The sequence below is a fragment of the Cohaesibacter haloalkalitolerans genome (genome assembly GCF_003574655.1).
Lineage (GTDB): Bacteria > Pseudomonadota > Alphaproteobacteria > Rhizobiales > Cohaesibacteraceae > Cohaesibacter > Cohaesibacter haloalkalitolerans.
This window is the reverse complement of sequence record NZ_QNUM01000004.1, coordinates 114344-345029: the sequence shown is the minus strand read 5'-3', so window position 1 is coordinate 345029 and position 230686 is coordinate 114344. Positions and strand designations below refer to the sequence as shown.

The window sequence follows — 230686 nt, the reverse complement described above, 5'->3', positions numbered from 1 at the left end:
CATGGCACCAGTTGGTTGAGTCTGAGGCTCTTGCCGGTGCTTTTCTCCGCTTCGATCTCTGCCTTTCTGCCGGCCCGAACGCCGAGGATGAGAATGACCGGCCCCAGCATCAAGACGCGCATCAGTTTTACCAGCGTGCCGAAATGGACGCTGATGGTACTGACCGGAGCCGTGGCTGCCAGCACTTGCGGGACTGCATAGACGGTCATTCCGGCGAAGATGCCGAAGCGGTGCGGGTCGATGGCAAAGCTGTTGGCAAAGGCGGGCAGCGCCAGCACCACGATGATGCCAAGAGTGGCGGAAAAGGCAATGGCTGAGGCGATGTCCTCGGAGTCGGCGTCAATCACCGGGGCGATGGCAACGATGGCCGAGTTGCCACAGATCGAGTTGCCACAGGCAACCAGCATCGCCTGCTTTTCCGGCAGCCCCAAAAGCCGGCCGATGGTGTAGCTGGCGGTGATGGCAAGCGCCACGATGATGATTACCACCAGTAGCAGGAGCGGGCCGAGAGTCTGGATGATGGTCAGGCTGACCGAGGCGCCCAGCAGCACGATGGCCAGTTCGAGCAGATATTTTGCGGAGAAGTTGACGCCCTTGCGAAACATCGGGTTCATCCCCAGGATCGAATGGACGGCGGTGCCCAGAATGATTGAAAATACCAGGGCATCCATAAAGCAGTGGCCAGTCAACTGAACCTCAAGCCACTCCGCTCCATAGGCGAGGATGGTGATGAGTACACAGAGCAGGAAGCCGGGAAGAACTGATTGAATATATTGCCAGATACGCATTGAAGTCTCTTTTGAATTCTTGAAATTGGCGCAACCATCTCATAATTTTTCTTTCAAAAATATCGAATAATATAGTATGTTTTATGAAATAAAATTGGATGGTTGAATGACTCTTGAACAACTGACGATCTTTGTGGCCGTGGCCGAGCGCCAACACATCACCCGGGCTGCGGAGGCGATTGGCCTGACGCCGTCGGCGGTCAGCGCGTCGATCAAGGCGTTGGAAGGGTTTCACAATGTGAGGTTGTTCGACCGGGTCGGGCGCGGCATCGAGCTGACCGTGGCCGGGGAGCTGTTTCTGAAAGAAGCTAGGGCAACACTTGCCCGGGCCAATGCAGCGGCTCTGGTGTTGAGCGAGCTTGGCGGGTTGAAGCGGGGTGTGCTGCATGTCCACGCCAGCCAGACCATCGCCAGCTACTGGCTGCCTTCGCGGATGGTGCATTTTCATGATCTCTATCCTGATATCAGTCTGCATCTGACGGTGGGCAACACGCAGACCGTGACGCATGCCGTGGAGGAGGGGCAGGCGGAAATCGGCTTTGTGGAGGGGGACGTCGATGCGCCACTGTTGCGGTCCGACAAGCTGATAGACGATGAAATCGCCATTGTCATTGCGCCTGATCATCCCTTGGCAAACGCCACAGCGCCCGACTATCTGCCCCTTATTCGCAAAACATACTGGATCATGCGCGAACAAGGATCCGGCACCCGTTCCACCTTCGAGTCGGCGATGAAACGCCTTGGGGTGGCGCCGGAAAGCCTGAAGCTGGCGCTGGAATTCCCCAGCAACGAGGCGGTGTTGTCGGCTCTGGTGGGCAGCGCCTATGCGGGTGCTGTCTCCCGCATGGCGGCCCGGCCGCTGGTGGCTACGGGCGAGATCACCTTTGCCGACATTCCGTTTCCGCCAAGAGATTTCATGGCTCTCAGCCACCGCGAGCGTACGCTGAGCCCGGCTGCCCGAGAGTTTCTGCAACTGTGTCACGAAGCGAGCTGAGGGCTGCACCTGTGGACAGCTCAACGCGGTCCCAGCACACGGGCCAGAAAATCGCGGGTGCGTTCCTGTCTGGGATTGGAGAAGATGTCGGCGGGCGTCCCCTGTTCCAGAATGCTGCCCTTGTCCAGAAAGCAGACCTTGTCGGCCACATCACGGGCAAATGCCATCTCATGGGTGGCCAGCACCATGGTCATGCCGTCCTGCTTGAGGGATTTGAGCACCTGCAGCACCTCATTGACCAGCTCCGGGTCGAGCGCCGAGGTGATTTCGTCAAACAGCATGATCTCGGGCTTCATGGCCAGAGCCCGGACGATGGCGACGCGCTGCTGTTGTCCGCCGGAGAGCTGGTCGGGATAGTGGTGCATCCGGTCCTTGAGGCCGAAGCGGTCGAACAGCTCTTCAACGGTGGGGCGCAAGGCATCGCGGGATGTCTTGAAAATCCGGCGCGGGGCGAGCATCACATTCTCCTCCGCAGTCATGTGCGGGAAGAGGTTGAAGGACTGGAAGACGATGCCGATGCGCTGGCGGATCGGCTGGGGATCGAGCGCCGGGTCGGCAATCTCGGCACCGTCGAGCCAGATTTCCCCATCATCGACCGGTTCGAGCAGGTTTATACAGCGCAGAAGCGTTGACTTGCCAGAGCCGGATGCGCCGATGAGGCAGGTCATCTCGCCTTCGGCAACATCCAGCGAAATGCCGTTGAGCACCTTGGTGTGGCCAAAGGATTTATGGACATTCTTGACTTGCAGTTTCATGAGCGGGCCCGATTTTGCTTGGCGAGCATATGGTCAGCCAGCCGCGTCGCCGGGATGGTGACAACGAGGAAGATCGCGGCGGCAACTACATATGGGGTGAAGCTGGCCAGCAGCGACTTGAATACCCCGGCCTGACGGAAAATCTCCACCGGTCCAATGAAGGACAGCAGCGCCACGTCCTTTTGCAGGGCGATGAGAATATTCATCTGCGCCGGGACCACGCGCCGGATTGCCTGTGGCAGGATGACAAAGCGCATGGTGTCCGAGGGCGACATGCCAAGCGACAGGGCGGCGTTGCGCTGGGAGGCGTGGATGCTTTCGATACCTGAGCGGAAGATCTCGGCGACATAGGCAGCATAGGTGAGCACAAGCGCCACGGTGCCCCATAGATAGGGGGAGTTGAACGGACGCTGCAGGCCGAGACCGGGGATGCCAAAGCCGATGAGATAGACCACCAGCACCACGGGCACGCCGCGGAAAATGTCGGTATAGAGAATGCCGAACAGGCGCAGCGGGTAAAAAACGGGGTCGCGTACGTCCCGGGCAAGGGCTATGGCAAGGCCGAGGGCGGCAATCAGCGGCACGGACCAGGCGAAGATCGCCACATCCAGCAGGAAGGCATTGAGCAGCTTGGGAAAGGTGCGAACGACGATGTCCCAGTTGAAGAAGCTCTGCTTGACCCGTTCCCAGCCCGGCGTCAGCGGGATGAGGATCACCAGCGCCGCGACAACGACGCTGGTGGAAATGGCGGCAAGGATCATCGAACGGCGTTTGAGCTTGCGCTCATGAGCCTGCCGACGGGTTGGTCCCTTATTGCTATCCGACATCACTTGATGACCGGTACGCCAGTGCTTTCGGCAAGCCAGGTGGCTTCCAGTTTGGCCAGAGTGCCATCCTGCTTGAGCGCGTTGATGGCTTCGTCAATGCAGAATTTCAGCGGGTTGCCTTCTTCCATCAGCATGCCGAACTGGTCCGGGTTGGTCGAGCGCTCTGCCGGGAACTGGCCCAGCACGACGCCGTCGTTGACGGTAACAGCAGCCAGGAACAGCGCTGTCGGCAAATCGAACAGGGCGGCGTCGATCTGGCCAGCCTGAAGGGCGGCGGAGACGTCGGCATTGTCATTGTAGAGCATCGGGTCGCTGTCGGGGTTGACCAGACCGACGAGCATCGGCACTGCGGTGGTGGAGGCCTGTGCTCCCCATTTCAGCTTCCTCAGCGAATCCAGCGTCGGCTTGGCTCCGCCTTCAACAATCTGCTTGGTGGTCAGCACGGCCATGGCAGAGGTGTAGTAGGGGGCTGAGAAATCGACGACCTTGTCGCGATCGGCCGTGATCGAAAACTGCTGCATGTTGACGTCGAAATTCTTGGCGCCGGGCTGGATCGACTCGTCGAAGGAGGCGCGCACCCAGCTGACATGGTCGGCGTCAAACCCCATCTTGCCCGCAACGGCATAGGCGACGGCGGCTTCAAAGCCCTTGCCGCTTTCCGGTGCATCATCGATGACCCATGGGAAATAGGCCGGGTTGCCGGTTGCGATGGTCAAGGTGCCGTCGTGAAGGGTCTTGCCGGTTGCGCATGGTCCGGCAGCGAGTGCGGTGCTGGCACTGACTGATAGGGCGGCAGCAAGTGCCATGAGTTTCAACGGCGATGTCATGAGGGCTTCCTTTATCCTCGCGTGTGGCAGGTCCGGTTTTGATTTGGTCGGCATCAATGAACGTCCGGTCGCGTCTGGTGCCGCAGCATAGCCACCTGTTTTGCCTGTTCCGGTCGCAACTGTTCTTGCATATTTCGGGCCGGGCAGGAGGCGCTACGGGAGTAGATGAAACAATTTGAGGCGGCCTGTCCAGCATGGAAAGGCCATTTTGAGCTATTGCCACACTTTGGGAGAGAAGAAGAGCAAAGATCCTTGTCACTTTGCTCCTCTCTGTCAATGGGCTGGCACTCCGTGCTGATATGGCTGGCGCTCCTGTGGCGGGGCAGGGGGGCTAGCCTTTGAGGTCCCTGGCGTTCCAGATGCGGACCTTGCCCTCTTCGATGAGACACATGCAACCGGTGCCGACCTTGGCTTGGCTGGCTGGGATGCCATAGTGCGGCGAGACAATCCTCAGAATGCCGTTGCTGGTCACGATGATGGCCGTGGCGTCGGGGCCGTGAGCGGCTTCGATCTCGGCGATCATGGCGTTCCAGTTGGCAAGGATTGTTGCCGGATCGGGGCTCCAGCCAAAGCCTTCCGGCCAGATGCTGCTTTTCTGCCAGCCGTCGATGGCGTCGTCGCCATGGTCCTTGCGGATGTCATCATTCGATCTGGCTTCCCAGAGGCCATAGTCGATTTCTCTCAAGGCGTCATTGATGGTGACCTCAATGCCGGTCCAGCCTGCGGTCTTCATGGCGATGTCGGCGGTCTCCACGGTGCGCTTGAGAGGGCCGCAATAGATGGCCGATGGTTTGAGGCCGCTGTCGGCGAGCGCTCGACCTACTGCCTCGGCCTGCTCCTTGCCCTTCTGCACCAGCGGCAGGTCGCTCCGGGCGCCAACCCAGACGACCTTGTCGCTGGCTGCAAATGTGTTGCCATGCCTGATCAGCACAAGTTTCATGATGGCCTCCTAAAGCACCAGTTCTCCCTCGCGGCGGATGATTTCCTCGGCAATGCCGATATCCTCAAGGGCGTCGACGGAGGCGTGAGTCCGGTTCTGGTAATCGACAATCACGATGCGCACAGTCATGCCATATTCAAGGGCGCGCAGCTGCTCCAGCCCCTCGGTCAGTTCGAGCGGCGAGGGCTCAAGCGCGACATACTGCTCGAGTGCCCCGCGGCGATAGCCATAAAGGCCGATGTGCCGATAGGTCGAGGCAAAGCCCTTGGCGCGAACGAAGGGCAGGATATTCTTGGAAAAATAGAGTGCGTTGTATTTTTTGTCGAAGACAACAGTGGTGCCGCTGGCCGGGTTGATCTTCTTGCTCTCGGCAAGGTTTTGGATTGCTTCCTCGCTCATTCTGGTGGCCGGGGTGACGATATCGAAAGCATCCTGCGATTTTTCAAACTCGTCGATCATGGCCTGAATGACCCATGGCGGCGTCAGAACGGCGTCGCCCTGAAAGTTGATGATCGCCTCTTCAGTGATGTTGGCAGCCTTGATGGTGGCAAAGGAACGCTCGGTGCCGTTACGGCAGCTTTCCGGGGTCAGAATGGCTTCGGCACCAAAGCTTTTGGCGTGGTCGATGATTCGCTCGTCCTCGGTGCTGATAACGATTCGGCTGCAGCCCTTGGTGGCCTTGGCGATTCGCCAGACACGCTCAAGCATGCTGGTTCCGAGAATGGGCAACATCGGCTTGCCGGGAAGTCGGCTCGATCCGTACCGGGCAGGAATGACAATCGCGACTGACATGGCAAGAACTCCTTCAGATCTACTGTCTCTCCCTCTTGTTAGCCCAGCAAGGCAGCAAGATGAAAGGAGGTCTGGGGCAGTTTGAGGGACTTTCTCTACAGCTAATGTGGATTTCGCGATTTCTGTCGTTATGGAGCATCTTCGAACTTCTATTGCGTCCGGCTCGCGATTCTTTCCTTTTTGTTTCAGATGGTTGCCATTTTTTTGCCATGGCTGTGGCGGCCTCCCTTTTGAATCTGGATCATCCACACCTTTCGACTAATTACTTTGGTGGGTAAAAAAACTTAAGGGGCGCGATTGCACCTTTCTGCCTCTCCGTCTATAAGGCGCCTGCCCTGGCTGTCTGACATGGATCGGTCCGGGCTGATGAAATATGGGATTGTCAGGGTTGCTGCGGTTCTTTGTCTACAACTTTAGTGTGACAAGAACTGCACCTAAGAGACAGCTTGTGGAATTTACCGCTCTTGAATAGGGTCCGTTGCCATGAGCTGTGAAGATCGGGTGGCTGCCGGTTTGCTCGAATAAGTTGAACCTGGCCGCTGGCGACACCATGCATGAACCTTGGATGTCGTGAAAATCGGGTATAGTCTATACTCATCCAAATTTGCGGTCGTTCGTACCGCCAAAGAGCATAGGGAGGTTTACCGTGCCCTGCATAGACGCAATGGTCGATAAAGTAGTTAGTTTGACACCCGATCAGACTGTCGAGGAAGCTATGGCAGTTCTCGAAACACGGCAAATACGTACTGCCCCGGTTCTTGATGAAAACAACATTTTCTTGGGAATGTTCGGGTACGAGTCGCTTTTGAAACAAATGCTTCCCGTTTCCGTCAGGATGCCGTCCGGGCTTGAACGTCTTGGTTTTGTGCGTGGCGCCAAACCTGATATCGCGCGTCGTCTGCGTGCGTTGCGGGAAAAGCCGGTGACCGAAGCAATGAACCGGGATCCCATGGTCCTCAGCCCCGACCTGTCGGTTTGGGAGGGCATTCGCAAGCTGGCCAAACACGGCAGTCCACTGTCCGTTGTGGAGAAGGATACGAACAGGTTCCTGGGGATCGTGACGGAGCAATCCGCCATAGCTGAACTGGAACGTGCCGAGTATTCATCCCGCTAAAGTAGGCTCAGCGAAGTAGATAACCTTCTATTGGATGTGGACTGCACAAGATTGCCCACATCCATATAGATAATGAGAAGAGCCTTAGTTTATCAATGGAACACGCCAGTGGAATAGCCACGAGCGCGGTCTTCGGATGGTCGCCTCTTGTTGTGGCAACGGTAATTCTGATTGCTGCCTACTTCTTCATTATTTCTGAAAAGATCAACCGCGCCATCGTCTCCCTGTTGGGGGCGGGGCTTCTGGTCTTGCTCGGTGTTTTGAACTTCGAACTCGTCGTTGAAGGTATCGATTTCAATACGATCTTCCTTCTTGTGGGGATGATGGTGATCGTCGCCATTACCAAGGATTCCGGGGTCTTTCAGTTCGTTGCAATCTATACCGCCAAGGCGGTCAAGGCCAATCCGCGGATGCTGCTTGCAGCATTGGCGACCGTGACGGCTGTTTTCTCTGCATTGCTCGATAACGTGACGACCGTGTTGCTGGTTGTGCCTGTCACTCTTCTCTTGACTGACCAGCTCAATCTGAAAGCCTATCCCTTCCTGTTCTCGCAGATCTTTGCGTCCAACATCGGCGGCACCTCGACGCTGATCGGTGACCCGCCGAACATCCTGATCGGTTCTGCTGTTGGTCTGGGCTTCATGGACTTCGTCGAATGGGTTGGACCGATCTCCCTGATCATCCTGATTATCTGTCTTCTGTTCTTCGACCTCCTTTGGGGTCGCAAGATGACTGCGGCGCAGGAAGACAAGGATGCGATGATGAAATACAATGCCTTCGAAGCTATCGAAGACAAGGTACTTCTCGCCAAATCCATGCTGACGCTCGCTCTGGTGCTTGCTGGCTTCATCTGGGGCCATGGCCAGGGCTGGGAACCGGGCACGATCGCCCTGACCGGCGCTGCCTTCCTGTTGCTGCTGCGCAGCTTCGGTGGCAAGCCGGAAGAGCAGTCTCACAATGTGCACCATGCCTTCCAACAGGTTGAATGGGAAACCATCTTCTTCTTCCTAGGTCTGTTCGTTCTGGTGTTCGGTGTCGAGCACACCGGCCTTCTGAAGATCATGGCTGAAAAGCTGCTCGGTCTGACCGGCACTAACATCGAACTGGCAGGCATGATCATTCTCGGTGCCTCTGCGGTGCTGTCTGCCATCGTTGACAACATTCCGTTTGTTGCCACGATGATTCCGCTGATCAAGGCGATGCAAGCCGATCTGGGTGGCGCTCAGGCTATCGAGCCCCTGTGGTGGTGCTTGTCGCTTGGCGCATGTCTTGGCGGCAACGGCACGCTGATCGGTGCCAGCGCCAACGTGATGGTGGCAAGCTTTGCAGAGCGTGCCGGGCAGCGCATCTCCTTCATGGACTTCATGAAGCTGGCGTTCCCGCTGATGCTCTTTACGACCGTGCTGTCGGCCATCTTCGCCTACTTCGTCTACTTCTGAGGATTGCCTCTCAAGGCGAGCCTGGCTCAAAACTGCATTGACCCTGTTGTCGCTGTCGGCAACAGGGTTTTTTGTATCTACAATAAACCTCCCCTCTGGGGGAGGTCATAACTTACTGTCTGAATAATATGGAAGGGATGCCGTGTCGGGATGCCGGATCAATGACGGGCAATACGGGCGTCATCTCTCAAGTTTACCCGAGACGAGGTGGAAAGCGCCGCTTGTCATCTCCGGGAGCCATGCGCTCAGGAAGCGTCTGCAGCGGTCTGATTGTCGTCCATCGCGGCGAACAGGCTGGCATGGGACAATCGCCTTGTCTCCTCCGAGAAGCTGTAGTTTCTCTTCTGGGCCTCATTGATCAGCAAATGCATGCAAGCATCGAGATCGCCATGAAAAAAAGCCTCTATCAGGCGCTTGCCTTCGAGTGCGTCGGCGGTGTGCAATGGTTGGTCAGACAAAGAACAGTCTCCCCTGAAGCGGGACCGGATTGGACACCGGAATCCACGTTTCCGGATGGCAGGGATCCTAAAGCAAGATACCGGATTGTCCAGTGGTGATTTACGGAAATGCTCGCAAAGGTTTTGTTAGGTTGTGTCGATGCCGGCGCTCTTTTGTGTTGATGAGAGCGCTGGAGGCTTCAGCACATGATCTGCCATTTGACCGTGCCGGCCGAATGGGGATTGGACTGGTTGATCCGTCCGACCAGCCGATCCTCCTTGCCAAGGCTCACCATTACCTGTCCGGTTGCCCGTCCGGAAACCACCAAAATGTCTTCCTTGCGAGCCTTGCTTTCCCGGGTCAGAACAATGGCGGGGGCATGCCCCTGGTGCTCCTGATCGCCGAACTGCTTCATCTCGACGTAAACCACAATCGTCTTGTCGACCCATTTGAGATCGAGCAGCACCACTTCCTTGTGATGCCAGTTGAGGTCTCCAGTCCGTTCAAAAGGCATTGTCTCTCTCCCCGCTGTCGTCTTTTCTTGTGATGCCGGTCTTTTGCTTGACGGCTTCGTCGGGATTATGTCGGAAGCCGACCTTGTTGTAAACAATGCTGGTTTCGCAAGTCTGTTGGCGATTCTCAGGGCCTGGGCAGGGGCGTTATTCCGTTTATTGGCCTCACGAGTTCGTCTTTCCAGTCCCGATCGACCTCAATCGGGGCTTTTCCGCATGGTAGAGCGGCCGATTCAATCAACAAGTTCTGGAAATGACAAGGATTTGCAGGATTCCTTCCGCAGGAAGCGTTTTCCCGGTTGACAATGGCAGGCAGGAATCGTAGTTTCCGGTCGAATTTGCGCGCCTCGGCGCGCTTTTTGTTTCGCAGATTTTGGCCGAGGCTTGGGACAATGAAAATCAAAAATTCTCTGAAAGCACTTGCCCAGCGTCACCGTGATAACCGCATGGTTCGCCGCAAGGGTCGTGTATACATCATCAACAAAAAGAATCCACGTTTCAAGGCTCGTCAGGGCTAATTGAACGTCGGGCCATTTTTGGTTGACGAAACAACAAACGCGCTTGAGAGCTTTTCTCTGGCGCGTTTTTTGTTGCCTTCAGTATAGGCTCGGTTGTATTCGTCGGGTGCAATGTTTTATTTGTCTATGTATAAATATAAATACATTTTGGTGTATGTTTTTACTGGCTATCCCAAGAATTGGTAATGAAACTCTAATTATTCTATGTGAAATTCATCGTAGAGATCCCGTAAAACGCGTGATCAGAGTACTATTCTCCATAAACGGTGAGTGATCCATGAAATTGAAATTTCGTATTTGGGGGATCTTATTGCTGGGCCTCATTGGCCTTGTGGTCCTATCTGGTGCTTTTTATTGGGGAGAGGCCAGGAAAAGCCAGGTCATGCAGGCGACTACGCTTGGCGAGGAGAATGTGGCAGCTTTCAGTCTGGCGGAGGTGGGCGTTGGCAAGATTGCCTCGCTGGTCGAGCTGTTCATGCAAAAGGGTGATCCAGCCATTGTCGGGCAAATGGAGGATGCCGCTTCTCAAAGCAAGGAAGACTTTGGTTCGCTTGGCGATCAGTCCAACAAGCTTTTCAGCTATATTGATGATGCTGTTGCTGGTGCCAAGGTTATTGTCGCCTCGCGCACTGTGGCGGGCCTTAATGAGAATGAGGGGCTTAAGGGCGCGCTCAGATTGTCGGTAAAGACCGTTGAGGCCAAGCTGGGAGACGTTGCTGCGGCTGATCCTTCCGTTTCGGTTGATGCCATTATGGTCAAGATGTTGATGCTCAGGCGGCACGAGAAGGATTACATGCTGCGGCAAGAAGCCAAGTATGTTGAAAGCTTCAACAAGCGGACCGGTGAATTTCAGACAGTTCTGGCGGCCTCTCTGGTTCCTCAGCGCGTGAAGGGTGAAATCCTGCCGCTGATGGAGAATTATCACGAGACGTTTCTCAAGTGGGTCGGGGCCAACCAGGATGTGTTGTCCAAGGTTGAGGCCTATCGCAGTCAAACCGCTGTTATTACAAACGAGCTGGCTCAATTGAAGGATGCGGCCGATGCCCAGTTGGCGGAGGCGCTCAGGGAGCGGGCGTCCATCGAGGCGCAGGTGGACGCGATCGCACTGGGTATTCTGATCGCGACAACGCTTCTGATGTTGGGGGGAGGTATGCTGGTCATCCGCTCCATTACCCGCCCCATCCACGACGTCACTGATGCGATGAGTGAAATCGCCAAGGGTAATCTCGACACGACGATCCCGGTCAGCAAGCAGGACGATGAGATTGGTGCCCTGTGTGCCATTGCGGCCATCCTGCATAGCAATGTGAAGGTGCAGAAGGATCTGGAAGCGGAAGAGGGGGCCAAGCAGCAGCGGGCCGAGAAAGAGAAGCGTGACATGATGATGCGGTTGGCTGACGAGTTCGACAGTCAGGTTAGTGGCATCGTTAATGCGGTTTCCCTGTCTTCCCGCCAGCTCAACGCTACGGCGCAGGCCATGGCGGCGGTGGCCGAGCAGACGGCAACGCAGGCGGCTTCTGCCTCGGCTGCATCGACACAGACCATGGGCAGCGTCCAGACCATCGCCTCGGCAACCGAAGAAATGACCTGTTCTATCGCCGAGATCAGCGAGCAGATCGGCTTTGCCTCCCTGTCTGCCCAGGAAGCGGTCGGCAAGGTTGGCAGCACCAACAGGCAGATGCAGAGCCTTGCGGCGACGGCCAGCAAGATTGGTGAAGTGGTCGAAATGATTTCCTCGATTGCCGAACAGACCAATCTTCTTGCGCTCAATGCCACCATTGAATCGGCGCGGGCCGGCGAGGCGGGCAAGGGATTTGCCGTGGTGGCCGGAGAGGTGAAGGCGCTCGCCGGACAGACCTCTAAGGCTACGGAGCAGATCTCGCGGCAGATCGCCGAGATTCAGGCCGCAACCAGCGAAGCCTCCCTTTCTATCGAGGATGTTAGTCAGGTCATTCAGAAGGTGGAGTCGATTTCGTCCGCGATTTCCGACGCCATCCATGAACAGAATGCGACCGCACAGGAGATCTCCGGCAACATTCACCAGGCCGCTCAGGGAACCGGACTTGTGAACGAGAATGTCGCTCAGGTTTCCGATGCCTCCAGGAATGCCGGACTGGCATCGGAGGATGTCGTCAGCGCGGTGAAGACATTGAGCGACCAGTCCGATCTGCTCAAGGACAAGGTGACCGGCTTCATTGCGCGCGTTCGTGCGATGTAGGCGTCCGAACCGAAGGTAACGCAATAAAAAAGGCCGGTTTTAAACCGGCCTTTTTCTTGTCTTCCTGATGCGACGATGGGGCTCAGATGCCGCCCAGACCGTCACTGCCAACAAAGGCGATGCGCAGCATGTTGGTTGCGCCCGGGGTGCCCAGAGGCACGCCAGCGGTGATGATCACGCGCTGACCCGGTTTTGCCAGACCAACCTTGTAGGAGGTGCTGCAGGCGCGGTCGACCATTTCGTCCAGAATGCCGGTTTCCTCGGATACCACGCAGTGCAGGCCCCAGACCAGAGCTAGACGACGAGCTGTGCCGATGATCGGGCTGATGGCCACGATCGGGGTTTGCGGTCGCTCGCGGGCAGCGCGAAGGCCGGTGGTGCCTGAAGAGGTGTAGCAGACGATGGTGGCCAGATGCAGCGTTTCTGCGATCTGGCGGGCAGCAGCCGAAATGGCGTCTGCGCCGGTTGCTTCCGGTTCTGCGCGTTGGGCGTAGATGATGTTGGTGTAGTAAGGATCGCGTTCCACTTCCTCGGCGATGCGGTTCATCATCGCAACAGCCTCGAACGGATAGTCACCCGCAGCGGATTCTGCCGACAGCATGACTGCGTCAGCGCCTTCGAACACGGCGGTGGCAACGTCGGAAGCTTCTGCACGGGTTGGCATCGGTGAGTTGATCATCGATTCCAGCATCTGGGTAGCAACAACCACCGGCTTGCCAGCCTGACGGGCTGCACGGGTGATCTGCTTCTGGATGCCGGGAACCTTTTCCAGAGGCATTTCAACGCCAAGGTCACCACGGGCAACCATGATGGCGTCGGAAAGCTCGATGATCTCGTGAATGCGTTCGACAGCCTGCGGTTTCTCGATCTTGGAGAGGATGCCGGTGCGGCCACGGGACAGCTTGCGCACTTCGGCAACGTCTTCCGGGCGCTGAACGAAGGACAGGGCGATCCAGTCCACTTCGGCGTCAACAGCTGCGTCGAGGTCGGCGCGGTCTTTCGGTGTCAGAGCCGAGAAGGACAGGGTCGAATCCGGGAAGCTGATGCCCTTGCGGTTGGAGATCGGGCCGCCGGTGACGACTTCCGTGTGGATGGCGTCTGCGGTGGTGCCAACGGTTCTCAGACGAACCTTGCCGTCGTCGAGCAACAGGATGTCGCCTTCCTTGACGGAGCCGAAAATTTCAGGATGCGGCAGCTGAACGCGGGTGGTATCGCCCGGCTTGTCCGAGCTGTCGAGCGAAAAGCGGGAGCCGTTGACCAGCTCAACCTTGGTGTCGGCGAAGATGCCCAAACGCAGTTTCGGGCCCTGAAGGTCGGCCAGAATGCCGATCGGACGTCCAACTTCCTTCTCAACTTCGCGGATCAGGCGCACGCGGCTACGCAGCGTTTCGTGATCGGAGTGGCTCATGTTGATGCGGAAAACATCGGCGCCAGCCAGGAAGAGTTGCTTGATTTGTTCCTTCTTTTCTGAAGCCGGGCCCAGAGTGGCCAGGATTTTTACTTTCCGGTTGCGTCTTACAGTCACGACAGTTTCCCTATTCTTGTTCGGTCAATTGAACCGTATAATCTTGTTTTCCGGCTGTATCGATCTCGAAAAAGCCGGTGCGTTCAAATCCTCTTGCAACGCATTCCTGTGTCCCTTTGATCTTGAACTCCAGATCCTGGGTACACATGAATGAATCACCGTTCCACTGACCGCCCTTGTCGTAGTCTATGGCGTGAACGAGATAGCGCGTTTTTACGAGCAGGCCCTTGAGCACCGTCTCGCATTGGTTGGGGTCCAGATTCCACCAGCCCTCGCTGATCCATTCGTCCTTCAACTCATATCCGATGGCCAGGCCAACAGTACTGCCAGTCTTGTTGCAGACGCGCAGGTCAGCCGCGGCGTTCATGCTGCCGGCCATCAGGAACGTTATGGTCAGAGCCAATTCCTTGCCATGAAAAGAAGCAAGGCATCGGGCAATAGTCTTTGCTTTTTGATTCCAGTTAAACATCGGGCTCGGTATCGTCTTTTCTTCTAGGAGAGCCGCCAACTGTTTCGCGTTTCGTGCATCTATTGTCAATGTTTATATTCTACATAAGTTGAATTTTTTTGACACGATGAAGAGGGAGTTATCCAGCTCTTTGTCTGTTGTTCTACTTGATGGCCTGTTCTTGAAGAAAGGCAGGTTGTCGAGGCTTAGGCGGTCCGGTGTCCGGTCTCCATTTGCGGATTCCATGGTTGCTCCAGGCCGCTCCGGGTTGCCGAAGACAGACGTCTGAGTAGCCATGAAAGGTGTCGGTATTATGACTTGGAAGGCGGCGATATGGTAGGGTACAAAAGGGGCGGACCGGTTGCGTCTTTCGTCTTATGTGTGCGGGGTGGGGGCAAGGTGACTTTCCCTGCGGGAAAAAGCGGATTTGGCAAATTCCCCCCTTGTTCCTCGACGCTCGCTGACTATGATGGGCCTCTGCATCGAGAAGGCGCCAGTGAGGGCCTTTGGTGGCGGGATGGAGCTGAAAGCCCGGACCTGTCATCCATGGTTTTCGTCATGCGGCTGCCCTTTGTCCGTGTCAGTGCCGAGCATGTCTGATATGTGGATGCCGGATCGACAAGCGCCTCCGGGCTTGATGCTGCCATAATGGGCGGCGTTAATCTTGTCGCAATAGAATTTGGTTAGAGAGCGGTTAATGTGAATCCGGTCTGCCCTGCCCAGGGCGGAATGATGGCTTCAGAACCCAAACGTGGAGTAGGGAATGTCTAATACTGGTGGTGTCGCCGCAGATCAGTTGCGCGCTTTTGTGGAGCGTATCGAACGACTGGAAGAAGAGAAAAAGGCGATCTCGGACGATATCAAGGATGTCTATGCTGAAGCCAAGGGCAACGGCTACGATGTCAAGGTGATGCGGCAGATTGTCCGCATGCGCAAGCAGGACAGCAATGAGCGGATGGAAATGGAAGCTCTTCTGGACCTGTATCTGCATGCTCTGGGCATGGCTCCGAGCGCTGAATAAGCTAATCTGGTGGCCGGCTTCTCGGGGTCGGCCGCTTCTCGCCTCTCCTTGTCTTTCCCGCGTCCTTTACGCTGGCGTCCAGTCTCATGAATGACAATCAAAAGCAAAAGCCTGTGGTCGCTGTGCTCAGCCTTGTGGTGAGGGAGCGCAAGGTGCTGCTCGTCAAGCGGGCCAATCCGCCCGATGCGGGCAAATGGGGCTTTCCTGGTGGCAAGGTCGAGTTTGGGGAAACCCTGCAAATGGCCGCCCAGCGGGAATTGTTCGAGGAAACAGGCGTCCGTGGGCGGGCAGACCGGATCCTGACGACGCTTGAAACCTTTTCCAAGGGCCAGTCCGGCCGCTTGCAGTTCCACTATGTGCTGATTGCTATCCTGTGTGAATGGCAGGAAGGCGAGGCGGTTGCCGGTGACGATGCGCTGGAAGCTGCCTGGTATGATGCCGACGATCTGCCGTGGTACGATCTGGCAACCAGTGAGGATGTGCCCCGTGTGGCGCAGATGGCTTTCGACGCGGTGCTCGAAGCCTGATCCTGGCCGGCTCTTCTTTCTTCTCAAGACCATTGTTGTTGGTGCCTTGCTCGCGAAGCCTTTTGCGTGACAAAGGCGCGCCTGTCGCCCAATTCATCGAAATGGTGGATAGCAGGGGATGATTACTCTTGTGTTTCTAATTCTGATGTCATAAAGATATCTTTATATCTTTGAGGTGATCATATGCTGTCGTTGGATGAAATCGTCGGATTGTTGAAAGCAAGTGGGGAACCTACCCGTCTGCGCCTGTTGGCGCTGCTTGCCGAAGGGGATCTGTCGGTCAAGGATCTGACGGCTATTCTGCATCAGAGCCAGCCGCGCATTTCCCGCCATCTGAAGCTGCTTTATGAATCCGGTCTGGTCGAGCGTTTGCCCGAAGGGGCGTGGGTCTATTACTGCCTGACGCGGGACGAGGCCAAGGGCGATCTGATTTCGGCAACCCTGCGGCATCTCGACCATGATGATGCAATGATCGTGCGCGATCTTGAGCGGCTGCACCAGATCAAGGAAGCCAATGCCCAGCAGGCGGCGGACTATTTCCGCCAGAATGCGGAGCGCTGGGACGAATTGCGCGTTCTGCATGTGCCCGAGAGTGCGGTTGAGCAGGCTGTGCTGGAAACGCTCGGCGATCGGCCCATCCGGCAGTTGCTTGATCTTGGAACGGGAACCGGCAGCATTCTGTCGCTGCTGGCCGATCGCTGCCGCGACGGGTTGGGGCTGGATGCAAACCGCTCCATGCTGGCGGTGGCCCGCTCCCGTCTGGATGGTCCCAACCATGGCCATCTGCATGTGCAGCAGGGGGACCTTCTGGATCTGGCGACCCTTGATCGCAAGTTCGATCTGATCACCATTCATCAGGTGTTGCATTATCTGGACGATCCGTCCGCAGCCCTGCAGGAAGCGGGGCGGGTGCTGTTGCCCGGCGGGCGCATTCTCGTCGTCGATTTTGCCCCGCATGATCATGAGTTTTTACGAAAGGACCACGCGCACCGGCGGTTGGGATTCTCCCATGATGCCATGCGCCGCTGGATGCATGACGCCGGGTTTGAGGTGACCGTTGCACGGGATCTGGAACCGACCGGGCTGGAATGCGATCAGCATGATGATGCCCTGACCGTCACAATCTGGCTTGCCGAAAAGCCGGAATAGTCGATGGATATACAAACCGATTGAGGGTGCTGCTCCGCAGGTGCCTTCCCAATGCTGAAACAACGCGGCGCTCTGCCTCCTGGAGATGCCTGCGTGAATGAGAGAAAAACAATGATCCATAATGCAGAACGCAGCGGCCGCCGCAGCAAGGAAACGCACAAGCTCAACATTTCCTTCGAGTTCTTCCCTCCAAAGACGCCGAAGATGGAAGAAAGCCTGTGGGCCAGCGTCGAGCGTCTTGCTCCCTTGCGCCCCGAATTTGTGTCCGTGACCTATGGGGCTGGTGGTTCTACCCGTGAGCGCACCCATGCCACGGTCAAGCGCATCATCACCGAGGCCGGGATTCCGGCTGCGGCGCATCTGACATGCGTCAGTGCCACCCGCGAGGAAGTCGACGCCGTGATCCGCTCTTACGCCGAAATTGGCGTCAAGCATATCGTGGCCCTTCGCGGCGATCCGGCTGCCGGAATCGGCGAGAAATACGTGCCCCACGAAGGTGGCTACATCAATGCTGCCGATCTGGTGGCTGGCATCAAGCGGATCGGCGATTTCGAGGTTTCCGTTTCCGCCTATCCGGAGAAACATCCGGAAAGCCCGGACTTTGCGACCGACATCGAGATGCTGCGTCAGAAGGTGGATGCCGGGGCGACCCGTGCGATCACGCAATTCTTTTTCGACAACGACCTCTATGAAGCCTATGTTGAACGGGTTCGCCGGGCCGGGATCTTCATTCCCATCGTACCGGGCATCCTGCCGATCCACAGTTTCACGCAGGTTGCAGGGTTCGCGGGCAAGGCCGGGGCGAGTGTGCCGCAATGGCTGGCAAACCGGTTTGAAGGTCTGGAAGAGGATCCCGAAACCCATCGTCTGGTGGCAGCTGCGATTGCAGCCGAACAGGTTGAGGACCTGCGCTCGCGCGGGGTGGATGATTTCCACTTCTACACGATGAACCGGGCCAACCTGTGCTATGCGATCTGCCACATGCTCGGTATGCGACCGGTCAAGGCCTAGTGCACCGGCCCTGGGGCACATATCCCGGGGTTGAAGGCCGACAGGCCATCGTAATCTTGAAAGACCCAATCCCTGTCGGGACCAGTCGAGCGGGCCATCTGCCCGCTCCTTCCCGTTGATGTTTAAGGAACCCTGATCATGTCGAACCTGCCAATCAGCCCTTCTTATGAGCGTTTGAACCGAGTGGCATCCGAGCGCATTCTGATTTTTGATGGTGCCATGGGGACGATGATCCAGCGCCTTGGCCTGACGGAAGAGGATTTCCGGGGGGAACGCTTCAAGGACTGGAAAAAGGACCTCAAGGGCAACAACGATCTGCTCTCGATCACCAAGCCCGAGGCCATTCGCGACATTCACCGGCAGTATTACGAGGCCGGGGCAGACTTTGCCGGCACCAATACCTTCTCGGCCACCACGGTTGCACAGGCCGATTATGGCATGGAGCAACTGGCCTATGAGATCAACTTCGAGAGCGCCAAGATAGCGCGCGAGGCTGCTGACGAGATTGAGGCCAAGCAGCCGGGCCGTCATTGTTTCGTGCTCGGTGCCATGGGGCCAACCAACCGCACGGCCTCCATTTCGCCGGATGTGAACAACCCCGGATATCGTGCCATCAGCTTTGATGATCTCAGGAAGGCCTATCGCGAAGCGGCCAAGGGGCTGCTGGATGGTGGTGCGGATGCGCTGGCCGTCGAGACCATCTTTGATACGCTCAACGCCAAGGCGGCGCTCTACGCGATCGAGGAAGAGTTCGAAGAACGCGGCATGCGCTGGCCGGTGATCATTTCCGGTACCATCACCGACAAGTCCGGCCGCACCCTTTCCGGCCAGACGGCGGAAGCCTTCTATCATTCTATTCGTCACGTCAAACCGTTTGCCGTGGGGCTCAACTGTGCGCTTGGTGCCGCTGAGCTGCGCCAGCATATCGACGCCTTGTCGCGAGTGGCTGAAACGAGGATCTCGACCTATCCCAACGCCGGGTTGCCCAACGAGTTTGGCGAATATGACGAGAGCCCGGAGCATATGGCCGGCATCATCGACGGCTTTGCGCGCGATGGTCTGATCAATATCGTCGGTGGCTGCTGCGGTACGACCCCGCCGCATATCAAGGCGATTGCCGACACGGTCCGGAAATACCCGACGCGCAAAATCCCGGAGATCAAGCCCTACATGCGCCTTTCAGGCCTTGAGCCCTTCACGCTGACGCCGGAGACGAATTTCGTCAACATCGGTGAGCGCACCAACGTGACCGGTTCGGCCAAGTTCCGCAAGTTGATCAAGGAAGGTGACTATGAGGCGGCGCTTGATGTTGCCCGCCAGCAGGTGGAGAGCGGCGCCCAGATCATCGACGTCAACATGGACGAGGGGCTTCTTGATTCCGAAGAGGCCATGGTGACCTTCCTCAATCTCATCGTTGCCGAGCCGGACATCTCCCGTGTGCCGGTGATGGTCGACAGCTCGAAATGGAGCGTGATCGAGGCCGGTCTCAAGTGTTTGCAGGGCAAGTCCGTTGTCAACTCCATCTCCATGAAGGAAGGCAAGGAGATCTTTGTCGAGCACGCCAAGACCATCCTGCGTCATGGCGCGGCTGTGGTGGTGATGGCGTTTGACGAGAGCGGCCAGGCGGACAGCTACCAGCGGAAGATCAACATATGCAAGAAGAGCTATGACATTCTGGTCAATGAGGTTGGCTTCCCGCCTGAAGACATCATCTTCGACCCGAACGTCTTTGCTGTTGCCACCGGCATCGAGGAACACAACAACTATGGCGTCGACTTCATCAACGCCACCAAGTGGATTCGCGAAAATCTTCCCGGGGCGCATGTGTCCGGCGGGCTGTCGAACCTCAGCTTCTCCTTCCGTGGCAACAATCTTGTCCGCGAGGCGATGCATTCGGTGTTTCTCTATCACGCCATCAAGGTCGGGCTGGACATGTCTATTGTCAATGCTGGCCAGCTAATGGTCTACGACCAGATCGACAAGGAGCTTCTGGAGCGGATCGAGGACGTGGTGATGAACCGGCGTGACGATGCGACCGACCGGTTGCTGGAGATCGCCGAGCGCTATCTCAACCAGAAGGGCGAGCACAAGGTCGCCGATCTTGCCTGGCGCGAGCTGCCTGTCGAGAAGCGACTTGAATATGCGCTGGTCAAGGGCATCAACGACTTTGTCGAGGAAGATGTCGAGGAAGCGCGCCAGAAGGCGATCCGCACGCTGGACGTGATCGAGGGGCCGCTGATGGATGGCATGAATGTGGTCGGCGACCTGTTCGGCGATGGCAAGATGTTCCTGCCGCAGGTGGTTAAGTCCGCACGCGTGATGAAGAAGGCCGTGGCCTATCTGATGCCGTTCATGGAAGAGGAACAGGCTGGCGAGAAGACCAGCGCTGGCAAGGTTCTGATGGCTACCGTCAAGGGAGACGTCCATGACATCGGCAAGAATATCGTCGGCGTCGTGCTCCAGTGCAACGGCTATGAGGTGGTCGATCTCGGAGTGATGGTTCCGGCCAACGATATCCTCGAGGCTGCACGGCGGGAAAAGGTCGATATCATCGGCCTGTCCGGTCTTATCACGCCATCGCTTGACGAAATGTGCCATGTCGCTGCCGAATTGCAGCGCGAAGGCTTTGACCAGCCGCTGCTCATCGGTGGTGCCACGACCTCGCAGGTGCATACGGCAGTCAAGATTGATCCGAACTACCACAACGGCCAGACGATCTATGTGACCGATGCCAGTCGCGCCGTCGGCGTGGCCACGCGCCTGTTGTCGCGGGAAAAGGCCGAGTATGTTGCCGAGATCAAGAATACCTACGTTCAGGTGCGGACCAAGCATGAGGCGGCGCAGGACAAGAAGAACCGGCTGTCGATTGCTCAGGCGCGGGACAACGGCTTCAAGATCGACTGGTCAGCCTATGCGCCGACGAAGCCGCAGTTCATCGGCACCAAGGCTTTCGAAGCCTACGATCTTGCGGCGCTGGTGCCCTATATCGACTGGACGCCGTTCTTCTCCACCTGGGAGATGAAGGGGCGTTATCCGGCTATTCTGGAAGATGAAGTCTATGGAGAAGCGGCCACCAGCCTGTTCCATGATGCGCAGGAGATGCTGAAAGCCATCGTGGAAGAAAAGTGGCTAACGGCTCGTGGCGTCATCGGTCTGTGGCCAGCCAACAGTGTCGGCGATGACATCGTGGTCTACAAGGACGACAGTCGCAACGAGGAGGCTGCCCGCTTCTTCGGTCTGCGTCAGCAGATGGCTGGCCGTTCGGCTCGGGCTAATGTTGCGCTTGGCGATTTCGTGGCGCCTCAGGACAGCGGCGTTGCCGACTATGTCGGTGGGTTTGCCGTCTCGACCGGCTTTGGCGAGGCAGAGCGTGCCAAGGCCTTCAACGACGCCGGCGACGACTATTCCAAGATCCTGTTGCAAGCACTGGCCGATCGTCTGGCCGAAGCCTTCGCCGAGGCAATGCATGCCGAGGTGCGCAGGACCTATTGGGGGTATGCCGCCGATGAGGCGCTCAGCAATGAGGAGATCATTGAGGAACGCTATGACGGCATCCGTCCGGCTCCGGGCTATCCGGCTCAGCCGGATCATACGGAAAAACGCACTCTGTTCAGTCTGCTTGACGCGGAGGCCCAGACGGGCATTCGTTTGACCGAGAGCTGTGCGATGGTGCCCGGGTCTGCCGTTTCCGGCATCTATCTGGCCCATCCGGAGAGCTATTATTTCGGGGTTGGCAAGATCGAGAAGGATCAGGTGGCCGACTATGCTGAACGCAAGGGCATGAGCCTTGCGGAGGCTGAAAAGTGGCTTGCCCCGATCCTCAATTACAGGGCTTGAGGCAAGGCCCTGCCCCTTGCGCTGCTAAGGGGTTCTGCCTAATTCGAAAGGCTTTGCGTTTTTGAAGTATTCAACAAGTAAAAAGACCGGGATCACTCCCGGTCTTTTTGTGCGCATCGGGCGCATAAAACGTGTCTTTTCAAGGGTATGATTAAGACAGCCTCCCACTGCCTTGAGCAATTGCCGTCGCCTCCTCCTAAATAATTCCGACGACAATAGCAGCGATGAATACAAAGGCCGCACATACAAACATGATGTTCAAAGATTTTACCATGTAGTCACTCCTAAAAGCCTTTCCTTCACGTGCTGAAGTCTACGGCAACTTTCAGATTTCGCGAAATGAAAAAATTGGTGCAACGCGCAGAAACGCTGTGTCCGATTTGGCAGGAAGTTAATAAACCCTTGCCAGCCCTAGGGTTGGAGGGGGACATCCCTGTGATATAAAAACAGGGGATATATGGCATATGTTGCGCTGCGGCATTCATGAAATTGTCAAAAATGTCTCTCGTCTCTTTGCCTGTGAATTGGGCATATGCCCATCGGATGGGCTGTTTCGAGGCTGTTTTGGCACTGATTACCCGCTATGCCGGCGGAGGATTCCGCCAGAGAGTTGGGTGTCGCGATGCTAGGGCTGCTGCGGACAAAAGTGAGTTGCTGATAACCGGGGGCTCATCAGGCCCCGAGATGACGCCCGATTGCCCCTTCGAGCCAGTAGGCGATCTGCAAGGTGTGCTGGTCTTCGCCTACCGGACCGATGAGCTGAACGCCCAGCGGCAGGCCGTCGTCGGTTGAAAGGCCCGTTACGTTGATGCTAGGGGTGCCGAGCAGGGTCCAGATCCGGTTGAATATCGGTGAGCCGGTGGTGGCAAGCCCGTGCGGCGCCGGCCCTGGCGCCGAGAGGCTGAGCAGGGCATCGATGTCCTCGAACTGCTCGGCGATTTCCCGCCGTGCCGCATGGGTACAGATCAGGGCCTCGTCATAATCCGACGGAGTAATGGTCTGGGCGAAGTCGAGGGTCTGTTTCAGGAGCGGGCTCAACTGGTCGGGATGGGCTTCATATTCCCATGCCAGCGACTGGGCGGCTTCGTAGTCCTGAATGATCTGGTGTGAGTTGAAGGCACAGAGAAAATGCTCGCTTGGTTCCAGATCAACCACTTCCGCTCCAAAGCGCCTGAGGCTGATGAGCAGGGCTTCAAACCGTTTGGCGTAATCGGGGTCGGCTTCCTGCCATGTCCTGCAGCGGACAACCCCCAGTCGTGGCAGTCGGAATTCGGCTTCGGGATCGACCTTGAGGTTGCGCCCGGTGATGGCCGATGCGGCAAAGGCACAGTCGGCGACGCCAGCGGCAAACAGTCCGGCGGTGTCGAGAGTCCATGAAAAATCGAGGATGCCCACCTTGGGCAGCAGGCCATAGCTCGGCTTGTAGCCTGTGACGCCGCAATAGGAGGCCGGACGGATGATCGAACCTCCGGTCTGGGTGCCAAAGGCGAGATGGGCCATGCCTGCGGCAACGGCTGCGGCCGAGCCGGAGGAAGAGCCGCCGGGCGTGTGCTTCAGATTGTGGGGGTTGCGCGTCGGGCCGGGATCCAGAAAGGCAAATTCCGTCGTGGTGGATTTGCCGATCACAGTTCCGCCAGCTTTGCGGGACATGGTGACGAGGGCTGCGTCTCTTGCCGGTTCGTGGCCGCGATAGATCGGGGAATTATACTCGGTGGGCAGGGCCCGGGTCTCGATGATGTCCTTGATGGCGATGCCGATGCCAGCCAGTGGGCCGGCCGCCTTTTCGGCCTGCATGGCGGCGTGACCATTGATCGAGACGAAGGCGTGGATGTCTTTTTCATGAAGGGCGAGGCGCTGCAAACAGGCTTCTATGGCTTGGGATGGCGTCACGGTTCCTGCGTCAATCGCCTTGAGCGTTTTGAGGAGGCTGACCGGGGCGACGAGATCTTTCGCTTGCGATGCTTCATTCATTGCGCTGCCTTTATGTTAACCTTTTCTCTTCAGGATGCTCTCAAATGAATGTGGCTGCAAGCGGGAATCACCTCATGAAAAAGGACAGGATCAGCAACTGGCCTTCATTTTCCAGCCTTCTTGCGCTGTTGTTGCTGGCCGGATGTGGAAGCTTTTATGACGCCGAGGAAATCCCTCAGGAGGTGTTGCAGAAAGAGGCCATCTGGCCGGATCCTGCCATTTCCGATCAGGTCTGCCCGGCTGTCGTCATGGGGCTGGTCAGTGCACAGCCGCTGCCGCCAATTGAAAGCCGGGGCGGCTGTGGCCATCTGGCGCCCTTCTCTGTCGTCGCTCTTGGCGGTGACAACCCGGTTCAGTTCAACACGGACGCGACCATCAACTGTGTCGTGACCTCCCAGCTTCAACGGTATTTCAGCGAGAGCGTGCAGCCGTTGGCCTTGCAGAAACTGGGGCAGCCCGTGGTCGAAATCCAGATTGCCGCGTCCTATTCATGCCGCCCGCGCAACAATCAGCGTGGTGCAAAGCTGTCCGAGCATGGTCGCGCCAATGCCATCGACATCGGTGCCTTCAAGCTGGCGGACGGCACGGTCCTGACCATCAAGAAGGACTGGCCCAGAGGCGGGCGGGCAGGCAGGTTCCTGCGGGCAATCAACCGCTCGGCCTGTCGCTATTTCACCACCGTGATCGGTCCGGGCGGCGACAAGTATCATCAGGATCATATCCATCTCGATCATGGCGAGCATGGCAAATCCGGAACCTGGCGCGTCTGCCAGTAGGATCGGCCCACCAGCCCTTCTGCCCCCGGTCATCGGGTGTGACACTTGGTCCCCTGCCAATTTGGCCCCGAAAGCTGTCCATAAAAGGGAATTGCCTTTTTTTGGCTATCAATCGCTCGTAATTCCCTTCGAGATCGCATAAATTGGCCAGCGAAGCACATGATTTGTCTGTGATTTCGTGGGCCTTCAGGAGACCTCATGAGCATTTGGAGCCACATCGGCAACCTGATCGAAGATTTTCGGCAGAGCGAAGCCATTTCGCAACTGGTGGAGAAAGTCACGTCTGTCGTGCGCGGACTGGGCAGTGGGCTGGACCGCAAGCAACTGACCTTTACGGTGGCCATGATCGCGTTGTCTGCAAAGATGGCGAAGGCTGACGGTGTTGTCACGCAGGACGAAATTCTGGCGTTCCAGAAGCTGTTTTCCGTCCCTGCCGGGGAAGAGCGCAATGTGGCGCGGATGTTCAATCTGGCCAAGCAGGATGTGGCCGGATACGAGGCCTATGCCAGACAGATTGCCGGTCTTTATGAAGATGACATGGAGACACTCGCCGACATTCTGGATGGCCTGTTCATGATCGCCGGTGCTGATGGCGTCATGCACAACAGGGAAATGCTCTATCTGGAGCATGTCGCCGAGATCTTCGGCATTCCGGAACGGTGTTTCGAACGCATCAGGATGAGCCATGTGAAGCCGGACGAACAGGATCCATACACGCTTCTGGAGGCTGAGCGGTCCATGAGTGATGCCGAGCTGAAGAGCCACTATCGCAAACTGGTGCGGGAGAATCATCCCGATCGGCTGATCGCCCGTGGCGTGCCGGAGGAATTCGTGCGAATCTCCACCGAAAAGCTGGCGGCCATCAATAACGCTTGGTCAATGATTGAGATTGAACGCGGCTTGCGCTAAGAAACAGTCGGTCTGGCAGATCCACCTGTCAGATTCCCGGTTCCTTTTGCTGTTTCATGGAGATAGCCATGCCGTTCGAAGCAACGACGAATTGCGCCTGCGTGTATAAACCCTCTCCCAATTTCGGTGAGCGCAAGGATGGCCGCAAGGTCGACATGCTTTTGCTCCACTATACCGGCATGGACGATGATGCTCAGGCGCTCGATTGGCTGTGCAATCCCGAGAGCGCTGTTTCTGCCCATTATTTCCTGAACCGGGATGGTTCGATCCTCCAGCTGGTGGACGAGAAAGAGCGGGCATGGCACGCCGGATCGTCCTACTGGAAGGGTGAGGAGGACATCAACAGCTGTTCCATCGGTATCGAGATAGCCAACGCCGGGCATGAGGATTTTGCCGAGAAGCAGCTTGATGTGTTGCACATGCTGTGCATGGACATCATTGCGCGACACGGTATTCCGAATTATCGGGTGCTGGGACATTCCGATGTATCGCCCGGGCGCAAGGTTGATCCGGGTCCCAAGTTCCCGTGGAAGCAGCTTGCCGCTGCCGGGGTGGGCCATTGGGCTGATCCGGACCCCATGGGTGTCGGGCGATTCTTCCAGCTCGGAGACGAGGGGCAGCCCATTCAGGCGCTGCAGTCGATGCTGGCGATCTATGGCTATAATGCGCCGATCACCGGGGTCTTCGATGCCCAGACCGAGACGGTCGTGCGCGCCTTTCAGCTGCATTTCCGACCTGACCGGGTGGATGGCGTTGCTGACGCAACAACTATCTCGACCCTTTACAAGCTGAATGCCTCGCTGCCAAAGCTTTGAGCTACTGCCTGCGGGGCGATTGTTTGCTTTCAGGCCGGGGTGTCCGGTCTGAAAGTCCCTGTGCTGGCGCTATATGTCGAGCACCATGTGCGGACGCCCGTTGGAGGTTTTCTCGCGGGTTGTGCCGTCCGGGCCGATGACCTGTGAGGTCCGGCTGCGATAGTTGCTCATCCCCTCGAAGGTGATGACGTCGACCGGTTTGTCAAACTGGAAGGTCAGGCGGAACCAGCCGTCGCCGATCTTCTTGACGGCGATGATTTCCGCTTCAAAGCTCTGGGAAAGATAGAGCCCGGATACCCGGTCTCCCTGCTGCCAGTCTCGCACAGGGCGATTGCCGAAGCGGGCAAACAGGGTGTTCCAGTCCCGAAAGCCATATTGCTGGGCCACAAGCTCCAGCGATTTGCTGTGTGAGACTTCGACACCCTCTTCCTTCAGTTTGCTGCGCAGAAGACGGGCCTGTTTCTTGGCCTCTTCTGCCGATGTTGGAATGCTGTTCATTGTTCCGTTTCTCCCGGAGCCGTGAACAGGCCCCATCTGCGGTTCTTTTGCTGTGCTGTTCGCATCAGAACGAGGGTGGTTGTCGCCAGCAGCATCAGCTCGGCGGCTGGGGTGGCAAGCCATATGCCTTGTTCTCCCAGCAACAGCGGCATGGCAAACAGCAGTGGCAACATGAAGATATAGGATTTGGACAGGCTGAGCAGCGCTGCCCGTTTGGCGTCTCCAATGGCCTGAAAATAGGCGGCAATGACCAGCACCGGTCCCGTCGAGACGATCATCAGCGTCGTTAGCGGCATGATCCTGCCCACTTCCTTTATCACGGCCTGATCCTGGATAAAGAGTGCCCCGACCGGCTTTGCGAAGAACACGAAGATGATCTCGGTTGCCAGGCAATAGAGCAGGGCCAGTGACAGGGCGATACGCAGGCTGGTGTCTGATCTCTTCCATTGCCTTGCCCCGTAATTGTTGCCGGTGATCGATTGCATGGCAAAGGACAGGCCGAGCAACGGCAGGAAATAGAAGGTCATGATGCGCGTCGAGATGCCGAAGGCCGAGATGGTGACGGCATAGTCAGGGCTGGCCATCCACTGGATGGCGGCAATGGTTGCCGTCGAGACGATCGACATGCCGATGAAGCTCAGGCTCTGCGGCGCTCCGAGTTTGAGGATGTCCGGCCAGTCGCAGAAGAGCGAGTGCCGGATGATATCCCTCGCCGACAACGGGCTGGCTCCCCAATGGCGATAGCCCAGCACGATAGTCAGTGCCAGCCCTTGCGCGGCCACCGTGCCATAGGCCGATCCGGCAACGCCCATGTCAAGACGGGCGATCAGGATATAGTTGAACAGCATGTTGGCAAGCGAGACCAGAAGGCTCATGGCTGCCATCATCGGTGCCCGGCCTTCGTTGCGCAAGGCATCGGCCTGCAGACCCAGAATGAAGGCCACTGGTGTCGCCATGATGTTGATCCGCAGATAGACAAGACCCATCGCACTTAGCCGGCTATCGCCGCCAGCGGCGAGCAGGGCGATGCGGTTGCCGAGCAGAATGAAGCTGACAATCAGCAGGGCGCTGATGAGCAGGGCAAGGCCATGGGAGCCAGAGAACAGGCGTTTTGCCCGGTCCATCTGTCCGGCCCCCAGATGGCGGGCAAGCTGTGAGGACATGCCGCTTGAAACGAGCGTCGACAGGGCGACGACAAGCATGTAGACGGGGAACATCAGGGTGACGGCAGCCAAGGCGTCTGCCCCAACATAGATGCCGAGGAAAATGGCATCCATGACGGACAAAAGGCCGTTCATGCTCATCACGAAAATGATGGGTAGGGCGTTTTTTGCAAACAGTGCGGCAAGGGACCCTTGGGTGAAGGAATTGCGCGCAGATGGTTCGCTTGAGCTGTCTGATGACATCTCAGCCTCCTTGAAACGCATTTCTTACTTTGGACGGGGCTCGCATTGCCACCCGCATGAAATGCATGTGGGGCTGAAACTATCAGATTTGATAACAGACCTTCACCATAGCCATAAGGCTTGCGAGCGGCTGGCGTCTGCAACCATGCGGGGATGTAGGCGTATCGCGAGGGTCTGTCAAGATCCTGCGTGAAGCTGGTGTTTCTCCGCCATGGTTAGAGAGAGGGGGAAATCGGATCGCTTGCGCAAAAAGAAAGGAGCCCGGCTGATGGCGGGGCTCCCTGTCTGGTCCTGCTAGAACTGATGCATGAACGGTTGGCGCAAGGCCGATCAGGCCGCGCGGATGGTGGAGAGGAATTTCTCCAGTTCGGCTTGCAGGCTGTCGGACTGTTTGGCCAGCTCGCCAGCGGCGGCCAGCACCTGATTGGCGGTCTTGCTGGAGTGGCCAGCCGCGTCTGTTACAAGGCCGATTGCGCTGGTCACCTCGGATGTGCCTGATGCTGCCTGCTGAACGTTGCGAGCAATCTCGTGGGTCGCTGCGGCCTGCTCCTCGACGGCTGCGGCAACCGCTGCGGAGATCTGGTTCATCTGGTTGATCGTCTGGGCGACCCCATTGATGGCGGAGGCGGAATTCGTCGTAGATCCCTGAATTTCGGTGATCTGGTTGGCGATCTCCGTTGTTGCCTTGCTGGTCTGGTCAGCAAGCTGCTTGACCTCGGCGGCCACAACGGCAAAACCCTTGCCCGCTTCGCCAGCGCGTGCGGCCTCGATGGTGGCGTTGAGCGCCAGCAGGTTGGTCTGCTCGGCGATGCCGTTGATGAGTTCAACAATGTCGCCGATCTTCTGGGCTGCTGCGGATAGGCCGTGAACCTTCTCGGCGGCGGAATCCGCATCGCGCACGGCGGTCTGTGACATCTGGTTGGACTGATCGACCTGGCCGGAAATCTCCTGCACCGATGCGGTCAGCTCTTCGGTGGCTGCGGCTACGGTTTCGACGTTGGCGGACGCTTCCTGCGATGAGGAGGCAACGGTATCCGCCTGACGGGAAGTCTCGGTGGCGTTGGCATACATTTCGCGGGCAAAGGCTTCCAACTGCGAGGAGGCGGAGGAAACACTGTTCACGATGCCGCCGACGGACTGCTCGAAATCCTGAGCCATTTTGTGCAGGAGCTTGCGCTGCTGTTCTTCTGACCGGGCCTTCTGGGCTTCGCTTTCGGCTGCCATGCGGTGATTTTCTTCGGATTGCTCCTTGAAGAATAGCGCTGCCTTGGCCAGCTGGCCGATTTCGTCCTTGCGCTCGGCTCCCTGAATCTCCTGAACCGTGGCTCCTTCGGCAAGCGCCTTCAGCGTGCGGACGATGCGGCTGATCGGGCGGGAAATGCCATAGTTGGCGATCAGCACGGCGACGGTTATTCCGAGGATGATGGCGATCAGGGCGGTGAACATGATGCTTTGCGATGCAAAAGCTGCGTGCTCGGCTGAATTCTGCCGTTTGGTCGCCATCAACTGGCCCGAATAGGTGCTGTAGATCTTGACCTTGGCGGTCACGTCCTGTTGTCCTGTCAGGGCATTGTCGAGGCCTGCCTTGATTGCGGCTGCATCATCCGGGTTGCTTTCGGCGGTCCGGATCATCTGATCGATCTTGGCGAAATAGGCGTTGAGCGAGGTCTTTATGTCCCGCAGCTGTTGTTTCTGTGCGTTGTCTGCCACGCTTTCCAGCTTCGGCAGGCGGCCAAGCATTTCGTCGGCGCGCTTCTTGTTCTGCGCGTGATAAGCCGCAGCTTCCTTTGGTTCGGTGGCCAACTGATAGGTCATGCGGGAGATGGCGACGATGTCGATCCGCAGATCCATCGCTTCCCGGGCAGCTTCCTCGGTATGGCCGACTTCGGAGAAGGTGTTGGAGAGGGCGGTCAGCTGTGAATAGGAGACCCAGGCAATGCCTGCTGCGGCCAAACTCAGAAGAGCAACAACGCTCAGCATCTTGTGAACAATGGATAGATTCTTAAAAGCCATGGGATTCCTCATCAAGGGAGCTGGGTGCGCCCGAATGCATGAATAAATTGAGGTCAATCTTTTCGCTTTTTCTCTTAAAGACTGGTTTACATTGGGTAAATTACCCCATCACTTTTTGATGATGCGAAGAACTATTGGGTTTTCCGCGAAGTGTTGTCCCTTCTATTTTGTTTTGATTATTGATGACTAGAAAACTGGATTGTTATATTTGACAGGAGAGACGCAAATGCGCCTTTTTCTTGCGATTTTGGGATTGCGCAAACCTGTGATCCGGGGAGGGCATCATGGGGGCGCAACCTTCCAAACGCCAAGTGCCCACGGAGGACGGCTCCTCCGTGGGCATTCTCTATTGACTGCACTCGATGGGGTTTGGGCAACGATTGCGGAAAAATTACTGCTCTGCGCGGTAATGCGCAGTAAGATATCAGCGCCGACTGGTCAGTTTACGGATGCTCTTGGCTACAGGAACACCTTCCTTGAGCCGGGCGTCGTTGATGGCGGGGCCGAAGCTGGTGCTGATGGGGACGATGCCAGCCCAGTGGTCGAGGTCATAGTCTGCTTCGTCATCAATGGGCATTCCGGCACGGATCTTCGAGGCGGCCTGTTCGATGGTAACGGCGATTACTGTCGTGGCTCCGATTTCCTTGGCCGTGGTTTCTCGCGTCTCGTCCCAGCGTCCGGGAGCCAGATGGTCGGTGACGGCGACAAGGGCGTCGTATTTTTCCTTTTCGTCTTCGACCAGCCGCGCCGTGCCATGGATGTTGGCCGAACGAAAGTTCATCGTATGGTGAAAGGCTGCGCGACCGAGCACCAGACCATCAACCAGTGTCACATTAAGGCAGACAGGCACGCCTTCCTTCAGGGCCTTGAGCATGCGGGCCGCCTTGGCACCGTGAATATAGATCTGGTCGCCGATGCGGCCATAGGCCATGGGCAGGACGATCGGCTTGTCATCGAGTACAAAACCAACCTGAGCGATGAGGCCTTCATCAAGAATGGCAAACAGCGTGTCCTTGTCGTAGTTGGCGCGCTTGGCAACCCGAATCTTGTTGGTCGGGGTGATCGGGAAACTCTCTTTTTCTGAGTGGGTGGTGTTTGGTGCGTTGGTCATTGGTTGGTCTTCTGGTCAGATGTGCGGTATCGCCCTTCGAGAGGGTGCCCGCATGGGGACGGTTGTTGTTTGGCTTGATAAAAGCGTAATTATGGCTCTAAATGAAGAGCCAAAACTTTCAATTTCAGGGAGCCAAACATGGTGACGGGTCAAATCAGCCTGGATCGCACCGATGCGGACGGGTTGCCACGACAACTGTTCCTGCAGATACGGCAGTTGATCGAGCAGGGGAGGCTTGTTCCGGGCGCACGGTTGCCTGCCTCGCGGACGTTGGCAAGCGAGCTGAAAGTGGGGCGCAACACGGTGCTGGTCGCATACGAACAGCTGGTGCTTGAGGGCTATCTCGATGCGGATGGGCGACGCGGTACACGGGTGAGTGCAGCCTCCTCCGGTTTTTTGGGGGGGCGTCATGGTGCCGCCCAGCAAGAGGCGCCGATACCCGAGCCGCGACTGTCGGACAGTGCCCGGCGCATGATGACGGTACCGCGGCGTGACCTGCCGAGGGCGCTGACCTTTCTGCCCGGCATGCCCGAGGTCGGGGCGTTTCCTCACGATATCTGGGCGCGTCTGTTACGACGGGCGGCGAGGCAGGTCGCCTCCCATGAATATCTGTTGGGCTACGCTCACTATTCGGGACTGCCTGTGCTCAAGCAGGCGGTCCTCGACCATGTGTCCGCGGCGCGGGGTGTAGTGGCGGAGGTGGATCAGGTGATGATCCTTTCCTCGGCGCAGGCGGCGCAGGATCTGGTTGCCCGTGTGCTGCTCGATGAAGGTGATGTGGCGCTGCATGAAGAGCCGGGTTATGCTGGCATGTCAGCAGCCCTTGCGGCTGTTGGTGCGCGGACCTTGCCGGTCATGGTTGATGACGAGACGCCCTGTCAGGACCTTCTGGAAGGCCGGTTGGAGGCGATCTCGCCACAACTCATCTACAGCTCGCCTTCACACCAGTTTCCGACCGGAAAGGTCATGGCGCTTGAAGAGCGGTTGGCGCTGTTGCGTTATGCCCAGCAGAAGGACTGCTTCATTCTGGAAGATGATTACGACAGTGAGTTTCATTTCTCCGGTGCTCCCATATCGAGCCTGCAGGGGCTCGACCGGCGCGGGCTGGTCATCTATATGGGCACCTTTTCCAAGGCACTGATGCCCGGGTTACGGGTGGCCTATCTGGTGGTGCCCAAAAGGCTGGTTGAGCCGATGCGCCGCTGCCTGCGCAATATCGGTGCGGTCCCTTCGGTCGTGGTGCAATGGGCGTTGAAGGATTTTCTGGAGGAGGGGCACCTGAAGGCCCATGTGTCGCGGATGACCCGGCTTTACCGGGACCGGCGCGATTGTCTGGTAGACAGGCTCAAGCGCGAGGCGGCGGACTGGCTTGCGCCGACCGTGCCTGATGGCGGCATCCAGTTGCCAGCCTATTTCTGCGGCAAGGCGCTGGGGCTTGATGACCGGGATTTCGTCAGGGCAATGGGTGAGATCGGTGTTGAAGGGTCGGCCATGTCTGGCCTTTACTGGTCCGGTCAGCGAGCCGCCCGGGCAGGGGTGCTTCTGGGCTATGCGGCCAGCAATGAGCAGGCAATCGGGCGCGGCGTTCAACAGCTGGTCGCACTGCTTTCCAAGATGGCCCCTTGACCTTGGCCGAATTAGGGCTTAGTTCCCATCGGACCAGTCGGTCGGGCAGCCGCACCGGTCACGCGAAAGCAATCCGGTGAGGAAAGTCCGGGCTCCATGAAAGCACGGTGCCGGGTAACGCCCGGCGGAGGCGACTCCAGGGAAAGTGCCACAGAAAGCAAACCGCCTGACCTCGGTCAGGTAAGGGTGAAAGGGTGAGGCAAGAGCTCACCGCGCCTTCAGTAATGAAGGTGGCAGGGTAAACCCCACCGGGAGCAAAACCGAATAGGAATGGCGCGAGCGCAAGCTCAGTCGGCTTTCAGGCCAGTCATTCGGGTGGGTTGCTAGAGACATTCAGCAATGGGTGTCGCAGATGAATGGTTGCCACGCGAGACTTTGTTCTTGCCGTACAAAACCCGGCTTATAGACCGACTGGTATTTTTCTTCCCAAAATCTCCGGAATTCTCGTCGTTGCTAACGAAATGGAGATCCTTTTCTCCATGCCGCTGCTGATTTGCTTCAGCAGTGTGCGGTTTTTGTCGCCAAGGCGGTTCCGGATTGGGCTGTCATTGCCAAAATACTTATCCCGTCCCTAATTCTTTGCCCTCTCGTTTCCTTCTTTTTAACAACTCTTTGTTAACGTTAACGTTATTAGAATTGGCTCCCTTGTTGCTGGCTTTGGAATCCATAGGAATCCGTTGACGCCCATAAGATCCCATGGTATCCCATTTATAGCGAAGCTCAGACCATGTCGTTAGAAATGACCCAACCAATCTGAAAAATCGGTTCAGCGACTGTGTCAGCGAGCAGGCAAGCGGCGGTGTAGGCTTTCTGAAGGCAGTGCGTATGGACGATTTCGTGTCCAGTTATGTGAATCGGCTTGATTCAAAGGGGCGGGTGTCTATCCCGGCGCCTTATCGGCAGATTCTTGCGCGCGAAGGCCATGAAAACCTGTTTTGCTGCCCTTCCATGGATCGTGCTGCGGTGGATGCCGGTGGCCTGAGTTTGCGCAAGGCAATTGATGAATATCTGGAGCCCTTCGATGTTTTCACCGAAGAGCGTGAGTTTCTCGCAACGGCGCTGCTGGGCGAGAGTGAGAGTTTGAAGATCGACAAGGATGGTCGCGTGGTATTGAGCGAGAAAATCAAGGCGCACACCGGCATCACTGAAGCAGTGGTCTTTGTTGGTCATGGCTACAAGTTCCAGATCTGGGAGCCTGAGAAATACGAGATCTTCAAGGCTGATGCGGCCAAGCAGGCCATGGCTCTGCGTGCCTCGCTCAGTGCCCGTCGGAAGGCCCTGCGCGAAGCGGGAAGCGGAGGGGCTGCATGAACCGGGATCTGACTGTCGATGGTCCTGAAGGTGCTCGCCATGTGCCGGTGTTGCTGGCGCCCGTGCTTGCGGCGCTTGACCCGCAGGCGGGGCAGTGGGTGCTTGATGGCACCTTCGGCTTTGGTGGCTATTCCGAAGCCATCCTGAAGGCTGGCGCCAATGTGCTGGGTGTTGATCGTGACCCGGAAGCGGCGATGCGGGCCAAAGAGCTGCAAGGTGTCTATGGTGAGCGGCTGGCATTTGTTTCTGGCTGCTTCAGTGAACTGGCCGATATTGCCGAGGCTGCCGGTCACGCGCCGCTTGATGCTGTGGTGCTTGATATCGGTGTGTCGTCGATGCAGCTTGACGAGGCAGAGCGCGGCTTTTCCTTCATGAATGATGGCCCGCTCGACATGCGCATGTCCCAGAGCGGTGCAACGGCTGCGGATGTGATCAACAGTTATTCCGAGACGGAGCTGGTGCAGATTTTTCGCGAGTTGGGCGAGGAAAAGCAGGCGCGCCGCATTGCTGGTGCCATTCTGGCGCGGCGTGGTGTGACGCCTTTTTCGCGCACGCTGGATCTGGCCAATGTGATCGAGCGCGTTGTCGGGCGCAAGCCGCAGCAGAAGATCCATCCGGCAACACGAGTGTTTCAGGCGCTGCGCATTTTCGTCAATGGCGAGCTGGACGAACTGGTCGATGGCCTTGTTGCGGCAGAGAAATGTCTGAAGCCCGGCGGGAAGCTTGTTGTCGTCACCTTCCATTCCCTTGAAGACAGAATTGTCAAACGCTTCTTTCAGGAGCGCACGAAAACCCGTTCCGGTGGATCTCGCTATCTGCCGGAAGAAGATATTCCGGACCCGAGCTTTGAAATGCTTGTCAAGGGTGGGGTCGGGCCGGATGACGAAGAACTGGAACGCAATCCGCGTGCCCGTTCGGCCAAGATGCGGGCCGGACTGCGGACGGATGCCGTTCCTCATGAGCTTGATGCGCGCGGGCTTGGATTGCCCCGAATGCTGGCGGAGAGCCGCTCTGGAGGCCATTCATGAGCAGACTCATCAACTTTCTCCTCTTCCTTTCTGTCCTGGTGGGGGCCTTCTGGCTCTTCCAGGTGAAACACCAGTCCAAAGAGGAAGGGGAGAAGATTGCCGCCCTCGAACAGAAGATTCAGGACGAGAAAGATGCCCTGATGCTGCTGAAGGCTGAGTGGAGCTATCTCAACCGTCCGCAGCGCGTGCAGCGTCTTGCCGATGAATTCTCCAATGAACTGGGCTTGCAGGCCATTCAGCCCTATCAGATCGGCACCATCGGCGATGTGCCGGACCGGTCCGAGGATTCCGCCTTGCCGGGCACCGTTGTCAATGATCTTGAAAAGCTCCTTGATCATGCCCATCCCGCCGCGGCCAAAACAGAACAGGGGGCGCGATAATGGTTGATACCAGCAATGAATTCACTATCACCAGCTCGATTGACCACCGGTTCGATTTCGAAGGCGCGAACAAGGTGCGCTCAAAGGCGACCCGTGGTCGGATTCTGCTCGCCATGGCGGCTTTCGGCTTCTGCTTCGTGATGATGTTTGCCCGGCTTGTGATGCTGGGCTTCGACAGTCCGGCTCTTGCTCAACGGGCCAGTGAGGAGGAGGGCATTGCAACCTTCCGTCCCGACCTTGTTGATCGCAACGGCGAAATTCTGGCGACCGATATCAAGACCGCCTCGATCTACGCCGAGCCGAACAAGATCATTGATGTCGAGGAAGCGCTCGACGCGATCACCGGCGTGTTTCCGGATCTGGATTCCAAGTCGCTGCGGCGCAGGCTCTCCAACAAGAAGCTCGGTTTTACATGGATCAAGCGTGAGGTGACACCGAAGCAGCAGCAGGCCATCCACGAGAAGGGTATTCCGGGGCTTGGCTACAAGACCGAGAACAAGCGTTTCTATCCGGCCGGGGCAACCGCTTCGCATATTCTCGGGCTGGTGAATGTCGACAACGTCGGCATTGCCGGGATGGAGAAATATATCGATACGGCTGGTCTTGCCAAGGCCGATGGCGGCTTTGGCGGCAGTGCTCTGGAAGCGGATCCTGTCCGGCTCTCCATCGATTTGCGCGTGCAGCATGCCCTGCGCGACGAGCTTGAAAAATACATGACCAAGTTCAAGGCCATTGCCGCTGCCGGTGTTGTGCTCAATGCCAAGGACGGCGAAGTGCTGGGCATGGCTTCTCTGCCTGATTTCGATCCCAACCATCCGGTCAACGTGGGTGAGCCGGATCGCCTCAACCGGATGACGGCAGGTGTCTACGAAATGGGCTCGGTCTTCAAGACCGTGACCGTGGCCATGGCGCTCGATTCCGGTCTGGTCCATCTCAATGACAGTTTCGATGCGCGTCAGCCGATCCGGGTGCGCGGCAGCACAATCAGCGACTTCCATTCCAAGAAACGCATTCTCTCGGTGCCTGAGGTCTTCATCTACTCTTCGAACGTCGGGTCGGCCAAGATGGCCCTGAAGATCGGCAAGGAAGGCCACAAGGAATTCCTTCAGAGAGCCCACCTTCTGGAACGGGTGCGGACCGAGCTGCCGGAAACTGCGGCCCCTGTCTATCCCTCCGACAAGCGCTGGTCCGATCTTTCGACGATGACCATCAGCTTCGGGCATGGCGTGCAGGTGACCCCGTTGCAGTTTGCTGCAACCGCGGCATCGCTGGTCAATGGTGGCTACTATGTCAAGCCGACGTTCCTGAGGAAAAGCAAGCAGGAAGTGGAGAATACGGATCACTCTGACCGCGTGATCAGCGAGCGGGCCAGTGCCGAAGTGCGTTACCTGATGCGCCTCAATGCTGTCGAAGGCTCAGGCAAGCGCAGCCGGGTCGATGGCTATATGGTCGGCGGCAAGACCGGCACGGCCGAGAAGGTGATTGATGGCAAGTATATCGGCAACCGCCTGCGCAACTCCTACCTTGCAGCCTTCCCGATCGATGATCCGCAATATGTCGTGCTGGTCATGCTCGACGAGCCGAAAGGCCTCAAGGAAACCTATGGCTATGCGACCGCAGGTGTGAATGCTGCACCGCTTGCAGGGGATGTTATCCGCAGAGTTGGCTCAATTTTGGGGGTTAAACCACGATTTGGCCAAAAGGATGTTCCAACAGTCGAAGCATCCTTTTAAACCTTGAAGTAAGGTTGGCAAGAATCGGGCCGGAGTGCTGTTGGATGAAAGTGGTGGAATTGCTGGGCAAACTGAGGGAGCCCATTGAAGATTTTCTCTTGGTCAATTTTGGCGAGAAGCAGGTGGTCGGCGTAACGGCTGATAGCCGCCGTGTCAAAAAGGGTTTCATATTCGTGGGTGTCCCCGGCAGCAAGATCGACGGGGCACAATTCGTTCCCAAGGCGCTTGAGCAGGGGGCCATTCTGGCGATCATCTCGGACCAGTCCAAACTGCCCCGCGATTTCGACCCCACTGGCAAGCCCGTTTTCCGTCTTCAGGATCCGCATCTGGCATTGGCCGATCTGGCCGGTGGCTTCTATCACGTGAAGCTGGAGAAAGTTGCTGCCGTCACCGGCACAAATGGCAAGACGTCGATTGCTTCCTTCCTGCGCCAGATCTGGGCCTCCACCGGCAAGCTTGCTGCCAACATCGGCACCATCGGCATCGAAGGCCCTTCGGGTGCCACCTATGGTGGTCTGACGACGCCGGATCCGGTCGGATTGATGGCGAGCGTTTCCGTGCTTGCCAAGGAGGGCGTGACCCATCTTGCGCTTGAGGCGTCCAGTCATGGTCTGGAGCAGAAGCGGCTGGATTGCCTGACAGTTGACGTCGGCGCCTTCACCAACCTTACCCGGGATCATCTCGATTACCATCTGACGTTCGAAAACTACCGCGACGCCAAAAGTCAGTTGTTCAGCCGACTGGTCCGCAAGGATGGCCATGTGGTGATCAATCTGGATGATCCCAACGGGGTGCATTTTCTTGCGGTGGCCCGCAAGCGCGGGCTTAATTGCCTCACTGTCGGACATGATACTGAGGCCGATCTCGTCATTCGCTCGATCGTCGTGGATGGTCTTGAGCAGGTGGTGGAGTTGTCCGGGCTCTGGGGCGACGTTTCCTTCCGGGTGCCGATGGTCGGTGCCTTCCAGGTGTCCAACGTTCTGGTGGCCGGGCTCATGGCCTATGCCAGCGGCGTTGATGCCGAAAGTGTGCTCGCGGCCATACCCAACCTCAAGGGTGCCTGCGGGCGCATGGAACTGGTGGCGCACGCCGGAGCGGATACCGCGATCTATATCGACTATTCCCACACACCGGACTCGCTGGAAGTCGCTCTCAAGGCACTGCGTCCGTTCGTCAAGGGGCGTCTCATCGTCGTGTTTGGCGCTGGTGGTGATCGAGATACTGGCAAACGCCCGATGATGGGCAAGGTTGCCAACGACTTTGCCGACTACTCGATTGTCACCGATGACAACCCGCGTTCCGAGGATCCTGCCCTCATTCGGGCTGCCGTGATGGAGCCGGTTGGCAACGGGGTGGAAATCGGCGGTCGGCAGGATGCCATCACATTCGGCGTCGACATGATGAAGCCGGGCGATATCCTGCTGGTTGCCGGCAAGGGCCATGAGCGTGGTCAGATCATCGCGGGCAAGACCCTGCATTTCTCTGACCATGAGGCTGTGGCGCAGGCTCTGGCCGATACTGGCAAGGGAGAAATGGTGTGACGGTGCTTTGGACCTCAGCCGAGTTTGTTGCGGCGACGACACCCGTTGCCCAGCCCGGCGAAATCGGCGACGTCACCGGCATTTCCATCGACAGCCGTACGGTCGGCGCCGGGGATGCCTTTTTTGCCATCAAGGGCGAACGGTTTGACGGGCATGGCTTTGCGCGCTCTGCTCTTGATGCAGGGGCGGCTGTGGTCGTGCTCGAGGATGCACAACGGCAGGATTTCGCCGATCTTTCTGAGCGTGTCGTGTTCGTTGACGATGTTCTGAAGGCTTTGGAACGCCTTGGCGTGGCCGCTAGGGCTCGGGTTACGGGTAAGGTGGTTGCGATCACCGGTAGCGTTGGCAAGACCAGCACCAAGGACGCGCTTTGGGCTGCGCTCAAACCGAGCGGCAAAGTGCATGCTGCAGTTTCCTCCTTCAACAATCACTGGGGCGTACCGCTGACCCTGGCGCGCATGCCACGGGATACCGAGTTCGGCATTTTCGAGGTCGGGATGAACCATCCCGGCGAAATCCGCCATCTCATTGCCATGGTGCAGCCGGATCTGGCGGTCATCACTACCATTGTGGCAGCACACATCGGCAACTTCTCGGGCATTGAGGAGATTGCGGCGGCAAAGGCCGAGATTTTTGAGGGCGTGGTTCCGGGCGGTGCCGCGCTTTTTAATGGCGATATTGCCTTTGCCGATTTTCTCGAACAGAGCGCCAGAGCACAGGGCATCAACCGTTGCTATCGCTTTGGAAGCAGCGAAGGGGCCGACGTGCATCTGGATGCGCTGACGCTTGAAGCCGATGGTTCGCACCTCTCCGTGAAGCTGTTTGACGATGTCGTCCGGTGCACTCTGGGGGCTCCCGGGGAACATCTGGCGCATAATGCGCTGGCGGTTCTGGGCGCCGTGGCGCTGGTTGGCGGCAATGTTGCCGCTGCCTGCGATGCGCTTGCCGGACACGGGGCCAGCAAGGGCAGGGGGCAGCGTCACCGGTTGTCGGTCGAGGGAGCCGAAGCGCTGCTGATTGACGAGAGCTACAACGCCAACCCTTCCTCCGTTTCAGCCGCCCTTGCGGCGCTCGGGCTGGTGAAGGAGGCAAAGCGCAAGGTTGCCGTGCTTGGTGACATGCTGGAGCTTGGCGAAGACAGTCAGCGGCTGCATGAAGGGCTGATTGATCCCCTGATCGCTGCGGGTGTCGACCGTGTCCATTTGTGCGGACCTGAAATGCTGAAACTATGGGAAATAGTGCCTATCGCATTGCGGGGGCACTATGCTAAAGCATCGGCCGACCTGATTGCGCCGTTGAAGGCCGAGATCAGGGCTGGTGACGCGATCATGGTCAAGGGATCGCTGGGCTCCAGAATGGCGCCGATTGTTGCGGCCCTGCTTGACGATTTCAAGAATTAGACCCGAGCTTTTGAGCCGGTGATGTATGTGAAAGGCCTGTATCTACAATGCTGATGTATCTTGTCGGAATATCTGATCAGATATCCGCATTCAACGTGTTCCGTTATCTCACGTTTCGAACGGCCGGAGCCATCATCACCGCGCTGCTGTTTGTCTTCATGTTCGGCCCGGCCATCATCCGGGCGCTGCGTGCCAGGCAGGGCAAGGGGCAGCCGATCCGCGAGGATGGTCCGCAAAGCCATCTGCTGACCAAGAAGGGCACGCCCACGATGGGCGGTCTGATGATCCTGACCGGGATGATCATGGCAACACTGCTGTGGGTCAATTGGGCCAACCCCTATATCTGGATCGTGTTGTTTGTGACCGTCGGCTTTGCGCTGATCGGCTTCTATGACGACTATCTCAAGGTTTCCCGTTCGTCGCACAAGGGCTTTTCGAGCCGCATGCGTCTGGCCATCGAGGCGGTGATCGCCGGTGTGGCCTGCATCGCCGTTGCGCAGCTCGGGCAGGATGCCTTTGCGACCTCTGTTACCTTCCCCTTCTTCAAGGATATCCTCCTTGATCTGGGCTGGTTCTTTGTGCCTTTCGGCCTGTTCGTGATTGTCGGGGCTGGCAATGCGGTCAACCTCACTGACGGTCTTGACGGTTTGGCCATCGTGCCGGTGATGATCGCCAGCGCCACCTTTGGCGTGATCGCCTATCTTTCCGGTAACGAGATCTTCGCAGACTATCTGCAAATCCACTATGTGCCCGGTACCGGTGAGCTGCTGGTGCTGTGTGGTGCCATGATCGGGGCAGGGCTTGGCTTCCTCTGGTTCAATGCGCCTCCGGCTGCAATCTTCATGGGCGACACTGGCTCGCTTGCTCTTGGTGGCATGCTCGGGGCCATCTCCGTGGTTACCAAGCATGAGCTGGTGCTGGCCATCGTTGGCGGTTTGTTTGTTCTCGAGGCCGTTTCGGTCATCATTCAGGTGGCTTCCTTCAAGCTGACCGGGCGACGCGTCTTCCGAATGGCGCCGATCCACCATCATTTCGAGCACAAGGGCTGGACCGAGGCGCAGGTGGTGATCCGCTTCTGGATCATTGCCGTGGTGTTGGCCTTGATCGGTCTTTCCACGCTCAAACTTCGTTAGATTTCGGCCCGCTTCTCCGAGGAGGAGCCATGCCTGCTTTCGTGTGAATTTTCTTGAAGGAACGTGAAATGATCCCGATTACCATCTTTGAAGGCCAGAAAATAGCGGTATTCGGGCTCGGGGGCAGTGGCCTTGCGACGCTTAAGGCGCTTGCGGCCGGGGGTGCCGAGCTGTTCGCCTATGACGACAAGGAAGCCAGCCGCGACAAGGCCGCCGAGATCGAAAGGGTCGAGATCTGCGACCTGAAGGCGGCTGACTGGTCGCAGTTTGCTGCACTGGTGTTGGCACCCGGTGTGCCGCTCACCCATCCCGAGCCACACTGGAGTGTCCGGATGGCCAAGGACGCAGGCGTCGAGGTCATCGGTGATATCGAGCTGTTCTGCCGTCAGCGGCGGGCGAGCGGGATCGATTCTCCTTTCATTGCCATCACCGGTACCAATGGCAAGTCGACCACAACGGCCCTCATCACCCACCTGCTCAGTGAAGCCGGGCTGGATGTGCAGATGGGCGGCAACATCGGCACGCCTGTTCTGGCGCTCGAACCGCTTGCTCCGGATCGCATCTATGTCATCGAGGTGTCCTCGTACCAGATCGATCTAGCCCCGACGATTGATCCGTCCATCGGTGTTCTGATGAATATTTCAGCCGATCATCTCGACCGCCATGGCGATCTGATGAACTATGCCCGGATCAAGAGCCGTTTGGTCACTGCCTCGGATCTGGCAGTGGTGGCGCTTGATGACCGGTTGTCGGCCAATGTGGCCTCCAATCTGCGCCTCAAGGGTCATGCGGTGGTGACAGTCTCTGGCTTTGGCAACGAGCGGGCGATGATTGCTGCTCCTGATGGGGTTTTGCAGAGCATGGAGGGGGATTTCCTCTTCAATCTCGATCAGGCCCGTGCTCTGCGCGGCACGCACAATGCCCAGAATGCGGCGGCCGCTATCGCAGTGGCCCGTCAGTTGGACCTGCCACCGGCTGCCCTGACGCATGGGCTCAAGTCCTTTGGTGGCCTTGAACACCGCATGGAAGAGGTTGGCGCGACGGCGGGGATGCTGTTCATCAATGACTCCAAGGCGACGAATGCGGACGCCACCTCACGGGCGCTTGCCTCTTTCCACAGGATCCACTGGATCCTTGGCGGGCTGGCCAAGGCAGGCGGGATCACCACGCTGGTGGACTATTTCGACCGCATCGAGCATGCCTATCTGATTGGCGAGGCGGCAACCGAGTTTGCCGAAACGCTGGCAAAGCATGGCGTTGCCTTCAGCCATTGCAGCCATATGGACGTTGCCCTTGATCATGCGGTCAAGGCCTGCAGTGAACGTGCGATTGTCGAGGACAAGGCCGACCGGGTTATTCTGCTGTCGCCAGCCTGCGCTTCCTTCGACCAGTTCCCCAATTTCATGAAGAGGGGTGACATCTTCCGCGAAGCAGTCCAGCATTATCTGCAAACCGGGTCTGTTGCGGTTGATCCCGCCCACCTTGAGACGGGCGGTCTGGCGAACGAGGAGCAATGATGCACCGAACGCGGAAAAACATGCTGACGGAATGGTGGTGGACGATCGACCGCCCGATGCTTGTCGCGCTCATTCTGCTGTTGTTCTTCGGTCTGGTTCTGTCGATGGCGGCCAGTCCGGCGATTGCCATGAAGCTCAATCTGGATGCGTTCCATTTCGTCAAGCGTCACGCCTTCTTTGTGCCTTTGGCGCTTGCCGTCATGATTGGCGTGACCTTTCTCAACCCGCGCCGGACGCGGCGACTGGCGCTGTTCGTGCTGGTGTGCTCGCTGATCGGCATGGTGATGACGCTGCTGGTTGGCGGCTCGGTGAAGGGGGCGCAACGCTGGATTTCCATTGCGGGCTTCACGATGCAGCCCTCCGAATTCATGAAGCCTGCCTTTGTGGTCATTGTGGCATGGCTATTTGCCGAGAATGATCGCAGGCCGGAAATTCCCGGCAACCTGTTTTCCATCGTGTTGTTCATGATCGTGGTGGCGCTGCTGGTGGCTCAGCCCGATATTGGCCAGACGGGGCTGTTGGCTATCGTGTGGTCGGGCCTTTTCTTCATGGCAGGCATGCCGATTTTCTGGATCTTCCTGTTGGCTGGCCTTGGCGCGGGTGGCTTGACGATGGCCTATTTCTTCGTTCCGCACGTGACGGGTCGTATCAACCGCTTTCTTGATCCGGCATCGGGCGATACCTTTCAGGTGGATACCGCCATGGATGCCATCATCCGGGGCGGCTGGTTGGGCGTCGGTCCGGGTGAGGGCATGGTCAAGCGTACCCTGCCGGACTCCCACACCGACTTCATCTTTGCCGTGCTGGCTGAAGAGTTCGGCATCATCGCCTGTATGCTGCTTGTCTCGGTCTATCTGTTCATTGTCGTAAGGGCGCTGAAGCTGGCGTTGCAGACGCATGATCTGTTCAAGCGACTTGCGATATCGGGCCTTGCGCTGCTGTTCGGTCTGCAAGCGGTGATCAATATTGCTGTGAACCTCAAGCTGATGCCAGCCAAGGGCATGACGCTGCCCTTCATTTCCTATGGTGGATCCTCGCTACTTTCTGTTGCCTTGACCATGGGATTTCTTTTAGCACTAACGCGCAAGCGGCCTGAGGTTGGGCTGGAAAAACGGCAGTTCTTCAAGCCTTATGACTGATGCGGTTGGACTGGGCGTTGACAGGTCTGGCGGATCGGACTATGCGGAAAACCCGCGGTGGGTGACGGCCTTGAGTGCCACGGGATTGCCTCAAAGCCCTCTTAGACCTCGTGGCCATTGTCTGATGGGTGGGCTCTTTGGGTCGGTCTGACGGTACGGCATGGAAAGCACGGCATAGAAGGAGCCACCAACGGGTGGAGATTTGAATGACAAAAACCGTTTTGCTTACGGCAGGAGGAACCGGCGGTCACCTGTTTCCCGCACAGGCTCTGGCCCACGCGCTGATCGAGCGCGGCTGGAAGGTGCATCTGGCGACCGATGGCCGTGCGACCCAGTATGGCCAGGACTTCCCGGCCGAGTCCATCCAGATCATACCGTCCGCAACGCCTTCGGTTAAGAACCCTCTCAAGATGGCAAAGGCTGCGCTGAAACTGGCCCGTGGCTACATGGTGGCGCGCAAGGTCATCAAGACGCTGAAGCCTGATGTGGTGGTCGGGTTTGGCGGTTATCCGACCGTTCCGCCGATGTTGGCTGCCCGTTCGCTCGGTGTGCCCAGCTGTTTGCATGAGCAGAATGGGGTGATGGGACGCGCCAACCGTTTTCTGGGCAAGGGCGCAAGCGCAATTGCTGCCAGCTTCCCGATCCTCAAGGGCACCGAAGGGCTGGAAGACAAGGTGCGGCTGACCGGCAATCCGGTGCGTCCGGCTGTTGCCGAAGCGGCCAAGCTGCCCTATTCCCCGTTGACTGCCGATGGCGCGTTCAATCTGGTGGTGTTTGGCGGCTCGCAAGGGGCGCGTTTCTTCTCCGAATATATGCCCGGTGCGCTTGGTCGCCTGCCGGAAGCCATGCGTGCCCGCATCCAGCTCACTCAGCAGTGCCGCCCGGAAGACCTGATGAAGGTGAAGGTCGGCTATCGCGAGCTGGGGCTTTCCGCAAAGCTGGCGCCTTTCTTTGCCGATATGCCTGCCCAGATCGCCGGTGCGCATCTGGTTGTCTGCCGGTCCGGGGCGTCTTCGGTCAGTGAACTGGCCGCCATTGGTCGCCCGTCCATTCTGGTGCCGCTGCCTGGAACGCTCGATCAGGATCAGCATGCCAATGCCAAGGTTCTGGAATCGGCTGGTGGTGCATGGGTTTTGCAGCAGCGTGGCATGCGGCCCAACGATATTTCCGATTTGCTTGAAGAGTTGATTGCCAATCCCGAAAAGCTCACAGCCGCAGCGGCCGCTGCGCGGGGTGAGGGAAAGCTGGATGCTGCCGAAAGGCTGGCAGATCTGGTGGAAGAATTGGCCGGTGCTACAGGAGTTGCCCAATGAAGATGCCTCAGAATATTGGTCCGGTCCATTTCGTCGGGATTGGAGGGATCGGCATGTCCGGTATTGCGGAAGTGCTGCTCAAGCTCGGCTATACGGTGCAGGGCAGTGACATAGCCGAAGGGGCCAATGTGGTGCGGCTGCGCGAGCAGGGCATCAAGGTGATGGTCGGACATGCCGCCGAGAATATCGGTGATGCTCAGGTCGTCGTGGTTTCGTCCGCCATCAAGGCAGACAATCCGGAGCTGAAGGAAGCCCGTGCACGGCTGCTGCCTGTGGTGCGTCGCGCTGAAATGCTGGCCGAGCTGATGCGCTTCAAGGAAGCCATCGCGATTGGTGGCACCCATGGCAAGACCACCACCACTTCGCTGGTTGCCGCCCTTCTGGATGCTGGCGGCATGGACCCGACGGTTATCAACGGTGGCATCATCAACGCCTATGGCACGAACGCCCGCATGGGGGATGGTGACTGGATGGTGGTGGAAGCCGACGAGAGCGACGGCACCTTCGTCAAGCTGCCTGCCGATATCGCCATTGTTACCAACATTGATCCGGAGCATCTGGACCACTATCATACCTATGATGCGGTCAAGGCTGCCTTCAAGGCCTTCGTCGAGAATGTTCCCTTCTACGGCTTTGCGGCCATGTGTCTTGACCATCCGGTGGTGCAGACCCTTGTCGGGCAGATCGAGGACCGGCGCATCGTGACCTATGGCACCAACCCGCAGGCAGATGTCCGCTACAAGGATTTGCGGTCTGACGGTGGTGTCAGCCGCTTTACCGTCGAGATCCGTGATCGTCGCAGCGGTGCCGTTGAGGAAATCTCCGGCCTGACGCTGCCGATGCCCGGCGAGCACAACGTTGCCAACGCGACCGCGGCGATTGCTGTGGCCCATGAGCTGGATATTCCGGCTGAAGCCATTCGCAAGGGGCTTTCTTCCTTCGGCGGTGTCAAGCGCCGCTTCACGCGCGTGGGCAATTGGAACGGCATCGAGGTGATTGACGACTACGCCCATCATCCGGTCGAAATCGCCGCTGTCATGCGCGCTGCCCGTCAGGCTTCGCAGGGCAAGGTGATCGCCGTGATGCAGCCTCATCGCTATTCGCGCCTGCAGAACCATTTCGAGGATTTCTGCACCTGCATGAACATCGCCGACCATGTGCTGGTGGCCGATGTCTATCCGGCCGGTGAAAAGCCGATTGAAGGGGTCAATGCCGAAGCACTGGTGGAAGGGCTGAAGAGCCATGGTCACCGCAACGCCACTTTGCTTGGCCCATCTGAAGGTTTGCCTCAGCGTATTCGTGACATTGCGGCACCGGGCGATTATGTGGTCTGCCTTGGGGCTGGCAGCATCACCACTTGGGCCAACGGGCTTGCTGGCGCTCTGAAGGCACTGGCTGGCTAAGAGGCTTGATGATGTTTGCAGATCTGCTTGAAGAGCTGGGCGACTGGACGGGCAAGGTGCGTGGGCGCCTGTCGAGCAACTTCGATATTGCCGGGTTCACCTGGTTTCGGGTGGGCGGGCCAGCCCAGTTGTTCTTCAATCCGGCAGACGAAGCGGATCTGTCCTATTTCCTCAAGCATCTGCCGGAGAATATCCCGGTCACAACCATCGGGCTTGGCTCCAACCTGCTGGTGCGCGATGGTGGTATCGAAGGGGTGGTCATCCGTCTGTCAGGCAAGGCTTTCAGCTCTGTCGAGGTCGATGACGATTATGTCGTCCGCGTGGGGTCGGCGATGCCGGACATGCGTTTTGCCCAGCAGATGGCGCGGCAGGGAGTTGGTGGTTTTGCCTTCTACAAGGGCATTCCCGGCTCGATCGGCGGGGCCTTGCGGATGAATGCCGGGGCGCATGGCGACGAGACCAAACGGCGCCTTCTGGGCGCGCGCGCAATGGACCGTCAGGGCGATATTCACAAACTGACACCCGACGATCTTGGCCACGGCTACCGCTCCTGTTCGGTGCCTGCCTCCTATATCTTCACCGAGGCGACTTATCAGGGCGAAGCCGGTGATCCGGATGTATTGAAAGACGAGATGGACGAGGTTTCTGCCTATCGGGAGGAAAACCAGCCAACCAAGGAGCGCACCGGTGGCTCGACCTTCCGCAACCCTGATGGCATGAGTGCATGGAAGCTGGTGGACGAGGCGGGGTTCCGTGGCTTCAGTCTGGGCGGCGCGCAGGTTTCCCCCAAGCACACCAATTTTCTCATCAATACAGGTGATGCAACCGCCGACGACATCGAGCGGCTTGGCGAAACGATTCGCCAGAAGGTGCGGGCGATGACCGGGGTTTCCCTGCACTGGGAGATCAAGCGCATCGGAGCTTTCGCCGAGGGCAAGACGATTACGCCTTTTCTTGACTGACGAGCCCCTAAAGGGGACACAACAGCGGAAGGCTGAGGGGATATGGACGAGCTGAACGAGGGAAGCGAGACGCTGTCATCCCTTGGCGACAAGATCGCACAGGTCTCCGATATCTATGCTGAACGCTTCGCCATTGAGCGCGACGACCTCTGGCATCTTTGCAAGCTTTCCGAAGAGTTGGGCGAGCTGCATTCCGCCTTTCTCAGCCTCTCGGGGCGCGGACGGGATCGCGGCAAGAGCAAAGCAGAACTCGAACAGGCCGTGGAACAGGAGCTGGCCGACCTGTTTGCCCATCTTTTGTTGTTCGCAAAACACAGAAACATTAACATCGAGCAGGCCCTGCAGACCAAATGGTTTCGCTATCTTTCCTCAAAGCCTGAATAATCCCCTTTCAGACGAAATCTGGAATTTCAGTCAATTCAAGGGTTTGCCTCCATTTCCCCGTTCTTCTTCTGCTTCTGACGATGATAAGTGATTCTTGCTTATGATTTGTTAGGGATTTTTAACCATAACTATAGGGATCAAGTGCAAATTGCATGACCTGCAAGAGTGCCATCCTCTGGCCTCTGTGTCGTGCAAGGGTTCCGGCCAGAAATGTGGTTTTCCCGCACGGGATTTATTCTGGCAAAAGAGGTTTGGTTAATGGCAAAGCATGTTGCAGTGTTGATGGGTGGGTGGTCATCGGAGCGTCCGGTTTCGTTGAGTTCCGGAAAAGACTGTGCCGATGCACTCGAGTCTGCCGGGTACAAGGTGACCCGCATCGATGTCCAGAGAGACATATCCACCGTTTTGTCCGAACTGAAACCTGATGTTGCATTCAATGCCCTGCATGGCCCGTTCGGTGAAGACGGCTGCATTCAGGGGATGCTCGAAGTTCTTGGTATTCCTTATACCCACAGTGGCGTGCTTGCCTCTTCCTTGGCGATGAACAAGGAAAAAGCCAAGGATATCATGCGTGCTGCCGGAATTCCGGTGGCTGAATCCCGCGTTGTTCATCGGCTGGAAGCTGCCAAGTCCCATATCCTGCCGCCGCCTTACGTGATCAAGCCGGTCAATGAAGGGTCGAGCTTCGGCGTGCTGATTGTTGGCGCGGATCAGTCGCATCCTCCACAGGAACTTTATTCCGCAGATTGGCCCTACGGCGATCTGGTGATGGTGGAACGCTATGTCGGTGGTCGCGACCTGACATGCGCAGCAATGGGCGATCGGGCGCTCGATATCATCGATATCATCTCCAACAACAATACCTTCTATGACTATGACGCCAAATATGCTCCGGGCGGTTCGACGCATATTTTGCCGGCAGATCTTAAACCGAATATTTACCAATATATTCAATCGTTAACCATAAAGGCTCATCAGGCGCTTGGTTGCCGGGGTATTTCCCGCGCTGATTTTCGCTATGACGAGACTGCCGGAGAGGATGGCGACCTCATCTGTCTGGAAGTGAACACCCAGCCAGGCATGACGCCGACATCTCTGGTGCCTGACATGGCAAGGCATGCGGGCATGGATTTTAAAGAACTGGTCAGTTGGATGGTGGAGGACGCTTCGTGCGACCGATAAAGGGCAAACAGAAGGATGGCAGGACGGTGTCCGGTGGCGCTCGCAGAAAGCGAGCTGCGCAGGACCCCCGTGCCTATGCCTATGAGCAGCGTCGCCTGCCTTTCTACCGCCGGATCATTCCGCTGGCGGAGGCCTGGATTCCGCGCGGGTTCGGCTGGGGGCTCAGCGTCGGCTTTCTCGGCGTGACCATTCTCTATGGTGCCTCGATTGGTGGCGAGAACCAGACGACGCTGGAAAAGGCGTCGTCGGTATTCGGTCTCAAGGTAGAGGCTGTGTTGATCTCCGGCCAGAAGGAAGTGTCCGAGTCTGATATCCTGCGCGTGCTCGGCATCAATGAGGACAGCTCACTGCTGACCTTTGATGCCTATGATGCCCGCAAGAAGCTGGAAAGCATGAGCTGGATTGCCGAAGCGCAGGTGCAAAAACTCTATCCGAACAAGCTGCAGGTGGTGATCCGCGAGCAGAAGCCCTTTGCGCTGTGGCAGCGCGGGGAATATGTCTCCGTCATTGCCTATGATGGCTCGGTGCTGACCGATCACATCGATCCCGAGTTTGCCAAGCTACCTCTGGTCGTTGGCCATGGAGCGCAGCGGCAGGCTGCGGCGATGTTCGAACTGCTGGCGCAGTTCCCTTCGATCTCACGCAAGACACGGGCCGTGGTCTATGTCTCCGAACGGCGCTGGGATCTCTATTTCAAGAATGGCGTTCAGGCCAAGCTGCCGGAAGTCGGCGTGGCTGACGCACTGGAAAAGCTGCTTGCCTTCGATGAGAAGGGGGCACTTTCCCGCAAGGATATCACGACAGTTGACATGCGTCTTGCCGACAGGACGTTCGTTCGCATGAGCAAGGATGCTGCTGCCAAGCGTCGCGCTGCGCTGCGCACGCTGGGGGCAGACATTCCTCGGGAGGTGGAAACATGATCGGTTCTCCCTGGGGTAAACGGGATTCACGCGGACGTGGTCTCATTCACAAGCGGTCGCAGATCATCACCATTCTGGATGTCGGTTCGACCAAGATCTGCTGCATGATTGCGCGTCTTGTGCCGCGGCCACAGAGCGAGGCGCTGCCGCATCGCACCCACACCGTTCAGGTGCTCGGGTTCGGGCTGCATCAGGCACGAGGCATCAAGTCGGGCGTTGTCGTTGATCTCGATCAGGCGGAAAACTCCATCCGTCTCGCCGTTGGTGCTGCCGAAACGCAGGCCGATATGACGGTGCAGTCGCTGATTGTCAACGTGTCCTGCGGGCGCATCCATAGCGATACTCTCAGCGCATCGGTGTCCCTGAGCGGCCATGAGGTGGACGAGGTGGATATTCGCCGGGTGCTGCAGGCCGGAGCCAGCCATTTGCTGACGATGGACCGCACGGTGGTTCATTCCATGCCGATCGGCTATTCGCTTGATGGCGGCAAGGGCATCCGCGATCCGCGCGGCATGATTGGCGACGATCTGGCCGTAGACATGCATGTGGTTACGGCGCAGACGGCGCCCTTGAAGAATCTGGAACTGTGCATCAACCGCTGCCATCTCGACGTGGCGGCAATGGTTGCCACGCCTTACGCTTCGGGCCTTTCCTGTCTGGTGGATGATGAATCCGAGCTTGGGGTTGCCTGTGTCGACCTTGGCGGCGGGACGACGTCGATCTCGATTTTCGTCAACGGCCAGTTTGTTCATTCCGATGCCATCGCCATGGGCGGGCACCATGTGACCATGGATCTGGCGCGCGGTCTTTCGACCCGCCTTGCCGATGCGGAACGCATCAAGACGCTTTACGGCAGCGCCCTTCTGTCGCTGTCCGATGATCAGGAACTGGTTGCCGTTCCGCCGGTTGGCGACGATGACCGGGATCTGCTCAATCAGGTTCCCAAGGCCTCGCTGACGCGGATCATCAAGCCGCGCGTCGAGGAGATCTTGGAAGTCGTCCGTGACCGGATCGAAGCTTCGGGCTTTTCCGGCCATGTGGGACGACGGGTGGTGCTGACCGGTGGTGGCAGCCAGCTTACGGGCATGGCCGAAACCGCAAGGCGCATCATGGGACGGAATGTACGATTGGGGCGTCCGCTGGGCGTCGCCGGGTTGCCGGATATCGGAAAGGGACCTGCTTTTGCTACGGCGGTCGGCTTGATGATCTATCCGCAGGTTGCCCAGATCGAACAGTTTGAGAAAGTGCCGATCAAGCAAGCGCTCAATGGAAGCAGTGGTCGCGGCGGGATTTTCAGGCGCTGGTTTACGGAAAGCTTCTGATTTCGATTGGATAGTGTCGTGAAACACTCGTGAATCGTTGATCGGAATCAAGGGCTTGAGGTATATTGGACGGAATGATTCGTCCTGCTGCCTCACTCGAAAAGAATTGAAGAGAGAAATTGGAGCAGTATGAGTTTGCGTGGCTCCACAGTTAGGCGGATTGAGATCGGTAGCAATTCGATCCATGCAGTGAGATGAGGGTACTATGACCATCAATTTGAAGATGCCCGATATTACCGAATTGAAACCGAGAATCACGGTCTTCGGTGTCGGTGGTGCAGGCGGAAACGCAGTGAACAACATGATCGAGACCGGTTTGCTGGGTGTCGATTTTGTGGTGGCAAACACGGATGCGCAGGCGCTGACCCTGTCCCGGTCTGAACGTATTGTCCAGATGGGCATTGCGGTCACCGAAGGACTGGGCGCTGGCTCCCAGCCCGAAGTCGGGCGTGCTGCTGCCGAAGAAGTGATCGACGAGATCAATGATCATCTCGATGGCTCGCATATGGTTTTCATCACCGCAGGCATGGGCGGTGGTACCGGCACAGGGGCCGCCCCGGTTATTGCGCGCGCTGCCCGTGAGCAGGGTATACTGACGGTAGGTGTGGTTACCAAACCGTTCCATTTCGAAGGCCAGCGCCGCATGCGTCTTGCCGAAGCCGGGATTGAAGAGCTGCAGAAGAATGTCGACACGCTGATCGTCATTCCGAACCAGAACCTGTTCCGCATTGCCAACGAGAAGACCACCTTTGCAGATGCCTTCTCCATGGCTGACGAAGTGCTTTATTCCGGTGTTGCCTGCATTACCGATCTGATGGTCAAGGAAGGTCTCATCAACCTCGACTTTGCCGATGTGCGTTCGGTCATGCGCGCTATGGGCAAGGCGATGATGGGAACCGGCGAAGCTTCCGGCGATGGCCGTGCTCTTGCCGCTGCTGAAGCCGCCATTGCCAACCCGCTGCTTGATGACATCTCGATGAAAGGCGCTCAGGGCCTGCTCATCTCGATCACCGGCGGCAAGGATCTGACCCTGTTTGAAGTCGATGAAGCCGCTACCCGCATCCGTGAGGAAGTGGACGAAGACGCCAACATCATCCTTGGCGCTACCTTCGACGAAAACATGGAAGGCATGATCCGCGTGTCTGTCGTGGCAACCGGTATTGATCAGATCCTGACCGAGACCGTTGTTCCTGCCGACCAGCGCATGAAAGAGCTGACGGATCGCCTGCGCAATGTCGCAGCGCCTGCTCCGGAAGTCGCTCACAAGGAAGCCCCTGTTCAGGCTCCGGTGAAAGCACAGGCTGAACCTGTTCAGATGTCTGCGCCTGCCAAACCCGTCGAGAGCTTCTCGAACGATTTTGAAAAGCGTGAACAGTCGGTTGCTCGTCCTTCCGAGCAGGACCCTGCTGTTTCCATCGCTCCCTTCAAACCGGAAGCTGCCAGAGAGCCGATCGTAGAGGAAGAGTTCGTAGCCCCGACGGCGGTTCAGGAATCCACCGTTGACGCCGCAACGCCGTTCATCCCGCCGGTAGCGGAAGTTCCGGAAAATCTGCATCGCCCGATGCCGACCGTTGATGAACTGCCCCCGATGATCCAGCGTGAACTGGCTGCCCTGCGCAACAGGGAGGAGCATGATCACCACGAAGACGACACTCGTCCGATGAGCCTGCTGAAGCGTCTTGCTGCAGTTGGTCTTGGTCGCCGGGAAGAGGAATTCGACGGTCATCAGCAGGATGCCTATCATGCACAGCCCGCTCCGCAGGCTCGCATGGCACCTCAGGCTCCGCAGCATCAGCAGCAGGAAATGCCTGTCATGCCACGCATGAGCGCTCCTGCCTCACCGCAGGCTCCGATGTCTTCCATGAGCGGCATGCCGGCTTCCGGGTCTCCGCTCAATGAGTTTGCTCCTCGCCCGCAGCAGCAGCGCCCGATGCCGAACGCCGGTTATCAGCCGCAGCAGGGCCAGCTGGATGCCCAGGGCCGCATGGTTTCGGCCCCTGTTCAGCAGCCCCAGAGAATCAGTGAAGAAGACCAGGTTGAAATTCCTGCATTCCTGCGTCGCCAGTCCAGGTAACGGTTTGTTACAAGGCGATAATATTTCAAGTTATCAAAAGGCCGGCGTTCCATGAACGTCGGCCTTAAGTGTTTGTAATAGTGTATTTTTGTCGCGTTTCCGTGGGTCTCGTTCCTGCGCGGAAAATCCGTAACAATGGGTAAGAAAGCGTGATTTGGTAAACAGAAGACTGCCACGGTATGTTGACTTCGAAATAGATGCGAGGCGTATCGAAATTTGCCGCGCGGGCTGCGCCAACAGAGCGCTCTTAGCCTGCCCAGATCGGCAACAAGCCAGATACGATTAGGGACAAGAGAATGGCCAAACTGCTAAACGCCAAACAGACCACTTTGAAAGACCGCGTTGCGGTTTCAGGTGTCGGTGTTCATAGTGGCAAACCTGTAGAAATGATCCTGCATCCGGCGGATGCCAACACGGGCATTGTTTTCCTGCGTGTCGACCGCGAGAAGAAGACCGAGTTCGAAATCAAGGGTGACTATTCTTCCGTCATTGATACGCGTCTCTGCACCATCGTTGGCCACCCTGAAAAGGGCATGGTCGCGACGATCGAACATCTGATGGCCGCCCTGCGTGGCTATGGCGTCGACAATGTGGTTGTCGAAATCGACGGCGACGAAGTGCCTGTCATGGATGGCAGCGCCCGCGCCTATATCGATGCCATCGATCAGGTCGGTCTCAAGGAGCTTCCCTATTCCCGCCGTTACATTCGCGTTCTGAAGCCGGTTCGGGTGCAGAACGGCGATTCTGTCGGTGAGCTTCTGCCTTATGAAGGCCAGCGCTTCGATGTCACTATCGCTTTCGAGAGCGAGGCCATCGGCGTGCAGCACTTCGACGGTGAGATGACGCCGGATGTTTTCAAACGCGAAATCAGCCTAGCCCGTACCTTCGGCTTCATGTCTGACGTGGAACGCCTCTGGGCTGCCGGGTATGCACTCGGCTCGTCGCTGGAAAACTCGGTGGTGATCGACAACGATCAGAAGATCGTCAACCCCGACGGGCTGCGTTATACCGACGAGTTTGTGCGTCACAAGACTCTGGATGCGGTCGGCGATTTGTCGCTGGCTGGCGCTCCCCTGCTTGCCCATTACCGCTCCTACAAGGGTGGCCACAAGCTCAACTTCAACATGCTTGAAGCGCTGTTTGCCGATGCCAGCAACTGGGAGTGGGTCGAAGCCGTGCCTGCCTTTCGCAAGTCGGCGCGCGTTGGCACTTCAGTAGATACCGCCACGGTGCGGGTCGTTCTTGGTCCTGAAACCAACTGATGCTGTTTATGCCTGTGATGAGGAGGGTGGTGAAGGCCACCCTTTTTTGTGTCTGTGAGGCTCAAAATCGCTTGAACTTCAGACGATTTGCTTGCAAAGACCGGTTTGCTGTGTAGATTTGGTGAGGCTTTTGGTCTTGAGACACAATTTTTCCCCAATTGTGATTTCTCTGATGGCAAGTGTGTGCTTTGTTGTTAAGACAGAGGTCTTGGGGGTGACGACGTCGCGGCGGCTTTACGCGCGCTTATTGCCCCTCTGTCAGGGTTTGCTGATTTTGCTGGATCGGGATTCTTTGGCCAGATATTTGGAACAATCGTGTCCTTCGTACCGGTTGTTATTTGTTCCAGTTAAAGGATAGAAGCATCGATGGATTTTCTTTTCGCGAAACGGATCTGGTTCGGGCTCGCTCTCATTGCAGTTTCCGGCCTTGGTGCTTGTGCCAGCAAGGATCCATCGGATCTTGCCTTTGAGGAAATCCCTGCCGAGAAGCTGTATGCCGAAGGTCTCGTGGCCATGGAAACCGGTGACCGCAAGGGCGCGGAGAAGAAATTCGAGGAACTGGATCGCCAGCATCCCTATTCCAACTATGCTCGCCGCTCGATGATCCTCACCGCCTACACCTATTACAAGAGTGGTCAGTTCACGGAATGTATTTCCGCCGCTGAGCGCTTCCTGACACTGTTCCCCGGTGACGAGGATGTGCCATATGCCTACTATCTGATCGGCCAGTCCTACTTCAAGCAGATCCCCGATGTGACGCGTGATCAGGAAATGACGCAGAAGGCGCTGCAGGCGATGAACGAGCTGGTTCAGAACTATCCGGATTCTGAATACACCAGCGATGCTCGCCGCAAGATCCGCGTGACCATGGACCAGCTGGCTGGCAAGGAAATGCAGGTCGGCCGCTACTATCTCGAGCGCAAGGAATACATTGCCGCGATCAACCGCTTCAAGGTGGTCGTGACCGACTATCAGACCACCCGTCAGGTGGAAGAAGCCCTGATGCGTCTCGCGGAAGCCTATATGGCACTGGGCATTACCCATGAGGCCAAGACAGCCGTTGCTGTTCTGGGCCACAACTATCCTGACAGCAAGTGGTACAAGATGGCCTATAGCATGCTGAACAAGGGTGGTCTGGAGCCCGAGGTCAACAAGGGTTCCTGGATGGCGCGTGTTTTCGGCTAGGGACCTCGGTTTCCGCTGAAGCTGCTACAATCCTGTTGAAATGATCATGTTTTGTTCATGATGGATATGCCGTTGCCAATTGCTTTTGATGAGGCAGTTGGCATAGCATGACGCGCAAATCGAGTCAGCTTTGCGGCCGCTCATTGCTGTCTGTTCTATGAGGAAACCATGCTCGCCTCACTTTCAATTCGCGATATTGTCTTGATTGATCGCCTGGATCTGGAATTCGGCGATGGCATGACCGTTCTCACCGGCGAGACGGGGGCTGGCAAGTCGATCCTGCTGGACTCGCTGTCGCTTGCCCTTGGTGGCCGAGGCGACGGTGGTCTGGTGCGGGCTGGCCAGAAGCAGGGGCAGGTTGTCGCCATGTTCGACATTGCGCCGTCCCATCCGGTCTTTGCCCTTCTTGCCGAGCAGGGGCTCGACCATGATGGTGATCTGCTGCTAAGGCGGGTGCAGAATGCCGATGGTCGGACGCGGGCCTATGTCAATGATCAGCCGGTCAGCGCCGGTACCTTGCGGCTCATCGGCGAGGGTCTTGTCGAAATTCACGGTCAGCATGATGATCGGGCGCTGGTGGATGCTTCCCAGCACCGGGTCTTGCTGGATGCTTTTGGTGGGCTGCAGGGCGATGTTGATCGCGTGCGGGAAAGCTACAAGGTATGGCGCAAGGCCGAGCGCGATCTGGCTGCTTTGGAAAAGACCATCGAGGAAGCCCGCAAGGAAGCCGACTATCTGGCCGCCTCTGTCGAGGAGCTGGGCACTTTTGCTCCCATCGTCGGGGAAGAAGAAGAACTGGCTCAGCGGCGCACGACCATGATGCAGTCGGAGAAGGTCGCCACGGATCTCAATGAAGCCTACGAGGTGCTGGATGGCAATGGCTCGCCCATTCCCTCGCTTGCCAGCATGATGCGGCGGCTGGAACGCAAGACCGAACAGATGCCGGGGCTGCTGGAGCCGACACTTTCCCATCTCAACATCGCACTCAATGCGCTGGAAGACGCCCGCAGCAGCCTTGAAGAGGCGCAGCGGCGCACGGATTTTGATCCGCGCGAACTGGAGATGATTGAGGAGAGGCTGTTTGCCCTGCGCGCCCTGTCGCGCAAGCACAAGCTGCCCTCCGATGAACTGGCCGGGCTACTGGAGCGCATGCGGGCTGAATTGGATGCACTGGATCATGGCGAGGAGCGTCTGGTTGCCCTGCGCGCTGCAGCCAGTGACACCAAGGTTGCCTATGACAAGGCCGCCGCCAGCCTCAGCAAACAGCGGGCAAAGGTGGCCAAGGATCTGATCAGGCAGGTGATGGCCGAGCTGCCATCGCTGAAGCTGGAAGCCGCCAAATTCATTGTCAACCAGACTGCCGAGGCGGACAGTCGCGGCGAAGACGGCATTGACCAGATCGAGTTCTGGGTGCAGACCAACCCGGGCACCCGTCCAGGCCCGATGATGAAGGTGGCGTCAGGTGGCGAGCTGTCGCGTTTTCTGCTGGCCCTGAAAGTGGCCATGGCGGACAAGGGCTCTGCACCGACACTGGTGTTCGATGAGATCGACACCGGGGTTGGCGGCGCAGTCGCTGACGCGATCGGGCGGCGTCTGGCACGGCTGGCACAAAACGTCCAGGTTCTGTCCGTGACCCATGCGCCGCAGGTTGCCTCGCGGGCCAACGCTCACATGCGCATCGCCAAGACGCCGGTCAAGGGCGAAGACCGGGTCGCAACCGGCGTGACGCTGATCGATGGTGACCATCGTGAGGAAGAAATTGCCCGCATGCTGGCTGGCGAAGTGATTTCGGATGAAGCCCGGGCTGCGGCGCGGCACCTCATTTCGGGGAAGACAACAGGAGCATAGGCGTGGATCGGAATAGCTTGCGCGAGAAGCCGGTTGATCAATTGGATGCCGACGAGGCGAAGGCGGAGCTTGGCTATCTTGCCGAAGAAATTGCAGAAGCCGACAGGCTCTATCATCAGGACGATGCCCCTGATCTGACAGACGCCCAGTATGATGGCTTGCGGCGGCGCAACAGCGCGCTTGAGCTGCGCTTTCCGATGTTGCGACGCGAGGATAGCCCGACCTTTCGTGTCGGGTCGTCCCCTTCGGAAAAATTTGCCAAGATCACCCATGTCGTGCCGATGCTGTCGCTCGACAATGCTTTCAGCGACGAGGATGTCTCCGAGTTCGGGGCGAGGGTACGGCGTTTTCTCGGTCTCGGACGTGACGCTGCGCTTACGATCACGGCCGAGCCGAAAATCGATGGTCTGTCGGCCTCCATTCGCTATGAAAATGGTGAGCTGGTCTATGGCGTGACCCGTGGTGACGGCACCGTTGGTGAAGACATCACGGCCAATATCAAGACCATTGCCTCCATTCCGCACAAGCTCAAGGGGCCTACTGTGCCTGCTGTTGTGGAAGTGCGCGGCGAGGTCTATTTCCCGCGTTCGGAGTTTCTGGCCCTCAACGAGCGGCAAGCCGAAAGCGGCGGCAAGACCTTTGCCAATCCACGCAACGCGGCTGCCGGATCCCTGCGCCAGCTCGACGCCGAGATTACCCGCTCGCGCAATCTGGCCTTCTTTGCCTATGCCTGGGGTGAGGTGAGCGAACCGCTGGGCGAGACCCAGTATGAAGCCGTGCAGCGGATCGGTTCATGGGGCTTTACGGTCAACCCGCTGATGCAGCGTCATGACAGCGTTGCAGGATTGATCTCCCATTATCACGAGATCGAGGCGATGCGTTCTTCGCTCGACTATGACATTGACGGCGTGGTCTACAAGGTTGACCGGCTTGAGCTGCAGACCCGGCTCGGATTTGTCTCCCGTGCGCCACGCTGGGCCATAGCGCACAAGTTTCCTGCCGAGAAGGCAATCACCCGTTTGCTTGAAATCGACATTCAGGTGGGCCGTACAGGCGCCCTGACGCCGGTTGCCAAGCTCGAGCCGGTGACTGTGGGCGGCGTGGTGGTTTCCAACGCGACCCTTCACAATGAGGACGAGATCGTCCGCAAGGATGTCCGGGTTGGTGACATGGTCATCGTGCAGCGGGCAGGGGATGTCATTCCGCAGATTATCGGACCGGTGCTCGACGAGGGGGACGAGCGTGGTGAGGCTTTTGTCTTCCCCACGATCTGCCCTGTCTGTGGCTCTCATGCTGTGCGCGAAAAGAAGGAAACTGGTGAGCTTGATGCCATTCGCCGCTGCACCGGCGGGCTGGTCTGTCGGGCGCAGGCGGTGGAACAGCTCAAGCATTTTGTCTCCCGCAACGCCATGGATATCGACGGTCTGGGCGAGAAGCAGGTAACCGCCTTTTTCGAGCAGGGCATCATCCGCAATGCGGCGGACATTTTCCACCTGCGCGATCTGGACGAAGAGAAAAGTCGGGGCGAGCGTCTGCGTGATCAGGACGGCTGGGGCCCGACGTCGGCCCGCAACCTGTTTGCCGCAATTGACGAGCGCCGTTCTGTCGAACTGCATCGCTTCATCTTTGCGCTTGGCATTCGCCATGTCGGCGAGACAACGGCCAAGCTGCTTGGGCGCCACTATGGCAGCTTTGCCGCGCTAAGAGAGGCGATGAAGGCGGCGGGGGATGCGGACAGCGACGCATGGCAGGATCTGTTGGGGATCGACGGCATCGGCGCGATTGTGGCGCGCAGCATTGTCGAGTTCTTCAATGAGGCGCATAACGAGGATGTTCTTGACGCTCTGCTGAGGGAAGTGACGCCGCAGGAAGCCGAAGCCGTGCAAACCGACAGCTCCATCTCGGGCAAGACGGTGGTTTTCACCGGCAGTCTTGAGCGCCTTTCCCGAACGGAAGCCAAGAATCAGGCCGAAAGCCTCGGGGCCAAGGTGTCTGGCTCTGTTTCCAAGAAGACCGATATTCTGGTTGCCGGACCGGGCGCAGGCTCAAAGCTCAAGAAAGCACAGGAGCTCGACATCACGATCATGACCGAGGGCGAGTGGATTGCTCTTCTCGAAGGCTAGACTGCGCCATCGCACCCCTCAGCGCTGAAAACAAAAGCCAGCCCCGAAAGAGGCTGGCTTTTTTGGGTTTTGCGGTTCGTCGCAGTCGCCTTAGCCTACAAGGCTCATGCGTGCAGGGGTTTGGTTGCTTCGGCCAACCAGGCGCGCACGTCCTCCGGCAGCTCTGCGGACAGCTCGGCAAAGACCTCTTCGTGATAATCATTGAGCCAGTTGATTTCCCTGGCGGTTAGCAAAGAGACCTCGATGAGGCGCTGATCAATCGGGCAGAGCGTCAGGGTTTCAAAGCCATGCATCGGCAATTCGCCCCCTTCCATCGCTTTGGCCTCGGTGACCGTGACCAGATTCTCGATGCGAATCCCCCAGGCGCCGGTTTTGTAGTAGCCGGGTTCGTTGGACAGAACATTGCCGGCCTCAAGCGCCGCGCCACCCCGCTTGGAAATGCTCTGCGGCCCCTCATGGCAGCAAAGATAGGAGCCAACGCCATGGCCCGTGCCATGCGCATAGTCAAGCCCGACCTCCCAAAGCGGCTGGCGGGCCAGCGTGTCGAGCTGGATGCCCTTGGTGCCTTCAGGGAAGCGGGCCAGCGTCAGGGCGATCATGCCCTTGAGCACGCGGGTGAACCGGTCCTTCATCTCCGCGTCGGGCGTGCCGATGGCAATCGTGCGGGTGATGTCGGTGGTGCCATCCGGATACTGTCCGCCGGAATCGACAAGGAACAGCGAGTTCTGCACGAACTTGCGGTTGGTGGCCTCGGTGACATGATAGTGGACGATGGCGCCGTTGGGGCCTGCTCCGGCGATGGTGTCAAAGGAGATGTCCTTGAGGCAGCCGGTTTCAGCGCGGAAATCTTCCAGCGCCTTGGTTGCCGTGATCTCGTCGAGGGTGTCGGTTGGGGCCATGGTGTCGAGCCAGTGCAGGAAGTGGCACATGGCCACCCCATCCCGATGATGCGCTTTGCGCATGCCTGAAAGCTCGGCGGCATTCTTGACGGCTTTGGGCTTGAGGCAGGGATCGGAGGCGTTGAGGATGCGCGAGCCGGCATCCTCGATCATTGTCTTGATCGCATAAGGCACGAGGGTCTCGTCCAGCATCCATGTCTTGTTGGCGCCGGACAGCGACTTGATCAGGTTTGGCAGCTCTTCAAACGGTGCAATGGTAACCGAAGCGGGGAGGTGGGTGCGGGTTTCCTCCGGCAGCTTGGCCAGATCGGTCAGCAGATAGGCGCTGCCGTCGGCGCGCACGATGGCAAAGGCCAGCGGCAAGGGTGCGCAGGCCACATCACTGCCACGGATGTTGAACAGCCAGGCTATGCTGTCGCCCTGCGTGATGAAGGTCGCATCCGCCTTGGCCGCAAAGCCCGCAGCAATCTTGTCGAGCTTATCCGTTGAGGCTTCGCCAGCCAGTTCCCGCGGGTGGGGCAGGATGGGGTTCTGGGGGCGGCTTGGCCGGTCGGTCCAGATCGCATCCACCGGATTGCTCTTGCAGGCAACAAGGGTTGCCCCCTTTTCCTTGCATGTCTTCTCAAACCGGTCGACGGCGCTCTGGGTGTAGAGCCACGGATCGAATCCGATGACCTCGCCGCCCTGAAGGGTTTCGGCGAGCCATTCGGCAACCGATTTTGACAGAATGGCGACAGGTGTGATCAATTCGGCATCGACCTGATCCTGAACTTGCAGGGTATAACGCCCATCCACAAAGATGGCGGCCTTGTCCTTGAGAATGACTGCGCTGCCCGCCGACCCGGTGAAGCCGGTGAGCCAAGCAAGCCGCTCGGCATAGGGAGCCATGTTTTCACCGCCAAACTCGTCGGCGCGGGACATGATGTAGCCATCCAGTCCGGCTTCTTGCAGATGCGCCCGCAGCAAGGGGATCCGCAGCCGGCCTTGTTCGGGGTTCGCGGTGTTGCTAAATTCTTGAAACATTAGAACTTTCCTAAAGGAAACCTGGCGGGGCGGAATCCGGCTCCGCGTCTGTCCGGTGATGAGTCCAGATATGATGGATGGTTGGACAACAGTGCCAAATTTGTGTGGTTCGAGCAAGGGCAGTCGCGTCGGTTGACAGGGATTTAATAATTCATTGCTCTTGCATATTTGCGCAATCATATGGACTCAAAATCGCGCTATGCACAAAACGCATTACTGTTTTGATGTATTGGGCCTTTTTGAATTGCTCCAGGTGGACCATATTCCATGACATAGATCAAACAGATCAATCACCGATGAGAAGAAAGGAAATTACAATGAACTTCTTTAACCGTGCTCTGGAAAAAGTTATCGCTGCTCGTGAAGAACAGGCTCAGCGTTACGTTGACGAATACATGTCCGAACGTGGCCTCGGCTCTTTCATCGACCTGACCAACGATCCTCGCGGCTAATCGCCGTGAGGCTTCTCGGATGATCTACGAAAAATTGCGTAGAAGACATTTGCTTGGTCATCCAGAGAAGTTTCGGACGGGAGGAGATAAGCCGTCCCAAATAAAACTCCATGAAAACAAGCGGGTTTCGGCCCGCTTTTTTTGTTTTTGTGTTTTGGCGAACTGGAGAAATGCCTCTCCGAGAGTCCCGAACCGCAGTGCGACTGACATAGCTAAGTGTCATGCCATGCACTTTTGCCGTGGCTGTCGTGAGAAACTGTGCATTTTCTTACTAAGCAGATTTGCTATATAACTTTGGTATAAGAAAGAGGTCGAGAAGATCGACCGGATGATGAAAAGGAAAAATCAATGTCCATCCTCAGCAATGCTTTCGAACGTATGATCGCAGCTCGTGAAGCCGAAGCTCGTTCTTACATCGAACTCTACTCCCCGAACTTCTCTGAAGTTTTCTCTGCTCGCGACAACAACGACAAATAATCCACTTGAACTTCCCTACGGGGAAGCTCAAGTGTCCATTCGCATGAAAGAGGCAAAAGGCCATTTTATGCATCCCCCTTGGGGGGAGCCGGGAGGTCCCGGCCGTTTTCGCAAAGAAAACCAACTGGCAATATGATTGGCGCCAGCCTTATCGTTCCAGGACCAGAACCAACCACCCATCTTCCTTGATTGTTCTGACGTGACGCAGACCTTGCAGCCGGTAGGCAGCAAGAACGCGTGCGCGTTGATGCGGCAGCAGGCCCGACAGGATGACGCGTCCACCTCTGGCAATGTGCCTGGCCATTTCCGGGGCCATCTTGCACAGTGGCCCGGCAAGAATATTGGCAACGATCAGGTCAAACGGGCCTTTTTTCGCAAAAATCTGATGGCTGAAACCGGCTGCAACCGCGGTTTTGACGAACGGTTGCACCTCGTTGATGCGTATGTTTTCATTGGCGGTCTCAATGGAGATCGGGTCGATGTCGGTTGCGACGATCTCCTGTTTGAGCAATTTGGCCAGCGCAATGGCCAGAACCGCAGACCCTGTGCCCAGATCAAGCAGCCGCAGGGGATGGAAGCGGCGCAGCTCTTCACTCAGAACCTTCAGACATCCGGCGGTGGTGCCATGGTGGCCCGTACCAAACGCCTGCCCGGCGTTGATCTGCACCGGAATCCGGCCCTTTGTGTCGAGGCCACGATCATGGGAACCATGGATGATGAAGCGTCCGGCTTCCACCGGTACCAGACCTTCAAGGCTTTTCGTCACCCAGTCGACATCGGCCAGCTCTTCCGTGCGGAGCGGTAGCGCCATTGACAGGGCAGAAAGTTCCGCAAGGGTGGTGCGATAGACATCGCTCATCTGCTCGTCGGACGGATAGAGGGAGAGGGCCCAGATGCCGCGATCCTCATCAACCTCGAAGTTGGAAATGGCAAAGCCATCTTCCTCGAAGACCTTCTGCAGATGGTCGGCTGCGGTCTGAATGTCCTTGATGGGGCCTTCGGCATAAAGATATTGGGGCATGGTTCCCTCTTGTTCCTGAAATCTGGCACGTCGATAGACCTTCGCAGCCGCAATGGCAAGCGGCAAGGCTTAATGTTTTTCCACGAAACTGTCGAGCACCCGCTTTTGTCCTGTCTGGAACTGGATGGTCAGCTTGTTGCCCTCTATGGTGCGGATTTCGCCATAGCCGAACTTGAGGTGGAACACCCGTTCACCGACGGAAAACTTCGATGGCGTGTCCGAGACGCTCTTGGCGACCAGTTCGCCCTCGATGGTCGTCGTTGCACGCTTTGCCTTGGGGGCGCTGGCCTTCGTGCGGTTGGCCTTGTTGGCCTGTGCCCGCTTCCAGCCCGGCGTTTCGTAGGTGTTCTCGAAGGGGTCGGATGTGTCGAACCGGCTTTTGCCATAGATGGAGCCTCCAACGCCGGAAGCACCATAGCCGCCATAGGTCGACTGGCTCTCCTCGATCTCCACATGCTTGGACGGCAATTCGTCAAGGAAGCGCGAGGGGATGGAATTCTGCCACAGACCATGGATGCGCCGATTGGAGGCGACGTAGATCTTGGCCCGCTTCTTGGCGCGGGTGATGCCTACATAGGCGAGGCGGCGCTCTTCCTCCAGCCCCTTGGTGCCGGCTTCATCCAGTGCCCGCTGGTGGGGGAACAGGCCTTCTTCCCAGCCGGGCAGGAAGACCGTATCGAATTCTAGCCCCTTGGCCGAATGCAGGGTCATGATCGAAACCGCGTCGTTGGTCTCGCCTGCGTCGCGGTCCATCACCAGTGCGATATGCTCAAGGAAGCTCGGCAGCGAGTCGAACTCTTCCATCGAGCGGATCAGTTCCTTGAGGTTTTCAAGGCGGCCCGGCGCGTCCGGTGACTTGTCCTTCTGCCACATTTCGGTATAGCCGGATTCATCAAGGATGATCTCGGCCAGTTCCGTGTGCTTCATGGTCGGCATCATGGTGCGCCAGTGGTTGAACTGACCCAGAAGGCTCTTGAGGGCGTTGCGCGGTTTGGGTTTCAGCTCTTCGGTTTCCACCATTTCAGAGGCCGCTTCCATCAGCGGAATTTCCTCGGCGCGAGCCAGCGTGTGGATCTGACGAATGGTCGCATCGCCAAGGCCGCGGCGGGGGGTGTTGACGATGCGCTCGAAGGCAAGGTCGTCGGCGGACTGGACCACTGCGCGGAAATAGGCCAGCGCATCGCGGATCTCGGCGCGCTCATAGAAACGCGGGCCGCCGATGACGCGATAGTTGAGGCCCATGGTAATGAAACGGTCTTCGAATTCGCGCATCTGGAAGGAGGCGCGAACCAGAATGGCCATGTCGTTGAGCTCGTGCCCGGCGCGCTGAAAGGCCTCGATCTGGTCGCCGATGGTTCGGGCCTCTTCTTCCGAATCCCAGACGGAGGCAACCGTGACCTTCTCGGCCTCATCGTCCTTGATCTGCGGGTGCAGGGTCTTGCCGAGGCGCCCTTCATTATAGGTAATAAGATGGGAGGCGGCCGCCAGAATATGGGCGGTGGAGCGATAGTTGCGTTCAAGCCGGATGACCTTGGCGCCGGGGAAGTCTTCCTCGAAGCGCAGGATATTGTCGACCTCGGCACCACGCCAGCCATAGATCGACTGGTCATCGTCACCGACGCAGCAAATGTTGTGGCTGGACTGGGCCAGAAGGCGCAGCCAGAGATACTGGGCGACGTTGGTGTCCTGATACTCGTCCACCAGAATATAGCGGAATTTGTCGTGGTAGCTGGCGAGCACATCCGGGTTCTCGCGGAACAGGCGGATGCACTCCAGCAGCAGGTCGCCGAAGTCGCAGGCGTTGAGGATCTTGAGACGCTCCTGATAGGCGGCGTAAAGCGCGATGCCCTTGCCCTGGGCAAACAGGAAGGCCTCGTCCTGCGGCACCTGGTTGGGGGAAAGACCACGGTTCTTCCAGCCGTCAATCAGGGTGGCAAGCTGGCGGGCGGGCCAGCGCTTTTCCTCGATGGCCGCGGCCTGAATGAGCTGCTTGAGCAGGCGGATCTGGTCGTCGGTATCGAGGATAGTGAAGTTGGACCGCAGCCCGACCAGCTCGGCATGACGCCTCAGGATCTTGACGCCGATCGAGTGGAAGGTGCCAAGCCATTGCATGCCTTCCACGGAGCCGCCAATGAGTTTGCCAATGCGATCCTTCATCTCGCGGGCGGCCTTGTTGGTGAAGGTCACCGACAGGATCTGCCACGGCGTGGCGCGGCGCGTTGCCAGAATATGGCCGATGCGGGTGGTCAATACGCGGGTCTTGCCGGTGCCTGCGCCAGCCAGAACCAGCAGCGGGCCGTCAAGGCTCTCCACCGCATCTCTCTGTTCGGGGTTGAGGCCATCCAGATAGGGCGTCGGGTGCATGCGGGCGAGCCTTGCGCGAATGCCTTCCTGATCTTCCTCCTCACGCTCACGGATCGGGGATACGGGTGGTGTCGCAAAAAGATCAGACATTGATACTATCGGTTCCGGCTTGGTGTTATCTGGGATTGTTCGTTGGGGTTCCTGGTCGCCATCTATCGGCTTTATGCGCCTTTTACAAGGCACTGCGGTCGAAAAAGGGGGTGAACAGACCGAATCTGGATAAGAACATTATAGCAACAAATGTGGTTTGTCAGGGGCAAATTTGTTGTTCTGGTGTTTTGTGACCGGAGGTGAACCAACGGAGGGAGGAGGCCTCTGTCTGAAGTGGAGGGCTTGTCAGCGATGCTCCTCCACCTGCGTGCTGATGAGAACGTCGTTGAAATAGCGCAGGGCATCCACCTGCCGCACCCAGCCGACAATCCTGCCGGGATTGTGCGGATCCAGCACCGCGAGATCGGCGCCGCCGTTGTCATTGAAGGTCTTGAGTGCCAGTTCCAGCGTATCCTGCATGCGGATGGCTTCCATGTCGTGTCGCAGCACGGTGTCTTCAGCGGCGACGTCCGCAGCCAGCGGGGTGTAGACCTCGGCAACCGTCACCTGGTTGACGATGTAGCGATGGGTGCCTTCGTTGAGGAAGATGCCGCGCATGGCCAGTTGCCAGTGAAAATAGGAGCGGCCACTGAGGGCTACGGCGATGCCATTGGAAATCGAGACCGTCAGCAGCAGCGCGATGGACAGGGCGTAGCCGCCGGTCAGCTCGAACACGATCATGGTAGTTGAAATGGGCGCGCCCAACACGGCGGATGCGACGGCGCCCATACCCAACAAGGCATAAAGGCCGTGGGTAGAGGCGATTTCTGGCAGCAATGGCTGGGCAATCAACCCGAAGGTGCCGCCAACCATGGCTCCGATATAGAGCGAGGGCGAGAAGATGCCGCCGCCAAAGCGGGAGGCCAGCGTGATCGAGGTCGCCAGCATCTTGGCAAAGATCAGCCAAAGAAGTGTCATCAGCGGTAATTGCTGCTTGAGGGCCAGATCGGTTGCCTCATAGCCGACGCCGAGCACTTCGGGAAAGGCCAGCGCCAGAAGACCGACAAGGAAACCACCGACAACGGGGCGGAAGACCAGCGGCATCTTGATGTGGCGGGCAATCCAGTCGGTGCCGAGCAGCGAAGTCTGGAACAGCACCGCCACAATGGCACAGACAATGCCCAAAAGGGCGAAGGACGGCAGTTCCCAATAGGAGGTGAGTTGATAGTCGGGAATGATGAAGGAGGCAGTATCGCCGAAATAGAGGCGCGAGAAGGTGGTGCCCACGGCGGAGGCCAGCACGATCGGCACAAAGGCCGAGAAGGCATAATGCCCCAGAATGACTTCATGGGCGAACAGCACGCCGGCGATCGGGGCGTTGAACGAGGCCGAGACGGCACTGGCAACCCCGCAGGCCAGAAGGATCTTGCGGGCAGCCGGTTGCAGCGACAGCTTGCGGCTGAGGGAGCTGGCGAGGCTGGCCCCGAAATGGACGATAGGCCCCTCGCGCCCGGCGCTTGCGCCAGATCCCAGCGAGACGATGGTGATGGCGGCGCTGTCGAGGGCCTGCCAGAAGCGCAGCCCCCGGCCGCCTCGTGCCCGGGCCTCGATGACATCGGCAACCCCTTCGGCGCGTTTGATGGGGTGGACATATTGCAGGAAAGCTCCGACGAACAGGCCGCCAAGGGTTGGCGCAAGAATGACGATCCAGGCAGGGCTTGCCCGAACCGTGGCTATGATTGTCTCGCTGCTGGTGCCGAGCCAGAACCACTGCACACCGCCGATGCCGAGCCGGAAGAGGATGGCCGCCAGCGAGACCAGAAAGCCGATAAGGATGGCAAACAGCCACAGTTTGGGCTGTTGTGTCGACAGGTAGATCGACCAGTTCGGCTCTATCCAGCTGCGTATCAGTTTGATCGGGTTGGTCCAGAACATGGTCGGCAAAGTCTTGTTGCTATGAGGAGCAGGGCGTCTGTCCCGTGGTCAGCGGGTTTCCCCTGTTTTCTTTTGAAAGCTTTGAAACTTTTGCCAGAAAGGTCAAGCCTAACCTTCGGATGCTGCCACAGGAACAAAGAAAAGCCGCCCGGGAAGGCGGCTCTTTCGTAATCTTCATCAAATCTGTCCGGTCCGGAGGCGAGAGCGTGGCGCGCAGGTGCCCGCTGTTCGCAGGGAGACGCGCTACGGTTTGGTTTCCGTCTTTGCGTCCGGTGCTTCCGGTGTTGGCGTTTCTGCCGCAGGTTCCGGGTCTCGATGGCGGGCGAAATCGTAGAATTTGCCGGACTGCATATGGTAGACGCCTTCCTTGCAGAAGACCTTGGAGAAGGCGTTGGCAATGAGGGCGCAAGCCATCAGCGGCAGCATCATCTGGTGGTTGTCGGTCATCTCCATGACGATGACGAAGGAGGTGATGGGAGCCTGAACGACGCCGGTGAAGTAGGAAACCATGCCAAGCAGCACGATGGCGCCAACGGGCACCTTGGGGAACAGGCCCGCAAGGTCGGCGCCCAGTCCGGCGCCCACCGAGAGTGACGGCGAGAAAATGCCGCCGGGCAGTCCGCCGATGGAAGAGGCTATGGTGGCCAGCAGTTTCAAGGGCGCATATTCAAGGCGCAGCTCCGTGTCACCATGCAGCACATCGCGGGCTGCCTCATAACCGGAGCCATTGACGGCACCATCGGTGTAGAGGCCGGCAAGTGCGACGATCAGGCCGCAGAGAATGGCAAAGGGGATCGGGTGAGCCTTGATCATCGCGCCGACAGCGCCGGGCAGGCCATAGGTGAAGAGCACCAGAACCTTGGAGAACAGGCCGCCAGCGAGGCCGCCGACCACACCAACGATGGGTACGGCAATCCAGCCCCAGCCGAACTGCAGCACATCGTGCGAGGTGCCGAAATAGGTGTAGTTGCCGAAGATGGCCATGGAGGTCAGACCGGCGAGGATGACCGTGCCGAGGATCATGCCGCTGGTGCGCATTTCAAACGAGCGGCTCATTTCCTCGATGGCAAAGACGATCCCGGCCAGTGGCGTGTTGAAGGCACCGGCGATACCGGCCGCGGCACCGGCCAGAATGAGACCGACCTGCCGTTTGGGGGCAATGCGCCCCGTCAGGAACATCACGGCGGCCCCGACCTGAACGGTCGGGCCTTCACGGCCGGTCGAGGCGCCGATCATCATGCCGAGCAGCGTCATCACGATCTTGCCGATGGCCGAGCGTATACCGACCAGCTTTGCCCGGCTGGTTGGGCGCTTGAGCCGCCGGGCGGCGATGGCTTGCGGAATGCCGGAGCCCTGCGTGCCGGGGAAGTAGCGATTGGTCACCCAGACGATTGCGCCAAAGCCGAGTGGCGTCACCAGGAGGCCAGCGTAAGGGTAAGCTGCGATCAACTGGCGATAGAGATCCTGACTGGCGTCTGCGCCCATGGCCAGAGCCACGGCAGCAAAGCCGACCATGACACCGCCCAACCCGAAGATGATCCGTCTCTGCCAGATCAGACGTTGGGCTCGGACTTGTTTGCCATGCGGAATATGCAGGTTAATGAATTGGTTCATGATTCTCGGCTGGCTTTTTCTGGGGTCGTTTGCTGGCGGTCACTGGTGATGAAAGGCAAAGTGCCTTCCGCATTCATCGAAATGTCAGAACCGGCTATGGTTTGGTTATGCAACAATAGCAAAGGCAGAATGAGGGTCAACCGTGCGCAACCCGGTCATTACTGCTTTTATCTGTCATTCAACGGATGTTTGTTCGAAGACAATCGCAAGCGATCTGCAAAACGAAGTGTTTCGCCCGAACTTCGGGTTGATAACACTGCACATTATGGGACAGAAGAGCATATTTGAAAGAGGAGCTATGCATATGTTGGGACCTGCCGCAGGGGAGGGGCGCATCTGTGCGAATTGCTGCTCCCGGTCTGGCATTTTGCCCGTGAGTGTGCCTAATTGTTCAAAAAATCAAAATCACCACTCCGGAGTTTCCCATGTCTTCTGCCGTCCAGCCCCATTTCAAACGAGAGACTGATGCCGATGCCGTCAAAGCGGTCTGCTCGCAACTGGCCGAGCAATTCGGCGAACGCTTCACGACCGGCAAGGCGCTCAGGGAACAGCATGCCCACACGACGACCGGGCTGGCCAATGAGATGCCCGATGGCGTTGTCTTTGTGAAGAGCACGGAGGAGGTCTCCAGTGTCGTGGCGCTGTGCAACGCTCATTCGGTGCCGGTCATCGCATTCGGGTCCGGTTCATCGCTGGAAGGTCAGTTGAACGCTCCCTATGGCGGCATCTCGCTTGATCTGTCGGGCATGAATGCCATTGTCGAGGTCTGTGCGGAGGATCTCAACTGCACGGTTCAGGCTGGCGTCACCCGCAAGCAGCTCAACGAATATCTGCGCGATACGGGGCTGTTCTTTCCCATCGATCCGGGGGCGGATGCCTCGCTAGGCGGGATGGCGGCGACCCGCGCGTCTGGCACCAACGCAGTGCGCTATGGCACGATGAAGGACAATGTCCTCGCGCTCAAGGCGGTGATGGCCGACGGCACGATCATCGAGACGGCCAGCAAGGCCAAGAAGAGCTCGGCGGGTTATGACCTCACCCGGTTGCTGGTCGGCTCGGAAGGCACTCTTGGCATCATCACGGAAGTCTCGCTCAAGCTCTCGGGCATCCCGCAAGCCATTTCGGGCGGCATTTGCGGCTTTCCCGATCTGGAAAGCGCCTGCAATGCCGTGATCATGACCATCCAGTGCGGTATTCCGGTGGCCCGCATCGAGCTGCTCGACAGCCTTCAGGTGAAGGCCGTCAACCTGCATTCCAAGATCGGTCTCGTTGAACGGCCGACACTGCTGGTGGAGTTTCATGGCACTGAAAGCGGCGTGGCCGAACAGGCCGAGCTGTTCGCCGACATCATCGAGGAATTTGGCGGCTCCGACTTCGAATGGGCCACCAAGCCGGAAGACCGGACGCGGCTCTGGGCAGCGCGTCATGATTCCTACTGGGCAACCTTTTCGCTGCGTCCGGGCGCCAAGAGCGTTTCGAGCGATGCCTGTGTCCCCATTTCCCGTCTCGCCGAATGCGTGCGCGAAACTCAGAAGGACATCGAGGCCAGCGGCTTTCTGGCCCCGGTCGTCGGACATGTCGGGGATGGCAATTTCCATGTCCAGCTGCTGCTCGATCCGGAGAACCCGGAAGAGCATGCCCGGGCGGATGAATTCCTGGGACGACTCGCCGAGCGGGCGATCGCCATGGGCGGAACCTGCACCGGAGAGCATGGCGTTGGACAGGGCAAGATGAAATACATGGAAAAGGAATTCGGCCCGGCGCTTGCCTACATGATTGCCATCAAACAGGCATTTGACCCCAAAAACATCATGAATCCGGGGAAAATTCTGCCTCAGCAGAATTAATTCAGTGCGTTAGCTTTCCCAAAGAGCAGAATTCCTTTGTCTCATCAGTCCCTGTGCTGTCCGGTTTGTCCTTTTCAGATGGCGGTGCAGGTGCTATTTGGGAATAAGGATTTTTTAAGAATTACCAACGGAGTGCATTGAAGCGGTCATCCCGTCAGCGAGCCATTACGGGCAGGCTTCCTGTCTGTTGCCTGCGTTGTTGACGGAACCCGGATTGGACAAGCGGTTTTAGCAGCAGGGTCTCCTTTGTGTTTATCAGCCGGTCGGGCCGGGAGGGCTCGGTCGAACCGCTTTTTTTTGTCGGGGTCGGTGGCTTCGGTGTGCGCTGCCTATTCTCCAGGGGGACGGGGTCCTGAATAGTCTGTACTTCACGATTGGTGGATCGATCTTGCTGGCGCTGGTGATTGCGCTGGTCGGGCCTCTGTTTGTCGACTGGACATCCTATCGTGCCGCGTTCGAGCGGGAGGCCACGCTGGCCCTCGGTCAGCCGGTGCATGTGCTGGGCGATGCCGACATGCAGATCCTGCCCATGCCGCGCCTGCATTTCGAGAGCGTGCATGTGGGCCCTGACGAGCAATCCCCCATTCTGACGGTCGATGCCTTCGATGTGCGGATCGAGCTGTTTCCGCTGGTGCAGGGCAAGATCGAAGTCGTGGACATGACCCTCAACAATCCTTCCCTCAAGCTGGAAGTGGATGAAGAGGGCCGGTTCGACTGGCGGCGCGAAGGCGGCAAGCTCTGGGATCTCGACATGGAAAAGATCCGCCTCAATGATGTGCGGATCGAAAATGGCCGGATCGATTTCCTCGACAAGAGCACCGGTCGCAGCAAGGCGATTTCCGGGCTCAATGGTGCGCTGGAAGCGCGCTCGCTGATCGGTCCCTACAAGATCGAAACCTCTTTCCGGATGGATGGCGAGCCCTATTCGCTGATGCTGTCAACGGGGGCTGCCAGCGCGGAAGGCATGCGCGTCAAGAGCCTTTTGACCCCGGCCAATTTCGCGGTTTCCCTTGCCATGGACGGCAATGTCAAGGAAGGGGAGGACCAGCGCTTCCACTATATCGGCTCGACCGAAATCTCCAATGCTGTTGAAGGGGCCGAGGGGGCGGTGACGCCATGGTCGCTCTCCGGCAGCAGCGATCTGACCGCGTCGTCACTGGTCTTGCCGAAATTCGAGTTCTCACACGGGCCCGTGGATCAGGCCTATCGCCTCAATGGCGCAGGGACGGTGGATTTCGGTGCCAATCCGCGCTTCGATGTCGTGGTGTCGTCGCGCCAGCTCGATTTTGACCGGGCGCTGGGCGAGGGCCCGAATGCGCCGATCAATCTTCAGGAGGGTGTCTCCAGGCTCGCCAAAGCCCTTGTCCGCATGCCCCTGCCGGATATTCCCGGTCATGTCGGTTTTGACGTTCCCGGTGTGATCCTTGGCGGTGGCGTGATCCGGGATCTGCAGTTTGACGCCGAGTTGGTCGGCTCGGCCTGGCGGATCGATGAACTGACGGCAAATCTGCCGGGACAGACGACGGTTTCGCTGTCGGGGCTGTTCTCGCGTCAGATCGACAGCGGCGGCCAGCATCACGGCTTTGAGGGGCAGGCGCGGATTCGCTCCGATCAGCCTGCCGCCTTCTCGAAATGGTGGCTCAAGGACGCTCCGACCAGCGGCCAGTTGAAGCCCTTTGACATGAGCGGGCAGTTGCTCGTCAAATCGGACCGGATCCAGATTTCCGATCTCGATATCTTCATGGATGGAGACCGTGCCTCCGGCTATATCGACTGGTACGCCGGTCAGCCGGGCGCCGATGGCAAGGGCGATGCACTCTCGATCAATCTCGACGCCGAGCGCATTGATCTCGACGCCGTGATGGGGTTCGGCTCGCTTCTGCTCAACAATTCCACCGGCAAGGCCGCGCCCTTGCGTGATATTGCGCTTGATATCGAAACTCGCAGCCTGTCGGCGGGGGATTTCGAGGGCAAAACCCTTAGCACCAAGCTGCATCTGGCGGAAGGCGGTGTTGAGATTGACCATCTGAGCGTTGATGATTTTGCCGGGGCAACCATTTCTGCAAGCGGTGTCCTGAAGGATCTTGCCAGCAAGCCGAACGGGCGCATTACCGGCAAGGTCAGCGCCGCCGATCTGGAAGGGCTTTCCACACTGATCAAGCGCTTGCTGCCCGATCAGCCGGTCGCTGACTGGCTGGCTGGCAAGCAGGATGTCATGTCACCTGCGGACCTTTCCTTCACCATCGCTGGCGGCAATGCCGATCATGGCCTGACGGTGCAACTGGGAGGCATGCTTGGCGGTGGGCGCGGATCGCTTGAGGGCTCGCTGGACGGGCCTTTGGATGATTGGGCCAAGGGCAAGCTTTCGCTCAGCGCCAAACTCGACAATCCGGACGGCCAGAAGCTCCTGAGTCTGATCGGCCTTGGTCACGGGCTGGTCGATCTGCCTGCGCTGTCGGCATCGCTGTCTCTGGATGGCGTACTGTCGGACGGAGCCACGGTTGCGGCCTCGCTCAAGTCCGATGAGGGTGCACTCGATTACAAGGGCAGCCTGCAAGCTGTGCCGGGGGCTGGCTCGGCTCAAGGCATCGAAACCAGCGGTGACCTCAGTTTCAAGACCGATGATCTTGCCCCCTATCTGATGTCGACCGGCGTATCCCTGAGCAATCCCGGTGAGGCGTTAACGGTTTCGCTGGCGGCAACTCTTGCTTTTGAAAAGGGCAATCTGTCTCTTGAGGGGATCAAGGGGCAATGGGATGAACAACCGGTGTCCGGAACGCTCGCCCTCACGCAGATCGCCAACAGTCGCCAGCTCAAGGGATCTGTTGAACTGGGGGACATGGATGGTATCTGGCTTGGCGAGACGGTTGTGGGTGCAGGGCGTCTGACCTCCGTTGGCAGCGGCTGGCCCGATCTACCGTTCATCGCGCCCGTTGCTGCGGCTGAGGATCTCCCGATCAAGCTGGATCTGGCAATCAAGGCGCGCAGTCTGGAGTTGGCCGCCCCCTATATCTTCCAGCAGCCGTCCTTCACCCTTGTCTGGCAGGATGCCGGGCTCTCCGTGCGTGATTTCAATGGGCTGCTACAGGGTGGCAAGGTGAGTGGCGGGCTTGATCTGGACAATGTCGAGGGTGAGGCGGTTCTCAAATCCCATGTCCGCATCGATGGGGCGGCACTTGCGCCGCTTATCTGGGAACGGGATGGGCGAGCCGTGGCGCGCGGGCAGGTTGATGTCAATCTGGATGTCGAAAGTCAGGGCCGCTCGATGGCCGGGGTCATCTCCGGACTGTCCGGCACGGGCACCTTTGCACTGCGCGACGCGGTGCTGAACTATATCAATCCGCAGGCTTTCGCTCAGGTGGTGCGGGCGGTCGATGCGGGCATGGACCTCAAGGATACGGACATCCGCAAGGTCTTCCTCTCCCACATGGATGCCGGCTCGACGGATGTCAAACGGATGGAAGGCACCTTTGTCATTGCCGGAGGGGCCTTGCGGGCGAGCAACATCGAGGCAGATGCTGAAATTCTCAAGTCGCGGGGCAATCTGATGATCGATCTGTCCAACCAGACGCTCGATGGCGACTGGTCGATCAAGGTGGAACCGGCCAAGGAAGATGCGGTGACAGGTGCCCAGCCTGAAGTCGGCCTGTCCTTCTCCGGCCCGCTCGCCGCGCCCAAGCGTATGGTTGATGTGGCGCCGTTCACCGGCTATCTCACCATCCGCGCTTTCGAACGCGAGGTGGATCGGGTCGAAAAGCTGCAGGCCGATATTCTGGAAAAAGACCGGATGCGGCGTCTGCTGCGGCTTTATCGCGAGCAGGCCAAGCATCGCGAAGACGAGCGTCTTGCAGCCGAACAGGCCGTGATCGATGCCCGGAAGGCCGCCCAGCAGGCAGCTGAAGAAGCGGACGCGAAAAAGGCGGCCGAGGCAAAGGCCGCTCAGGATGCGGTTGCTGCACGGATAAAAGCGGAGCAGGAAGCGGCCGCACGTGCCGAAGCGGCAAGGAAGGCCGCCGAACAGAAGGCGCTTGAGGCGGAACAGGCAAAACAGCGGGCCGAGGCTGAAGCGCAGAAGGTGGAAGCTGCCAGACGTCAGGCCGAAAAGCTGGCCGAAGAGGCGCGCAAGGCCGAAGCGGAGGCGCGTCGCCTTAAGGCCCTGCAACAACAACAGGGCAGTGACCAGCCCCTTGTGGAGCCGGAGATCAAGTCTGGCGGGATCGTTATCAGGCCGTTGGAAGACCTGACGGCGACGCCTGCAACCCCGACACCGGTGACACCATCTCCCGTGACCCCGTTGCCTCTTGAGCCGATCGCTCCGGAAGAAACCTACATTCCGCTGCCGGGAAAACTGCCCGTGCTGCCACGGGACAGGGTGGCACCTTTGCTTAATCAGGGGATCGCGCTGCCATTTACGGACAAGGACCTGTCCTCGGACTATATCATCCAGAATTACTGAGCCGCCCCGATTGGCCGGTGCGTTTCAATTGAAAGCCAACAACAGGGTTATTGGCTGGCAGACAGTGAGGGGAGGGCGTCTTCTTGCGGGATCTGTGACTTGTAATAGTCCAGAACGGCAATGCGTATGGCTGAGGACAGGTTGTTGATGCCGCGTTCCTTGTCGATCTGGCGAATGATGTCGGCCAGAGACTTGTTACGGCTGTCGGCAAGGGCCTTGAGGCCCTGCCAGAATTCATCTTCAAGGGAAATGGACGTGCGATGGCCAGCAATGGTCACGGAATGCTTTTTCATGGCTCCGCCATTCATTCGCTCTCGTGGGTTTCACCGGAAGGCGCTCGGAGCTCTGGCAGGTCCCGCTTGTGCCCGTCAAGGTGACGTTCCAGCTTATCGGCTTCAAACTGCTGTCTGGTCTTGTCCGCCTTGGTCCTGCCGAAGCGGGCACGGTTGGTTTCGGCCTGCTTTTCCTTTTCGGCACGACCCTTGGCCTTGCGTGCCTGCCTGAGATTCACGACGTTGCCCATGGCGCAATCACCTTGCTTTCATGCCTTCGCGATAGCTGCAGTCACTTCTTGCGGAACGCGTCCAGAGATACGACCTCTGCCCCTTCCTTGGACTTGTCAGCCTTGGATTTGTCGGCGCTGTCGGCCTTTTTCTTGCCCTTTTCAGACGCAGTCTTACCCCCGGATGCTTCCTCTTCCGGCTCTTCCGGCATGGTGAAGGCTTCGTCACCCGGAGCCATGACGGTCAGGATTTCATCGCCTTCCTCGTCGTCCAGATCCTCGTCCTCGTCGTCCATCTCGATTTCAAACTGCAGCGAGAAATGCACACTCGGGTCGATGAAGGTGATGATCGAGGTGTAGGGAATATAAAGCTTTTCAGGGATGCCGTCGAAGGACAGGCCGATTTCAATGGCCTGATCGTTGGCCTGCAGGTCCCAGAACTGGTGCTGCAGGACAATGGTCATGTCATCGGGATATTTTTCCAGCAGGCGCGGCGAAATGCGCACGCCGGGAGCCTGAGTATTGAAGGTGATGTAGAAATGGTGCTCGCCGGGAAGGCCTGTCCGGGCCACTTCAGTCAGCACCGTTTTCACTACGCCACGCAGGGCATCCTGTGCGAGGATGTCATACCTGATCAGGTCTTCACTCATGAAGCCTCCAATAACTGGAACAATTTTGTCGCCACAATGTCCGAGGCGAAGAATGAAAGTCAAGCAAACTACTAGGAAAAATGTATCTGTCAGTCAGATATCAACCGTTGCCACTTTATCCAGTCGCAAACTCGCGGTTCGGTGAGGGCTTCTGTTGCCAGGTGCCCCCGAACCCCGCCTAACCGAGCATACCGGCTAGGGCTTTATGTGGCTAGTCGCACTGCTTAAGCAGCAGCGAGACGAGAGCCTGCATAGTTGTCATTTGCAACTACTCAAGTAGCCCGATAACGGTGGTACAATGCCGAGCAAAAACACGATCTTTACACCCTCGTCGATCCTATTTCGCCCCCAGCAAAAACACCGCCCCGAACCGCCGGTTGGCGAAACGATGCTTTTGGTGGAGGCGCCGGGTACCGCCCCCGGGTCCGATAGGCTTATTACAAAGGCCATTTATTGCCATAGTCACTTGCGTGACAACGCGAATATAGGGTGGCGTTCTGCAAATTTAAAGTGGGAAATCCGAACTATCCGCATGATGTGCATTTCCCCTGTGGGAAGGGGCGTGTGGCGGGGATACGCTGTGACGTCGTATCTGCGCGGTGTCCGCGAGCGGCCGGTGTCGTTTCCCAGCCGTTTGGCAAACGGCTTGCACGCCTTGCTTCTTTCATATTCCATCGGGCAAGAATCGTGTAACACCGGATCAAATGGCTGGTTTGGCGGAAGGGATCGACATGCAGACCTATCTGGATTTGTTGGCACATATCTTGGACAATGGCACCGACAAGGGCGACCGTACCGGAACCGGTACGCGGTCGGTTTTCGGCTATCAGATGCGGTTCGATCTAGCCAAGGGCTTTCCGCTGCTGACCACCAAGAAGCTGCATCTGCGCTCGATCATTCACGAGCTTTTGTGGTTTCTGGCCGGGGATACCAATATCGGTTATCTCAAGGAACACAAGGTGCGGATCTGGGATGAATGGGCCGACGCGAATGGCGATCTGGGGCCGGTCTATGGCCATCAGTGGCGCTCGTGGCCAGCGCGGGACGGCGGCACGATCGATCAGATCAGCCAGTTGATTGCACAGATCAAGGCCAATCCTGACAGCCGCCGCCTGATCGTGACGGCGTGGAACCCGGCCGATGTCGACCGGATGGCGCTGCCGCCCTGCCACTGCCTGTTCCAGTTCTATGTGGCCGACGGCCGACTGTCCTGCCAGCTCTATCAGCGGTCGGCGGATGTGTTCCTCGGCGTTCCGTTCAATATCGCCTCCTATGCCTTGCTGACCATGATGGTGGCACAGGTGTGTGATCTTCAGCTCGGTGACTTTGTGCACAGCCTCGGTGACGCACATCTCTATTCAAATCATTTTGAACAGGCCCGCCTGCAGCTGACGCGCGCGCCACGTCCTTTGCCGACCATGGCGCTCAACTCCGACAAGCGGGATATTTTCGGATTTGTCTTCGAGGATTTCGAGCTCAAGGACTATGATCCGCATCCCCATATCGCCGCTCAGGTCGCGGTTTGAGGAGGTTGCATACTCGTAGTTTGGGCAAGTGTCGCGTTACAATACTTTGTACAGGTTCTCCATACGTCGGCGTCTCATACTGTTTTCCCCAATACACGGCTTCAGCACCAAACGTTGTAAACCTGCGTTTGTTTTTTTTTGCATGTTTGCTGTGAATCGCCTAAACACGTTCGAGTGGCGTGTTGTATTTGCGGGCATCCGCTTCCATATGTCGTTGTGTGTCAAACGTTGCTTTCACTAAGGCGTGTTGAGTAATTCGTTAGCGAATTGTACTATACTCTAATTGGTACGTTTGACTGTTTGGTTTTTCGTCGATCTCGGTGAGCGCAATGCTAGATCCCAAAATTGTCTTTCATTTTGCAATGGCTGATAATTGTGTCATCGGCAAGGATAATGATATGCCTTGGCATGTTGCAACCGATTTGAAACGATTTAAAGAACTAACTTGGGGCAAACCATTGATAATGGGGCGCCGCACTTTCGAGTCTATTGGCCGCCCTCTTCCTGGCAGAAAGAATAACGTTTTGACACGTGATACGTCGTATTTGTCGTCCGGTGTTTCTGTGCTCAACTCGATTGAGGATGCATTGTCTTCCGCGAGCCGCCAGGCCTATGATGATGGTGTGGATGAGATTGCTGTAATTGGCGGTGGTGCTATCTACGGGGCCCTTTGGGGGGTTGCTAGCCGTCTATATGTGACGCATGTGCATGCTAGGCCGGAGGGTGACACCTTTTTGCCTTCAATTGAGGATTCTGATTGGGAAAAAATTTATGAAAAGTCCGCAGATCGTGGTGTTAACGATTCCGCTAATATGACTTTCGCTATTTATGATCGGCGAGTTGCCAACCGTATCGGTCATGCGGCTTAATTTTATCTATACAATTTTGATTTTCCTGCATCTTGTTGTTCCATCCTATTATATTACTCCATTTGCTAAAATGAGCCGGTTTAGTCTTGAATTTCGGCATCTAACTCCCCACCTTGTCTCCAAAGTCGCGTTTGCAACCTCGTCCGTTCGTCCCTTATAAGATAGTCAGGCGAGGAGCCGTTTCAGACTTGTCGTGCAACGGGTTGGCTTCATTGTTGCGGGCAGGTGTGGAAACGCGCCAAGACTTTAAATATAGTCAACTTTTCTCCCCTAGGGTGCGCTCTGCCCGGCAGAGGGGTGGTTTGAATGACAGATATAGGGTTCCTAACGTAAGGATTGATTATGCCTTGGAACAATCAGAATGGTGGTAACGGTGGCCCTTGGGGGGGCGGCGGCGGTGGTCGCAATGGCGGTCCATGGGGGCAAGGCCCTCAGAATTCCGGACCCAATCCGCCAGATCTAGAGGAAATGATCCGCAGGGGACAGGAACGTCTCAAGAAAGCTTTTCCCGGCGGTGGCGGCTCTGGTGGCGGCTCGCTCGGGGTAAAGGGTGCAGGGCTTCTGGCACTTGGCGCACTGGCCATCTGGATGGCAACCGGCTTCTATACCGTCAAGGAAGGTGAGCTGGGTGTCGAGCTGGTTCTGGGGCAGCCTGTTGCCGTGTCCACATCCGGTCTGAACTACAATCTTCCCTATCCGATCGGTCGCGCCGAGACGGTCAACGTTGACCAGATCCGTGACGTGACCATTGGGACCAAGGAATTCTCCAACCGGTCCGGCTCGATCCGCAGCCAGCATGTGCCTGAAGAAAGCCTGATGCTGACCGGTGACGAAAACATCATCGATGTGGTCTTCAAGGTTCAGTGGAACATCAAGGATCCGCAGTCCTATCTGTTCAACGTCGACAATCCGGAAATCGCGGTCAAGCAGGTCGTGGAATCGGCCATGCGCGAAATCGTTGGTCGCAACACCATGGACGAAGTGCAGACCGGCGACCGTGTCGCCATTCAGTTGGCCGCGCGAGAGTTGACCCAGAAGATGCTCGACAAGTATAACGCTGGCGTCAGCATCATTCAGGTGCAGTTGCAGGGTGTGGAGCCACCGGCAGAAGTTATCGATGCCTTCCGCGATGTGCAGACCGCCAAGGCGGACAAGGTGCGCATGCAGAACGAGGCGCAGGCCTATGCCAACAAGGTTGTGCCTGAGGCTGAAGGTCAGGCTGCCAAGATTCTGGAAGCGGCCAATGCCTACCGCGAACAGACCGTGGCTGACGCCAACGGTCAGGCGCAGCGCTTCTCGCAGATTCTCGGCGAATATGAAAAGGCACCTGTCATCACGCGCAAACGTCTTTATCTGGAAACAATGGAACGGGTTTTGGGTAAATCGGACAAGATCATTCTTGACGGCAAGGCAGGCGGCGACACGGGTGTCGTGCCTTATCTGCCCCTCAATGAACTTAGCAAGAAAGCGGGGAACTGATCATGTCTGTTAAATCCATTATCGGTCTGGTTGTTGCCGCTGTTGTTGCCGTGCTACTGTATGGCTCGCTTTTCCTGGTCTATCCTTACGAACAGGCTATCGTGACCCAGTTCGGCCGTATCGAACGGGCCGTGCCTGAGCCGGGCCTCTATTTCAAGACGCCGTTCATCCAGAGCGTCGAGTATCTGGACAAACGGGCTCGCTATCTTGAGCAGTCTGAACGGGAAGTCATCGACTCTGGCAAGAAACGCCTGCTGATCGACTCCTTCGCCCGCTACCGCATCACGGATCCGATCCTCTTCAAGCGTCAGGCCAAGTTCCTGTCGAACTTCGAAAGCCAGCTGAACGGCTTCATGGAAGCCTCCCTGCGTGACGTTGTTGCCGAGTTCACCTTCAAGGACATCGTGCGCGACAAGCGCGATGAACTGGTCGAGCTGATCCGCCAGAGCGTCAACGAAAAGACCGAACGTCTCGGGGTTGAACTGGTTGACTATCGCATTCGTCGTGCCGACCTGCCGAAGGAAAACTCCGAGGCTGTCTATCGCCAGATGCAGACAGAACGTCAGCAGGAAGCCAATGGTATCCGCGCTGATGGTGAAAAGCTGTCCCAGCAGATCCGCTCCATCGCTGATCGTAATGCGACGGTCATCATCGCCAATGCCAACCGGGATTCTGATATCCAGCGTGGTATTGGTGACGCCCAGCGGAACGCCATCTTTGCCGCAGCCTATGGCAAGAACCCGGACTTCTTCGAGTTCTACCGGTCGATGAAGGCTTATGAAAGCAGCCTCACCAATGGTGACACCCGACTGGTTCTGTCTCCGGAAGGTGAGTTCTTCAGCTACTTCAATGATGCTGGCAAGGTGCCTGCGGCGGATGTGCAGAAAGCGGAAAAAGCTGCCGCTGCTGCCCCGGCCTCCGCAGTCCCGGTCCCTGTTGCTCCGGCCCCGGCTGTTGTGACTGCTCCGGAAGCTCCGGCTGCCAATTGATCAGGACAGAATAACGGTCTGCGCGGTTTCATGAGCCGCGCAGACCTTGCCAATTTAGGCGCAAGAGGGAATTATGTCAGACTTTTTAGCTGCAGTCGGGCTGGTCTTCGTGATCGAAGGCTTCTTGTGGGCGGCCATGCCCCGCAGCATGAAGCGCATGATGCTGGAAGTCGCGACCATTCCCGGCACCAGCCTCCGGATCGGGGGTGTCGTGGCCATGGTGATCGGGGTGCTGATCGTCTGGCTCATTCGCCACTGAGCCCAATCTGGTGTAGTTGAAAGCCTCCTTGCCTGATTGGCGATGAGGCTTTATTTATTTTTTCCTGATAGGTTTGGGGTCTCTTGAAAGAGATGCGGGATGTGTCGCTGGCTGACCGATGCCGGCTTGGGAAAAGTTTCATGAAGCGTTTGCTCAATGGTCTGTCCTTCGGGCTGTCCGGTGCCGGGTTTTGCCGGTTTGTTGCCATTGTGGTTGCCTGCACTGCGGGGATGGCGCTGACTGCGCCTGTGATGGCCGAGCCTGCCCCTGAAGAGGGAATGCATGAAACCGCCAAGGGGCCGCGTAGCGTTGCCGATCTTGCCGAACGCCTGACCCCTGCCGTGGTCAATATCTCCACCATTTCACTTGTCGCCGCCGAAGGGGCTGTTCCCATGCCCAAGGTGCCGGACGGCTCGCCCTTCAAGAAATTCTTTGACGATTATTTTGACGAGGATCTCGGACCGGATGCCGATCGCAAACGCAGCATGCAATCGCTGGGCTCTGGTTTCGTGATCGATGCCAAGGGACTGATCGTTACCAACTATCACGTGATTTCCGAAGCGGACCGGATCAATGTGAAGTTTCACGATGGTTCCAGCCTGCGGGCCGATCTCATCGGCTTCGACAGCAAGACGGATCTGGCGCTGCTCAAGGTCGAGGCAGGCAAACCGCTTGCCACAGTTTCCTTCGGTGGAGCCAAGGCGCTGCGAGTCGGCGACTGGGTCATGGCGATCGGCAATCCGTTCGGGCTTGGCGGCTCGGTTTCCATCGGTATCGTGTCGGCGCGTAATCGCAACATCAACAGCGGGCCCTATGACGATTTCATCCAGACCGACGCCGCGATCAACCGAGGCAATTCGGGCGGGCCGCTGTTTGACATGTATGGCAATGTTGTGGGGGTGAATACTGCAATCATTTCTCCCACTGGCTCGTCGATCGGGCTCGGCTTTGCCATTCCCTCTGACATCGTTGCCCGTGTCGTGGGGCAGCTGAAGGAATATGGCGAAGCACGACGTGGCTGGCTTGGTGTGCGCATTCAGGAGCTGTCCGTCGATCTGGCCGAAGGGCTCGGGGTCAGTGAGGTGCGTGGCGCTCTGGTCACCTGGGTCAATCCGGAAGGGCCCGCTTTCGAGGCGGGGCTCAAATCGGGGGACGTCATTCTGAGCTATGATGGCAAGCGGATCGAGCAGGTCAAGGATCTGACACGAATGGTTGCCGAAACGGATGCCGGAAAGACTGTCACGCTGGAAGTGGCGCGCAAGGGCCAGATCATGACGAGTTCGGTGACGGTGGCCCAACAGGCCGATCAGACACACGGCGAGGCGAAGAAGCGGATGGCGATGGCCAATGGTGCCTCGCTGTTTGGCATGGCGCTGACGCGGCTCAACCCATCAGAACGCAAGAAGCATCATCTTGGCGAGGATGTGGAAGGGGTTGTTGTGGCCAGCGTCGAACCGGACAGTCAGGCCGACCTCAAGGGCATCGAGCCGGGCATGGTGATTGTCGAGATGAATCAGGAAATCGTCTCTTCGCCGAACGATCTGGTCGAGCGCCTTGATCGTCTCAAAGACGCAAAAGGCAAGAGAACAGTATTGTTGCTGGTTGCCAAGCCGGACGGCGGGGAGCTGGAATTCGTTTCGCTGAAGTTCGATGAACCGGGCGCAGGGCCTGGCGAGAACTGACCAAGCGGGCAGCTCGTGAAAAAGGGGCCAATCGGCCCCTTCATTGTCTGGTCCATCATGCTGTTCGCATTGTCAGGCCAGAACGAACTCTTCGGCCTTGTAGCCCTGAATGAACAGAAGGCCGGTCAGGTCGCCGTGGTTGATGACATGCTGCGCCTGAGCCGCCACCTTTGGCTTGGCATGCAGGGCAACGCCCGCGCCAGAATTGAGGATCATTGGCAGGTCATTGGCGCCATCGCCAACGGCCATGGTTTCGGAACGGTCAAGGCCGCGCTCGCGGATCAGGTCATTGAGGCGTGCCAGCTTGGCGTCCTTGCCCAGAATCGGCATGCCGACTTCGCCGGTCAGGCGACCATCTTCCTCAATCAGCAGGTTGGCGCGGTCCTCATCGAAGCCAAGGAGCGTGCGGACGCGGGAGGTGAAATGGGTGAAGCCGCCCGAGACCAGCGCACAATAGGCGCCGTTCGCCTTCATCGTGTGGATGAGGGCCTTGCCGCCGGGGGTGAAGGTGATGCGCTCGGCGAACAGCTTGTCGACAATGTCGAGGCTGAGGCCCTTGAGCAGCCCGACCCGCTCCTTGAGCGCCGGTTCGAACTCAATCTCGCCACGCATGGCGCGTGCGGTGATGTCTGAGACCTTTGCCTTGAGTCCAACCTCGTCAGCCAGTTCGTCAATGCATTCCTGCTGGATCATGGTGGAGTCCATGTCGGCCAGCAGCAGCTTCTTTTTGCGTCTGGCGCTTGGCTGCAACACGATATCAACTGGCCTTTGAGAAAGAGCTGTGTGCAGTTCTGCGCGAAGGTTGGCGAGATCGGGGTGGCTGGGGATGACAAAATCACAGGCGACCCCTTCCATCAGCCAGTCAAAGCCTGTATCGACAGAGACGATGGAACGGACTTTGGCCACAAGGTCGGCGTCGACGGCGGGATTGGCCGGGGCGCTGATGAGGGTCAGGGTGAAGGACATGAAACCTCCAAAAAATGGGAACCTCTTTTCAGGAGGCTGCAAGCGGCGTGATGGATAGCGGAACACAGATTGCATCGGCCCCGTCAGCGGTGTTGATAGCCGGGCCAACGGCCAGCGGCAAGTCTTCTCTTGCACTAAGGCTCGCAGAAATCGTTGATGGTGTCATTATCAACGCAGATTCCATGCAGATCTATGACCAATTGTCCATTCTTTCCGCCCGTCCGACTGTCAAGGAAATGGGCGCCATCGAACATCGGCTCTATGGCTATGTTGCCCCCGGCGAGCGCTACTCGGTCGGGCGCTGGCTTGATGATGCTGTCGAGGCAATCCGGGATGTGCGGGCAGGGGGGCAATGTCCCATTCTCGTCGGCGGCACCGGGCTCTATTTCAAGGCTCTGATCGAGGGGCTCAATGTGGTGCCCGATGTGCCGGAGGCCATCCGGGTCTTCTGGGAAGCGGAGCTTGATCGTCTTGAAGCCCCCGAGGCGCTGCATGCGGTTCTGGTTGAGCGCGATCCGGCAATGGCCGCCACGCTGAAGCCTGCCGATGGGCAGCGGATCCTCAGGGCACTGGAAATCCTTGATGCGACCGGCAAGTCCCTGCTCGACTGGCAGAAGAGCGACGCCCTGCGCCATGATCCGGCCATCGCCGAAGGGGCGATCCGGATGGCGCTCTGTCCGCCGCGGGAGCTGGTCTATGCCAAGATCGAAAAGCGCTTCGACCAGATGGTCGAGCTTGGCGGTATCGATGAGGCAGTTCACATGGCCGGTCTCGGCATCGATCCTGACCTGCCGGCGATGAAGGCGATCGGGGTTTCCTATCTGGCCGATTACGATCGGGGGGCGCTGGATTATGACGAGGCCATCCGCCTGTGCAAGCGCGACACCCGCCGCTATGCCAAGCGACAGATGACCTGGATCCGCAATCAGATGGCTGATTGGCCCCTTTTTGATAGCGCCGAGGCTGCGATTGCCCATTTTTTGATAGAAATGAAAAAATATAAGGTGGGAAACTAGTCTAATATTGCTGGCATTTTGGGAAAATCTGTTCAAAGCGGGTTGACCTCACTGGCATGACGGACTAACGTGCCTCGCGAAACGAACGGAAAGTCTAAAGCTGTTATGCGAAATATTCTTGTGATTCTAGTGGGTAGGCGCACTGCTGTAATGGTTGGGTAACCGTTGCAAATGGTGGTGCGCGTCCGGGGCCTTTCAGAGGCCCTTTTTTATTGCCTGAATTGGAACCACGCTGGGAATATTGGCAGTCTTTGAGGGTTGACGGTCGTCAGGGCCAGTGTCGCCTGCCGGGGTGGAGTGATCCTCACCCGATCTGGTGGCGAAATCGAAAAGTGAGCTTACGTGCTGTGCGCAGGCTCGGGTTTAAGGAATGGATGAATGACACGGCAGATGACAGGTGCTGAAATGGTTATTCAAGCTCTGAAAGATCAGGGCGTGGACCATATTTTTGGCTATCCTGGGGGCGCTGTTCTCCCGATCTATGATGAAATCTTTCAGCAGGAAGATATTCGTCACATTCTCGTGCGCCACGAACAGGGCGCAGGCCATGCAGCTGAGGGGTATGCCCGTTCAACCGGAAAAGTCGGCGTGCTGCTGGTGACCTCCGGACCGGGTGCGACCAATGCCGTGACGCCGCTTGCCGATGCACTGATGGATTCCATTCCTCTCGTCTGCATTTCCGGTCAGGTTCCGACCTCCCTGATCGGCTCCGATGCCTTCCAGGAATGCGACACCTCCGGCATCACCCGTCCATGCACCAAACACAATTATCTGGTTCGCTCGGTCGAAGAGCTGCCGCGCATTCTGCATGAAGCCTTCTATGTTGCCCGCTCCGGTCGTCCTGGTCCGGTCGTTGTCGACATTCCCAAGGACGTCCAGTTTGCGACAGGCACCTATCATGGTCCGAGCAATGTCAGCCACAAGACCTATCATCCGCAGCTCAAGGGCGATCTGGATGCGGTTCGCAAGGCTGTCGACATGCTGGTCAACGCCAAGAAGCCGATCCTTTACACCGGTGGCGGCGTCATCAACTCGGGCACCGAAGCTTGCCAGATGTTGCGCGAACTGGTTGCTCTCACCGGTTTCCCGATCACCTCTACGCTGATGGGGCTTGGTGCCTATCCGGCTTCCGGCAAGGAATGGCTCGGCATGTTGGGCATGCACGGCACCTATGAAGCCAACATGGCGATGCATGAATGCGATGTCATGCTGTGCGTCGGGGCGCGTTTTGACGACCGTATCACCGGGCGTCTTGATGCCTTTTCGCCAAATTCCAAGAAGATCCATATCGATATCGACCCGTCCTCGATCAACAAGATCGTTCAGGTCGATCTGGGGATCGTCGGTGATGTCGGGCATGTTCTGGAAGACATGGTTCGCATCTGGCGGGCCGGTGGCAAGAAGAATGACAAGCAGGATCTGGCTACCTGGTGGGAGCGGATCAAGATCTGGCGAAAGCGCGATTGCCTCGCCTATCGCCCCAATGAAGATGTCATCATGCCGCAATATGCCTTGCAGCGCCTTAGCGAAAAGCTGAAGGGCAGGGACTATTACATCACCACCGAGGTCGGACAGCATCAGATGTGGGCTGCCCAGTTCCTCGGCTTTGAGGAACCGCACCGCTGGATGACCTCCGGTGGTCTGGGCACCATGGGCTATGGCTTCCCTGCCGCCATCGGTGTTCAGACAGCCCATCCCGAGAGCCTTGTTGTCGATATCTCCGGCGACGGGTCGGTGCAGATGAATATTCAGGAACTGGCCACGGCCATCCAGCACAATCTGCCGGTCAAGATCATGATCCTGAACAACGAGCATCTGGGCATGGTTCGCCAATGGCAGCAGCTGCTACATGGCAACCGCCTGTCCAACTCCTACGTCGAGGCCATGCCGGACTTTGTCAAGCTCGCGGACGCCTACGGTGCGAAGGGGATTGTCTGCGACAAGCCTGACAAGCTGGACGCTGCCATTGACGAGATGATCGCCTATGACGGCCCTGTCATTTTCGATTGCCGCGTCGCCAAGCTGGCAAACTGCTTCCCGATGATCCCATCGGGGCGGGCACACAACGACATGCTGTTCTCCGATGAAGCCGAGGACGAAACCATGATCGCAAACGCCATCGGAGACGCTGGCAAGAAACTTGTCTGATTGGCAACGCAACCGCATTTCAAGAGAAGGAACGGCAAGATGCAACAGGGATCTGCCTATTTCATTGAAGAAGTATCGACCGTACAGGAAACCCATACGCTATCTGTCCTGGTGGACAACGAACCCGGCGTTCTGGCGCGCGTCATCGGCCTTTTTTCCGGGCGCGGATACAACATTGACTCACTGACCGTGTCGGAAACCTCCCACGAGGAACACATCTCCCGCATCACGATCGTCACGACCGCAACACCGCCGGTGCTGCAGCAGATCCGCTCCCAGTTGGGGCGGCTGGTGCCGGTGCATGAAGTGGCTGATCTGTCAACATTCGATGTCGCACCGCTGGAACGGGAGCTGGCCTTGATCAAGGTGACCGGAACAGGCGATAAAAGAGTGGAAGCCCTGAGATTGGCTGATGCATTTCGTGCTACGGTGATCGATGCTACGGCCGAGCATTTTGTGTTCGAGATGACCGGTCGGCAGAACAAGATCGAGCAGTTCATCTCGATCATGCAGCCGCTTGGTCTGGTCGAGGTCTGCCGCACCGGCGTCGTTGCCTTGCGCCGTGGACCGAACAAGACCTGAGCCCCGGCAGGGGAGACAACAGATCGGCATCCGTCTCCTGAAGGATGCCCGGCGTGCTTGTCTTTGCCGGGTGGCTTTTGTCGGGTTTAAGTTGGAAGGACTGAAATTCTATGAACACACGATTGAGCGTGAATGTGAATGCCGTGGCCGTGTTGCGCAACCGGCGCGACCTGCCCTGGCCGAGTGTCACAGGCCTGTCCCGGATTGCACTGGAAGCCGGAGCAAAGGGGATCACGGTTCACCCTCGTCCCGACGAACGTCATATCCGGCGCAGGGATGTCTGGGATCTTGCCGACATGATCCGCAAGGATTTCCCCGGCAAGGAGCTTTGCCTTGAAGGGTTCCCTGACAACCGTTTTCTGACCCTGTGCGAGGAAGTGAAGCCGGACCAGACCCTGTTTGTTCCGGATGATCCGAGCCAGCAGACGTCAGATCATGGTTGGGACTTCGAGGCCAGTGACGCCTTGCTGCGGTCTTCGATCGATGTGATCAAGCGCTCCGGTATCAAGATGTCGCTGTTTGTTGATCCGGATCCGGAGCAACCGGCAAAGGCAGCAGCTTTCGGGGCAGACCGCATCGAAATCTACACCGGCCCCTATGGCGCCTGCCATTCGGACCCGGCGCTGGCGGCAACACGTCTGGCCGAGGTTTCCGCAACCGCCAAGGCGGCAAGGGAAGCCGGGCTTGATGTCAACGCCGGTCATGACCTTACGCCGGACAATCTGCCAGCCCTGATGAAGGAAGTGCCCTTTATCCGCGAAGTGTCGATCGGACACGGCTTTATCGCCGATGCCCTGATTTACGGCTTTGCGGAGAGCGTGCGCCGGTTCCAGCGCGCCATGGGTGAAATTTAAGCGGCCTTTGGCCATCCCGCTCCCTTTGGGGAGCATTCAGTTCATATTTGGGCTTGACCTTGTCCCTGTCTTCTTTTAGGTCGGGTTCAAATCTTTCGGTTTCGACCAAATATCAGCCTGTTAGGGTAATTTTGTTAGCCCGCAGCGAGAAAAAAGGAAGAAATAATGCGCGTATATTATGATCGCGATGCAGATATCAATCTGATCAAGGGCAAGAATGTTGCCATCATCGGCTATGGCTCCCAGGGCCATGCCCATGCACTCAACCTGCGTGACTCCGGCGTGAAGAATCTTGTCATCGGTTTGCGCGAAGGTTCTTCCTCTGCCAAGAAAGCCGAAGCAGCAGGTCTTACCGTGAAGTCCGTTGCCGATGCCTGCAAATGGGCTGACGTTGTGATGATGCTGACGCCGGACGAGCTGCAGGCTGACATCTATTACGACAACATGCATGCAAACCTCAAAGAAAATGCCATGTTGCTGTTCGCTCACGGCCTCAATGTGCATTTCAACCTGATCGAACCACGCGCCGACCTTGACGTTGCCATGGTTGCTCCAAAGGGCCCGGGCCATACGGTTCGCGGCGAATATGTTCGCGGCGCTGGCGTGCCGACCCTGATCGCCGTTGCTCAGGACGCAACCGGCAATGCCCATGATCTGGCCCTGTCCTATGCTTCCGCCAACGGTGGTGGCCGCGCAGGCGTTATCGAAACGACCTTCAAGGAAGAATGTGAGACCGACCTGTTCGGCGAACAGTCCGTTCTCTGCGGTGGCGTTGTCGAACTGATGCGCGCTGGCTTCGAAACGCTGGTTGAAGGTGGCTATGCCCCTGAAATGGCCTATTTCGAATGCGTACACGAAATGAAGCTGATCGTGGACCTGATCTATGAAGGCGGTATCGCCAACATGAACTACTCCATTTCCAACACGGCTGAATATGGCGAATATGTCACCGGCCCGCGTCTGATTACCAAAGAGACCAAGGCGGAAATGAAGAATGTTCTGACCGACATTCAGGATGGCACCTTCGTGCGCAACTGGATGCTGGAAAACAAGGTCAACCAGACCTCCTTCAAGGCGATCCGCGCTCGCAACGACGCCCATCAGGTGGAAGAAGTTGGCGCAAAACTGCGTGCCATGATGCCTTGGATCAAAGAAAAGGCCATGGTCAACAAAGACAAGAACTAAGCTTCTTGCGTCTTGTAAATTCTACGAAAATCCCGGTCCTGGCGATCGGGATTTTTCTTTATGCTTTGTTTAGGTTTGTCGTTGATTGATGTTGGTCTCGATACCGGGATACGCCTATACTGTCTAACTCCCTTTTCTTTGCTCAAGCACTTTGGAACAAGAACATATGTCTGAAAACGAGCACCGCTATTTCACCCTGGATGTGTTCACGAAAGAGCTGTTTGCGGGCAACCAGCTTGCCGTTGTGCTTGATTGCGACGATCTGTCGGATGAGCAGATGCAGAAGATCGCAAGGGAATTCAATTTCTCCGAGACGGTTTTCGTCTGTTCGCCCGAGAACAAGGCACATAGCGCCTCCTTGCGAATTTTCACGCCAGCCTATGAGCTGCCCTTCGCTGGGCACCCGACAGTCGGGACGGCGGTTCTGTTGGGGCTGTTGCGCTTCCCGCATCTGGAGACCGAGCAGAATTGCGTCATGCTGATGGAGGAAAAGGTCGGGCGGATTCGCGCCAAGGTCAAACTCTATTCCGGTCGTCTGGGCAAGGCTGTTTTCGAGGTGCCTCAGATTTCCAAGCCGCTGTCGTCAGTCAAGCTGGGCTCGAAGGACGAAATTGCCGCAGCGCTCGGGTTGCATATCAAGGATATCGGGTTCGAGAACCATGTGCCGACCGCCTATTCGGCAGGCGTTCCCTTTGCCATGGTGCCCATTCGCAATCTGGATGCGATGAAACGGGCGCGGCCGGTGATGCCAAGCTGGAGCACGGCGTTCGGGGCTCATGACCACAATGATGCCTTCCTCTACACCCGTGAGACAACCTGCCATGCTTCCAGTTTTCATGCCCGCATGTTTGCGCCGGGCATGGGAATTGTCGAAGACCCTGCCACAGGATCTGCTGCCGCGGCCTTTGCTGGCGTGATCTGCCAGTTCGACAAGCCGGGGCAGGGCACCCATCGCTACAGCATCGAACAGGGTTTCGAGATGGGGCGTCCCTCGATCATTGAACTGGAACTCGATGTTGCCGAGGGGCGTTTGTCGAGTGTTCGCGTCGGTGGCCGAACCGTTCTCGTTTCTGAAGGAAAATTGTATATTTAACACTGGCATTGGTTGAATTTTGGTCTTATTGTGCGCTCAACAGGCCGTCCAAAGACCTCATCTTTTCATCCAATATCGTCCCAGGCTATTCCAATGTCTTTTTCTTTCCTACACAGCATCGAGAGTAACATTGCGCTTTTTTCCGAAGCGCTCGAAGGAACAAATCTGGTGCCCGAGCAGCATTTTGTGCGGAACGATCTGCTGCAGAAGGTGACCGAGCTTGGGTATATCGATGCGGATATAGGCAATGAAATCGAACGGGCTATTCTGGAATGTGCTCGCGGGGTCGATCTGCTGCTGGTTACCTGCTCGACGCTTAGCCCCATTGCCGACCGTTTGATGGTCGAAGGGGCTCCGGTGCTGCGTACCGACCGTTTGCTTGCCGATGATGTCTTCAAGAAGGCCATGTCGAACCCGGGACGCAGTGATATCGCCATTCTCGTTACGGCTCCATCAACGATGGAAGCAACCGGTGGGCTGTTCAAGACCTGCCGTGATGTGCTGGGCGCGGAATCGATCGGTGTCGAGACCATCCTGCTGCCCAAGGTCTGGGATATCTTTCTGGCTGGTGATCTGGAAGGCTATAAGCAGGCCTGCGTCACGGCTCTTGACGAGTTTCTCGAGAATGATGACAAATTCACCCACGTTGGGGTCGGTCAGGTTTCCATCGCGCCGTCGCTTGCTCTGTGCAAGTCGCCACGGGCGCCGAAGGTTATGTCCGCCCTCAGCGCCACACGCGCCTATCTTCTGTCCCATTACAGATAAGAGCCGGTCCGTCTGCTCTCAAGGGATGCAGCTTTAAAGCAAAAAGACACGGTGCCTCGGGCACCGTGTCTTTTTTGTACGCTTCGCCTTGAGACGGCAGATCATGCCGCCTGAATGTCCTTGAGGAAGCTTTCGATGCGGCTGCGCAGCTGTGTTGCCTGCTGGGCGGATGCACGAGAGGCTTCCAACACGTTGCTGGCGGATTGGTGGGTGTCAGAAACGGAGCTGTTGACCAATGCCATGCGCTCGCTCACTTCGCTTGTGCCCCTGGAGGCCTGCTGAACATTCGCGCTGATTTCCATGGTGGCAGAGCCCTGCTGTTCCACGGCCACTGCGATCGAATTGGTGTATTCGTTCACTTCGCTCATGGTCTCGGAGATTTTGGATATTGCGGCCACCGCATCCTGCGACGAGGTCTGGATGTCTGCGATCTGGTTGGCGATTTCCTCGGTTGCCTTGGAGGTCTGAGTGGCCAACTCCTTGACTTCGGCTGCGACCACGGCAAAGCCCTTGCCCATCTCTCCGGCGCGGGCAGCCTCGATGGTGGCATTGAGGGCCAGCAGGTTGGTCTGTTCTGCGATGTCCTGAATGAGGTTCACCACTTCCCCGATCTTCTGGGCAGCCTTGTCTAGGCTTTCCACCTTGTCGTTGGTGGCGTTCGATTCCTCGGAAGCCAGCGCAACAACGCTGCGGGTCTTGCCCAGCTGTTGGGAAATTTCGCCAATCGAGGCCGACAGTTCTTCCGAGGCGGAGGCGACGGTCTGGACGTTGCTGGCCGCTTCGTTGGAAACCGAGGCCGCGCTGGTGGACTGCTCTGCGGTGGTTTCGGCGATTTCCGTCAGGCGCTGGGCCGTGCCTTCCATGGTTCGGGAGTTCTCGGCGACGGCGGACAGGATCGCCTGGATGTCCTTGTCGAAATCCGTCACGGTCTGCAGGATCTTCCGCTCACGCACCTCGCGCTCTCTGTCCGTGGCATTCTTGTGCTGTTCCAGCTCAAGGCGATGGACATTCTTCTCGTTCAACACGGCAACAGCTTCGGCCATGTCGCCAATCTCGTCTTTGCGGCTCTTGTAGGGAATTTCAACGATCTGCTCGTCGCGGGCAATTGCTGTCAGCAGTGCTGTCATGACGGGCAGCGGCTTCATCATACGGGTCCCAGCAAAGAAGGCGAAGGCCGCGATTAGAACGCCAACGACGAGGGCGGAAATCAGAAGGCTGCGTGTCACCTCACCAAGGATCGACTGAACGCGTTCTTTCTGGATGCCTACATAGAGGATGCCGTTGACCTGATTGCTGGCAGAGAAAATCGGCTGATAAAGGGTGTAGTAGGGGACGCCCAGAATGACGGCTTCTCCTACAAAGGTCTTGCCTGCGGTTACAACCGGATAGACGGCTCCGGTCTTGCCGAGGGGGGTGCCCACGGCGCGCGAGCCATCTGGTTTCTTGATGTTGGTGGTCTTGCGCCAGAAATCCTTGCTTTCATTGTCCCAGGCAAATACGGTTGCCGTTTCGCCAGTGATGTCGCCAACACGGTCAATCATGTTGTGATCGGTAAAGGCCGGAATTTCCGTCATGACAAGCCGGGATATATCCCCCGAAGTGCTTCTGGTTACCGAGACGCCTGCGATGCCGGTCTCGAAGATTTGGGTGGCTACGCGGATGCTGATCGACTGCTGGTGCAGGACATCGCTCTTGATCTTGTTGCTGATTGTGAACCACGTCGCCGTGGCGAGCGAGACCATGCATATAAGCACGGAGCCGATGATCAGAAATGTCACTTTCTGAGTCAGCTTCAGTTTCGAAAGCAGGTTCATTTTTATAACCTTTCGAATTTACTTTTCTTTACAACAATTCTCAATGAGTAATCGTTGGCGGGGGACGTTTTTTATAACTTTCTTGTAAGAGGAAAGACTTAATAAATATTTATTTGTCTGCATATATGTATATTCAATAGATGGTTTTTATTGTATTTTTATATAGATGAGTTTTTCGATATTTAATTTTAGGTTATTTAACTATGGATGTGCATTCTTAAGTTGTGGTTTTATTGGTTGAAGACTGTTGTCTTTTCAACTCTTCTGGTTGTGCCCTTGGTGGAAGTTTGTAAAAAATAGCTCTTGTTTCAGGGCGGGCAATCGGTTAGACATTCTTGGGTAAGCAATCTGCGCCAAGATCGCGCGGGTGTTGAAATAGAGTGAGAGAGATTTCCATGACCGCTCCTGAGAGCAAAATTGGTCTGATCGAGTTGGTTGAGCTGCAGGCTCCCAATGCTCTCGCTCGTCTAGATTCCGAACTACTCCTCCTTATGTGCCCCTGAACATCGACAGGCGCTGAGCTCGTTCGGCGGCGGATCTTCAGGGGATGACATCACAAGCAGCAGGAAAAATTCCAGCCGCGTGACCAGCCATGCATGACATAGACTTTGCTGGCGCGGCAAAAGCAGGAAGAGTTCAATGAACAACAATATCGTAATCTTCGACACGACCTTGCGCGATGGTGAACAGTCTCCGGGGGCGTCCATGACCCTGGAAGAGAAATTGCAGGTCGCTCATTTGCTGGACGAATTGGGGGTCGACGTGATCGAAGCCGGCTTCCCGATCGCCTCCAACGGCGACTTCGAGGCCGTAAGTGAGATTGCCAAGGTCGTCAAGAAGGCCACTGTTTGTGGATTGGCCCGTGCTGGCGCCAAGGATATCGACCGGGCAGGCGAAGCCGTCAAGCACGCTGAAAAGAGCCGTATTCACACCTTCATTTCCACCAGCCCCGTGCATATGAAATACAAGCTGCAGATGGAGCCGGATCGGGTATACGAGAAGGTAATCGAGTCCGTTACCCGCGCACGCAACTGGACCAATGATGTGGAATGGTCGGCAGAAGACGGCACCCGTACCGAATTCGACTTCCTGTGCAAGTGCGTGGAGGCAGCCATCAATGCCGGTGCGACAACCATCAATATCCCCGACACAGTCGGCTATACGGCCCCAGACGAAATCACGGCGCTGTTCTCCCGCGTGATCGAGAATGTGCCAAACTCCGACAAGGCGATCTTCTCGGCCCATTGCCACAACGATCTGGGCATGGCGGTTGCCAACTCGCTGGCTGCGGCCAAGGGTGGCGCGCGGCAGATCGAATGCACCATCAATGGCTTGGGTGAGCGCGCCGGTAACGCTGCGCTGGAAGAGATCGTCATGGCGATCCGCACCCGCAATGATATTTTCCCCTACACAACCGGCGTCAACAGCAAGCTGCTGACCCGCGCATCCAAGCTGGTGTCTGCCGTATCGGCCTTCCCAGTGCAGTATAACAAGGCCATTGTCGGCAAGAACGCCTTTGCCCATGAGTCCGGTATCCATCAGGATGGCATGTTGAAGAATGCCGAAACCTACGAAATCATGAAGCCGGAAGACGTGGGCGTTGGCGGTACCGACCTGGTGATGGGCAAGCACTCCGGTCGTCACGCCTTCAAGCAGAAGCTGGACGAGTTGGGCTATCATTTGGGCGAAAACGCCTTCCAGGATGCCTTCAACCGTTTCAAGGATCTGGCTGACAAGAAGAAAAACATCTTCGATGAAGACATCGAGGCATTGGTTGATGACGAAGTCGGTGCAGCATCCGACAAGATCAAGGTCATTGCCATGACCGTGATCGCTGGTACCAGCGGTGTTCAGAAAGCCATCGTGACGCTGGACATGGACGGCACCCACGTGACCAAGGAAGCAACCGGCGACGGCCCGGTCGATGCGATCTTCAACGCCATCAAGCAGATGATCCCGCACAAGGCACGCCTGATGCTGTATCAGGTGAGCGCGGTGACCGCCGGTACCGATGCTCAGGCCGAGGTGTCCTGCCGACTGCGCGAGGGCGACCACACGGTCACGGGTCGGTCGGCCGATACCGACACCATGGTGTCGTCTGCCAAGGCCTATGTCTCGGCTCTCAACAAGCTGATGGTGCGGCGCGAGAAAGAAATCCACAACGCCCAGAGAAGCAATGTGGCAGATTGATCCGTCGTCAAATTGACGTCATAACGGGAGGGTAGACACTGTCTGCCCTCCCTTTTTAGTGTCAGTTCGCTGGCCCCCTCACTTTGGAGACCTGCTGTGCAAGATGAAATCCTTGAAGGTGTCGTGCGTGCTGTCAGTCTTGATGACCGGCATGCCTTTTCCAAAAAGCTGAAAGATTCCATTCGATTGCTCGAAGGCCTTGGTGTCGAGGGCGATGCCCATATGGGCGAAAAGGTACAACATCGGTCGCGGGTGCGTGCCAACCCGGATCAGCCCAATCTGCGGCAGGTGCATCTCATGCATCAGGAGCTGTTCGAGGAAATGGCCCTCAAGGGGTTCACGATCCAGCCTGCCGACATGGGCGAGAATATCACCACCAGCGGTATCGACCTGCTGTCCTTGCCGACAGGCACGGTTTTGCAGATCGGTGCGGAGGCAGAGGTCGAGATCACGGGGCTGCGCAACCCCTGCAATCAGATCGAGGCATGGCAGCCGGGCCTGCTCAAGGAGCTTGTCTTCAAGGGGGAAGACGGTGCGCTGGTGCGCAAGGCCGGTATCATGGGGATCGTTCTGAAGGGCGGCACCGTGAAGCCGGGCGATGGCATCCGGGTGATGCTGCCCGCCAAGCCATGGCGCAAGATGGACCGGGTTTAGCCCTGGCAAGATGCGATTCCGGGCGCTCGTGGGCTGTGCGGATCAGCGCATGTCGGCGGGATTTGCGAAAAGATGGGACGCGCAGTGGGGGCAGTCCGAGCTGCCAAAGCCGGGCAGGGGGACGCTGAAGCCCTCGTTCTGCTTCATCTTTGTGGCCAGTTCACATTCGGTGCCTTCAAGCCATGCCCAGACATGAAGCGAACTGGCTCGCGTCGTCAACTGATCCACATGCCAGCGGATGGACTTCTCTTTTGCCAGATGACGGGCAAGGCGTGCTCGCAGCCCACCCGGGCCATGGGCGCTGCCTGCGTAGCAATAGAGGCCGGGCGGCAGGATGGTTTCCGTCGGACGCATGATCTTGGTGCGGCGTGGCAGGGCCATCGCCAGCAGATAGACGCCGCCAGCATTGGGGCATTTGCCAAGGGAGCGGCTGTTGCCGGAAAAGACCGGAGCCGGCAACTGGCCGAGAACTGCCGCCAGAGGTTTGTTGGCCAATATGTGGCTTTGCTGGATGGGGCTTTTTTGCATGGGGCTCTAGTGACCGGGTGGTTGCAGCTTGCGTTCCTTGCCCAGTTGGGCCTCGCGATGCATGATGTAGAAGGTGGAGGCGAAGATGATCGCCGCCCCGATCCAGGTGTAGGAATCGGGCCATTCATTGAACATGTACCAGCCCAGCGCGGCGGACATCACCAGCCGCAGATAGTCGAATGGCGCCAGCGCCGTCGCCTCGGCCCGCTTGAAGGAATGCAGCATCAGCCACTGGGCAAAGCTGGCACAAACGCCGATCAGGGCCATCAGGCCGAACTGCGAAAGGGTCATCGGCTTCCAGTGGATCCATGCCAGTGGAACAAGCGCCAGCCCGATGACGATGGCCTGATAGGTGACGATGATCGTTGGCCGGTCAAAGCGCAAATGGATGCGCACGATGGTCTGGTTGCCTGCAACAAGGGCCGCTCCGGCAAGGGCCAGCAACAGATTCTGATCGAGCCCGGCAAGGCCTCCCGCCAGCAGCTCGGCCGGGCGGGCAATGACCAGAACACCAATGAAGCCGACCACCAGCGCGGCGATACGGCGCAAGCCGACAGCTTCCTTGAGGATCAACACGGCAAAGATGGTCAGGAAGAAGGTGCGGGTAAAGCTCATCGTGGTTGCGGTTGCCATCGGCAGTTCGATGATCGCCGTAAAGCCTGCCAGAATGCTCAGGTAGGTGAAGATGGCGCGCAGGACGAACAGGTCCATGCGATGGATCTTGAGATCGCCATGAGCAGATTTGAGCATCGGCGGCAGCAGGAACAGGATCATCCACGCCTGCCGCATGACAATGATCTGACTGACATGCAGGCTCTGTCCCAGTTCCTTGACGATACCGGCCTGAAGGGTAAAGCCGATCATTGCGATGAACATCACGAAAACTGCTTGCAGAAAGCTGGGCATGGCATCAAACGCCACGCTGGCCTTGCGAACCGTTGTCCTTGGTGCTGACTTGAGCGATGTCCTCAGAGAGGGTCTGGGCAATGTCATCGGAATGAACGCTTTGCGATAGTAGGAGATTGCGCGTTCGAAGCGGCAATCATTGGCATCGAACAAGGTGCGCTCGGGAAAGAACATGTTGTGTATCACAACATTTCAATTCTGTAAATCAGCACACAAGTTTCGTTCAGTTTCGCTGATGAATGAAAGTTTGCAAAAATCCGGGCTTTTTGCGGGTGTGACAGGCACAAACGGCTTGCGAGCGAAGGGGCACCGTCCAGCAGAGTGTCAGAAACAACTTGATCTTTTCTGTAAAGCGTGCGGAAAATGACCTTCTTACCCAGCGCATGCAATTGCCATCGCCCCTCCTTGCACACGTGTTCCCGCATCTCTGCCTCTACCGGCTGGCCGCCGGAAGACCGAGGCAAGCAGACGGAAAACCGGAAAGACCCCGCAATGAACGCTCTTTACGGCATCGGATTGAAAATTGCCTCCACGGTGATGTTCGCGATCATGCTCGCCTTGATCAAATACACCGCAGAGACGATGCCGATTGGCGAGGTCGTGTTTTTCCGCTGCCTGTTCGCCATTCCGCCGCTTTTTCTGGTGACGGCCCTGCAAGGCGACTGGCGTGACTGCATTCGTACCAACAATCCGTGGTCTCATGTGCGGCGGTCCGTTGTCGGGGCGACGTCGATGTTCTGCTGGTTCACATCCATCACACTGCTGCCCCTGCCGGAGGCAACCGCCATCTCCTTCATCAACCCGATGATGATCGTTGCGCTGGCGGCGATCTTTCTCAAGGAAACCGTCAGGGCCTATCGATGGACGGCGGTTGCGGTCAGCTTTGTTGGCGTGCTGATCATCCTGTCGCCGAGGTTGGCTGCATCCTCCGGCGACGTCGGCCTGCTCGGTGCCGTGCTATGCCTTGCGTCGACCTTTCTGGGTGGGCTTGCCGGCATTCTCATCAGGATGATGACAAAAACCGAGAAGAGCTCGGCTATTGTCTTCTATTTCTTCGTGACAGCGACCCTGTTTTCATCGGTCAGCGCCTATTGGGGCTGGGTCATGCCGGATGCCCGGACCTTCGGGCTGATGGTGCTGGCCGGGGTGTTCGGCGGATTGGGGCAGATCCTGATGACCAAGTCCTACAGTATGGCAGAGGCCTCGCTGATTGCGCCGTTCGACTATGTCAACGTGGTCTGGAACGTGATCATCGGCATTGTGCTGTTCAGCGAATATCCGAGTCATGCGGTGCTGGCCGGTGGCTCCATTGTCGTTCTGGCTGGTCTTTTCGTTGTCTACCGCGAGCGCCAACTGGGCGTATCCCGCAAGGTTGAGCGGCAGGTCAAATCCGTCTGAGGGGCGATATTCCGCAAAAATCCGTCTGTTTTTGCTGAAGGGTAGGGGAAAGCTCCTGCCTTTCGACTGCGCCTGCCCTGATTGTCACAAAAGTGAGACAGCCCGTTCTTAAAAGGGGCGGACACTTTGAGAGAACCTGAATCAGAGCAGACACATGAATCAGTTCAGCGATGAAGGGCTTTACAAGCATCGGACGATGTTCATCTCCGATGTTCATCTGGGAAGCCGTGGCTGTCAGGCAGAGATGCTGCTTGATTTTCTGAAATACCACGATGCCGACGTGATCTATCTTGTTGGCGATATTGTCGATGGCTGGCGGTTGCAAAGCCGGTGGCACTGGCCGCAGCTGCATAATGATGTTGTCCAGAAGCTTTTGAGGAAAGCGCGCAAGGGCGCGCGCATCATCTATGTTCCCGGCAATCACGATGAGTTTCTGCGCAATTATTACGGCGCGCATTTTGGCGGTGTCGAAGTCAGGGAACATGACATCCACGAAACCGCCGATGGTCGCCGCCTGTTGGTCATCCACGGCGATCAGTATGACATGGTCGTGCGCCACGCCAAGTGGCTCGCCCATCTGGGCGACTGGGCCTACAGCTTTGCGCTCGGGGTGAATACGGTGCTCAACGCCCTGCGCCGCAAGCTTGGGTTCAGCTATTGGTCGCTGTCGGCCTGGGCCAAGATGCGGGTCAAGAATGCGGTCAATTTCATCGGCACCTTCGAGGAAACCCTGTCGCAGGAAGCGCGCAAGTTCAACGTTGACGGAGTGATCTGCGGCCACATTCACCATGCCGAGATGCATGAGAAATTCGGCATCTCCTATTTCAATACCGGTGACTGGGTGGAGAGCTGCACGGCAATCGTGGAGCATCAGGACGGCCGCTTCGAGTTGATCCACTGGAGCGAAGAAGCCAAGGCAGTGCCGCAATTCCAAAATCCAACTTCGACCAAGGCGATTGCATGAGTGGGCTTATGATTGTTACGGATGCCTGGCATCCACAAGTGAATGGTGTTGTCCGCTCTCTAGACCGGCTGGGTCAGGAACTGAGAAACAAGGGTCTTGAGGTGCATTATCTGACGCCTCTCGATTTCAAGACGATCCCCTGTCCGACCTATCCCGAAATCCGCCTGTCGTTGACTATGGGGCGCGGGGTTGCAAAGAAGATCCGGGAAATCGATCCCGAATATGTCCATATCTCGACCGAGGGGCCGCTGGGCTTCTGGGCGCGGCGTTATTGCCGCCAGCGCGACATGGCCTTCACCACGTCCTATCACACGCGGTTTCCGGAATATCTGGCGGCGCGTTTCCCGGTTCCGTTGTCGCTTTCCTATGCCGGTCTGCGCTGGTTTCACAATCCGGGCAGCTGCTGCATGGTTGCGACCCCCAGCCTCAAACGGGATCTGCAGGACCGCGGCTTCCTCAACCTGCGCTACTGGGGGCGGGGGGTTGATCTGGCCCTGTTCCATCCACGCGAAAAGAAGGTGCTCGACTATCCGGGGCCGCTGCTGCTCTATGTGGGGCGCGTGGCGGTCGAGAAGAATATCGAAGCCTTCCTGAAGCTTGATGTTGCGGGCACCAAGATTGTGGTCGGGGACGGCCCTCAGAAAGCAGAGCTGGAAGCGCGCTATCCGGATGCGGTGTTCCTGGGCCTCAAGGAGGGCGAAGCGCTGGCGGAAGTCTATGCGTCCTGTGATGCTTTCGTTTTTCCTTCCAGAACCGACACTTTTGGCATCGTTCTGCTTGAAGCGCTGGCTTCAGGGGTGCCGGTTGCGGCCTATCCCGTCATGGGACCGCTGGATGTCATTGGCGACAGTGGGGCCGGGGTTTTGAGAGATGATCTGGCTGAAGCGGTGACAGAGGCTCTGAAGATCGATCCGCAGCTATGTCTGGACTACGCCGCGCAATATAGCTGGGAAGCCAGCGCCGCGCAATTCCTGACCAACATCGCCAAGCTCACGCATGACTGAGTGCATAGGGCATCATAGGGGCACGGAAGCGGTGCCCTGATGTCTTATGGAGATGTCTGATGCCTCACGTTGTGCTCAGCACCCAGACCAGAATATCCTTGAGCACGACGCCAAGAGCGCGATCCATGGCGGCGACCCCCTTGGCAGGCGTTGCCGCGCCTGCCGGGGCGGATGCCTCGAACTGGCGCGAAGCAATTACGCGGCCGGAGCGGTCATTGATGATCTTGACCGACAGGGCCACACGGGCCGTTGGCTGGCCTTGGTCATCGAGCTCGAAGGTGCGGATGGCGGTGGAAAGCTTGTAGTCGACGACAACGCCGTCACCCGGCTTGACCACAGACCGGACCCGACCCGAATTCTCGAAGGTCCGGATCAGCTTGTCCTGCAAAACGTTGGGCAGGCTGTCGCTCCACTGGGCGTCGCCGAAATAGGTGATCTCCGAGGCACTGGGCCGCACCACGATCATTTCGCTGTCGAGAGATTTGAGAGCGGTCGGCACCGAGACCAGCAACTGGGCTTTGCTACGGCCAGAAAGATTGTCAAAGCTCGTCGGAGCACTCAGGTCATAGGTTGCCAGCTCCTTGCCGCCGCCAACGACAGAGCAGGATGCAAGCCCCAGAGCAAAACTCACGCTTAACGCTATGCGGACAATCTTGGACGCAGAAAACAAGGAACGTACCTCGGCAATAGACTTAACCAACCCGGGCCTACCTTAACCCAGAAATATGAACTTCCAACCGCTTTTTCCCAAGAATGACTGTTTTTCTTTCATCATTTGGGGTTTAGGCGCAAAACCGGCGAAGCTGTTTCTGTGCATTTTAGCTCCATCTACACCGCCTTGTCTGCGATGGCTGGTATCTTGTCATTTTCACCAAGGGCAGAGAGAGTTCCCCCAACGTCCAGATTCGTCCCGGCATGGTGATTCCCAAGGCTTGATCCGGCCGACAGGCTGCTCCTGCACGCTGTCTGGTCGCGCTGCCCAATAGTGCTGACTAATAGCGCTGATTGTAAGTTTTCACCTTGTTGCCACCAAAGAGGACGCTGGACGGGTCCTTGTCGATCTTGTCGACAGCGCTTTCCACGCTCTTCAGCGTCTGTCTAGCTTCGGATACCATGGCTTCGACATCGCGCAGGCCACGGCCCGAGAAGCGGGCGATGCCGTCCGATATTTCGTCCGCCCGGCTGTTGAACTTGTCCGCCACGCTGCGGATGGAGCGTGCTGCTAGGGTCACTTCCTCGATGACGCCTTTTCCGCCCTCTTCATCCGAGAGGATGCCATCGACCTTGCCTAGAATGCCGTCGATCCGCTCGGATGCCTTGTTGAGGCGTGCGGCAAGTTCCTTGGCATCGGTCACGATCATGTTGAAGTCATCGGTGCGCGAGGCCAGCGACTGGGAGAAGGTGCTGATATCGCCGGAAGCCTGTTTGGCATTGGCGAGAATTGCGTCGATGTCGTCAGAGGAGCGCTCCAGCGAGTCGGCAAAGCCCTTGAGCGAGGAAACAGCCGCCGAGACCACTTCCGGATCAACGCTGGCGACCAGCTCGTTCACCTTGCCGAGGGACGCGTTGAGATTGGAGGAGAAGTCGTTGATGCCTTTTGAAGCCTCGGACACATTGGTCACGATCTCGTCGAAGCGATCCGAAGTATTGACAAGCTTGTCGCTGAATTTTTCGACATTGGTGACGCTGGTCTTGATGCTCTCAGGATCGACTGCCGCCAGCAGGGTGTCGGCCCGGTCGCTGAGGCCTTCAAGGCGTTCGGACAGCGAGGTCAACCCCTTGGCGGCGCTGGACGCATCCGCAAGGAAGGTCTCGATATTGTCGGAATTGTTGTTGAGCGCCGTCGTGAAGCTCTCGATATTCTTGATCGAGCTGTTGATGCCTTCCTGATTGGTGTCGACCACATCCTCGATCTTGGAGAGCACCTTGTCGGCACGGGACATGAGCTGGCGGGCGCCGTTCATCAGATCCTCGAAGGAGGAACTGCGAGCGATCATCTCGGGCACGCCACCCTGATCAAACAGATCTGGCAGATCGGGGTTGCCGCCCTTGATTTCGATCGTGCCAACGCCTGTCAGGCCTTGAAAGGAAAGGCTGACGTCGCTGTCCTTCTTGAGCGGGATGTCAGCATCGACCATCAGGTCGGCCTTCACATAGCGTGGGTTATTCGGGTCATATTCGAGCTTTTGGACCTCGCCGACCTTGATGCCGTTGAACATCACTGCGCCGCCGCGGTTGAGACCTGCGACGGAGCCTTCAAACCGGACGACAAGCTGGGTCATCGGTCTGGCTTCGTCATATTTACCGATCCAGTAGATGAAGCCGAACCCGAGGGCCACCAAAATCAGCGTGAACAGGCCTATGGCTACATAATTGGCTTTGGTTTCCATTGTCAGCTCTTGTCCCATTGTCTGAAGGCGCGTTTGCCCGTGAAATAGCTCTTGATCCAGGGGTGCGGGTTCTTCTGCAATTCCGTCATGTTGCCAATCGCCAGAACCCGGCGCTCGGCAAGCACGGCAATCCGGTCGCACGCCTGACTGAGACTATCCAGATCATGGGTTACCATAAAAACGGTGAGACCCAAAGTGTCTCTGAGCGTGGAAATCAGATCGTCGAATTCCTCCGCGCTGATCGGGTCGAGGCCGGAGGTCGGCTCGTCCAGAAACAGCAACTGCGGATCAAGCGCCAGCGCACGGGCGAGTGCGGCGCGTTTGATCATGCCTCCCGACAGCTCGGAAGGGAATTTGTGGGCGGCGTCCGGCGAAAGGCCGACGAGTTCGAGCTTGGAGATCGCCAGCTCGTCCATCAGGCGCTGGGGTAGCGAATAATATTCCCGCATCGGCACCTGAATATTCTGCAGCACCGACAGCGAGGAAAACAGGGCTCCATGCTGGAACAAGACGCCAAGGCGCCGCTCGATGGTCAGCCGCTCGGCCCGTGTCAGATTTTCGGTGTCATGGCCAAACAGGATGAACTGTCCGGCCTGACGATTGAGCAGGCCAAGTACGCTGCGCAACAGCACGCTCTTGCCTGTGCCCGAAGCGCCGACAATGCCGAGAATTTCGCCCCGCTTGACGTCGAGGTCGAGCTTGTCGAGGATCAGGCGCTCGTCAAAGCCGACCGTCAGGCCGCGTATGGAAAGAATGGGCGGCTTTGTATCGTCACTCGTCAATGGTGTCTGCCGGGTATCAAGGGGCGTGGTCATCTGGTCCTCCCTAATAGCCGATAGCAGCAAAGAAAATTGCGAACAGGCCGTCAACCATGACCATCAGGAAGATGGACTTGACCACGGCGGCGGTGGTGCGTCGGCCAAGGCTTTCGGCGCTGCCGCCGACCTGTAGCCCTTCGCTGCAGGCAATCAGCGCAATGATCAGGGCCATGAAGGGAGCCTTGATCACGCCGACAAGGAAGGTGTTGATGGCCACCGCCTCGCGCAACCAGTTGATATAGGCGGTCGGCGCGATATCGGAATAGACCCAGAGCAGCATCCCGCCGCCGACGAGACCGGCAAGGTTGGCCACAAGCCCCAGCAGGGGCAGGGCGATGATCAGTGCAATGACGCGCGGCGCGATCAGAACCTCGATGATGTTGAGGCCCATGACACGCATGGCATCGATTTCTTCGCGCATCTTCATCGAGCCGATTTCGGCAGTGAAGGCGCTGCCCGACCGTCCGGCAACGAGGATGGCGGTGAGCAGAATACCCACCTCGCGCAGCACCAGAATGCCGACCAGATCAATGACGAAAGGCTCGGCGCCAAACTTGCGCAGCTGGAAGGCTCCCTGTTGCGCCACGATGGCCCCGACGAGGAACGACATCAGTGCAACGATCGGCACCGCCTTGAGGCCGGTCTGGTGCATGTGATGGACGATGGAGGTGATGCGCAGGCTGCGCGGATTGAGGATGCTGCGCAGCAGGCACAGCACGATCTCACCGGTCAGATAGGCAAGGATCTTGACGTCATTGTAGATCTCGACGACATCCTCGCCGGTCTGGCTGAGGGCGGAGATCAGAAAGCCCGGCTGTGGTGTCGACTGCGGCTGCTTCTTGTTGGTTTCCTCAACCGCCTCGAACAGGGATTTGTGATCCGCTCTGATGGGCTCGGCATCCGTCATCTTCAGGCCAAGGCCGCGCAGCAGGCGAATGATGACCCAGGCACCAGAGGTGTCGAGCATGGCAAGGCCTGACAGGTTGAGCTTCTGGAAGGTGCTGCGGGATTGGACAATGCTGTCAACCTGCTGATCGGCTTCCTTCAGGGTGTCAATCGTCCAGTCGCCGGAAAGGTGCAGGGTGCCATCGGCAACGGTGCCGTCACCTTGCAATAGGGGAGGCTGCCCGCTTGTGGCAATGTCTGATCCCTGTGGAGCCATGATGTCGTTGCGCCCTGTTCCCGTTTCCAAATGCCTGCGCTCCGAACAAACGGGCGAGCTCAAATAGAATCAACCAAATAGTATTAAAACCGAAATCCGCAGTTCCAGACGAACACCGCACTATAGGCCTGTTATACAGAAAAATCCGCCATTTGAAGAGCTTTAATCGCATATCGTATCTAATTGCGCCGCTCAGTCCCTCTCGTCTGCCCGGATGCGGGCCAGCGGGAACACGCCGCTCAGCAGCAACAGGGCAAGCGCGACAAGGCCAACAAGGCTCATCGACAGGAAAGCCAGACCATTGAGTTCCGCATAGAGAAAGCCCGAGGCGGTGGTGGCGAATGCCGACAACAGACCGGTCAGCATTGTATAGAGCCCCTGAGCGGTTCCCGAAATCTCGTCATCCACCAGTTCGTTGATGAAGAACATCGCCCCAAGGTGGGCGCAGCCGAAGCTGCCAGCGTGCAGAACCTGCAGCAACAGATAGCCATAGATAGGCAGCTCCAGCGGGAAGGTTGCCCAGCGAACGATGGCGATCACTGCGGCGATCAGCATCAGGGCTTTCCAGTTGAAACGGGCGGAGATTTTCTTGGAATAGCGGAACAGGACGATTTCCGAGACCGAGGCCATCGACCACAACAGGCCGGTCATGTTGGAACTGATGCCAATCCTGTTCCAGTAGATGGCCGAAAAAGAATAGAGCATGCTGTGGGATGACTGAATCAGCGATGCACTGATGAGGATCATCCAGAAGCTGATCTGGGCGAACTGCTTGAGCTGGTTCCAGTCGAGCCGGGCACCCTTGGCCAGAGACTTGTTGTCGATGCGGCGTGGATCGATGGGCAGGGTCATCGAAAAGAGGATATGCAGCATGTTGCCTGCAACCAGCAGCCAGATCAGCCTGTTGTCACCGAAGGTCTGCATGAACAGCCCGCCCGCCAGGTTGGCCAGCAAGAAGGCAAAGGTGCCAGAGCTGCGCATCCGGCCATAATCGAGGCCGAACCGGCGTGTGCCCGCCAGCGCCAGGGAGTCGCTGACCGGGATGATCGCGCTCTGGGCAATATGTGATATCGCCATAACCAGGCCGATCCAGACAAGGCTGTCACTCAGGGTGATCAGGGAGAAGCTCAGGCCATAGAAGGTGCAATAGATGCGCAAGGCCAGCCGCCTGTCACCAATCTTGTCCGAAATGGCCGCCATGAGAGGTGTAAAAATTACGCGGGCAATCATGGGTATGGTTAACACCATTCCGATGGCTTCGGCACCAAAGTCGAGACTTTTCAGCCAAACCGCGAAGAAGGGTACGTAGATTCCATAAGGAAAAAAGAATCCAGCGTAAAAAAGGGACATTCGTAAAGCGTAATTTTGCTGATATGGGGCCTGCATCGCAGATTTGCCTGCTGAAAAGTAAAAGTGCGTTAAGATTTGGCCTGTAGCATCGGGCCGTGAGAATGCGTATATCGAGCGTGATTCGCGCCAATAACGATAGGAACTTGGTCTGAACCATGAGCAGCAAACCAATGCCACCTTCACCACTGCGACAAGAGGACTATCTGGCGATTGAAGCCGCCGTGATGGAAACTGCGAGAGGTCGCTGGTTCCTGGCAGAGTATGCCCGCAGAAACCGTAACGCAGATACTGATACCCTATTGTCCGCGATCGATAAACTGGAAAAATCGATCACTCGCGAACGCGCGCCGTCGTCTCTCATGCATCAGGTTCGCATGGATCTGGCCGATATGGCCCACGCCATCGAGCGGACCAAGAAAGAAATTGCTCAGATCAAGCACGAAGACAATGAGGGAGCCGAACGCTTCGAGCGGGCGACGATCGAGCTTGATGCCATTGTGTCCCAGACGGAAAGTGCGACGAGTGAAATTCTGGGGGCTGCCGAGAAGATTCAGGAATTTGCCTGGACGCTGCGCGAAATGGGGGCTGACAGCGACAAGTGCGATGAACTGGATATGGAAGCGACCAATATCTACATGGCCTGTTCCTTCCAGGATCTGACCGGCCAGCGGATCCGGAAAATCGTGGATGCCATGCGCTATATCGAGAGCCGCATCAATTCCATGATCGAGATCTGGGGCTTCGAGTCAGATGGCATGGAAGTGGATCAGCATGATCACAAACGCCATGACCAGCGGCCTGACGCCCATCTGCTCAACGGACCTGCTCTCGCCGGGGAAGGTGTCGGGCAGGATGATGTCGACATGCTGTTCGATAATGCTGATTTGCATGAAGAAGCCGATCAGGACGATGTCGATGCTCTGTTCGCCAATGCCGGTTCTGCGACAGAAGATGAGGATGACAGCTGCGACCTCTCCGCCGAGATGACACAGGATGAAGCCGATGCCCTGTTTGACACCGGGCCATCCGTCATGGATGCTGAGTTCGAGGCGGATGAAGACGAGGCCATGGTTGCCGACGGTGCAGCTGACGGGGAAGACGAGACAGAGGCAGAGTTCGCAACTATTGAAGCCGATGCGGCAGACGAGGCTGATGATGCGGTTATCGCCGAGCAGGCTGATGTCGATTTCGTAGATATGCAGGATCTTGACTGGGCAAGTGAGGCAAATGCCACAAAGGATGCTGCCGACTATCTGGAAACCGTTGACCCCGCCGAGGCAGAAGCGGCTGACGATTTGTTTGATAGCGTCTCAAACGAAGTTGAGCCGGAAGGCGATGTGTTCGCATCCGTTTCCGCCGATGAAGAAGCTGCCTCTGAGGCTGAAGACCAGGCAGGAGAGCACGACCTGTCAGCGATGATGAAAGACGATGCCGATGTCTTTGCTCCTGCGGATGTGTTCGGTTCCGCTTTGCAGGATAAAGCTGTTGCCGCCGAGGAAGAGGAAGAAGAAGAGTTTCTGGATTTGCGGGATCGGGTCGCCCAGTTCAGCTGAACGACTTCATCTGATGAGGCTTACGCGATCAAAACTTGCGGACAATGGTTGATGGCTTACTGCCTGCCATGACAGAATTTCAACAAGGGTGCCCAAGCGGTGCCCTTTTTATTTGTCCAGATGCTCTTTCAAGGTGCCGTCCAGCTTCCCCTATCGACAGCGATGGGGCAGGGCGAAGGGCGGGCAAAAAAAGAGGGCCGCGAACGGCCCTCTGATTGATCTCATGGTATCGCCAGTCTTTCCCGGATGTCTATCCCAGGCCTCTATCCCAAGCGACCGCTGGCGTGTGCGAGCATGGTGTAGACCTTGCCGGTGTCAGACGTGAGATAGTTCATCGTCGTGCTGCCGTCGCGGTCCTTTCTGGAAATGTCATCCAGAATACGCTCGAAATCACCGACATAACGGTTGACCGTGTTGCGGAAGTCCGTGTCACGCTGGTAGCGCATGCGGACGTCTTCAAAGGTCTGCTGACCCTTCAGGGTGTAAAGACGGCGTGTGAAGCTGCCCCCTTCGCCCCGACGGTAGCTCTCCCAGGCTTCTGCCTGATTGCTGCTGTCGATCCCGCGGATAATGTCCTTGGAGATCGGAGCCAGCGCTTCGGCGTCACCCGGCTGAGGGATATTGTCCTCGGGCTGGGAGGCGCGGCGCAGCAGATCGGAGACCCAGCCGCCGGACCGGTTGTCGTCTTCTCTGGCGCTTTGCGGCGCATAGTTGCTGGCCTGCTGTGGCTGCTGCATCGGTGGTTCAGGCTGGCGCTTTGGCTGCTGAACCGGAGGCATCGGACGCTGGCTGGGAGCAGGAGCGGCATTCCGCTGCTGGTTTGAGCGATCGGCGGCCGGAACCGTATCGAACATGTTGCCATGGCGCTGAACCACGCGGGACAGTTCCTTGAGGGCATCGATCTGTTCGGACACAACGCGGCGCATGGCTCCGGTTGCCTCGCGGGTTTCGGTTGGCAGTTCGCTGAGTCCCTGCTTGAGCTCGGCGCGGGTGGTGTCCAGATCACGCTTGATTTCCTGCGTGATGGCGCGGATGTCCTGCGTGGCCTGTTCGAAGCGGGCGTTGGCATCGGCCATCGACTGGACCATTTCCTCGCTCATTTCGCGCTGAACAGCACGGATGGACTCGGCTGCCCGGCGACCTTCGGAAGCGGCATTGATGCGCAGCTGTTCGAGCTGGTCCATGACCTCCTTGGAGACGCCTTCGGTGCTCTGGCTGAGCAACATGCCGACATCGCGGGCGCGGCCTTCTGCCGTGCTGAGGGTGCTTGCGATGATCGAGGTGAAGTTGTTCAGAACATTCTCGATGGCTTCGGTCCGCTGGGTGAGGTCCTCGGTCATGTTGGCCAACATGGCACGCCGTTCCTCGACCGAGCCTTCCATGCGGTGGTTGGTCGATTCCATGATGCGGGTCGTGTTGACAAGGGCCTGAGCCTGTTCCTCGAACTTGTCGGTGAGGGATGCGACCTGGCCGAGGATGCTGGTGGAAACATCCCGCAGATCATGCACATGACCGGAGAGCTGGCCGGTGGAGTTGCCAGCTTCGTGAACAACCGTTTCGACCACCGTGCGGAACTGGTTGGTCTGCTCGGACAGGCTTGTCTCGATGGTGGACAGGCTGTGACCGGCGTTGAGCAGCAGTTCGGACAGGGTGTCGTTGGCATGCTTCAGGCGTTCGACGATTTCCGTGCCATCGGCGCGCAGCAGTTCGTTGGTGCTGCTCATCGACTGGCTTGCCTCGTCGGAAGCAATACGCATGGCCTCGACCAGACGCTTGTTGGAGGTGTCGAGCTTGATAATGGCGTCGTGGCTGCTCTGGGCAATGGCCTTGACCAGATTGCTGGAAGAGGCTTCGAGCGCGGCGCGGGCCTGATCGGAGCTGATGGTAAGAGCCTCGACCGTGCGCTTGGAGCTTTCGTCCATGGCGGTGAGCGTCTCGCTGGATTTCTCGGCGATGGCCTCGACGGCCTGACGGGAGCTTTCGCTGAGGGCGCTGACGGCGCGTCTGGAGCCTTCATCAAGGGCGGCCAGAGTTCCGCTGGAGCTTTCGCTAAGAGCGCTGACAGCACGGCGGGACGTGTCCTCGAAGGCGGCCAGTGTTTCGCTGGAGGTCTCGGTGATGGTGCTGACGGCACGGCGAGAGGTATCCTCGAAGGCAGCGAGGGTGTCGCTGGAGGTCTCTGTGAGAGCGCTGACGGCACGGCGTGAGGTGTCTTCGAAGGCAGCCAGCGTGTTGCTGGAGCTTTCGCTGAGGGCTCTGGAGGCCAGTTCGGCGCTGGAGGTGAGGGCGTTCTGGGTGCGCGAGGTGCTTTCCTCGAGCATCTGGACGGCCTGCTGGGCGCTTTCCGACATGGCATGGGCAGCGCGGTCGGTGCTGCTGGTCAGCGAGCCAACCGAGCGTTGGGTATTCTCGGTGATGGCCATGACAGCGCGGCTGGTGCTCTCATCAAGCGCTTCGGTTGCCCGGGCGCTGTTCTCGGTGATCGTGCTGACCAGATGGTCGCCGGTCTGGGCGAGGGTCTGGGAGGCACGGGCACTTTCCTGCGCCACCGCACGGGCGATCTCGCCACCGCGGCTGGACAGGCTGTGAATGATGCTTTCGCCAGCCTTCTGGAAGGTCTCGGTGATGCTTTCGGACCGGCTGTCGAGAGCCTGAACGACGGCATTGCCCTTTTCGTCGAGAATGGACGACAGCTCGGCGGACCGGGAACCCAGAACCGCGTTGAAGCTCTCGGTCTTCTCGGTGATCTCCGCGCTTGCGGTGGTCAGCGTGGAGGCGAGGGCATCGCGTGCCTTGGCGCTTTCCGTTGCGAAGTTGGTGGAGATCGCGTTCAGGCGATCATTGAGAATAGCCTCGATCTGGGCCGAGCGGCTGTCGAGCGTTTCGGCAACCTCAAAGACCTTGCTGCCGAGCGATACGTTGATTTCGGCAACGCGGTCGGAGAGGGTCTCTGTGAGTTCGTGAGCCTGACGGGACAGGGTCTCGCCAACGAGCGTGAGACGCTGGTCCATGCTCTCGTTGATGTCGTTCTGACCCTGCGAGTAGGCCTTGGCGATATCGCGTGTCCGTTCAAGCAGCGTCTCGTTGATATTCCGGGCGCGGCTGTCGAGGGTTTCGTCGAGCTTGCTGGTCCGTTCTTCGAGGGCGCTGTTGAGCGTGTCTGCCTTGGTTGCGAAATTCATGGTCAGGCTGGAGATATTGTCTTCGAAGCCGCTGAGGCGGGTTGCGATCTCCTGCTCGAAAGTCTCGGTGCGGTTGGAAAGCGAGTTGGCCACTTCCTCTGCCCGCGCCGTAACGCTGACCGTGAAGCCCTCGAGCCGGGTGTCGAGCATGCTTTCGATCTCGCCAGCGCGTGCGAACAGCGTCTGGTCGAGCGCGTTGATGCGCTGATCCATCGACTGGCTGAGGGTATCGAGACGGTCGCCGAGATGGCTGACGAGGTTGGTGCCCTGAACGGAGACAACATCGTCGAATGCCTTGACCCGCTCTTCCATGGCGAGGCGGATTTCCTCGCTCTGACCCTGCAGGGCATTGGTCAGCTCGCCGCCAGCATGTTCGAACAGTTCCTTGACCTTGTTGCCGCGCTGGGCAATGACCTTGGCGATCTCGGTGCCGACCATGGCCAGACGTTCGGTGACTTCCATGGAGCGCGAGTTGAGCGCGTCGGTTGCCTTGCCGGTGGCCTGTTCGAGATTTTCGGACATGGCGCGGGACTGGGTTTCCAGCACGTTGTTCATGTTGCTGGTGCGTTCATCCAGCATGGAGCCAAGGTTGGTGGCGTGTGCCTCAAGCTGCTCGTTGAGCTGGCCACCCTTGACGGCAACCGTCTGGTGAATGCGGTCGGCGGTGTTGTCCAGCTTGCTGTAGAGCTCTTCGCCCTGCGTCGACAGGGTCTGGGAAATGTGGGTTCCCGTTTCCGTCATGCGATGGGTCAGGCTGTCGCCGGTGCTGGAGATCATCTGGGCAATGTTGGTGCCGGTCTCGTCCAGCTTCTCGTTGATTTCGGTGCCGCGCAGGGAGAGGTCTACCAGCAGAGCGTCGCCGGTGCCCTTGAGGGCCTGGGAAACCTCGGTGGAGCGTTCCGTGATTGCTGAGACGATTTCAGTGCCCTGGGTGCGGATGTTTTCTGCCACCGTAGAGCCCGTCTCGGACATCGAGCGGGTCATCGTGGAGCTGATTTCCGACAGGCTGCCGGTTACCGAGTTGCCGATTTCGCGCAGCTCGGAGGTGATCGAGCCGCCGGTGTTGGCAAGATTGGTGGTAACGTCGGAGCCGAAGGTCCTGAGATTGTCGGTGAGCGACTGGCCGGTGGTGGCGATATTCTCGGTCACTTCGGAGCCAATCGACTTCAACTCGTTGCTGAGCGAGCCGCCGGTGTTGGCAAGGTTTGCCGTGACTTCCGCGCCGATCGAGCGAAGTTCGCCGGTCAGGCTGTTGCCGGTGTCGGCCAGATTGCCGGTCACGTCGGCGCCGATGGTCTTCAGTTCGTTGGTGAGCGAGCTGCCGGTGAGGGCGAGGTTTTCGGTCACTTCCGAACCGATGGACTTCAGTTCGCTGGTGAGCGCATTGCCGGTCGTTGACAGATTTGCCGTGACATCATTGCCGATGGATTGCAGGTTGGAATTGAGGCCTGCGCCGACTTCGGCGATGTTCTGGGTGACTGTTTCACCGGTCTGGGACAGGGTTGCCGTCAGTTCCTGACCTGCGCCGATGAAGCGATCGGTCACTTCATGGCCGATGCTGGCCAACTGGCTGGTCAGGTCGCCGCCGGTGATCTCCAGTTTCTGGGAGATGTCGGTACCGGTCATGCTCAACTGGTTGGTGATGGACTGGCCAGCGTCGGTGAGGGACTCGGTGACGTTGGCACCTGTGGTCGACAGACGGTCAACCAGATCGGAACCGCGGTTGGACAGAACGTTGACCATGGTCTCGCCAGCGTTGGCCAGCGCGATGGTGATCTGTTCGCCCTTTTCGGCCAACGACAGGGTAACGCGGGAGCCCGCGTCGGAAACGCTTTTCGAGATTGACTCGCTGGTGGTGTTCAGTTCGTCCGACAGGCTGGTGTGGGCACCGGAAATGGAGGCCCGAACCCGTTCGGAGTTGGTTACGATCGCTTCGCGCTGGGTGATCAGTTCATCAATCAGGGAGCGGATGCGCAGTTCGTTTTCGGTGTAGGCACGTTCCAGCGAGGACACCTCGTTGTGCACCATGACTTCCAGCTCCGAGGCGCGGGCTAGAGCGCGCTCGATGCCGTCGCTCATGGAAGCGACTTCGCGGCGGATCGCCTGGCCGACATTGACGACCGATTCCTTGGCGACGTTTTCCGGTTCCACCAGACGCATGGCAACCTGCGTCATGGCGTTGGAGACCTGACGCATCTCATGCGCCCGGACGACGATATAGGCCATCATGAAGAACAGGATGACGGGCAGGAAAATGCCTGCCATGGCAGCCAGAGCAGCGGGCGAATCGACGATGCCTGCGAGGCCGTCCTCTGCCAGCTGCGCTCCGCCAAATCCCATGAAGAACAGGGCGCCACCAATGGCGACCCAGAACAGGGAAAGGATGGTGGCAAACACATAAGGGGCCGAGCTTGGTGGCTGCTGCAGCGAATGCAACAGGTGGCCGACAGACTGCTGGTCGTCGTTCGCTGGCCTTGGCTTGATTTTCTTGCTGCGTGCATCAGCCTTGGCACCGGCATTTTCGCCGGATGGGTCCCTGGTGCCGTCGGCGATGCTCTTTGCCCGATTTTCGCCCGCCTCATCGGAGACGTCGAAATCCAGTTTCAAAGCATCTTCAACCGCTGACAGAGCCGCTTCTGTCGGATCCTGAATCTTTGGAGACTTCGTTACCATGTCTGCTCTAGCCTTGTTCTACTCAATACTGACTCAGTCTTGCCGTTCGCTCCGCCGCGTCTGATGCGCGGTTTTGCCTCGTGCGTCGGGCAAGCCTCCCCGTAGGGTCAAACCTAGTCGTCACTGCTGCCAACCGTGTGGATGGGTTTCGCTGAATTTGTTAAAGAATGCCCGATGCTTGAAACGGGCCAAGAGACGCGAAAAACGGATAGCTGAAAGTGTCCAACATACTGCGACGCATCGTACAAGGAGAGGAAAGGCAAAGGAACTACTATTTTTTTTCGCTTTGTCCAACTTGTTAACCAATCGCGCGGGAAGTCTGGGGTCTTTGTTGGAGAGCGTTCCGGAGCTAAGTATTAACTATATGAATCTAAATGGATTTTATCTTGTGAAAAACAGCCCCGGGAACGGCATCAAAGGCATGGTTGCGGAGTTAAAATATTTGTGCCGTTTTGAATCGAATCTGGCAAATATGGTTAACGCACGGTAACCATATTTGAAATTTTGTCGAATCCGGCCAATCGGCCATTCTGGCAGGGAAAAATGGGCATGGATAATCAAAAAAGCAGGCTGGACCTTGAGCATCTTTCCAGACAGACAATGGGAGACGAGGCTCTGAGCCGGCAGGTTCTGTCCATTTTCATCGACCATGTGACACAGACGATGCCGCAGCTGGAAATCGCCTCCGACGACCTTGCCAAGTTGGCGCATGGTCTCAAGGGCTCGGCGAAGGGCATCGGGGCCTGGGATGTGGCCGGGGCTGCCGAGGCACTGGAGAAGACCGAAGGCAACCCGGCTGATGCCATTCGCTGTCTGAAGCAGGCCGTGGATGCAACCGTTGATGAAATCGGCCGCTATCTTGCCGAGGTGCGCTGACCCGGATGTCCGGCCTTCTTCTGGGGCCTCCTTTTCAACAAGGGCGGGGTGACTGACAATTGTTACCCTTCGATACAATTCGTCCTCTTTGTATTCAGTACGAAATTGTCTATATGCAGACTAATCGACCAAATCAGACCAGTGAGTTGAGTTCATGCCCAAGATTACATTTATCACTTTTGATGACACGCAATATGATGTGGAAGCCAAGGACGGCGCGACGGTAATGGAAACGGCCATCAAGAATGGTGTTCCGGGGATCGAGGCCGAATGCGGCGGCGCCTGCTCCTGTGCTACATGCCATGTCTATGTGGACGAGGCATGGGCGGCAAAGACTGGTGAGCCGGGCGCGATGGAAGAAGACATGCTCGACTTTGCACAGGATGCGGATGAACGCAGCCGCCTTTCCTGTCAGATCAAGATGACCGATGAACTGGATGGCCTTGTTGTGCGCATTCCGGAGAGCCAGGCCTGAGCCTGACGGCCTTGATGGTCTGAGCCGCTCGCACGGCTGAGGCTGGAGAGGAGTTGCAAGCGGGGGTCTTTGCGGGCCACCGCTTTTTTATTGAAAGCCGTCCGGCGATGCGGCAGATTATGCCTTCCTATTTGTGAGTGTTCGATACCATTGAAACAGGAGGCCTCATGACCGCTTGCTGCACCAGACACGGATCCGGTTCCCTGTTAGGTGGGCTCATGCCTGTCGGCGTGCATCTGGTGTGCGGGTTGCCTGTGGTGACGCGTCAGCGAGCCAGAGTGGTGCCGCTGGCGAGCGGCGATGTGGTGGAGATCGGCTTCGGCTCGGGGCACAATCTGCCCCACTATGATCGCAGTGCGGTCCGCAGTCTCATCGGCATCAATCCCGATGACGGTCTGCCCGAGCTGGCGCGGCGGGCGATCGCCCGGCAGGACATGCCCACCGAGCTGCTGGTTGAAAGTGCCGAAGCGATGTCACTGTCCTCCGAGTGTGCCGATAGCGTGGTGGTGACCTACAGCCTCTGTTCCATTCCGGATGTGATGGCGGCCCTTGCAGAAGCGCACCGCATTCTGCGGCCGCACGGGCGGCTGCTGTTCTGTGAACATGGGCTGTCGCCGAGGGCCCGCGTGGCGCGATTGCAGAACAGGTTCAATGCGCCGTGGCGCTTTGTGGCGGCAGGCTGCCATCTCAACCGGGATACCGGTGCGCTGATCCGGTCTGCCGGTTTTGAAATGGATCAGTATGATATCTACGACCTGGGGCTGGGCACCCGTATCCTTGGCACCCACCATGTGGGCATCGCCCGCAAGCGGTAATGCGTAGCGATAAAGGCGGCGGGTTCCGGTGCCGGTTCTATTCGGCTGCCGGTTGAGGGGCGGAAGGAGCCTTGCCAACCCATTCATGACCTTCTTCCGGGTGTCTTGGCACAAAGCGCGAGAGGATGAAGGAGATGATTGCCATGCCCGAGCCCAGCAGGAACACGGCCGACGGGTTGATCAGCCAGATGAGGCCGAAGGAGGCCGGAATGACAATGGCGGCAATGTGGTTGATGGTAAAGGCCACGCCTGCCGTCGGGGCAATGTCTGCCGGGTCGGCGATCTTCTGGAAATAGGTTTTCATGGCGATTGCCATGGCAAAGAAGGCATTGTCAGCGACGTAGAGCGCTGCGGCCATCCAGGGGCTGGAGACAAAGGCATAGGCCGTGAAGATAACGAACAGGCCGACATATTCGATGCCCAGCATCCTGCGCTCGCCAAAATGGCCGATGAACTTGCCAATCTGCGGGGCAAAAGCCATGTTGAAGAAGCAGTTGATGAAGAACAGTGCCGCGATTTCATCGACGCGATAACCGAATTTCTCGACCATCATGAAGCCGGCAAAGACCGTGAAGATCTGGCGGCGGGCACCGCCCATGAAAGTGAGCGCGTAATAGAGCCAATAGCGTTTGCGGAGCACCAGCTTCTTGCGCTGTGGGTTGGGGGCCTCGAACTGGGGGAAGAGGAACCACAGCACGAGGATGACAACGATGGTCATCGAACCGCCGATCAGGAATACCGTCTCATAGGACAGGTGCAGCGTCTTCCAGGTCAGGAAGATGACGCCATAGGCGATCAGCTGTGCGGTTGCCGCGACCGACAGGATGCGTCCCATCATCGCCGGAGCCTTGTCCTTTGGCAGCCATTGCAGCGACAGCGACTGGTTTGCCGTCTCATAATAATGGAAGCCGACAGACATGATGATGGTGGAGAAATAGAGGCCATAGATCGAGGGCAGGAAGCCCGTCATGGCAACGCCGATGCCCAGCAGGGCAAGCGCCACGAAGGCCATGGTCTGTTCCCGCATCACCAGCAGCACGAAGATCGACGTGAAGGCCAGAAAGCCCGGAATTTCGCGGATCGACTGCTGAATGCCGATTTCCCGTCCGGTGAAGCCGACCTCGGTGATGGCAAAATTGTTCAGCAGATTGTTCCAGCTGGCAAAGCCGAGCTGGTTTGCCGCCGCCATCAGCATAAGCAGAACGAAGGGGGTGCGCCAGGAGCTGGCAGATACGGCAGGGGCTTTCATGGCTGGGCCTTTTTGACAAGGAACGCGGAGAGGCCTGATATCTAGCAGCTCCGTGTCGTTGGCGTCAAATAAAGAAAATTGATTGGCGGCTCCGGTGCCTCTTATGGTTGGTGGCGTGCTGTGCCCTGCTATTTCCCTTCTGTGCCGGATGGGTTGGTGGTTTCCTGCTTTTCCATCTCCTCGGAGGTGGCGCGAAGGGTCTTGATGACGGCTCCCAGTTGCGGCTGGGCTTCGGTCCTGAAGGGCATCGGCCGACAGAGGGCGATGGTCGTCAGGCCAATGCGCGCGGTGAGAATGCCGTTGAGCAGGCCCTCGCCGAGTTTGGCCGAGAGGCGGGCGGCAAGGCCGTGACCGACGATCTGTTGCAACAGGCTTTCACCGGCAGCCATGCCGCCTGTTACGGCCAGATGGCTTGCGATGTGACCGGTCAGACGCAGCATGGCGACAAAGCCGGGGCGGTTGCCGTAGCTCTCGGCGATGAAGCGGACCATCCGCACGGTCTCCACCAGAACGACGATGACGTCGAACAGGGCGCGTGGGCTGAGGGCCGTGACGACGGCCACCCGCTTGGCGGCCTGATGCACTCTGTGGGTCACCAGCCGGTCGATCGGTGGCATCAGGATCTGTTCGGTCTGGGCGAGAATATCCTCCCTGTCGAAGAGGTGCGGCAGGTCCTGTTTGAGGGTCTGTCGCGCGCGGAACAGGGAGGGCTGTTCCTGATAGAGTGCAAGCAGATCATTGGCGATCTTCATGGCGTCCTTGCGGTCGCCGTCCTCATATATCGCCTCAACTTCCGCGCGAAGGTGGTCGAGGCGGGCAAGGCGTCGCAGGGCCAGCAGCTCGCGGCCGATGAAGAAAAGAAGCGACAGAATGGCGATGGCAACGAGGGCCAGACCAGCCCAGCCGAGATAGTCCCAGCGGGCAAACAGATCGCGTATCAGGGTGTCGAGCCAAAGCCCGATGGCAAGGGAAACGATGCCGGACAGGGCGCTCCAGAACAACACGGAGAGGGACCAGCCACGTTTGCGCACCGGCTTGTAGCGTGGTTCGCTCTCGGCATTCACCTTGTCGAAATAGTCTTCACTGTCCGGGGTGAAATCCCGCGAGATGGAAAGCGTCGCACCTGTGTCCGGGGCCGGGCGGGCGATGTCGTCGCCATAGGCACCGCGGTCCACTTTTACCGCGCGCGGGGCGCGGCTGTGATGGTTGGTCTTGTCCTGGCCGGTGGCATTGTCCTTGGTCATTTCAGAATGTCTCCCAGCAGATAGTCAAGGGCCCTGTCCAGCCGGATGTGGGGCAGCGAGCGGGCAACGCCGTTGGCGTCCTTGTCGAGTTCGGGCGGTCGGAAGCGGACAAAGCAGAGCGGGTCTTCGAACAGGGACTGTTGTTGAGATTTTGAGTCAACGCGGGGAGGATCTTGTTCAAGTGTTGAATCCGCTTTTGTGGTGTAAGTGGCTTCAGAAACTGATTCAAGATGTTTGAAAACTGATTCAGGGTTCTTTGGTAAGTCGCCGGGAAATAATGCAAATTCCGTTTCTCCATCGAATTCATCCTCTCCCAGAGATTCACCTTTCATCGGAATGCCGATCAGCGAAGGCAATTCCTCGCCCTCAACGGTCAGCGTGGCCTCGCGGGTGGCTCGGACTGCGGCAATGGCCATGGTCTCATAGTCGGCGCCGGAGGCTTCCACCCGCTTGGCGGCACGCTCGACAAGGCGACTGAGGATGTGTTCCAGGCGGTCGTGCGAAGTGTGGTGCAGATGGTCTACCTTGGTTGCGGCAAAGAGGATTTTGTCGATGCGACGGGAGACCAGATTGCGCAGCCAGAAGTGCGAACCGGGACGGAAGGCGCGCAGGATTTCGGTGATGGTGTCTTCCAGCTCGGCCAATGTCTCGGGCCCTTCGTTGAGGGCGGCAAGCAGGTCGATGAGGACAATCTGTCGGTCGAGGCGGGCGAAGTGATCGCGATAGAATGGCTGCACGATCGAGCTCTTGTAGGCCTCGAAGCGGCGCTCCATCATGGCCCACAGGCTCTTCCTGTCCTTGCTGTAAAGACTGTCCGGCAGAGGGGCGAAGGTAAGTGCCGGACTGTCCTGCAAGTCGCCGGGCATCAGGAAGCGTCCCGGCGTCAGAAGCGCATAGGCGCCGCGCGCCTGTTTGGCCTTCAGGAGATACGCGGTAAAGTTGCTGGCTGTCTGACGGGCGATGGTTTCAAGCAGTGGCTCGTCGCCGCGTTCCTCTTCCTCGACCATGGCGCCGATGCCGTCGGAGAAGTGGATCCACTCCTTCGAATAGGGGCGGTAGAGCGGCTGGCTGGCCTGTCGGAACGAGCGCTCGGACCAGCTCCGGAAGCTGTGGTCCATCAGGGTGAGGTCGAGCAGCCACTCACCGGGATAGTCGACAATGTCGAGGGCCAGGCGATCGGAGCGGAAGGTCCGCTTGAGGGTGTCCCGCGACTGGTATCTCAGTGACAGGCGCACCTGACTGGTGCGGCTGGTCGAGGAGGGCCAGACCCGATGGTTGGTGAGATCGGCGATGTGATCCTCATAGCGAAAGCGAGGGGTGAGATTGTCCGGCTGCGGGCTGATCTCGGCGGAACCGATGCGGCCCGTCGCGTGGGCCTCGAAACGAGGCAGGCGGCCGCCGTGAATGATGTTGTGCAGGCTCGAGGAGATGAAGATGGTCTTGCCTGCCCGGGCGAGCCCCGTGACGCCCAGCCGGATGGAGGGCTCGGTCATGTCACTCGCGAAATCGGCGAGGTTGGCCGTGGCAATGCGAATCTCTTCCAGGACTTTCATCGTTCCGCCTCTCAGGAGCCATTGTGTGTGCCTGCCGGGTACGGGGCGTCACATTTGCTCTTCTAGCATGTAGGCGACGGAACGCAGGATTGCAATCAGGGTTGGCCCAATTGGCGGGTGACGGAAGGGCGCAGGCCTTTCTTGGTGTTCTGTCAGCGACGGAAGAAGGTGGGGGCTGGATTCTCCACGATCAGCTCTTCTTCGCTGCTATCGATGTCTCTGGGTTTGATGAAGTCAACCAGATGGCCGGAGCCCTTGGTGATGGCATGCCAGTCGGGAATGTTGAATTCCAGCACGGCGAGGGCTGCTGTTGGGTATTTGACCCGCATCTGCATGATGAGGTCCGGATCACCGGACCCGGCCAGTTCGACGGCAATATTCTGCAGTCCGACATTGTGGCCCACGATCATCAGGTTCCGGCTGTCTTTGGCGTGCTTTCTGAGGATTGCCAGATAGTCGGGTGAATTGCCCTCATAGAGTGCGTCCAGAAGCCTCAGGCTCACATCGCCCTTGAGACTTGGGATGATGCCTGCCATGGTCTCCTTGGTTCGCTGGGCGGAAGAGCAGAGAATACGGTCGGGATTGTAGTGGCGCGCCTTCATGACGCAGCCGATCTTTGGCGCGTCTTTCTGGCCGCGCCTGCTCAGCGGGCGATCGAAGTCATGCAGAGAAGGGTCCGACCAGGATGATTTCGCGTGTCGCAGCAGAAAAAGCTTCAGCATCGTATTTCCGTCTCCTGTTGTCGTCTTCGTGAAGGAAGGCCAGCCCCAAGCTTCTGCGGTGTCCCTTTTGCGCGGGGCGGGCGTCCGGCACTGGCAAGGGCAGGGTGAAGCGCCCTGATCTTGGTCCGTTTTCTTGTGGGCTGTCAACTTCGCCGGGGCGGAGGCCCTTTTTGCAAAGGATGGCTCAGTCGTCCGGCAACGCTTTATGAGCGCAAGAAGGCAACATTTTCATGACAGCCGGCTGGGGTCTGGCCATTTCTTCGCGCTTTTGGCGGGTCGGAGAAGTGCGGTCAGGGGGCGCGCGATCAGGTGCGGAGGAAGAACAGGGCGTGATCCCATCTTGCCGGGTTGGTTGAACCACCATTGCAATTTTTTCCGATGCACAGCCGTTGTGGGAAAGAAATTGCCTACTTAACAAAGGGTTAACAAAGGTAAGTGTCTGAATTTATAAAAATATTTCTGAATGTTAAAACTGGCCTGCTTTTTGCAAAGTCGGTGGTAATCTGATTTGTATCTGGTCAAAGGGATGTACCATGAGTCTTTATTCAGCACTTACAACTTCTGTAGCCGGCATGGGTGCGCAGTCTACTGCAATGCAGAATATTTCTGGCAACATCGCCAATACGTCGACGAACGGTTTCAAGCGCGTTGACACTGCGTTTGTGGATCTGGTCAGCAACTACAGCGCCGACAAGAGCAAGCAAACGTCAGGCTCGGTGCTTTCCAGTTCGCGACAGACCAACACTGTGGCGGGGTCGGTTGATTCCTCGCAGACCACCACGCACATGTCGATCAGCGGTGATGGCTATTTTGTTGTCTACGAGAAGATCGGCGAGATCGATGGCAAGCCGATTTTTGATGGTACGCCGCTCTACACCCGCCGCGGCGACTTCACACAGGATCAGGACGGCTACTTCGTCAACGAAGCCGGTTATTATCTGGCTGTGATCGAGCTTGATGATGCAACGGGCAACCCGGTAAGCTCTGTGCCGCAGCCAACCACCTTCCAGGAAGGTTTCATGGCAGCTGAAGCTACCACGACCCTGACCTACAATGGCAACCTGCCTGCCGTTCCTTCCACTTCTGACGCGACCGGCTCTCTGCTCACCGGTGCTGTTGGTTATACCTCCAACCCGACCACTGCCGGTGCCGGTGTGGTTCAGGCGCAGGATGAGACCCAATTCCTCAGCCAGACGATTTCCGGTGGCTCGATCACGGCCTATGTTGCCAATGGTGAGAATGCCAGTGTGCAGCTGCGGTGGGGCAAGATCGCAGATGGTAACCCGTCGGCAGTGCCGCCAACCGAAGACACCTGGAACCTGTTCTACAAGTCTGACTCTTCCGCTACCGGTGCGGCCACCAAATGGACCAACGTCGGTCAGGATTACACCTTCGATACGACCGGCAAGATGACGTCGCCGCTCACCAACGTAACGGTTCCTGCGATGACGATTGATGGTGTGTCGCTCGGCAATATCATTCTGGATCACGGCGGCAACGGCGATGGCATCACGGCCTATGCAACGCAGACCGGTACTGCCAACATGAACCTGTCGCAGGATGGCGCCGCCGCCGGTGAACAGACCAGTATCTCCATCGACAACAACGGCTATATCGTTGCCAACTATGCCAACGGCAAGTCGAGCAACATGGCGCAGGTTATTCTGGCGTCGTTCGATGGCGACAACTATCTGGCCCGTGCCAGTGGTGGAGCGTTTCGGGCGACCGAGGATTCCGGTCTTGCCATTCTCGGGGCTACAGGCTCTATTCGTGGTTCATCTCTGGAATCATCGAACGTCGATATCGCGGACGAATTCTCGAAAATGATCATCTCGCAACAGGCTTACACGGCCAATACCCGCGTCCTGTCTACGGCCCGGGACATGCTGTCTGAAGTCATGCAGATCATTCGGTAGGTTTTTTGATCAGCTCCGGCTCTCCCTGCCTGTTGGCAGGGAGCGGAGTGGAGGGTAACTGATGGCATTGACGAGTGCATTGTCGATTGCAACATCTGGTTTGAAGGCGACGAACCGCGATCTTGAGGTCGCTTCGTCCAACATTGCCAATGCCAACACGCCTGGATACACCAAGAAGGTTTCCAGCCGTGAAGACATGGTTCTGAACGGGCAGGTTACCAGCGTTGTCCAGACCGATGTGCAGCGGACGCTTGATCTCGTCGCCCAGAAACAGTTCTGGACCGAGACCGGCGCCACCAGCTATTCCAAGACGATCAATGACTATTTGACCCAGGTTGACGCGATGTTCGGTCAACCTGGCGACGCCAATGCGCTTGATGCTCTGGTCAACGAGTTTGCAACCTCCTTGCAGGCGCTCGAGACGAGCCCGGACGATTCCACCACGCGGCTTCAGGTGCTCAATGACGCATCGGTGCTGACGCGGGCCATGAATGATGCCTCCGAAACCATACAGGCTCTGCGGCAGGATGCCGAGTTCGCCCTTGAGGATGCCGTCCAGAGTGCCAATGACATCCTGCAGAATATCCAGAAGCTTGATCAGCAGATACAGGAAGTCTCCCTGACATCTGGCGGGTCTGCGGCAGGGCTGATGGATCAGCGCGACGCCTTTGTGACGCAGCTTGCCGAGCTGATGCCGGTGCGGGTGACCCAGCGGGACAACAACTCCATCCAGATTTCGACCACCGGCGGTCTCACGCTTTATGACGCTGAGGCCGTGCAACTTGATTTCACGGCCTACGGCACTGTTGGGCCCTATACGGAATGGGACAGTCAGTCGAATGACAACCAGCTTGGCTCGGTCTATCTGAAGTCAAACACCGGTGAGCTGACCGATATCACCCTTTCCGGGGGGCTGGGCGGTAGCCGGATCGGGGCGCTTCTGGAACTGCGTGATGATCTGCTGGTCGAGGCGCAGGCGCAGCTGGACAGCCTGGCCGATGGCCTGGCCGATGCCTTCGGCAAGTTCGATATCGAGGGCAGCGCCGTCACTGTCGGGGCGCAGGATGGCTTTGATCTTGACCTCACGGATTTACAGTCGGGTGACGAGTTTACCTTCACCTATCAGGATGTGGGGACGGGCGAGACCAATACGGTAACCTTTGTACGGGTCGACTCGGCAACCTCCTTGCCACTTGGTGATGATGTCACTGCGCGTAATGATGACACCGTCGTCGGTATCGACTTCTCGGGTGGCATGGCCAGTGTGGCTGCGCAGGTGCAGACCGCATTGGGTGGAGCCTTCACGGTCAGCAACCCGGCAGGCAATGATCTGCGGATTCTGGATGACGGAGCGGCCAACACGGTGGCCATCCAGTCGTTTGATGGGCGAGCCACTGCAACGGGTCTGCAGCAGACAGCAGGGGCGCTGCCATTCTTCGTTGATGCCGGTGCCGGACCGGATATCTATTCGGGCAGCGTCGACGGGCAGGTCCAGCAGACCGGTTTTTCAGGACGTATCGCGGTCAATCAGGCGCTGTTCAATGATCCCACCCTCCTGGTGCGGCACAGTGCCAGCACCGGGATTGCCGACCAGACGCGCCCCTCGGAGCTGCTCGCAGCCCTGACGGACACCAAGCTGACTTTCTCCTATCAGGATGGCGGGGCGCCCGTCAGCATGACGGTTGATGAATTTGCCCGGCAGGTGATCTCCTATCAGTCGCAACAGGCCGAAACGGCGCAGATCCGCTATGACGGCCAGCAGATTGTCATGAACAATGTGCTGTCGCGCTTTGAGGAGTCGGCCAGCGTGGATGTTGACGAGGAGCTGGCGCGGCTGCTTGAGCTTCAGACGGCCTATTCTGCCAACGCGCGTGTCATGACCGCGGTCAAGGAAATGATGGATGCCCTGATGCGGGTGTAACCGCTGAGGACTGACTGGAAATGGAAACGACATCATGATCGGTACACTGAACGGATACTCATCCTCTGTGATGATGAATGTGCTGAAGAACAATTCCAGCCTGATGCAGGATCTGACCATCCAGCTCAGCACGGGCAAGAAGTCCCAGACCTATGGTGGCCTTGGTCGTGATGTCGGTCTGACGCTCGATCTGCGCAGCCAGATCGGTGCCATTTCTGGCTATCAGACCAATATCGAGCAGGCCCAGCTACAGATCAACATGATGAATGTAGCGCTGGAGCGGATTGTCGACATGGGGGCGGACGTCAGCGGCTCGGCCACTGGCACCCAGTATGACATCACCTCGAACAACCAGTCGGTGGCACAGGCAACCTCTGGCACGCTGGTCAGGGAAATGATCGGGCTGCTGAATACGGAAGTGGATGGTGACTTCGTCTTTTCCGGCACCACGACGGATGTCGTTCCGGCTGCCAGCTATGACCGCATCGTCTATGGCTATGGCGGTGAGGATGGCCTTCTGACGGTGACCGACGAGCGCATCCGGGCCGATGCCGGTGCCGATGGGCTGGGGCGGCTTGACCTGACGGCTGCGGGGCCGACCTTCACGATTGCCGAGCAGGCGACGGACTTCGGCTACAAGCTGAGCGCCGTGACCAGCACACTGAGCAATGTGACGGTCAACGGACCAGCTGGCAGTCCAGCCGGGATCGATGTGACTGTGACCGGGACGCCGGAACCCGGGCAGGTGCTCAGTTTCACCTTTGATATGCCGGATGGCTCCATCGAAATCATCAAGCTCACCGGGCAGGATGGCCCCACCGATGCCTCCGAGGGGCAGTTTTCGATAAACGGGGCTCCCGATGTGGTCGCTGCATCCATTCGCGATGTGCTGGCCTTTCAACTGGGTAAGAATGTCGCCACGGAAGGGGAGGCGGCATCCCGCATTCAGGCTTCGCTCGATTTCTTCATGACATCAAACGACGGAGAGCCGAAGCGGGTGGTTGGAACACCGGAGACGGCAACCACACTGGATACGGCAACGGCGGCAGGCAAGCCGACGCTCAACTGGTATGCAGGAGACAATTCTACGGTCAAGTCGCGCGATACGGCGACGGTGATGATCGATAACCGCCTGAGCGTTTCCTATGGTGCCCGGGCAAACGAGGACAGTATTGCCAGACAGCTGGCCTATATGACGGCCTTTTCGCTGCCGACCTATGAGCAGAACAGCGATACCGACAAGGCCCGTTATACTCACTTTGCCGATGCTGTTTCTGCCGGCCTTGCCAGTGTCAATCAGGGTGATGTGGTCAAGACGACCCTCACCGAAATCGGTGTCGCCAGCAAGGCGATGAAGGATGCCAATTCTCGTCACATCACATCCAAGAGCATGTTGCAGACGACATTGTCGGAAAAGGAAGGCATCAACAGAGAAGAGGTGGCGGCCAAGATCATGACGATCAAGACGACAATCGAGGCTTCCTATCAGGCTGCTTCCATGATGTATAACCTCTCGCTCACCAACTTTATCTAGCAACCGGGTTGGCGCTGGCGCCTGTGGCATTAACCATTGCAAGAAAAAAGCAGCCCTTGAGGCTGCTTTTTTTGTGGCGGGTGCAGAGTTGGAGGGGCGGGGGAAGCAGGGGCAATGACGGGGCAACAAAAAAGCGCCAGTCCTGTTCGGGTGGCGCTTGTCGTGGTGTTCGTCTTCAGATCTGCGAGGGGATCACGTCCCGTCCGCTTACCCGTCGGCGCGGAGGCCCTCTGCGATATTCCGGTTGATGTTGATCAGGCTGTCAACGGACGCCTTGTCCGGTTCGGTCATGATGCGCAGGGTGTGGTTGAATGTGAAGATACCGAGGTTGACCAGATTCTGGCGCAATTCTTTCGGCATTTCATGGGTTTCGCTCATAAGCTCACCGACGAAGAGTGTCCATATCTTGCGATTGAACGTCAACGCCTCATCCAGCTGCTCGCGTGTACACTCGGGGGACTTGGTCCGCTGCAATTTGGCTGCTGCCTTGATCAACAAGGCTGCTTCGCGTTCCCTGGGCGACCCTGCGTGGGAGCTGGCGTCCTGATAAGCTCTAGCCGCTGAATGATTGTACATTCCGAAGTAACTCCTCTTCGAACCTTATGAGAGCCTTTGCTTCTTTTAATGCAGGATAAAAGGAACTGGTTAAAATTTTGTTATTTATGCTGTCAATCAGCGTTAATGAGCTGGGGGCGGCGTGTAAAAATTCATTTACCAAAGTGAAGTACATGTCCTTGTGTCCCGCTATATCTTGCGCGAGATACATGAGTTGTATGCACAGATAGATTCTTTTTGCCGGACTATTTGCAGTTTCAGACGTCAGGATGTCTTTTTCACGTAAAATAGGTGCTTTCCCGTCAACAAAGAAGCGTGTGCGATGATCGCCATTGGTAATAACGCTATTCCCAATAATAATTCGCTCGCCTGGACGTAGTTCTATTTTAAGAGACATATTTATTCCTCTATTCACGTAAGCGAATTTCTGCTTCTGACAGACATTTTTGACAAGGACGATGATCGGCGCATTGTATTAACGAACTGATGCGAGATGTTCCTGTCCTATAAATCGTGATGTGAAACTCCACTTGGTGGCCATTGCTTTAAAGCAATCCGATTGTCTTGGGAAGGTCAAATAGAAGGGAAAATGCGCCCGCAAATACGAAGAAAGGCGGAGTATTTCCCCGCCTTTCCTTATGTTTCTGTAAGCTTCTACTAGGCGCGGAGGAAGCTGGTAACAGCCTGGTCGGCCTGAGATGCCAGCGACAGAGCCGTGGTAGACAGGGTCTGACGGGTCTGCAGGGCCAACATGTTGGCGCCTTCTTCGTTGGAGTCTGCCAGAACAAGGTTGTCAGCACCGGTCTGAAGGGTGTTGATCATTTCCTTGGTGTAGTCCTTGCGGATCTGCACGGTGGACAGGTTGGAGCCGAAGGTGCCAGCCTGCTTGCGCAGGGTGACCAGTGCGTCGGCCAGAGCGTCGAGTTTGAGGTTGGATTCCTCGGTGCTCAGGGACGAAGCTTCGGTCAGGGCCAGACCGGACGCGGTCATGTCAGCCGACTCGATCACCAGTTCAGACTTGTTTTCGTCGCGATGCTCGTTGAAGGACACCGTCAGGTCATTGGTCGAACCGTTGATCAGGTTGATGCCGTTGTAGCTAGCGTCGTTGGCCAGTTCGTCGATCTGCTGCAGGATTTCGTTATACTGGGTGACCAGTGCACTGTTGTCTGCGTCCGCATCGCCGGCCTGGTTGACGATGGTCAGGGTGTCGACGTCGCCAGCCGCAGCACCGTCTGCCCAGGTTACAGCCGTTTCGCCTGCGTCAACATAGTCGCCGTCAGCAGGAGAACTGAGGTCTACTGAAGCCGAGCCGCCGAAGCCGAAGGCTGCCGCGATAGAAGTGCCGGTTGCGCCATCCTGTGTGGTACCAGCGGCGGCGTCAGCGTCAGTGATCGTCAGACTGAGATTCTGGTTGCCGTTGACCTGAAGATCGAGGCGGCCGTCTTCCGTGATCGATGCGGTGGCAACGCCGGAAGCGTTGATGTCATCAACCAGATCGGAGATGGTGTAGTTGTCGCCAGTGGTGCCGTCACCGTTCGCATCGTTCAACGCCTTGCCGGTAGCGGCAAAATGCGCATCAAGGTCGAACGTCTTGGTTACGCCGTTTTCTGACGTGGAGGTGATGACGAAGTTGGAGTCGGCTGCGCCGCCAGCGCCGACGCCCGTCATGCCAAGAGCGCTTAGGGTCTGGGACTCGACGCGATCTTTGGTGGTGGTGCCGGTGGTGCCGGTGGTGTCGATGTTGGAGCTGCTCTGGATGTGGGTAGCAGACGCATTGTTGTTGTTGGACTGCGCCTGACGTACGGTTGCCTGAGCGCTTTCCACCAGATCGGTAATAGCCGTGATGCCGTTGTCGGCAGCCTCGATTGTCTTGATCGAGTTGGAAATGCCATCCAGCAGATTGCTCAGATCGTTTGCACGAGCAGAGAGACTTTCAGAGGTAAAGAAGTTGGTTGGGTTGTCCAACGCGGAGTTGACTTTTTTACCAGTTGCCAAGCGGTTCTGCGTGGTAGCCATCATGTCGGCAGTTTTCTGCAGGGACAGGAGGTTTGAGCGCACGCCGGCGGAGAGAGTGATATCCGAAGACATTTGGTTACCTTTCTGGGTACTCGCATACAGATATTGTTATTAGCCTCCTTCTGAGGCTTGATCTGATGGTCGCGCTTAAACCCTAATTTAAGGTTAACCAGTCCTTTCGTATTAACCTAAACAAAGTGTTACGTTTCTGTTTTGACAGAAAAGCTGCTTTTCTATGTCATTTCAGAAACTTGGAAATGTGCGGAAACTTAATTTTGAGTTTACTGATGGGCTCGAAAAGTTAAAAAAAACGGGGCCGAATGGCCCCGTTTCCAATGACTGATTTTGTGCTGTCTATTAGCGCAGGAAGCTGAGCACTGCCTGGTCTGCCTGGGAAGCCAGGGACAGGGCGGTGGTGGACAGCGACTGGCGCGTCTGCAGGGCCAGCATGTTGGCGCCTTCCTCGTTGGTGTCGGCCAGAACGAGCTGGTCTGCACCGGTCTGAAGGGTATTCATCATGTTCTTGGTGAACTCTTCGCGGATCGTAACCGTGTTGAGGTTGGAACCGAAGGAAGAAGCCTGGCTGCGCAGGGTCGTCAGGGCTTCGGACAGAGAGTCCAGCTTCAGGCTGGCTTCGTCCGAGCTCAACGAGGAAGCATCCGTCAGGGACAGACCGCTGGAGCTCAAGTCGGCAGACGCGATGGTCAGTTCGGACTTGTTGTCGTCGCGGTATTCGTTGAAGGCTACGGTCAGGTCGTTGCCGGTGCCGTTGATCAGGTTGATACCGTTGAAGCTGGCGTCACGAGCCAATTCATCGATCTGATCCATGATCGAGTTGAACTGGGAAACCAGCTCGGAGTTGTCGGCATCGGTGGAACCAGCCTGGTTTACGATGGTCAGGGTGTCAACGTCGCCCGCTGCTGCACCGTCTGCCCATGTTACGGCCGTTTCGCCAGCGTCGACATAGTCACCGTCAGCTGGAGAGCTGAGGTCTTCAGAGGCCGATGCCGCAAAGCCGAAGGCTGCTGCGATTGAGGTACCGGTTGCGCCGTCCTGCGTGGTGTTATCGGTGGCGTCCTGGTCGGTGATGGTCAGAGACAGCTGAGAATTGCCGCTGGCTTTCAGGTCAAGGCGACCGTCGTCGGTGATGGAAGCGGTGGCAACGCCGGAAGCGTTGATGTCGTCAACCAGATCCGAGATGGTGTAGTTGTCGCCGGTGGTTCCGTCGCCGTTGGCGTCGTTCAGGGCCTTGCCGGTTGCTGCAAAGTGAGCGTCAAGGTCGAACGTGCTGGTGACACCATTTTCCGAAGTGGATGTGATGACCAGGTTGGAGTCTGCTGCGCCGCCATTGCCGACGCCGGTCATGCCAAGAGCGGTCAGGGTCTGCGATTCTACGCGGGCCTTGGTGGTTGCTCCGGTAGTGCCGGTGGTGTCGATGTTGGAGTCGCTCTGGATGTTCGTGCCAGCAGCATCAGAGTTGGCGGACTGAGCCTGCTTAACCGTGGACTGAGCACTTTCGATCAGGTCGGTGATAGCCTTGATGCCGTTATCGGCAGCTTCAAGAACCTTGGTGGCGTTACCGATGGAGTCCATCAGATTGTTCAACTCACCAGCGCGAGCATTCAGGCCTTTGGAAGTGAAGAAGTTGGATGGGTTGTCCAGCGCGGAGTTGACTGCCTTGCCGGTAGCGAGGCGGTTCTGCGTGGAAGCCATCATGTCTGCGGTGTTCTGCAGAGAGAGCAAGTTGGCGCGTACGCCGGCGGAGAGAGTGATATCTGACATTTCCCCATAACCTTTCTGGTTAGTACTCGTCGTCCTTCTTGGACTATGACCGTTCGTGGTCAGGGGCAGAATGCATTTGAATTGAGAATCATTAGTAAAATTATATGGTTAACGGTTGTCAGGGTTAATGGCGGGTTAGCGTTGCAGCGTTATGGTTACCAAAGAGTAGAAAACTCCAAGTGCAACGCTGAATCGTCAATTTTGCCAATTGTTTGATGTTTTGCTTTCTGCTGACAAAAATTAACAGAGGGTTAAACCAATTGCCGGATATCATGGCATCTGGTCAGCAGAAGCTCGCCAAACCTGAGCGATATCTTCCCCCAGTCAATAAAATTTTTAAAAAAGTTGAGGGTGAGCGGTAATATGCACAAGCATTAATGCCGTCTTTTGATTGTTTTTATTTTAATTTCTCAACCTGAAGGTGCTGCAAGGGTGCTGCATGGGATAAGCGTCGCCGCAAAACCACATGGCTGCGATGGAGCAGCCAGACGGATGAGCAGTCCGAAGGGGGGGGGACCGTCTAGATGTTGACTTCGAAATGGGGCAGGTCGTCGTCTTTTTTGTCGCTGACGGGGGCCGTCTGATAGGCCCGCAACTGGGCCAGCCCGTCTGCCAGCTTTTCTTCCTGCTGAAGATCATCTATGGAGGTGGTCAGTTCGGAGAGATCGTCCTGGGACAACAGCTGGCGGTTCTTGCGACGGCCCTGCCGCTCGTCCTTGTCCTTGTGGCCTGCCTTCTCTTCATCCGGATCGATGGCTTCATAGCCGGTGTTGCCGTGCTTGAACTCGACATGCTGATCACGCATGGCATTCTCTACGGCTTCTTCGCTCTCGCTGCCGGGGGTGGTTCGCTTCGCCGCGGTCTTGCCTCTCACGGTGGCGGGCGGCTGCATTTTCTGCACGGATAAATCCATCGGTCGCCTCTAAGTCAACAAACTGCTGAACGAGAAAAGTATAGCCTAATATTCGGCGCTTGTCATACTGGAAGACTTTCTTGTCGAGAATTGAAGTTAAGTTTCTGAAAATTATAACTATCAAAGAGGGCTTGAAACGGGCATCGCATAAGAGACCTGTTGCAGTAAAACGGATTGGCAATACTGGTGATTCGGAAAAACGACGTGGTTTTGGTTTGGGCGATGGTGTCCAAATGGTTACGAAAGAGAATAGGTTTGGCTGCTTTATGTCTTGCAATAGAAAAGGAGCGATCCATGAGGACCGCTCCTTTGCAAAAGCTTGAAGTCGCAAGCAGTATAAAGGCTCAGATCATGACTTTGTATCGATTGAGATGCCCTGTTTCTGATTGGCCTTGACCGGAGCCTGCCCGGCGCGGCCGTAGGTTTTCGCCTTGGCGCCTTTCTGGATCTGCTCGTTGATGTCGCTCACCAGCTCGGATGACACTTCGCGGGCGGTGGCGATGACGGCCAGATTGGCCTGCAGGGTGTTCTGGAACATCTGATGGCGACGGGCCAGCTGTTCTGCATCCTGTGGCGCCAGCTGCTTGACGATGGAGGCGTTGGCGGCAATCGCCTTCTGTAACAGCATATATTGAATGGAAAGCTGGTTCTTGGCTTCGACCAGATCAAGGGCCTGCTTCAGTTCGCCCTTGCGCAGCAGCTCCGTTTCTTCGATCAGGATAGAGTCCAGTGCATCCATGATCTGCTCGATGGCGCCCAGCAGACGCTGCACATCCTCGGCACCACCAATCGGCGTCTTGGCAAGCGCGGCGGCCTGGGTGACAGGATTCTGGCTGCTGTTCTGGGAGTCTGTCATCTTATTGTTCCACTTCCTGTGCGCTGAGCAATTCACGCATTACGGAGTCCGCAATGCCGATGCCGCCGGATTTTGTTATTTCGTCTGCGTAGGTCTCGGTGAGGAGGCTGCGATAGGTGTTCTGGGCGTAGGAGTCTCCGAATTCATCCTGTCCGGTTCCTTCGAACATGCCGGATAGCATTTGGGAGAGAAACACGCTCTCGAATTGCTGGGCTGCCTGACGGGCCTGTTCTTCCTTGCTCAGGTTGGACTGGATGCCCTTGTTCTGGGCGATGGAGAAGGGGACGGAGTTGACGGTGGTCATTACATCACCTCGATTTCTGCCTGAAGGGCACCCGCGGCCTTGATGGCCTGAAGAATGGAAATCATGTCTCGCGGACCGACACCCAGAGCATTGAGCCCGGAAACAAGATCACGCAGGGGTACGCTGCCTTCCAGCATGGCCAGCTTCTTTTCTGCTCCGGTCTGGACGCCGACATTCGAGCGAGGAACGACAGCGGTTTGTCCGCGAGCGAGCGGGTTGGGCTGGCTGACCTGTGGGCTCTCGCTGACGGTCACTGTCAGGTTGCCCTGTGCAATGGCGACGGTGCTGACCCGGACGTCCTGGCCCATGACGATGATGCCGGTGGTTTCGTCAATGACGATCTTGGCTGGCAGATCCGGCTCGACGTTGAGCTGTTCGATGTCAGTGATCAGGTCAACGATGTTGCCATTGAAATTGTGTGGCAGGGTCAGGCGAACGCCGGTCGGGTTTAGCGGTTCGGCAACCGGCTGGCCGATCAGGTCGTTGATGGTCTGGGCGATGCGGCGGGCGGTGGTCAGGTCCGGGTTGCGCAACGAAAGGCGCAGGGTGGTCATGCTGGCAAGCTGGAAGGTCAGCTCGCGCTCGATCAGGGCCCCGTTGGCAATGCGCCCGGAGGTCGGAACGCCCTGGGTGACGGTTGCAGCATCGCCCTGAGCCGTGAAGCCGCCGATGGCGATCGGTCCTTGCGCAATGGCGTAGGTCTCACCGTCGGCGCCCATCAGGGGGGTTACCATCAGAGTGCCGCCCTGCAGGCTCTTGGCATCGCCAAGCGCGCTAATGGTCGCATCGATCCGCGAGCCCTGAACCGAGAAGGGCGGCAGGGTTGCCGTGACGATGACGGCGGCCACATTCTTGGTATTGAGGTTGGTGCCGGTGATGTTGACGCCCATTCTTTCCAACATCGCCTGCAAGCTCTGTTTGGTGAATGGCGCGCCATTCAGCGAGTCGCCGGTACCGTTAAGGCCGACGACGAGGCCGTAGCCGATCAACTGGTTGTCGCGAATGCCTTCGAAGTCAACAATATCCTTGATGCGGGATGCGCTCATTGCCGAAGACGTGGCGATGATAAGGGCTGCGCAGACCATCAGGATACGGGTAAGGAGTGACATTTCCGAAAAACCTTCTTGATGCAGGCTGTTGACGCGTTGAATTTTCAAATTGCAAGACCTGTTGCATAGCCAATTGCAAGGTGCGTGCCAGACTCCGAGCTTCGCCGTTTTCCGCCGTCTTTGCCGAAATTCCGGGATTCTTAAATCGATCCTGGAATGTTTCTCAATTGGCTTGCATTGGGAGGGGTGCAAAATTTGCCGGGTAGGTTAACGCTTCGTTAACCAATTGGGTTAATCTTTTCCTAAGACGCAGGACTGGAGACACCAGACTGGCGCGACTTCGGGATCTTCCGCTGTGCCATGATGATGGTTTGACGGGTCAGACAAGACGGGATGTTGAAATGCGAGTACAGGGTGGATCGGGAAGCAAGCAGGTTTCCAAGTCAGGGACGTCGGGTGCTTCGAGGACATCATCAAGCAGTTTCTCCGTTCCGGAAGAAACGCAAGGCGCCTCGCGGTCCCAGCAGACAGTTCAGAGTGGGGCTGTTCAGGACGTTTCGGCGCTGATTGCCCTGCAGTCGGTGGATGATGCCTTGCACGGCAAGAAAAGAAAAGCCGTACGCAAAGGTAACAAGATGCTGGATCTACTTGAAGAAATCAGGATGGGTATTCTCTGTGGTACCTTGTCCATTTCGGTGTTGCGGCAACTGGAACGACTTTCTACGGAATCGGAAGCCAGTGGCGACGAGCGAATCGATGCACTTCTTGAGGAAATCTCCCTGAGGGCTCAGGTTGAAGTCGCAAAACTGGAAGCACTTCATAAAAACTGAGTATCCGTTGCTCATTTAAGATCGTTTATATGGAATATCGCACGCAAATTAATCTCTTTATACTTTTTTTATAAAGAGTAGTTGTGCGTCAGTCTTGCACCCTCTATATAACGGTCGTCTTTTCCAGGGAACTAAGGGGTAAGCCCATGTCGATCGAGATAGATGATGACTATCGTCCTTCGGACAGTGAGCCCTTCATGAACGAACGGCAAATTGAATATTTTCGTCTCAAACTGCAAAAGTGGAAAGACGAAATTCTGAAAGAAAGCCGTGAGACTTTGCAGCATCTTCAGGATGAGAGCTCCAACCATCCTGATCTGGTGGATAGAGCCTCTTCGGAAACCGACCGGGCGATCGAATTGCGCGCACGTGACCGGCAGCGAAAACTGATATCCAAAATCGATGCAGCTTTGAAGCGGATTGAGGACGGATCCTACGGCTATTGTGAAGATACCGGGGAACCAATTTCACTGAAACGCCTTGATGCCAGACCGACTGCCACTCTTTCCATTGAGGCGCAGGAACGTCACGAGCGGAGAGAAAAAGTCTACCGGGATGAATAAGGCTCAAAGGTTTGCCTCTTTCTGAAACGGTTACATATTTTTGAGTTTGCTATTAGAAGGCGCGGATCCTGGAGAGAGATCCGCGCCTTTTATTTGTGATCAAGCCAAAATTTGGGAGCATGGCGTGATCACGGATCGGGAGGCCAGATTGGGAGCGGACCTCGCCGATGCCAGATCCAGTGGTTCGGGATCTGGTGGGGAGCATGGGAGTGACGGGCCGGGGCCCGCCGCACGGTTAGAATGGCAGGATGATATCCATGACTTGCTGGCCATAACGGGCCTGCTGAACATCGGAGAGCTGACCGCGGCCGCCATAGGCGATGCGGGCTTCGGCAATCTTTTCCGATTCAATGGTGTTGTTCGACGCGATGTCTTCTGGCCGGACGATACCGGCGACCAGAATTTCCCGCACTTCGAAGTTGACGCGGATTTCCTGTCGTCCCTCGATGACCAGATTGCCGTTCGGCAGAACCTGCAGCACGACGGCGGCGACGGATGTGGTGATGGTTTCAGACCGGTCGATGGCGCCGGTGCCCGTGGATGATGAACTTGAGGAGGCATCGGCCAGCGAGGAGGCGTCAATTTTTCCCAGCCCTGCGAGCGCACTGGTGAGCGCATTGCCGACCGAGCCATTCATTCCAACGCTGTCGCTGCCGCTACGGCTGCGTGAGGTCGAGTTGTCGATCTTGGCGCTATCGGTGATGCTGACCTGAACCGTCAAGATGTCGCCGACCTTGTTGGCGCGCTGATCCTTGAAGAATTTGCGTGACCCGGTCTGCCACAGGGAGTTGGGGCTGTAGGCTGCGGCTTCTACTGTTGGCATTGGCATCTGTACCGGGCGATAGCCCTTCTGGGAGGTCGGGTTGTCGATTGCCGACAGGGCCGGGGCCTTGCCGATATTCTTGAGGCGTTCGCCCGCGCCGCAGGCGCTCAGAGCGGACGCCATCAGGCAGATTGAGATTAGATGGATCGTTTTCATAGTCATTGGGCTCCGAGCGAGGCGACGTTCTGGTTCGGTGTGACGATTTCCAGCAGGCCTTGGCCTATGATTTGAGCGCGAATGATGCGGTTCGTCTGGGCGTTCTGAACGGGAATGACGTCGCCCTTGGTGCCGTCGGAAAGGGCCTTGCCCATGATCGACAGGTTAAGGTTGCCGGCATTGAACATGATGGTGACCGTGTCGGAACGCTTGACCATGTCCGGTTCGGTGAAAAAGGCCGCGCTGGCGATGGTTCCCGGACGCAGAGACTGCTTGACTGCCTTGCCGACAACATCGGCAAGATCTGCCGGATTGCTGGCTTCGGCGCGCTGGCGGGCCATCGGTGTCATGGTGATGTCATTTTCCGAGACGACCTCGCCGCGGCGGATGGTGCGGGAGACAACCGGAACCATAACCGTTTCGACGGCGCGACCGTTGAGATGTACGATGCCGAGGTCTTCGCGACCATAGATGGTCAGGTTGGCAACGAAGCGACCACTGGCGCGGTCAAAACGCAGGTTCCGGACTTCGAATGGGGTGAACCCTCCGACGGCAGCGTGCTGATCGGTGATGTGGCTGCTTAGTTCGACATCAACCTGCGCCGTTGCGGACACATAGCCCTTGGCTTTGAGCTGGGCCGCGACTGAGCCCAGAATGTCGGCTTCGGTGACGAGTTCGGAAGCCCGTGCCACGTTGACCATTGAGATGTTGTTGGCCGTCACCTTGCTGAGGCCAGCGCGCAGGGCTGCCTCAAGGACGAGATCTGCCTTGATGCTACCGCTCTGTCCCAGCGACGGTGAGCGGAACACGGCCGTGCCAGCATGTGAGCCGGCGTTGATGAACAGGTCACCCAGTGTGACAAGCTGGTTTTCAACGGTGATGTTGGCCTTGAGAATGGCCGTATCGGTATCAATGGTGATGGCAAAGGCTGTCTGGCTGCCGGAAAGGGCGGCTGAGAAGCCTAGGATGGCCAGACAGGCGGCTCTTGCGATCCGTCCCAGAGCTGCCGGACGTTTTGCCATATCGAGAAATGCACGTTTCATCTTATGGGGCCTAGCTTAGCTGAGAGGTTGCAGACAACATGTCGTCGGCGGCCTGAATGACGCGGGAATTCATTTCATAGGCGCGCTGGGCGGCAATCAGGTCGGAAATCTCGGTGACCGAGTTGACGTTGGCGCTTTCCAGATATTTCTGCAGCAGATTGCCGTAGCCCTCATCGTTCGGCACGGCTACCTGCGGTGCGCCGCTGGCTTCGGTTTCAAGGAACAGGTTGTCGCCCATCGGCTCAAGGCCTGCCTTGTTGATGAAGCGGGCCAGAGTGAACTGTCCGATGGTGTTGGTCGTGGTGCTGTTGCTCTGGGTGACCTGAACCTCGCCATCGCTGCTGATGGTGATGTCTTTGGTGTCGTCAGGGAAGGTGATCCCCGGAAGGACTTCATAACCGTCAATGGTCACCAGTCGGCCAGCGCTGTCCATTTCAAAGGAGCCGTCACGGGTGTAGGCTGTGCGGCCATCCGGCAAGGAAATCTGGAAATAGCCTTCGCCACGAATGGCGACATCCAGATCTTTCTGGGTGTTCTCAAGATCGCCCTGCGACATGACGCGGGAGGTTGCGGCAAGACGGACACCCGAGCCGATCTGGACGCCGACGGGAACCTGTGTTCCCTGGGCCGAGGTGCTGGAGCCGGCGCGGCGCAGGTCCTGATAGAGCAGGTCCTGAAACTCGGCGCGCTGCTTCTTGTAACCGGTGGTCCGCATGTTGGCGATGTTGTTCGACGTGACTTCGACGTTGTGTTCCTGCGCCATCATGCCGGTCGATGCGATGTGGAGTGCTCTCATTTTCGATCTCCTGTTCTATTCAGCGTCAGGCATTCAATCTGCCGAGTTTGTCGATTGCGGTTTCCCGAAGGTCATTGGTGGCCTTCAGTGCATTGGCAAGGGAGCCGTAGGCGCGGGAGACTTCGATCATGCGAGAGATTTCGATAACACCATGAACATTCGATTGCTCGATGTGGCCACCCAGAAGGTTGGGAGTCTCGACCGGTGTCGGGTTTTCGCCGATGAAGAGCGAGGTGCCCTCTTTCTTGAGAGCTTGCAGGTTGTCAAAGGTTACGACCCGCAGGCGTCCGACCTCGCCCCTGTCGGAGGTGATCAGGCCATCGCGGGTTATGTTGATATTGGTGTCTTCCGGCGTGAAGGTGATCGGGCCGTCTGCGCCCATGACCTCGTATCCGTCGGTGGTGACCATTCGACCCTGATTGTTGATTTCGAACTCGCCGTTGCGGGTGTAACGTTCACCGTTCTGCGTGTTGATGACCATGAAGGATGTTCTGTCGTTGATCGCGACATTGACTGGATTGCCCGTGTTGACAATCGAGCCGGGCTCGAACTGCTTCACGATCACGTCATCCTGCACATAGGACAGCTTCTTGTCGGATGCGCGGAAATCGTCCATTTCTGCGACCGGCATGATGTATTCCTTGAACAACAGGTTGTCGGACTTGTAGCCCGCCGTGTTGATGTTCGCCAGATTGTTGGCGATGACATCCATCTTGCGCCGCAGAACCATCTGCCGCGTCAGACCTATGAGTTGTAGGTTCTCCATAAGCGTTAACCACTTTGCTCCCAAATGATGCGCATCTCTGCTCCCCAGCGTGATGCGTTCAGATTGTGTTAAGCATGAAGTGTGCCAAAATGCGAACCATATATATTTCAATGGTTTGATGATATATGTTGGCGGCGAAGGCAAAGGATTCAGGGTTTAAAAATGCCCAGTGGGAAAAAGTTGCCGATCTGGTCGTGTCCAAAATTTGGAAAGGTTTTGTTAACCTTTTCTGCGCTATTTATTAAGGGTTATTAACCATGGTTGATGAATCGTTATCAGGTTGGATCCTCGATGTCGGACGAAGTTGAAAATGACGAAAAAGAAGGTGGATCTGGTGGCAGCAGGAAAAAGCTGATCATCATGATCGCCCTTGCTCTGGCGCTGGTTGCCGGCATCGGTGGGGGCGTCTATTTTTTTATGTCTTCTTCTTCCAGCAGTGTGGTTGAACCTGAAAATGACCCTAACGCCGAGCCTGAGAGCAAGGCCTATTTCTATGACTTGCCAGAGATGACGGTCAATCTGAACTCACAGAACCGCCGGGCGCAGTATCTTCGCCTCAAGGTTTCACTGGAGTTGCTCAGTCAGGAGCAGGCGCAGAAGATCGAACCGTTCATGCCGCGGGTTCTGGATGCCTTCCAGGTCTATCTCAGGGAATTGAGGACGAGGGATCTTGAAGGGTCAGCTGGGCTGTTTCGGCTGAAGCGGGAGCTTCTGAAGCGGATCAATGATGCAATCTATCCGGTCAAGGTAAATGACATTCTGTTCAAGGAAATCCTCATTCAGTAGGACTTTCGATAGGGCTTCAAATGGCGGACGATGACGACAGTGTAGACCTGATGGCCGATTGGGGCGCTGCTCTGGAAGAGCAGGGTGCTGGTAGTGCCGATGAGATGGCTGCGCAATGGGCGGCGATGATCGATGAGCCGATGGACGGGGAAGATGGCTCCTCGCGCGGCGCTGATCGGGTGCTCAATCAGGAAGAGATCGACAATCTGCTCGGCTTTAGCCTTGATGATGGCTTTGCCGGTGAGCGCAGCGGTGTGCGCGCGCTGATCGACTCGGCTATTGTCTCCTATGAACGTCTGCCGATGCTGGAAATCGTCTTCGACCGTCTGGTCCGCATGACGACCACCAGCCTGCGCAATTTTACCTCTGACAACGTCGAAGTGTCTCTGGACTCGATTACCTCCATTCGGTTTGGCGACTATCTCAACTCCATTCCTCTGCCTGCCATCCTGACGGTGTTCAAGGCGGAGGAGTGGGACAACCTGGGTCTGATCACGGTCGATTCCAGCCTGATCTATTCCATCATCGACGTGTTGCTCGGAGGGGGGCGCGGGACCTCGGCCATCCGCGTTGAGGGGCGTCCCTACACGACCATTGAGCTCAACCTTGTGCGCCAGATGATCGAGATTGTTCTGGAAGATGCGGAGGCCGCCTTTGCGCCTCTGTCTCCAGTCAACTTCACGCTGGAGCGTCTGGAAACAAATCCGCGCTTTGCGGCCATTTCCCGGCCTGCCAATGCGGCAATCTTGGTTGAATTGCGCATTGATATGGAAGACCGGGGTGGCAAGATCGAAATGCTGCTACCCTATGCTACAATCGAGCCGATTCGAGATCTTCTTCTGCAGATGTTCATGGGCGAAAAATTCGGTCGTGATCCCATCTGGGAAGGACATCTGGCGACGGAAGTGTTCCTCTCGGAGATCCAGGTCGATGCCCTTCTGTTCGAGAAGAAGATGTCGCTCAGCGAAATCATGAAACTCGATGTTGGTCAGACCCTGATGCTGGAGAGCGGGCCGAATGACCCTGTTCGTCTGAAATGCGGTGGGGTCTATCTGACCAAGGGAATCATGGGGCAGCACAATGGGAATATCTCCGTACAGGTCACCAACAAGTTGGCCAAACCAAAAATGACGCTAACCGCGTTTGAGAAAGCCGCTCAGGGCGCATCAGGGAAGGGTGAGTAGAATGTCTGCTGGAATGATGATTGAATTGTTTGTCGCCTTTTTGCTCGTTCTGACGATCGGCTACTGCATGACGCTGAACCGTCGCTTGAAGCGCCTGCGCAATGACGAAGAAGCCCTGCGCGCCACCATTGCCGAGCTGATTACTGCAACCGAGATCGCCGAGCGGGCCATCCTTGGCCTCAAGGCCACCGCAGGAGACTGCGACAAGAACCTCGCTCATCGCCTGATGGAAGCGGAGCGGCTGGCCTCGGAACTGCAGTATTATGTCTCGCAAGGAGAGGGGGTCGTGGGCCGGTTGGTCAAGATTTCCGATGCCGTGCGCGGTGGTGCCGTGGCTGTGGAGCAGCCGCAACTGGCCGCTCGCCCGGCTCTTGCCCAGGATAACGGATACACCCGCGTCAATACGGCCGGATACAGCCGGGGTGTTTCTGCGCATACCCATTATGAAACTCTTGAAAGGGAAGCTGCTGCTCCACTCGTTGAAGCCATTGAAGCGCCTCGCAGTCTCAAGGATGCTGCTGCTGCTACCTCCGAGCGTCTGATGGCCATTCGGCAGAAGAGAGGTGTCGCGGCATGACACAGGTTCGTCTGCTTCCAACCGTTCTGATTGCCGTGGTTGGATTGCTGTGCATCAAGGTGGCCCATCTGGTCGTCTACAGTGATTTTGCCGGTGGCTCGACAACACCAGCCCAAGCGCAGGAAGCCCCTGCTGCGACTCCTGCCAACGGGGCTGGGGCCGAGGCTGGTTCTGCCGATGGCGCGCAAGCGCCCGCCGACACCGCTGCTGACCCAGCTGCGCCGTCTCTTGGTGACGAGCCGCCAGCTTTTGTCGATGGCATGAAGGTTGATCCGACGCAGGGGTCCCGATCCGAACTGGCCATTCTCGAACGCCTCGCCAATCGCCGCAAGGAACTGGACGACCGGGCAAAGAGCATCGAGATGCGCGAGGCGCTGCTGAAAGCGGCCGAGAAGCGACTGCAGCAGCGGGTGGACGAATTGAAATCCATAGAGCAGTCGATCGAACTGGCGACCAAGAAGCGTACTGAGGAACAGCAACAGGACGTCAACCGTCTGGTCGCCATGTATTCATCGATGAAGTCCAAGCAGGCAGCCCAGATCTTCGAAGTGATGGATCAGGATATTCTGCTCGATATCGTCAAGTCGATGAAATCCCGCAAGCTCGCTGCGATCATGGGCGAAATGAAAGCTGAGTCTGCCAGTGCTCTGAGCGCGGCAATTGCCAACAGCAACTCGCTTCAGCAGACCATGCAGTCGAATTCGTCTGATCAACTGCCACAAATTGGCAATTGATCCATTTGAATGTTGGATTCGGGCCGTGTTTAGCGGGTTTGGTAATTCACGAGAAAGCATTTTCATCTAGTCTGGCTACCATGATGAATGCTCGATTGGACGCTTGTCTGTCGAGATATGGTGTGTTTCTCGGTTCTGGAGACCTTTGATGTCGAATGCGGCGCGGCAGATTTTGATGCAATGCCTCAAGGCCTGCCAATGGATGCGGGCCTGCCGTTTTGCCGTTGCCTACCAGTCTCTTGCCGCGGCTTTTCTCTTGCCATTTCTGGTTTTGGTTCTCAATTCAGTGGCTATGGCGCAGTCGTCTTCTTCACCGAAGGGAGAGCTGGAAATCGTCACCACGAAGGAAGAGGGCTATGGCCGTATCGTCCTCAATTTCAAGGGGCGAAACCTGCTGCCGGCGCATTCCATCAAGCAGGAAAACAGCGTTTTCGTGATCCGGTTCGATGAGCCGATGAATTCGACGTCCGTCCTGTCACTGCCGACCATTCTGCCAGATTACATCACCGTTGCCCGACTAGATCCCGATGGCATGGGCATTCGCATCGCCCTCAAGCCGGATGTGCGGATCAACACGATGGAAGCGGGCGAGAAGCTGTTTGTGGATCTGTTGCCAACCAGCTGGAGCGGCCTGCCTCCGGCCTTGCCATCCGATGTGGTGCAGGAACTTGCCAAGAGGGCCGAGGCTGCCTTGCGTCTGGCGAAATCCCTTGAGCAGGCCAAGGCCGGGACAAGGGTGCGCCCGAAGCTTGATCTGCGCATCGGCGATCACCCGACTTTCACCCGTGTTGCCTTTATCTGGAATATTCCCTTTGATTCCACCTTCGAACGTCAGGGCGCTCAGGTGCGGGTCAATTTCAATCACGACGCGGATGTCGATCTTTCCAAGATCCGGGCCGAGCTTCCTGCCCTGATCAACGATCTCAGTTTTTCCCATGATGGCGGCGGTACCAAGTTCGTGATCGACGTCGCCCCGACGTCCGATGTCCGCGCCTTCCGCGAGGAGTCATCCTATGTCGTCGATATAACCGGCGACAAGGTGTTGTTCGAGGCCAAGGGAGCGGAAGACAGCATCACGCGGGCCATCACCTCCAGTGGTGACAGCGGCGTGCTCATTTCCCAAGGAACGGGCGGAGATAATTCTGCGGCCAATGAGACGCCAGCCGCAGGCAACAGGATTGGCTCCGCTGACACCTGGGGCGATGCCAAGGATGCGGCTGCCAAGGGCGATCTCATTCTCGGGCCGGGGCCGAATGGCGAGGATCAGAGCAGCGCGCTGTTTGCCAACGCCCAGGTCGCCGAGCCGATCAATCCCGACACAGCAGCTGCGACCGATGCCGGGCAGACGGAGACCAACCTGCAAAACGCTGCGGTCAATGACGCCTATTTGACGATACCGCCAGCCGGTGCGGAGCCCAAGCCTGTTTCCGCCGACACTCGACCCTCGGCCATCCCTTCAACAGACAATGCAACGCCCCCGTCGGCGGCGCCGGTTGCTCCTGTTGCTGCCACCAATCCGATTTTGCCGATGCCTGATGCAGGCCCGGTTGCCGAGGCGCCGTCGATGGGCGACTTGCAGACTGATCTGATTGCCCCGACACAGCCCGATCCGGCTCAGGAGAATATACTGCCCGGTGAGGATCGCATTTCCGGTGAGAGCAACGCCGAGCGAATGACCGGGGTGACCTCGGATCTGACCGCCCAGCTGCTGCCTGTCGAAGCCAAGGCCTTCGGGCATTCGGTGCGTCTGTTCTTCCCCTTCAAGGATCCGACGGCATCTGCCGTGTTCAAGAAGGATGGTGTCATCTGGGCCGTCTTCGATACGGCGCTTGGGCTTGATATTTCCAGTGCCCGCAGTCAGTTGGCCTCCATCGCCGACGATCTGGAGGTCTGGCGGTCGGGTAAGACGGCGGTTCTGCGGATTCCCCTCAAGAACTCGCGGCTGGTGACCTTCTCGCCTGAAGGCTACGGATGGCTTCTGACCATCGGCGACATGGTTGTCGAGCCGACCAAGCCGCTGCATATGTCCCGCACCAAGATCAGTGGTGGACGCTCTGCTGTTCGTGTGAAGTTTGAAGGCGCCGGCAGCATCCTCAAGCTGCGCGACCCGGGGACGGGTGAAAACCTCCATGTGGTCACCGGGTTGGGGCCAGCGCGCGGGTTTGTCAAATCGCAGCAGTTGGTCGACTTCTCGACCCTTGTCTCCGCCCACGGCATCGCGATCACCGAGAATGTCGACGACTTGCAGGTCGCTCGTGATGGCGGCTTCATCTATATCAGCTCGGGCAAGGGGTTGACCCTGTCAAGCACTGCTGCGGCCAAGCCCGATGTCAGTGGTCTGACCAACAGCAATGGCAAGGTGAGGGAGACCTATCTCAATCTTGAATCGCTGGTTGCAAGTTCGCCTACTGCCTTTACCCGTGAACGGCAGGCGCTGGAGGCCAAGCTGTCGCAGTATGATGACCTGATGGCGATCCAGAGCGAAATGGCACTGGCAAAGCTCCTGCTGGCCAATGGCTATTCGACCGAGGCGCTGGGGCATCTGCAGATCATCGAGGATTCTGCGCCCGAGTTTGCTCGTGGACGTGGCTTCAGAACCCTTTATGCCGCGGCTGAGCTGTTTGCCGGGCGTCCGGAGGCTGCTTTTCAGCGTCTCAATCATCCCGAGTTCGACAATGATGCGGATGCCTCGGTCTGGCGCGGTCTGGCCGCTGCACAATCGGGGCGGTGGCGTGAAGCCGAGGATGCCCTTGATCTGGCGTCGACTGTTTCGCAGGACTACAGCGTGCATGTGCGCAACATGATGCTGCTCGACGGAGTGGAAATCTCCCTGCTCGATCAGCAGTTCGGCAGTGCTGCTGCGGCGCTCGCCGAGGTTAATCCGGCCTATTTGAATCAGGAAGGGGTTGCCCGCTACAATTTGCTGCGGGGCAAGATTGCCGTGGCGCGCAACCAGCCCGCCGAGGCGCTTGATGCTTTCAAGACGGCGCGGGACACCCGCTTCATGCCGATTGCAACCGATGCCTGGCTTCAGGAAATCAAGCTGAAGAATCAGGAAAATGATATTTCCAATGATGAAGCCATCGATGAACTGGAAGGCCTGACAACGATCTGGCGTGGCGATGACGTCGAACTCAATGCGCTGCGCACGCTGGCTCATCTCTATGTGGACAAGGGCGAATATCGCAACGCCTTCGAGACGCTCAAGGCTGCGACCAGTTCGAACGCGGCATCAGACATCACACGGGTTCTGCAGGAGGAGATGAACGGTGTCTTCTCTTCTCTGTTTCTCGATGGCAAGGTGGACGAGCTTTCCGCCATCAAGGCCCTTTCCCTCTATTATGACTTTCGCGAGCTGACCCCTGTCGGGCGTCGCGGCGATGAAATGGTTCGCAGACTGGCGGACAAGCTGGTCGAGGTGGATCTGCTGGATCGAGCCGAGGAACTGCTCAAGCATCAGGTCGACAATCGCCTGAAGGGGGCTGCCCGCTCACAGATTGCCGCCGATCTGGCCGTGATCTATATGCTCGACAGCAAGCCGAACATGGCGCTGGATGTGTTGCGCCGTACCCGTCAGGCCCAATTGCCGCTGTCGCTCGAACGCCAGCGGCGTCTTGTTGAGGCGCGGGCGCTTGCGGAGCTCAACAAGGTGGATCTGGCGCTTGATCTGATCAAGCCTCTACAGGGGGCTGATGTGGAACAGTTGCGTGCTGATATCCTGTGGCGGGCAAAGCGCTGGCAGGATGTCGCCGAACAGATCGAGCAGATGATGGGTGACCGGTGGAGCGTGCCCAATCCGCTGGACAAGGATGAGCAGACCAACATCCTGCGTGCCGGAATTGCCTACAGCCTTTCCGATGATCGTCTGGGGTTGGATCGCCTGCGGCGCAAATATGCCAAGATGATGTCGGACACGCCGGTCTCCGGGGCCTTCGATGTGGTGACATTGCCGATCGAACAGCGGGACGGGCAGCAGTTTCAGGCCATCGCGCAGGAAATTGCTGGCATCAGCACCATGGAACGCTTCCTGAAGGAATACCGAAACCGCTATCTGCAACCGGATTCGGGTAATCTGGCAGATACGGCCGCACCGGGTGGTGCAAGCAACGGGGCTCTCAATGGTGGGGGCGCACCGAACGCCTGACCTGACGTGAGTTTGTTCAGTGAAACAAGGCAAAGGCTTGCCGGGACACATGTACAAAGACAGCACGTACAAACGGGCCGAAAGCGGCCCGTTGTTGCTTGTATTGTGCCATTGGGCACCCTGCTATGGAGATGATCCGCCCGGCACTTGGGCTGCCTGGACTACTTGGCTGCGGCGCGTCAACCGCCGAGGAAGCTCTTTACCAGTGAGCCGGTAATCAGGTTCCAGCCATCAATCAGCACAAAGAAGATGAGTTTGAACGGCAGGGAAATCACAACTGGCGGCAGCATCATCATACCCATCGACATGAGGATGGAGGCGACCACCAGGTCAATGATGATGAAGGGCAGATAGATGAGAAAGCCAATCTCGAAGCCCCGGCGCAACTCGCTGATCATGAAAGCAGGAACCAGCACGCGCAGGCTGATGTCTTCAGGGGTGTCTGGGGGCTCCTGATTGGCCATGTCGAGAAACAGGGCGAGGTCTTCCTCCCGCACATGCTGGCGCATGAACTGATGGAATGGCCGCGATGTCAGGTCGAACGCCTCCGGTGCCTCGATGGTGCCATCCACCAGCGGCTTGATGCCGTTGTTGTAGGCCTGCTCGAAGGTGGGCTGCATGATGAAAGCCGTCAGGAACAGCGCAAGGCTGACCATTACCGTATTGGGCGGCGAGGTCTGAAGCCCAAGCGCCGATCGCAGCAGCGACAGCACCACAACAATCCGGGTAAACGAGGTCACCATGATCAGAATGGATGGGGCGAGCGACAGCACCGTGATCAGCGCGACGAGCTGTACTGCTCGTTCGGTCAGGGTCAGGTCATCGCCAAAACCGATGCTCATCTGCTGGGCAAGGGCCGGGTTGGCCAGTGCAGTGAGACCCAGCGCCATGGCGATGATGGCCAGAGCTGACAGCCACAGGGGCCGCCGCGACGGTGTTGCCTTTTGCGGGGCTGCCTTTCGCGGGGCTGGCGCTGTCGCGACTGGTGTCGTTGCCTGATGCGAGACCTCTTGCGAGTGGAGAGAACTCATTTCTTGATTTCGCTCGAAAGCTCGTTCAGGAGACGGTTGATCTCGTCATCATAGGATGCCGATTCCGCAAGGGGCCGCAAGCCGGGAACGGGCTGTTCAGGCCGGGCCTGCTGGGGTCGGTTGGTGGCCTCAGTGCTGACGCGTTCAGGCGCTGCCTGTGTGGCCTCATCTGCCGGTTTCCGCTCGCTTGTGGCGTCTCTTGATGTGTCCGCCGGGTTGGGACCTTCCGTCTCCGGCGCCTTCACGTCATCGGGAACCGGCACGGACAGCTTGCTTTCGTCCATATCCATGTCATTGGTCGGCGCTGCCGGTCTTGCACGCTTTGCTGCGGGAGACGGGCGGTCCGACGGATCCGTGTCTGCCGATGGTGCATCCTGATGAACCGGCGTCTGTGGCTCTCTGCGCGAAGATGCTGGCTGTTCAGCGGAGTCCGCAGTTGAAGGCTCTCCGGCTGGTCTTGAGTGTGATGCGGGCTGAGCTGCGGCTTCTGGTGCAGCCTGCGGGCGAGGGCGCCCTGCTGATGTTTCCTCGTTCTGAGGCGCACTTTGGGGCGAGGTCTGGGACGAACTCTGTGGCGCACTCTGTGGCGAGGCCTGCTCGGCTGTCAGCGGGGGCATCGGGGCTGCCGAACGTCCATACCGCGGCGCCTGTCTGGCATCGGCTGAATGAGGTGCAGGAGTATGGAGCGGGTCGCGCCCGTAGGGTTCGCCATACTGCGGCTGATGCAGTTTCGGCCCCTTGGGCTGAGCTGCCGGATGCTGTGGGGTCGGGCGCGAATAGCCGGGCGCCTGAGAATAGGGTGGCGGTGCGTCATGGGGGCGGGGCGCCGACGAGGACGGCTGGTTGCCATAGGATGGAGCCTGCCCTGCGGGGTGCGCCGGTGCCGGGGAATAGGGTTGCCCTGACAAAGGGCGAGGAGGTGCCATGCGCGGTTGCATCGGCTGCTGTGGCAGATCCTGCTGAGTGGATTGGGGTGCTGTTGCGGCTGGCATCTGTGCTGGCTGCTGCAGCTGGGCTGCCGGTGCGGTGGTTGATGCCTTGCCTTGAGCTGCCGCCGCATGTGCAGCATGTGCATGGGGCATTTGGGCAGGAATGCCCTGCTCGACAACGAGGTCAGCTTCGCCGCCAATCATCAGCAGATGCTCGACATTGTCTCTTCGCACCAGTAGCAGGCGGCGCTTGTGGTCGACCGCGATCACTTCCTTGATGGACAGTCTTGGATCTTCTCCTTGCCGGGCAATGCGTGCTGATACCAGATTAAGCTTCTTCATGATCCAGGTCAGAAGGAAGATTAATATCAGGATCACACCAAAGCCGATCAGGACCTGAACAAGCACGCCGCTTTCAATGCTCAACATGGGGTTTCCAATCTTGTCTTATATTGTCTGTCAGTCTTGTCTTCTGCTGTCATTGACATGTCAGACCCGCACCCTCCCGCCAGAGGAACCGTTCATGCGCCAAAGGAAGGAATTTGCCTCGGGCGAATCTGAATGTAACAAAGCATTCTAACGATATTGAAATATTTTGGGCGGTTTTCATATGCAAAATGCAATTTTTACCCGTCGTTATTTTTGGCAGTATTTGCAGAATTCAGCCATATTTACCCAGTCATTCCATTTCGTTAACATCTTGTTAACCATTTGATAGGCAAAATTTGCCCAAGGGGTCGTCGAGGGCATGGCCTCATCGTCTTCGCTCAATCGGATTGAAGAGGCAAGTCGTTGGCAATCGGTGATCTGAAATTATTCGAGATGCTTCGCTCCAAGATGCACTGGCATCAGACGAGGCAACGGGTGCTGGCCGAGAATATCGCCAATGCGGACAGTCCGGAATATCTCGCCAAGGACCTCGCGCCGATCAATTTCAACACGATCCTCAAGCTGCAGAAGGCCGGAGGGCTTCAGACCCGCCAGACCAACAAGCTGCATTTGCAGGGAAAGGCAATCTTTCCCGACGGCGATCTTGTTGGCAAGAAGATGGACGGGTTCGAAATGACCCCATCGGGCAACAACGTGAACCTTGAAGAACAGATGATGAAGGTAACGGCCAACCAGATGGACTATCAGGCCGTGGCCAGTCTCTACTCCAAGGGATTGGGCATGATACGCACCGCCGTTCGCAAGGGGTGATGGCTGCCGAAGGCAGTTGGTCCCTGATTGAACATGGCACATTGAACATGGCACAAGGGAATGAAAGGAAACGGAATGGATTTTCTGAAATCGATCATGATTGCAGCTTCCGGTCTGCATGCGCAAAGCGGTCGTATGCGCGTGATTTCGGAAAACATTGCCAACGCGGATTCGACGGCCCGTACTCCGGGTGGCGATCCCTATCGTCGGCAGGTTCCGACGTTCCGGTCACATTTTGACAAGAAGGTCGAGGCCAATCTGGTTGAAATGGGGCGCGTGTTGCCAGACAAATCCGATTTCCGGATGCAGTATGAACCGGGCAACCCGGCGGCTGACGCCAATGGCTATGTGAAGATGCCGAACATCAATTCCCTGATGGAGGTCACTGACCTGCAACAGGCACAGCGCAGCTATCAGGCCAACCTCAATGTCATCACGGCGACCCGCGAGATGGTCACCAAGACGCTCGACATTCTCAAGGCCTGAACGAATTCAACCCGGTTTTTCCCCCACTGGCCGCGACTGGCCTTATGAGTTAGACAATGATCAACACTTCCCTGAGCGCCGCAAACGCATATAATCTAGCCCAGAAGCTCACGAATCAGACACTATCAGACCAGTCGCTGCAAAAGGCTGCCGATGCCAAACCCGATTTCGGGGCCATGGTGAAAGACGGGGTGCAGGGGGTTCTCGACAAGGGTGATGTTGCCGAGAAGTCTGCCACCTCGATGATCAACGGCAAGGCGGATGTGGTCGACGTGGTGACGGCGGTTGCTGAAACTGAAGTGGCTTTGGAGACGATGGTTTCCATTCGGGATCGCGTGATTTCCTCCTATGAGTCGATCATGCAGATGCCGATCTGAGCATGAATGACAATCTACGCTTCGGGCTGTGCTCCGGGCGATGCTTAGGACCAGTCGGTTTCATCAATTCCACGTGTGAAGGAGAAGCGAAATGACCGGTTCGGAAGTGCTTGATATCGCGCGGGAAGGGGTGTGGGTTCTGATCAAGATCTCCGCCCCCATCATGCTGGTGGGTCTGGTGATTGGTGTTGTCATCGCCCTGTTCCAGGCCCTGACCCAGATTCAGGAAATGACCTTGGTGTTTGTGCCGAAGATCATAGCCATCTTCGTGACCATTCTGCTCACCATGCCGTTTCTTGGTGCAACCCTGAGCAGCTACATGCACATGTTGATGGAGCGCGCCATTTCCGGATAGCGATGCCCCTTCGGGGGCGTGTGCCGGTGCGACCTGCTCATGTTGCTGATCGATTTTCTCCCACAGACCGCTTATATCTTCATACTGATCTTTGCCCGGATCGGTACGCTTTTCATGTTGTTACCAGCCTTTTCCGAACAGGCGATTTCTACCCGGCTGCGGCTGGTGATCGCGCTGATGACGAGCCTTCTCATGTATCCGATGGTTGCTGCCAACTATGGGGTGGTGCCGGGAACGCTGGCCGGGATTCTGGTCGCCATGGGCCGGGAGATGATCATTGCCGCGCTGATCGGGCTGTCGATGAAGCTGGTGATGGCCGCGTTGCAGATCGCAGCAACGACCATTGCCTTTCAGATGGGATTGAGCTTTGCCATGGGGGCGGACCCGTCTTCTGGCCAGCAGACCGTGCAGATCGGCACCTTCCTGAGCACGCTGGCCATTGCGATGATCTTCATCACCAATCTGCACTATCTGATGATTGCAGCGATGTATGACAGCTATCAGCTGTTTCCTGTCAACCAGCCGATCGCCATCGGTGATATTGCGCAATATGCGACCGACATTCTGGGCGAATCCTTTATCATCGGGATCAAGCTGTCCTCGCCCTTCATCGTTTACGGATTGGTCTTTCAGTTCGCGCTCGGGCTGCTGTCGCGCCTGATGCCGCAGTTGCAGGTGTATTTTCTGGCGATGCCGGCGAATATTTTCGTCGGACTGTTGCTGTTTATGGTACTGCTGATCACCATGATGACCTGGTATATGGGGCATGTTGAAGACGTGCTCGGGAAGTTTATCATCCGGTGACGTTGGTGCCTCTCTTGCTGAGGAGAGGCATGGCGCACCGTTGGCATTGACACGTGCGGACAGGTTCAGGAGACTGTCATGGCCGGTAGTGACGACGACACAGAAAAGTCGGAAGAGCCCACTCAAAAGCGTCTTGATGACGCGATCAAGAAGGGCGATGTGGCAAAAAGTCAGGAAGTGTCAGCCTGGTTCTCAATGTTGGGGACCGGGTTGGTCATTGCTTTGCTGGCGGGCTTTGTCGCACAGGGCGTTTCAGACAATTTGCGCGGTTTCATCGAACACTCCTGGCAGTTGTCGCTCAATGGGTCGCTGCTTGCCCAGATCTGGGGCAAGGTCAGCTATGCTATGCTTGGGGTCATCATCCTGCCGATGCTGGCGCTCGTTACCTTGGCAGTTATCGGCAATCTCATTCAGCACCGGTTTGTCTTTACCACCGAGCCCATCACCCCCAAACTCTCCAAGGTCAGCCCGCTCAGCGGCTTCAAGCGGCTGTTTTCCAAAGAGAGCCTCGTCAATTTTGCCAAGGGTCTCATCAAGCTCGGTGCCGTTGGATCGCTGTTCTGGATTCTGCTCTACCCTGAAAGGGATCAGCTGGATCTGGTCATCGGGCTGGAGCCGGTCGCGCTTCTCTCGCTCGTGCAGAGCCTTGCCATCAAGCTCGTTTTCGGGGTCATTCTGCTGATGGCCGTGGTTGCCGGTATCGATTTTCTCTACCAGCGCAATCGCTGGTACGAAAAGCAGAAAATGTCGATGCAGGAAGTCAAGGAAGAGTACAAGCAGCAGGAAGGTGACCCGATGGTCAAGGCCAAGCTGCGGCAGGTGCGCATGGAGCGCAGCCGCAAGCGCATGATGGCCGCCGTTCCCGAGGCCTCGGTGGTGCTGACCAACCCGACCCACTATTCGGTGGCGCTCAAATATGATGCCGGCAACATGGCCGCGCCGGTCTGCGTGGCCAAGGGCGTTGATGATACGGCGATGCGCATCCGCGAAGTGGCGCGTGAACACGGCATTCCGATCGTCCAGAACCCGCCATTGACACGTGCTCTTTATGCCACGGTTGAAATCGATGATGTCATTCCGGAAGAACACTATAAAGCTGTTGCTGAAGTCATCAGTTACATTATGAAACTGAAAAATCGGTCGAGTTGGTCTAGCAGCAAGTGAAGTTTTCAGGCAACTTGAGAAGCAACGATTCGAGAAGGCAAGGCCGCTAATAAAGGCAGGGACACACCAGATGGGCAAGCTGACAGGTCAGGAAAAGACGGAACCGGCCATGATCGATCAGAGTGAACGATCTGGGAGCATCAAGTGGCTGTTGTTGCTTGCGTTTTTCCTCGTTGGCGTGGCTGTCGCGCTGGTTCTGTTCAAGGGCAAGATCGGCGGCGAGATCCAGCTGGTGTTTTTGAGCGTTCTGGCGGGGGTGGGAATCCTTTCGCTGCTGGGCTTTGCCGCCGGGCTCATCCAGATGGGCAATCAGGCACCCGAGCAGCATTTGACGCGACAATTTGTGGATAGCATGAACGAGGGTATCCTTGTCTGCGATGCCAAGGACCGCATTGTCTATGCCAATGCCGAATACGGGCGGCTGACCGGTGCTGACGGGTCGGCATCCATCCGTTCCATCGAACGCAGCTTTGCCGGTGAACCGGATGCGGCCGAAGCGATCTACCGCTTGTCGGAAGCGGTGCGGTCCGGTCGACCGGCGATGGAAGAGTTCCGGCTGTTCCGGGCGCCGAGTGGCGCTGCCGATGGTGAGCCGGAGCCGCAGGCGCGCTGGTTTCGCATCCGCGTGCGCAGCATGGTCGATGTCGGGGTCAGCGGCAAGGTCGAGGACCTCTATGTCTGGCAGGTCAGCGACATCACGCGAGACCGGGAACGGCAGGAAAACATCTTTCAGGAGCTGCAGCTGGCGATCAACTATCTCGATCATGCCCCTGCCGGCTTCTTCTCGGCCGAACCGGATGGCCGTGTGATCTACATGAACGCCACGTTGGCCGACTGGCTGGGCTATGATCTGGCCCAGTTCGAGCCACGGCAGCTCAATCTTTCCGAGCTGGTGCCCGGTGACGGTACCGCTTTGCTGGATGCTGCCATCAGGGCGCCTGGCATGCCCAAGACCGAGATGATTGATCTGGATCTGGTCAAGCGCAACGGGCAGGGGCTGCCGGTGCGGCTGATGCACCGGGTGCCCATGGCATCCGACGGCACGCCGGGGGCGTCGCGTACACTGGTGCTGAATCGCAGTCCGGGCGAGGACATTTCCGAAGAGCTGCGTGTCGCCGAGGTGCGCTTCGCCCGCTTCTTCAACAATACCCCGATTGCGATTGCCGCCCTGACCGGCGAAGGCCAGGTTTTGCGGACCAATGCTCCGTTCGCACGGATGTTCAAGGCCGATGCGCCTGTCGATACGGACAAGGCCGAGGACGAGGATGGCGAACGCAAGGCACCGTCGATTCTCAATCTGATTGTCGAGAAGGACCGGGCCGCGTTGAGCGAGGCCATCGAGAATGCACTGCAGGGGCAGAGCAACATCGTTCCCGTCGAGAGCCAGCTTGCCGAAGACAAGAATCGCACGGTCCGCTTCTTCCTCTCCGGGGTTGAGGACAGCGAAGGGGATGACGAGCAGATCATCGTCTATGCGCTTGAAACCACCGAGCAGCGAGCGCTTGAAGAACAGTTTTCACAGAGCCAGAAGATGCAGGCTGTTGGCCAGCTTGCTGGTGGCGTTGCCCACGACTTCAACAACGTTCTGACTGCCATCATCGGCTTCTCCGATTTGCTGCTGACCAGCCACCGCCCGAGCGATCCGGCCTTCCAGGACATCATGAACATCAAGCAGAACGCCAACCGCGCCGCCTCACTGGTGCGTCAGCTGCTGGCCTTCTCCCGCCGCCAGACGCTGCGGCCGCAAGTGCTGGCGCTGGGTGATGTTCTGGCGGACCTGTCCATTCTACTCGACCGCCTGCTCGGCGAGAAGGTGGATCTGGATCTTGTTCATGGTCGCGATCTGTGGCCGGTGAAGGCCGACCTAAACCAGCTTGAGCAGGTGATCGTCAACCTTGCGGTGAACGCGCGCGATGCCATGCCCGAGGGCGGTCATCTGACCATCCAGACGCGCAATCTCTCTGCTGAAGAAGCTGCCGAAATGCCTTACAAACAGCTGGAGACAGCCGAGTATGTGCTGCTTGAAGTTGTTGACAGCGGTACTGGCATTCCTGCCGATATCCGCGACAAGATCTTCGAGCCCTTCTTCTCCACCAAGGATGTGGGCAAGGGGACCGGGCTGGGGCTGTCGACGGTTTACGGCATCATCAAGCAGACCGGCGGCTTCATCTTCCTTGAGAGCGAGATGGGTGAAGGAACGACTTTCCGCATCTTCCTGCCGCGCTATGTGGAAGACGCCAAGGCCCTCGAGGCAGCGGGAGAGGCCGCTGGCGGCGAGTCTGATCAGCAGGCGCTGGCTGTGGACGCCGGAGAAGTCATCAGCGAGACACCGCCTGCTGTCACCGATCTGACCGGCAGTGCCACCATTCTGCTTGTCGAGGACGAGGAAGCTGTGCGGGCCTTCGCCGCCCGTGCGCTGGCCTCCCGCGGCTATCAGGTCTATGAGGCTGGCTCCGGAGCCGAGGCGCTGGAGATCATCCATGAAATTGACGAGCCGATCGATCTGGTTGTTTCCGATGTGGTCATGCCGGAAATGGACGGTCCGACCATGCTGGGCGAATTGCGCAAGATCCGGCCCGAGCTGAAGGTGATCTTCATGTCCGGCTATGCGGAAGAGGCCTTCCGCAAGAACCTGCCGGACAATGAAGAATTCGGCTTCCTGCCCAAGCCCTTCTCTCTCAAGCAGTTGGCGACCAAGATCAAGGAAATGCTGGACGGCTGAGCTGTGGAGGCTGTTGCTGCTGCTCCAGCATTCCGACCATGAAAAAAAACCGCCTGTCGTATGAGACTGGCGGGTTTTTTGTTGCTGTGCTGGTGCGATCGTAGCCTAGAGGGCCTTGGCGATGTTGGCTGCCAGACGGGCGTTGTTCTTGACCAGTGCGATGTTGGTCACAAGGCTGTCGCCGTCGGTCAGGTCCTTGATGCGGGAGAGCACGAAGGGCGTGACGGCCTTGCCATGAACACTGAGGCGGTTGGCTTCGGCAATGGCTTCCAGAATGAAGGTCTCCATCTCGTTGCGTGGGATCTCGGCTTCTTCCGGCACCGGATTAGCAACGATCATGCCACCTTCAAGGCCGAGCGCCTTGCGCATCTGATAGAGCGCGGCGATGTCCTTGGGCGCATCCAGACGCAAAGGACACTCGAAGCCGCTCTCGCGCGACCAGAAGGCCGGGAATTCGTCGGTGCCATAACCGACCACCGGCACGCCGAGGGTTTCGAGCACTTCGAGGGTCTTGGCAATGTCGAGCAGCGCCTTGACACCAGCGGAGACGACCATGACCGGGGTCTTGGCCAGTTCCTGCAGGTCGGCGGAGATGTCGAAGGTTTCCTCGGCTCCGCGATGGACGCCGCCGATGCCGCCGGTGGCAAAGGTTGCGATCCCGGCGATGGAGGCGCAGATCATGGTTGCGGCAACCGTGGTGGAGCCACTCTTGCCAGCCACCAGTGAATAGGCCAGATCGGCGCGGGAGAGCTTCAGGATATCGTCACGCTGGGCCAGCGCTTCGATCTGCTGCCGGGTGAGGCCGACATTGATGACGCCGTCCAGGATGGCGATGGTTGCCGGGCAGGCGCCTTCCTCACGGATGATGGCTTCCACTTCGAGGGCCGTGGAGACGTTTTCCGGATAGGGCATACCGTGGGTGATGATGGTGGATTCGAGGGCCACGATGGGCTTGCCTGCCGCACGGGCCGCTGCGACTTCTTCGCTGTAGATGATTGGCAAGGTGGAGGAATCAATGCTCATGACGTCGTTGGCTTTCTGTTCAGCTTTGGGGAATGTCTGCAATGCAGGATTCCAGAACGGGTCTGTTCAAAATGTCGGGAACGGCCTGATCGCTCATCAGGCTCAGGCTTGCGCCCGCCATGCCATATCTGAGCGCCTTTTCAAAGGTCGCTGCCTGCAGCAGGGCGTGCAGGACGCAGGCTGTCAGGGTGTCGCCCGCTCCGTTGGTGGATTTGACTTTCACAGGCGGCGCAGGCAGGGACCATTGCTGGCCATCCTTCCAGGCGCTGAGGCCTGCGTTGCCCTTGGTGATGATCCCCGAGGTCACACCGGCCTCCATGAGGATTTCCGGCAGGGCGGCAAGGTCGGCATATTCATCGGCCAGAATGGCGGCCTCTGCCTCGTTGCAGAAGAGCAGGTCGATGTGCTTGAGGATATTCTGCGCCCGGTTGGCCTTGGGGCCGGAGACGGCGCTTATGGCGAGCGGGTGGGTACCCTTGTGCAGGGCCAGCGCCTCAAGGGCGGTTGCCGACAGGTTGGTGTCGGCGATAAGTCGCGTTGCGGACGGCAGGGCATCGAGGCAGTTGATGATCTCTCCTACCGGATAGGATTCATAGATCGCCATGTCGGCGATGGCGGCGACCAGAGAGCCGTCGCTGTCTTCTATCGCCGTGTAGGTGGCGCTGCGATGGGATGGGCTTTCGAGCAACAGGGAAATGTCGATCCCGGCATCCTGCAACTGTTGCTTGAGCAATGTCGCGTCATCGTCCTGCCCCGAGATGGTCGAAAGGGCCACCTTCCACTGAAGTTTGGCCAGACAGCGGGCGATGTTGCCAGCCACGCCGCCGACATTGCGACTAAGGGCTCCGGGATTGGATTGCCCCGGTTCCAGACGTGCAGTGGACCGGCCGATGCGATCAATATGGGCACCGCCAATGACAAAAATATCAGGTGTGAAGGGATCGGACGTCATGCTCTCATCAAGCTCTTTTCAGTGCAGGCAGGAATATCAGACTTGCAGGCTTTCTGCGAGGAAAGAATGGGACCGGGCCTCGCAAAAAGAAAACCGCCGCTTGGTGGAGCGGCGGTCGGTTCCTGTCTTGGGGTATAGTGCTTTTCGGCCCTGATTGTAAAGAGGCTCGTCGGAGCTTGCTCTTAATCCATGGCCTTGAAGTTGAATTCCCCGCCTTCCTTGATGCCGGAGAACCAGCGGGCTGTGACCGTCTTGGTCTTGGAATAGAAGCGGAAGGCATCCGGGCCATACTGGTTGAGATCGCCAAAGGCGGACTTCTTCCAGCCGCCGAAGGTGAAGTAGCTGAGCGGCACTGGAATCGGGAAGTTGATGCCGACCATGCCGACATTCACCCGGTGTGCAAAGTCGCGGGCGGTGTCGCCATCGGCGGTGTAGATGGCCGTGCCGTTGCCATAGGCATTGTCCATGACCAGCTTGAGGGCCTCTTCATAGGTTTCGGCACGCACCTGACAGAGTACAGGACCAAAGATTTCTTCCTTGTAGATATCCATCTCCTTGGTGACGTTGTCGAACAGCGATGGGCCAATGAAGAAGCCGTTCTCGAAGCCATCAAGGGTGAAGTTACGGCCGTCGACGACAAGGCTGGCGCCCTGCTCAACACCGCTGTTGATGAGGCCGAGAATACGGGCCTTTGCCTGAGAGGTGATGACCGGGCCGTAGTCAATGTCCTCGCCCTGGGTGTAGGCGCCGACCTTCAGCTTGGCGATGCGTTCAACGAGCTTCTCGGTGAGGATGTCAGCGGTCTTCTTGCCAACGGGAACAGCGACGGAAACTGCCATGCAGCGTTCACCGGCAGCGCCGTAGCCAGCGCCGATCAGGGCGTCGGCGGCCTTGTCCATATCTGCATCCGGCATGATGATCATGTGGTTCTTGGCCCCACCGAAGCACTGGGCGCGTTTGCCATTGGCTGCTGCGCGGCCATAGATATATTGGGCAATCGGGGTGGAGCCGACAAAGCCGACAGCCTGAACGGTCTCATTGTCGAGGATGGCGTCGACGGTGACCTTGTCGCCATTGACGATCTGCAGCACACCATCGGGAAGACCGGCTTCCTTGAGCAGTTCCGCAAGGCGGAAGGAGGTGGAGGGAACCCGCTCGGACGGTTTGAGGATCATGGCGTTGCCACAGACCAGAGCCGGAGCCATCTGCCAGAGCGGAATCATGGCCGGGAAGTTGAACGGGGCAATGCCTGCCACAACGCCGAGAGGCTGGCGCATGGAGTAAAGGTCGATGCCCGGGCCGCCATTGTCGGTGTATTCACCCTTGAGAAGGTGAGGGGCACCCATGCAGACCTCGACCACTTCGAGGCCACGCTGTACGTCGCCGCGGGAATCGGGAATGGTCTTGCCGTGTTCAAGGCTGACGAGTTCGGCCAGCTCTTCCATGTGCTCGTTGATCAGTGCTCCGAACCGCATCATCACGCGGGCGCGGCGCTGCGGGTTGGTTGCAGCCCAGGCAGGCTGAGCCTTGGCGGCAGCTTCAACGGCGCTGTTGAGTTCTTCGACGGTTGCCAGAGCCACCTTGGCCTGAATTTCGCCGGTTGCCGGGTTGTAGATGTCGGCGAAGCGACCGGATGTGCCGGAGACGTGCTTGCCGTTGATGTAATGGCCGTATTCGCGGGTCATGAGATCCTCCCAATGTGGGGATTGTTGTGATTGGTGCCATAGTGTCTCAATAATTTTCGAATTTCAACGCTCGCAAAAACGCATCCGTTGTGCAAATATTGAAGTCACGTAAGAGCGGGGTGTTTGGCCTGGTCGGCGACAGGGAGTGTGTGACAGGGAGCGTGTGGATGAACTGGGATGATGTGAGGATCTTTCTGGCGGTGGCCCGGGCGGGTCAGATCCTGCAGGCGGCGCGGCGGTTGGGGGTCAATCATGCCACGGTGGCCCGGCGGCTGACGGCCCTTGAAGAGGCTCTGCAGGCCAAACTGGTCAAGCGGCACACCACGGGATGTGAGTTGACGCCGGAAGGGGAAACCTTCCTGTTGGCGGCCGAGCGCATGGAAACCGAAATGCTGGCGGCTCGCGCCGATATTGGAGCGACCGATGTCACGGTGTCCGGTGTTGTGCGCATTGGTGCGCCGGATGGTTTCGGGGTCGCCTTTCTGGCGCCGCGTCTGGTGCCACTGCTGGAGCAATATCCCGATTTGACGGTGCAGCTGGTGCCGGTGCCCCGATCCTTCTCGCTGGACCGACGGGAAGCCGACATCGTCATCACGGTGGAGCGGCCCGCTCAGGGGCGTCTGGTAGCGCGCAAGCTTGTGGATTACAGCTTGGGCTATTATGCCTCTCGATCCTATATCGCTGAACATGGGTGTCCGGCCTCACGGGAGGAGCTTGAACACCATCGGCTCATCGGCTTCGTGGAGGATCTCATCTATTCGCCCTCGCTCAACTATCAGGGGGAAATGCTGCGCGGCCATCAACCACAGTTCGAATGCGCCAGCGCACTGGGGCAGACCGAAGCGGTGCGGGCGGGGCTGGGAATCGGAATCCTGCATGGCTTTCTGGCGCGCGAAGACCCCGAGCTCGTCGAAATCCTGTCTGAACACAGAATTCAGCGAGCATATTGGGCCGTCTATCACGAAAGCACGCGGCAGTTGAGACGTATCAAAGCGGTTTCCGATTTTGTTTATAGTCTTGTCGAGCAGGAGCGCGCTATTTTTCAATAACACGCCTATTGCTTTCCCTCCGCCTGCGCAGCCATGCCGCTTTTGAATGTCTTCGACAGCAATACATGGTTGACAACCGAATGGTACAGACGTCATATTTAGAATAATTCTAAATTAAGGTTATCCCCACATGGTCTTGAGTCTTTTCACCAACAGCAAACGGTCCTTCACGTCCCTGTCCGAGCGGGAAGTGTTGGCGCTGGCAATTTCCTCCGAGGAGGACGATGCGCGCATCTACAGGGCTTACGCTGAGCATTTACGCACCGATTATCCGCAATCCGCCAAGATCTACGAAGATATGGCCGCCGTCGAGGATCAGCACCGCTGCAATCTCATCGAGATGTACAAGAGCCAGTTTGGCGACGTCATTCCGCTGATTCGACGGGATCATGTCCGTGGCTTCTATGATCGCAAGCCCGACTGGCTGATGAAGTCACTGTCGCTGGAAAAGATTCGCAATGAGACGATTGCGATGGAAGACCAGTCCGCCCGTTTCTATCGCGCAGCGATTGATCAGGTCAGCAATGCCGACACCCGCCGGCTGCTTGGGGATCTGGCATTGGCCGAAGAAGGGCACGAGGACATTGCCCGCGAGCTTCAGGACGAGCACACCCCTGATGCTGTCAAGGACGACGAGGCAAGCCACGAGCACAAGCAGTTCGTGCTGACATGGGTACAGCCCGGTCTGGCCGGTCTGATGGATGGCTCCGTTTCAACCCTGGCGCCAATCTTTGCTGCAGCCTTTGCGACGCAGGATACCTGGTCTACCTTTCTCATCGGTCTTTCTGCCGCCGTTGGTGCCGGTATTTCCATGGGCTTTACGGAAGCAGCCCATGATGACGGCAAGATCTCCGGTCGCGGCTCACCGCTCAAACGCGGCATCGCATCCGGCGTGATGACCATGGTCGGTGGCCTTGGTCACGCGCTGCCCTATCTCATCCCCTATTTCTGGACTGCAACGATCATCGCCGTGGTGATCGTGTTCATCGAGCTTTGGGCAATCGCCTGGATCCAGAACAAATATATGGAAACCCCGTTCATGCGCGCCGCCTTCCAGGTCGTGCTTGGTGGTGCCCTCGTGCTGGCTGCCGGTATCGTCATTGGCAGTGGCTGAGGGGTGACAGGGTCTCCTGTTCCTGATCAGGCCTGCCCGACGGTTGCCAATAGGCGCTGTCCGGCGGGCCTTTTTGTGACTGGTCGGCACGGGCTGTCAGGAAGGCCTTCCCCCGTCGGGCTCTTCAACAGAAAGTGATCTCGGGCGGGCCGTCCTAAAGCGAAGGGCGAATTGCACAATTGTCGCACCCTTTGCTACGCTTTCCTTCCAGAAGCAAAGTCCTCACAAGGGTTCGTATCCCGGGCACGTTGTGTGAGGCCGAAGGAGAGACACCATGGCACCTACTTCATACCAAGGCCCTCGCGCTGAGCATCAAGGCCAAAAAAGCATGTCACAGGACGCCCATATTGCCTTTGAGCATGCTTATTCCCAGACGACTGTCGGGGAACTTCTCGCCGAGAAGGAGAGTGTTGTCTTCTCGGTCACCGTGACAACGAGCCTTGCTGCGGTGATTGCAGAGCTGGATATTCACAAGATCGGCAACATGCCCGTGGTTGACCTCAATACCGGTTTGGTTGGGGTTGTGTCTGAACGTGACGTGATGCGGGCGATTGGAGAGTTCGGGGAAACCGCGATGGCGCGGCCGGTCAAGGACTTCATGACGCGCAATCCGAGAACCTGCTCACGGGAAGACAAGATTGTCGATGTCATGCGGATCATGACCGAAAGCCGCTTCCGCCATATGCCTGTGGTTGATGGCGCTGCGGTTGAAGGGGTGATCTCCATCCGGGACATTGTCATGCACCGGGTCAAGGAAGTGGAGTTCGAGACCCTCCGCCTCAAGCAGCTGATGGTTGGCTGATCCGGCGTATCAAGGGGCTTGATGGCCTTGCTCTCCTGTTCCTCCGTTCAGGGGAGCAGGGGTGAGTTGTCCAATGGCGGGCCTTACCCCCAAGATGGGAGTGATCCACAGCCGCCCCTTGCCCGTATGTCTCTCAAAAGGAGGCAGGACGGAATGACAATATCTGACCAAGGTAAATGGCGACGGGTCTGGATTATCGGCGCGAGCTCGGGCATGGGGGCGCGGCTGGCGGTGCTGTTTGCCAGAGCCGGTGCAGAGGTGATCGTCAGTGCCCGCAGCGCCGACAAACTTGACGAGCTATCCCGGCTCCACGAACGCATGGTTGCGCTGCCGCTGGATGTGCAGAATGGCGAGGCGGTCGCAGAAGCCATCAACCAGCTTGCCAGCAATGACCAACTGCCTGACCTCACCGTCTATTGTGCCGCGGTTTACGAGCCGGGCGGTGTGGAGGCGCTAAGCCATTACGAGGCGACGCGCCACATGCAGGTCAACTATCTCGGTGCTGTCGGTGTGATTGCAGGACTTTTTCCCAGACTGAAGCAGCAGGGACGCGGCGGGATTGCGATCGTTTCCTCGCTCACCTCCTATTGTGGTCTTCCGATGGCCGCTCATTACGGCCCGACGAAGGCGGCGCTTGCCAGCCTTTGCGAAACGTTGAAGCCGGAATTCGATGCCGCGGGCCTGGTGTTGCATCTGATCAATCCCGGTTTTGTCAAAACGCCGCTGACGGCCCGCAACAGCTTTCCCATGCCCTTCCTGATGTCCGATGAAGCAGCTGCACAGCGTATGTTTGATGGGCTTTGCAAGAAGGCGTTCGAAATCGCCTTTCCCTTTCCCATGGCTTTGGCGTTGCGCCTGCTGCGTTCCTTGCCCTATTCCCTGTATTTCCTTTTGATGAGGAGACTGATCTCTTGACCTCCGACCTGTCTCACAGAAAAAAAGTCGCTCGGCGCTATGCCGACTATTTCGAAACCCTGCGGCCGGACAGCATTGCCGATGTCGATGTTTTGATCAGCGATGATGTTCATTTCGTCGACCCGTTCAATGATGTGCAGGGCCGGGAGACGTTTCACCGGATCATCGAGAAGATGTTCGACGATGTGCAAGAGCCGCGCTTTCACATTCTGGACCTGTCATGGTCGGAGCAGAGCAATGATCTCTGTCTGATGCGCTGGGATTTTTCCTGCAACGCGCCGGTCATTGGCGACTGGACGGTTCGCGGTGTTACCGAAATACGCTTCAACGAGGATGATGTCATCTGCGCACACTATGACTATTGGGATGCGAGTCGGCATTTCTATGCCCGCCTGCCGATCATTGGTTGGCTGTTGCGCAAGGTGGCGCAAAAAGCGAGTCTTTAGGGCAGAGCTATCGGAAGGCTGAGGCAGGGAGAGGCGGTCCTGTCGACATAAAAAGGGGTTTGAAGGCCCCTTTTTCTTTTTCTGATCGATCGGTCCGTCGATGGCCCCTATGCCGGTCTCTCGTAGCAGTAATGACCAACATTGATCGTGTCATTGGCAAATCCCGCTTCGCAATAGGCCAGATAGAACAGCCACATGCGCTTGAACCGCTCGTCATAGCCGAGTTTGGCGATCTGCGGCCATTGGGCGAGAAAGGACTTGCTCCAGCGGGCAAGGGTCTTGGCGTAGTCCGGGGCAAAGGTTTCCTTGAAAACCGGTATCAGTCCAGCCTTGCGTGCGTGGTGGTCAAGATGATCCTCGGTTGGCAGCATGCCTCCTGGGAAGATGAAGGTCTGGATGAAATCTGCACCGGAGCGATATTGTTCGTAGCCCTTCTTGTCGATTGTGATTGCCTGCAGGGCGGCGCGGCCTCCGGGGCGCAAATTGTCATGCAGTTGCCGGAAATAGGTCGGCCAGTGCTCTTCGCCCACTGCCTCGATCATTTCGATGGAGGCGATGGCGTCATACTGCCCCGTCTCATGACGATAGTCGCGCAGATGGAAGCGGGCCAGCTCTTCGAAACCGCCGGATTTGGCGCGGTCGACCGAATAGGCCAGCTGTTCGGTCGACAGGGTGAGGCCTTCCACCTTGCAGCCCATGTTGGCTGCGCGCTCGGCAAAGGCTCCCCAGCCACAGCCGATTTCCAGAATGGTCTGGCCGGCACGGGCGTTGCTCAGCTCCAGCACGCGATCCAGCTTGCGGATCTGGGAATCTTCCAGCGTCTCGCTCTCGCTCGTGCGATAGGCCGATGAATAGGTCATCGTCGGATCGAGCCAGAGTCGGTAGAAGTCGTTGCCCAGATCATAGTGGAACGAGATGTTGCGGCGGCTGCCGCGAATGCTGTTGGCACGGGTCAGGTGCTTGAGATGGGCGATCCATCGGGCGACTTTGCCATGGGCGTAAAGATTGTTGTAGATCGAACGGTTCTTCAGACACAGATCGAACAGTTTCGCCAGATTGTCACAGCTCCAGTGCGCTGACATGAAGCTTTCGGCGACGCCGAGCATGCCGCCGCTGATGATGCTCCAGAGCGTGCGATTGTGGTGAATATGAACGTGTACCGATGGCTCCCGTTCGTTGCCGGTTCCGAAAACGAGCGTTTCTCCATAAGGAAGTGTGAATTCCAGGCGTCCATAGTCGAGACCGGAGAAAATCGGGCTCAGGAAGCGTTGCCAGACGTGCCGCTGCATGGCGGGCACAATCGGACCTGACAAGGAACCAGACCGATCAACCTCAGTGTGCGAAAAGTTCTTTTGCAGACTCATTGATGCAATCCTTTACCAATTACCGAGCGGTGAAGAGCTGAAACGGGGTCGGTGGGCAAAGGGGGGCGTTTGTGGAATGGAGCGCCCTTGCGCCACAATTTCAGGGCCTCAAGGTGTATGGCTGCCAGGATCTTCCAACCGCTCTGCATGAGCCTAACAAATGTGACAAGCAGATTTCCAGTGCTAAATGCCATTTTTTTTGCGGCAAAGGAGGCCATCAGGGAGGATGGCTGATCGCCATGCAGGGTGATCTGGTAGGACAATTTGTCGTGTGGCAGGCGAATGGAGAAATCATATTGCCCCTTGATGTCCAGAAATGGTGATACGTAGAATCTCTTTTTTCCTTCGTGGTGCAGTCGGGCGGATTGTGACAAACTGGCATCCTCCTCGGTCAACCGGTAGAGATAGTGATGACGCTCCCCGAAGGTGTTGTTGACCTGATAGAGAATGGCTTTGAGCCTGTCGCTGTCATCGCAGCAGAAGAAGATCGAGAGGGGATTGAAGGCTCGTCCGAGCACCCGCGGGAAGGCGAGGATGCTGAAGCGGGTCGGGCGTTCGGCAGCATCGGGAAACGCCCCTGAATTGGCAATGAGGTCGGCGACATAGTCGCCGAGGCTGTCAAACGGGCCCTCAATGTGATCGGCCTCGTGAAAGCTCATGAGGTTGAGGCGGTTGACGGAAAAGAGTACCGAGCGCCTGTCCGCGTCCCCGAGGGCATCGAGCGGCAACAGTAGTGAGGTCACCCGGTAGGCAAGTCGATGGTTGACTTCACCCTCGCGCACATGCGTGACAATTCCCTCATAGAGGCAGACATCGGGAGCAAATCTGAGGTCCTGTTCCGCCATCATGCCGTTGCCGCTTTGCTGGCCGACGAGCCCGACCTGTCCGGGCCCGTAAGCGCAGGGGAGGAGACGCAGATGCGGTTCGAGGGATTGTTCAGCGACCATGGACGGCTGACACCGCCCAGCTGTTCTGCGACAGCGAGGCCTGCCTGAATGCCATCCTCGTGGAAGCCATAGCCGAAATAGGCGCCGCAGAACCAGGTGCGCCGGTTGCCTTGCAGGCGCCAGATCCTCTTCTGGGCTTCGATCGCCTGCATGGAAAAGACCGGGTGATGATAGAGCTGGGTGCGTAGAACGGTGCCTTCGGCCGGTTGCGCAATGGGGTTGAGTGTGACGAACAGATCGTCCTTTGTGGCCAGCGGTTGCAGCTTGTTCATCCAGTAGGTCACACAAAGCCGGGGATCGGTGTCTTCCGCGTCGGAGCGGGCGCCGCTATCCTGAATATAGTTCCAGCTGGCCCAAGCGGCGCGGCGGCGCGGCATCAGGGAAGGATCCTTGTGCAGGATGGCGAGATTCTTGTGATAGGGAATGGCAGCCAGAGTGGCGCGCTCTTGCTCGTCGATGTCGCCTTGTCCCGCACCAAGGATCTGTAGCGCCTGATCGGCGTGGCAGGCCAATACGACATGGTCATAGCGCTTTTCCGGCCCCTGACGCGTGCGGATGGTCACCGAGCCGGGGCGACGAACCAGTTCCGTGATTGCCTGGTTGAGGTGAATGTCACCCGAGACGAGCGCCGAGATCTTTTCGACATAGCGCCTTGAGCCGCCGGGGATGGTGCGCCACTGCGGCCGGTTGCGAAACTGCACGAGGCCATGGTTGATGGAAAAGCGCATGAAGGCCTCGAAGGGAAACTTCATCATCTCTTCGGAAGGGATGCACCAAATGGCCGCGCCCATGGGCACAAGATGATCGTGGATGAAGGCATCCGAATAGTGGTTGGCCTTGAGATAGGCTTCCAGCGTCATGGATTTTGGGTCCTGCTGACCGGAGGCGGGAGAGAGGATGTCGCGCGGGGCTTCCATATAGAAGCGCCGTATGTCCGTCAGCATTCTCAGGAAGCGCGGGTTGAGGGCATTGGATGGCTTGGCAAAAAGACCCTTGAGACCCTGGCCGCTATATTCCTGATCACTGTCGCGCAGCGAGGCGGAGAAGGACATGTCCGATGCTGCCGTGTCGACCTGAAGGTGATCGAACAGGCGGGTGAGATTGGGGTAGGTCTGCTCATTGTAGACGATGAAGCCGGTGTCAACATCCACCGGTCCGCTGGACGTCATGACCCTTTGGGTGTTGGCGTGGCCGCCGAGCCGGTCGTCCTTCTCGTACAAGTCGACGGTATGGTTCCGCGACAGAAGCCAGGCCGCCGAGAGGCCGGAAATCCCTGATCCGATAACTGCAATCTGCATGGTGAACTCCGCGATTTTTCTTCTTGTTCGTATGAGCCGCGCAAGTGGATCACATCCGATGGGCGATGATGTTTCATCCTACACCAGATTTTTTCATGATCAGGTCTGACTTTCTGTGATCCGTTTTTTCCCTTAATCAGTAGAAGGCATGAGACCTATTTTTGGATGGATTTGACAATGACAATGGTGCAAGCTCTCTGCAAAAGTTCAAAGGGAGGCGGGAGTATGACCGCTGGCCAGCTCAGTGCCTTGCTTGTTGCGTTGGGGGAAACGCATGATCGGGATGCCTTCCGGCAGTTGTTTGATCATTTCGCACCCCGCCTGAAAAGTTTCTATCTCAAAGCTGGAACCAGTCCGCAGATGGCGGAAGAGCTGGTTCAGGAAACCTTCACCCAGATCTGGCGCAAGGCTCATCTCTACATCCCGGAGAAGGCCGCTGCCTCGACCTGGATCTTCACCATTGCGCGCAATCAGCGCATCGACCGGCTACGCTCGGAAAAGAGCTTTGTCTACAAGGATCAGGCCTATTTCGCGGCAGAACTTGTATCGGACGAAGCCCAGACCACCGAGGTGCATCGCAACGAACTGGTCGAGCGCGTGTCCAGGGCCCTGTCGCTGCTGCCCAGCAATCAGGCCGAAATCGTCAGCATGGCCTTCTATGATGACGCAACCCATGCCGAGATTGCCAAGACGCTTTCCCTGCCTCTTGGTACGGTGAAATCCCGCATGAGACTGGCCTTTGCGCGCCTTAGAAATATCCTGTCGGAGGTGGAAGCATGATTCACCATCACTTGAGCGATGAAATGATTCTGGCCTTTGCCGCAGGTAGCCTCTCCGCCGGGCAGGCGATGGTTGTTGCCTGCCATCTGGATCTCTGTCCTGACTGCGCGGCCCGTGTGGCCGAGGCCGAGGTGATCGGTGGCGCGATGATCCAAGAGGTCGAACTCAGTCCGGTGGCTGATGAGCTGTTCGAGCAGATCATGTTGGATGTCAACGAAGGCCAGAGCTTTCCCGAGCCGGAAGGTCCATTGGCCCCTGTTCCGGAACAGGACCAGATGCTGTGTGATCCAACCGATTTGCGGGTGCCGCGATTGCTGGCCAACATGATCGGCAGTGACTTCGATGCCGTCCGCTGGCGCACCGCCGGGCCGGGTATCAAGCAGTATCTCTTGCCCCTGCAGGGCTCGGAAGGCGAGAAGGTGCGGCTTCTGAAGCTGTCGCCAGGCTTTGTGACGCCCGATCACAGTCACCATGGTAGCGAGCTGACACTGGTGCTCAAGGGGTCTTTCTCCGATGACGCTGGCCGCTATCGGGTTGGTGATATTCAGGATGCCGAGGAAGATATGCATCATCAGCCGATTGCAGACACCGAAGAGGATTGCATCTGTCTGGTCTGCACCGACGCTCCGCTTGAGTTCAAGGGTGTGATCACCCGTCTGTTGCAGCCGATCATCGGCATATGATGGGTCTGGTGGCGGGCTGATAATCGGACATTGTTATGGAACATATTTTTCCGGGCGCAGGTGGCGCGGGAGATTTCAGCGTGCTGATCTGGTCGCCGGTTGGACAGTGTTGCTCGCTTTTCCCTCGGCTGTGCGAGACCCTGTCCGGCATGAAGGTCAATAGGGAGATTGAGCCGTGAGCGACATTGCCATTCACTGGTTTCGTCAGGATTTGCGCCTGTCCGATAATCCTGCGCTGTGCAAGGCGATCGAGAAGGGGGCGGTATTGCCGGTCTACATTCTCGACGACGAGACTGCCGGGCGCGACGCCATGGGCGGGGCGAGCCGCTGGTGGCTGCATGAGGCCCTCTCGGTGCTGAATGAACAGCTCGGTGGGCATCTGCGCCTCTTCAGGGGAGATGCCCGCATCATAGTTCCGGCTCTGGTCGAGGTCTATGGCGCACGCACAGTGAGCTGGACTCGCTGCTATGAACCCTGGCGGGTGAAGCGGGACAAGGAGATCGCTGCCCGTCTCGAAGCCATGGGATGCGCCAGCGTTCGCGTCAATGGATCGCTGTTGTGGGAGCCTTGGGCAATCCGCAAGCAGGACGGTGGGCCCTACAAGGTGTTCACTCCCTTTTTTCGCAAGGGCTGCCTGCAGGCTCCGCCTCCGGCTGCTCCCATGGATGGGCCCGAGGGCATCCCCTTTGCCAAGGCGAAAGAAGATGGTGCCGTGCCGCTCGAAGGCCTCGGCCTGCTTCCGGACATTCCATGGCACAAGCAGATGGAGCCGCATTGGGAGATCGGCGAGGATGGGGCTCAGAGGGCGCTGGGTCGCTTTCTGGATGAGGGGTTGCGCGGATACAAGTCGGGTCGTGATTTTCCCTCACGGCCCAACGTGTCCCGCCTGTCACCCTATCTGCATTGGGGGCATGTTTCTCCCAACCAGATCTGGCACGCGCTGGAAGCGATTGAGGGCGATGGTATCCCGGCCTCGGACGTGGACCATTTCCGCAGTGAGCTAGCCTGGCGCGAGTTTTCCTATTCGCTGCTCTATTACAACGAAGAGCTGTCCCATGTGCCGCTGCAGTCGAAATTTGCCGACCTTGAATGGCGTAATGACCCTGAGGTGCTTGCAGCCTGGCAGATGGGGCAGACGGGTATTCCGATTGTCGATGCGGGCATGCGTGAGCTTTGGCAGACCGGCTACATGCACAATCGGGTGCGGATGATTGTTGCATCTTTCCTGATCAAGAACCTGCGCACGGACTGGCGGCTCGGTGAAGCGTGGTTCTGGGATACGCTGGTGGATGCGGATCTGGCCAACAATGCGGCGAGTTGGCAATGGGTAGCAGGCTGTGGTGCCGACGCTGCACCCTATTTCAGGATTTTCAATCCGGTGTTGCAGGCCGGGAAATTCGATCCCGATGGCCTCTATATCCGCACCTATGTGCCGGAGCTCTCGCAATTGCCGAACAAATATCTGTTCCAGCCATGGACTGCCCCCGGGGATGTTCTGACTGGAGCTGGTGTTCGCCTTGGTGACACCTATCCTCTGCCGATTGTCGATCTCAAGGCCAGCCGGGACGCGGCACTTGAGGCCTATCACGCGCTTGGCTAGGCGGTAGCGATTTCCTTCCACCGACAAGAGCGATCAGGGTGGCCCGATGGGTGCCCATGAGATATAGATGGGTTATCGGTTCGATTGCCATGAGCTGCCGTCTGGTGGGCGCCTTGGTTCGTGCACGTCCTGCCTCGTTGCATTCATTCTTCAATTCATTGTCTTTCGGGAGTTCGCCATGTCGCTTTTTGATGATCGCCTCTGCTCGCTTGGGGAAGGGCCGCTCTGGCACCCGCTGCGCAAACAGCTGTTCTGGTTTGATATCATGGGCAAGGCGCTGCTAACCCGCGTCGGCGACAGGACGCAGCAATGGAACTTTGATGACTATGTCAGCGCCGGTGGCTGGGTTGATCACGACAGGATCCTGATTGCAAGTTCGACCTGTCTGTTTGTCTTCAATCTGGAAACCGGTGAACAGCAGCGGCTGTGTGATCTGGAAGCGGACGTGCCGGGCAATCGCAGCAATGATGGCCGCGCCGACCCCTATGGCGGCTTCTGGATCGGCACGATGGGGCTGAAGACAGAGCAGGGAGCCGGGGCCTTTTATCGCTATTATCGTGGCGAGCTGCGCAAGCTCTATGGGGACATTTCCGTCAGCAATGGCACCTGCTTTTCTGTCGATGGCAAATGGGCTTTCTTCACCGATACCCGCAGCCGCCTGATGCATCGAGTGGCGCTGGGCAAGGATGGCTGGCCGGTGGGCGAGCCCGAGGTCTATCTCGATTTTCGCAAGGAGAATATCAATATCGACGGGGCTGTCTGCGATGCCAACGGCGCGATCTGGATTGCCCACTGGGGTATCCATGCCGTCAGGGCCTATGCTTCGGATGGCTCAATCCTGCATGAAGAGACCTACCCGGTGAGCCGTGTTTCCTGCCCGGCCTTTGGCGGTGAGGGCTTCTGCACACTTTTTGTCACTTCCGCCCGGAGTGGCGCATCGGAAGAAGAACTGGTCCAGCAGCCGCTGGCCGGAGCGACCTTTGCTACAAAGCTCGATTTTGTCGGTCAGGCCGAACATCAGGTCATTCTCTGAGACAGCGCTCTCTGGCTTTCATCGCTGCTCTTTGGTGCTGCGTCTCGTTCGGGGGGCATTCCAACGCAATCTGCCGTCCTGCAAGCGCCAACCCGGCGGCCGTTGTTGGCTGGTCGGCATCGGGCTCGTAATGGGCAAGGTCCGCCACTGCCGGTGGTTGTGCCTTGAACTGCTGGATCCTGTCCCTTACCGTTTTCGGTGGCAGGGCGAAAAACTGGCGACAGTTGCGAGCCATGGAGCGATAGTCCGGGAAACCTGCGGCTAGGCTTGCCTCTTCCAGATTGCGGTCCGGTGCGTCCATCAGCAGGTTGAGCAGGTGGATGAAGCGATTGCAGACGCAGAGATCGTGCGGCGTCAGGCCTGCCATTTCCGGCAGGATGCGCTCGAAGCTGCGCCATGACAGGGCATGCTGGCGCACCAGCCCCTCCAGTGCCTTGCGGCTGGTGGCTTCGGCCAGATGCGGGTCAGCAAAGATCGTCAGGATCTTGTTGCGGGCCAGATGCTCCGGGTCGGTCAGGGTGAACTCGCCCTGCCGCTGATACTGGCGCAGCACCAGCACGAAAAACTCCACCAGATGCGCCATGGCTGTGTATTCCGAATAGTCGTCGGAACGGAAGGTTTCCATGTCCAGCAGGTCGGCAAGGCTCTTGAGGCGGGCGTAGGCGGTATAGTCGGTGAACAACTGGCTGCGCGAAGACTGCAGGGCGTGGAAATCCTCGATGAGACTTGTGAGTTTCGGGAAGCTTTCAATCAGTCGCTCATGTTCGAAGAAAATGTTGAGCAGCCGCAAGGACGAAACCATCGGGTAGGCGTGGGCGTCGTCGGCGCGCAGATAGGTCACATTGCCCGGCAACAGCAGCTGGAAACGACCGTCCATGAAGGTCACTCCATGGCCCTTTATGATATAGGCCACCTCGTCAAAATCATGATTGTGAAGGGGAAACAGTGGCTGCGGGTCCCTGCGGGAAATCTGGATTGGCAGCCAAAGGTTATGGAAATAGCGCGACCGGGTGACTTTCGTCAGCTGGTCTGGAAAGGCGATATCAAGGTGGAGCTGGGAAAGCATCGGGCCCTCGTTTCTGCCTGAGGCTGATGCCTCTGATGACATGTTCTGGTCATTCTACGCCATCAAACTGAAAAATCCACCCATTTCAACCCTGTCTCTTCAACGTCATTCATGGTGAATTCGCAGCAAGGAAGAGAGCATACGTTGCGAATTTAGGAGGATAGTATGGTGTCTGGGGCCGTTTTGGCGGTTGATCTGGGCGCATCGTCCGGGCGGGTTGTCAGGATCACGCTGGCGGATGGTCGACTGTCGCTGGAGGAGGTCAACCGGTTTCCGCATGGACCGACCCTCAGCGGCGATCATCTGTGCTGGGATCTCGACTATCTGTGGGGCGGCATTCGCGCCGGGTTGGCCAGGGCCTTTGCCGAGACGCCATCCCTTGCCGCCATCGGGGTGGACAGCTGGGCGGTGGACTTTGTGCCCGTCGATGCGGACGGCAACGCGCTGTTGCCGTTTGTCAGCTACCGCGACGCCCGCACCGAAGGCATCATGCCGGAGTTTTATCGCAACAGTGGCATCAGCAATCACGAGCTGTTCGAGAAGACGGGTATCCAGTCGCTGGAGCTCAACAGCCTCTATCAGCTCTATGCCCTCAAGGGGCAGCCTTTGGAGAGCTACAGCCGTCTTGACCGGTTCATGTTGCTACCGGACTGGATCCATTTCCAGCTGACCGACATCTGGTCGAGCGAATACACCAATGCGACCACCACCCAGATGCTCAGCGTCCACGACCGGGACTGGGATCCGGATCTGTTGCAACAGGTCGGTCTGCCCGCCAGGGTGATGCCCCGCATTCGCAATGCTGGCGATGTGCTGGGGCCGCTCAAGGCGGACTGGTGCTCCGAATGGGGGCTTCCCACAGGCGCCGGCCAGGCACCGAAGGTTGTGCTATGCGGCACCCATGATACTGCCTCGGCGGTGGCTGCTCTGCCCTCCCTGACCAGGGGGCCGTATTTCATTTCCATGGGAACATGGGCACTGGTGGGGCGCGAGGCTCTGGTGCCGGATCTGTCCGACTATGCCTTCCGCCATGGCCTTTCCAACGAAGGCGGGGTGTTCGATACCTATCGCCAGCTGCGCAATGTTTCCGGGCTCTGGCTGATCCAGCGAGTGCGCGAGGAAATGGCGCCCGACAGTGATTTTGCCGACTGGGTTGCCGATGCGGAACAGGCCGAACCGGGGCGGTCGCTGATCTATCCGATGGATGATCGCTATTTCCGCGCCCTGTCGATGGTCGAGGAGATTCAGGCCGCCTGTCGCGAGACCGGCCAACCGGTTCCGACCAGCCGGGGCGAGCTGGCCCGCTGCATCTTCGAGAGCCTGGCGCTCAACTTCGCCGACGTGCTGGAAGACTTTGCCAAGGGCGAGCCGATCCCCGAGCTGCACATCGTCGGCGGTGGCGGACGCAACGCCCTCTTGTGCCAGTTGACCGCCGACTTCCTAGGCAGGCCGGTCATTGCCGGACCGTTCGAGGCCTCGGCGCTGGGCAATGCGGTGGTGCAGATGATCGGCCTTGGCTGGATTGCCAATCTTGAGGAAGGCCGCCGGATCATTCGCGACAGTGAGGATCTGCCGCGCTATCAGCCGCAGACCTCGCGCGCCCAGACAGACATTCGCCAGCGCTATCACGCGCTTTTTGACAGACAGAAGGAACAGGCCAAATGACACGCCTAGACTATGATGCCGCCCGCGACGCCTTTGCGGAATGGGGCGTTGATGCGGAAGCCGCCATGCAAACCCTGGCCGGCATTCCCATTTCCATGCATTGCTGGCAGGGAGATGACGTCGTCGGCTTTGAAGACAATGAAGGGGGCAGCGCCGGGGGCATTCAGTCAACCGGCAACTATCCCGGCCGGGCCCGCAACGCTGCCGAGTTGCGCGCCGATCTGGAGTTCGCCTATGGCAAGCTTCCTGGCAAGCATCGCCTCAGCCTGCACGCAAGCTATCTCGATACGGACGAGAAACCGGCCCGTGACGAACTCGATTACCGCCACTTTGCCAGCTGGGTGGACTGGGCTAAGGACAACGGCCTCGGGCTCGATTTCAACCCGACCTTCTTTTCCCATCCCAAGGTGCACGAGAATCTGACGCTTTCCCACCCGGACAAGGGGATCCGCGATTTCTGGATCCGTCATGGCCAGTGCTGCCGCGCCATCGCCGCCAAATTCGGCGAGGAACTCGGCACGCCATGCGTTGACAATATCTGGGTGCCGGATGGCTACAAGGATACGCCGGTCGACCGTCTGGCGGCCCGCGAGCGACTGGAAAGCGCCATCGACGAGATGATCGCCACGCCGTATGATCCGGCCCACATGCTGGACGCGGTCGAAAGCAAGCTGTTCGGCATTGGCGTCGAGGCCTGCACGGTGGGCAGCCATGAATTCTACATGGGCTATGCCATCCGCAAGGGCACGCTTTTGTGCCTCGACATGGGCCATTTCCACCCGACCGAGAATATCGCCGACAAGCTGTCGTCGGTTTCCCTGTCGGTCAAGGAAATCCTGCTGCATGTCAGCCGTCCGATGCGTTGGGACAGTGATCATGTGATCCTGCTCAATGACGACATTCTGGCCATGGCGCAGGAACTGGTATTCGGCAATCTTCTGGGCCGCACCCACATCGGGCTCGATTTCTTCGATGCGACCATCGCCCGGACCTCCGCCTGGGTGATCGGTACGCGCAACATGCAGAAGGCGCTGCTGCGGGCGCTGCTGATGCCGCAGGCTGAACTCAAGGCTATCGAGACGAAGCTCGACTTCACCCAGCGCTTCCTGATGACCGAGGAGCTCAAGGATCTGCCCTATGGCGTGATCTGGGATGAGTTCTGCGCCCGCAACAATGTTCCAACAGGCAAGGCGCTGATCGCCGACCTCAACAGCTATCAGGCCAGTGTGGCCGCTCGCGGATAAGGATTTCGCACAATGACTGTATTTTCGCACCCGATCCCCTTTGTTCAGCAAGTCGCCTCGCTGGCACGCCTGTGCTGGGAAATGGGCTGGAACGAAGCCAACGGTGGCAACATCTCCTGGCGTCTGCCGACCGATGAAGTGGAAAGCGTGCTGGCGCGCCGCTATCCGAATGTGACACCGGCCGAGCCCGTCAAGCTGCCGCAGCCGCAGCCAACACTGGACGGGGAGTATTTCATTGTCACCGGCACCGGGCAGTATTTCCGCCACGCAACAGAATTCCCCGATCAGGTTTTCGGCATTGTCCGGATTGTCGAGGGCGGTTCGGCCTATCAGACCGTCTGGGGCTTCAGCAACGGCGGGCGGCCGACCTCGGAATTTGCCACCCATCTTGCCGGTCATGCGGTGCGCAAGCGCGTCTCCAAGGGCCGCGAGCGGATCATCATGCATTGCCATGCGCCCGAGTTCATCGCGCTCAGCTACATCCTGCCGCTGGACAGCAAGGAGCTGACGATGGCACTGTGGACCAAGATGCCCGAATGCATTGTGATCTTCCCCGATGGCGTTCGCATCGTTCCGCCGATGCTGCCCGGCACCACGGACATTGCCGATGCATCGATCAAGGAAATGGAGCACGGCCGGATCATCTCCTGGACCCACCACGGCATCTTTGCCTCGGAAGCAACCCCGGATTCCGTCTTCGGTCTTGTCGAGACCATCGAGAAGGCCGCAGGCATTCACCGCAAGGTGCTGTCCGCAGGCGGTGAACGACAGACCATCTCCAATGACCTTCTCACCGAACTGTCGGTCTATTTCGAAAGGCTTCTCGTTCAGAAACCTGAGATTCCGGGTAACGACTGAGATACCGGGATTGCTGTCGGCCGGACTTTTCGCGTCTGACCGGCCGGCGGCATGACGCGTTTTGCTTCAATCTGCCTGATGGCATTGCCCACACGTGAGCCTGTCCCCCCATTAAAATGGCTGGCTCTGGCCATCTCCTCCCAGAGATTGGAGCAAAAAGAAGCCCGCAAGTCCTGCACTTGCGGGCTTCGTGCCATTCAGGACACCTTGGATTTTGGGGTTGGGGACGCGGTCCTGAGTTTGCTGCAGCTTGCGATCATGAGGCTATCGGCAATTGCAGCTTGGCAAGTTCAGCGGCTTCATCGGCTGAAGCATTGTCGTGGATGACCGAGCGGCAGGCCTTCATCAGGGCCAGCGGGTCGTCGGACTGGAAGATCGAGCGACCGAACAGGATGCCTGCGGCACCGGCGTTGACGATCTGGGAAACCAGATTGAGCGTGCCGTAGTCGCTGTCGGTCCTGGGACCACCGGCGAGCATGATGGGCACCGGCAACTGGTTGGCGATGGTCTTGAGGGCTTCGGGGCTGCCCGGCCAGTCGGTCTTGATGATGTCTGCACCCATTTCCACACCGATACGGGCATGGAAGCCGACGAATTCGCCATCGTTGATGTCGGCGGCAAGGGCGTGGCGGGCCCCCATGGTTTCGATGATATGGACGATGCCGCGCTCGCGGGCTGCGGTGTTGACGTCGGCATTGGCACGGAAAGCAGCGGTTTCAACATCTGGATCATTGTGGCCAACGAACAGATAGGTGATCACGGCTTCGGCGCCGAGGGCAACGGCGTCATCAACCGAGGCGATGAGGCGGGTGTAGCCATCCTTGTAGGCCAGCGGGGTGCCTTCGCGCCACATGGTGGTCTGGTCGAGACGCAGGATGAGAGCCGGGCCACCATTGCGCACCAGATGCGGACCGTAATGAAGGGCCGAGCCGAGCGGCAGGATGACAGCATCTACGCCAGCTTCCGCCATATAGTCGAGCATCAGTTCGGGTTGGTCCATTCCCTTGCATGTTCCCAACTGCAACGAATGGTCAAAGGCGATGCAGAAGCCCCGTTGCGTTTTCGGATTCAGGATGCGGGAGAGGCGCACTTGCTGGCCCAGTTTCTGAAGCATTGCTCTTATCCTTGCTAAACGAGATCGAAATCAATTCTCGAAAGATTAAGTCGTTGTTTTGTGGCGTCATCCAGTTGGCGGTCTATGAAAAGCTTGTCGAATTCAGTGAGATCGGCGAACTGGGTGAGGGCACGTGTCTTGAATTTTCGTGAGGTCAACAGGAGCGCCTTGCGTTCGGACGCTGCCATGAGGGCGCGTTTGACGCGGACGATTTCCTGATCCTGATGAAACAGCCGATTGTCGATGACCGACGAGGCGGACATGAAGACCCAATCGGAACGGAGCTGGCTGAGCGCCTGTTCGCAGATCAGGCCGGAAAAGCTCTTGTGAGTGTCGCTGTAATTGCCGCCGGTCACGATCAACTGGACGTTGGACGATCCCTTCAGCCGTTCGCACACGGCGAGGGAATTGGTGATCACCGTGACATTCTCGATCAACTCGATATGCTCGCACATCAACAGGGTTGTCGTGCTGTCATCCAGCATGATGGCGCTGCCCGGCTCGATCAGTTCGGAGGCGGCGCGGGCCAGCTCCCGTTTGACGCTTTCATCAGTCTGGCGGCGGTAGTGAAAATTGCTTTCGAACAGCAGCGAGCTCTCGGCGGTCGCACCGCCCCGCTCCTTGCGCAGAAGACCCCGGCTTTCCAGAAGATCCAGATCCCGGTGAACTGTCATGCGGCTGACGCCCAGTTCTCTGGCCAGATGATCAAGCTGCACGGTCTTCTGGCTCTGGACCATCGTCAGGATCTGCTGACGGCGATCTTCCGCCTTCATCGGCTGCTTGCCGTCGGCGTCCTGCAACTCGGCTTCTCGACTGGATGATGTTTTGGAACTGGCCATGACTATTTCCCACTCATAACGCGCCCGAAGAAGTTATCTTCTCCCACCTGGCCACCTTTAAGAGAAATCTCGGTGCCGTCGATAGCACTATCGGCGGAATGGACGCGGCAGAGCGGTGCACCCGGAACGAGCGGACCGGCTACTTCGAGATTGGTGATGCCCATGGCTGAGACGGCGTGGCTTGAGCTGTCACCGCCCGCCAGAATGGTACGTTTGAGGCCGGTTGCCTTGATGGCATGTTTGAGAATGCGGCCGGTGGCAGAGCCCATGACGGGGGAGCTGTCCGCCGACGTCAGGCCCTTGCGTTCGAGGGCTGCACGGGTTGCGGCAATCTGTGGATCATTCGGGCCACGCGCCGTGTGAAGGACGATGCCCTTGTGTTCTGAGGTGAGCCGGACCAGTTCTTCAGCCAGCCGCATTTCCTCTTCCTCGCCCTTTTCGACCAGTGCTACCGTATCGATCGCGCTGACGAAGAAGCCGTTGGCCTTGGCCCACTCGATCTGCCGGTCGGTGGTTGGCGAGCAACTGCCGCAGATGGCAATCGTGCGTTCGACCGGACCGCGCGGCAGCGGCGGTTCGACCAGCGGCAGGGTGCCCTGTTTGGTAAGATAGTCGGCCAGCGCATATTCAACGCCTGAAGACCCGACCACGAAGGTCGGCTGCAACAGGCTGCGTTCATGCAGCAGCTGTCCGGTTCTGGTGGTCGTGGCATCGTCGAAAGTGTCGAGGATGACCGCGTCATTGTCCTCGCACAGTTTGGCGAAGGCTTCGGAAGCGTTGTCGGCCAGCATGCGGCGGAAATCCATGCCCTCGATCTTGCGGCCGGTCTGGCGCGCCAGATGCACTCGCAGGTCGGCTTCATTCATCGGGGTGGATGGATGCTTGCTCATGGTGGGGTGACGGTCGATGCGGAAAGCCTCGCTGTCTCCGGCGACACTGGCGGCGGCGAACAGGTTGGAAAAGACCACATAGCGCTTGAGGCGGGTGACGCCGACAACGACCGGCACGGCGGTGCCGAAAATGTCATGGCCCAGCTCAATTGCCTTGCCGATGTTGCCGATGGTCGGGGCAGAATCGAATGTCGAGCAGGTCTTGTAGTGACAGATCGGGGCGCCAAGGGCCTTCAGCCCGGCAAAACTTTCGCGCAGGTGAACGTCCATCCATGCCGGTGACTGGCTGCGGCTGGTGCCGGCAACGCCGACGGCGCGGATATGCGGGTAGGCTTTCAGGTCGTCCACTGTGGGTGGGGACAGAAAGAGCATGGCCGGAATGCCTGCCATGGTGACGGATTCCAGTGCATCGGTCGAGCCGGTGAAATCGTCGCCATAAAAGGAAAGAAGCAAATCCTGCTTTTCGCCTGAAACTGTCATGATCTGAATAGGCCTCTGCATTAAGGAAAGGAGGCGATCGTCACGCCTTGGATAATCGATTTGTATCACAAAAATCACGATAGACAACAGCCTTGGCGTAAAATATAACAGATATCATGTTATGTTTATCATCGCAGGGTGTGTATAATGCACTCAGAGGCATGCCCCATGCGGGCGAGTGGCAACGTTTGGAGTTGAAGATATGAACAAGATTGGTCTGACTATGGGTGATCCTGCGGGCATCGGGCCGGAGGTTATTTGCAAGTCCTTGCAGGATATGACGGCAGAAGAACGGGCCGGGGTGATTGTTATCGGTGATCGTCTGTTCATGGAGCGGGCCCGTGACATGATCGGTGCGGACTTTCAGTTTGTCTCGGAAGGCGAGGTTCCAAGCGGCGCTGTGCCGCTGGTGCAGGTGGATGCGCCGAATGCCGAATCCATCCGTCCTGGCGAGATCCAGCCAGATGCCGGGGAGGCTGCCTGCCGCTGTGTGAAAAAGGCGGTGGATATGGCGTTGGCTGGGGAAATCGATGTGGTTTGCACGGCGTCCCTGCACAAGACGGCGTTGCGGGAAGCTGGTTACAATCTCAGTGGGCACGCCGGATTGCTGAAGCTTTTCACTGGCGTGAAAAAGAATTTCGCCGTTTTGGCCGGGCCAAAACTGTCGGTTATCCACGTTTCCACCCACATCTCGCTGGCTGATGCCGTGCGCTATTGCACGACGGAAACCGTGCTGGAAACCATCCGGATTGCGAACCAGCATGTTCTGACCACTGGCGTTGCCGAGCCGCGGATCGGGGTGGCTGGAATCAACCCGCATTGCGGGGAAAACGGCCATTATGGCACTGAGGACGATACCCAGGTGATCCCGGCAATTGAAGCTGCGCGGGCTGAGGGAATCAACGTGACGGGGCCGATTCCTGGCGATATCGTGTTTGAACAGGCGATCGAGGGGCGGTTCGATATTGTCGTGGCCCAATATCATGATCAGGGGCACATTCCTGCCAAGCTGATTGGTGGTCATGACTGCGTGAACATCACCGCCGGTCTGCCGATCCTGCGGACATCCGTTGACCACGGTACGGCCTTCGACATCGCCTGGAAGGGCGGTCTTGCACGTCCCGGCAACATGAAAGCTGCCATTGCCATGGCGCGTCGCATGAAGCCTGTTAAGTGATGTTCTTCGATCTCACGTGATGTGTGAGATATTGGTATTTGTCACGCCAAATATGTGATATTACCATAGTCAGAATTAAGTAAGCCCCCTCAAACGGCGTTTGAGGGGGCTTTTTTATCAACAGGCTTGTTGTGATCTTCTGGGGCTTCTTAAACCTAGATCGGGAAGTCTTCCGGAGCGGTATAAGGCAGTGTGGAAAGATCCGGGAACGGACGGATCGGGTCGCTGCCATCCCAGTTGATGCTGGCGTCGCGAATGGTCTTGAAAAGCGTGCCTTTTGGCCCGTTTACCTCAGATAATTCAATGACCGTGCCCGGATGAAACTCGGTTTCGAAGTAGCAGTAACGGCCGTCATCTCCCACTGCACCGTTCATGCCGACGGTCAGTCCCTGCTTGGTCAGGCGGGCCAGATCTTCGGTGTAATTGCGCGTCCAATAGGCGAAATGCTGCGCTCCTGTGCGGCCTGCGTTGAGAAAGTCGAGGTACATGGAAGGCGCATCATTGAGCTGTTGCACAAGTTCCATTTGAATATACCCAGAATTTGCCAGGGCAACCGAACGCTCGATAGGGGATAATTCGCCTTTATAGTAAAAGTCCTTATCAGCGATTTTTTCTGCGTAAAACCAAGGGCCTATGCCAAGTGTCTTGGACCAGAACTCCATTGCTTCTTCAATATTCCTGACGACATAGCCGATCTGGCGGACCTCACCGAAGAACCTACTCATTTTTTAACTCCCGAGAGAATAAAACATCTATGGACAAGGAACGTAACAGATATTATGTTACAAATCTAGAGGCGTCACGCAGTTGCGAACTGAACCCATATTTGATGCCTTATTTAGGGAGAAGAAAACATGGCAATCATTAGCAGACGAAATCTGTTGAAGTCCGCAGCCCTGGCCGTTCCGGCCACATTGGCAATGCCGCATATCCGTGCAGAGGCAAAATCCAAGTTTGTTTATAAATATGGTAACAACCTTCCTCTGTCTCATCCGTTGAACGTGCGCGCTGCCGAGGCTTCCAAGCGAATCAAGGAGGAAACCAACGGCGATTTCGATATCAAGATCTTCCCAAGCAACCAGCTTGGCGGTGATACCGACATGCTCAATCAGGTCCGTTTCGGCGCGATCGACTTTTTCACCCCGTCTGCTCTCGTGATTGCAACGCTCGTGCCTGTTGCTCCGATCAACGCAGTGGGTTTCGCATTCCCTGATTATGACCATGTCTGGGCGGCCATGGATGGCGACCTTGGCGGGTTCGTCGGTGAGGAAATCGAAAAGGCCGGCCTGCACATGATGCGCACGGTCTGGGACAACGGCTTCCGTCAGCTGACTACCTCCGAGGCTCCGGTCAACTCTCCGGAAGACCTGCATGGCATCAAGATCCGCGTGCCGGTCAGCCAGCTGTCCATCAGCCTGTTTGAAGCTCTGGGTGCTGCTCCGACCAGCATGCAGTTCTCCGAGGTTTACACCTCCCTGCAGACGCATGTCATGGACGCTCAGGAGAACCCGCTGCCGATCATTCAGACCGCCAAGCTCTATGAAGTCCAGAAATATGCCATGCTGACCAACCACATCTGGGACGGCTATCTGTTCGTTGCCAGTGGTCTGACCTGGAAACGCCTGCCTGCCGACATCCAGAAGATTGCAGAAGACATCCTCAACGACTGCGGCCTGAAGCAGCGCGATGATATCGCCAAGCTTAATGATTCTGTTCGTGCTGATCTGGAAGCCAAGGGCATGACCATCACGCAGCCGGATCCGAAGCCGTTTGTTGAAGCTCTGAACAAGACCGACTTCTATTCCAAGTGGCAAGAGAAGTTTGGTGACAAGGCCTGGAGCCTTCTTGAAAAATACTCTGGCAAGCTCGGCTAAGGATTAGTTATGTCGACTATCGTTGAAACGAATTCGGAAGATGGACTGTCCTCTTTTCGTGACTTTTGCGCAAAGCTTGAAAAATGGATTGCGCTCGTTGTCGAAATTCCTGGGGCCATTTTCCTGGGGTTGGAGGTCGTGGTTCTCTTTGCTGGCGTAGCATTTCGCTACGCCCTGCATTCCCCACTGGTCTGGTCGGATGAATTGGCTACCATCCTGTTTTTGTGGCTGAGCATGTTCGGGGCCGTTGTGGCTCAACACAAGGGTGGCCACATGCATCTGACTGTGGTTGTCGGATTGGCGCCAAAACGCTGGCAATCCCGTATCAACACCCTGGCATCCATGTGTGTCATCCTGTTCCTGGGATTGCTCGTACCACCCGCCCTGGAACATGCCGAAGGTCAGATGATGATCACTACTCCGGCCCTTCAGTTGCCGGATACGGTGCGCTCGGCGGCGATGTTCGTCGGTCTGACCCTGATGATGATTGTTGCCATTCTGCAGCTCGTGCAGAAGGTCAAAATCTCGGATCTGATCTTTGGTGCGGTGGTGATCGCTGTGTGCGGTGTACTGCTGACGGTCTTCCTGCCGCAGCTTGAGGAAATGGAAAACTTCAACCTGATCATCTTCTTCGGCATCGGCCTTGCTGCGCTGGTGTTCGGCGGAGCACCCATCGCGGTTGCCTTTGGTCTGGCCACGGTCGTCTACCTCAAGTTCATGACCTACATGCCGATGGTTATTGTGATCAGCCGTATGGACGAGGGCATGTCCGGTTTCGTGCTGCTGTCGATCCCGCTGTTCGTGCTGCTTGGTCTGCTGATCGAGGTGACGGGGCTGGCTGCGGCTCTGGTCAACGTGCTGGCGGCGCTGGTTGCCCACTTCAAGGGCGGCCTGTCCTACGTGCTCGTCGGTGCGATGTATCTGGTTTCCGGTATCTCCGGTTCGAAGGCTGCCGACATGGCTGCCATTGCTCCGGTGCTGCTGCCTGAAATGCAGAAACGTGGCAAGGAACCGGGCGAGCTCATCGGCCTGCTGTCTTCCTCTGCAGCCATGGGTGAAACCATTCCGCCGTCCATCGTGCTCATCACCGTGGGGTCGGTAACGGGTGTTTCCATTGCGGCCCTGTTTACGGGTGGCCTGATCCCGGCAGCTCTTGGTGCCATCGGCCTGCTGATCGTTGCCTACTTCCGCTCTCGTGATGAAGACGTCACGGAAGCCAAGCGGGCCAGCCGCAAGCAGATCGTGCTTGCCCTGCTGAATGCGCTTCCTGCCTTCCTGCTGCTTGCGGTCATCCGCGTGGCGGTGGTGGCCGGTATCGCGACGGCAACCGAAGTGGCCACCGTTGGTATCGTCTATACCTTGCTGGTCTCGATCCTGCTCTATCGCAAGTTCCCGGCAGCCAGAATGTGGAAGATGCTGTGCAACTCGCTGGCGCTGTCCGGTGCGATCATGATCATTCTGGGCACGGCGACCGCCATGGCCTGGGCGTTGACCCAGTCTGGCTTCTCCCATCAGCTTGCTGCCATGATGGAGCAGATGCCTGGTGGTGCTGCCGGATACATGGCGCTGTCGATCGTGGTCTTTGCGATCCTTGGCAGTGTGCTTGAAGGCATCCCGGCGGTCGTGGTGTTTGCTCCGCTGCTGTTCCCGATTGCTCTGGAACTCGGTATCGGTGGTGTGCACTATGCCATCATGATGGTTCTGTCCATGAGCCTTGGCCTGTTTGTTCCGCCTCTCGGCATCGGCTTCTATCAGGCCTGTGCGATTGGTGGCATCGAGCCCGACAAGGCGATGAAAGCCATCTGGCCCTACATGTTCGCCATCCTCGTGTCGGTGATCATCGTGGCCTGCGTTCCGTGGGTGACCGAACCCTACTTCTGATCGCAAGATCCGGTCTGAAATCAAATGCCCGCGTCTTTTGCAAGGCGCGGGCATTTTCTGTTTTGGGGACTGTTCGCTTTGGTCTTCTCGATCGGCGCGCTTTTAAACGTCTCTCACCATGGAGACGGACTTGATCATCGCCTGCAGCCGGTCTCCGACCCTTAAATCGAGGGCATGAAGGCTCTTTCTGGAAATGCGGGCGATGAGGGTCTGGCGGTCTAGATCCTCCCCCAGTCCGAGGAAGACGTTGGTCATGTGCTGGCCAAAGGACTGGATCGTCTCGATGGTTACCGACGGTGTGTTGAGGATCGAGGATGTTCCCTCCGGCATGTGGCGGGACAGGGCCACGTCGCTGGCTTCGATGCGGAGGCGCACGGAGCGTCCGATGGGGCCCTTGACACCGGGGATCTGAAAACGTTGTCCCGACACCACGATGGTGCTGATGCCAAAGGCATCGTCCATGGCGGTGAGAGTGCCGGTGAGAACCGAGGCAGCTTCGGGCATGCTGGAGAGGGAAAGGCTCGGGTCGGACAGCAGTGTTTGCAGAGAGCCTGCGGCTTTCACCTTGCCCATTTCCATCAGCACCATCTGGTCGGCGAGCCGCTCGACCTCGGTGATGTCATGGCTGACGTAGAGCATGGGAATTTTCAGCTCGTCATGCAGGCGTTCCAGATAGGGCAGGATCTCGTTCTTGCTGAAGCGGTCCAGCGCTGCCATGGGTTCGTCCATCAGCAGGATGCGCGGGCGGGACAGCAGCGCGCGGCCAATGGCGACCCGCTGACGTTCGCCGCCGGAAAGCTTGTTGGGGGAGCGCCTGAGCAGCGGGCCAATGCCGAGCAGCTCGACCACATCGGCCTGATTGAGAACGGTCTGATCCGGGGCAGGGGCCGAGCGGCTGCGTTTCTGGCCGTAGATGAGATTCTGCTCGACCGACAGGTGGGGAAACAGGCTTGCCTCCTGAAAGACATAGCCGACGGGGCGCTTGTGGGCGGGCAGGAAGCTTTCGCCATCCTGCCAGACCTCGCCCTTGAGCGAGAAATAGCCTTCCTTCATCTGGTTGAGACCGGCAATGCAGCGCAAGACGCTGGTCTTGCCGCAGCCGGATGGGCCGAACAGGGCGGTGACGCCAGATGCGGAAAGCCTGAAGGATGCGTCGAGTTCGAAGGCGCCCTGAAGGCCCTTGAAGCTGGCTGTGATCATCTCTGGCTGGTCGGTGAGGGTGCGGCTCATTGCATGCGCCTCCTCAGACGCTTCTCGATTGTGGTCGTGCTGAAGATGACGAGGAAGGAGAAGACGAGCATGCCGCCTGCCAGAATGTGGGCCTTGTTCCATTCCAGCGTCTCGACATAGTCATAGATGGCAATGGACAGGACCTTGGTCTCGCCGGGGATGTTGCCGCCGATCATCAGCACCACGCCGAATTCACCCACTGTGTGGGCAAAGCTGAGAATGGTGCCGGTGATGAGGCCCGGTCTTGCCAGCGGCAGGACGACGGAGAAGAAGCAGTCCAGTGGCGAGGCGCGCAGGGTGGAGGCCACCTCAAGCGGCCGCTCGCCGATGGCTTCGAAGGCATTGCGCACCGGCTGCACCATGAAGGGCAGCGAATAGATGATGGAGGCCACAACCAGCCCTGCAAAGGTGAAGGGCAGGGTGTGGCCAATAACCGAGGCGATGGAGCGCCCCAGCAGGCTGTTTGGCCCGAGGGCCAGCAGCAGATAGAAGCCGAGGACGGTTGGCGGCAGCACCAGAGGCAGGGAGACCAGCGTCCCGACCACCTCTTTCCACCAGCTCTTTGACCGGGCCAGCCACCATGCGATGGGGGTGCCGATCAACAGCAGCAGAATGGTGACGGTTATCGCCAGCTCCAGTGTCAGGGTGATCGCTTCCAGCACTGTGTTTCTCCCTTCCTCGGCCTTGTCAGGCAGGATTCGGCAATGGGTTATTCGACACCATAGCCGAATTTGAGAATGATTGCCTTGGCCGTGTCGCTCTTGAGGAAGGCAAGGAAGGCCTTGGCGGCTTCATCATCGGCGCCGGTCTTCAACAGAACGACGTCCTGCTTGATCGGTGTGTAAAGGTCAGACGGCACGACCCACTGCGAGCCTTCCTTGCTGTCCACCACCTGCGAGAGGGCGACAAACCCGAGCTGGGCGTTGCCGGAGGCGACAAACTGATGGGTCTGGGAAATGCTGTCCCCTTGCACCAGAGCATCCATGACGGCGGATGGAACCTTCAGGTTGGCGAGCGTTTCCATGGCTGCCGCACCGTAAGGAGCCGTCTTGGGGTTGGCGATGGCCAGTTTGTCGAACTTGTCCGGTGACTGCAGAACTGCGCCTTCACTGTCGACGAGAGCCGGGTCTGTGCTGTACAGCACGATCTTGCCCTGAGCATAGGTGAAGCGGGTGTCTGCAACGGCAAGGCCTTCCTTCTCGGCCTTGATCGGGCGGGCCTGGTCGGCGGCAAGGAACAGCGAGAAGGGGGCGCCGTTGGCGATCTGGGTGTAGATCTTGCCGGTCGAGCCGAAGCTGAGGACGGCGGTGTGGCCGGTTTCCGCTTCGAAGGCCGTGGCGATTTCCTTGGCTGCGGCGGTGAAGTTGGCTGCGACAGCCACTTTCGTTTCGGCCGCCTGAGCGGCTGCGCCGATGGTGAGCGAAAGGGCCAGGATCGAGGCGGACAACAGAGACTGGATTGATGGCTTCATGGAACAGTGTCCTTTTTGCATGAATGGAGTTGGCTTGCCTGGTTCATTGAGCTGTGGTTCGTCGGAGGGATCTACTCGACGCCGAGAATGATCTGGGAGGCCTTGATCATGGCGCACATTCTGTCTCCGGTCTTGATGTCGAGGGAGAGGGCGCTCTGTTTGGTGATCACGACGGTGAGGGTTTTGCTGTTGCCGATATCAAGCAGCACCTCGCTGTTCACGGCCCCCATCTCCAGCGAGATCACGGTGCCCTGAATCTGGTTGCGGGCCGACAGCCGGACTGTTTCTGTCTCTGCCATCAGGATGGGGGTTGATGCCTTGATGAGGGCAAAGGCCTCGGAGCCTTTGCGCAAATCCAGCGACTCGATGCTCTTGTTGGTGATGATGACGGTCAGCACAGTGCGATCGGATACCCTGAGGCAGACTTCGGAATTGACTGCGCCGGGGATGATCTCTTCGATGATGCCGTGAAAGACATTGCGGGCGCTGGTGCGCATGGCAAAACTCCATAGAAGGGGGTTGGAAAGGGAGGTGGCTCCCGGGTTGCCGGAAATCTCGCGTTCGATTTCGGCAATGAACTGGTTGAGGCGGTCGGTGAGATGGCGGTGGGCTTCCAGCGCCCTGCGGCCTTCATCTGTGAGGACGGCGCCGCCGCCCTTGCGACCGCCGGGCTGGGCGTCGACCAGAGGTGTGCTGAAGAGGTTGTTGAGGGCGTTGACGGCGTCCCATGCGGCCTTGTAGCTTATATTGAGGCGCTTGGCCGCTGCCGAGATTGACCCTTCCCGATCGATCTCGGATAATAGCCTGAAACGCTCCTCGCTGGCGCGATGGCCTGCCTTGTCGAGGAAGGACAGAACGGGCCGGACGGATTGTGGCTGGTTGGCCATTGGGGGTGCTCTCTTCGTTATGTAGTTCAACTTCATATCGCTTGGAACAATAGAGAGCAAATCCTGTGCCAAGTGTCAATTGGGTATAGTGTTGCGCAAAATGAGACGTTTTTCCGATTTTGTGGAAATTGCTTTGTCGCGAAGCTGACAAGCTTCAGATGCGTTTGGCAGTTTTGCGACAAGATCAGGTGCCGCTTTCTTCGGGGAGTGCCTGCCATTTGTGCTTCGGGGTGGGTCATGCTCGCGGCGCAGTCATGCGGGGATGTGGAAAGCGACGGCCTGACAACGGCCTGACAACGGCAGGGCTCCGGGGTCTGGCTCCGGTCTTGGCTCCGGCCTGGCCATTCTCTTGCGCTGTTCTTGCCAGAGGCCGTTTGGCGGCGCGATTGCTCCGCCGTTCACAAGTCAAGGTCCTTATGAGTGCTGCCTTGCCCTATCTTTCCTTGAGAGCGTGCTCGATCTGATCGACCATCGGCTTGACAAGATAGGAAAGAACGCTGCGGTAGCCGGTTTGCAGATAGACTTCCACCGGCATGCCGGGGACGAGCGTCTTGCCTTCCAGCTTGCCAAGTTCCTCATCCGAAAAGCGCAGGAGAACCTCATAATAGGCCTGTCCTGACATCTGGTCGGTGATCCTGTCGGCAGAAATGACGTCAAGATGAGCCTTTATCTCCGGGGTGGTGCGGCGGTCAAAGGCCGGGAAGCGCAATCGGGCTTCCTGATCCGGGGAAAGCCGGTCGATCTCGGAGGGGTTCACCTTGGCCTGAACGATCAGCCTGTCTTCTCGCGGTACGATCATCATCACCGTCTCGCCGGGGGTGATCACGGCGCCGATGGTGTGAATGGCGAGCTGGTGGACGACGCCTGTTTGCGGCGCTCTGATCAGAATGTGCTTGAGCTGGTCGCGGGCGGAGATCTCCTGCTCTTCAAGCTGGGTGATCTTGGATCGCACCGTCTGGTATTCCTCAAGGATCCCGGCCTGTGCATCGTCCGCGATTTGCAGCAACTGCAACTCCTTCTCGCTGACGGCCTGACGGATCTGGGCCAGTTGGGAAACAAAGCCGCCATAGTCGCCTTCCAGTTCCGCCTTCTCCCGTTTCATCTCGTTGAGATAGGACTGGGTGACCAGTTTCTTCTCGATGAGCGTTTCATTGGCTGCAATGGTCTGTTGGACAAAGCGGATTTCATCAGCCTTGGCATCCCGCTGCACCATCAGACCGGAGATCTGGCTGTTCAGCTGTTTGATCTGTTCCTTGAGCTGGTTCTTGCGTCCTTCAAGCGACTTCCTGCGCGATTCCATCAACTGGATGTGGCCATTGTGGATATCAGCCAGCTCGCTGGCATCGAAAGGGGTCTCTGTCTGTTGGGGGAAGGAGATATTGCTGCGCCCGTCGCGTTCTGCCAACAGACGGGCAGCCTGGGCGCGCAGTTCCACCAGCTGTTTTGTCACGATGGCGAGGTTGGCCTGCGTCCGCGTATCGTCAAGGCGGATCAGAATGTCGCCGCTTTCCACCAGATCGCCCTCGTTGACCAAAATGTCCTTGACGATGCCGCCTTCACGATGCTGCACCTTCTTGGTGTTGCCCTGAACGACGATCGTTCCCTGAGCCACGACGGCGCTCGAGATCTCGGCAAAACTGCCCCAGACGAAGACCCCGCCGACAATGAGAAGAATGAAGAGACCGGCGACAAGAAGCGTGCGCTTGACTTCGCGATAAAGGGCCTGTTCGGTCGCTGTTTCCATCGCTGTCATGACTAGGCCACTCCTTGTGTCTTGACCGGGGCCAGCACTTTGGAAAGAACCTCGTTCTTGGGGCCGAAGGCCTGCATCTTGCCTTCATTGAGGCACAGGACCATGTCGACCGCAGCAAGGGCGCTGGGCCGGTGGGCGATGACGATGATGATGGATCCCTTTTTCTTCATTTCCAGCAGGGCTTCGGTCAGCGCCGCTTCACCCTGTCCATCCAGATTGGAGTTGGGTTCATCGAGCACGATCAGGAAGGGATTGCCATAAAGCGCACGGGCCAATGCGATCCTCTGGCGCTGCCCTCCCGAAAGGGCATAGCCCGAGTTGCCGATTATGGTGTTGTAGCCTTCCGGCAGGGCGGTAATCATGTCGTGCAAGTCGGCGAGCGATGCCGCCTCGATGACAGCGTCCGATGTGGCGTTCGGGTCAAAGCGGGAAATGACTTCTGCCACCGTTCCGTCTATCAGCTGCACATCCTGCGGCAGGAAGCCGACGATGCTGCCGATCTGGCTTTCGTTCCACTGGCCAAGCTCGGCGCCGTCGAGGCGGATGGATCCGGTTGCCGTGGGCAAAATGCCAACGAGCGCCTTGGCAAAGGTGGATTTGCCAGACCCCGAGGGACCAATGATGCCCATTGCCTGACCGGCGAAAAGCTCGAGCGATATGCCCTGGACCACCGGCTTGCGTGCGCCGATCGGGGCGCAACTGACCTGATCTGCGCTCACGGTCCGGGTCGGCAGGGGCAATTCCATCTGCTCGGCCTTTTCAGGCACGCGCTTGATCAGATCGCTGAGACGGGCATAGGCCTGACGGGCAGAGATGAAGTTGCGCCACTGGCCGATGGCCACCTCGATCGGAGACAGCGCGCGGGAGGTCATGATGGAGGCGGCGATCATCACGCCCCCACTGGTTTCCTGACGGATGGTTAGCCATGCTCCGACCCCCAGAATGGCCGACTGCAAGATGAAGCGGATGGTGCGCGTCATGACGGCAAACAAGGTCGTCCTGTCGGCTGCCTTCTTCTGCTTGGCCAGATATTCTGTGTTGCGATCAAGCCAACGGGCCTGCAAGGCGCCAATCATGCCCATCGCATTGATGGCTTCGGTGTTGTTGCGGGCGGTCTCGACCATTTGCTGACGGTTTGCCGTTTCTGTCGATGCTTCGAGGCTTGGTGCGCGGGATAGCCACTCGTTCAGCGCAATCAATGCGCAAATGACGAGAGCACCACAGGTCGCGACAATGCCGAGCAGCGGGTGAAACAGATAGACGACCAACAGATAGACTGGCATCCAGGGGGTATCGCACAAGGCGGCCGGTCCGGGGCCGGAAACAAACTGGCGTATGACGTCCAGGTCCCTGACGGGGCGCATGTGGCTGGCCTGTTGGCCCGCGATCAACTGGGCATTGGTCGAGAGCTTGAAGATCCTGCCCGAAACCCGTGCGTCAACGAACTGACCGGTGCGCAGCAATACTCGGTTGCGCAGCAGGTCAAGCAGCCCATAAAAGCAATAGAGGGACAGCGCAAGGATGGCGAGCACGATGAGTGTCGGCACCGAACCACTGGAAATGACGCGGTCATAGACCTGCAGCATGAACAGGGGCCCCGTGAACATCAGCAGGTTGATGACAATGCTGACACCGGCAACGCCGAACCAGATGGAGGCCGTCTTGTCAAAGAAACCAACGCTCGGAGCGTATCGTTTGGTGATCGGGGCTGGCACGGGATCGCTCCTCGGTTAGGCTGGAAATTCCTGACGGTTCAGATGACGGCAGACCAGACGCAGGCTGACAAGGTTACGGACGGGTCTGGCTACGTTATCGAGACCGGTCATCTTCTCAGGAAGGCCCATTGTGCCAATCAAAGGAATGGGGAATGTCATTACACTTTTACCATTTCCGGTTGCATCTATTTCGAGTGGTCTGCCTGTAGCATTCTGGTATCCGGACCTGCTAATTGTCAGGCTCTCCCAAATGCCAAGTCTTTTCAATAAGAAGACAGCTTTATCTCAGTAATAATAAGTATTCTAAAAAAGTTTGGTGTCCGTTGCTTTGGTTAACGTGACGACCTTTGTTTTCCGGATATTTCCAGGTTAACAAATGATTTATGGCATACAAAAACACCGCGTTTCAACCGCTTTTCTGTATTCGTTCCAGGTCATTCACACGGATCGCCAAACAAAGTGAATCCTGTGCCGACTGCGCGCGATGGAATGTTTCCATTCCCCTCATGCTTCTGCTTGCGAGAATGGCTTCTTTGGTAGTCGACTGGAATTGTTCATCTTTTCTGGTCGGATGGAAAGGTTCGCTGTTGCCTCCAGAAGACACCTTATCTGCTGCTGGCTTTTCGGGCTGCCTATCAGGAGAGATGCTCAGACAAGCCAAACCGTTATTCTTGCCTTTCTGGTTCATGGAGGTTGGAAAACCGCAATTGAAGGCCACTCAGGCCGATTTCAAAGGCAATGTCAGAAGCTGTTACATCGATTTTTATAAAAATTGTAAATTTTTCATTAATTTTTGTTGTTTGTGTCTATTTGGACATGTTACAACTTATCCGATATTTAAGATTTTTGCCCATTGGCTGGTGTTCAATTCGCAAATCTGCCAACAGGTTTACGTTAAAGAAGATCTCGATTGCCTTGGTGGGTTGTGCTGCTGTTTTGTAGAATTTTGGCAATGGTGTTGCTGATTATTTGGATGAGATCTGGTCGCGAAAGAAAATCGCCAGAGCCGTTTTGACAAGTCTGAAGTATTTGTTGCGAGACAGATACACTTGTACGGTTTGACGGAAAGAAAAATGGGTTTCAAAATTGTTGACACCCTAATCTGTGTGTTCATATGCAGATCTCATGGCAAAGTTTGCCTTTTGTGTGGGCTTCGAAAGATAAGCGTTGGCGGGAATTTGTGTAATATTTCAATTTTTTAGGTTTATATTGAAGGGGGATGGCAATGTCTTCGACAATTCGGGAAAATTTGGTCAATAGATATAACATATCAAGTCCATCGATTGGGCTTGATGGTGTTTATGACGTTCATAGTGTTCAGGTCGAGGATCGGACATATGTTTATGCAGCGGGATCCAATAGCGATGCTATTGTCATCTTCGAGCTTCGGGCTGATGGGGAGCTTACCTATATCAAGACTGTTGTGGATGACAGTTCGCTCGTGCTCAACGGGGCGTCTTCTCTTGCTTCTGCAGTTGTCGGGACCGACCAATATCTCTTTGTTCAGAGTTTCTATGACGAGAGTATCTCCGTTTTCCGGATCGGCGATGATGGGGATTTGACTGCCGTTGATCAGGTTGTCGATGATGCAACACTTGCTCTGTCCAATGATGGCGGCAAGATGGCTGTTGCTGTTGCCGGCGGGCAAACCTATCTCATCGCTGCAGGTGGGGCTGAAGACGGTGTCAGTGTGTTCCGCGTCGCGACGGATGGAACGCTAACCAATACGGACAATGTGTTTGACGCTGATGAGCTTGCCTATGGGCTGGATCGCGCAACACATGTGGAGAGTGCCGTCATCGGAGGCGTGTCCTATGTGTTCGTGACAGGCAACTATGAGAATGCTGTCAATGTGTTTCGCCTCAATGCCAACGGTACGCTTGCCCTTACTGACAGTCTTGTCGACGAAGGTGATCTGGAGCTTTACAGAGCCGCTGACATGGCGACCGCTGTCATTGGCGGCGTGACCTATCTTTTTGTTGGTGGCAATGGCGACGCTGGTGTGAGCGTTTTCTCGGTCGATGCCGCTGGCACATTGACCAATGTCTTCAATCTGAGCGACAGCACACTGCTGTCCAATGTTGAGGGATTGGAGACATTCGAGATGGCTGGCGACCACTATCTGGTGGCCAATGGCTATGGCTATGACCGTCTCTCCTATTACAAGATCGGGACCGATGGATCCCTCACGCTGGCGGATTCTTTGGTTGATGACACGTTCCTCAGCCTGAACGGGAGTGCCCAGTCAACGTTCGCCACGATTGACGGGCATACCTATATCATTTCGTCGGGTCAGTATGATGATGGCTTGTCAACGTTTGAAGTTGGTTTGAGCAATCTGCCGATCAACGGAACCAATGATGCAGACATTCTGACCGGTACCGAGCTTGATGATGAAATCAACGGTCTTGGCGGTAATGACATCATCATGGGGGACGATGACGATGACACCCTGAGCGGCGACGGCGGGGATGATGTCGTTGACGGTGGCAGCGGCAATGACAAGTTGTTTGGCGATGGCCTCCAGACTCAGACCATCAGCAATACGGTCACGGTGCCCAGCACGCAACAGCAATTGTCTCTGACTGCGACGCTACCAAGTTCTTCCAACGCCAGTGAAATCGAAATCAGTGGTTACATCAGCCGGGCAAGCCTGCAGACCACGGATTTCAACATCGTTTATGTGATTGACGTGTCCGGTTCGATGAGCAGCTCCTTTGTCGGCACGGAAACGGTTGGTGACCTCAATGGGGACGGATCTTCCAATACGCTACTGGACGGTGCCATCGCGTCTTACGAGGCCATGACCAAGTCTCTTATCGATGCTGGTGTTTCCGGGTCGGACCTCGCGATTGTTTCCTTTAGTGACTACGCCTATAACATCTATAATTCTACGGTTTATGGGGATGTCTCCGGTGCGTTGCGGTCCCTCAATGATTTGAGCGGAACCAACTTCGAGGCGGGCCTGCAGTATGCCATCTCGGCTTTGAAACAGATGGGAAGTGGCGAGAACCGTGTGTTCTTCCTGTCCGATGGGGCGAATAATTTTTCCAGCTCGACTTTTGCAGATGAAGTTGCCACGCTGCTCGACCCCACTGGGCTCAATGCCGAGATACGGTCTGTGGGGCTTGGCATGAATGCAGACGTTGAAGGCGGGCTTGACCTGCTGGATGACGGCATCGACAACAGTTCTGCCGAACGTGTGTTGACGCCGAGTGAACTGACGGCTGGCCTGAGCGGTACGCCGGTTGAGACGAGTGAAGTTGCCCGGATTGAGGTCCTGGTTAATGGTCATGTGGTCAGAACGATTCTGCCGACTTCATTTACCTCGACGCCGTTTGGTCTGCAGTATAACGCGACCGTATCGGGGCTTTCGACGACCGCCAACGATGTGGTGACTGTGCGGATGGTTGCTTCCGACGCAGCTGCAACGACGGCTCAGGCATCGGTGACCCTGTCCAATGCGCCGTCGGATGAGGGCGATGATGTGCTGCTTGGCCATGAGGGAGACGATACCCTTTATGGCAATGGTGGTGATGACCGGCTGTTGGGCGGCGATGGCAGTGATGTGCTGTTCGGTGGTGCTGGTAATGATGTGCTTGATGGTGGTCGCGGCATTGACCGCATGGAAGGGGGCGCAGGCGATGATACCTATTATGTCAACCTGCGCGAAGACACTGTCTTTGAGGGATGGAACGCTGGTACTGACCGCGTGTTTGCTGGCGTTTCTTATCGCCTGTGGGAGCATAGCCAGAATATCGAGAACCTGATCCTCACCGGGACGGCCAACCTGAATGGTGCTGGCAACGGTCTCAATAACGGAATTGTTGGCAACTCGGGTCACAATAATCTGGATGGCGGTTATGGCAACGACACCATGATTGGTGGTGCTGGCAATGACACACTGAATGGTGGTGCCGGTGCTGATAGCATGAATGGTGGCACCGGCAACGACACCTACTATGTCGATAACGTCGGTGACAAGGTCATAGAGGCATTCAATGGTGGTATGGACCGCGTGCTCTCGTCTGTCTCCTATCGTCTGTGGGAGCAGAGTCAGAATATCGAGAATCTGATCCTTACGGGGACGGCTAATATCAATGGTTCCGGTAATGGTCTGAACAATGGCATTGTTGGCAATTCCGGCAACAACTATCTTGAAGGTGGCAACGGCAATGACACCCTGCTTGGTGGGGCAGGGAACGATACCCTTGACGGTGGCACCGGTGCCGACAGCATGAATGGCGGCGCGGGCAACGATACCTACTATGTCGACAATGCCGGTGATACGATCACAGAAGCGATCAACAGCGGTTCCGATCGTGTGTTCTCGTCAGTGTCCTATCGTTTGTGGGAGCAGAGCCAGCATATTGAGAATCTGATCCTTACGGGGACGGCTAATATCAATGGTTCCGGTAATGGTCTGAACAATGGCATTGTTGGCAATTCCGGCAACAACTATCTTGAAGGCGGCTATGGCAATGACACCCTGCTTGGTGGGGCAGGGAACGATACTCTTGATGGAGGCACCGGTGCCGACAGCATGAATGGCGGCGCGGGCAACGATACCTACTATGTTGACAATGCCGGTGATACGATCACAGAAGCGATCAACAGCGGTTCCGATCGAGTGTTCTCGTCAGTGTCCTATCGTTTGTGGGAGCAGAGCCAGCATATTGAGAATCTGATCTTGACAGGCACAGCCAATATCGACGGTGCGGGTAATGGCATGAACAACGGCATTGTTGGCAATTCCGGTAACAACTATCTTGAAGGCGGCAACGGCAATGACTCCCTGCTTGGCGGCGCCGGCAACGATACCCTTGATGGGGGAACTGGCGCGGACAACATGACTGGTGGTGTTGGTAACGATACCTACTATGTCGACAATGCCAGCGACACGATTACCGAAGCGATTAATGGAGGCTCCGACCGTGTGTTTTCATCCGCTTCCTATCGCTTGTGGGAACAGAGCCAGCATATTGAAAATCTGATCCTGACGGGTACAGCCAATATCGATGGTGCGGGCAATGGCATGAATAACGGCATTGTCGGCAATGCTGGCAATAACCTGCTAGATGGCGGCAATGGCAATGACATCCTGCTTGGCGGCGCCGGCAATGATAGGCTGATCGGTGGCGGCGGTAACGACACCATGACCGGTGGTACCGGTGTGGATACCTTTGTCTTCCTGACACATGGCGAAGCAGACGTCATTGCAGACTTCCAGAACGGGGTTGACCTTCTCGAAATCGGAACGGGAGTGAATTCTCTTGCTCAGGTTACGGTAACGGATGTTGGCGCCGATACGGTCTTGCAGTTTGATGGCAACTCGCTGACCCTCAAAAACTTTGACCACGCACTCATCAGTGCCGATGATTTCAGTTTCGTATAGAACTGGACTGTAGAAGGACATGATCTCACTGTGATCATGTCCTTCTTTTTCCGGATCACTGCAGATGCTGCAGATGCCTTTGTGAAATCGTGTCTTCATGGAGTTGTTGGCGGCATTTTTGCTGATGGATCCAAATTCCCTATTGCGCCTGTACGGCTTCTTCTTGCAGTCGGGGCCGCCCTGACTTCTGCCTGGAAGACGATCAGTTCTCCACGAATCGAATCCCGGACGACGGTTGAACTTGCCTCGTTGAAAGCCCTTGATGTGCTGGAAGTTTTCCCCCAGGAACAAGGTGAGAACGCGTGGCAATTTCACTTTTTTGATCAGTAGGTTGATTGTTGTCTTGAAAGAGGGAACAAAAAGTGTACATTAATCTCAGTTGCACAAGCGTGTCCGCTATGAAGAATGGAACCCAAAATGGCACAAAATAGTCTCCGGTTGGTCGAAGGAAGCAGCATGGACAAGACAAAAGCATTGGAAGCCGCCCTGTCGCAGATTGATCGCGCATTCGGCAAGGGTTCCGTGATGAAACTGGGCCAGCGTGAGGTGGTTGAAATCGAGTCCATTCCAACTGGTTCGCTCGGGCTGGATATCGCACTTGGCATTGGCGGATTGCCGAAAGGCCGTATCGTCGAGGTTTATGGTCCGGAATCGTCAGGTAAAACAACACTGGCGCTGCATGTGATTGCTGAGTCGCAGAAGCGGGGCGGCATTTGCGCCTTTGTGGACGCCGAGCATGCGCTCGATCCGATCTATGCCCGCAAACTTGGCGTGGATATCGACAATCTGTTGATCTCGCAGCCGGACGCAGGCGAACAGGCTCTGGAAATTGCAGATACGCTGGTGCGGTCCGGTGCCATTGATGTTCTGGTGGTCGACTCCGTTGCGGCGCTGACGCCGCGTGCGGAGCTGGAAGGCGAGATGGGGGATTCTCTTCCCGGTCTTCAGGCTCGTCTGATGAGTCAGGCGATGCGCAAACTGGCGGGGTCCATTTCCCGCACCAACTGTATGGTCATCTTCATCAACCAGATCCGCATGAAGATCGGTGTGATGTTTGGTAGCCCTGAAACGACCACTGGTGGTAACGCGCTTAAATTCTATGCGTCGGTTCGTCTGGATATTCGTCGCATCGGTTCGATCAAGGATCGGGACGAAATTGTTGGCAACCAGACGCGCGTCAAGGTCGTCAAGAACAAGGTTGCCGCACCGTTCAAGCAGGTCGAATTCGATATCACCTATGGCGAGGGCATCTCCAAGCTTGGCGAATTGCTCGATTTGGGTGTCAAGGCTGGTGTTGTCGAGAAGTCCGGTGCCTGGTTCTCCTATGACAGTCAGCGGCTTGGTCAAGGGCGTGAGAATTCCAAGACCTTCCTGAAGGAAAATCCGGAAATTGCCGATGAGATCGAAGTGGCTATCCGGCAGAGCGCCGGGCTCAAGCCTGACCTCATCGATCAGGCTTCGAGCGAAGACGGTGACGCTGATGATGCGGAATGAGGAAAGGGGTCGGAAGGAGCAATTCCGGCTCTGACCACTCATTCAACTGTAATCTTGTTGAAGGGTCACCATGGGTGGCCCTTTTGCGTATGGGATGGGCGTTGCAGGCGATATATGGGCAATTGTTGACAGAAGCTGATGATAGCTCTGGGTTTTCTGCTTGAAAGTGATAGACAGGTGCGGTGATGCTCGCTAAAACTCGCCGGGAGTATGTTCAAAATTTGCCAAAGAAGAGCGTGATTTTTCCCTTTTCGGCGAGTGTTCCCGGTCGCGCTCCATGGTGTTGATGAGTGGCGTGACTTGATCATTCTGTCCTGATGGTCTCCCGGGGGGAGGCCTTCTGCGTGTCATGGTGGTCACTAGAATTGTCTGTCGCTGTTTCCAGGTGGCAGAAAGTGAAATGGACGAAAGGTTCTGAGCCTCCGCGGGGGCAGGAAAAATTGGTGTGTCATGAGCGGTGTAAATGAAATTCGGTCTACCTTCTTGAATTACTTCAACAGTCATGGCCACGCCATCGTTGATTCTGGTCCTCTCGTTCCTCGAAATGACCCGACCCTGATGTTTACCAACGCGGGGATGGTGCAGTTCAAGAATGTCTTCACTGGTCTGGAACAGCGTGACTACAGGCGCGCCGTGACTTCGCAGAAATGCGTGCGCGCTGGCGGTAAGCACAATGACCTCGACAATGTCGGCTATACTGCTCGCCATCACACCTTCTTTGAAATGCTCGGCAACTTCTCTTTCGGTGACTATTTCAAGGAACATGCCATCGAATTTGCATGGAACCTCATCACCAAGGAATTCTGCCTTCCAAAGGAAAAGCTGCTGGTCACCGTCTATCACGAGGATGACGAAGCGTTTGATCTGTGGAAGAAAATTGCCGGTCTGCCAGATAGCAAGATTATCCGCATTCCGACCAGTGACAACTTCTGGTCCATGGGCGAGACCGGTCCGTGCGGTCCTTGCTCGGAAATCTTCTATGACCATGGCGATCACATCTGGGGTGGACCTCCGGGCAGCCCTGAGGAAGATGGTGACCGCTTCATCGAGATCTGGAACCTCGTTTTCATGCAATACGAGCAGATTACCAAGGATGAGCGTATCGATCTGCCTCGGCCTTCGATCGATACGGGCATGGGGCTCGAGCGAATTGCTGCCGTGCTGCAAGGCACGCATGACAACTACGAAACCGACCTATTCCGCTCGCTCATTCAGAACAGCGTGGATTTGACCGGCGTCGAAGAGCAGGGGGCGGCCAAGGCCAGCCATCGCGTCATTGCCGATCATCTGCGTTCGACCAGCTTCCTGATTGCCGATGGTGTGTTGCCATCTGCCGATGGGCGTGGTTATGTGCTGCGCCGCATCATGCGTCGTGCTATGCGTCACGCTCGTTTGCTTGGTTCGCAGGATCCGATCATCTACAAGATGGTGCCGACGCTGGTGCGCGAAATGGGTCAGGCCTTCCCTGAGCTCGTCCGTGCCGAAACGCTGATCACAGAAACCATCAAGCTGGAAGAATCCCGCTTTGGCAAGACTCTCAGCCGTGGTCTTCAGTTGCTTGATGACGCAACCGACGGCATGGGCAAGGGAGACAGCCTTGATGGTGATACGGCCTTCAAGCTTTATGATACCTATGGCTTCCCGCTCGATTTGACTCAGGACGCCCTGCGCGCGCGTAGCATCGAAGTGGATGTTGGCGGGTTCGACAAGGCCATGGCTCGTCAGAAGGCGGAAGCCAGAGCCAACTGGGCCGGTTCGGGCGAAGCGGCAACAGAAGCGATCTGGTTCGACCTCAGCGAAAAGGTCGGCGCAACCGACTTTCTTGGCTATGAGCGTGAACGCACCGAAGGGGCGATTGTGGCGTTGGTCAAGGGCGGAGCCGAAGCCGACAGCCTCAAGACTGGCGATGAAGCTGGTATCATCCTGAACCAGACGCCATTCTATGGCGAATCAGGTGGTCAGGTTGGTGACACGGGTGTGATGATCGCCAACGGCATTCGCTTTGAAGTCAGCGATACGGTCAAGAAGAACAATGGCATGTTTGTCCATATGGGCAAGCTCGTTGAAGGCAACCTCAAGGTTGGTGATGCTCTGGAACTGGTTGTCGATCACGGTCGCCGATCAGCCATTCGCGCCAATCACTCTGCGACCCATCTGTTGCATGAAGCCTTGCGGGAAACGCTCGGTGATCATGTCGCCCAGAAGGGCTCCTTCGTGACGCCGGAGCGTCTGCGGTTCGACTTCTCCCATCAGAAGCCGGTCAGCGACGAAGAACTCGGCAAGATCGAGGAAATGGTCAACGAGATCGTTCTGCAGAACAGCCCGGTTGAAACCCGGATCATGGCTGTCGATGACGCCATCGAAGCCGGTGCCATGGCGCTGTTCGGCGAGAAATACGGTGATGAGGTGCGTGTGGTATCCATGGGCAAGGCGCTCCATGGTGACAAGGCTGGCAAGACCTATTCCGTTGAGCTTTGCGGTGGTACGCATGTCTACCGGACCGGCGATGTCGGGCTGGTAACCGTGGTTTCCGAAAGCGCGGTTGCTTCCGGTGTTCGTCGTATCGAAGCGTTGACCGGCAAGGAAGCGCGCAGCTATCTGCACCAGCAGGACGAGCGCGTCCGCAATGCTGCTGGCATTCTGAAGGTCGCTCCGAATGATCTGCTGGATCGTCTTGAAGCACTGGTTGCTGATCGTCGCAAGCTCGAAAAGGAACTGGCCGATGTCCGTCGGAAACTGGCGATGGGCGGTTCCGCCGGAGGCGGGGATGCTGTCAAGGAAGTCAATGGTGTGAAATTCCTTGCGCGCGTCGCAGAGGGCATTTCTCCGAAAGACCTCAAGGGCATGGTCGATCAGGGCAAGGAAAGCATCGGTTCCGGTGTTGTCGTCATGATTGCTGTATCAGAGGACAACAAGGTTGGTGTCGTGGTCGGTGTGACCGACGATCTGACGGATCGCTTCAACGCAGTGGAACTGGTCAAGGTTGCTGCCGAATCTCTGGGTGGTCGTGGCGGCGGCGGTCGTCCCGATATGGCTCAGGCTGGCGGCAAGGATGGTGAAAAGGCTGATGAAGCCATTGCAGCCATTGAGGCCCTGCTTGTTTGATACAGACTTGATGACATATTGAGATTTTAGAATGCCACGTATTTGTAAAAATGCGTGGCATTTCAATGTGATGCTTGCTTATAGAAAAGATCGGCAGCTAAGCTTTATGGTTTTGCTGAGTTGATGCTAACAAAATGCCTGATGAAATTGTTGATTTTTTCCAGCCTCATATTAATTCGAAATGGTGATGAGAATAGTCATCTACAATTATTAAGTGAATAGTCTCGGAAAAGTATAGTGTTGTCTATTTACCGAAGTTTTGTTTTTCGGTACCAATATATTGGTCGTTCAGACCAGTGGCCACCTAATCACCCGCTTGCCCACCACCTTGATTGATTAGGTGGCCACACTTAATCTTGGTTACTAATCGATATCTAAGTTGCCAATATTATTCGGTTTCACTTTCGTCAGGTTGAATGTGAAAAGCTGAATCGTTTCTAATCATTACAATCGATTGAATGAGCCTATACGGAGCGTGACGCGCAACCGATTGATTGATGGACTTGTTTTCGATTGTGCTGAAGACCTGATGCCCGAGGATTGCTGTTTCAGCGTTGGCGCTGTTTAACGAGTGGCCCTCATCCGGATTGCGTTCGGTGGTCAGCGTCAACTTTTGTCGTTGTGCGACGGCTGTCATGCTTCTCAAGCACAGGGAATTGGGCGTCAGGCCTTGCAATCGCACCAACTTTGCGCCACTACTCCCCCCACGCTTTCACTAGCTTTTGGTTTTCTTTGTCTGTTCTTCTCTGTCCGGCAGGGTAGAACAGGTGATTTTCGGATAAAAGAAAGAAGAAGAGATGGATCCGGTCATCATTCTCGTCGAGCCACAATTGGGGGAGAATATCGGTATGGCAGCGCGTGCCATGGCGAACTTCGGGGTTACTGATCTGCGCCTCGTGCGGCCTCGTGATGGATGGCCAAGTGAGAAGGCGCGCAATGCCTCTTCCCGCGCCGACCATGTGATCGCCAAGACCCTGAATTTCGAAAGCGTCGAGGAAGCCGTTGCCGATCTGGATTTTGTCTATGCGACGACAGCACGCCAGCGCGACATGCTCAAGGAAGTGCGTCACCCGGTTGAAGCCGCCCAGATCATGCGCAAGACCATCAACAACGGCGGCAAGGTCGGCATCCTGTTCGGGCGCGAGCGCTGGGGGCTCAACAACGATGAAGTTGCGCTGTCCAACGAGATTTTGACGCTGCCGGTCGACCCGGATTTTTCGTCCCTCAATATCGCCCAGGCGGTTTTGATCATCTGCTATGAGTGGCGGATGTCTGGCAGTGACCGCGAGGCTGCTCTGCCGTTTGAAACGCCGGATGTGCCGCGGGCCAGCAAGGAAGACATGGTGCGGCTGTTTGATCACTTTGAAGAGGCGCTCGATGAAGTGGGCTTTTTCCGCCCGCCGGAAAAGCGCCAGCACATGGTCCAGAATCTGCGTACAATCCTGCAGAAGGGCGATTGGGCCGAGCAGGAAGTGCGGACCTTGCGCGGGGTTGTTGCTGCGCTTCAGCGTCGGCATGAGCGGCCCCGGCAGTAGTCGTTCGGTCTGATGTCGGCTCAGGCGATGTGAGTGACGAAGATGGTCAGGAAGAAAGACCCCAATATTCTGGTTTTTGACTCCGGCTTTGGAGGGCTTTCAGTGTTGTCGGCCCTCACGGCCACGCTGCCATTCGCCAATTACATGTTTCTGGCGGATGACGCGCGCTTTCCCTATGGCGATCTCTCTGACGAGGAGCTCATCGAGGGGTTGATTGCTCTGATCGAGAACACTTGCATGGACACCATGCCGGATCTGCTGGTGATTGCCTGCAACACCGCCTCCACGGTGGCGCTGACGGCATTGCGGGCCCGCTTTTTCTTTCCCATCGTTGGCATCGTTCCAGCCATCAAGCCTGCGGCCCATGCGACCCGCACCGGCCACTTTGCCGTCATCGCTACGCCGGGCACCATCCGGCGCTCCTACACCCGTGATCTGATCCGCGATTATGCCTCGGGCTGTGTGGTTGATCTGGTCGCCTGCAATCAGCTGGCTCGGCTGGCGGAAGCCTATCTGCTGGAAGGGGATCGCAACGAAGCGGCTGTATATGAAGAGGTGCGTGCGGTGTTTGAAGGCGAGTATGGGGATGATGTCGACGTCATCGTGCTCGGCTGTACCCACTATCCACTGCTGATGCCGGTGCTGCATGCCGTCGCGCCGCGCCCGGTGCTGTGGATTGACCCCGCCCATGCAGTCGCTCGCCGGGTGATGCATCTGCTTGAGCAGGAGTGGCAGGACTGTCTGGCGGGTGCCACTCCGGCGCAGGTCGAGGCGAGGGGACGCATTCGCTTCATGGCAACGGGGGGCGAAGCGCTGCGGTTGAGCCGGGCCTGGCAGGCTCTGATTGAGGAAAAAGCCGATCCGGCGTCGAGTTGTGGACCAAATTCATGATTCTGCGCCAAATTCTGCGGATTCGATTTGACTTGCCGGGGCAAAGGCTCTAAACACCATCCAATCTCTGCGGGGCCTGTTGTTGGCCCCCTTTGATTTTTGACGCACCCGTGAAGACCAAGGAGCGCAACCATGGTCTTCTGTCGGATCCGGCTTTGGCCCAAGATCCCAGGAGGGGCGCGTTTTCTTAAAAACGAAAACAAGGAAAACACGCGAATGACTAAGCGCCATTCTCAGAAATACAAAATTGACCGCCGTCTCGGCGAAAACATCTGGGGCCGTCCGAAGTCCCCGGTCAACCGTCGTGAATATGGTCCGGGCCAGCACGGTCAGCGCCGCAAGGGCAAGCTGTCTGACTTCGGTCTGCAGCTGCGCGCCAAGCAGAAGCTCAAGGGCTACTACGGCAACATCTCCGAGAAGCAGTTCCTGCGCATCTACAAGGAAGCAAACCGTCTGAAAGGCGATACTTCGGAAAACCTGATCGGTCTGCTGGAATCCCGTCTGGATGCCATCGTATACCGCGCCAAGCTTGTTCCGACCGTGTTCGCTGCTCGTCAGTTTGTCAGCCATGGTCACCTCAAGGTCAATGGCCAGCGCGTCAACATCCCGTCCTACCGCTGCAAGGTTGGTGACGTGATTGAAGTGCGTGATCGTTCCAAGCAGCTCGCCATCATTCTGGAAGCTTCCCAGATGGCTGAGCGCGATGTTCCTGATTACATCGAAGCTGATCACAACAAGATGGTTGTTACCTTCAAAGCCATGCCACAGCTGGCCGACGTGCCGTATCCTGTTGTCATGGAACCGAACCTGGTGGTCGAATTCTATTCCCGTTAAGGGAAACGGATTGTCCGTCTTTTTCAGAAGGCTGCCCCAGTGGCAGCCTTTTGTCGTTTAAGGCGCCGTGGCCTTTTCTTTTCGGAAAGGGTCCAATGCGTTGTTGAGCCTTGCCCTGGCATTTGCTAAGGCAAGGCAAACTGTTCACCGGGAAGCATCACCATGAGCGACATCGCCACGTCCATCCCTGAAGACCAGATCGCTGCCGGGCCAGCCGCCCTCCCGGAAGAGGATGATCTCTGTCATCCGATGTTCCGGGATGCGCCGAGCTCTGTGTCCTTCAAGAAGCTGCGCAAGCGGCTGCTGCGCAATGTGCGGGCGGCCATTGAAGATTACAACATGCAGACCAAGGGGCAGAAGTGGCTTGTCTGTCTTTCTGGCGGCAAGGACTCTTACGGGCTTTTGGCCATCCTGCTGGATCTGAAATGGCGCGGGCTGCTTGATGTCGAGCTGCTTGCCTGCAACCTTGATCAGGCGCAGCCGGGGTTCCCGTCCGATGTGCTGCCACGCTTCTTCGAGCAGCATGACATTCCTCATCATATCGAACGGCAGGACACCTATTCCATCGTCAAGGACAAGATCCCGGCGGGGAACACCTATTGTTCTCTCTGCTCGCGTCTCAGACGCGGCAACCTCTATCGCATCGCGCGGGAGCATGGCTGTGACGCGGTCATTCTGGGTCATCATCGCGACGACATTCTGGAGACTTTCTTCCTCAACCTGCTGCATGGTGGTCGTCTGGCTACCATGCCACCCAAGCTGAAGAATGAGGAAGGCGACCTGATGCTGTTCCGCCCGCTGGCCTATTGCGAGGAAAAGGATCTGGCCAAGTTTGCCGAGCTGATGCAGTTCCCGATCATTCCGTGCGACCTGTGTGGCTCGCAAGACGGGCTACAGCGTCAGGAAGTGAAGGCCATGCTGCAGGGCTTCGAGGCTCAGCACAAGGGGCGCACTCAGGTGATGTTCCGGGCGCTGTCGAATATCCGCCCGTCCCACATGCTGGACACCAAGCTGTTTGATTTTCAGGGCTTGTCGCTGGAGGATGACCGGGCTGGGGATGACAGCGACGATGCAGAAGGCTGTGCGGCCGTTTCCGCCCTGTCGAGCAGTTTTCTGCAGATGCACGAAGACTAGAGCTCGTCGCGTTCATTTGCATTCACTTGACTTGCTCTGTCTATTTGTTTGGGTGCGAATTCTTTTCGCTAAATCGAGGCCAACTTAACGGAACGCGCGCTAGGCTCAATTGATTCACTTTGGCAACAAACGCCTTGAAGCGCTTCTGCTTGCAATGAAAAGTTGAAAAAGCAAAACCCGGATGCCTGCACCCGGGTTTTCTTGAATCAACGTCTCAAAGACTGTCGCCAAGCGATTCTTAAGACTCAATATTCCTGAATGTTCGAATGTTGAGGGGTCCTGATCAAAAATATCAGGCTACGGTCTTGGAAGAGCCGAGCAGTTCCTGCAATTCCTGATTCTGGAACATTTCGCGGATGATGTCGCAGCCGCCGACGAATTCGCCCTTCACATAAAGCTGAGGGATCGTCGGCCAGTTGGAATAGTCCTTGATGCCCTGACGCAGATCGTCATTTTCCAGCACGTTGACGCCTTTGTATGGCACGTCTAGATAGTCCAGAATCTGGACGACCTGACCGGAAAAGCCGCACTGCGGGAAGGTGGGCGTGCCTTTCATGAAAAGCACGATTTCGTTGGATTTGACCTCATTGTCAATCCAGGCCTGGATATCGCTCATATGTCCGTCCTTCAAACTTTGCTGTTTACACAGCCCTGACGCGTGGGTCGGTCAGTGGCGGTGCTGAGGGCCAGAAGCCTTGTTGCGCCTAGTCGGGCACAGACGTCTGCAACGCCAGAGCATGCAAAGCTCCGCCCATGTTGCCTTTCAGGGCTTCATAAACCAGCTGATGCTGCTGGACGCGAGACTTACCCCTGAAGCTCTCTGAGACGACTTCAGCGGCGAAATGATCGCCATCTCCTGCAAGGTCGCGGATGACAACCTTGGCATCCGGCAATGACTCTCTGATCAGGGTTTCGATTTCGCGTGCGTCCATTGGCATGCTGGTCTCCTCGAGGAACATATTGTCAGAGAAGTCGGAAATACGCAATTGTTCGTATTTCCGCTTCAGGCAATTCTTTGGTTCATCCCGCCTTTTTAGGTGATGGCGGGAAGATCCGTCGTCCAAGCGTCCTCTTTCAGGAGGGGGTTGGTCAAGTTGAAAATTCGGACAATCACCAGTCTAAACTTTGCGCACCTGACCATCTCCAGCCTTTATTGAGCCATGTAAGCAGGGAACCAGCTTTCATGGGCGGTGGCCAGCTTGGACACGTCGACAGAGCCCTGTCCGGCAACTGTCAGCTTTTCTCCAGCAACCGAGCCAATCTGCTCCAGAGGAACGCCTGCAGCTTTCGCCTTGGCGATCAGGGCTTCCACCCCGTCCTTGTCACAGGTGATCAGGTAACGAGCCTGATCTTCTGCATAGAAAGCAATGTGGGTATCCTTGGAAGGCAGTTCAATGGTGCAGCCCAGACCGGTACGGATTGCCATTTCAGCGACAGCAACACCGAGGCCACCATCGGAAATGTCATGGGCGGCGTTGATCTCACCGGCGCGGATGGCTTCGCGGACGAAGGTGCCGTGCTTTTTCTCGACTGCGAGGTCAACCGGAGGAGGAGCCCCTTCCTCGCGACCGCAGAGTTCGCTGAGGTAGCTGCTCTGGCCCATCTCCGAGCCATGACCGCCAACCAGCAGGATAGCATCGCCTTCAGCGACAAAGCCGTTGCCAACGGAGACCATGACGTCCGGCAGCAGGCCGACGGCACCGATGGCCGGGGTTGGCAGAATGGCTTCGCCGGAGGTTTCGTTGTAAAGCGAAACGTTGCCCGAGACGATCGGCATGTCGAGGGCTTCACAGGCTGCGCCCACGCCCTTGATGCAGCCAACGAACTGGCCCATGATTTCCGGCTTTTCCGGGTTGCCGAAGTTGAGGTTGTCGGTGGTGGCCAATGGCTCGGCGCCAACGGCGTTGAGGTTGCGCCATGCCTCGGCGACGGCCTGCTTACCCCCTTCGAACGGATCAGCCTTGCAGTAGCGCGGGGTCACGTCAACCGTGAAGGCGAGACCCTTGGTGCCGCCATCAACGCGGATCACACCGGCATCGCCACCCGGGCGCTGCTTGGTGTTGCCCTGAATCATGGTGTCATACTGTTCCCAGACCCAGCGGCGGGAGCTGAGGTTCTTGCAACCGACCATCGCCACGAGGCTTTCCAGAAGGTCCTTCGGCGCTTCGACGGTGGCATTGTCCAGCTTGGCAGCCTTCGGCGTTTCGACCCATGGACGATCATACTCCGGCGCTTCGTCGCCCAGTTCCTTGATCGGCAGGTCGGCAACCATTTCGCCCTGATGGAAGATGCGGAACCGGAGGGTGTCGGTGGTCATGCCGCATTCGGCAAAGTCCAGCTCCCACTTGCGGAACACGGCTTCGGCTGCTTCGCGCTTCTCAGGATGCAGCACCATCAGCATGCGTTCCTGGGATTCGGACAGCATCATTTCGTAAGGGGTCATGTTCTCTTCACGATTTGGCACCTTGTCGAGGTCCAGATCGATACCGAGGTTGCCCTTGGCGCCCATTTCAACGGCCGAGCAGGTAAGGCCCGCAGCGCCCATGTCCTGAATGGCGATCACGGCGCCGGTTTTCATCAGTTCGAGGGTGGCTTCCATCAGACGCTTTTCGCTGAACGGGTCGCCAACCTGAACGGTAGGACGCTTCTCTTCGCTGTCATCGTCGAATTCGGCAGAGGCCATGGTGGCACCGCCGACGCCATCACGACCGGTCTTGGCACCGAGATAGACGACCGGCATGCCGACGCCCTTGGCTTCCGAGAGGAAGATCTTGTCGCTGTCGGCAAGGCCGGCTGCGAAGGCGTTGACGAGGCAGTTGCCATTGTAGGAGGCGTGGAAGTTCACCTCGCCGCCAACGGTTGGCACGCCGAAGCTGTTGCCATAGCCGCCAACACCGGCGACAACGCCGGAAACCACGTGGCGGGTGCGCTCATGTTCAGGCACACCGAAGCGCAGGGAGTTCATGGCAGCGATCGGGCGGGCACCCATGGTGAAGACGTCACGCAGGATGCCGCCAACGCCGGTTGCAGCGCCCTGATAGGGTTCGATGTAGGAGGGATGGTTGTGGCTTTCCATCTTGAAGACAACGGCCTGGCCATCATCGATGTCAACCACGCCAGCGTTTTCGCCGGGGCCCTGCAGCACGCGGGGACCCTTGGTCGGCAGGGTGCGCAGCCATTTCTTGGACGACTTGTAGGAACAGTGCTCGTTCCACATGGCCGAGAAGATGCCAAATTCGGTGAAGGTCGGCTCACGGCCGATCAGTTCGAGAATATGGTTATATTCTTCAGGTTTCAGGCCATGAGCGGCGATCAGTTCCGGCGTGATCTGTGGTTCGTTCTTGCTCATGCCACTTTCTCCAACAGGCTTTCAAACAGGCCGCGACCGTCAAGGCCACCGTGCAGGTCTTCAATGAGGTTTTCAGGATGCGGCATCATGCCAAGGATGGTGCCACGGGCATTCATGATGCCGGCGATGTTGTTGCGCGAGCCGTTGATGTTGGCTTCCGGCGTTGCTTGTCCGGCTGCATCGCAGTAACGGAACAGGACGCGACCATCGTCTTCCAGCATTTTCAGGGTGTCGTCATCGGCAAAGAAGTTGCCGTCATGATGGGCAACCGGGCAACGCATCACCTGACCCTTCTTGTAGGAAGAGGTGAAGATCGTGTCGTCCCGCTCGATGCGCAGCTTGGTTTCCTTGCAGATGAAGGTGAGGCCAGCATTGCGCATCAGGGCGCCGGGCAGGATGCCGGTTTCCGTTAGGATCTGGAAGCCGTTGCAAACGCCGAGAATGCGCACGCCCTGCTTGGCCTTTTCCAGAAGGTCGGCAACGATCGGCGAACGGGCGGCAATGGCGCCGGAGCGCAGATAGTCGCCGTAGGAAAAGCCGCCGGGCAGAATGATCAGATCGGCTTGAGGGATTTCGGTCTCGGCATGCCAGACCATCATCGGGTCCTTGCCGGAAACGGAGCGCACGGCAGCGGCCATGTCATGCTCACGGTTGGTTCCGGGGAATACGAGGATCGCAGTTTTCATAAGTCCTGCTCCTTGACGAAATGGGGAGGCCTAGCGGCGTCCTGTTACAAGAGGATGAGGATTGCCAGTACGGAGGCTATCACCGGGATCAGAATGAAGACCGCAGCCTTGATCACCATGAAGCGGATTGCCTTTGCGGTTTCCTGCCGGTGATCATAGGGTGTCTGGCTGCCCGACATCGGGGTGTCTGACATCAGAGTGTCTGACATTGAACTGTCTGGCGCCGGGGAGGTGTTGGTCTCGGGGGCATTTGAAGAAGCGGGCTGGTGGGGGGCGTTTGCTGCCATCTGTCCGTTGTTCTCAGCCATGAAACCTCTCTCTCCCATCATGTGATCCCCAGTGGACCCGAAGCGTGTGGTTTCGGGCGGGGTGCTCCGTGCAATCTCCGTCAGAGAATGTCGATGTGATAGTTCTCGATGACAGTGTTGGCCAGCAGCTTCTCGCACATGTCGGCCAGTTTGGCTTCTGCAGCGGTCTTGTCGGCGTCGTTGAGTTCAATGTCGATCACCTTGCCCTGACGAACAGAGCCGATGCCGTCAAATCCCAGTGCACCAAGAGCGCCTTCGATGGCCTTGCCCTGAGGATCCAGAACGCCAGTTTTCAGTGTGACGGTGACGCGTGCTTTCATCTTCATGCTATCCTTGTTTTTCCGGCCCTTGCGCATGCCTGCCGGGAAGAGACAATGGAAAAGGCAGGACACATCGCCCTGCCTTGTCATAGGTGTTATTTGACCAGAACCGGGCCGGGGCCCTTACGTTCGGGTGTGGTCTCGATCATGATGCCGAGGCGCTTTGCGACTTCCTGATAGGCTTCGATCATGCCACCCATGTCGCGGCGGAAGCGGTCCTTGTCCATCTTGTCGTTGGTGTTGATGTCCCAGAGACGGCAGGAGTCTGGAGAGATCTCGTCAGCCAGGATGACCCGCATGGTGTCGCCCTCGAAATAGCGGCCGCATTCGATCTTGAAGTCGACGAGGCGGATGCCAACGGCGCGGAACATGCCGCAGAGGAAGTCGTTGATACGGATGGCGAGAGCCATGATGTCATCGATTTCCTGCGGGGAGGCCCAACCGAATGCGGTGATATGTTCTTCGGAAACCATCGGGTCGTCGAGGCTGTCCATCTTGTAGCAGAACTCGATGACGGAGCGCGGCAGCTGGGTGCCTTCCTCGATGCCGAGACGCTTGGCGATGGAACCGGCGGCCACGTTGCGCACGATGACCTCAAGCGGGATGATTTCCACTTCCTTGATCAGCTGCTCGCGCATGTTGAGGCGTTTGATGAAATGCGTCTGAATGCCAAGGTCGTTGAGGGCCGTGAAAATGAACTCGGAGATGCGGTTGTTCAGCACGCCCTTGCCGTCGATGATTTCGTGCTTCTTGGCGTTGAAAGCGGTGGCATCGTCCTTGAAATGGCAAACAAGGGTTCCTGGTTCCGGGCCTTCATAAAGAATTTTGGCCTTTCCTTCGTAGATCCTGCGACGACGATTCATGAGCGTATTACCATTCAGTTCTGCCCAAAGGGGCGGTTTTCAGGGGGCAAAGCCTGACAGAAATTGCTGTTCTGCGCGAGGCTTTTGAATTGGACTTCGTCCGGCGCGTGGTTCCAAGGTGCTGTGCCCCTGCCGGAGGCGGCACTGTGCGCAATGAGAATCAGGCCATTTGCTGTTGCACTATAGCCTATTTGCTGACGGTCTGGTCCATCCTCCGAAGATTTACCAGCCATGCAGTCTGCCAAGTGCAATCCGTTGGCCGCTGAATAGCGAATTCCTGCCAGTTACACAATCTTTGAAACGGCTTCGGAGGCAGATTTTTGTCGTTCTTCGCTTATTCTTTGTCAAGTGCTGACTTCGTGGCATCAGTCGCCGGTTGGCAGCAAACCAAATGCGTCCAAAGGAGGGTGGGTCACAGCGGTGGACGGGTGGATTTCCGGTCAGCTCTTCTTTGTAATTGGTAGAAACTATGGTAGAATATACCTAAGGTTTGATGCGTATTTGCCTTCGCCGGGACGAGGCGGTGAGGGGTGTTTTGAGGGCGTGTTCCAATTGTCAGAAAATTGATCGGTTTTTGTAAATTTGTTCATTCGGCAAGGCACTTTTGGGAGGGGTACCATGACCACGTTTGACAATCGGGAAGCTGGCTATGAAGCCAAATTTGCACATGAGCAGGAGTTGCAGTTCAAGGCCATTGTTCGACGCAACAAGTTGATTGGCCACTGGGCGGCAAGCAAGCTGGGCATTTCGGGCGATGACGCCGAGCAATATGCCTCGGACATGATCCGGCACAGTCTGAAACGCACCGACGATGATGATGTCGTCGAGAAGATCAGCCAAGACTTCCGTGCCATCGACCTGAGCTATTCCGAGCACCGCATCCGGCAGAAACTGAGCCGCTTCATGTCGATGGCTCTGGAAGAGGTTGCTGCGGGTGCATGACCCCGCGACGGTGAGCCCGTCCGGTTCCTTCTTGTCTTTCTTTCCGGGGATTTCGATCTCCTATGGCCTCCTGACGTATGTCCGGCTCATCCAATAGGCTTTTGGCAGTCCTCGGCGGGCTGTGACAAATTCTGCTACTCTCCATTGGTTTGGTTGCGCGTCGCTTCAGCACGGCGTATGAGCTATTGATTGGATTTGATGCGCTAACCATCTGTATTTTATCAGTTTATACCGGAGAGCCAAATGACCGAGCCGTTTACCACCTTTTCTCATGAGCTTGCCCGCGCCAAGGCCGAGGGCCAACCCCTTTACAGCGCCTGGAGCCTTTTTGCCGATGTGCTGGTTGCTCGTGCCGTGGCCAGCGGCCCGTTTGATGCCGTTCTGATCGATGCCCAGCATGGTCATATGGATTTTGCTGCGGCTCAAGCAATGACCGCAGCCATTCATCACGCAGGCAAGGCGCCGCTGCTGCGTATTCCGGTGGGTGACTTTGCCTTCGTCTCGCGGGCACTGGATTTCGGGGTGCAGGGCATCGTGGCACCGATGATCAACACTGCTGCCGAGGCACAGGCTCTGGTCAATGCAGCCAAATACACCCCGGTCGGCGAGCGCAGCTTTGGGCCGTTCGGTGCCTGCTCCCTATACGGAACGGACGCAGCCAATTATGCCGCCAAGGCCAATGGTGCCTGCCTCGTCTTTGCCATGGTGGAAACCGAGCGGGCGCTGGCCAATCTTGACGACATTCTGGCGGTCGAAGGGCTTGATGGTGTGTTTGTCGGTCCGGCAGATCTGTCCCTGACGCTGATGAAGGGCGAGCGGGTCGACATGGATTGCGAGATGTCGAACAAGGCCTACAAGCTCATTGCTGACAAGGCGGCCGAGGCGGGCAAATTCTCGGGGATCTATGCCTTCAGCGTGGACTATGCCAAGCGCTATGCCGGGTTCGGCTTCAACCTGATTGCCGTGGGCAGTGACAGCGGCTATCTGGCGGCGGGCATGCAGCAAGTGGCGGCTGATCTCAAGGGCTAGGCCGGGGTTTTCCTCCGCCCCTTTGGATGAAGACAGGAGGGTCTGCGCAACCGGTGCAGGCTCTTCGATGCATGTAGTTTAGAATTAGGCAAAATATATGCTGCTTTATTGATCCATATCATCGAACATATGGAAATTTGAATTCATCCTGAACACGGGTTTCGACCAATGTGGCGGCCGGGAAACAAGGGAGCCGTTGCAGCATTGTTGGCCAGTTATCATCGGGGGGGATGAAAATGCTCAAGCTTGTGGCTCTGTTCTTTATCGTCATTGCACCGACACTTGCGGGGATCTTTGCGCTCGTACCATTGACCATGTCCGGAACGCTCTCCATCAATGTGGGGCTGCTGCTGGCGTTCGTGGGGGCCGGGGTTGTTGTGGCTTTGCCGGTGTCTTGGCTCGTTGCCAAAAGGGTGGACGCGATGATCTCTTCGAAGGGACCAACTGCCACGGCATGATCCGCATGAGGATCAGCTCGCGGAAGATTTCAAGAGTGGGGACCAGCAGAAAGGGCCTGACAATGTCAGGCCCTTGTTCATTTCTTGTGTCGCTTTGAGCCCGCTCGTCCCGGTTCGCCTAGGACAGCTTGGTCATGAAATTGGCGAAGGTCATCAGGCCTTCCGGCCACGGGCCCTGTCCGCTTTTCTCGTTGATGTGGCCGGTGTCACCGGCATCAACAAAGGTAGAGCCCCATTTCCGACCGAAATGCTCGGCGGTTTCAAAGGCACAATAGGGGTCGCTGCGGGACGCCACGAGAATCGACGGGAAGGGCAATTGCTCTTCCGGGATCGGCGCAAAATGGCGGATATGTCCGGGGACATGATCATCGCTCTCGACATTCGGCATGCCCACCAGAAAGGCACCCCGGACGATACCCGGGGCAATGGCTGCTGCCGCCTTGACCGTTGCGACCACCCCAAGGGAATGGGCGACGAGCACCGCTGGCCGCGTCGCCTGTTCCACATCGGCAATGATCTTGCTCACCCAGCTTTCCATCTGCGGGTTTGCCCAGTCCAGTTGCTCGATACGGCGGGCAGACCGGATCTTGTCTTCCCAGCGCGATTGCCAATGGTCCGGGCCGGAGTTGTCCAGCCCGGGAATAATGAAAATGTCTGCTTCAGACGCCTTCATTTATCTGCCTCTCTTTCGCGCTTGCGACCGGTTCAGCTTTCGCCGAAGACACGCTTGAAGATCACATCCACATTCTTGGTGTGATAGCCCAGATCGAAGCGGCTCTTGATTTCATCTTCTGACAGATATTGGCGCACATCGGCGTCATTCAAGAGCTCGGTGAGGAAATCGACCTCTGCATTGCCTGCATGGTGGTAGCTTTCCCAGACCTTCATGGCGTTGCGCTGAACGAGGCGATAGGCGTCCTCGCGAGAGGAACCTGCCTGTGTCAGAGCCAGCAGGATGCGCTGGGAATGGACGAGACCGCCAAGGCGATCCATGTTGCCGACCATGCGTTCCGGATAGACCAGCAGCTTGTCGATGACGCTGGTCAGGCGGACCAGAGCGAAGTCGAGGGTGACAGTGGCATCCGGGCCAATCATCCGCTCGACGGAGGAGTGGGAGATATCGCGCTCGTGCCACAGGGCGACGTTTTCCAGCGCCGGGGTCACGGCCGAGCGGACGATGCGCGACAGGCCGGTGAGGTTTTCGGTCAGAACCGGGTTGCGCTTGTGCGGCATGGCCGAAGAGCCTTTCTGGCCCTTGGAGAAGAATTCCTCAGCTTCCAGAACTTCGGTGCGCTGCAGGTGGCGGATCTCGGTTGCAACGCGCTCGACGGAAGACGCGACAACGCCAAGGGTTGCAAAGAACATGGCGTGACGGTCACGCGGGATGACCTGGGTGGAGACCGGCTCCGGCTTCAGGCCCATGGCTTCGGCCACATGCTCTTCAACGCTCGGGTCGATGTTGGCAAAGGTGCCAACCGCGCCGGAAATGGCGCAGGTGGAAATCTCGTTGCGGGCTGCGATGAGGCGGGCCTTGCAGCGATCGAACTCGGCATAGGCTTCAGCCATCTTCAGACCAAAGGTGACCGGCTCGGCGTGGATGCCGTGGGAGCGACCAATGCAGACGGTGTTCTTGTGCTCCATGGCGCGGCGCTTGAGGGCGGCCAGCAGGGCGTCGATGTCGGCCAGCAGCAGGTCGGTTGCGCGGGTCAGCTGGACGTTGAAGCAGGTGTCCAGAACGTCCGAGGAGGTCATGCCCTGATGCACGAAGCGGGAGTCCGGTCCGATGAACTCGGCCAGATGGGTGAGGAAGGCGATGACGTCATGCTTGGTTTCGCGTTCGATCTCATCGATGCGGTCTATATCGAAGGTGGCCGAACCGCCTTTTTCCCAGATGGTCTTGGCGGCGCTTTCCGGAATGACGCCCAGTTTGGCCAGCGCGTCGCAGGCGTGGGCTTCAATTTCGAACCAGATTCGGAACTTGGTTTCCGGAGACCAGATGGAGGTCATCTCGGTGCGGGAATAACGAGGGATCATGTTGTCTGCCTGTTCTTGCTAGTTGGCGCGCGCAAGCCTCTGGATGCGCGTCGAAATGGGTCTGTTAGGCCTGGGCCTTCTCAGCGGCTTCACGGATGCGTGCGATATTCTCGCGGTAACTTTCAACGGAATTGCCCTTGAACACGGCGGAACCGGCAACCAGAACATTGGCGCCAGCGGCGGCAATGAGCGGAGCGGTTTCCGTGGTCACGCCACCGTCGATCTGGATGTCGATGTCGCGGTCGCCGATCAGCGCCCGGACCTTGCGGATCTTGTCGATGGTGGTGGGGATGAAGGACTGGCCGCCAAAGCCGGGGTTGACGCTCATGATGAGCACCATGTCCACCTTGTCGAGCACATATTCGATGGCGCTCTCATGGGTGCCCGGGTTGAGCGAAACGCCAGCCATCTTGCCCATGGCCTTGATGGCCTGCAGGGAGCGGTCGAGATGCGGGCCAGCTTCCGCGTGCACCGTGATCATGTCAGATCCGGCATCGGCAAATTCCTGAAGATAGGGATCGGCGGGCGCGATCATCAGGTGGGTGTCGATGGTCTTGTCGGTATGGGGCCGGATGGCTCGAACGACCTGGGGGCCAAAGGTGATGTTGGGAACGAAATGGCCGTCCATGACGTCGACATGGATCCAGTCACACCCAGCTTCGTCGATTGCCCGAACTTCTTCGCCAAACCGTGCAAAATCGGAGGCGAGAATGGACGGGGCGATTTTGATCGGTCGCACCATGATGTCTGCTGTCCTTGATTAATCTCAGTGATGCCCACGCGGTAGCACATTGTGCTCATATGGGCAAGGAGAGAGCCTTAGATGTTCGTCTTGCCGGATGCAGTTTTTTGGGCGCAGTTTTTGAGAAGAGGGCAGGTCCTCGGTTGAACCGAACCTGAAAGGAGGGCGTGCAGGGGCGGACGGCGCTTTTGTTGCGGGGTGGCGCCGTTCGTCGGATCTATTCCTCCAGAGGCAGTGAGGCGGTGTCCTTTACAGTGGAGACCACGATGCGAGATTGCACATCGGACACCAGCTCGGAGTTCAAGAGCTTGTTGCGCAGGAAGTTGTCATAGGACTTGATATCTTCGGTGACGACCTTGACCATATAGTCAACCGCCCCGGTGATCCGCTCGCAAATCACAACCTCTGGCCACAGCTGGGTCAGGCGGTCGAATTCTTCCATATTCTTGCGGCTGGGAACCGTCAGCTTGACGAAGGCATAGGAAACAAAGCCCAGGCCAACCGCTTCCCGGTCGACAATTGCGGTAATCTGTTTGAGAACGCCGGTTTCTTTCAGTTTCTTGATCCTGCGCCAGCACGGGGTCTGGGACATGCCGGATTGCTTGGCGATTTCCGCGATGGAAAGCGATGCATCATCCTGCAATACCTTCAGGATCCGGAGGTCCCCGGAATCGAGTGTCATTTTTTCCATTTTTTACTCTCTTGAGAAGGATTTCTTCCAAAGCTACTCAGAAAATACGGGTTTGTATATATCAATTTTGGTTGTGCTGTAGAAAAGGAGAAAAATCCTGTTTTACCAAGGGTCGTAACGGGGTGACCCTTGGTGGCTACAGTGCTGCTCGGCTGTTGTCGGGGCTTACTACGGGAGTGGTTCCGGTCTCAAGCGCAGCTTTCTGCGGCGAACTTCTGCTGCCATGTCGGGAAGCGATCATTGGCCCTCGGCGTGGCGCAATAAACCCCTCTTGCGATGGCGCGGGCCATGGTAGCAGCAGCAAGGGCCCCCAACTCGATGAAGGCTGTGTCCTCGTCGGGGAGGTCTTTTGCGCCTGTGGAAAGGGCAAAGATCAGATCGCCATCCATCGGGGTGTGCGAAGGCCAGAGCGCGCGGGCAAAGCCGTCATGGGCCATGATGGCCAGTCGTCTGGCCGCAGCCTTGGTGAGGCTGGCGTCTGTTGCAATGATGCCAATGGTGGTGTTGCCATTGGCGGGGCCTTGCTCCTTTGTGGCGTCCATCTTGGTGAAGGGTCGGGCAACGTGGGCGGGCATAGAGCCGGGCAGACCGATGCCACCAAATTCTCCGTCCTGTTCAAAGGGTGCCGCCCAGAAATGGGCGCTTTCGCCCATGGTCGCCTGACCAAGGGCGTTGACGGCCACCAGAGCTCCGATGGTGATGCCGGACGCGGTCCGGGTGGAGGCTGAGCCCAGCCCACCCTTGATCCCGGCGATCAGGGCACCGGCTCCGGCGCCGTGACTGCCTAGCTCGAAGTGTGTTGACGCCTGTTCAGCCGATTGCCAGCCAAGGTCCCAGTAGGGCGATCTGTCGCCCCAGTCCTTGTTGCCGCCATTGGCCAGATCAAACAGAATCGCTGCCGGAACAATCGGCACATGGATCGGCCCGACGGCGAAGCCGCGGCCCTGCTGCTTGAGCCAGCCCTGCGCACCCCCTGCGGCATCAAGACCAAAGGCCGAGCCGCCCGAAAGGGTAATCGCGTCTATCCGTTCGACGGTCTGGTCGGGATTGAGAAGATCGGTGTCCCGCGTTCCCGGTGCGCCACCAAGAACGGCATAGGAGGCGACCATGGCCTCCCGGCAAACCAGTGTCGTGGTGCCTGATTTTAGCGCTTCGTCGGTGGCGTTGCCTACGAACAGCCCGTCGATGTCGGTGATGAGATTGTTCATGTCAGTTTCCTTGCGGTCGCGCTATCAGGCCGATGCCCAGTGAAGCAAAGACGGCCACAAGCCCCATGACTTGCAGAGTAACCATGCTTTCGCCCAATGCCAAGACAGCAACGAACATGGTGGTGGTGGGAACGAGGGCAGTGAATATCGCGCTGGACGAGGCAGTGACCGACTTGATGCCGATGCACCAGAGGAAGAAGGACAGGATGCTGGACGCAAAGATATAATAGACCGCCAGCAGCCAGAAGGAGAGGGGGCCATCGAGGGGAAGCTGCCAGCCGCCGTCCAGCCACAGGAGGATGGGCAGGGTGATGGGAATTGCCACCAGATGGACAATCATGGTCAGCGTCCATGGCGGGATGATGCTCGAATAGCGGCGCGTGAGAATGGCAAAGACTGCCTCGGAGAAAGCAGCCATCAACACAAAGCTGTTGCCCAGAAGGGTGCCGAGCCAGTCTGACGCGCCGCTGCCATCATCGGGTCTTGCCAGGTTGATGCATGCGATGCCAAGCACTGCCAGTCCGATCGACAACACCTTGCGCCGCGAAATGAACTCCTTGAGCACCAGCAGACTGAGCAGGGCGATGATCGCTGGCAGTGATGAGGCGATGATGCCCGCATTGATGGCGGTGGTATATTGCAGGCCGATCAGCATCAGGGTGGTGAAGCCGACGACGCCAAACAGCGCAAGCAGCATGATTTCACCCCATTGGCGCCGGGAGAGACGCGCAAGGCTCGTCAGTCCGCCCGGTTCGAACAATGCCAGCGGCACCAGACACAGGCTTGCCAGAACGAAGCGCAGCATCGAGAAGGAGGTCGGCGGGATTTCAGCCACGATGACCTTGCCGATGGCGACGTTGATTCCGGTGAGAATCATGGCTGCAGCGAGCGCAAGATAGGCTTTCATGGCGGCACTCATAAGGAGAAAGGCGGCTGGGAAAAGGCGATGGGGGAATGCTGAAAAGCCCCTCTGATGGCTCAGAGGGGCTTTTCGTTTCTTGTCATTTCTTTTCATGACGCTTTAGGGCGCCATGTTCAAGCGTCAATAAGAGGCTGTGCCGTCTTATTTGTAGGCGTATTTGCCTTTGCTCCACTTGTACCAGACATAGCCCGGCAGGGTGACGTCACCCTTGTCGTCGAAGGACAGGTTGCCCAGAACGGTCGGGAATTCGCCGGAGTTCAGAGCTTCGGTGACAGCGTCATAGTCGGTGGAACCGGCAGCCTTGACAGCGTCAACATAAGCCTGGATGGCAGCATAGGTGTAGAGAACATACCCTTCGGTGGTCAGACCCTTTGCCTTGAATTCTTCAACAACCGGAGCTGCTTCAGGGTTCAGGGACGGATCAGGAGAGAAGGTCATCAGGGTGCCTTCGCCAGCGTCGCCGGTGATGGACCAGTATTCGTCGGTAACCAGAGCGTCACCAGAGATCAGGACGGTGTCCATGCCCTGTTCACGCATCTGACGGACGATCAGGCCTGCTTCGGTGTGGTAGCCACCAACATACAGGGCGTCGATCTTGGCCTGCTTCAGCTTGGAAACCAGAGCGGTGTAGTCTTTTTCACCAGCGGTGTAGGCTTCATACATGGCAACCTTGCCACCAAGAGCTTCGAAGGCAGCCTTGGTTTCGTCAGCCAGACCCTTGCCGTATGCGGTCTTGTCCTGGATGATGGCAACGTTCTTGTCCTTGTATTCGTCCCACAGCAGCTGACCGGCAACAGAACCCTGCTGGTCATCGCGGCCGCAAACGCGGTAGATGCCCGGGCCAGGACGCTCGTCGGTGAATTTCGGGTTGGTGGAAGCCGGAGAAATCTGGACAATGCCTTCTTCAGCATAAACGGCGGATGCCGGAATGGAAGAGCCGGAGCAGAAGTGACCGGCCATGAAGGTCACGCCCTTGCCGACCATCTGGTTGGCAACAGCCACGGCCTGTTTCGGGTCGCATGCGTCATCGCCGATTTCCAGTTTCAGCATTTCGCCATTGACGCCGCCAGCTGCGTTGATGTCGGCAACAGCCTGCTCGGCACCGATTTTCATCTGCTGGCCGAAAGAAGCATACTGGCCGGTCATCGGACCTGCGGTCGCAATAACGATTTCAGCGAATGCACCACTGGTCATAGCGATAGAACCTGCGAGTGCGACGCCTGCCAAAAGTAGTTTTTTCATAAAACTCTCCCATTGAGATGTTTGCTGCGTTCCGTTGCACCTTGTTTGGGGCAACTATTCTGGTGTGATTATTATTGAACCTTACGGTCATTAGAGTTCGGGATTCTATTCTTATATGAAATGAAATCTCTTCCCCCATTTGCCCATCAGCAAGTCCGGAAAATCCGGTTTATTGCTGTGGGTGGATAGTGGCGCAAACCGTCACTATCAATCTTGTCTCATGATCGGCCTAGCCCTTGCGCTCTTTCCATGAAAGAGGGCTGACTTTCTCATAAAGCCAATGATATTGGTCTACCATCTGGTTGGTACGGGTGAACTGGAAACCAAGTCCACAAATGATCAGCAATACAATCAGGTCCACGAAATAGAAGTGGAATGACAGCAGAGTGCCTTTGAACAGGGCGAAATGCAAGAATCGCACACCTGCGGACAAAAGGATCATGTAGATAACGATCTGCGACCTGGGTTTCCAGGTGTTGGCGATTGCCCGGCCTGCCATCCATGCCGCGCCGCCGCCCAGACAGACGGTGACGAGCAAAAAGGTCCCGAAAGAAACTTCCCAAAGCATTGTTCTTTTCCTTCTTAATGCCGTCCACCTTCGAGATAGGCAGCCTGAACTTCCGGATTGGACAGAAGCTCCTGGCCACCACCCGACATGGTGATCTGACCGTTGATCATGACGTAGCCGCGATGGGCCAGACGCAGAGCGTGATAGGCGTTCTGCTCAACAAGGAAAACGGTCAGGCCCTGTTTCTCGTTCAGTTCCTTGACGACCTCGAAGATCTGCTTGACCACAAGAGGAGCAAGACCCAGCGAAGGCTCGTCCAGCATCAGCAGCTTGGGGCGTGCCATCAGGGCGCGTCCGATGGCCAGCATCTGCTGTTCGCCACCGGAAAGGGTGCCTCCGCGCTGACTCTGGCGCTTTTCCAGAATCGGGAAGAGGTCGAACACCATGCGTAGATCTTCATCGAAATGGGCATAGTTGATGACCGCAGCACCCATCTGAAGGTTTTCAAGCACCGTCATGCGACCGAAAATACGCCGCCCCTCGGGAGACTGGGCAATCGACTTGCGAACAATCTCATGGGTCGGCAGGGCAGTGATATTTTCACCATTGTAAATGATCTCGCCCTCACGGGCACGGGTAACGCCGCAGATGGTCATCATCGTGGTCGATTTACCAGCCCCGTTGGCGCCGATCACGGTCACGATTTCACCGCGATGGACATCAAGATCGATGCCGCGCAGGGCGACGATCTTGCCATAGTAGGTTTTAACGCCCCTGAGGCTCAGGAGGACATCACTCATGATTTGACTCCCTCTGCATTTGCAACCTTCGCCTCTGCTTCAGCTTCGTCGACCTCGTCGTCATCGACGCCGAGATAAGCGGCAATCACGTGCGGGTCATTCTGGACGAACGCGGCATCGCCATCGGAAATCTTGACGCCATAGTCGAGAACGACGACGTGATCCGAGATTTCCATGACCATGGACATGTCATGCTCGATGAGCAGGACGGCGGTCTTGTCCAGTTCCCGGATGGAGCGCAGAAGACCGTTGAGGTCCTGCGTTTCACGCGGGTTGAGGCCGGCTGCCGGCTCGTCAAGGCACAGCAGTTCGGGATTGGTGCACATGGCGCGGGCAATCTCGAGACGACGCTGGTCGCCATAGGGCAGGTCGGCTGCCGGGTCGTCGGCACGATCGATGAGATCAATGCGCTCGAGCCATTCGGTTGCCTTCTTGACAGAAGCCTTCTCCGACTTGCGGAAGCTGCTGATGCCGAAGATGCCGCCGATGGAGAAGAGCGAGTCCTTCATCAGCTTGTTGTGCTGAGCTATCATCAGGTTTTCAAGCACCGTCATGCCGCCGAACAAGCGGATGTTCTGGAAGGTACGGGCAACCTTGGCATGGTGCGCAATCTGGAAATCCGGAATACGCTCCAGCAGGTAGCTCTGACCGTTCGACCGGTTCATGGTGATGCGCCCCTCTGTCGGCTTGTAGAAGCCGGTGACGCAGTTGAAGACGGTTGTCTTGCCAGCGCCGTTCGGGCCGATCAGGGCTGTGATATCGCTGCGACCTACCTCGAAGGAGAGGTCATCGACAGCCACCAGACCGCCGAATCGCATGGTAAGATGCTCAACGGTCAGGATTGGATTTTCTTTCCAGCTGCTCATCCTTCTCCCTCCGCTACGAAATCACCAGAGACGGCTTTCTTTTCCTTGAGGAAGACCGACGGTGCCCGACTTGAAATGATGCCACGTGGCTTCCAGATCATGATGACCACCATCAGGAGGCCGAAGACCAGCATGCGCAGGTCCTGCAGATCGCGGAAGACTTCGAAGCCGCCAATCATGACGATGGAGGCAACCACCACGCCCAACTGACTGCCAAGGCCGCCAAGAACCACGATGGCCAGAATGATGGCCGATTCCATGAAGGTGAAGCTCTCGGGCGAGATGAAGCCCTGACGGGTAGCGAAGAAGGCACCGGCAAAGCCGCCGAACATCGCGCCCAGTGCAAAAGCGGTGAGCTTGGTGTTGGTGGTGTTGATGCCGAGCGAGCGACAGGCAATCTCGTCCTCGCGCAGTGCTTCCCAGGCGCGACCGATCGGCAACTTGCGCATGCGCATGGTCACGAAGTTGGTCAGCAGGGCAAGAGCGAGAATGAGATAGAACAGGAAGATGACCCGATGCATGGAGTCATACGGGATCCCGAAGAAATCCGCAAAACCACCCTTGCGCTCGAATTCGAGGCCGAAGAAGGACGGGCGCGGAATGCGCGAGATGCCGTCTGGGCCACCGGTGAATTCATACCAGTTGAGCAGGACGACGCGGATGATCTCACCGAAGGCCAGCGTCACGATGGCGAGATAGTCGCCCCTCAGACGCAGCACCGGGAAGCCCAGGATCATGCCCCAGAAGGACGCCAGGATGCCGGCCAGCGGCAGACAGACCCAGAAGGACAGATCGAAATACTGTGCAAACAGGGCATAGGAGTAGGCACCCACCGCATAGAAGGCCACATAGCCAAGGTCGAGCAGACCGGCAAGGCCAACCACGATGTTGAGGCCCCAGCCGAGCATGATGTAGGTGAGGACCAGAATGCCCATGTCGATGACGTAGCGGTTGCCGTAGAAAGGCAGGGTCAGGGCGAAGACCAGCAGAGCCGGACCGACGAATTTGCCGATCTTGCCGACGGTTTCCTGCTTGGGCAGGATTGACTGCATGGCATTGGCGACCGGATTGCGGCCACGCCAGACCAGCAGGCTCATGGCAAAGCGGCCTACCAGAACGGCGAGCACCATCCAGGCGACAAGGCTCCAGTTGCCTTCAATCCCAAGACCACCCTGTTCGGTTTTCGTTTTGATGCCGACCATGATGGAGGTCAGCAGCAGGGTGACCACTGCGGCGAGGACTGCATCTTTCAGGGCAGCTCCGACGCGCGTATTCAAGAAGTCCGCCATATCAAACCTTCTCCACTTCTGGCTTGCCCAACAGGCCGGAAGGCATGAAGATCAGCACGATTGCAAGGATCGAGAAGGCTGCAACGTCTTTGTATTCTACTGAGAAGTACCCAGACCAGAAGGTTTCGATCAGGCCGATCAGCAAGCCACCGAGCATGGCACCCGGCAGTGAGCCGATGCCGCCCAGAACGGCTGCGGTGAAGGCTTTGACGCCGGCGAGGAAGCCGATGTAGAAGTCGATCACGCCGTAGTAGAGCAGGAACATTACGCCAGCCACCGATGCAAGGGCGGCGCCCATGACGAAGGTCAGAGAAATGGTGCGGTCGACGTTGACGCCCAGCAGAGACGCCATTTTCTGATCCTGTTCACATGCGCGCTGGGCACGGCCAAGCGAGGTCTTGTTGATCAGCATCGTGAAGCCAGCCATAAGCAGCACGGTGGTCACGATGATCAGGATCTGCATGTAGGACAGCTGAACCAGGAAGCCGTCTTTTTCCATGATGGTGATGCCGCCGGTAATCTGTGGTGGCAGCGGCTTGACGCGTGCGCCCTGAACGACTTGAACGAAGTTCTGCAGCACGATCGACATGCCAATCGCCGTGATCAACGGCGCAAGACGGAACGATCCGCGCAAGGGACGATAGGCGATGCGCTCGACGCTCCAGCCCCAGACCGAGGTCATGAGCATGGATACAATGAGAACGATAAGCAGGACGAGTGGAAGGAAGGTAATTCCCATTGCCACAACCGCCAACAGTGTAATCAATGCAATGAATGCACCCACCATGAAGATGTCACCATGGGCAAAGTTGATCATGCCTATGATGCCATATACCATGGTATAGCCGATGGCGATCAGGCCGTAGATCGACCCCAACGTGACGCCATTAATCAGCTGCTGAATAAAATATTCCATTTGACTCGCTGTTCCTAAATTCCCTGCGGCTTTGTTACCGCTTATTAGGTAGGAAGATGTTGTTGTTTGTTTTGTCCGAGATTTGATCTCGCTAAATTTCTAGCAAGAAGTCGAATTGGATACAATTGCTTCCTTCTAAAAATTGGTCATTATTGCGTCTAGCTCGACGAATTGATGAAATTTTGATCAAAAACGACAGTTTTGATGGAATTGTAGGCTGAAATTCTGTTGGTCTCTGAGGGTTTGATTGCGTAATAATCGATCTTTGTGGGATAATCTTATTGGTGTGGTTCGAAAGTGTGCAGTTTTGCTGTGAAACTTGTCGACCCATTGTATTTTTGATTGAAAAATATGCATGATCTTTTCTTTATCAATGATGATATTATTTATATGTTTGCGCATATGCGCGAGATCCTCGTTAGATTTGACAGTTTGGCGGCAGTGCCTCAGATTTAGGCCCGCAATGACAGGAGAAGCGATTTGAATATCAGTCAAGCAGCAGAGAAGACGAACCTGCCGGTCAAGACGCTCCGCTATTACGAGGACATCGGTCTGGTTGTTCCCCAGCGCAAGGCCAACGGCTATCGGGACTATGGCTCCGAGGAGCTCGTGCGCCTGCGGCTTGTCGGACGAGCCCGCAAGCTGGGCTTCAATATCGACGGCTGCCGGAATCTTCTCTCCCTGCAGGAGGACAAGCACCGGGCGAGTGCGGACGTCAAGAAGATTGCCGAAGCGCATCTCATGGAAATCGATCAGAAGATTGCCGAGTTACAGGCCTTGCGGGAGGATCTGGCGCCGCTGGTGGCCGCCTGTCGGGGCGACGACGATGCCGATTGCGCCATACTGAATGATCTTGTGGAGCCACACAAAGGCTGTTGCCGCTAGGCTGGCAGGATCTGGCAGGGCACTGTCGGGCCTTGCTTCGGCTCAAGGGCGAGCTGGCAGGCTCAGACGAGGCCAAGCCCCTTGAAACTGGTGTGACCATTGCGGGCGACGATGATATGGTCGTGCAGCGTGATGCCCAGCCGTTCGCAGGCTTCCGACACCTGCTGGGTCATGTCGATGTCGGCCCGTGAGGGTGTCGGGTCGCCACTCGGGTGATTGTGCACCATGATGATGGCCGTTGCCGAAAGCTCCAGCGCGCGTTTGACGACTTCCCTTGTATAGACCGGCGTGTGATCAACGGTGCCGGTCTGCTGCACCTCGTCGGTGATGAGGGCGTTCTTCTTGTCCAGAAACAGAATGCGGAACTGTTCGATGTCATTGAAGGCCATCGATGTGCGGCAATAGTCGATGACGGAATTCCACGAGGACAGCACCGGCCGTTCCTTGACCCGGTCCTCGGCGAATTTGGTTGCCGCCGCATGGACCAGCTTGAGCTCGGTGACGACGGATTGCTTGACACCGGCAAATTCCATCAACAGATGCTCCGGTGCGGCAACAACCTCGGCGAAGGAGCCGAATCGGGCGAGCAGGTCCTTGGCCAGTGGCTTGGTATCCCTGCGCGGGATGGCGCGAAAGAGGATCAGTTCCAGCAATTCATAATCATGCAGGGCCTCGGCGCCCGAATCACGGAATTTCTGCCGCAACCGTTCCCGGTGGCCCACATAATGGGGCTGGCCTGATGCTTCCTTCAGCTCGCCCATAACCCGGACGTCTCCTGTTAGTCCACGTTATAGGGTGGCTTGTCCAACCCTGCCGGTGACAGCGTGAAAATCTCACACCCCGTCTCGGTGATGCCGATGGAATGTTCGAACTGGGCAGACAGGCTCTTGTCCCTCGTAACGGCTGTCCAACCATCCTTGAGCACCTTGACGTGAGGTTTGCCCAGATTGATCATCGGCTCAATGGTGAAGATCATGCCTGGCTTCAGTTCAATGCCTTCTCCCCAGCTGCCGTAATGCAGGATGTTGGGGGCATCGTGAAACAGCTGGCCGACGCCATGGCCGCAGAAGTCGCGCACGACGCCACAGCGTTCGCCCTCGGCATATTCCTGAATGGCGGCGCCGATGTCGCCCGTGGTGTTGCCTGGCTTTGCCTGCGCAATGCCGATCATCAGGGATTCATAGGTGACCTCGATCAGACGTTCCGGCGCGCGCTTGATTTCTCCGACCGGATACATGCGCGAGCTGTCGCCATACCAGCCGTCCAGCACATAGGTCACGTCGACATTGACGATGTCGCCTTCCTTGAGTGGCTTCTCGTTGGGAATGCCATGACAGACCACATGGTTGATCGATGTACAGGTGTGTTTTCTGTAGCCGCGATAATTGAGGGTGGCAGGCAGGGCGCCATTTTCTTCGCCGAAATCGCGGATGAAGTCATCAATGACCTGGGTCGGGACGCCCGGCTTGACGAGTTTTGCAACGCCATCAAGTGCCCGTGCAGCAAGTTGTCCTGCGCGGCGCATTCCTTCAAATCCTTCTTCTCCATAAAGGCGGATATCTCCGGTGTTGCGCAGGGGAGCACTCTTGGCGTCAATATAATTTACCATCTCAGGTCTTTCCGAAATTAGTTGTTTCTCTATGGATATCTCCCAATGCCGCAATGTGCAAACCGGAATTGCACTTTTTGCGTTGCGGTCCCCTTGTGTGGGCCGGTGACGCCTCGGGGTCTGCAGCTTGGGGGGCCTTGAGCCAGATCAGTCAAGGGGCTGGTCTGGGTAAAAGGTTCAGGCAAAGGGCAGGGCACGGGCGAGCGTCATTCCTTCTCTTGAAATGTCGCAGATATAGACAATTGCTTCCACGCCACAGGCCCGTGCCTTCCCAAAGGCCTCGGCATAGGAAGGGTCGATGTCGGCTGCCAGGGCGAAGCGGTTGGCATCGGTTCTGGTCACCAGATAGAGCATGACCGCCCGGTGGCCAGCCCTTGCCATGTCGGAGAGCTCGTCCAGATGCTTGGCGCCGCGCTTGGTGACCGAATCAGGGAATTCCGCCAGTCCCGGCTCGCGCAACAGATGCACGTTCTTCACCTCGACATAACAGTCGGGGTAATCGGGGTTGGCGGGCCGGGCAGCATTCTGCAACAAAAGGTCGATGCGGCTGTTTTTGCCGTATTTCACCTCGCGCCGCAGCGTTTCATAGCCCACAAGTTCCGCGATGCGTCCACCAAGAATGGCCTCTTCGGCGATGCGGTTCGGATGACTGGTGTTGATGCCGATCATCGCCTCATCGAGCTCAAGCAACTCCCAGCTATAGGCCAGCTTTCGCTTGGGATTGTCCGATCGCGACAGCCAGACGCGGGAGCCGGGGGCCTTGAGGCCCAGCATCGAGCCGGGGTTGGCGCAATGGGCGGTGATGACGGTTCCGTCTTCCAGTTCCACGTCGGCCAGAAAGCGCTTGTAACGCTGGATGAGGCGGCCGGGAATAAGAGCTGTTTCAAATTTCATGTTGCTTCAGCTTTGGGCTTTCGGTCACTTTGTCTTCGCACTATAACCATGCTTGACGGTTTTGCTATCTTGCTGTGATCCGTTTGGCCAGCAAAATCGCATCCGCTTGAGCTGCTTTACGTCATGGGATAAAGCAAGTCGCAGGCCCGGTGCAACCGTGCGTGCTTCTGTGCCTGCTTTTGTGGCACTGGTTCGGCTCGGGCCTGAACGAAAAGATGAAAGAGACAGGGTAATGACCAAGGATATGATTACAGCAGCGGTGCTGGTTATCGGCGATGAAATTCTTTCGGGTCGCACCAAGGACAAGAATATCGGGTTCATTGCCGACTATCTCACCCAGATGGGCATCGACCTCAAGGAAGTCCGCGTTGTGGCCGATGATCAGGATGCGATTGTCGAGGCGGTCAACGCCCTTCGTGCCAAGTGGACCTATGTCTTTACCAGCGGCGGCATCGGACCGACCCATGACGATATCACTGCCGATGCCATGGCGGCTGCTTTCGGCGTCGGCATTGATCACGATCCGCGCGCCATGGCCATTCTCGAGGCCCACTACGCCAAATCGCCCAACATGGAATTCAACGAGGCCCGCAAGCGGATGGCACGCATTCCGTTCGGTGCCGACCTGATCGAGAACAAGGTGTCGAGTGCTCCGGGCTTCCGGCTGGAGAATGTGCATGTTATGGCCGGGGTGCCATCCGTCATGCAGGCGATGATGGATGCGATTGCCCCGACCCTCAAGACCAACAGCAAGGTGATGAGCGAGACGATCGACAGCGGCGTCGGGGAAGGGCTGGTGGCCGGGCCACTGGCCGAGCTCGCCAAGGAACACCCCAATGTGGTCATCGGATCCTATCCCTATATGCGTCAGGACCTGTTTGCCACCAATATCGTCATGCGCAGCCGCTCCCGCGAGGATCTGGACAAGGCTGTGAAGGCGGTGCATGACATGCTAGAGTCCCTCAAAGGGCAGAAGCAACATCAGGCCTAGTCCTGTCCATTTCCACGTTCATACGCGTTTGAAAAGAAAAACAAGAGGAACACCACCATGTCCGAACCATCATCCAACGCATTCCCGGTGTATTGGGAACAATTCCATCGGGACTGCCGTGCGCTGGCTTGGCGTCTGAAAGGCGTTTCCGAGTGGAAGGCAATTGTCTGCATCACCCGTGGCGGCCTCGTGCCTGCTGCCATCATCGCGCGCGAACTGGGCGTGCGGATGATCGACACGGTTTGCGTCGCCTCTTACCATGACTATGAAAGCCAGGGCGAAATGCAGGTGCTCAAGCCCATCGATGCGACCGTCATCGATGTGGAAGGCGGCGAAGGCGAGGGCGTGTTGATCATCGACGATCTGGTGGATACGGGCAAGACGGCCAAGGTTGTGCGCGCCATGTTGCCAAAGGCCCATTTCGCGA

The 230686-nt window shown here is 57.5% G+C and carries 202 protein-coding genes and 2 other RNA genes (2 of these 204 cut by a window edge); 111 read left to right on the top strand and 93 right to left on the bottom strand.

All coding sequences use genetic code 11. The annotated features are described in order from the left end of the window. Positions 1-788, bottom strand: the 5' portion of a protein-coding gene (locus DSL70_RS12170) for a YeiH family protein (protein WP_119308192.1). Its footprint begins 244 nt before the window's first position; the window shows 788 of its 1032 coding nt (coding positions 1-788); its start codon is at positions 786-788; its stop codon lies beyond the left edge, outside the window. A 106-nt stretch (positions 789-894) separates the two neighbouring features. Between DSL70_RS12170 and DSL70_RS12165 the strand changes: the two genes are divergently transcribed. Further along, positions 895-1782: a LysR family transcriptional regulator gene (locus DSL70_RS12165; RefSeq protein WP_119308191.1), complete on the top strand. Its 888-nt coding sequence runs from the start codon at positions 895-897 to the stop codon at positions 1780-1782. Positions 1783-1802: 20 nt separating this feature from the next. Here DSL70_RS12165 and DSL70_RS12160 read toward each other — a convergent pair whose 3' ends face one another. The 5 genes from DSL70_RS12160 to kdsB all read right to left on the bottom strand — a co-directional run bounded on the left by DSL70_RS12160 (position 1803) and on the right by kdsB (position 5923). Further along, positions 1803-2537, bottom strand: coding sequence for an amino acid ABC transporter ATP-binding protein (locus tag DSL70_RS12160; RefSeq protein ID WP_119308190.1), 735 nt, complete (start codon positions 2535-2537; stop codon positions 1803-1805). Continuing rightward, complete coding sequence (locus DSL70_RS12155; RefSeq protein ID WP_119308189.1) at positions 2534-3364, bottom strand: amino acid ABC transporter permease; 831 nt, start codon at positions 3362-3364, stop codon at positions 2534-2536. Before DSL70_RS12155 ends, DSL70_RS12160 begins: the two co-directional genes overlap by 4 nt. After that, positions 3364-4191, bottom strand: coding sequence for an ABC transporter substrate-binding protein (locus DSL70_RS12150; RefSeq protein WP_119308188.1), 828 nt, complete (start codon positions 4189-4191; stop codon positions 3364-3366). The genes DSL70_RS12155 and DSL70_RS12150 overlap by 1 nt, the downstream gene beginning before the upstream one ends. Before the next feature lie 331 nt (positions 4192-4522). Further along, entirely contained in the window at positions 4523-5131 is a 609-nt protein-coding gene (locus DSL70_RS12145; RefSeq protein ID WP_119308187.1) for a histidine phosphatase family protein, read from the bottom strand. 9 nt (positions 5132-5140) lie between these two features. Beyond that, positions 5141-5923 (bottom strand): 3-deoxy-manno-octulosonate cytidylyltransferase, encoded by a 783-nt coding sequence (gene kdsB, locus DSL70_RS12140; protein WP_119308186.1) that lies wholly within the window; start codon positions 5921-5923, stop codon positions 5141-5143. 664 nt (positions 5924-6587) lie between these two features. Here kdsB and DSL70_RS12135 point away from each other — a divergent pair. Continuing rightward, positions 6588-7037: a CBS domain-containing protein gene (locus DSL70_RS12135; protein ID WP_162916642.1), complete on the top strand. Its 450-nt coding sequence runs from the start codon at positions 6588-6590 to the stop codon at positions 7035-7037. Between the two features lie 95 nt (positions 7038-7132). Then, positions 7133-8476 (top strand): ArsB/NhaD family transporter, encoded by a 1344-nt coding sequence (locus tag DSL70_RS12130; RefSeq protein WP_119308184.1) that lies wholly within the window; start codon positions 7133-7135, stop codon positions 8474-8476. 245 nt (positions 8477-8721) lie between these two features. Here DSL70_RS12130 and DSL70_RS12125 read toward each other — a convergent pair whose 3' ends face one another. Then, positions 8722-8934 (bottom strand): hypothetical protein, encoded by a 213-nt coding sequence (locus DSL70_RS12125; protein ID WP_162916640.1) that lies wholly within the window; start codon positions 8932-8934, stop codon positions 8722-8724. Between the two features lie 179 nt (positions 8935-9113). Continuing rightward, complete coding sequence (locus tag DSL70_RS12120; protein ID WP_119308182.1) at positions 9114-9428, bottom strand: hypothetical protein; 315 nt, start codon at positions 9426-9428, stop codon at positions 9114-9116. Between the two features lie 390 nt (positions 9429-9818). On the opposite strand from DSL70_RS12120, the gene ykgO reads away from it, so the two are divergent. Together ykgO and DSL70_RS12110 are read left to right on the top strand one after the other, a co-directional pair. After that, positions 9819-9944, top strand: a complete 126-nt coding sequence (gene ykgO / locus DSL70_RS12115; RefSeq protein WP_119308181.1) for a type B 50S ribosomal protein L36 — start codon at positions 9819-9821, stop codon at positions 9942-9944. A 382-nt stretch (positions 9945-10326) separates the two neighbouring features. After that, a complete protein-coding gene (locus DSL70_RS12110) occupies positions 10327-12162 on the top strand; it encodes a methyl-accepting chemotaxis protein (RefSeq protein ID WP_162916638.1) in 1836 nt (611 codons plus the stop codon). An 82-nt stretch (positions 12163-12244) separates the two neighbouring features. Here DSL70_RS12110 and pyk read toward each other — a convergent pair whose 3' ends face one another. Continuing rightward, complete coding sequence (gene pyk / locus DSL70_RS12105; RefSeq protein ID WP_119308179.1) at positions 12245-13687, bottom strand: pyruvate kinase; 1443 nt, start codon at positions 13685-13687, stop codon at positions 12245-12247. Between the two features lie 10 nt (positions 13688-13697). Then, positions 13698-14225, bottom strand: coding sequence for a DUF1036 domain-containing protein (locus DSL70_RS12100; RefSeq protein ID WP_205563242.1), 528 nt, complete (start codon positions 14223-14225; stop codon positions 13698-13700). A gap of 673 nt (positions 14226-14898) precedes the next feature. Between DSL70_RS12100 and DSL70_RS12095 the strand changes: the two genes are divergently transcribed. From DSL70_RS12095 to metH, 5 genes are all read left to right on the top strand, one after another. Beyond that, positions 14899-15156: a DUF2312 domain-containing protein gene (locus DSL70_RS12095; protein ID WP_119308177.1), complete on the top strand. Its 258-nt coding sequence runs from the start codon at positions 14899-14901 to the stop codon at positions 15154-15156. 86 nt (positions 15157-15242) lie between these two features. After that, positions 15243-15683 (top strand): NUDIX hydrolase, encoded by a 441-nt coding sequence (locus DSL70_RS12090; RefSeq protein ID WP_119308176.1) that lies wholly within the window; start codon positions 15243-15245, stop codon positions 15681-15683. Positions 15684-15866: 183 nt separating this feature from the next. After that, a complete protein-coding gene (locus tag DSL70_RS12085; RefSeq protein ID WP_119308175.1) occupies positions 15867-16832 on the top strand; it encodes an ArsR/SmtB family transcription factor in 966 nt (321 codons plus the stop codon). Between the two features lie 111 nt (positions 16833-16943). After that, complete coding sequence (metF, locus tag DSL70_RS12080) at positions 16944-17843, top strand: methylenetetrahydrofolate reductase [NAD(P)H] (protein ID WP_119308174.1); 900 nt, start codon at positions 16944-16946, stop codon at positions 17841-17843. Between the two features lie 138 nt (positions 17844-17981). Next, a complete protein-coding gene (gene metH / locus DSL70_RS12075) occupies positions 17982-21680 on the top strand; it encodes a methionine synthase (RefSeq protein ID WP_119308173.1) in 3699 nt (1232 codons plus the stop codon). Positions 21681-22352: 672 nt separating this feature from the next. Here the strand turns inward: metH and DSL70_RS12070 are convergent. Continuing rightward, on the bottom strand, positions 22353-23651 hold the full coding sequence (locus tag DSL70_RS12070; protein ID WP_119308172.1) for an amidase: 1299 nt from the start codon (positions 23649-23651) through the stop codon (positions 22353-22355). A gap of 74 nt (positions 23652-23725) precedes the next feature. Between DSL70_RS12070 and DSL70_RS12065 the strand changes: the two genes are divergently transcribed. The 3 genes from DSL70_RS12065 (at position 23726) to DSL70_RS12055 (ending at position 26151) form a co-directional block, all read left to right on the top strand. Next, positions 23726-24427, top strand: a complete 702-nt coding sequence (locus DSL70_RS12065; protein WP_162916636.1) for an extensin-like domain-containing protein — start codon at positions 23726-23728, stop codon at positions 24425-24427. A 198-nt stretch (positions 24428-24625) separates the two neighbouring features. Beyond that, positions 24626-25336, top strand: coding sequence for a J domain-containing protein (locus DSL70_RS12060; protein ID WP_119308170.1), 711 nt, complete (start codon positions 24626-24628; stop codon positions 25334-25336). A gap of 68 nt (positions 25337-25404) precedes the next feature. Next, entirely contained in the window at positions 25405-26151 is a 747-nt protein-coding gene (locus tag DSL70_RS12055) for an N-acetylmuramoyl-L-alanine amidase (protein WP_119308169.1), read from the top strand. 69 nt (positions 26152-26220) lie between these two features. Here DSL70_RS12055 and DSL70_RS12050 read toward each other — a convergent pair whose 3' ends face one another. The 4 genes from DSL70_RS12050 to DSL70_RS12035 form a co-directional block, all read right to left on the bottom strand. Further along, complete coding sequence (locus DSL70_RS12050) at positions 26221-26649, bottom strand: glyoxalase superfamily protein (RefSeq protein ID WP_119308168.1); 429 nt, start codon at positions 26647-26649, stop codon at positions 26221-26223. Further along, complete coding sequence (locus tag DSL70_RS12045; RefSeq protein ID WP_119308378.1) at positions 26646-28055, bottom strand: MATE family efflux transporter; 1410 nt, start codon at positions 28053-28055, stop codon at positions 26646-26648. The genes DSL70_RS12050 and DSL70_RS12045 overlap by 4 nt, the downstream gene beginning before the upstream one ends. 330 nt (positions 28056-28385) lie before the next feature. Next, on the bottom strand, positions 28386-30068 hold the full coding sequence (locus tag DSL70_RS12040) for a methyl-accepting chemotaxis protein (RefSeq protein WP_119308167.1): 1683 nt from the start codon (positions 30066-30068) through the stop codon (positions 28386-28388). A gap of 424 nt (positions 30069-30492) precedes the next feature. Next, entirely contained in the window at positions 30493-31179 is a 687-nt protein-coding gene (locus DSL70_RS12035; RefSeq protein WP_119308166.1) for a pyridoxamine 5'-phosphate oxidase family protein, read from the bottom strand. A gap of 138 nt (positions 31180-31317) precedes the next feature. Between DSL70_RS12035 and pdxR the strand changes: the two genes are divergently transcribed. From pdxR to ligA, 23 genes are all read left to right on the top strand, one after another. Then, the gene (pdxR, locus tag DSL70_RS12030) at positions 31318-32805 is read left to right on the top strand and encodes a MocR-like pyridoxine biosynthesis transcription factor PdxR (protein WP_119308165.1); all 1488 of its coding nucleotides are present in this window, start codon (positions 31318-31320) and stop codon (positions 32803-32805) included. A gap of 33 nt (positions 32806-32838) precedes the next feature. Next, positions 32839-33224: RNase P RNA component class A (gene rnpB / locus DSL70_RS12025), an RNA gene on the top strand. Between the two features lie 418 nt (positions 33225-33642). After that, positions 33643-34116 (top strand): division/cell wall cluster transcriptional repressor MraZ, encoded by a 474-nt coding sequence (locus tag DSL70_RS12020; RefSeq protein ID WP_245418194.1) that lies wholly within the window; start codon positions 33643-33645, stop codon positions 34114-34116. After that, a complete protein-coding gene (gene rsmH, locus DSL70_RS12015; protein WP_119308163.1) occupies positions 34113-35144 on the top strand; it encodes a 16S rRNA (cytosine(1402)-N(4))-methyltransferase RsmH in 1032 nt (343 codons plus the stop codon). Before DSL70_RS12020 ends, rsmH begins: the two co-directional genes overlap by 4 nt. Continuing rightward, complete coding sequence (gene ftsL / locus DSL70_RS12010) at positions 35141-35524, top strand: cell division protein FtsL (RefSeq protein WP_119308162.1); 384 nt, start codon at positions 35141-35143, stop codon at positions 35522-35524. Before rsmH ends, ftsL begins: the two co-directional genes overlap by 4 nt. Next, positions 35524-37257 carry a peptidoglycan D,D-transpeptidase FtsI family protein gene (locus DSL70_RS12005; RefSeq protein WP_119308161.1) on the top strand — a complete coding sequence of 578 codons (1734 nt, stop codon included), beginning with the start codon at positions 35524-35526 and terminating at the stop codon, positions 37255-37257. The genes ftsL and DSL70_RS12005 overlap by 1 nt, the downstream gene beginning before the upstream one ends. Positions 37258-37301: 44 nt before the next feature. Continuing rightward, positions 37302-38798, top strand: a complete 1497-nt coding sequence (locus DSL70_RS12000) for a UDP-N-acetylmuramoyl-L-alanyl-D-glutamate--2,6-diaminopimelate ligase (RefSeq protein ID WP_119308160.1) — start codon at positions 37302-37304, stop codon at positions 38796-38798. Continuing rightward, a complete protein-coding gene (locus DSL70_RS11995; protein ID WP_119308159.1) occupies positions 38795-40198 on the top strand; it encodes a UDP-N-acetylmuramoylalanyl-D-glutamyl-2,6-diaminopimelate--D-alanyl-D-alanine ligase in 1404 nt (467 codons plus the stop codon). The genes DSL70_RS12000 and DSL70_RS11995 overlap by 4 nt, the downstream gene beginning before the upstream one ends. A 47-nt stretch (positions 40199-40245) precedes the next feature. Beyond that, on the top strand, positions 40246-41331 hold the full coding sequence (gene mraY / locus DSL70_RS11990; RefSeq protein ID WP_119308158.1) for a phospho-N-acetylmuramoyl-pentapeptide-transferase: 1086 nt from the start codon (positions 40246-40248) through the stop codon (positions 41329-41331). A 68-nt stretch (positions 41332-41399) separates the two neighbouring features. Continuing rightward, a complete protein-coding gene (gene murD, locus DSL70_RS11985; RefSeq protein ID WP_119308157.1) occupies positions 41400-42848 on the top strand; it encodes a UDP-N-acetylmuramoyl-L-alanine--D-glutamate ligase in 1449 nt (482 codons plus the stop codon). Beyond that, on the top strand, positions 42845-43987 hold the full coding sequence (gene ftsW / locus DSL70_RS11980; RefSeq protein ID WP_119308156.1) for a putative lipid II flippase FtsW: 1143 nt from the start codon (positions 42845-42847) through the stop codon (positions 43985-43987). Before murD ends, ftsW begins: the two co-directional genes overlap by 4 nt. 206 nt (positions 43988-44193) lie before the next feature. Then, positions 44194-45300: an undecaprenyldiphospho-muramoylpentapeptide beta-N-acetylglucosaminyltransferase gene (murG, locus tag DSL70_RS11975; protein WP_119308155.1), complete on the top strand. Its 1107-nt coding sequence runs from the start codon at positions 44194-44196 to the stop codon at positions 45298-45300. Continuing rightward, entirely contained in the window at positions 45297-46703 is a 1407-nt protein-coding gene (murC, locus tag DSL70_RS11970; RefSeq protein WP_119308154.1) for a UDP-N-acetylmuramate--L-alanine ligase, read from the top strand. Before murG ends, murC begins: the two co-directional genes overlap by 4 nt. Before the next feature lie 8 nt (positions 46704-46711). Then, positions 46712-47665 (top strand): UDP-N-acetylmuramate dehydrogenase, encoded by a 954-nt coding sequence (gene murB, locus DSL70_RS11965; RefSeq protein ID WP_119308153.1) that lies wholly within the window; start codon positions 46712-46714, stop codon positions 47663-47665. A gap of 42 nt (positions 47666-47707) precedes the next feature. Continuing rightward, a complete protein-coding gene (locus DSL70_RS11960) occupies positions 47708-48049 on the top strand; it encodes a nucleoside triphosphate pyrophosphohydrolase family protein (protein ID WP_119308152.1) in 342 nt (113 codons plus the stop codon). A 258-nt stretch (positions 48050-48307) separates the two neighbouring features. Further along, positions 48308-49231, top strand: a complete 924-nt coding sequence (locus DSL70_RS11955) for a D-alanine--D-alanine ligase (protein ID WP_119308151.1) — start codon at positions 48308-48310, stop codon at positions 49229-49231. Beyond that, the gene (locus DSL70_RS11950; RefSeq protein WP_162916634.1) at positions 49219-50151 is read left to right on the top strand and encodes a cell division protein FtsQ/DivIB; all 933 of its coding nucleotides are present in this window, start codon (positions 49219-49221) and stop codon (positions 50149-50151) included. The genes DSL70_RS11955 and DSL70_RS11950 overlap by 13 nt, the downstream gene beginning before the upstream one ends. Beyond that, a complete protein-coding gene (gene ftsA / locus DSL70_RS11945; RefSeq protein ID WP_119308149.1) occupies positions 50148-51473 on the top strand; it encodes a cell division protein FtsA in 1326 nt (441 codons plus the stop codon). Before DSL70_RS11950 ends, ftsA begins: the two co-directional genes overlap by 4 nt. A 205-nt stretch (positions 51474-51678) precedes the next feature. Beyond that, complete coding sequence (ftsZ, locus tag DSL70_RS11940) at positions 51679-53547, top strand: cell division protein FtsZ (protein ID WP_119308148.1); 1869 nt, start codon at positions 51679-51681, stop codon at positions 53545-53547. A gap of 296 nt (positions 53548-53843) precedes the next feature. Then, positions 53844-54809, top strand: coding sequence for a UDP-3-O-acyl-N-acetylglucosamine deacetylase (gene lpxC / locus DSL70_RS11935; protein WP_119308147.1), 966 nt, complete (start codon positions 53844-53846; stop codon positions 54807-54809). 366 nt (positions 54810-55175) lie between these two features. Next, positions 55176-55994 (top strand): outer membrane protein assembly factor BamD, encoded by an 819-nt coding sequence (locus tag DSL70_RS11930; protein ID WP_119308146.1) that lies wholly within the window; start codon positions 55176-55178, stop codon positions 55992-55994. A gap of 168 nt (positions 55995-56162) precedes the next feature. Continuing rightward, a complete protein-coding gene (recN, locus tag DSL70_RS11925; protein ID WP_119308145.1) occupies positions 56163-57842 on the top strand; it encodes a DNA repair protein RecN in 1680 nt (559 codons plus the stop codon). A 2-nt stretch (positions 57843-57844) separates the two neighbouring features. Next, complete coding sequence (gene ligA / locus DSL70_RS11920; protein WP_245418192.1) at positions 57845-59965, top strand: NAD-dependent DNA ligase LigA; 2121 nt, start codon at positions 57845-57847, stop codon at positions 59963-59965. A gap of 104 nt (positions 59966-60069) precedes the next feature. Here the strand turns inward: ligA and DSL70_RS11915 are convergent, their stop codons facing one another. Then, the gene (locus DSL70_RS11915) at positions 60070-61887 is read right to left on the bottom strand and encodes an aminopeptidase P family protein (protein ID WP_119308143.1); all 1818 of its coding nucleotides are present in this window, start codon (positions 61885-61887) and stop codon (positions 60070-60072) included. Between the two features lie 317 nt (positions 61888-62204). Between DSL70_RS11915 and DSL70_RS22750 the strand changes: the two genes are divergently transcribed. Continuing rightward, positions 62205-62339 carry a hypothetical protein gene (locus DSL70_RS22750; RefSeq protein ID WP_280955351.1) on the top strand — a complete coding sequence of 45 codons (135 nt, stop codon included), beginning with the start codon at positions 62205-62207 and terminating at the stop codon, positions 62337-62339. Positions 62340-62687: 348 nt separating this feature from the next. Continuing rightward, complete coding sequence (locus tag DSL70_RS22745; protein WP_280955350.1) at positions 62688-62816, top strand: hypothetical protein; 129 nt, start codon at positions 62688-62690, stop codon at positions 62814-62816. Between the two features lie 148 nt (positions 62817-62964). Here DSL70_RS22745 and DSL70_RS11910 read toward each other — a convergent pair whose 3' ends face one another. The 4 genes from DSL70_RS11910 to DSL70_RS11895 form a co-directional block, all read right to left on the bottom strand. After that, complete coding sequence (locus DSL70_RS11910) at positions 62965-63837, bottom strand: 50S ribosomal protein L11 methyltransferase (protein WP_119308377.1); 873 nt, start codon at positions 63835-63837, stop codon at positions 62965-62967. Between the two features lie 69 nt (positions 63838-63906). Further along, entirely contained in the window at positions 63907-66291 is a 2385-nt protein-coding gene (locus DSL70_RS11905; RefSeq protein WP_119308142.1) for an ATP-dependent helicase, read from the bottom strand. Between the two features lie 246 nt (positions 66292-66537). Further along, positions 66538-68166 (bottom strand): chloride channel protein, encoded by a 1629-nt coding sequence (locus DSL70_RS11900; RefSeq protein ID WP_119308141.1) that lies wholly within the window; start codon positions 68164-68166, stop codon positions 66538-66540. 243 nt (positions 68167-68409) lie between these two features. Continuing rightward, positions 68410-69780 carry a chloride channel protein gene (locus tag DSL70_RS11895; RefSeq protein ID WP_119308140.1) on the bottom strand — a complete coding sequence of 457 codons (1371 nt, stop codon included), beginning with the start codon at positions 69778-69780 and terminating at the stop codon, positions 68410-68412. A gap of 425 nt (positions 69781-70205) precedes the next feature. On the opposite strand from DSL70_RS11895, the gene DSL70_RS11890 reads away from it, so the two are divergent. Both DSL70_RS11890 and DSL70_RS11885 read left to right on the top strand, forming a co-directional pair. After that, on the top strand, positions 70206-71627 hold the full coding sequence (locus tag DSL70_RS11890; RefSeq protein WP_119308139.1) for an FAD-binding oxidoreductase: 1422 nt from the start codon (positions 70206-70208) through the stop codon (positions 71625-71627). 388 nt (positions 71628-72015) lie between these two features. After that, positions 72016-76083: an AsmA family protein gene (locus tag DSL70_RS11885; RefSeq protein ID WP_119308138.1), complete on the top strand. Its 4068-nt coding sequence runs from the start codon at positions 72016-72018 to the stop codon at positions 76081-76083. Between the two features lie 47 nt (positions 76084-76130). On the opposite strand, the gene DSL70_RS11880 is transcribed toward DSL70_RS11885, so the two are convergent. The 4 genes from DSL70_RS11880 to ssrA all read right to left on the bottom strand — a co-directional run bounded on the left by DSL70_RS11880 (position 76131) and on the right by ssrA (position 77749). Further along, positions 76131-76376, bottom strand: coding sequence for a ribbon-helix-helix domain-containing protein (locus tag DSL70_RS11880; protein ID WP_119308376.1), 246 nt, complete (start codon positions 76374-76376; stop codon positions 76131-76133). An 11-nt stretch (positions 76377-76387) separates the two neighbouring features. Then, positions 76388-76606, bottom strand: a complete 219-nt coding sequence (locus DSL70_RS11875) for a DUF4169 family protein (protein WP_119308137.1) — start codon at positions 76604-76606, stop codon at positions 76388-76390. A gap of 41 nt (positions 76607-76647) precedes the next feature. Then, positions 76648-77235 (bottom strand): SspB family protein, encoded by a 588-nt coding sequence (locus DSL70_RS11870; RefSeq protein ID WP_119308136.1) that lies wholly within the window; start codon positions 77233-77235, stop codon positions 76648-76650. 140 nt (positions 77236-77375) lie between these two features. Beyond that, positions 77376-77749: a transfer-messenger RNA gene (gene ssrA / locus DSL70_RS11865) on the bottom strand. A gap of 217 nt (positions 77750-77966) precedes the next feature. On the opposite strand from ssrA, the gene DSL70_RS11860 reads away from it, so the two are divergent. The 6 genes from DSL70_RS11860 (at position 77967) to DSL70_RS11835 (ending at position 84039) form a co-directional block, all read left to right on the top strand. Next, positions 77967-78761, top strand: a complete 795-nt coding sequence (locus tag DSL70_RS11860) for a thymidylate synthase (RefSeq protein ID WP_119308375.1) — start codon at positions 77967-77969, stop codon at positions 78759-78761. Positions 78762-79090: 329 nt separating this feature from the next. Beyond that, positions 79091-79630, top strand: coding sequence for a dihydrofolate reductase (locus DSL70_RS11855; RefSeq protein ID WP_119308135.1), 540 nt, complete (start codon positions 79091-79093; stop codon positions 79628-79630). 342 nt (positions 79631-79972) lie between these two features. Continuing rightward, a complete protein-coding gene (gene hflK, locus DSL70_RS11850) occupies positions 79973-81109 on the top strand; it encodes an FtsH protease activity modulator HflK (RefSeq protein WP_119308134.1) in 1137 nt (378 codons plus the stop codon). A gap of 2 nt (positions 81110-81111) precedes the next feature. Beyond that, positions 81112-82098 (top strand): protease modulator HflC, encoded by a 987-nt coding sequence (gene hflC, locus DSL70_RS11845; protein ID WP_119308133.1) that lies wholly within the window; start codon positions 81112-81114, stop codon positions 82096-82098. A gap of 73 nt (positions 82099-82171) precedes the next feature. After that, positions 82172-82357, top strand: a complete 186-nt coding sequence (locus DSL70_RS11840) for a DUF2065 domain-containing protein (RefSeq protein ID WP_119308132.1) — start codon at positions 82172-82174, stop codon at positions 82355-82357. A 140-nt stretch (positions 82358-82497) separates the two neighbouring features. Further along, positions 82498-84039 carry a Do family serine endopeptidase gene (locus tag DSL70_RS11835; RefSeq protein ID WP_119308374.1) on the top strand — a complete coding sequence of 514 codons (1542 nt, stop codon included), beginning with the start codon at positions 82498-82500 and terminating at the stop codon, positions 84037-84039. Positions 84040-84111: 72 nt separating this feature from the next. Here DSL70_RS11835 and serB read toward each other — a convergent pair whose 3' ends face one another. Further along, positions 84112-85005, bottom strand: a complete 894-nt coding sequence (gene serB, locus DSL70_RS11830) for a phosphoserine phosphatase SerB (RefSeq protein ID WP_119308131.1) — start codon at positions 85003-85005, stop codon at positions 84112-84114. A 50-nt stretch (positions 85006-85055) separates the two neighbouring features. Between serB and miaA the strand changes: the two genes are divergently transcribed. The 7 genes from miaA to DSL70_RS11795 all read left to right on the top strand — a co-directional run bounded on the left by miaA (position 85056) and on the right by DSL70_RS11795 (position 92648). Further along, complete coding sequence (gene miaA / locus DSL70_RS11825) at positions 85056-86021, top strand: tRNA (adenosine(37)-N6)-dimethylallyltransferase MiaA (protein ID WP_119308373.1); 966 nt, start codon at positions 85056-85058, stop codon at positions 86019-86021. A 378-nt stretch (positions 86022-86399) separates the two neighbouring features. Further along, positions 86400-88169 carry an acetolactate synthase 3 large subunit gene (locus tag DSL70_RS11820; RefSeq protein WP_245418191.1) on the top strand — a complete coding sequence of 590 codons (1770 nt, stop codon included), beginning with the start codon at positions 86400-86402 and terminating at the stop codon, positions 88167-88169. 39 nt (positions 88170-88208) lie between these two features. Beyond that, the gene (gene ilvN / locus DSL70_RS11815; protein ID WP_119308371.1) at positions 88209-88751 is read left to right on the top strand and encodes an acetolactate synthase small subunit; all 543 of its coding nucleotides are present in this window, start codon (positions 88209-88211) and stop codon (positions 88749-88751) included. Positions 88752-88861: 110 nt separating this feature from the next. After that, positions 88862-89605 carry a pyridoxine 5'-phosphate synthase gene (locus DSL70_RS11810; RefSeq protein WP_119308130.1) on the top strand — a complete coding sequence of 248 codons (744 nt, stop codon included), beginning with the start codon at positions 88862-88864 and terminating at the stop codon, positions 89603-89605. Between the two features lie 165 nt (positions 89606-89770). Then, positions 89771-90790 carry a ketol-acid reductoisomerase gene (ilvC, locus tag DSL70_RS11805; protein WP_119308129.1) on the top strand — a complete coding sequence of 340 codons (1020 nt, stop codon included), beginning with the start codon at positions 89771-89773 and terminating at the stop codon, positions 90788-90790. A gap of 166 nt (positions 90791-90956) precedes the next feature. Further along, the gene (locus DSL70_RS11800) at positions 90957-91883 is read left to right on the top strand and encodes a PhzF family phenazine biosynthesis protein (RefSeq protein ID WP_119308128.1); all 927 of its coding nucleotides are present in this window, start codon (positions 90957-90959) and stop codon (positions 91881-91883) included. Positions 91884-91976: 93 nt separating this feature from the next. Then, complete coding sequence (locus tag DSL70_RS11795) at positions 91977-92648, top strand: hypothetical protein (protein ID WP_119308127.1); 672 nt, start codon at positions 91977-91979, stop codon at positions 92646-92648. Between the two features lie 101 nt (positions 92649-92749). On the opposite strand, the gene DSL70_RS11790 is transcribed toward DSL70_RS11795, so the two are convergent. Next, a complete protein-coding gene (locus DSL70_RS11790) occupies positions 92750-94462 on the bottom strand; it encodes a methyl-accepting chemotaxis protein (RefSeq protein WP_119308126.1) in 1713 nt (570 codons plus the stop codon). Between the two features lie 639 nt (positions 94463-95101). Here DSL70_RS11790 and DSL70_RS11785 point away from each other — a divergent pair. Continuing rightward, on the top strand, positions 95102-96652 hold the full coding sequence (locus tag DSL70_RS11785) for a 2-isopropylmalate synthase (RefSeq protein ID WP_119308125.1): 1551 nt from the start codon (positions 95102-95104) through the stop codon (positions 96650-96652). Between the two features lie 96 nt (positions 96653-96748). Then, positions 96749-97306 carry an MOSC domain-containing protein gene (locus DSL70_RS11780; RefSeq protein ID WP_119308124.1) on the top strand — a complete coding sequence of 186 codons (558 nt, stop codon included), beginning with the start codon at positions 96749-96751 and terminating at the stop codon, positions 97304-97306. A gap of 42 nt (positions 97307-97348) precedes the next feature. Here the strand turns inward: DSL70_RS11780 and DSL70_RS11775 are convergent, their stop codons facing one another. From DSL70_RS11775 to DSL70_RS22255, 3 genes are read right to left on the bottom strand one after another with little or no spacing between them, the layout of a single operon-like run. After that, positions 97349-97834 (bottom strand): GIY-YIG nuclease family protein, encoded by a 486-nt coding sequence (locus DSL70_RS11775; protein WP_245418190.1) that lies wholly within the window; start codon positions 97832-97834, stop codon positions 97349-97351. Between the two features lie 6 nt (positions 97835-97840). Then, positions 97841-98914, bottom strand: a complete 1074-nt coding sequence (locus DSL70_RS11770) for a DMT family transporter (protein ID WP_119308123.1) — start codon at positions 98912-98914, stop codon at positions 97841-97843. An 8-nt stretch (positions 98915-98922) separates the two neighbouring features. Then, the gene (locus tag DSL70_RS22255) at positions 98923-99165 is read right to left on the bottom strand and encodes a hypothetical protein (RefSeq protein ID WP_162916632.1); all 243 of its coding nucleotides are present in this window, start codon (positions 99163-99165) and stop codon (positions 98923-98925) included. Between the two features lie 67 nt (positions 99166-99232). Here DSL70_RS22255 and DSL70_RS11765 point away from each other — a divergent pair, with 67 nt between their 5' ends. From DSL70_RS11765 to DSL70_RS11755, 3 genes are all read left to right on the top strand, one after another. Continuing rightward, on the top strand, positions 99233-100138 hold the full coding sequence (locus DSL70_RS11765; protein ID WP_162916630.1) for a DMT family transporter: 906 nt from the start codon (positions 99233-99235) through the stop codon (positions 100136-100138). 154 nt (positions 100139-100292) lie between these two features. Further along, positions 100293-101102 (top strand): UDP-2,3-diacylglucosamine diphosphatase, encoded by an 810-nt coding sequence (locus DSL70_RS11760; protein ID WP_245418189.1) that lies wholly within the window; start codon positions 100293-100295, stop codon positions 101100-101102. After that, positions 101099-102106: a glycosyltransferase family 4 protein gene (locus DSL70_RS11755; RefSeq protein ID WP_119308121.1), complete on the top strand. Its 1008-nt coding sequence runs from the start codon at positions 101099-101101 to the stop codon at positions 102104-102106. The genes DSL70_RS11760 and DSL70_RS11755 overlap by 4 nt, the downstream gene beginning before the upstream one ends. A gap of 64 nt (positions 102107-102170) precedes the next feature. On the opposite strand, the gene DSL70_RS11750 is transcribed toward DSL70_RS11755, so the two are convergent. From DSL70_RS11750 to DSL70_RS11730, 5 genes are all read right to left on the bottom strand, one after another. Then, positions 102171-102737, bottom strand: coding sequence for an ABC-type transport auxiliary lipoprotein family protein (locus DSL70_RS11750; protein WP_162916628.1), 567 nt, complete (start codon positions 102735-102737; stop codon positions 102171-102173). Positions 102738-103098: 361 nt separating this feature from the next. Further along, entirely contained in the window at positions 103099-104496 is a 1398-nt protein-coding gene (locus DSL70_RS11745) for an MlaD family protein (RefSeq protein WP_162916626.1), read from the bottom strand. Positions 104497-104498: 2 nt separating this feature from the next. Further along, positions 104499-105311 (bottom strand): ABC transporter ATP-binding protein, encoded by an 813-nt coding sequence (locus tag DSL70_RS11740; protein ID WP_119308118.1) that lies wholly within the window; start codon positions 105309-105311, stop codon positions 104499-104501. Positions 105312-105321: 10 nt separating this feature from the next. Then, complete coding sequence (locus DSL70_RS11735) at positions 105322-106506, bottom strand: ABC transporter permease (protein WP_205563241.1); 1185 nt, start codon at positions 106504-106506, stop codon at positions 105322-105324. 162 nt (positions 106507-106668) lie between these two features. Continuing rightward, the gene (locus DSL70_RS11730; RefSeq protein ID WP_119308116.1) at positions 106669-107862 is read right to left on the bottom strand and encodes an MFS transporter; all 1194 of its coding nucleotides are present in this window, start codon (positions 107860-107862) and stop codon (positions 106669-106671) included. 134 nt (positions 107863-107996) lie between these two features. On the opposite strand from DSL70_RS11730, the gene DSL70_RS11725 reads away from it, so the two are divergent. Further along, positions 107997-109379 (top strand): protein phosphatase CheZ, encoded by a 1383-nt coding sequence (locus DSL70_RS11725; RefSeq protein ID WP_162916622.1) that lies wholly within the window; start codon positions 107997-107999, stop codon positions 109377-109379. A gap of 263 nt (positions 109380-109642) precedes the next feature. Here the strand turns inward: DSL70_RS11725 and DSL70_RS11720 are convergent, their stop codons facing one another. Beyond that, on the bottom strand, positions 109643-115234 hold the full coding sequence (locus DSL70_RS11720) for an apolipoprotein A-IV repeat region-like domain-containing protein (RefSeq protein WP_119308114.1): 5592 nt from the start codon (positions 115232-115234) through the stop codon (positions 109643-109645). A 549-nt stretch (positions 115235-115783) separates the two neighbouring features. Between DSL70_RS11720 and DSL70_RS11715 the strand changes: the two genes are divergently transcribed. The 3 genes from DSL70_RS11715 (at position 115784) to DSL70_RS11705 (ending at position 117400) form a co-directional block, all read left to right on the top strand. Further along, on the top strand, positions 115784-116110 hold the full coding sequence (locus DSL70_RS11715; RefSeq protein ID WP_162916620.1) for an Hpt domain-containing protein: 327 nt from the start codon (positions 115784-115786) through the stop codon (positions 116108-116110). 154 nt (positions 116111-116264) lie between these two features. Continuing rightward, complete coding sequence (locus DSL70_RS11710; protein ID WP_119308112.1) at positions 116265-116585, top strand: 2Fe-2S iron-sulfur cluster-binding protein; 321 nt, start codon at positions 116265-116267, stop codon at positions 116583-116585. A gap of 167 nt (positions 116586-116752) precedes the next feature. After that, positions 116753-117400, top strand: a complete 648-nt coding sequence (locus DSL70_RS11705) for a class I SAM-dependent methyltransferase (RefSeq protein ID WP_119308111.1) — start codon at positions 116753-116755, stop codon at positions 117398-117400. 37 nt (positions 117401-117437) lie between these two features. Here DSL70_RS11705 and DSL70_RS11700 read toward each other — a convergent pair whose 3' ends face one another. From DSL70_RS11700 to DSL70_RS11685, 4 genes are all read right to left on the bottom strand, one after another. After that, on the bottom strand, positions 117438-118649 hold the full coding sequence (locus DSL70_RS11700; protein WP_205563240.1) for an MFS transporter: 1212 nt from the start codon (positions 118647-118649) through the stop codon (positions 117438-117440). A gap of 128 nt (positions 118650-118777) precedes the next feature. Continuing rightward, entirely contained in the window at positions 118778-119893 is a 1116-nt protein-coding gene (locus tag DSL70_RS11695; RefSeq protein WP_119308110.1) for a YcjF family protein, read from the bottom strand. Next, on the bottom strand, positions 119890-121446 hold the full coding sequence (locus tag DSL70_RS11690) for a YcjX family GTP-binding protein (RefSeq protein WP_119308109.1): 1557 nt from the start codon (positions 121444-121446) through the stop codon (positions 119890-119892). Before DSL70_RS11690 ends, DSL70_RS11695 begins: the two co-directional genes overlap by 4 nt. 152 nt (positions 121447-121598) lie before the next feature. Beyond that, positions 121599-122168, bottom strand: coding sequence for a SixA phosphatase family protein (locus DSL70_RS11685; protein WP_119308108.1), 570 nt, complete (start codon positions 122166-122168; stop codon positions 121599-121601). 533 nt (positions 122169-122701) lie between these two features. Between DSL70_RS11685 and DSL70_RS11680 the strand changes: the two genes are divergently transcribed. The 3 genes from DSL70_RS11680 (at position 122702) to DSL70_RS11670 (ending at position 127539) form a co-directional block, all read left to right on the top strand. Beyond that, a complete protein-coding gene (locus tag DSL70_RS11680) occupies positions 122702-124084 on the top strand; it encodes a flagellar hook protein FlgE (protein ID WP_119308107.1) in 1383 nt (460 codons plus the stop codon). Positions 124085-124145: 61 nt separating this feature from the next. After that, a complete protein-coding gene (gene flgK / locus DSL70_RS11675; RefSeq protein WP_119308106.1) occupies positions 124146-126005 on the top strand; it encodes a flagellar hook-associated protein FlgK in 1860 nt (619 codons plus the stop codon). Between the two features lie 34 nt (positions 126006-126039). Then, a complete protein-coding gene (locus tag DSL70_RS11670) occupies positions 126040-127539 on the top strand; it encodes a hypothetical protein (protein ID WP_119308105.1) in 1500 nt (499 codons plus the stop codon). A gap of 207 nt (positions 127540-127746) precedes the next feature. On the opposite strand, the gene flaF is transcribed toward DSL70_RS11670, so the two are convergent. The 5 genes from flaF to DSL70_RS11645 form a co-directional block, all read right to left on the bottom strand. Then, positions 127747-128115 carry a flagellar biosynthesis regulator FlaF gene (flaF, locus tag DSL70_RS11665; RefSeq protein ID WP_119308104.1) on the bottom strand — a complete coding sequence of 123 codons (369 nt, stop codon included), beginning with the start codon at positions 128113-128115 and terminating at the stop codon, positions 127747-127749. Beyond that, entirely contained in the window at positions 128093-128491 is a 399-nt protein-coding gene (flbT, locus tag DSL70_RS11660) for a flagellar biosynthesis repressor FlbT (protein WP_119308103.1), read from the bottom strand. The genes flaF and flbT overlap by 23 nt, the downstream gene beginning before the upstream one ends. A gap of 260 nt (positions 128492-128751) precedes the next feature. Beyond that, positions 128752-130182 carry a flagellin N-terminal helical domain-containing protein gene (locus DSL70_RS11655; protein ID WP_119308102.1) on the bottom strand — a complete coding sequence of 477 codons (1431 nt, stop codon included), beginning with the start codon at positions 130180-130182 and terminating at the stop codon, positions 128752-128754. Between the two features lie 285 nt (positions 130183-130467). Continuing rightward, entirely contained in the window at positions 130468-131892 is a 1425-nt protein-coding gene (locus DSL70_RS11650; protein WP_119308101.1) for a flagellin N-terminal helical domain-containing protein, read from the bottom strand. A gap of 520 nt (positions 131893-132412) precedes the next feature. Beyond that, positions 132413-132805 carry a hypothetical protein gene (locus tag DSL70_RS11645; protein ID WP_162916618.1) on the bottom strand — a complete coding sequence of 131 codons (393 nt, stop codon included), beginning with the start codon at positions 132803-132805 and terminating at the stop codon, positions 132413-132415. 80 nt (positions 132806-132885) lie between these two features. On the opposite strand from DSL70_RS11645, the gene DSL70_RS22250 reads away from it, so the two are divergent. Continuing rightward, positions 132886-133128 (top strand): hypothetical protein, encoded by a 243-nt coding sequence (locus DSL70_RS22250; RefSeq protein ID WP_162916616.1) that lies wholly within the window; start codon positions 132886-132888, stop codon positions 133126-133128. Positions 133129-133154: 26 nt separating this feature from the next. Here the strand turns inward: DSL70_RS22250 and DSL70_RS11640 are convergent, their stop codons facing one another. Genes DSL70_RS11640 through DSL70_RS11630 form a run of 3 tightly spaced genes read right to left on the bottom strand, consistent with a single transcriptional unit; the run spans position 133155 to position 135074 of the window. Then, positions 133155-133661 carry a hypothetical protein gene (locus DSL70_RS11640; RefSeq protein ID WP_119308099.1) on the bottom strand — a complete coding sequence of 169 codons (507 nt, stop codon included), beginning with the start codon at positions 133659-133661 and terminating at the stop codon, positions 133155-133157. A 1-nt stretch (position 133662) separates the two neighbouring features. Continuing rightward, a complete protein-coding gene (locus DSL70_RS11635) occupies positions 133663-133965 on the bottom strand; it encodes a rod-binding protein (protein WP_119308098.1) in 303 nt (100 codons plus the stop codon). Next, a complete protein-coding gene (locus DSL70_RS11630) occupies positions 133965-135074 on the bottom strand; it encodes a flagellar basal body P-ring protein FlgI (RefSeq protein WP_119308367.1) in 1110 nt (369 codons plus the stop codon). Before DSL70_RS11630 ends, DSL70_RS11635 begins: the two co-directional genes overlap by 1 nt. A 341-nt stretch (positions 135075-135415) precedes the next feature. Between DSL70_RS11630 and DSL70_RS11625 the strand changes: the two genes are divergently transcribed. Further along, a complete protein-coding gene (locus DSL70_RS11625; RefSeq protein WP_119308097.1) occupies positions 135416-135844 on the top strand; it encodes a flagellar assembly protein FliX in 429 nt (142 codons plus the stop codon). A 146-nt stretch (positions 135845-135990) separates the two neighbouring features. Beyond that, on the top strand, positions 135991-136407 hold the full coding sequence (dksA, locus tag DSL70_RS11620) for an RNA polymerase-binding protein DksA (RefSeq protein ID WP_119308096.1): 417 nt from the start codon (positions 135991-135993) through the stop codon (positions 136405-136407). A 235-nt stretch (positions 136408-136642) separates the two neighbouring features. Here dksA and flgH read toward each other — a convergent pair whose 3' ends face one another. Genes flgH through flgF form a run of 4 tightly spaced genes read right to left on the bottom strand, consistent with a single transcriptional unit; the run spans position 136643 to position 139991 of the window. Beyond that, a complete protein-coding gene (gene flgH / locus DSL70_RS11615) occupies positions 136643-137386 on the bottom strand; it encodes a flagellar basal body L-ring protein FlgH (RefSeq protein WP_425359358.1) in 744 nt (247 codons plus the stop codon). A 2-nt stretch (positions 137387-137388) separates the two neighbouring features. Continuing rightward, on the bottom strand, positions 137389-138429 hold the full coding sequence (gene flgA / locus DSL70_RS11610; protein WP_119308094.1) for a flagellar basal body P-ring formation chaperone FlgA: 1041 nt from the start codon (positions 138427-138429) through the stop codon (positions 137389-137391). A 10-nt stretch (positions 138430-138439) separates the two neighbouring features. After that, positions 138440-139225 (bottom strand): flagellar basal-body rod protein FlgG, encoded by a 786-nt coding sequence (gene flgG, locus DSL70_RS11605; RefSeq protein ID WP_119308093.1) that lies wholly within the window; start codon positions 139223-139225, stop codon positions 138440-138442. Positions 139226-139250: 25 nt separating this feature from the next. Further along, complete coding sequence (gene flgF / locus DSL70_RS11600) at positions 139251-139991, bottom strand: flagellar basal-body rod protein FlgF (protein ID WP_119308092.1); 741 nt, start codon at positions 139989-139991, stop codon at positions 139251-139253. Positions 139992-140282: 291 nt separating this feature from the next. Between flgF and DSL70_RS11595 the strand changes: the two genes are divergently transcribed. The 5 genes from DSL70_RS11595 to DSL70_RS11575 all read left to right on the top strand — a co-directional run bounded on the left by DSL70_RS11595 (position 140283) and on the right by DSL70_RS11575 (position 147416). Next, positions 140283-140777 (top strand): flagellar basal body-associated FliL family protein, encoded by a 495-nt coding sequence (locus tag DSL70_RS11595; protein WP_119308091.1) that lies wholly within the window; start codon positions 140283-140285, stop codon positions 140775-140777. 20 nt (positions 140778-140797) lie between these two features. Then, positions 140798-141961: a flagellar motor switch protein FliM gene (gene fliM / locus DSL70_RS11590; protein ID WP_119308090.1), complete on the top strand. Its 1164-nt coding sequence runs from the start codon at positions 140798-140800 to the stop codon at positions 141959-141961. Between the two features lies 1 nt (position 141962). Continuing rightward, complete coding sequence (locus DSL70_RS11585; RefSeq protein ID WP_205563239.1) at positions 141963-142538, top strand: DUF6468 domain-containing protein; 576 nt, start codon at positions 141963-141965, stop codon at positions 142536-142538. Next, positions 142535-143272, top strand: a complete 738-nt coding sequence (locus tag DSL70_RS11580) for a MotE family protein (protein WP_119308088.1) — start codon at positions 142535-142537, stop codon at positions 143270-143272. The genes DSL70_RS11585 and DSL70_RS11580 overlap by 4 nt, the downstream gene beginning before the upstream one ends. Before the next feature lie 148 nt (positions 143273-143420). Then, positions 143421-147416 carry a tetratricopeptide repeat protein gene (locus DSL70_RS11575; protein ID WP_119308087.1) on the top strand — a complete coding sequence of 1332 codons (3996 nt, stop codon included), beginning with the start codon at positions 143421-143423 and terminating at the stop codon, positions 147414-147416. A gap of 179 nt (positions 147417-147595) precedes the next feature. Here DSL70_RS11575 and fliP read toward each other — a convergent pair whose 3' ends face one another. Both fliP and DSL70_RS11565 read right to left on the bottom strand, forming a co-directional pair. Beyond that, positions 147596-148306, bottom strand: coding sequence for a flagellar type III secretion system pore protein FliP (fliP, locus tag DSL70_RS11570; RefSeq protein ID WP_119308366.1), 711 nt, complete (start codon positions 148304-148306; stop codon positions 147596-147598). A 137-nt stretch (positions 148307-148443) separates the two neighbouring features. Further along, positions 148444-149805 carry a flagellar biosynthetic protein FliO gene (locus DSL70_RS11565; RefSeq protein ID WP_119308086.1) on the bottom strand — a complete coding sequence of 454 codons (1362 nt, stop codon included), beginning with the start codon at positions 149803-149805 and terminating at the stop codon, positions 148444-148446. A gap of 363 nt (positions 149806-150168) precedes the next feature. Between DSL70_RS11565 and flgB the strand changes: the two genes are divergently transcribed. The 7 genes from flgB (at position 150169) to cckA (ending at position 156484) form a co-directional block, all read left to right on the top strand. Next, a complete protein-coding gene (gene flgB / locus DSL70_RS11560; RefSeq protein ID WP_119308085.1) occupies positions 150169-150576 on the top strand; it encodes a flagellar basal body rod protein FlgB in 408 nt (135 codons plus the stop codon). Positions 150577-150651: 75 nt separating this feature from the next. Next, positions 150652-151062: a flagellar basal body rod protein FlgC gene (flgC, locus tag DSL70_RS11555; RefSeq protein ID WP_119308084.1), complete on the top strand. Its 411-nt coding sequence runs from the start codon at positions 150652-150654 to the stop codon at positions 151060-151062. Positions 151063-151118: 56 nt separating this feature from the next. Beyond that, complete coding sequence (gene fliE / locus DSL70_RS11550) at positions 151119-151439, top strand: flagellar hook-basal body complex protein FliE (protein ID WP_119308083.1); 321 nt, start codon at positions 151119-151121, stop codon at positions 151437-151439. A gap of 91 nt (positions 151440-151530) precedes the next feature. Beyond that, positions 151531-151794 (top strand): flagellar biosynthesis protein FliQ, encoded by a 264-nt coding sequence (gene fliQ / locus DSL70_RS11545; protein ID WP_119308082.1) that lies wholly within the window; start codon positions 151531-151533, stop codon positions 151792-151794. Positions 151795-151833: 39 nt separating this feature from the next. After that, positions 151834-152598, top strand: coding sequence for a flagellar biosynthetic protein FliR (gene fliR, locus DSL70_RS11540; RefSeq protein WP_119308081.1), 765 nt, complete (start codon positions 151834-151836; stop codon positions 152596-152598). Between the two features lie 78 nt (positions 152599-152676). Next, entirely contained in the window at positions 152677-153762 is a 1086-nt protein-coding gene (flhB, locus tag DSL70_RS11535; RefSeq protein ID WP_119308080.1) for a flagellar biosynthesis protein FlhB, read from the top strand. 70 nt (positions 153763-153832) lie between these two features. Further along, a complete protein-coding gene (gene cckA, locus DSL70_RS11530) occupies positions 153833-156484 on the top strand; it encodes a cell cycle histidine kinase CckA (protein WP_245418188.1) in 2652 nt (883 codons plus the stop codon). Positions 156485-156589: 105 nt separating this feature from the next. On the opposite strand, the gene DSL70_RS11525 is transcribed toward cckA, so the two are convergent. The 3 genes from DSL70_RS11525 to DSL70_RS11515 form a co-directional block, all read right to left on the bottom strand. Further along, positions 156590-157507: a pseudouridine-5'-phosphate glycosidase gene (locus tag DSL70_RS11525; RefSeq protein WP_119308364.1), complete on the bottom strand. Its 918-nt coding sequence runs from the start codon at positions 157505-157507 to the stop codon at positions 156590-156592. A 19-nt stretch (positions 157508-157526) separates the two neighbouring features. Beyond that, positions 157527-158459, bottom strand: coding sequence for a carbohydrate kinase family protein (locus DSL70_RS11520; RefSeq protein WP_119308079.1), 933 nt, complete (start codon positions 158457-158459; stop codon positions 157527-157529). 182 nt (positions 158460-158641) lie between these two features. After that, positions 158642-160144, bottom strand: coding sequence for a CoA-acylating methylmalonate-semialdehyde dehydrogenase (locus tag DSL70_RS11515; protein ID WP_119308078.1), 1503 nt, complete (start codon positions 160142-160144; stop codon positions 158642-158644). Between the two features lie 167 nt (positions 160145-160311). On the opposite strand from DSL70_RS11515, the gene DSL70_RS11510 reads away from it, so the two are divergent. From DSL70_RS11510 to DSL70_RS11490, 5 genes are all read left to right on the top strand, one after another. Further along, positions 160312-161193, top strand: a complete 882-nt coding sequence (locus DSL70_RS11510; RefSeq protein ID WP_119308077.1) for a LysR family transcriptional regulator — start codon at positions 160312-160314, stop codon at positions 161191-161193. 130 nt (positions 161194-161323) lie between these two features. Continuing rightward, positions 161324-162307, top strand: a complete 984-nt coding sequence (gene mbfA / locus DSL70_RS11505; protein WP_119308076.1) for an iron exporter MbfA — start codon at positions 161324-161326, stop codon at positions 162305-162307. A 328-nt stretch (positions 162308-162635) separates the two neighbouring features. Further along, positions 162636-163109 carry a CBS domain-containing protein gene (locus DSL70_RS11500; RefSeq protein WP_162916612.1) on the top strand — a complete coding sequence of 158 codons (474 nt, stop codon included), beginning with the start codon at positions 162636-162638 and terminating at the stop codon, positions 163107-163109. Positions 163110-163262: 153 nt separating this feature from the next. Continuing rightward, positions 163263-164024 (top strand): SDR family NAD(P)-dependent oxidoreductase, encoded by a 762-nt coding sequence (locus DSL70_RS11495; RefSeq protein WP_119308074.1) that lies wholly within the window; start codon positions 163263-163265, stop codon positions 164022-164024. Beyond that, positions 164021-164470: a nuclear transport factor 2 family protein gene (locus DSL70_RS11490; protein ID WP_205563237.1), complete on the top strand. Its 450-nt coding sequence runs from the start codon at positions 164021-164023 to the stop codon at positions 164468-164470. Before DSL70_RS11495 ends, DSL70_RS11490 begins: the two co-directional genes overlap by 4 nt. A 107-nt stretch (positions 164471-164577) precedes the next feature. On the opposite strand, the gene DSL70_RS11485 is transcribed toward DSL70_RS11490, so the two are convergent. The 3 genes from DSL70_RS11485 to DSL70_RS11475 are packed head-to-tail and all read right to left on the bottom strand — an operon-like array spanning position 164578 to position 168079. Beyond that, a complete protein-coding gene (locus DSL70_RS11485; protein WP_119308073.1) occupies positions 164578-165834 on the bottom strand; it encodes an SAM-dependent methyltransferase in 1257 nt (418 codons plus the stop codon). Then, positions 165831-166682 (bottom strand): DUF1365 domain-containing protein, encoded by an 852-nt coding sequence (locus tag DSL70_RS11480; protein ID WP_162916610.1) that lies wholly within the window; start codon positions 166680-166682, stop codon positions 165831-165833. The genes DSL70_RS11485 and DSL70_RS11480 overlap by 4 nt, the downstream gene beginning before the upstream one ends. Further along, entirely contained in the window at positions 166679-168079 is a 1401-nt protein-coding gene (locus DSL70_RS11475) for an NAD(P)/FAD-dependent oxidoreductase (protein WP_119308072.1), read from the bottom strand. The genes DSL70_RS11480 and DSL70_RS11475 overlap by 4 nt, the downstream gene beginning before the upstream one ends. Positions 168080-168304: 225 nt before the next feature. On the opposite strand from DSL70_RS11475, the gene DSL70_RS11470 reads away from it, so the two are divergent. The 5 genes from DSL70_RS11470 (at position 168305) to DSL70_RS11455 (ending at position 172175) form a co-directional block, all read left to right on the top strand. Continuing rightward, entirely contained in the window at positions 168305-168859 is a 555-nt protein-coding gene (locus tag DSL70_RS11470) for a sigma-70 family RNA polymerase sigma factor (protein WP_119308071.1), read from the top strand. After that, positions 168856-169542, top strand: coding sequence for a ChrR family anti-sigma-E factor (locus tag DSL70_RS11465; RefSeq protein ID WP_119308070.1), 687 nt, complete (start codon positions 168856-168858; stop codon positions 169540-169542). Before DSL70_RS11470 ends, DSL70_RS11465 begins: the two co-directional genes overlap by 4 nt. A 35-nt stretch (positions 169543-169577) precedes the next feature. Further along, positions 169578-169721 (top strand): hypothetical protein, encoded by a 144-nt coding sequence (locus tag DSL70_RS22245; protein ID WP_162916608.1) that lies wholly within the window; start codon positions 169578-169580, stop codon positions 169719-169721. Then, a complete protein-coding gene (locus tag DSL70_RS11460) occupies positions 169718-171142 on the top strand; it encodes a cryptochrome/photolyase family protein (protein ID WP_119308069.1) in 1425 nt (474 codons plus the stop codon). The genes DSL70_RS22245 and DSL70_RS11460 overlap by 4 nt, the downstream gene beginning before the upstream one ends. A gap of 178 nt (positions 171143-171320) precedes the next feature. After that, positions 171321-172175, top strand: a complete 855-nt coding sequence (locus DSL70_RS11455; RefSeq protein ID WP_119308361.1) for an SMP-30/gluconolactonase/LRE family protein — start codon at positions 171321-171323, stop codon at positions 172173-172175. On the opposite strand, the gene DSL70_RS11450 is transcribed toward DSL70_RS11455, so the two are convergent. After that, positions 172165-173241 carry an AraC family transcriptional regulator gene (locus tag DSL70_RS11450; protein WP_162916606.1) on the bottom strand — a complete coding sequence of 359 codons (1077 nt, stop codon included), beginning with the start codon at positions 173239-173241 and terminating at the stop codon, positions 172165-172167. The genes DSL70_RS11455 and DSL70_RS11450 overlap by 11 nt on opposite strands. Positions 173242-173406: 165 nt before the next feature. On the opposite strand from DSL70_RS11450, the gene DSL70_RS11445 reads away from it, so the two are divergent. The 3 genes from DSL70_RS11445 to rhaD are packed head-to-tail and all read left to right on the top strand — an operon-like array spanning position 173407 to position 177008. Further along, on the top strand, positions 173407-174906 hold the full coding sequence (locus tag DSL70_RS11445) for a rhamnulokinase (protein ID WP_119308067.1): 1500 nt from the start codon (positions 173407-173409) through the stop codon (positions 174904-174906). Beyond that, complete coding sequence (locus DSL70_RS11440) at positions 174903-176150, top strand: L-rhamnose isomerase (protein WP_119308066.1); 1248 nt, start codon at positions 174903-174905, stop codon at positions 176148-176150. The genes DSL70_RS11445 and DSL70_RS11440 overlap by 4 nt, the downstream gene beginning before the upstream one ends. 12 nt (positions 176151-176162) lie before the next feature. Then, the gene (gene rhaD, locus DSL70_RS11435) at positions 176163-177008 is read left to right on the top strand and encodes a rhamnulose-1-phosphate aldolase (RefSeq protein WP_119308065.1); all 846 of its coding nucleotides are present in this window, start codon (positions 176163-176165) and stop codon (positions 177006-177008) included. A 256-nt stretch (positions 177009-177264) separates the two neighbouring features. On the opposite strand, the gene DSL70_RS11430 is transcribed toward rhaD, so the two are convergent. The 3 genes from DSL70_RS11430 to DSL70_RS11420 are packed head-to-tail and all read right to left on the bottom strand — an operon-like array spanning position 177265 to position 180331. Further along, positions 177265-178122, bottom strand: a complete 858-nt coding sequence (locus DSL70_RS11430; RefSeq protein WP_119308064.1) for a class I fructose-bisphosphate aldolase — start codon at positions 178120-178122, stop codon at positions 177265-177267. A 14-nt stretch (positions 178123-178136) separates the two neighbouring features. Continuing rightward, complete coding sequence (locus DSL70_RS11425; protein WP_119308063.1) at positions 178137-178961, bottom strand: DeoR/GlpR family DNA-binding transcription regulator; 825 nt, start codon at positions 178959-178961, stop codon at positions 178137-178139. Between the two features lie 2 nt (positions 178962-178963). Next, positions 178964-180331, bottom strand: a complete 1368-nt coding sequence (locus DSL70_RS11420; protein WP_162916605.1) for a four-carbon acid sugar kinase family protein — start codon at positions 180329-180331, stop codon at positions 178964-178966. 202 nt (positions 180332-180533) lie between these two features. On the opposite strand from DSL70_RS11420, the gene pdxA reads away from it, so the two are divergent. Continuing rightward, positions 180534-181508, top strand: coding sequence for a 4-hydroxythreonine-4-phosphate dehydrogenase PdxA (gene pdxA / locus DSL70_RS11415; RefSeq protein ID WP_119308061.1), 975 nt, complete (start codon positions 180534-180536; stop codon positions 181506-181508). Between the two features lie 155 nt (positions 181509-181663). On the opposite strand, the gene DSL70_RS11410 is transcribed toward pdxA, so the two are convergent. Next, positions 181664-182233 carry a VOC family protein gene (locus tag DSL70_RS11410; protein WP_119308060.1) on the bottom strand — a complete coding sequence of 190 codons (570 nt, stop codon included), beginning with the start codon at positions 182231-182233 and terminating at the stop codon, positions 181664-181666. Positions 182234-182362: 129 nt separating this feature from the next. Between DSL70_RS11410 and DSL70_RS11405 the strand changes: the two genes are divergently transcribed. Together DSL70_RS11405 and DSL70_RS11400 are read left to right on the top strand one after the other, a co-directional pair. Next, on the top strand, positions 182363-183382 hold the full coding sequence (locus DSL70_RS11405; RefSeq protein ID WP_119308059.1) for a TRAP transporter substrate-binding protein: 1020 nt from the start codon (positions 182363-182365) through the stop codon (positions 183380-183382). A 9-nt stretch (positions 183383-183391) separates the two neighbouring features. Continuing rightward, the gene (locus DSL70_RS11400) at positions 183392-185263 is read left to right on the top strand and encodes a TRAP transporter large permease (RefSeq protein WP_119308058.1); all 1872 of its coding nucleotides are present in this window, start codon (positions 183392-183394) and stop codon (positions 185261-185263) included. 102 nt (positions 185264-185365) lie between these two features. On the opposite strand, the gene modC is transcribed toward DSL70_RS11400, so the two are convergent. The 6 genes from modC to DSL70_RS11370 form a co-directional block, all read right to left on the bottom strand. Beyond that, entirely contained in the window at positions 185366-186493 is a 1128-nt protein-coding gene (gene modC, locus DSL70_RS11395; RefSeq protein WP_245418187.1) for a molybdenum ABC transporter ATP-binding protein, read from the bottom strand. Then, a complete protein-coding gene (gene modB, locus DSL70_RS11390; protein ID WP_119308057.1) occupies positions 186490-187155 on the bottom strand; it encodes a molybdate ABC transporter permease subunit in 666 nt (221 codons plus the stop codon). Before modB ends, modC begins: the two co-directional genes overlap by 4 nt. Before the next feature lie 47 nt (positions 187156-187202). Beyond that, positions 187203-187964: a molybdate ABC transporter substrate-binding protein gene (gene modA, locus DSL70_RS11385; protein ID WP_119308056.1), complete on the bottom strand. Its 762-nt coding sequence runs from the start codon at positions 187962-187964 to the stop codon at positions 187203-187205. A 71-nt stretch (positions 187965-188035) separates the two neighbouring features. After that, positions 188036-188851 carry a TOBE domain-containing protein gene (locus DSL70_RS11380; protein ID WP_119308055.1) on the bottom strand — a complete coding sequence of 272 codons (816 nt, stop codon included), beginning with the start codon at positions 188849-188851 and terminating at the stop codon, positions 188036-188038. Positions 188852-189284: 433 nt separating this feature from the next. Next, on the bottom strand, positions 189285-190604 hold the full coding sequence (locus tag DSL70_RS11375) for an HlyD family type I secretion periplasmic adaptor subunit (RefSeq protein WP_205563236.1): 1320 nt from the start codon (positions 190602-190604) through the stop codon (positions 189285-189287). 2 nt (positions 190605-190606) lie between these two features. Beyond that, positions 190607-192319, bottom strand: coding sequence for a type I secretion system permease/ATPase (locus tag DSL70_RS11370; RefSeq protein WP_205563235.1), 1713 nt, complete (start codon positions 192317-192319; stop codon positions 190607-190609). Between the two features lie 383 nt (positions 192320-192702). Between DSL70_RS11370 and DSL70_RS22240 the strand changes: the two genes are divergently transcribed. The 5 genes from DSL70_RS22240 to alaS all read left to right on the top strand — a co-directional run bounded on the left by DSL70_RS22240 (position 192703) and on the right by alaS (position 202313). After that, the gene (locus DSL70_RS22240; RefSeq protein ID WP_162916603.1) at positions 192703-193284 is read left to right on the top strand and encodes a hypothetical protein; all 582 of its coding nucleotides are present in this window, start codon (positions 192703-192705) and stop codon (positions 193282-193284) included. 254 nt (positions 193285-193538) lie between these two features. Beyond that, positions 193539-197714, top strand: a complete 4176-nt coding sequence (locus DSL70_RS11360; RefSeq protein ID WP_119308053.1) for a VWA domain-containing protein — start codon at positions 193539-193541, stop codon at positions 197712-197714. Positions 197715-197744: 30 nt separating this feature from the next. Beyond that, entirely contained in the window at positions 197745-198044 is a 300-nt protein-coding gene (locus DSL70_RS11355) for a hypothetical protein (protein WP_162916599.1), read from the top strand. An 87-nt stretch (positions 198045-198131) separates the two neighbouring features. Next, entirely contained in the window at positions 198132-199208 is a 1077-nt protein-coding gene (gene recA / locus DSL70_RS11350) for a recombinase RecA (protein WP_119308357.1), read from the top strand. A gap of 450 nt (positions 199209-199658) precedes the next feature. Then, entirely contained in the window at positions 199659-202313 is a 2655-nt protein-coding gene (alaS, locus tag DSL70_RS11345) for an alanine--tRNA ligase (RefSeq protein ID WP_119308051.1), read from the top strand. A gap of 388 nt (positions 202314-202701) precedes the next feature. Here alaS and DSL70_RS11340 read toward each other — a convergent pair whose 3' ends face one another. Beyond that, entirely contained in the window at positions 202702-202950 is a 249-nt protein-coding gene (locus tag DSL70_RS11340; RefSeq protein WP_119308050.1) for a hypothetical protein, read from the bottom strand. Positions 202951-203110: 160 nt separating this feature from the next. Here DSL70_RS11340 and DSL70_RS11335 point away from each other — a divergent pair, with 160 nt between their 5' ends. From DSL70_RS11335 to ttcA, 4 genes are all read left to right on the top strand, one after another. Continuing rightward, positions 203111-203848, top strand: coding sequence for an RNA methyltransferase (locus tag DSL70_RS11335; protein ID WP_119308049.1), 738 nt, complete (start codon positions 203111-203113; stop codon positions 203846-203848). Positions 203849-203890: 42 nt separating this feature from the next. Continuing rightward, entirely contained in the window at positions 203891-204739 is an 849-nt protein-coding gene (murI, locus tag DSL70_RS11330; RefSeq protein WP_119308048.1) for a glutamate racemase, read from the top strand. A gap of 216 nt (positions 204740-204955) precedes the next feature. Next, on the top strand, positions 204956-205573 hold the full coding sequence (gene rpsD / locus DSL70_RS11325) for a 30S ribosomal protein S4 (protein ID WP_119308047.1): 618 nt from the start codon (positions 204956-204958) through the stop codon (positions 205571-205573). Between the two features lie 198 nt (positions 205574-205771). Then, the gene (gene ttcA, locus DSL70_RS11320; protein ID WP_425359360.1) at positions 205772-206707 is read left to right on the top strand and encodes a tRNA 2-thiocytidine(32) synthetase TtcA; all 936 of its coding nucleotides are present in this window, start codon (positions 205772-205774) and stop codon (positions 206705-206707) included. Positions 206708-206999: 292 nt separating this feature from the next. On the opposite strand, the gene grxD is transcribed toward ttcA, so the two are convergent. The 7 genes from grxD to purC form a co-directional block, all read right to left on the bottom strand. Next, positions 207000-207323 (bottom strand): Grx4 family monothiol glutaredoxin, encoded by a 324-nt coding sequence (gene grxD, locus DSL70_RS11315; protein WP_119308045.1) that lies wholly within the window; start codon positions 207321-207323, stop codon positions 207000-207002. Between the two features lie 88 nt (positions 207324-207411). Beyond that, positions 207412-207645 (bottom strand): BolA family protein, encoded by a 234-nt coding sequence (locus DSL70_RS11310; protein WP_119308356.1) that lies wholly within the window; start codon positions 207643-207645, stop codon positions 207412-207414. A gap of 212 nt (positions 207646-207857) precedes the next feature. Further along, the gene (gene purL / locus DSL70_RS11305) at positions 207858-210056 is read right to left on the bottom strand and encodes a phosphoribosylformylglycinamidine synthase subunit PurL (RefSeq protein WP_119308044.1); all 2199 of its coding nucleotides are present in this window, start codon (positions 210054-210056) and stop codon (positions 207858-207860) included. After that, positions 210053-210742: a phosphoribosylformylglycinamidine synthase subunit PurQ gene (purQ, locus tag DSL70_RS11300; protein ID WP_119308043.1), complete on the bottom strand. Its 690-nt coding sequence runs from the start codon at positions 210740-210742 to the stop codon at positions 210053-210055. Before purQ ends, purL begins: the two co-directional genes overlap by 4 nt. Before the next feature lie 44 nt (positions 210743-210786). Continuing rightward, positions 210787-211050 (bottom strand): phosphoribosylformylglycinamidine synthase-associated small membrane protein, encoded by a 264-nt coding sequence (locus DSL70_RS22430; RefSeq protein ID WP_205563234.1) that lies wholly within the window; start codon positions 211048-211050, stop codon positions 210787-210789. 80 nt (positions 211051-211130) lie between these two features. Then, entirely contained in the window at positions 211131-211370 is a 240-nt protein-coding gene (gene purS, locus DSL70_RS11290; RefSeq protein ID WP_119308354.1) for a phosphoribosylformylglycinamidine synthase subunit PurS, read from the bottom strand. Between the two features lie 95 nt (positions 211371-211465). Further along, positions 211466-212233, bottom strand: coding sequence for a phosphoribosylaminoimidazolesuccinocarboxamide synthase (gene purC, locus DSL70_RS11285; RefSeq protein ID WP_119308042.1), 768 nt, complete (start codon positions 212231-212233; stop codon positions 211466-211468). Between the two features lie 618 nt (positions 212234-212851). Between purC and DSL70_RS11280 the strand changes: the two genes are divergently transcribed. The 3 genes from DSL70_RS11280 to DSL70_RS11270 all read left to right on the top strand — a co-directional run bounded on the left by DSL70_RS11280 (position 212852) and on the right by DSL70_RS11270 (position 214662). After that, the gene (locus DSL70_RS11280) at positions 212852-213175 is read left to right on the top strand and encodes a DUF1476 domain-containing protein (RefSeq protein WP_119308041.1); all 324 of its coding nucleotides are present in this window, start codon (positions 212852-212854) and stop codon (positions 213173-213175) included. A 243-nt stretch (positions 213176-213418) separates the two neighbouring features. Then, positions 213419-214204, top strand: a complete 786-nt coding sequence (locus tag DSL70_RS11275; RefSeq protein WP_119308040.1) for an HpcH/HpaI aldolase family protein — start codon at positions 213419-213421, stop codon at positions 214202-214204. Between the two features lie 236 nt (positions 214205-214440). Further along, complete coding sequence (locus tag DSL70_RS11270; RefSeq protein ID WP_119308039.1) at positions 214441-214662, top strand: hypothetical protein; 222 nt, start codon at positions 214441-214443, stop codon at positions 214660-214662. Positions 214663-214780: 118 nt separating this feature from the next. Here DSL70_RS11270 and DSL70_RS11265 read toward each other — a convergent pair whose 3' ends face one another. The 12 genes from DSL70_RS11265 to DSL70_RS11210 all read right to left on the bottom strand — a co-directional run bounded on the left by DSL70_RS11265 (position 214781) and on the right by DSL70_RS11210 (position 225880). Continuing rightward, the gene (locus tag DSL70_RS11265; protein ID WP_119308038.1) at positions 214781-215335 is read right to left on the bottom strand and encodes an RBBP9/YdeN family alpha/beta hydrolase; all 555 of its coding nucleotides are present in this window, start codon (positions 215333-215335) and stop codon (positions 214781-214783) included. Between the two features lie 32 nt (positions 215336-215367). Then, positions 215368-216696 (bottom strand): adenylosuccinate lyase, encoded by a 1329-nt coding sequence (purB, locus tag DSL70_RS11260; RefSeq protein WP_119308037.1) that lies wholly within the window; start codon positions 216694-216696, stop codon positions 215368-215370. A 64-nt stretch (positions 216697-216760) separates the two neighbouring features. Continuing rightward, positions 216761-217438, bottom strand: coding sequence for a ribulose-phosphate 3-epimerase (gene rpe / locus DSL70_RS11255; RefSeq protein ID WP_119308036.1), 678 nt, complete (start codon positions 217436-217438; stop codon positions 216761-216763). Positions 217439-217655: 217 nt separating this feature from the next. Then, positions 217656-218129 carry an Lrp/AsnC family transcriptional regulator gene (locus DSL70_RS11250; RefSeq protein ID WP_119308035.1) on the bottom strand — a complete coding sequence of 158 codons (474 nt, stop codon included), beginning with the start codon at positions 218127-218129 and terminating at the stop codon, positions 217656-217658. A gap of 188 nt (positions 218130-218317) precedes the next feature. Next, positions 218318-219337: a P1 family peptidase gene (locus tag DSL70_RS11245; RefSeq protein ID WP_119308034.1), complete on the bottom strand. Its 1020-nt coding sequence runs from the start codon at positions 219335-219337 to the stop codon at positions 218318-218320. A gap of 1 nt (position 219338) precedes the next feature. Then, positions 219339-220244: a DMT family transporter gene (locus tag DSL70_RS11240; RefSeq protein WP_162916595.1), complete on the bottom strand. Its 906-nt coding sequence runs from the start codon at positions 220242-220244 to the stop codon at positions 219339-219341. 156 nt (positions 220245-220400) lie between these two features. Beyond that, the gene (locus DSL70_RS11235) at positions 220401-221501 is read right to left on the bottom strand and encodes a branched-chain amino acid ABC transporter substrate-binding protein (RefSeq protein WP_119308032.1); all 1101 of its coding nucleotides are present in this window, start codon (positions 221499-221501) and stop codon (positions 220401-220403) included. Positions 221502-221730: 229 nt separating this feature from the next. Beyond that, positions 221731-222069 (bottom strand): DUF6867 family protein, encoded by a 339-nt coding sequence (locus tag DSL70_RS11230; protein ID WP_119308031.1) that lies wholly within the window; start codon positions 222067-222069, stop codon positions 221731-221733. Positions 222070-222083: 14 nt separating this feature from the next. Next, complete coding sequence (locus DSL70_RS11225) at positions 222084-222809, bottom strand: ABC transporter ATP-binding protein (protein WP_119308030.1); 726 nt, start codon at positions 222807-222809, stop codon at positions 222084-222086. Next, positions 222806-223675, bottom strand: coding sequence for an ABC transporter ATP-binding protein (locus DSL70_RS11220; protein WP_119308029.1), 870 nt, complete (start codon positions 223673-223675; stop codon positions 222806-222808). The genes DSL70_RS11225 and DSL70_RS11220 overlap by 4 nt, the downstream gene beginning before the upstream one ends. Beyond that, positions 223672-224964 carry a high-affinity branched-chain amino acid ABC transporter permease LivM gene (gene livM / locus DSL70_RS11215; protein WP_119308028.1) on the bottom strand — a complete coding sequence of 431 codons (1293 nt, stop codon included), beginning with the start codon at positions 224962-224964 and terminating at the stop codon, positions 223672-223674. Before livM ends, DSL70_RS11220 begins: the two co-directional genes overlap by 4 nt. A gap of 1 nt (position 224965) precedes the next feature. Further along, positions 224966-225880: an ABC transporter permease subunit gene (locus tag DSL70_RS11210; protein WP_119308027.1), complete on the bottom strand. Its 915-nt coding sequence runs from the start codon at positions 225878-225880 to the stop codon at positions 224966-224968. Between the two features lie 480 nt (positions 225881-226360). On the opposite strand from DSL70_RS11210, the gene DSL70_RS11205 reads away from it, so the two are divergent. Beyond that, positions 226361-226765, top strand: a complete 405-nt coding sequence (locus DSL70_RS11205) for a MerR family transcriptional regulator (RefSeq protein ID WP_119308026.1) — start codon at positions 226361-226363, stop codon at positions 226763-226765. A 62-nt stretch (positions 226766-226827) separates the two neighbouring features. Here DSL70_RS11205 and radC read toward each other — a convergent pair whose 3' ends face one another. The 3 genes from radC to sfsA form a co-directional block, all read right to left on the bottom strand. Beyond that, positions 226828-227526, bottom strand: coding sequence for a RadC family protein (gene radC, locus DSL70_RS11200; RefSeq protein ID WP_119308025.1), 699 nt, complete (start codon positions 227524-227526; stop codon positions 226828-226830). 17 nt (positions 227527-227543) lie between these two features. Further along, on the bottom strand, positions 227544-228374 hold the full coding sequence (gene map, locus DSL70_RS11195; protein WP_119308024.1) for a type I methionyl aminopeptidase: 831 nt from the start codon (positions 228372-228374) through the stop codon (positions 227544-227546). Positions 228375-228551: 177 nt separating this feature from the next. Continuing rightward, the gene (gene sfsA / locus DSL70_RS11190; RefSeq protein ID WP_119308023.1) at positions 228552-229268 is read right to left on the bottom strand and encodes a DNA/RNA nuclease SfsA; all 717 of its coding nucleotides are present in this window, start codon (positions 229266-229268) and stop codon (positions 228552-228554) included. 232 nt (positions 229269-229500) lie between these two features. On the opposite strand from sfsA, the gene DSL70_RS11185 reads away from it, so the two are divergent. Both DSL70_RS11185 and gpt read left to right on the top strand, forming a co-directional pair. Further along, the gene (locus tag DSL70_RS11185) at positions 229501-230259 is read left to right on the top strand and encodes a competence/damage-inducible protein A (protein WP_119308022.1); all 759 of its coding nucleotides are present in this window, start codon (positions 229501-229503) and stop codon (positions 230257-230259) included. 57 nt (positions 230260-230316) lie between these two features. Continuing rightward, a protein-coding gene (gene gpt, locus DSL70_RS11180) for a xanthine phosphoribosyltransferase (RefSeq protein WP_119308021.1) crosses the window boundary here: on the top strand, positions 230317-230686 show its 5' portion. It continues 125 nt past the right edge of the window; 370 of the gene's 495 nt are visible here — the first part of the coding sequence; the start codon lies at positions 230317-230319; the stop codon falls past the right edge of the window.

What these genes read in the sequence shown, in the direction of transcription:
- DSL70_RS12165 (WP_119308191.1), top strand. Translation starts at nt 895, where the DNA reads ATGACTCTTGAACAACTGACGATCTTTGTGGCCGTGGCCGAGCGCCAA.
- DSL70_RS12160 (WP_119308190.1), bottom strand. Translation starts at nt 2,537, where the DNA reads ATGAAACTGCAAGTCAAGAATGTCCATAAATCCTTTGGCCACACCAAG.
- DSL70_RS12155 (WP_119308189.1), bottom strand. Translation starts at nt 3,364, where the DNA reads ATGTCGGATAGCAATAAGGGACCAACCCGTCGGCAGGCTCATGAGCGC.
- DSL70_RS12150 (WP_119308188.1), bottom strand. Translation starts at nt 4,191, where the DNA reads ATGACATCGCCGTTGAAACTCATGGCACTTGCTGCCGCCCTATCAGTC.
- DSL70_RS12145 (WP_119308187.1), bottom strand. Translation starts at nt 5,131, where the DNA reads ATGAAACTTGTGCTGATCAGGCATGGCAACACATTTGCAGCCAGCGAC.
- kdsB (WP_119308186.1), bottom strand. Translation starts at nt 5,923, where the DNA reads ATGTCAGTCGCGATTGTCATTCCTGCCCGGTACGGATCGAGCCGACTT.
- DSL70_RS12135 (WP_162916642.1), top strand. Translation starts at nt 6,588, where the DNA reads ATGGTCGATAAAGTAGTTAGTTTGACACCCGATCAGACTGTCGAGGAA.
- DSL70_RS12130 (WP_119308184.1), top strand. Translation starts at nt 7,133, where the DNA reads ATGGAACACGCCAGTGGAATAGCCACGAGCGCGGTCTTCGGATGGTCG.
- DSL70_RS12120 (WP_119308182.1), bottom strand. Translation starts at nt 9,428, where the DNA reads ATGCCTTTTGAACGGACTGGAGACCTCAACTGGCATCACAAGGAAGTG.
- ykgO (WP_119308181.1), top strand. Translation starts at nt 9,819, where the DNA reads ATGAAAATCAAAAATTCTCTGAAAGCACTTGCCCAGCGTCACCGTGAT.
- DSL70_RS12110 (WP_162916638.1), top strand. Translation starts at nt 10,327, where the DNA reads ATGCAGGCGACTACGCTTGGCGAGGAGAATGTGGCAGCTTTCAGTCTG.
- DSL70_RS12095 (WP_119308177.1), top strand. Translation starts at nt 14,899, where the DNA reads ATGTCTAATACTGGTGGTGTCGCCGCAGATCAGTTGCGCGCTTTTGTG.
- DSL70_RS12090 (WP_119308176.1), top strand. Translation starts at nt 15,243, where the DNA reads ATGAATGACAATCAAAAGCAAAAGCCTGTGGTCGCTGTGCTCAGCCTT.
- DSL70_RS12085 (WP_119308175.1), top strand. Translation starts at nt 15,867, where the DNA reads ATGCTGTCGTTGGATGAAATCGTCGGATTGTTGAAAGCAAGTGGGGAA.
- metF (WP_119308174.1), top strand. Translation starts at nt 16,944, where the DNA reads ATGATCCATAATGCAGAACGCAGCGGCCGCCGCAGCAAGGAAACGCAC.
- metH (WP_119308173.1), top strand. Translation starts at nt 17,982, where the DNA reads ATGTCGAACCTGCCAATCAGCCCTTCTTATGAGCGTTTGAACCGAGTG.
- DSL70_RS12070 (WP_119308172.1), bottom strand. Translation starts at nt 23,651, where the DNA reads ATGAATGAAGCATCGCAAGCGAAAGATCTCGTCGCCCCGGTCAGCCTC.
- DSL70_RS12065 (WP_162916636.1), top strand. Translation starts at nt 23,726, where the DNA reads ATGAAAAAGGACAGGATCAGCAACTGGCCTTCATTTTCCAGCCTTCTT.
- DSL70_RS12060 (WP_119308170.1), top strand. Translation starts at nt 24,626, where the DNA reads ATGAGCATTTGGAGCCACATCGGCAACCTGATCGAAGATTTTCGGCAG.
- DSL70_RS12055 (WP_119308169.1), top strand. Translation starts at nt 25,405, where the DNA reads ATGCCGTTCGAAGCAACGACGAATTGCGCCTGCGTGTATAAACCCTCT.
- DSL70_RS12050 (WP_119308168.1), bottom strand. Translation starts at nt 26,649, where the DNA reads ATGAACAGCATTCCAACATCGGCAGAAGAGGCCAAGAAACAGGCCCGT.
- DSL70_RS12045 (WP_119308378.1), bottom strand. Translation starts at nt 28,055, where the DNA reads ATGTCATCAGACAGCTCAAGCGAACCATCTGCGCGCAATTCCTTCACC.
- DSL70_RS12040 (WP_119308167.1), bottom strand. Translation starts at nt 30,068, where the DNA reads ATGGCTTTTAAGAATCTATCCATTGTTCACAAGATGCTGAGCGTTGTT.
- DSL70_RS12035 (WP_119308166.1), bottom strand. Translation starts at nt 31,179, where the DNA reads ATGACCAACGCACCAAACACCACCCACTCAGAAAAAGAGAGTTTCCCG.
- pdxR (WP_119308165.1), top strand. Translation starts at nt 31,318, where the DNA reads ATGGTGACGGGTCAAATCAGCCTGGATCGCACCGATGCGGACGGGTTG.
- rsmH (WP_119308163.1), top strand. Translation starts at nt 34,113, where the DNA reads ATGAACCGGGATCTGACTGTCGATGGTCCTGAAGGTGCTCGCCATGTG.
- ftsL (WP_119308162.1), top strand. Translation starts at nt 35,141, where the DNA reads ATGAGCAGACTCATCAACTTTCTCCTCTTCCTTTCTGTCCTGGTGGGG.
- DSL70_RS12005 (WP_119308161.1), top strand. Translation starts at nt 35,524, where the DNA reads ATGGTTGATACCAGCAATGAATTCACTATCACCAGCTCGATTGACCAC.
- DSL70_RS12000 (WP_119308160.1), top strand. Translation starts at nt 37,302, where the DNA reads ATGAAAGTGGTGGAATTGCTGGGCAAACTGAGGGAGCCCATTGAAGAT.
- mraY (WP_119308158.1), top strand. Translation starts at nt 40,246, where the DNA reads ATGCTGATGTATCTTGTCGGAATATCTGATCAGATATCCGCATTCAAC.
- murD (WP_119308157.1), top strand. Translation starts at nt 41,400, where the DNA reads ATGATCCCGATTACCATCTTTGAAGGCCAGAAAATAGCGGTATTCGGG.
- ftsW (WP_119308156.1), top strand. Translation starts at nt 42,845, where the DNA reads ATGATGCACCGAACGCGGAAAAACATGCTGACGGAATGGTGGTGGACG.
- murG (WP_119308155.1), top strand. Translation starts at nt 44,194, where the DNA reads ATGACAAAAACCGTTTTGCTTACGGCAGGAGGAACCGGCGGTCACCTG.
- murC (WP_119308154.1), top strand. Translation starts at nt 45,297, where the DNA reads ATGAAGATGCCTCAGAATATTGGTCCGGTCCATTTCGTCGGGATTGGA.
- murB (WP_119308153.1), top strand. Translation starts at nt 46,712, where the DNA reads ATGATGTTTGCAGATCTGCTTGAAGAGCTGGGCGACTGGACGGGCAAG.
- DSL70_RS11960 (WP_119308152.1), top strand. Translation starts at nt 47,708, where the DNA reads ATGGACGAGCTGAACGAGGGAAGCGAGACGCTGTCATCCCTTGGCGAC.
- DSL70_RS11955 (WP_119308151.1), top strand. Translation starts at nt 48,308, where the DNA reads ATGGCAAAGCATGTTGCAGTGTTGATGGGTGGGTGGTCATCGGAGCGT.
- ftsA (WP_119308149.1), top strand. Translation starts at nt 50,148, where the DNA reads ATGATCGGTTCTCCCTGGGGTAAACGGGATTCACGCGGACGTGGTCTC.
- ftsZ (WP_119308148.1), top strand. Translation starts at nt 51,679, where the DNA reads ATGACCATCAATTTGAAGATGCCCGATATTACCGAATTGAAACCGAGA.
- lpxC (WP_119308147.1), top strand. Translation starts at nt 53,844, where the DNA reads ATGGCCAAACTGCTAAACGCCAAACAGACCACTTTGAAAGACCGCGTT.
- DSL70_RS11930 (WP_119308146.1), top strand. Translation starts at nt 55,176, where the DNA reads ATGGATTTTCTTTTCGCGAAACGGATCTGGTTCGGGCTCGCTCTCATT.
- recN (WP_119308145.1), top strand. Translation starts at nt 56,163, where the DNA reads ATGCTCGCCTCACTTTCAATTCGCGATATTGTCTTGATTGATCGCCTG.
- DSL70_RS11915 (WP_119308143.1), bottom strand. Translation starts at nt 61,887, where the DNA reads ATGTTTCAAGAATTTAGCAACACCGCGAACCCCGAACAAGGCCGGCTG.
- DSL70_RS22750 (WP_280955351.1), top strand. Translation starts at nt 62,205, where the DNA reads ATGAACTTCTTTAACCGTGCTCTGGAAAAAGTTATCGCTGCTCGTGAA.
- DSL70_RS22745 (WP_280955350.1), top strand. Translation starts at nt 62,688, where the DNA reads ATGTCCATCCTCAGCAATGCTTTCGAACGTATGATCGCAGCTCGTGAA.
- DSL70_RS11910 (WP_119308377.1), bottom strand. Translation starts at nt 63,837, where the DNA reads ATGCCCCAATATCTTTATGCCGAAGGCCCCATCAAGGACATTCAGACC.
- DSL70_RS11905 (WP_119308142.1), bottom strand. Translation starts at nt 66,291, where the DNA reads ATGTCTGATCTTTTTGCGACACCACCCGTATCCCCGATCCGTGAGCGT.
- DSL70_RS11900 (WP_119308141.1), bottom strand. Translation starts at nt 68,166, where the DNA reads ATGTTCTGGACCAACCCGATCAAACTGATACGCAGCTGGATAGAGCCG.
- DSL70_RS11895 (WP_119308140.1), bottom strand. Translation starts at nt 69,780, where the DNA reads ATGAACCAATTCATTAACCTGCATATTCCGCATGGCAAACAAGTCCGA.
- DSL70_RS11890 (WP_119308139.1), top strand. Translation starts at nt 70,206, where the DNA reads ATGTCTTCTGCCGTCCAGCCCCATTTCAAACGAGAGACTGATGCCGAT.
- DSL70_RS11880 (WP_119308376.1), bottom strand. Translation starts at nt 76,376, where the DNA reads ATGAAAAAGCATTCCGTGACCATTGCTGGCCATCGCACGTCCATTTCC.
- DSL70_RS11875 (WP_119308137.1), bottom strand. Translation starts at nt 76,606, where the DNA reads ATGGGCAACGTCGTGAATCTCAGGCAGGCACGCAAGGCCAAGGGTCGT.
- DSL70_RS11870 (WP_119308136.1), bottom strand. Translation starts at nt 77,235, where the DNA reads ATGAGTGAAGACCTGATCAGGTATGACATCCTCGCACAGGATGCCCTG.
- DSL70_RS11860 (WP_119308375.1), top strand. Translation starts at nt 77,967, where the DNA reads ATGCAGACCTATCTGGATTTGTTGGCACATATCTTGGACAATGGCACC.
- DSL70_RS11855 (WP_119308135.1), top strand. Translation starts at nt 79,091, where the DNA reads ATGCTAGATCCCAAAATTGTCTTTCATTTTGCAATGGCTGATAATTGT.
- hflK (WP_119308134.1), top strand. Translation starts at nt 79,973, where the DNA reads ATGCCTTGGAACAATCAGAATGGTGGTAACGGTGGCCCTTGGGGGGGC.
- hflC (WP_119308133.1), top strand. Translation starts at nt 81,112, where the DNA reads ATGTCTGTTAAATCCATTATCGGTCTGGTTGTTGCCGCTGTTGTTGCC.
- DSL70_RS11840 (WP_119308132.1), top strand. Translation starts at nt 82,172, where the DNA reads ATGTCAGACTTTTTAGCTGCAGTCGGGCTGGTCTTCGTGATCGAAGGC.
- DSL70_RS11835 (WP_119308374.1), top strand. Translation starts at nt 82,498, where the DNA reads ATGAAGCGTTTGCTCAATGGTCTGTCCTTCGGGCTGTCCGGTGCCGGG.
- serB (WP_119308131.1), bottom strand. Translation starts at nt 85,005, where the DNA reads ATGTCCTTCACCCTGACCCTCATCAGCGCCCCGGCCAATCCCGCCGTC.
- miaA (WP_119308373.1), top strand. Translation starts at nt 85,056, where the DNA reads ATGGATAGCGGAACACAGATTGCATCGGCCCCGTCAGCGGTGTTGATA.
- DSL70_RS11820 (WP_245418191.1), top strand. Translation starts at nt 86,400, where the DNA reads ATGACACGGCAGATGACAGGTGCTGAAATGGTTATTCAAGCTCTGAAA.
- ilvN (WP_119308371.1), top strand. Translation starts at nt 88,209, where the DNA reads ATGCAACAGGGATCTGCCTATTTCATTGAAGAAGTATCGACCGTACAG.
- DSL70_RS11810 (WP_119308130.1), top strand. Translation starts at nt 88,862, where the DNA reads ATGAACACACGATTGAGCGTGAATGTGAATGCCGTGGCCGTGTTGCGC.
- ilvC (WP_119308129.1), top strand. Translation starts at nt 89,771, where the DNA reads ATGCGCGTATATTATGATCGCGATGCAGATATCAATCTGATCAAGGGC.
- DSL70_RS11800 (WP_119308128.1), top strand. Translation starts at nt 90,957, where the DNA reads ATGTCTGAAAACGAGCACCGCTATTTCACCCTGGATGTGTTCACGAAA.
- DSL70_RS11795 (WP_119308127.1), top strand. Translation starts at nt 91,977, where the DNA reads ATGTCTTTTTCTTTCCTACACAGCATCGAGAGTAACATTGCGCTTTTT.
- DSL70_RS11790 (WP_119308126.1), bottom strand. Translation starts at nt 94,462, where the DNA reads ATGAACCTGCTTTCGAAACTGAAGCTGACTCAGAAAGTGACATTTCTG.
- DSL70_RS11785 (WP_119308125.1), top strand. Translation starts at nt 95,102, where the DNA reads ATGAACAACAATATCGTAATCTTCGACACGACCTTGCGCGATGGTGAA.
- DSL70_RS11775 (WP_245418190.1), bottom strand. Translation starts at nt 97,834, where the DNA reads ATGCAAAAAAGCCCCATCCAGCAAAGCCACATATTGGCCAACAAACCT.
- DSL70_RS11770 (WP_119308123.1), bottom strand. Translation starts at nt 98,914, where the DNA reads ATGTTCTTTCCCGAGCGCACCTTGTTCGATGCCAATGATTGCCGCTTC.
- DSL70_RS22255 (WP_162916632.1), bottom strand. Translation starts at nt 99,165, where the DNA reads ATGCGGGAACACGTGTGCAAGGAGGGGCGATGGCAATTGCATGCGCTG.
- DSL70_RS11765 (WP_162916630.1), top strand. Translation starts at nt 99,233, where the DNA reads ATGAACGCTCTTTACGGCATCGGATTGAAAATTGCCTCCACGGTGATG.
- DSL70_RS11760 (WP_245418189.1), top strand. Translation starts at nt 100,293, where the DNA reads ATGAATCAGTTCAGCGATGAAGGGCTTTACAAGCATCGGACGATGTTC.
- DSL70_RS11755 (WP_119308121.1), top strand. Translation starts at nt 101,099, where the DNA reads ATGAGTGGGCTTATGATTGTTACGGATGCCTGGCATCCACAAGTGAAT.
- DSL70_RS11745 (WP_162916626.1), bottom strand. Translation starts at nt 104,496, where the DNA reads ATGGAAACCAAAGCCAATTATGTAGCCATAGGCCTGTTCACGCTGATT.
- DSL70_RS11740 (WP_119308118.1), bottom strand. Translation starts at nt 105,311, where the DNA reads ATGACCACGCCCCTTGATACCCGGCAGACACCATTGACGAGTGACGAT.
- DSL70_RS11730 (WP_119308116.1), bottom strand. Translation starts at nt 107,862, where the DNA reads ATGCAGGCCCCATATCAGCAAAATTACGCTTTACGAATGTCCCTTTTT.
- DSL70_RS11725 (WP_162916622.1), top strand. Translation starts at nt 107,997, where the DNA reads ATGCCACCTTCACCACTGCGACAAGAGGACTATCTGGCGATTGAAGCC.
- DSL70_RS11720 (WP_119308114.1), bottom strand. Translation starts at nt 115,234, where the DNA reads ATGGTAACGAAGTCTCCAAAGATTCAGGATCCGACAGAAGCGGCTCTG.
- DSL70_RS11715 (WP_162916620.1), top strand. Translation starts at nt 115,784, where the DNA reads ATGGATAATCAAAAAAGCAGGCTGGACCTTGAGCATCTTTCCAGACAG.
- DSL70_RS11710 (WP_119308112.1), top strand. Translation starts at nt 116,265, where the DNA reads ATGCCCAAGATTACATTTATCACTTTTGATGACACGCAATATGATGTG.
- DSL70_RS11705 (WP_119308111.1), top strand. Translation starts at nt 116,753, where the DNA reads ATGACCGCTTGCTGCACCAGACACGGATCCGGTTCCCTGTTAGGTGGG.
- DSL70_RS11700 (WP_205563240.1), bottom strand. Translation starts at nt 118,649, where the DNA reads ATGAAAGCCCCTGCCGTATCTGCCAGCTCCTGGCGCACCCCCTTCGTT.
- DSL70_RS11695 (WP_119308110.1), bottom strand. Translation starts at nt 119,893, where the DNA reads ATGACCAAGGACAATGCCACCGGCCAGGACAAGACCAACCATCACAGC.
- DSL70_RS11690 (WP_119308109.1), bottom strand. Translation starts at nt 121,446, where the DNA reads ATGAAAGTCCTGGAAGAGATTCGCATTGCCACGGCCAACCTCGCCGAT.
- DSL70_RS11685 (WP_119308108.1), bottom strand. Translation starts at nt 122,168, where the DNA reads ATGCTGAAGCTTTTTCTGCTGCGACACGCGAAATCATCCTGGTCGGAC.
- DSL70_RS11680 (WP_119308107.1), top strand. Translation starts at nt 122,702, where the DNA reads ATGAGTCTTTATTCAGCACTTACAACTTCTGTAGCCGGCATGGGTGCG.
- flgK (WP_119308106.1), top strand. Translation starts at nt 124,146, where the DNA reads ATGGCATTGACGAGTGCATTGTCGATTGCAACATCTGGTTTGAAGGCG.
- DSL70_RS11670 (WP_119308105.1), top strand. Translation starts at nt 126,040, where the DNA reads ATGATCGGTACACTGAACGGATACTCATCCTCTGTGATGATGAATGTG.
- flaF (WP_119308104.1), bottom strand. Translation starts at nt 128,115, where the DNA reads ATGTACAATCATTCAGCGGCTAGAGCTTATCAGGACGCCAGCTCCCAC.
- flbT (WP_119308103.1), bottom strand. Translation starts at nt 128,491, where the DNA reads ATGTCTCTTAAAATAGAACTACGTCCAGGCGAGCGAATTATTATTGGG.
- DSL70_RS11655 (WP_119308102.1), bottom strand. Translation starts at nt 130,182, where the DNA reads ATGTCTTCGGATATCACTCTCTCCGCCGGCGTGCGCTCAAACCTCCTG.
- DSL70_RS11650 (WP_119308101.1), bottom strand. Translation starts at nt 131,892, where the DNA reads ATGTCAGATATCACTCTCTCCGCCGGCGTACGCGCCAACTTGCTCTCT.
- DSL70_RS11645 (WP_162916618.1), bottom strand. Translation starts at nt 132,805, where the DNA reads ATGGATTTATCCGTGCAGAAAATGCAGCCGCCCGCCACCGTGAGAGGC.
- DSL70_RS11640 (WP_119308099.1), bottom strand. Translation starts at nt 133,661, where the DNA reads ATGACAGACTCCCAGAACAGCAGCCAGAATCCTGTCACCCAGGCCGCC.
- DSL70_RS11635 (WP_119308098.1), bottom strand. Translation starts at nt 133,965, where the DNA reads ATGACCACCGTCAACTCCGTCCCCTTCTCCATCGCCCAGAACAAGGGC.
- DSL70_RS11630 (WP_119308367.1), bottom strand. Translation starts at nt 135,074, where the DNA reads ATGTCACTCCTTACCCGTATCCTGATGGTCTGCGCAGCCCTTATCATC.
- DSL70_RS11625 (WP_119308097.1), top strand. Translation starts at nt 135,416, where the DNA reads ATGCGAGTACAGGGTGGATCGGGAAGCAAGCAGGTTTCCAAGTCAGGG.
- dksA (WP_119308096.1), top strand. Translation starts at nt 135,991, where the DNA reads ATGTCGATCGAGATAGATGATGACTATCGTCCTTCGGACAGTGAGCCC.
- flgH (WP_425359358.1), bottom strand. Translation starts at nt 137,386, where the DNA reads ATGAAAACGATCCATCTAATCTCAATCTGCCTGATGGCGTCCGCTCTG.
- flgA (WP_119308094.1), bottom strand. Translation starts at nt 138,429, where the DNA reads ATGAAACGTGCATTTCTCGATATGGCAAAACGTCCGGCAGCTCTGGGA.
- flgG (WP_119308093.1), bottom strand. Translation starts at nt 139,225, where the DNA reads ATGAGAGCACTCCACATCGCATCGACCGGCATGATGGCGCAGGAACAC.
- flgF (WP_119308092.1), bottom strand. Translation starts at nt 139,991, where the DNA reads ATGGAGAACCTACAACTCATAGGTCTGACGCGGCAGATGGTTCTGCGG.
- DSL70_RS11595 (WP_119308091.1), top strand. Translation starts at nt 140,283, where the DNA reads ATGTCGGACGAAGTTGAAAATGACGAAAAAGAAGGTGGATCTGGTGGC.
- fliM (WP_119308090.1), top strand. Translation starts at nt 140,798, where the DNA reads ATGGCGGACGATGACGACAGTGTAGACCTGATGGCCGATTGGGGCGCT.
- DSL70_RS11585 (WP_205563239.1), top strand. Translation starts at nt 141,963, where the DNA reads ATGTCTGCTGGAATGATGATTGAATTGTTTGTCGCCTTTTTGCTCGTT.
- DSL70_RS11580 (WP_119308088.1), top strand. Translation starts at nt 142,535, where the DNA reads ATGACACAGGTTCGTCTGCTTCCAACCGTTCTGATTGCCGTGGTTGGA.
- DSL70_RS11575 (WP_119308087.1), top strand. Translation starts at nt 143,421, where the DNA reads ATGTCGAATGCGGCGCGGCAGATTTTGATGCAATGCCTCAAGGCCTGC.
- fliP (WP_119308366.1), bottom strand. Translation starts at nt 148,306, where the DNA reads ATGGCGCTGGGTCTCACTGCACTGGCCAACCCGGCCCTTGCCCAGCAG.
- DSL70_RS11565 (WP_119308086.1), bottom strand. Translation starts at nt 149,805, where the DNA reads ATGTTGAGCATTGAAAGCGGCGTGCTTGTTCAGGTCCTGATCGGCTTT.
- flgC (WP_119308084.1), top strand. Translation starts at nt 150,652, where the DNA reads ATGGATTTTCTGAAATCGATCATGATTGCAGCTTCCGGTCTGCATGCG.
- fliE (WP_119308083.1), top strand. Translation starts at nt 151,119, where the DNA reads ATGATCAACACTTCCCTGAGCGCCGCAAACGCATATAATCTAGCCCAG.
- fliQ (WP_119308082.1), top strand. Translation starts at nt 151,531, where the DNA reads ATGACCGGTTCGGAAGTGCTTGATATCGCGCGGGAAGGGGTGTGGGTT.
- fliR (WP_119308081.1), top strand. Translation starts at nt 151,834, where the DNA reads ATGTTGCTGATCGATTTTCTCCCACAGACCGCTTATATCTTCATACTG.
- flhB (WP_119308080.1), top strand. Translation starts at nt 152,677, where the DNA reads ATGGCCGGTAGTGACGACGACACAGAAAAGTCGGAAGAGCCCACTCAA.
- cckA (WP_245418188.1), top strand. Translation starts at nt 153,833, where the DNA reads ATGGGCAAGCTGACAGGTCAGGAAAAGACGGAACCGGCCATGATCGAT.
- DSL70_RS11525 (WP_119308364.1), bottom strand. Translation starts at nt 157,507, where the DNA reads ATGAGCATTGATTCCTCCACCTTGCCAATCATCTACAGCGAAGAAGTC.
- DSL70_RS11520 (WP_119308079.1), bottom strand. Translation starts at nt 158,459, where the DNA reads ATGACGTCCGATCCCTTCACACCTGATATTTTTGTCATTGGCGGTGCC.
- DSL70_RS11515 (WP_119308078.1), bottom strand. Translation starts at nt 160,144, where the DNA reads ATGACCCGCGAATACGGCCATTACATCAACGGCAAGCACGTCTCCGGC.
- DSL70_RS11510 (WP_119308077.1), top strand. Translation starts at nt 160,312, where the DNA reads ATGAACTGGGATGATGTGAGGATCTTTCTGGCGGTGGCCCGGGCGGGT.
- mbfA (WP_119308076.1), top strand. Translation starts at nt 161,324, where the DNA reads ATGGTCTTGAGTCTTTTCACCAACAGCAAACGGTCCTTCACGTCCCTG.
- DSL70_RS11500 (WP_162916612.1), top strand. Translation starts at nt 162,636, where the DNA reads ATGTCACAGGACGCCCATATTGCCTTTGAGCATGCTTATTCCCAGACG.
- DSL70_RS11495 (WP_119308074.1), top strand. Translation starts at nt 163,263, where the DNA reads ATGACAATATCTGACCAAGGTAAATGGCGACGGGTCTGGATTATCGGC.
- DSL70_RS11485 (WP_119308073.1), bottom strand. Translation starts at nt 165,834, where the DNA reads ATGAGTCTGCAAAAGAACTTTTCGCACACTGAGGTTGATCGGTCTGGT.
- DSL70_RS11480 (WP_162916610.1), bottom strand. Translation starts at nt 166,682, where the DNA reads ATGATGGCGGAACAGGACCTCAGATTTGCTCCCGATGTCTGCCTCTAT.
- DSL70_RS11475 (WP_119308072.1), bottom strand. Translation starts at nt 168,079, where the DNA reads ATGCAGATTGCAGTTATCGGATCAGGGATTTCCGGCCTCTCGGCGGCC.
- DSL70_RS11470 (WP_119308071.1), top strand. Translation starts at nt 168,305, where the DNA reads ATGACCGCTGGCCAGCTCAGTGCCTTGCTTGTTGCGTTGGGGGAAACG.
- DSL70_RS11465 (WP_119308070.1), top strand. Translation starts at nt 168,856, where the DNA reads ATGATTCACCATCACTTGAGCGATGAAATGATTCTGGCCTTTGCCGCA.
- DSL70_RS22245 (WP_162916608.1), top strand. Translation starts at nt 169,578, where the DNA reads ATGGAACATATTTTTCCGGGCGCAGGTGGCGCGGGAGATTTCAGCGTG.
- DSL70_RS11455 (WP_119308361.1), top strand. Translation starts at nt 171,321, where the DNA reads ATGTCGCTTTTTGATGATCGCCTCTGCTCGCTTGGGGAAGGGCCGCTC.
- DSL70_RS11450 (WP_162916606.1), bottom strand. Translation starts at nt 173,241, where the DNA reads ATGCTTTCCCAGCTCCACCTTGATATCGCCTTTCCAGACCAGCTGACG.
- DSL70_RS11445 (WP_119308067.1), top strand. Translation starts at nt 173,407, where the DNA reads ATGGTGTCTGGGGCCGTTTTGGCGGTTGATCTGGGCGCATCGTCCGGG.
- DSL70_RS11440 (WP_119308066.1), top strand. Translation starts at nt 174,903, where the DNA reads ATGACACGCCTAGACTATGATGCCGCCCGCGACGCCTTTGCGGAATGG.
- rhaD (WP_119308065.1), top strand. Translation starts at nt 176,163, where the DNA reads ATGACTGTATTTTCGCACCCGATCCCCTTTGTTCAGCAAGTCGCCTCG.
- DSL70_RS11430 (WP_119308064.1), bottom strand. Translation starts at nt 178,122, where the DNA reads ATGCTTCAGAAACTGGGCCAGCAAGTGCGCCTCTCCCGCATCCTGAAT.
- DSL70_RS11425 (WP_119308063.1), bottom strand. Translation starts at nt 178,961, where the DNA reads ATGGCCAGTTCCAAAACATCATCCAGTCGAGAAGCCGAGTTGCAGGAC.
- DSL70_RS11420 (WP_162916605.1), bottom strand. Translation starts at nt 180,331, where the DNA reads ATGACAGTTTCAGGCGAAAAGCAGGATTTGCTTCTTTCCTTTTATGGC.
- pdxA (WP_119308061.1), top strand. Translation starts at nt 180,534, where the DNA reads ATGAACAAGATTGGTCTGACTATGGGTGATCCTGCGGGCATCGGGCCG.
- DSL70_RS11410 (WP_119308060.1), bottom strand. Translation starts at nt 182,233, where the DNA reads ATGAGTAGGTTCTTCGGTGAGGTCCGCCAGATCGGCTATGTCGTCAGG.
- DSL70_RS11405 (WP_119308059.1), top strand. Translation starts at nt 182,363, where the DNA reads ATGGCAATCATTAGCAGACGAAATCTGTTGAAGTCCGCAGCCCTGGCC.
- DSL70_RS11400 (WP_119308058.1), top strand. Translation starts at nt 183,392, where the DNA reads ATGTCGACTATCGTTGAAACGAATTCGGAAGATGGACTGTCCTCTTTT.
- modC (WP_245418187.1), bottom strand. Translation starts at nt 186,493, where the DNA reads ATGAGCCGCACCCTCACCGACCAGCCAGAGATGATCACAGCCAGCTTC.
- modA (WP_119308056.1), bottom strand. Translation starts at nt 187,964, where the DNA reads ATGAAGCCATCAATCCAGTCTCTGTTGTCCGCCTCGATCCTGGCCCTT.
- DSL70_RS11380 (WP_119308055.1), bottom strand. Translation starts at nt 188,851, where the DNA reads ATGGCCAACCAGCCACAATCCGTCCGGCCCGTTCTGTCCTTCCTCGAC.
- DSL70_RS11375 (WP_205563236.1), bottom strand. Translation starts at nt 190,604, where the DNA reads ATGACAGCGATGGAAACAGCGACCGAACAGGCCCTTTATCGCGAAGTC.
- DSL70_RS22240 (WP_162916603.1), top strand. Translation starts at nt 192,703, where the DNA reads ATGGCATACAAAAACACCGCGTTTCAACCGCTTTTCTGTATTCGTTCC.
- DSL70_RS11360 (WP_119308053.1), top strand. Translation starts at nt 193,539, where the DNA reads ATGGCAATGTCTTCGACAATTCGGGAAAATTTGGTCAATAGATATAAC.
- recA (WP_119308357.1), top strand. Translation starts at nt 198,132, where the DNA reads ATGGCACAAAATAGTCTCCGGTTGGTCGAAGGAAGCAGCATGGACAAG.
- alaS (WP_119308051.1), top strand. Translation starts at nt 199,659, where the DNA reads ATGAGCGGTGTAAATGAAATTCGGTCTACCTTCTTGAATTACTTCAAC.
- DSL70_RS11340 (WP_119308050.1), bottom strand. Translation starts at nt 202,950, where the DNA reads ATGACAGCCGTCGCACAACGACAAAAGTTGACGCTGACCACCGAACGC.
- DSL70_RS11335 (WP_119308049.1), top strand. Translation starts at nt 203,111, where the DNA reads ATGGATCCGGTCATCATTCTCGTCGAGCCACAATTGGGGGAGAATATC.
- murI (WP_119308048.1), top strand. Translation starts at nt 203,891, where the DNA reads ATGGTCAGGAAGAAAGACCCCAATATTCTGGTTTTTGACTCCGGCTTT.
- rpsD (WP_119308047.1), top strand. Translation starts at nt 204,956, where the DNA reads ATGACTAAGCGCCATTCTCAGAAATACAAAATTGACCGCCGTCTCGGC.
- grxD (WP_119308045.1), bottom strand. Translation starts at nt 207,323, where the DNA reads ATGAGCGATATCCAGGCCTGGATTGACAATGAGGTCAAATCCAACGAA.
- DSL70_RS11310 (WP_119308356.1), bottom strand. Translation starts at nt 207,645, where the DNA reads ATGCCAATGGACGCACGCGAAATCGAAACCCTGATCAGAGAGTCATTG.
- purL (WP_119308044.1), bottom strand. Translation starts at nt 210,056, where the DNA reads ATGAGCAAGAACGAACCACAGATCACGCCGGAACTGATCGCCGCTCAT.
- purQ (WP_119308043.1), bottom strand. Translation starts at nt 210,742, where the DNA reads ATGAAAACTGCGATCCTCGTATTCCCCGGAACCAACCGTGAGCATGAC.
- DSL70_RS22430 (WP_205563234.1), bottom strand. Translation starts at nt 211,050, where the DNA reads ATGGCTGAGAACAACGGACAGATGGCAGCAAACGCCCCCCACCAGCCC.
- purS (WP_119308354.1), bottom strand. Translation starts at nt 211,370, where the DNA reads ATGAAAGCACGCGTCACCGTCACACTGAAAACTGGCGTTCTGGATCCT.
- purC (WP_119308042.1), bottom strand. Translation starts at nt 212,233, where the DNA reads ATGAATCGTCGTCGCAGGATCTACGAAGGAAAGGCCAAAATTCTTTAT.
- DSL70_RS11280 (WP_119308041.1), top strand. Translation starts at nt 212,852, where the DNA reads ATGACCACGTTTGACAATCGGGAAGCTGGCTATGAAGCCAAATTTGCA.
- DSL70_RS11275 (WP_119308040.1), top strand. Translation starts at nt 213,419, where the DNA reads ATGACCGAGCCGTTTACCACCTTTTCTCATGAGCTTGCCCGCGCCAAG.
- DSL70_RS11270 (WP_119308039.1), top strand. Translation starts at nt 214,441, where the DNA reads ATGCTCAAGCTTGTGGCTCTGTTCTTTATCGTCATTGCACCGACACTT.
- DSL70_RS11265 (WP_119308038.1), bottom strand. Translation starts at nt 215,335, where the DNA reads ATGAAGGCGTCTGAAGCAGACATTTTCATTATTCCCGGGCTGGACAAC.
- purB (WP_119308037.1), bottom strand. Translation starts at nt 216,696, where the DNA reads ATGATCCCTCGTTATTCCCGCACCGAGATGACCTCCATCTGGTCTCCG.
- rpe (WP_119308036.1), bottom strand. Translation starts at nt 217,438, where the DNA reads ATGGTGCGACCGATCAAAATCGCCCCGTCCATTCTCGCCTCCGATTTT.
- DSL70_RS11250 (WP_119308035.1), bottom strand. Translation starts at nt 218,129, where the DNA reads ATGGAAAAAATGACACTCGATTCCGGGGACCTCCGGATCCTGAAGGTA.
- DSL70_RS11245 (WP_119308034.1), bottom strand. Translation starts at nt 219,337, where the DNA reads ATGAACAATCTCATCACCGACATCGACGGGCTGTTCGTAGGCAACGCC.
- DSL70_RS11240 (WP_162916595.1), bottom strand. Translation starts at nt 220,244, where the DNA reads ATGAAAGCCTATCTTGCGCTCGCTGCAGCCATGATTCTCACCGGAATC.
- DSL70_RS11235 (WP_119308032.1), bottom strand. Translation starts at nt 221,501, where the DNA reads ATGAAAAAACTACTTTTGGCAGGCGTCGCACTCGCAGGTTCTATCGCT.
- DSL70_RS11230 (WP_119308031.1), bottom strand. Translation starts at nt 222,069, where the DNA reads ATGCTTTGGGAAGTTTCTTTCGGGACCTTTTTGCTCGTCACCGTCTGT.
- DSL70_RS11225 (WP_119308030.1), bottom strand. Translation starts at nt 222,809, where the DNA reads ATGAGTGATGTCCTCCTGAGCCTCAGGGGCGTTAAAACCTACTATGGC.
- DSL70_RS11220 (WP_119308029.1), bottom strand. Translation starts at nt 223,675, where the DNA reads ATGAGCAGCTGGAAAGAAAATCCAATCCTGACCGTTGAGCATCTTACC.
- livM (WP_119308028.1), bottom strand. Translation starts at nt 224,964, where the DNA reads ATGGCGGACTTCTTGAATACGCGCGTCGGAGCTGCCCTGAAAGATGCA.
- DSL70_RS11210 (WP_119308027.1), bottom strand. Translation starts at nt 225,880, where the DNA reads ATGGAATATTTTATTCAGCAGCTGATTAATGGCGTCACGTTGGGGTCG.
- radC (WP_119308025.1), bottom strand. Translation starts at nt 227,526, where the DNA reads ATGGGCGAGCTGAAGGAAGCATCAGGCCAGCCCCATTATGTGGGCCAC.
- map (WP_119308024.1), bottom strand. Translation starts at nt 228,374, where the DNA reads ATGGTAAATTATATTGACGCCAAGAGTGCTCCCCTGCGCAACACCGGA.
- sfsA (WP_119308023.1), bottom strand. Translation starts at nt 229,268, where the DNA reads ATGAAATTTGAAACAGCTCTTATTCCCGGCCGCCTCATCCAGCGTTAC.
- DSL70_RS11185 (WP_119308022.1), top strand. Translation starts at nt 229,501, where the DNA reads ATGACCAAGGATATGATTACAGCAGCGGTGCTGGTTATCGGCGATGAA.